The sequence below is a fragment of the Bacteroides sp. AF32-8BH genome (assembly GCF_003435205.1).
GTDB lineage: Bacteria > Bacteroidota > Bacteroidia > Bacteroidales > Bacteroidaceae > Bacteroides > Bacteroides ovatus.
This window is the reverse complement of the sequence record NZ_QVLZ01000003.1, coordinates 1-230686: the sequence shown is the minus strand read 5'-3', so window position 1 is coordinate 230686 and position 230686 is coordinate 1. Positions and strand designations below refer to the sequence as shown.

The window sequence follows — 230686 nt, the reverse complement described above, 5'->3', positions numbered from 1 at the left end:
CCTAATGGAGATAAAAATTATATCAAAGCGGCTTTGAGATATGATAAAATCAGAACCCTGTGTGCACAAAGCGGAGCTACAAAACTCTATCCATTTCAAGAAAACGGAGATATTGAACAAGTAGTGATCGAAAGAGCTTTCTATGACCCACCCGAAGGTAGCGGGCTGACAAATCCGGATATGATTAAGGCGGCTATTCTCAAGGAAATGGAAAATCCAAAAGAAGAGCGGGCAGCTATTTCTATAGGTGCCCATAATACAGATACCGGTTGGGTAAACTTCTTGGAATGGCTCAACGACACATACGGACGAGATGGTGACGACTCTATGTGGTTTACCAACCAGGAAGAATATTATGAATATTATTACTATCGTTTGCACAGCAAACCGGAAATCAAACAGGTAAATACGCACACGTGGAAACTGACACTAAATCTGAATGGAGAGGACTCCGCTCCTTTCTATTACCCTTCCGTGACTGTAAATATTTTCGGGCTTAAAATGGAGGACATTGAAAGCATAAAATCAAATGAAGATGTTACAGGACTCTCTTATGGTGACCATAAAGATTTCTTCATGCTAAATATCGACTGCCGGAAATACCTGGCGGAACACGCCGAGAATTTCGTGAAACGATATGAAGCGAATCCGACAGATGTTTCTGCCAAAGCGGACGCCAACTACTTTGTGAATATGCTGAAAGATTCGGATAAAAAGACGGAGTTGAAGAAACGAGCTGAATAAAATGAAATAAGAGGCTAATAAGAGCTGAATGTAAACGATACAAGAAAAATAAACAAATATAGCTATGAACGAAACCATTACCCTTTGTCTTGAAATTATTTTCTGGCTTGCCCTGTTCATTGTATTCTACACATACCTGGGCTACGGAATTGTGCTTTATATTCTTGTCAAGTTGAAAGAGCTTTTCGTGAAGCCTGTGAAGCGTTCGTTGCCGGCATCGGACGCAGACCTGCCGGAAGTTACCCTCTTCATTACGGCATTCAACGAAGAAGATGTTGTAGACGAAAAGATGGAGAACAGTCTTGAGCTGGATTATCCTGCGGACAAGCTGCACATCGTATGGGTGACGGACGGAAGCGATGACGGTACGAACGAACGACTGCAAACCCGTTGGCAGGGGAAAGCGACCGTACACTTCCAACCCCTACGACAGGGTAAGACGGCTGCAATGACACGTGGAATGACGTTGGTGGACACTCCGCTCGTCGTCTTTACGGACGCCAACACCATGGTAAACCGGGAAGCCATACGGGAAATCGTACTTGCTTTCCAAGACCCGAAAGTGGGCTGCGCGGCCGGCGAAAAACGGATCGCCGTACAAACCAAAGACGGGGCGGCTGCCGGTGGTGAAGGTATTTACTGGAAATACGAATCAACCCTGAAAGCACTTGATGCACGGCTCTACTCGGCCGTAGGAGCAGCAGGCGAACTGTTTGCCGTGCGTCGTGAACTATTCGAAGCAATGGAACCGGACACGTTGCTCGATGATTTTATTCTTTCGCTCCGGATCACCATGAAAGGTTACACCATTGCTTATTGCACCAATGCTTACGCCATCGAAAGCGGTTCGGCAGATATGCGCGAAGAAGAAAAGCGGAAAGTGCGCATCGCTGCCGGAGGATTGCAGTCTATCTGGCGACTTCGTCCGTTGCTGAATCCTTTCCGTTACGGGATACTTAGCTTTCAATATACGTCGCACCGGGTATTGCGGTGGTCTATTACTCCGTTCCTGTTGTTCGCGCTCTTCCCGCTGAATATTGTAATTCTGCTGTTGGGCGGTTCCGCGATATTCTACGGAGTGCTGCTTGCCATGCAGGTTCTTTTTTACGGATTGGGATATTGGGGATATTATCTATCCACCAAACAGATAAAAAACAAGTTGCTTTTTATCCCCTACTATTTCCTATTTATGAATGTCAATGTATTGAAAGGCATCCGTTATCTGAAAAAGAAAAAAGGAAGCGGAGCCTGGGAAAAGGCGAAGCGTGCCGAAAGGTAAAACAAATACTATTATCTTTTGTTATCCTTACTATTAAGACATTAGTCTCTATCATCTAATAAAAAACAGACATGAACAGAATATTACATGATGCGAATAACGCACAAAGAATATTGAAACTGACGGCAGATACAATGCTATTGGTTGACAGGCACGGAGTCTGCGTAGACATTGAACCTCATTGTGATCTATGGTTTCTGCAAGAGGATATACTTTTAGGAAAAAATATATTTGAGCTTTTACCAGAATATACGAGAGAGAGGGTGATGCCCATCTTCCAGATTGTACTCGAAGAACAAAGAAGCATCAGCAAGAACTTCAAGTTGGTGCTGAAAGACGAAACTTTTTACTTCAAATGCCTCATGTTCCCTTATGACGGTATGGTGCTTTGCCAATATCGCGACATCACGCAAAGAAGCAACGTAAAAAGACAGTTGGAACAGGCAAATCTCACCCTGCGGGCCATTCAAAAGGTAGCCCAGATAGGACAATGGACGTATAATACGAAACAGAATATTTTTCATTATCTTGGATATACTGGTGTTTTGTGCGAGGAAAATGTACAAAACCTTGCCATTGAGAAATATGTGGAACTGATTGTAGAAGAAGATCGTCAGAGTTTTATTGAATGGTGCCACGTGAACGAGAAAGAGCTCAACATGGAGAGCATCAGTTATCGCGTTCGCCTGAACGGAGAAATCTTCTATATGCGTATCCAGACTTATTTGCGTGAAGAGCGCCCCGACGGTAGTTTCAACATCGAAGGGTATATTCAGAACATCACGGATATACAGCATCGCAGAAATGACATCAACACACTGACTCATGCCATCAACAATGCCAAAGAAAGTATCTTTGCCGCCAGACCCGATGGCACGATTATCTTCGCTAACCGTCGTTTCCTGTACAATCATGGTATTTCAGAAAACGAAGACATCAGTCAATTAAAGATTTACAATGTTGCCGCAGATATGCCTACGCAAGAGGCTTGGAACGAACGTTGCAAAGATGTCATACACGGTGGCAGCAGTAACTTTGTGGCTCACCATCCGTCGAAAATCAATAGAGATATATTGGCTTACGAAGGTACGATGTACAACGTCACCAATGATTCCGGTGAAGAAAGTTACTGGTCGTTTGCCCATGATATTTCCGAACGGATTCGGTATGAAGCCCAAATCAAACGGCTGAATCAAATCATGGATACGACGATCAATAATCTCCCCGCGGGGATTGTTGTGAAGGAGATCAATAATGATTTCCGGTACATTTACCGGAACCGGGAGGCTTATAACCGCGATCTTTACAAGAACGATCCTGTCGGTAAGAATGACTTCGATTTCTACCCGCCTATCGTGGCAGAGAAGAAGAGACAGGAGGATATTCAAGTGGCCACCAGCGGAAAAGGTATGCACTGGACGGTGGAAGGAAAGGACCGGAACGGAAACCTGATTATCCTTGACAAGCGGAAGATCCGGGTGGATGGGGACGAATTGTCTTCGCCTATCATCGTCAGCATCGAATGGGATGTCACGGAACTGGAAATGATGAAGAGGGAGCTACTGTCTTCGAAGGAAAAAGCGGAAATGTCTGATAGTTTGAAATCGGCTTTCCTTGCCAATATGAGTCATGAGATACGTACTCCACTGAATGCTATTGTGGGGTTCTCGCATCTCATTGCCGAAAGTGATGATGCGGAAGAACGAAAGACGTACTACAACATCGTAAACGCGAACAACGAGCGTCTTTTGCAACTTATCAACGAGATTCTCGATCTCTCGAAGATTGAATCGGGGACTATTGAGTTTTCCTTCGGACCGGCTAGTCTCCATAATCTCTGCCGGGAAGTACACGATGCCCATATATTCCGTACGCCGCAGGGAGTGAACCTTGTCTATGAGTCTTCGGACGAGAGTCTGATGATTGAGACGGACAAGAATCGAGTGTTCCAGGTGATTTCGAATCTGATTGGGAATGCTGTTAAGTTTACGAAAGAAGGAAGTATCAGTTATGGTTATAAGCTGGTGGATAACCAGATTGTTTTCCACGTAACGGATACCGGAACAGGAATTGAGCCGGAGAAAGTGGGTCGTGTGTTCGAACGTTTTGCCAAGCTGAACAATCATGCACAGGGCACTGGGTTGGGATTATCTATCTGTAAGTCTATCGTTGAACGTCTCGGGGGCAAGATTTCCGTCAGCTCCGAATTTGGTAAGGGAACGACGTTTACATTTACTTTGCCGTATACGGTTGCAGAATCCGTGAGTGTAGATTCGGAGAAAAAGAATGATGATGAGACGAGCGGAGGTATGAGCAGTGCTGTAAATACACGGCATGCTTGTATTTTGGTTGCCGAGGATACGGACAGTAACTTTGATTTATTGGAGGCTATCTTAGGTAAGGAGCACCGGATTATTCGTGCGCATGACGGAATGGAGGTTGTCACGATGTTCGATGAGGTGAAACCCGATCTTATCCTGATGGATATTAAAATGCCGAATTTGGATGGATTGGAGGCAACGAAAATCATTCGGGAGCTGTCTGCCACTGTTCCTATCATTGCTCAAAGTGCCTTTGCCTATGAGCAGGACCGGAAAGCGGCGAAAGAGGCAGGATGCAATGATTTTATAGCTAAACCGATAGCGGATGATAAGCTGAAAGCTATGATTCATAAATGGTTGTCGCCTCCGTAAAAGGGCACATATTATAGAGTACATATTGTATAGAAAACGCTTTAATAGTGATATAATCACCCAATAACTTAGATTAGATGAAAGCCTTTTACAGACTGTTTTATTACATATCCATCGTGCTGACCAGTATTTTGGCAGGAGTTACCATTGCGGGCGCCTTCGTAGGTAATGCCGCACCGGATAGTTTCAAATTTATGCCTTTCATCGGTTTGATTTTACCGATACTTTTGTTGGCTAACCTTGCTTCTGTCATCTACTGGACGATCCGTTGGCGGTGTTGGGTTTTCATCCCTCTGATTGCTATATTCAGTAACTGGAGCTATATTAGTTGTGTGATTCAATCTCCTTTTTTCAGCCCGGCTTCGGCTCCAATGGTCAAAATGAACGCGTATACTCCTGGTATTTTAACTGTTGCTACTTACAACGTTGACGCTTTTAATCATGAGCATACCGGTTATTCATGCAAAGAGATAGCCTCTTACATGAGAAATCTGCAAGCAGATATTCTCTGTTTTCAGGAGTTTGGCATTAATGATGAGTTTGGTGTAGACAGTATAGCTGCGGTTCTTTCTGATTGGCCGTATTATTATATCCCTATTTCTCCCGAAGGAAAACATTTGTTGCAGCTGGCTGTTTTCAGCCGCTACCCCATCAAGGAGGAGAATCTTATCGTCTATCCTGATTCGAAAAATTGCAGTCTCTGGTGTGATATTGAGATTAATGGCCGTATCATCCGCCTGTTCAACAATCATCTCCAAACAACGGAGGTAAGTCAGAACAAGCGCAAACTGGAAAAGGGACTCCGCACGGATGATTCTCAAAGGGTGGAACGTGCTGCTTTGGGATTGATTGACGGATTACATGAGAATTTCCGGAAACGTGCCGTACAAGCTAATACTCTAAAGCAACTGATAGCTGCCTCTCCCTATCCTACTATCATCTGCGGTGACTTTAACTCTCTGCCGTCTTCGTATGTTTATCACACTGTAAAAGGTGATAAGTTGCAGGATGGTTTTCAGACGAGTGGTCATGGGTATATGTATACTTTCAAGTTCTTCAAGCATCTGTTAAGAATCGACTATATTCTCCATTCACCGGAACTGAATACTACGGATTACTTCTCGCCGGATCTTACTTATAGCGATCATAATCCGGTGGTGATGAGGGTGAAGTTATAAAAGAAGATAAGAAATCCCTTATATTAGCATTCTCAATTACAATGAATAAGACTCATATAGGGGATTCCTATTTAAAATAGACCTTTGATTATTCTAAACTCTAAATTGCATTCTTTCATTCAATTTCTAATAAGGCCAGTTTCTAAACTCATGATTAATTTCAAAAGTCTTTATTATAATAGATGGAGCAGCCCCATTTTTGGGAGATATTTTAACTGTAAAACGCACTGCTAATGGCCATATCAGATAAGGTCCAAATCTATTCAACATGACATCAAGTTCTCCACAATATTCATAATCAAGCCCCAATGCCCCCCCACTTACTAAATCCTGTTTCAAAATTTCAATATTCGCTATTCTTTCAACTTCTGGATTTATAACTAAATAGCTTGAAAAATCTACAGATTTTGGAAGATAACAATAATACTTATACCCATCTAACATATCATGACCGTACATTGGGTCTATCTCATAATATTTTTCATCAAAGTACTTATCAAGTATTACCGTAGGTTTCTCACGCAAATAGAGAATACCTAAGCTTTTATCATATAATGGAACAAACCCGGTAGCTTCCGATGTAATATTCGTTCCTGGTATCCAAAATGAAACAGGAGTTGAAGGAAAAGCTCCACCCTCTGTCCCAGTACCCTTCAGCTCAATTTCAGCCTTTAATGTCAAACTAATAGGTATAGGAGTGGAAGAACTGCCACCTGCAACTGCACTTAATAATCCCATAATTGCACCTGGAATGTTTCCCGATGCAGCAGATAAAGCGGCAGAAACTCCTTTTGCCACGTCTTTAAATATCTTGTTAGACAATCCCAGTTTATTTTCTCCAGTTTCTGCATTAATAGTATTATGAGTGATTAAATCCTTTCCAACTCCTGCCAACACACCAGTACCCACAGCCTTACCAACACCTAATAAGGGTTTAAACAAATTTGATCCTGATGCACTTCCAATTGTTCCATTAAGACTGCCTGTTATATTCCCTCCTAGACTTATCTGTTGAACATTATAATAATTTAAAGTCCAGCTAAACTGAATATCCTTATATGGAATATCAGCTAAATTGGGATCATAAGCTAATTCGTATTGCATCATATACCAACGATTAGCTGCCAACGGTAGAGAACCATCTATAGGAGCGGGTTGCATTTGCATATATTGCTTATTTGGCTCCTTAGCGATATCAATAATATCTTGCCCCAAATAATTTAAAATAGATGTTTTACGATTCGAAACAACAGTTATACCATCTTGAATATACGAGGAAGTCGTAACAAATGAAGTTGTTAAATATAAATAGATACGCATTATTCCCCTATATTTATTATAAAGTATAAAATAAGGATTTACCAAAGGAGCAGTTACATTCGAATCGAATGTATTATACAATAATTCCCATCCATCAAATGCTTTTCTATCATTGACTATATCAATTCCATACGTTCCAACCAAACTTCCTTGTCCGGACCATGGGGAAGGGATTCGAGACTGCATTGGAGGAGTGGGCATCCAATCCGCATTTTCCCAATCAAATACAGGAGTTGGTACAGCTCGTGTTTGAACTTTCGTCACATTACTATTATCACTCAACTCTTCAAATTCATTGTCACTACAACTACCAATAGAGAAACCTATAAAAAGGCTTAGAACGAACAAATAAATGAAGTACAAAGGGCTAACAATTGCTTTCATAATGTTCTAGTTTAAAGTTAATGACTTGATATGAAAAACAAAATGTCGATTGAATACGACAGCAAAGAGAGGTCTTTATATTTCCATAGGCTATTTGTTTATGTGTCTTTCAAATATAAGGAATAAAACGGACAGTACAAAGATAAAAGCAACTTATTTTAAAACATAGACATATAATATACATATAAATAATAAACTCGGCAGCAGATCTATATACTTCACCTTATTCTTATAATATAAAAGAAAGCCGGGCAATTTAAAAATTGCCCGGCTTTCTTTTATTATGATATTAAACTACTATTAATTGAAAATATAACGTACACTAAACTGTACTGAATAAGTAGATTTAAAACTTTGGAAATCACGATAAGTACTCGTCAGTTTCTCACCAGCATTCTTATTCATTGTAAATTCTCCATCTTTATATTGCAGTAAGCTAGAACTAATTACTTGCTTATAAAGTCCCCAACTGTTATTTAACAAGTTAGGAAGATTTTTGATATCAACTCCTACTTGCAGCAAGTTGCGTTTGCCCCCAACATTCAAATAGAAATCCTGATTCAATTTAAAATCAACCTGATGATGCCAAGGCATAACAGCTCCACCTCTTTCTGCATATTTACCTTTGCGATTCTTCAGATACTTATCTTGGTTAATATAATTCCAGAAATCATCCTTTTGTTCCTTAGCAGGATAAGAGGCAGCATCACTAAAATTCCAATTATCCAATTCTTCACGTGTTGCAGGAATATACAATAAGCTATTAGCACCCGCATCACCTACAACATTACCAGAGAAAGTATATGAGTATCGGCTATACCCCCATGTTCCAGAATACCCCATTTGCATTCCTTCATACAATAAAGAAACACTGGTTGCAAAATGCTTGCCGTATTCTTTTTTATAACCGATTGTTGCCAATATACGATCAGGAGCTACATAAGTACCATAACCCAATTCATGTTCATTAATACCATTTACTGAATAAGTATTAGTCTTATAAGCTGAAGTTACCTGGTCACCAATACCATCACTATATGAACGAGACTTTGAATGTGTATAAGCAAATGATAAATCTAAACCAAAATCAAAGTTTTTACGTAACTGCGCAGAAATTGAATAGTAATAAGCACCTTTTTTCCAGTTTTCTAAAAGATAAACATTCTGACCTTTATTATATATCTTATAAGTATCACGAACGTCATTTGGAGAAAGAGTCAATTTTGCATCTTGTAACTCATAACCACGATTAGTTATAACAACAGGATTATAGTCACGACTGTAAATTCCTTCTAATGTAAAATTAATATCACCCGGCAATCTCATATCAAGGGCTAATGAAGTCTTCCAAGTAGAAGGCATCTTCAAATCTTTATCAATAATGGTAGGGTCTTTAGGAAGCTCTACTTTTGAATGTGTCTGACCGCCATAAAGGTCTTTCAATATCTCATCACGATTTGCATGGAAGCTTGGTTTGTATTGAGCAGTAGCAGCATCCGTATAATAATAAGTAGTTTGTCCCACACCTGAATTTCCCACAGCAGAAATCAACCATACGAAAGGCATACGTCCTACAAACAGACCTGTACCACCACGAAGTACATACTTACGGTCTCCGGTTATATCCCAGTTAAAGCCAACACGCGGAGAAACAGATACTTTTGCACCCGGAAGCTGATCTGTAGAATAATGCTGACCACCAAAATCTAATTTGGCAAACTCTTCATTATAATTATTCTTTAAAGAAGGATAAGTTGGCAATTCAAAACGAAGTCCACCTGTTACCTTAAAATTTTCTGAAACAGAAATCTCATCCTGCAAATACAAAGAATATTGTTGAAATTTCAATTCTGCAAGGAATTGAGACATATCAGGTGAATTTGAGTGAGTTATAGCAAAAGCCTGCGGAGTTCTATCATTTACAAAATCATCCCAAGTTGAATAGACATAGTAGCCAGCACCTCCTAACATATAACCATTAATAGCTTTCGTATGCTCATATTGGAAACCAGCCATAAACTTATTAATACCTACATTCCAGTTGAACTCATCTGTAATAGTGAATACTTTTGTCTGACGCAGATTGCCTGCTGTGAAAAGGTCTGCGCCAAAATTAGCATATACGGCACCATCTTGTAAAATATCAACTGTCGGGAAAAGAGGACCATCAAATGAACGAGGCTCATCTTGATAGGAATATGCAAAACGCAACATATTATTCATTGCTCCTTGAGCCATACGCGAGTTCCATTCACCTGCAACAGAAGTAAAGTCACGCACTTGATAGTAGTTGGAATTCGAGAAACTCAAGGCATATTTAGAAGTACGTCCCTGTCCTTTGGCAATGTCACCAACAGGCTTACCATCTATAACTTCATTAGATTTACCTCCTGGATAAAGATCTGATGAATACAATGGATTGGTTGAACTAGTAGGGAAGTTAGAATCTTTAGTATGCGTTCTGGTAAAGCGGAAACTAACCTTATTATCTTGATTGGCATTCCAATCAACACGTGCCATAATACGATAAGCAGGAGTATCCGTTGAATAGCCATTATACTTCCCTGGATTAAAGTCATACTTATTTATTAAGAAATTGCTTATAGCATCCATGTCACTTTGAAGAGGGCGATGTACATTTCCACTGCTATAGCTCTGTCCTAGGGCAGTACGTGGGAGATAACTTGATCCCGCAGTTACATTATCCTCATATTCTCCATTCACAAAAAAGAACAACTTATCTTTTATAATCGGACCACCAAAGCTTGCACCATAAGTATAATATTGAGCTTTAGAACGTAAAAGTTCATAATCATCAACCTTGCTTCCTTTTAGATTCTCATTATTAAAATACATATAGGCAGTTCCACGGAATTGATTATCTCCTGAACGGGTTACTGCATTAATTGCACCCCCTGTAAAACCACTCTGACGAACATCAAATGGAGTTACAGCTACTGTAACTTGTTCCAAAGCATCCAAAGAAATTGGAGATCCGTTAGCCGGAAGATTACCTCCCAACCCGAATGTATTATTAAAAGCAGCACCATCAACTGTTACAAATGACTGACGATAGTTACCACCACCTACTGCAAAACCGTTACCAACATCAGCACCTTGTGGAGAAAGACGCATGATATCGCTAATACTACGAGAAATAGTCGGAGTACTATTAATCATATCACGATTGGCATTCATAATAGCACCTGCTCTGTCAGACTTCATATTACTCTCTTTAGAAGCAGTCACTACTACTTCGTCCAACAGTTCTGAACTCTCTTTTAAAGAAACATTTAAAACATAATTCTCTCCCAGTAAAAGATTAATTCCCTTGTAAATAGCTGTTTGATAACCAACATAAGAAATTTCTACTTTGTAAGGGCCGCCGGTACGCATACCCTGCAGATTAAATTGACCACTGACGTTAGTCACTGTACCATAACGAGTGCCTGATGGTTCGTGAACCGCAACGACTGTTGCTCCAATGATTGGTTCATCTTGTGCGGTCACTTTACCACTCATCGTGGCTGTTGTAACCTGCGCGCTCATCGTGACAGCAATAAACAACATTACTAGCACTAAGAAAGATCGCATTCTCTTTAACATAAATGTAGTTGATTAGTTAATATAAATTGTTTGCTTTTAAAAACTGTGCACAAATATAATTAATAATATTTAGAACTACATTACGATTACACTACAATTTTTTAAGAGAGATAAACGTTTCGCCACGTTATAAAACGATAAAGGCTCTACAATATTTGCAGAGCCTTTTATTTTGAAACAGAAAGCATTAGAAATGCTTCAATCTATTACTTTATACTAGTTAGTCATTAACTTTCTATAACGAACACGCTTCGGCTCTTCATTTCCCAAACGTTTCATTTTGTTTTCTTCGTATTCTGAATAAGACCCTTCGAAGTAGAATACATTGGAGTCTCCTTCAAAAGCAAGGATGTGTGTACAGATACGATCGAGGAACCAACGGTCATGCGAGATAACTACGGCACAGCCGGCAAAATCTTCCAGACCTTCTTCCAAAGCACGCAATGTATTTACATCAATATCATTGGTAGGCTCATCAAGCAACAGTACATTGCCTTCTTCTTTCAAAGCCATCGCCAAGTGTAAACGGTTTCTTTCACCACCGGACAGTACACCGCAAAGTTTTTCCTGATCGCCTCCGGAGAAATTGAAACGAGAAAGGTATGCACGTGCATTGATGTCACGTCCTCCCATGCGGATCAGCTCATTACCACCGGAAATTACCTGGTAAACACTCTTATTCGGATCAATGTCTCTGTGTTGCTGGTCTACATACGCCACCTTTACAGTCTCTCCTACTTCAAATTCTCCTTTATCTACTGTCTCCAATCCCATAATCAGACGGAACAGTGTCGTCTTTCCCGCACCATTGGGACCGATCACACCAACAATACCATTAGGAGGAAGCATAAAGTTCAAATCGTCAAACAACAGTTTATCGCCGTATGCTTTAGCCACCTGTTTCGCTTCAATGACTTTATTACCCAGACGCGGACCATTCGGAATGAAGATTTCAAGTTTTTCTTCTTTCTCTTTCACGTCTTCATTCAGCAACTTGTCATAAGAGTTAAGACGTGCCTTACCCTTTGCCTGACGGGCTTTGGGAGCCATGCGCACCCATTCCAACTCACGTTCCAGTGTTTTGCGACGTTTGCTGACGGTCTTTTCTTCCATTTCCATGCGTTTTGTCTTCTGTTCCAGCCAGGAAGAGTAGTTACCTTTCCAGGGAATACCTTCACCACGGTCTAGTTCGAGAATCCATCCGGCAACATGATCGAGGAAGTAACGGTCGTGCGTCACGGCAATAACCGTACCTTCATATTGCTGAAGATGTTGTTCCAACCAGTCGATAGATTCTGCATCCAAATGGTTGGTAGGTTCGTCCAGCAAAAGCACATCCGGTTTCTGTAATAGCAAACGGCAAAGAGCTACCCGGCGACGTTCACCTCCGGAGAGATTTTCTACCGGCTGATCTTCAGGCGGACAACGGAGAGCATCCATCGCACGCTCCAACTTGCTATCCAAATTCCATGCATCAGTTGCATCAATGATATCTTGCAATTCACCTTGACGAGCAAAAAGAGCATCCATCTTATCCTGATCCTCATAATACTCCGGCAAACCGAATTTCTGATTGATTTCTTCGTATTCTGTCAGTGCGTCAACAATGGGTTGCACACCTTCCATCACTACTTCTTTTACTGTCTTTGTGTTGTCTAAATAAGGTTCCTGTGCCAAATACCCCACGGAATATCCCGGAGAAAACACCACTTCTCCCTGAAAGGATTTCTCCAAACCGGCGATGATCTTCAATAACGTTGATTTACCAGAACCGTTCAAACCGATAATACCGATTTTCGCTCCATAGAAAAACGACAGGTAAATGTCTTTCAGCACATTCTTATTAGGAGTGAAAGCTTTGCTCACTCCTACCATTGAGAAGATAATTTTTTTATCGTCAGCAGCCATAATGTATGATTATATATTGTTGATAATGGCACAAAGATAAGAAAAATGTTTGAATTCTTTTGGAGTTATAAAAAAATGTTCTACCTTTGCACCCGCATTCGAAAGAAAGCACTGTAGGATTGATTCGCTAGCTCAGCAGGTAGAGCACAACACTTTTAATGTTGGGGTCCTGGGTTCGAGCCCCAGGCGGATCACTGAAAACAAAAGAAGAATCAAGCAAATCCCTGATAATCAGACATTATCAGGGATTTCTTTTTTCTAGCAGGTAGCAGAAAATAGCCGTTTCAAGCATATTATCGGTGGATAAATCGTGGGACTAAAATTTAATCTAAAAAAGTCCCACGAATTTGCATCTTTCTCACTGATTCATAGTATTTTGCATAGACTTACTTTGGAAGAGAATACATAGTTTTGTAACTTTAAAAACGATGTAAAAATGGCTCGAAAATCATTTTCTGTATTGTTCTTCATCAAGAAAGGCAAATTATTAAAGAACGGAGAAGCACCCGTGTGCATGAGAATCACCGTAAACGGCTGTATGGTAGATATTTCTATCAAAAGAAGCTGTCCCGTAAACCTATGGAATCAGGCAAAAGAAAATTCAAAAGGCAAAGACCGTATGTCGGTGGAACTGAACCACTACTTAGAAATCACACGTTCACACGTACACCAAATTTATAGAGAACTGGAAACTTCCGGTAAAGTAATCACTGTTGATCTTGTGAGAAAGTTGTTTTATGGTGTGGACGAAGATAACAAAACGCTATTGCAAGTATTCAAGGAGCATAACGAACAAAGCCGTAAACTGATAGGCAAAGACTTCGTAAGTAAAACGGTACAACGGTATGAAACCACTACCCGATATTTAGAGGAATTCATAAAGAAAGAATATCAGTTATCTGATATTGCTCTGAATAACTTGGAAGCCAACTTCATTTCTAAGTTCGATGCTTTCTTGAAGATTGAAAAAGGTTGTGCGCAGAATTCAGCTATCACCCGATTGAAGAACTTGAAGAAGATAATCCGCATTGCTTTGGAAAACGACTGGATAAAGAAAGATCCGTTTACTTACTATCGCTTCAAACTGGAAGAAACCGATCCTGAATTTCTGACGATGGACGAGATTAAAATAAGGCAGTAAACACTAAAGTTACACCACACTGATTTTACAAATTTCATTATAACTTTTGATTATACCGGAGGATTTTCCTCCGGTACTAATTAGTTGCTAAGATAATCACTATTTTTTTATTTTCCAATTTATCTTGGTATAAAGTGATATAAAGAAGAATCCCATTAAGCACATTGATACTATTTCTGCTATTTGGGATACAAATGATGAAATATCTGTGATTAGACAAATAATCACCATGACTGCTTTTAATAAGCACCCTACAAATGCCATTAAAGATGCTGTTTTGAAACTTGTTATTCTCATTTTATTGGGTTATTAATTTGCTTATAGAGTTATTTCCATTTATCAATATTTCCTTTCTGTATTTCTTTCTCAAATAAACGATAGGCTTTCCTTGCTTTTTCTGCTGCACTTTTTTTGATTTTGTAGTCATAATATCCATCAGTAGTATATATTCTAACAGCAGTCATTATATGATCCTTAAAAACAGACAAATCACCTAATAGTAATATACGAAGTCCCCATAAGTCCATTCCTAATGCTCCGACTGTTCCTTCCCCTCTTCCTGATGCATAGTCTGATACTGTAAATTCATGTGTATTATCTTCTTCATCAAGAAATACCACTTTGGAATTTACACTTACTAATCGCGCATCTCCTGTTAGCCATTTCATCAATATCATGTTTAAGCCATTTTCACGACCAAAACATATTGCAATATTTTTCCCTGTTTGAGTACCGATAAATGCTTCTGATGAAATCTTTTCATAAGACGTGTACACAACTTTGTCTTTTGTGAACTTATCAGTTTTGCTAACTTTAATACTTTGAGCTTGAATATTGATGCTAAACATCAATAATAATAGAAATAAATGACTCTTTCTCATGAAAAATGCGTTTTATTGGTTAATACTAAAAAGTCAGTTTATCCAGCAATAACCATACGAAAAGTCACAAAAAAAGACGTAGTGCTACTGCCATACGTCATCAAGGCTCACCACAAGCCCACTTACTCAATGGCAGCGCACCACGTCAGTATATGACGAAGTACACTTTACCCAACGAGTAAGTTCACTGATAGCCTTAATTCTGTTATCCGAGGTGGTGATTCTGATGACGATTAGGCTATTTTATATATGTAAAATACACTACTATAATGTAATGCGCTACAAATATAGTACAATATAGCATACAATATGAAAAATAGTAAGAAATATTAATGAAAAAATTTGGAGAATAAAATAGAAACTACTACTTTTGCACACAACATAGTCCGAGTTTTTGAGTTGCAAGCCAAAACTCGGACTATTTTTTTTAACTGCGCGGGCTACAATCCCGCAAAACATTTTTAAACGGAAAGGAGGTTAATATGGCTATCCGAGTAAATAGACTCGTACGCATTGTACGTACTGTACGAGTTAGAACTCAAATTAGAACACGTATCGTTGTACGTTAATTCACTTAATTATGATAGTAGGAGCTATCTTAATTAAATTGAGTTTGATTTTATCAGACTTTGCGCTTTTGCTTTCCGCCACAAATGTAGTTAATAAACTACATTAAGGTTTAAAGTAACATGTATTATTAAGGGATTGTAACGTCCCTTAATAATTTTGCACACAAAGATAATAAATAAAATTCAGACTATTGTCATACATATTTGTTAAATATATATAATTACTCTTTTTCTGGATTTGGCTTACTCATTTCTAACAGCATCTCTTTTAGCCTTTCTTCGGGTATAGTGAGGACGAAGCCATGTATCTCGTAGATAGGCTTTCTTTTTTTCTTCTCCTTCTTAGGCTTGTTCTTCTTTATGTCTTTATTATTTGCCATAATATCTAAGCTGCTGCATATTGCAAAAGTAATTCAATTCTCTCATATTTGCTAATTTTTCGGGTGTTAAATCGGAAAACAAATTCGTCAACGTATCTTTGTAGATACTTCTTGCTGACATGGATATATGTTCCTTTTATAGTTCGTTTAAATACCGACCAAGCGTTTTCTATTCTGTTAGTTGTGATTTCGATTATCTCTCCATCATCAGTAACTAGGATCATTCCGTAGAAATGTTTGCCGTGGTCTACAGACATTTGCGTGTATTTCTTCTCTAGTCCTTTGTAGCTCCAACCATCGGTATAAACTGAACTTCCTACATCAACATTCTTTTTCACAATCGGGACGAGCGTCTTTGCTTGGGTGTTAGGAACAACCTTAGCAAAAAGATTTCCACCTCTTTCTATAGCCCCAAATACAGGAACTTTATCCTTGTAGCTACGTCCTTGACATTTCTCTACTTTCTTATCTTTATGGCGATTAATATTCTTTCCACCTACAAATGTTTCATCTATCTCAACGTCACCAGATAGCTTCTGATTGTTTTCTTTAGCCATTGCAGTTCTTATTCTGTGAAGCATATACCATGCTGTCTTTTGTGGAATATCCAAATCATCTGCTAATTGGTATGAAGATATAGCGTTCTTACGGTTGGCAATCATAATAATAGCGTATAACCAATCTCTCATTCCTAACTTAGAGTTAGCGAAAAACGTACCAGTCCTATAAGTGAAGTACTTCCCGGTATTCTTGCACTTATATTTACCGTTCTTGCATTTGTACACTTTAGATGTTTCATCGAATGGCGAAACCACTCCATTTGCCCATCTTACACTCTCGTAGTATCTGATTGCGCTTTCTTCGTCCGGGAAAGAAGCTCTGAAATCTACGATGCTTTTTCTTTTCCTTCTCTTTTTCATAACGCTTATCTTTTATGTTGCTACAATATAGTAAAAATAAACGAGATATGCAAATAAAAAGACAAATATTTTCGATAGTAAATATAATATGTTATCTTTGTATCGAAATAAAAAAAGGACGATAAACATCGTCCTTATAACTAAAAGTTATGATAAATCAGTGTGGTGTAACTTTAGTGTTTACTGCCTTATATTTTTAAAGTTGATGTAATCAGCGCATCTGTTATCAGGATATTCTCTGAAATACAAGAAATATTTTTTAATGCAGCTTTCGCTTCCGTTATGCTTCCACTTTTCACTTGTGAGAGGATCCATTTCTTAATTTCCGGAAATACGGTATATTCCGTGACTTCCCAATCAGGAATGCGGCAGCGAATCAGTGTGTCAAATACGAAATCGCGAACGCCCTTTTTGGCCATCGTTTCGCCCAATCGTTTCATGTTCATCTTTTCATAGCCAAGAAGTACACAACCTGAATATACGAAGAGTATGTCAGAAGTCTGGACGGTGCTATATTCGATACATTTGATCGCCGCTTCTACCAGACATGGAAGCAGATTCGCTTTTAGATAACGTTCGCTTCGTCTCATGGAATATCCGGCATAAAGTGCCTGAATCGCATGGTAGAAAAAGGATTCACTCGTTTCTGCCAACAAGCGGGTGTTATCCGGAGCTATGAACTTACCTATATGACCGTTTCTTTCCAACTGCCTGATGCGGTCTCTTTTTACAAGTGCAACTTGAAGGTTTTCAACCATAACTTTCCGCCAGTTCTGCCAGGTGGATTTCCGGTTACGGGTATTGGCGAATGTGATTTCCATGTAACCGTCCGACACAGACGTAGCGATTTCCATTGTTCCGCTGCGAGCTGTCATATCGGAAGTTTTGTCCCACTTTGTTCCGTTCACCATAATCTCTCCACCGAATAGTCCGGCAGGAATTGGCAGGACAGATACTTTATTTTCTGTTATCCACAAGTATATGGCAGAAATGTTATAAACATTCTCTTCGTTTCGAGCAGCAGTCACTCCGGCATCCTCCCAGACAAGAAAACTGCGTCTGTCATATTGTATGGTCTTGCCGTTGTCATCTTGCATGGTCTGGTGGGTAAATACGACTTTCTCTTTGCCGAAAATATCTGTCATAGCTGTATATGACAATGGTAGGTCGACATTTTTCCCGTTTATCTTTAATATGCCTTCCGCAATCTCCACTCCATCTGTCTCCGGCAGATCGGGACTTCCTCCTTGCTCTTTATTCTCCTTTTCCGACAACCATGGTTTGGCAATCGGCAGCTTTCCGCACGGAGGTGCAAACATCAGAGTTATATCTTCTGAAATAGGAGGTAATAAAAGGTCTATCTCCGGATATGGCTTTGGGTAATTGAGCCAGTATCCCAATTTATTCGGACGGCTTGCCGTACGAAGGAAATGCCAAAAGTCTTCCGGCAGACTCAGTATGTCATCGGTATGCTGATGCGTATTTACTACGATAGTACCGTCAGGTAACACATGAATCTTTTTGAATGATTCGCTGCCAAACACACCGGGGCGAATGCGCAATACTTCATCTGTCCTCCGGTTCCAGAGACGGGCATAGTCGGAACGGTTACCATTGTCACTGTTTCCCTCTACCAAAATCCAGTCTTCCTGAAATATGTGCAATCTGAATAAACCATCCCCAATGTGGTGCAACGGAGCGATACGGCATCTTCGTGTCGCCATATCGAGATCAAGCAATCCAGGTTCCAACCATATTCCACTATTGTTTCTTGCATTGTATTCGTGCAGCAAAATAATGCGTGCGGTGTCCGGCACGGGTATGCAACCTTCACGGAACGTTTCATATCCGAACATGGAGAATGGTAGGGTGGTATATTTCCCGTTATCGTCATATCGGATGATGCCTGATCTGCAATAATCCCCCATTGTTATATACAGCGTTCCCTTCCCGTCTATCCCGAAACCGGGAGGATACATCAAACCATCCGGCAATATGATACGGCTTACATATTTTATTCCCCGTTCCGTCATTGTATGAATGATAGCACTTTTGACATCCCCCAGGCAGAGATAATGTCCGTACCATCGAAACTCATACTTTTCATAGACACTCAAATCACACAGGCGTGGCCATTTGTCCGCCTCCAACGGGTTCTTTCCCCCAATAGGCATTTCTCCCAAAGAGGTAGAATAAAGTGCAGCATAAAAGTCCAGCTCCTTCGAGTATCTGAAACTGTGGATTTTCCTCGTTTTGAATTTTACAGGCTGAAGAGGTACAATACGCAAATCGACTATGAATGTTCCCAACCATTGCTCTTCATCTTTCGGTTCCCATTCTCCATAGGCGAAATATCCGGCAAAACCTCTTACGATATAACAGATACCGTCATCCGGCCATTCCATTTTTTCACGGGGCATTTGCTTTCGTGGATTGATATGCCGGGCTGTAATCCCAAAGTCACGGTGTGGTTGTTTGAGAAGTTGGCAATATTGACCATACTTACTGCATTTCTTCTCAAAGGTCTGCATTTCCGTTTGTGGAAGCAACTCCAATAGGTAAATCTCATCACCGTCCAAGTCATAGAGAGCGTATCCGTAGGCGGTAAGTTCCTGCCCCAAGGCAGCTATGCCCGCTTCATGCGACAGACAGTAATATTGGGTTATGATTTCATCAAAACGCTTGTCTTTCAATATGGGAACATCTTTTCCCCATTTTTTTCTCATTTCTGCCAGCGTATCTTCTACATCTCCATCATATTTGTGTAGGTCAAGGGCTTTATTGCGAACTTCTTCCATTTGATCATTCTCATACAGTTCCATTTCGCTCTTAATCCATTCCACCACAGCCTTTCTGGATATTCCTTTTGTAGTATATATACTGGCAGGTATTTTTGAGAACCGGATACCGTTATTTGAGAGTTTGTGCATCAGAAGAACAAATTGGTCGGGGGTATAAAGTTCATCCTTCATTAACCATTCTCCATTGCATACAAGAAAACCGTCTTTTTCGTTCCAGTCCCCATGAATGCTGTTGTCACCGTTGCACACGTGAATTTGATAACTCGTGAAACGGGTATAGTCATAAAAAAGAGATCTCGGTCCGAATAATCGGACTGTCAGAACAAACCATGCTTGTTCGTCTCTCTTATTGTCCGATACGGGGAACATTTCCCCGTTGGAAGTAAAATGGAAAGATATACTCCATTCAAAATCATCAGGGTAAGGAATATTGACCTTTGCCAACCATTTTGCGCTCACAAGAGTGGGGATTATCCTCTCGTAATAATCGGTAAGTTCCCGGTTCAGTTCATGCAGATGCTTCTGTTCCGGCAATAGCAGCACAATGCGATACAATATATGAAGATCTCCCGGACCTTGTTCCATAAGGGTATGGGCGAGTTTTGACAGATAAGCTATGGCACAAGAATCTGGAGACAAGGCCAGCAAAGCTGCGCAATACCAGAATCTTATAATATCGTAATCGAAAAGTCCGACCATGCAATAAATTTCCAACTCTTGTGCCGTGAAAGGTATACAGGGATAACCTTGTAGAAAATCTGCCACTATGCGGATAAGTTCTCCGTCTGTCGCGTACGGTTGCATGCGCAATATTTCTTTTCTGTTGGTAGGGGCATGAATATAAGAATCGAGCGCAGAGTTGAGCCGGTTGATTTTATCAGACAGCGTCACATTGCAATTTGTCGGTGTCGATATGCGGATTTTGTTACTGGCATGGCATCCGGAATATTTTTCGTTTTCATAAACGTATGGAATACAGTCGGTAAGATACCATTTCCAAAATTCCCTGTTCGATTCGGGATTGATTTCCGATAAGTCTGCCGCACCTCCATTGCAGGAAAGACTTGCCAAAAACGCTGCATCCCATTCGTCGGAGGCAAGTTCTTCATCATTTTCCGCAACTTCTTCACAATCGTTACCGTCTGTTACTGTATAAGCTGCTTGTACAGCTGCCATGCCTGCCATAAGTGGGGCAAAATCGGTTCCATAATCATGTCCTTCTACAAGACTAGAAATGTAGTCCGCTATTTTTGTTATTTCATCCGGGGTTGCTTTTTCTCCTAAGCAATACTCCGCTTTTCGGAGCAATTCAATAATTTCATGGTTTTCTCCAAAATATTTTCTCCAAATCGGTAAAACTTTAAGCGCACACAATATACCGACTCTTCCTGCTATACGGGGAGACCGGAATGCCTGTAAAATTTTATATCTTAACGGGCGGGACAGGTGACCTTGTGGTGAGCTGGAAATTTCTTCCAACCCTTCTTTTATCAATTCCTCCGGAAAATCAGGTATTTCAGTTGCCTTTTCCGGCAAGACAAAAGTGATAATTTCCCGTTCTGAATTTTTATATATGGAAAGAATCATATCCAAATACCAGTGCCAATACTCTTTTCGTTTTCCCGTATCACCGTTTCCTTCATTGACAAAAGGATTTCCACCTGAATAGACAATTGAACCTATAAAATCAGCATTCCAGCTTTCATGATCGAAAGAACCGTCATCTTCTCCGCAATAATCCTCGATGTTCAATATAGACGCTGCATCATAACACACTGTATATCCAAGCATCACAATAGCCCAACCCACGGCTGTATCCGTTTCCTTATGATTATCTTCTATATGAATCCTCAATTTCTCTGTTTCTAACAATATATCTTCAACAGAGTTTTCAGCTTTATATAGATAACTGTTTATACAGGAGAGTACTTGTGCATGAACGTTGTTTTTCTTTCCGGCAAAAAAATAAATCTTCTTGCAACACTCGCATTGTATTTTCTGTACGACACGTATATCACTGATCCGTTTCATCAAATCAATCCTTAGCGGTAAAGGCAAATGTCCCATACTGCTTTGATTAATCAATTCTTTTAATCTTTCTATTCTATTTGTTATTGTATCTTTATCAGAATAGAGTTTCGGAAAAGTGTATTCCCGTTTGGATTTGGGGTATCCTACATACAGCCGGCTATAATCAATGTAGGTGTGAGGAGAATAACGATCATAAAAAATCGGCAGCCGGAAGTCCGATGCCTTTATATAAGCGTTCCCGTTTCCGTCTAGGCTTATCCCAAGTTCTTGAGATAGCATCGGGGCAATTGCCGGGTTATCAGCATATGCTATTCGTATGTATTGCTCACCATCCTTTTTTTCTTCGTACAGGACGATACTTCCATGCTGTTTACGTACCTTGTCCATATCTCTGGCAGTTAAATCATGTGCCAAAGATAAATAATATATTAAAATCTGAACGATTGTTCAGAAAATATTTTTATCTTTTAAACATTGTCAAAAAGAATCAGGCTTTCAGCAACGAATATAGACTATCAAATTTGTCCTTCAACTCTTCTACATCCAGACCGTTCAGGAATGATTGCTCGTAAGACAGTCCCAAGAATACCTGACGGAACAGCGAGGCACTCTTTTTCACGTCCGTATCTTGCTTTATTTCACCGCTCTCCTTGGCTCTCTGTATTACCTTTCTCCATAACTCATGCTCCTTTTGGAACGTATCCTCCATTTTCTCACGGACTCCGGGATAGTACATCCTCACTTGGGAAAGGAAATGGAAGTAGTAGAAGTTGGGACAGCAGTCATTGTTGTCCACGCTACATTCCACCAGTCTGACAATACGGTTCATGGCCGCTCTCACTCCCGACACATACTGGTCAATAAATTCCGCAAGCGTTTCCGCCGGTTCTGCGAACTTGTTGGCAGGTGTCTGCATCTGTATGGCGTACTTGTCCGCTACCGCCATAAACAGGTCGAGTTTGTGGGGAAAATAATACACCACCCCTGTCTTTACGACTCCGCAGGCTTTCGCCAGCGTACTGATACTCGCCTTTTCGTAATTCATCCTCAAAAACACCTTGAATGCCTTGTCTATCACTTCTTCTCGGTTGGTAATCATATCGGATTGTCCTCTTTTATGTTTCTTTTTGCGAAGGTACGCTTTTTATTTTGAAGTTTTTGTATCGGGACGCCATTCTTTCTTGCCGGCAGGCCACTTCATGCCATCCCGTAGCCACTCGTTCCCCATCCCCTCCTTTCCCTTTGCGCCATAGCCTCTTACCTCTACTTTCGTACCGCAATTAACCTGATTGTATCACAATTAAATTCATTCATTTTATGGACAAAAAACTGAAAGATCTGAAAGACGAGGTATTGGTGGTGACCAACGCCGCCGAAGGCAACACCCCGTACGTGGTGGAGGACATCGAATCCGAGGGGGGACTCAAGACCAGACCGTTGGCAGGGGCAAAGCCTTCGGATCAGTTCATGCGGATAGACCGCAACGTGTCTATACTCGAAACGTTCTTCCTCAACATGAAACGACAGTTCGAGCGGCCGTCCGACTTCCGCTTCTATCACCTTCCGGCGGACTTGCTTGCCTCCGCCAAGGAGCTTGTCGGCCTGTTCAAGCAGCCCGAAAGTAATTCTGCCTTGCTGGACGAATACCGCCTTGATACGGAACAGTACGTACAGAGCCGGCAGCAGGCACAACAGCAGTCCGGAGGGGACGGAACGGAGCAATCCACCCGCTGGAGCATGGAACAGGTGGACTGGCGACAGCTTGAGCGCATGGGGGTAACACCCGAAACGTTAGGCGAACCGGGGCTCAGACGGTTGCTCAACGGCAACGAATCCGCCGTACTCACGCTGAAAACCGTTATCGAGGGGATAGAGTTTGAAACTCCCGCCTGCATCCGTCTGGCGGAGAATCCCGACGGCACGCTCCGGAACGAGATCGAGTGTTGCAAGCGTTATCCGGAACTGAACACGCCGTATTTCAACGTGGAGTTCACTCCCGAAGTGAAACAGAACCTGCTGGAAAAAGGCAATGCGGGTTGCGTGGTGGAACTCGAACTGGCCGGAGGCGTGCGTGAGCCGTGTCTGGTATCGCTCAATCCCAAGACCAACCGGCTCCACCACATGCCGGTCAGCGGGATAACCATTCCCGCAGAGGTGAACGGCACGGCGTTGACCGATGACCAGAGAAAACGCATCGCAAGCGGCGAGCCCGTCCTTGTCGAGAACATGTGGTCGGAGAAAAAGCAGCGTCATTACGATGCACGCTTGCAGTTCAATGCGTGCAAGGGAGGATTCGACTATGACTTCAAGGGAATCGCCCGCAGGCAGGAGCAGACCGTCGCCCAGGAGCAGAACCGGCAGCAGGAGCGTGGGCTGGTAATCCCCGCACGGCTGAAGGGGAAAGACCTTACCGAAGAACAGCAGGCATCACTGGCACAGGGCAAGGCGACCTACATCAAGGACATGACCGACAACGAGGGGAACCTGTTCAGTGCTTTCGTCCGTGTCAACCACGAGCGGGCGAAGTTCGATTTCTTCAAATGGAACCCGGACAAGAGCAAGAAGCGGGAACAGTCGCAGCAGACGGCCGTCCGTCAGGACGGAACGAAGCCGGCAAACGCCGTCAGCCGGAACCGCCCGGTACAGAAAGCCGATAAGAAAGGGGTATCCATTTGATCATTCACACGAATAATACAATAATTATATGAAAGTTATCATTGCAGAAAAGCCCAGCGTGGCACAGGGCATAGCGTCCGTAGTGGGCGCACGCCAACGGAAAGACGGGTATCTAACGGGGGACGGATATGCCGTGACATGGGCATTCGGGCATCTGGTCGGTCTTGCCATGCCCGAAAGCTACGGCTTCTCCGGCTTCCGCCGGGAACACCTCCCCATATTGCCGCAGGAGTTCAGGCTTGTTCCCCGTCAGGTGCGGGAGGGCAAGGTGTACAAGGACGATCCCGGAGTGGTCAGGCAGCTCGGAGTGATCCGGGAGCTGTTCGACAGGTGCGAGTCCATCATCGTCGCCACCGACGCAGGTCGTGAGGGAGAGTTGATTTTCCGTTACGTGTACAACTATCTCGGCTGTACCAAGCCCTTTGCCCGTCTGTGGATCTCCTCGCTCACCGACAGGGCCATCCGTGAGGGGTTGCGGAATCTCAGGGAGGGAAGCCTTTACGACAATCTTTACCTCTCCGCCAAAGCCCGCAGCGAGGCGGACTGGCTCGTGGGCATCAACAGCTCTCAGGCGCTCAGCCTTGCCGCCGGACAGGGCGTGTTCTCTTTGGGACGGGTGCAGACACCTACATTGGCGATGATCTGCTCACGCTATCGGGAGAACAAACAGTTCGTACCCCGGAAATATTTCCAGATAAAGGTTTCGGCTGCCAAGGACGGCATCGCCTTTTCCGCATTGTCACGGAACCGCTTCGATGACCTTGAATCGGCCACAGCCGAACTACGTGAGGTAGAGGACGGCGGCACGCTTGCCGTCACTTCCGTGGAACGTAGGGAGGCCGTTCAAGAGCCGCCATTGCCTTACGACCTGACCGCCTTGCAGAAAGAGGCCAACAGCAAACTGGACTTCTCCGCCGACAAGACGCTCACGCTTGCACAAAGCCTGTACGAGAAGAAGGTGCTAAGCTATCCGCGTACCGGCAGCCGTTATATATCCGAAGATGTTTTCGACGAGATCCCCTCACGCATAACGCTCTTGCAACAATATCCACGCTTCGCCGCCACCGCATCCGCTTTGCGGGACACGCCGCTCAACCGCCGTCCGGTCGATGATGCCAAAGTCACCGACCACCATGCGCTGCTCGTTACCGAGAACCTGCCCGAAGGTCTGTCGCAGGACGAGCGGGCTATTTACGAAATGGTTGCCGCACGCCTGCTCGAAGCCTTCTCCCCGCATTGCGTCAAGGAAATGACCGAAGTTTCCTTGTCCGCAGGCGGTGAGGTATTCACCCTCAAGGGGGCGGTCGTCAAGTCCGCCGGTTGGCGTGCCGTGCGTGGCGAACCGGAAGAGGAAGTGGATGAAACCACATTGCCGGAATTGCAGACGGATGAAACCCTGCCGCTGCTCGCTTCCGAAACGGTGGAGAAGCAGACCAAGCCCAAACCGCTGCATACCGAGAGTTCGCTGCTCTCCGCTATGGAGCATTGCGGCAGGGAGATCGGCGACGGGCAGCTGCGTACCGCAATCCGGGAGGCCGGTATCGGCACTCCGGCCACCCGTGCGGCCGTTATCGAGACATTGTTCGCCCGTAACTATATACGCCGGGACAAGAAGAACCTTGTGCCCACCGAAAAAGGACTGGCGGTTTACGATACGGTAAAGGACAAGAAGATTGCCGATGTTGAAATGACAGCGGCGTGGGAGGATACCCTCGCCAAAATAGAAACCGGAGAGGCCGATGCGCCCTCTTTCCGCCGGGACATAGAGGTCTATACCGCACAGATCGTCGCCGAACTGCTGGCCGCCACCCTCGATGTCGCTCCTTCGGGGGAGCAATGCGCCTGTCCCAAATGCAAGAAGAGCCGCATCCTGTTCTTCGACAAGGTCGCCAAATGCGCCGATGTCGATTGCGGATTCACCCTGTTCCGCAACAAAGGAGGCAAGGTGTTGACCGACAAACAGATTGTCGGGCTGGTAACCACAGGCCGCACCCCTCTTGTCAAAGGCTTCAGAAACCGTGAGGGCAGGAGCTTCGATGCCGCACTGGTGCTTAATCCCGACTTTACCGTAGGCTATTCCTTCCCGGACAGGAAACCGCAGGGAGAAAAAAGCGGCAGGAAGAGATAACTCGTCCGGAATTGTATCACTTAATAATCCGATAATTATATGAATCAGAATAAATCCAACGTGCCGGTATCCGTAGCGGAAGAACCGGATGAATTGTCCTACTACCGTCTTACCCTGTTGGCCTTCCTGCGTGAGTCGCATCCCGATTTGGCGAATGACGAGTCTTTTGTCACCGCCCGTAGCGATCAGGCCGCCGAAGCCTTCAGCGCAGCCGTCCGTTCCGGCCTGACCTACGACGATGCGGCACAACAGGCGAACGCCCTGCTTTTTCAGGGGTTGCATTTCTCTCCTCTGGACACGCTGGTTACCGTCCTCTGGAACGAGTTCGCCGCCGAAGTCCCCGAAGGCAGCGCACGCAGCGTGGCCTTACAGCTGCTTCCCGAATGCCGGAAGGTCTTCTCCGGCTATACGCTCTCGGATGATTTCATGTTCAGCCCGGAGTTCGGGCAGCTCTATGACGAGCTGGCAGGTACGGTTGTAATCTGGCTGGAAGAGAATGGCTTATAATAAAAAGGCGCATCTCAGGGACAATATAGAGGCAATCCGGCTGATGTTCCGTTTGGAGAAGGAACAGCGCGCCGCCACACCGGAGGAAGCGGGCATACTCGCCGCCTACTCCGGGTTCGGAGGTATCAAGGCGGTTCTTTCCCCTTTCGGAAAACTCACCGACATACTCCGCTGGACACAGGCCGACCGTGAACTGTTCCCCCTGATTACGGAACTTCACAACGTCCTGCGTGACGGGGCCGCTGACGAGCGTGAGTACAGGCGGCTGGTGGAAAGCGTGAAGGCATCCACCTTCACCGCTTTCTACACGCCGCCGGCGATTGTCAATGCCATTGCCTCTTCTTTGGGCGAACACGGAGTGTCGCCCGGCCGTTTTCTCGATCCTTCATCGGGAACCGGCAATTTTGTCTCGGCCTTCCGACCGCAATGCCACTCCGCATCCGGCAACACTCCCGAAATTGTTGCCTATGAAAAGGATTTGCTTACCGGCCGCATCCTTGCCCGGCTCCATCCCGAAGCGCAGGTCAATATCAAGGGCTTCGAGGAGCTGCCCCCGCACCGCAACGGCTATTTCGATGTGGTGAGCAGCAACATCCCCTTCGGCGACATACGTGTTTTCGATCCCTCCTTCGACAACGGCACGGCGAGGCGTTTTGCGCTGAACAGCCTGCACAACTATTTCTTCGCCAAAGGGCTGGACGCCGTCCGTGAGGGAGGCATCCTTGCATTCATTACCTCACAGGGGGTGATGAACTCCGCTATGGCCTATCCCGTAAGGCAATACCTGATGAACCGCTCCCGGCTGTTATCGGCTGTCCGCCTGCCCAACAACCTCTTTACCGACTATGCCGGTACGGAGGTGGGCAGCGACCTGGTCATCTTGCAGAAGGACACGCTTTCCCAAAGAGAGTACACCCCGCTCGAACGGTCTTTCGTGGAAGTCGGCACGCAGGCCGACGGGACAACGCAGAACGAGTATTTCGAGCATACCGCCGCCATCGTGCATACACGTGGCCATGTCGGTACCGATCCCTACGGCAAACCGGCACGCATCTACCTGCATGACGGAGGTATGGAAGCCATCGCCGCCGACATGAAGTATTTCCTTGACCGCAACCTCTCGGAACAGCTCGACCTGGACTTGTATCTCCGCCATTCACCCGTGCAGGAGTTCCGCAACCTGGTGAGCCGTCCGGCGGAAACCATGCAGCAACGCATCGCACAGGTGCGGGAAATCAACCGGTCCGGTGACGTGAACGGACATTCCACTTCTACGGATCAACAGACGGTACAGGTGGAGCGTCGGACTCCCACGCCGGAGCAGCCTTCAACGGATGCCCGGCCAACCGCCGCAAAGACCATGCCGGAGCCGGTCATGTCCCTGTACGACCTTTTCGGCTTCACACAAGAGGAGCGTTCACAGGTCAGGAAAAAGAAAACAAGGAGCACGAAGAAGGACTCCGGGCAGTTGTCCCTTTTCGATATACCACCGTTGGAGCAACATCCCGCCATACATCCCGCCCCGGCCGAACCGACTCCCCAAGAGAAAGAGCGGCAGGAACGGGAACGGCAGGAACAGGAACGCCGCCGGCAGGAGGAAGAGGCCGCACGGCAGGAACGCATGAAGCCCCGTCCTTATCCGGCCGGCCTGCAGGGACACCACCGCAACGGCTCCCTTGTGGACGATGACGGGCAGATAGGCTACCTCTCCGCCATTGGCGGGGCCGCACCGGTATTCAACCCGTTGGATCTGCCCGAACGCCAGCGACGCCGTGCGTCGCTCTACATCGAGATACGTGACACCTACCATCACCTGTACGAGAACGAGGCGGCCGCCCATGCCGCAAATCCGGCGTTGCGCACCATGCTCAACACCCTTTACGATGATTTCATCCGTCAGTTCGGCAACCTGAACGACAGGAAGAACATCGACCTGTTCCGCATGGATGCGGGCAACCGTGAGATATTGTCGCTGGAACGTTACATCGACGGCCGGGCGGTCAAGGCCGACATCTTCGACCATCCCGTCTCGTACAACATCAACGAGATCACCCATACCGATGACGTGCACGAGGCGCTCACCGCCTCGCTCAACAAGTACGGCAACGTGGACATGGCGTACATGGAGTCCCTGACCGACAAATCGCAATCTGACTTGTTGGAGGAACTGCGTGGACGGATATTTTACAATCCCCTCTCGAAGAACTACGAGATTGCCGACCGTTTCATTTCCGGCAACGTCATGGCCAAGGCCGAACACATCGAGGAATATTTGCAGTCGCATCCCGACAACGGCGAGGCACGTATTTCCCTCGAAGCCCTGCGGCAGTCGCTTCCCACGCCCATACCTTTCGAGGATCTGGATTTCAATTTCGGCGAGCGTTGGATACCGGCGGGAGTGTACAGCCGCTACGCCTCATGGCTGTTCGACACGGACGTGTCCGTCCGCTATACCGCCAGCAGTGACGAGTACAGCATCAAGGCCGACATGACCTCCCCACGCATCATGAACCAGTATTCGGTGCGTTCGGAAAGCCGCATCTTCAACGGCATCGCCCTCATGCGCCATGCCATCCACAACACCACGCCCAACATCACCAAGACCGTATTGGACAAGACGGGCAAGGAAATGAAGATACGTGATCCGGAGGTCACCCTGCTCGCCAACAGCAAGATTGACGAGATCCGTAACGGCTTCTCCGACTGGCTCATGGAGCAGTCGCCGGAGTTCAAGCGGAAAATGGCGGACATGTACAACCGCAAGTTCAACTGCTTCGTCCGTCCCAAGTACGACGGCTCGCACCAGAGCTTTCCCAGCCTCGACCTCAAGGGGCTGGGCATTCCCGACCTGTATCCCAGCCAGAAGGACTGCATCTGGATGCTCAAGCAGAACGGAGGGGGGATCGCCGATCACGAGGTGGGTGGCGGCAAGACGCTCATCATGTGCTGTGCCGCCTACGAGATGAAGCGTCTGGGACTGGCGAACAAGCCCCTTATCACCGGCCTGAAGGCGAACATCCACGAGATCGCACAGACCTTCGCCACCGCCTACCCCAACGCCAAAGTCCTCTATCCCGGCAAGGAGGACTTCACGCCGGAGCGCCGTGTCGAGATTTTCCACCGGATGAAGAACAACGACTGGGACGCCATCATCCTCTCGCACGAGCAGTTCGGCATGATACCGCAGTCCCCCGAAATCCAGCGTGACATCCTGCAACAGGAGCTGGACAGCGTGGAAGAGAACCTCGAAGTCCTCTACCAGCAGGGTGCGGAAGTGAGCAACGCACAGATCAAGGGCATGGAGAAGCGCAAGATGAACCTTGAGGTCAGGCTGAAAGAGCTGCTCCACGAGATCGAGGCCCGCAAGGACGACGTGGCGGACTTCAAGCGCATGGGCATCGACCACCTCTTTGTCGATGAATCGCACCGGTTCAAGAACCTGATGTTCACCACCCGGCACGACCGTGTGGCAGGTCTGGGCAACAGCGAGGGCAGCCAGCGTGCGCTCAACATGCTCTTCGCCCTGCGCACCATCCAACAGCGCACCGGCAAGGACCTGGGAGCCACCTTCCTGTCGGGAACCACCATTTCCAACTCGCTGACCGAGCTGTACCTGCTCTTCAAGTACCTGCGCCCCCGGGAATTGGAGCGTCAGGGGATCAACTCCTTTGACGCATGGGCGGCGGTGTTTGCCCGGAAGTCCGTCGATTACGAGTTCTCCGTCACCAACGAGGTGGTGCAGAAAGAGCGTTTCCGCTACTTCATCAAGGTTCCGGAACTCGCCTCGTTCTATTCCGAGATCACCGACTTCCGTACCGCAGCCGACATCGGCATCGACCGTCCGGAGAAGAACGAGATACTGCACAACATCCCCCCGACGCCCGACCAGAGGGAGTTCATACAGAAGCTCATCGAGTTCGCCAAGACCGGCAATGCCACCATACTGGGGCGCCCGCCACTGAACGAGAGGGAGGAGAAGGCGAAGATGCTCATCGCCACCGACTACGCCCGGAAGATGTCGCTCGACATGCGGCTCATCGATCCGCTCTCCTACGGCGACGACAAGGACAACAAGGCCACCCATTGCGCCGATATGATTGCGAAGTATTACAATAAATACGCCGGGCATAAAGGCACTCAGTTCGTTTTCTCGGACTTGGGAACCTACAAGCCCGACCAGTGGAATCCGTACAGCGAGATCAAGCGCAAGCTGGTGGAGGATCACGGCATCCCCGAAGACCAGATACGTTTCATTCAGGAAGCCAAGACCGAGAAGAAGCGCAAGGCGATGATCGAGGCGATGAACGAGGGAAAGATACGTGTTCTCTTCGGCTCTACTGAAATGCTGGGCACGGGAGTCAACGCCCAGAAGCGGTGTGTCGCCATCCATCATCTCGACGCACCGTGGCGGCCTTCGGACTTGCAGCAGCGGGACGGCCGGGGCATCCGCAAGGGCAACGAGGTGGCCAAGCTCTATGCGGACAACAAGGTGGACGTGATAATCTACGCCGTGGAGAAGTCGCTTGACAGCTACAAGTTCAACCTGCTTTACAACAAGCAGCTTTTCATCACCCAGCTCAAGCAGAACAACATGGGTTGCCGTACCATCGACGAGGGAGGCATGGACGAGAAGGGAGGCATACCCTTCTCCGAGTACGTGGCGGTGCTTTCCGGAAATACCGACCTGCTCGACAAGGCACGGTTGGAGAAGCGGATTGCCGGCATGGAAGGGGAGCGCAAGGCCTTCCAGCGTGGCAAGGGGGAGTCACGCATCAAACTGGAAACTTTCCTGGCGAACCGGGCAAGCAACGATGACATCATCGCCCGTGTCAGGAAGGACAAGGCCGCCATCGAGAGTCGTATGCAGTACGACAAGGAGGGCAACAGGCTCAACCCCTTGAAGATTGACGGCGTGGCAGGCGATGATCCGAAAGTGATTGCCGCCAAGCTCCACGAGATAGAGGACAGGGAACGCACGCACGGCCAGCCGAAGGTCATCGGCTCTCTCTATGGCTTCGACATCGTTGTCAAGACCGACACCACCGTCAAGGACGGTCTGGACTTCTGCGAGAACCGTTTCTTCGTGCGTGGCGAAGGCAACTTCCTCTACAACTATAACAACGGCCGCTTGGCGGTCGATCCGAAAACCGCCTGCCAGAACTTCATCAACGCCTTCGACAGCATCCCCCGCCTGATAGAGAAATACACGAGGGACAACGAAGCCATTGAGAAGGAACTCCCCGTCCTGGAACAGGTCGTCGGGGAAGTCTGGAAAAAGGAGGACGAGCTGAAGCAGCTCAAGGCCGACCTTGCCGCTCTCGATCGCAAGATCCTGCTCTCCCTCAAATCAGTGAATGCGCAGGAAAAAAGCACCGACGGAGTGATTGAAGTCGTGCCCTCCCAACCGGTAACGCCCGACGGACAGGATAACGCCCCCGCCGCCGGCATACCCGCCGCCGATGCTCCGCCCGGCAGTCCCTCACCGGGCAGTGTCCCCACGCAGGACACGCCCCCTGCCGAGCCTTATGTCCACCGGATGCCCGACTTCCTCGCCGACAGGCAGCGCACTCCGCCCAAACTAAGCGGAATGCCCAAAAGCATCAGCATCAAAGAGGCAATGGGAGCGCCCGGCGGCAAGCTCGTCACCGGCGGCGTCCCCAAGTCCGGCAACAAGGACGATCCCGATCCTGACCAGCCCGAAAAGCCCAAACCCAAGCTGAAGTTATAGTTCCTGTAACCGAAGCCATAAAAACAGCCCCACTCCGCCGGCTTCCCATGAAACAGCGGAGTGGGGTTTAAGTTTTTGTATAGCTAAAATTTAGAGCTAATGGCAAAGTTCTAATAAATTCAAGAATATAATATGATTAAGAGATTCAATAGAACAAAATCATAGATATCATTATTACATTGTAAATGCAGTAATGGATTTAAACTCTTCATAAATCTTTCTTGCCTTCAAGTTTAAGATTTGCTTTCTTCTCTACAAAATATTTAGCACCGTTATCTATTATAATCGGAGCTTCTTTAATTAGTCGAACCATCATATTTCTCACAAGAGCTGTGAAATGACATTATATCAAACAATATGCTTCGAAAAAAATATTTTCATTTTTTATAACAATTAACTTCTTTCCAAAATTTATATAATTCAGCTTTTGTATCTTCTTCAGCTTTAAATATTTCTGCTAAATCATATTTTTTTAATACCCACGCCTTAGTAGATGCTTGTAGTGTATTTTTAGTACTCTTCTCTTCTATTATATCATACTTTATCAATAATGGAATGATTTCATTTATTATAAGATCAAAATTTTTGGAATTATAAATAGGATCTTCTTTTATATTTGACTCATATTGATAAGTTGATTTTATATATTTATTTAAAAAACGTTTTACACATTTTCTAAATTCTGAATTATGAACTACAACTTCATTAACTACAGTTGTTTTATCTTCTTCATATATTATTTGCTTATTCTTTAATTGCTGAATAATATTATATGGAGAATATTCGGAAAAATACTCTTCGTCTTCAGTTATAGAAGTTACCATGTTAATGGTACAGTTAGGTTTTATCCTGACATCTGTAAACATATTTTCTGAATTTTCGTAAAAACGAATATCAGTAAAAGAGCACGAATCAAATGTGACATTTTTTAATATCGTCTTGCGAAAACTTATATTAATGAACATGCAATTTTTAAACGTAATATTACATAAAAATTTATTTTCAAAGATTAAGCTAGAGAATGTAATTTTTTCTCCGATTTCTAATAAGCCTTCTGGTTTGTAATCGTCTAGAATATATGGAAGCAATGTTCCAATATTAGGTTGCAAATAGGTTGGCTTCCATTCCTTCTTTTTTACAGAAATTAATCCCTTTACAATAGGCAATACACTTTCTTTATTTATTCGTTTAGATAAATATTGTGCTACAGAGTCAGGAAGTTGTGCTAAATACAGGAAATTACTTGCTTTTGAAAAATTATTATCGGCTACCGCATCATGTAAAATTTGTTCAAATGATCTTGCTACAAAGAAGTGTTTAAATTCTTCATGGTCAAATTTTCTGTACCAATCTTTATTTTCAACAGGAACTAATAGAGCATAAGACTCTATCATCCTAATAATTAAAGGTTGTATTCTAGACTCTATTTTCCAATCTTCAAACAAAATCGTCAATATAAATTGCATGGATTCGATTGAAATAATATCTTTTTGGTTACTCCACATTTCATAAGCTATTTCAGATAATAGCCTTATATGCTGATTAAATGTAAGATATGGTCTTCCTGTTTCTTTATCAGTATCTTTCCATTTTATAACTTCTCTTCTAACAAATGCCTCTATAACATCATTAATACCTGTTAATGAATTTCCACCTCGAGCAACAAATTCAGAAGGCGTTTTTTCATCTTCAAATGAGTAATTAACTACTTTTGTAAACAGATAGGGTCTTTCTAAAAGGGGATGATTTTCCGATTTTAATATATCCACCAAACTGTTAAATTCTTGTGTGCTATTATATGCATATTTTGTTAAATATTCCTCGCATTGACTTCTTCTCCAATTATGTATCTTAATTTCATCAAATTCACAATCAAGAGCAACACTTTTCTTTAAGATCCCTGTTCTTTTCAAATAGTCTTGGGTATTGAAAAAGGTACGTCTAGAAGCTGCAATAAGAGTTCCAGTACCATTCATCTTAGTTACAAGGTCTTTTAAAGAGCCTAATGCTGTTTCTCCACCAACCTCCGCAGCTAATTCATCAAAACCATCAATTCCTAAAATGATAAGATTCCTTCTCATTAATGTAATGATAGAAGAGTAATAAAGTCCAGAAAATCTCAGCTCTCCTAATTCGTACATTATTGCTTCATTTAACCGAACTAAATCTCTTCCATGTAAATTTATATGCCAAAATAAAAAATTAGACTTTCCTTCTACATATTTTTGGGCTTGCTCATATTGAAATTCTCTAAGTAATGCCGTTTTTCCATGCCCTGCATCTGCTGTTACAAAACTAATTTTAGTTCCAGCAAAGAGTCTATCTGTGCATTCTTTTGTTAGAATTTCCAAAGCTTTTCCTTCACTTTTTTTATTTGTTGTTATAAGTGTAGCTATAGGATCAACATACTCTTTTTCCTTGCTTTTTCTTTGCAATATTTTATTTGCCAAAATATCCAACCTGGCCAATTCTTTTGCTAAAAATTTTTTATACGGTAATCGATTATTATTGTATTCTACCCAAATTGCGTCATCTTCATTTTGCGAGAGCTTAAATTCCATCATTTGACCTTGTCGTTCAAAGGCCACACTACCATCTCGTTCAAAGATAACATCATTTTCATCATCTGCAAATGATGATATTTCTTTTATTATTAATTCAAAAGTCTTCATGATAGTTGAAAGATTTTAATATTAAAATTTTCTAATATAGAACTATAATTTACTATGTTTTGTACATTTTTTATTCCTACAAATATAGGAAGCTCCTCCTTTTTTTTATGGCATAATGCTAATGCAGGGAAATGATCCATATCATCAGAAATTAGATATAAACAATTTGTTGAACTTTCCTCACAATATGAAAGCAAGTCACAAGCAATCATTGTGTCAACCATTTTCTGTTCTCTTTGAAAAAATATATCAGAATGTTTTGTCATACAGCCTTCATTTAGGCAAATTTTATCTTTATTTCTTGTGAATTTTGATAAAATATGAACAGGACATATGTTTTTCCGAGAATCACATTTATCGCCCTTTGCTGTATGATTTATCCGTAAACGTGGTATTCCTTTTTTTTCTCTATAAGTATTATGCCATATATAATCTATGCCATACAAATTGTATACAATTTGAATATCTCCAAAAATTCTTTTGTTCTGATTTATAATATGAGGGAATATATCAATATTAGAAATTTTCTGAAATACTACCGAAGCTCGATTTGTTAAATCATCATCTTGATACCATCCTCCATATAATCGAAAGTTTATTTGCATCACATCATTATGTATACTAATATAGTCTATTATTTTAAGAAACAAAGATTCAATTTGCTCTTTGCTATATTCATTTATATCTTTTTGAAAATAGTTATCAAAATCTATTATAACAACAGCATTATTCATTACAAACAATTTATCTATATTACTCAATAAGACTTTTTACATTATCCACATAAATAACTACTATCTCGGCCCTATAAATCTGTCTCCATTAAAATGAATCATGTGATCTGGATTTTCCGCTATCCAAACTTCGGTTTCCCATGCAATATCAGCCACATGTTTCTTGAACTCGGTTCTGTCAGGAAAAGCGGTAACATATACTTTCCCCGCTTTGCATTCTTTCGTGAAATCTTCCAGCTCGATTACACGTTTGGGAGATACCGGTCCATGCGAAGTAACCACTTCGATTAGGAATAGCCACTCTTTATTACCGTCATAAATGACAATATCCGGCAGTTTGCTGTGTTCTGTGATTGGAATGCCAATTTCTTTTAAAAGCTCCTTGTTACAATAAAGGTCTTTATTGGCAGTATCACCGATATAAAGGACTTTTGCGCCTGCCGCAAAACGGGGTGCAAACTCATTAATGACCGCCGCCTGTACTTCATTATGCTTGCCCGGAGACAGTTTAAACTCCATACCTTCAATAGTAACCGGTATCATTTCCATCTCACGGCTTTTCTCATACTCTTCAATCAATCGCCCTACCGCATCATTAAAGTTTTGGGCTTTTATTTCCCATTCTTGGGTATTGTATGATTTTATTGTTTCATAGGCTTCTTCTGTCAGTTTGTAATGGGCGTTTGGACTGTTCACCGGTAAAGCCGGATTATCCGGGTTATAATCTACGATACGTGCCTGCAAGAACTGATGAAGTACCTGCCGTCTGAAAGTTTCCCGTGTATTTGGGGCATACGGCTGCTCTTTTTTATAGTTCTCATTGACAAATGCCATAATATCCTTGCTTATTTTTAAGCTCTTGCGAGTGGCATCCGCCCAGTTGTCTTCCTCCTTTAATCCGCATAATGCAAGTAAAGTCAAAGCGGATATTTCATTCTGCTGCGCCGGAGGCAAACCCAACACTGACAATATATCTTGTGCATCACTTATTTTGCTCATATTACATAAAATATTTGTTTACAATCTTATTTACGTTCACCATAGAATAATCATTCATGGCAATCAGGTCTTTTCCGATACTTTCAATGACTTCAAGGGGAGGCATGGGCATCTCCCTCAGTTCCGTAGCACTGACATTTACATTTCCATTGAATGTTCTGAAATAATTATCGAACAAGTCACTATTCAATAAGGCGGCTATCCCCATTACCTCCATACGGTTCAAGTGTCCTTTGGGACGATAGATATAGTTCAGTTTGTTTTCGATTCCTACATGTGCGCAGGAAGTCATGTTTCCAAAATAAGGTGCGGCAATTAACCGGCTATTATCGTCTTTGGAGCTGAAACGTCGTAACAGGACATAGTTCTTGTTGGGTAACAAGGTGGATACAGACATTTCATTTATACGGATGAATTGAGGTTTTCCTTCCTTTACGACAGGATGATCAGCCAGCATCTTTACTACGTTATGCAACCAATATAGTGCTGTAGTTCCTTCTCCGGAGGTTTCACATAATTGTTCCTTTGAGCGAAAAGCCACAACCGGGCCGGTGGAAATCTGGATATGATATTTATTCAGGTTGCCATCCCATGATTTGAACAGCCTGATAATTTTCTCGTCTTCAAGACTGACCGGCAAATGCAATATCAATTCTTTTGAGGTAAGGTCAATGATTTCTTTCCGCTGTACTTCTTTGATTGCAGGAGTGACCAAGTCGGAAAGCCCCTCACTGTATGATAAAACGACATTATAATCTGCCCCCTTTTTAGGGGAACATTTCATTATAATTGTTTCCTGAAGCACATTATCTTTGGAAAACGTATCTTTCCGGGTATTGAAAAGGTGGACAAAATCTATCTGTATATGCTTAAACAGGAAATTACGGAACAAACGGAAATATCTTCCCGAAGTAAAACTTCTTGGGGTTATATAAATCATCTGACCTTGTTCCGCAAGCAATAAAGCTGATATGGCCATAAATATAGAGTATATATTGGGCTGTCCGTCTATAATGCATTGAGCCGCTTTCACCCGTTTGTCCTCTTTGGAAAGCTTGAAATAGGGAGGATTGGATATGATCAAATCATATTTCTGCAAATTCTCAGCCCTTTCGTAAATCGTATCAGAATATAATACTGAATAATTGGATAAAATAAAGTCCTCACAATATGAACAGCAATCAATCCGGACATTATGGCGCATCCCCCATATTGTTATATATTCCAGAACCTTTTGTAATCCCGGTATAAGATTTTCATCGGTTTCGTATGTAACCAACTCTATCTGTTTTACTTTTGACTGCAAAACCAGATTCTCAATCATGGCACATGATAATATGGCGGTTCCACATCCCGGATCTAATACGGAGACAGAATCCTTATTCACACTTATTTGTTTACCCATAAAATAGGCGATAGATACCGGTGTGAAAAACTGACCGTTACTTTTCTTGAAAGCAGCAGTAACAGTATCAGTATATAACCTGCCTATTCTATCTGCGTAGTTAGTAGGCAGCTCGTTCTCATAAGGCTTTATTTCAGACCAACTTATATTCATAATTGCAAAATTAGGAAAAAACCTTTGGATTCTTCTTATGAATGTATTTTTCTTTTTTTGCAGAATCATGATAGATACTTGAGTATTGAGGGAATTAACTTTTCATATTCCGGTTTTTACGCCACGAAACTGGAATATTTTTAGGTGCACACATAAAAAATGATACCCCTCCAGACCGCTGTCCTTTGGAGTATCACCATTCGAACAAGAAAAGAAACTTCATCCTGTTTCACAACTGTATGAAGTCATTGCCATGACAAACATCAATACGCAGTTTGGGATTTCCTGCCTCACGGCAGTAGTTTCACCGGTACAAAGCAAAAACATGGACTTATTCTTTCGGCAGCGGATAGCTCTCGGACAGCTTGTCCTCACGTGCCTGCCGTTTTATCTCGTTCTCGTCGAAGTTGTTGCGGATGAACTCGTGCAAGTCCGACTCCTTGTAATACGTCTTGTGATATATCGAATAGAACTTCAGCACCCCGTTATTCCGGTATCGTTGCAGCGTGCGTTTACTGATGCGCAGCAACAGGCATACTTCCTGATTGTCGTACAGACGCTCTCCGTTCAGATAGTTCAGGTGCTTTTCCCTCGTTTCCGCCTTGTCCAGCTTCCGTGAGATGCGGTACAGCTCACCCATGATACGTTCCATCCATGCTTCAAATTCCGTTTTATCTACTAACATACGCTTTCCTCCTTAAAAGTTCCCGATAACATAATGGCTCTGGTTATCGGATGATTTCAGAATGATTTCTTTCTCACGCATGAACTTGATGTAGCTTTTCGCCGTACGCTCCTTCACTTCCAGTATCGACTGGATTTCTTCCGCAAGCTCCACATAAGTAACAAAGCGCCTCCGGCTGAATACCTCTTTGGCCACCGCTACAAGCTCGTCCTCTTTGCGCTTGTCCTTTTCCTCTTTCGGCTTTTCGCCCAGATAGACGTGCATGGCCTTTTCTTTATCCCACGAAAACTGCATGATAGGCACATCCAGCGGACTTCCATCCCTTACTTTCAGAGCCTTCACCACCGATATGGCCGGATCGCTGTCCTTCTCTATGGAAAGGATTGCCGCAGCCTTCCGCTGCAACTCGCTTCCCAAGTGTCCCCTCAGCTTCAGCCCGTTGGGGATAAAATGCAGTACCGTAACGATACACGTCTTGTAGATACCGGCCAACCGGTACAGTTCTTCCACGACGGCTATGCTCTCCGCTTCATCGTTGGCGCATTTTATCAAATCCGCAATCCCGTCTATCACCACCAGATGAACACCGCCGTATTGATAATGGTACTTGTCCAAGCTCTGGATAATGGAAAGCAGGCGTTCTTTCCGGCTCATTCCCGTAAGACAATACGCCTTGAACCATTTCGGCATCGCCTCACGTCCGCATCGCCGCAGCAGGTTGCTGATATTCTTATACAGCTGTACTTCGCTCTGTTCCGTGTCATAGAACAGTACCGCCTTGTTCCTGCCGTTTTCGTGGAGCGTAACGCCCAGCGCATCCACATCCGTTCCGGTGGGACGGATAGCTCCGGCAATCAGTGCCGCCACATAGTTACTTTTTCCCGTGCCTTCTCCGCCGGTGATACAAAGCAGGTTGCCTTGAGTTCCGAGAGGCACGTCATTTACCGATACGATCATCTGTGCAATGGGAGGCGGGTTGTTGAAATCCACCTCGCAGGATTTCAAAGCCGACATGGTTTCACTGTATAAGGTTTCCAGATAGTCCAGAAAAAGTTTTATCAAATCCTCACGGCTGTTCCCCAGCATGAAGTAGTCCGATACATCCTTTTCCGTCTTTGTACCGGCAAGCGGGAGCAACAATCGTTTAACCCCGTATTCCTTCAGCTCCTCTTCACGCTTCGCCGAGCTTTTCAGCCCGGTACTGTCCACATCATAGAGGAGGATGATATGTTTGAACCGGAACGAAAGCCGGTGTATGACAGCCGCAGGGATAAAAGCCGTTTCCGAATTGAAACAGATCGCATGGAAGCCGTGTGCCGCCAGACTCATCACATCCTTTTCCCCGCCTGTGATAAAGAGCAGATCACCCTTTGCCGGCAGCTGCTCCAGCCCGAAACAGTAGTTGTCGCCAAAATCACCGGCATACAGGAACCGCATTTGTGAACACGGACGGTAAACCTTGATATGCTGTTTCCCCATATATCCGAACATCGGTTCATCGACGCTTGTCATGCAGGAAAAAGGCTTCCTTTCCTGGTTCTCGCTGCTGAACTTCTTCAGCGATACCGTCCGGTACGCTTTCAGAACATTTTCCCCGATTCCCGATTTGCTCCAAAAGGCAAGTTCCGCAGCCGTAAAGGGCTTTTGCACGACAGTATAAGGCCGGACGCTTTTCGCTTTCGGTTCTTCCGATACCACTTCACTCTTTTGGGGGACTTTGCTATGGCTCACATGATATTCCTCATGTGTGGACAGCCCCAAATGCAGATCACGGTTTATCATTTCCATGATCTCGACAAACTCTTTAGGCTCCTTGCAGCTAAGGCCGTTCAGCCTGCCCACCAGCTCAAAGCAGTCCCCCGAATAATCCTCGTTCCCGAAATCCTTCATTTTAAACACACCGGCCTTGCGTTCGTAATAAATATTGCACGAAGCCTTCGTATCCTTATAAAAAGGGTTCAGGAAGTTCTTTCCCACCTTGAAGTCCACCGGCAGGTAATAGCGGAATACGGAAATGCCTTTTTCCGTCATTTTCAGTATATCATCCTTTCTTATCATTGCCGGTTCTCGTTAGGTAGTTCTTGCGAAAATCCTCCAATGTTTGAGGCTTGCACCGAATGGTACGCTCTTCCAGACAGCGTTCGACCTCCGACAGCTTGTACATACACCGTCCACGCAGCATGGAGTAGCTGATCAGGTTTTCATCCCTCAGGCGTTGCAATGTACGTGTACTGATTCCCAACGCTTCCGCCAGTTGGTTGCTGTCCAGCCAAGCCTCCTTTTTTTCTTCCGAAGGCAGCTGCGCTTCGGCTACATACCCGGCGATTTTTTCAATCTTCCCTACAAGCGCTTTATACGCTTCACTTTCAAATGTAATAACTTCCATAACAAACTTAATTTTTAATGTTTGCTGCAAAAGAATAACAATAAAAGGCAGCGCATGGGATACTATACGTGTACTACACCATGATTTTTTCGGTTCAGCGAAAAAGGAGGGGGAACCGCTTCACATAAACGGCGGTATCGAGGCGGACGGCAAGGCTGTAGGACTGATGCAGCATCCGCCCGGTGCAAGGGGCAAACCTATCCATATATATAGGTTCGCCCCTTGCACTGGGGATCTTTTTTTAAAGATTTAATAATCAAATGTTTGGAAAATAAAAAGTAATGCTCTATCTTTGCGGCATCAGAGAACGGCTGACAAACGAATGCCTCTCACTGACAACAAGCGTTCCTATAAATCGTTACTAATTCGTTACGGTACAATTTTTCAAGGTTTACAAGAGCTTATAAATCAAAGATATAGACCGCTACGGTGAAAACCCCAGGCGGATCACAAAACATAAAATTAATCCCTTGATAATCAGTCGTTATCAAGGGATTTTTCTTTTAATGTTCTTCACATATACTTATTCAACAAGCATAGAGCGACACGGTAATTCGATTATAAAAGTAGTACCTATCCCCAGTTGGGAATCGACTAATATCCGCCCGTTCATCTTCTCGACGATCAGTTTGCAGATAGGTAAGCCCAGACCGGCCCCTTGAGCAAAGGAATCCAATTTTTCAAACCTTTCGAATATCTTTTCAAGCATATTCTGCGGGATGCCCCGACCGGTATCTTTAACACCGATTCTGACAGATTGGTGGTCTACCTCATAGAAGACTTCCACATGTCCGGTGGTAGTGTTCTTTAAGGCATTCGAAAGGAAATTACTCAAGATCTGTTTGATACGCAGTCTATCCAGTTCTACCAGAGAATCATGTGCCGGATAGTTAGTCAGAAGTTCAACGCCGGATGGTACTTGATGAGCATACTCCGCTACACTCTCGTCAAAAAGCTCGGTAAGGTTAACCCAGTCCGGACGCAATTCCAGATAACCGGATTCTATTTTAGAAAGATCAATTACATCATTAATCAGATTTAATAAAAGTTTGTTGTTATGTCCAATCAGAGAATTATAAAGTTCCTTTTCCGCTGCATTTTCCGTACTAGTCAACAGACTTGAAAAGCCGACAATAGCATTTAAAGGAGTACGGATTTCGTGACTCATATTAGCCAGGAAAGCAGACTTTAACCGATCGGATGCTTCAGCTTTATCACGTGCCTTGACAAGCATTTCTTCTGTCCTTTTCAGTTCTGTGATATCATAATTGATGCTGATAATCTCGATAATCCGGTCTTGCGGGGCATATTTCTTTACTAACAGATTGACATGCGTCCATGTGTATGTGCCATCCTCCCTAAGGACACGCATCTCTTTGCTAAGTTTGGTAGTAAGTCCATTTCGTGCGTCGTCCAGAAAACGAATCAACAAGGCACGGTCATCGGGGTGGAAATGCCGGTATGTGCCAAAGATGTCGGACAACGGAGTTTCATCCGCTTCACCCACATTTCTGTACCAGCTTTTTTGGGCATAGCCGTGTCCACTCAAAACATTGAAGTGGGCATAACCGACCTTGGCATAATCACCGACCAGTTCAAAAAACTCCTCAAACTCCTGAATCTTATTATAGGCTACCGTTGTTTCTGTCTTATCCGCATTAATCAACAGATAGTTTATCGGTTGGTGTTCGCTATCATATAATGTAGTCACTTTAGTCACTAAATCAATTGTGCCCTGTTTCTGGGTATTCTGATAATACGAACCAACCTTCGAGAAGTCATAACGGAAAGTAAAGTCGGCATCTTCATTTTTCTTCAGCCGTTCTTTCATTTCTTTCGGAAAAATAGGGTTCTCAAAAATATTGATACCCAATACATCTTCCTTCTTCTCTATATGAAACATCTCCAATTCCTTATCGTTCAAATCCACCAATACCCCATTCATATCGTATAATTCGATACCAATAGGCAAATACTTGAAAATGTTAGATAAGAGACGCTCACTGTATTGCAAAGCTTGATAAGCAGATGCCATATCAGGACCATCTTGCACTTCGGATATACCATAAATGATTTCGTTTCCGTTTTCATCCGTTTCTTGAAAACATACCTTGCTACGTACCCAAACAGGTCCTTTCACCGTATCAAGCAAATACACCACCTCCGACCGTTGATACACACCATAGGAATGAACAGTTGTAGAAAGTTGTTCCTCTTTCTGAATACGTTTATTGAAATCTTCAAAACTAATAATTCCGGTCTGATCCAGACCTAATAACTCTACTATAAAGTCAGAACATTCATAATTCGCAGTTGATAAATTGGCTTTCCACCATCCCATATTAGCGTTAGCCATCAACTGCGAGAAAAAGGTAAAATCTTGTAGTCTATTCATAACGCTATTTATCATTTTATTATTTTTCGGGCGCAAAAATACGGATTACCCATAAACCAGACTTTCAGAAAGTTATATTTTTAGCATATTATAAGAAGTTTATTCGTCGTTAAACTAAAAAAATTCCGGTTGAAACTTTCTCATAAAGAGATTGTTCCAACCGGAAATTCTGCATTTATTGTGTTTCCATTTTACTTTTTCAGGGACTGATAAACAGCTTTTGCCATCACTTTGGCACCTGCTTCATTCGGATGAATCTTATCCGGGAATAGTTCGGGCATTCCGTCCATTGCCGTATGAAGATCGATGACGGACAGGTTGTTTTTCTTAGCAACTTTCTTTATCATCGGAATAATTTCTTTAGAGATTATATCGTCATTGATATTATCTCCGGTCTGATAGGCTTTGGAAGGATAACAAAGATAAATTTTCGGTTGGGAAGGCAATGCTTTGAAAGCATCAACCATTGTTTGAAGATCTTTCGTGAAGTCGGCTTTATACTTCCAGTTGAACGATTTACTGTCATTCGTACCCAGTTTGATGACAACGATATCGGGATTGAAAGCTAACGCATCCTGATAAGCCTTTTCATTCATATAAGGATTATCGCCCTTATTCAACAGAGTGCGGGCACTTACTCCAAAATTCTTTACCCAATAAGCCTCTCCCAGCATACGACTTAACACAGCAGGATAGCTATCACGATCGCGATTCTTGATACGTGCTCCATACGTTATACTATTGCCGATACAAGCTACACGGATGGCATCTTTGTGAGGCACTTTAAAACTACGAAGCCAGGATGTCAGCTCATTCAGCATTTCACTCTTGTAGAGGAAACCCTCGCGAATTCCCCATCCATGTCCACCGGAAGGATAAATATGAAGTACCGAAGGCACATTATTCTTGTTCAGAGCCAAATAATAATTAACCCCGTTAGCGGGCGGAACGGTCTTATCGTCGTCGCTATATACAATGAAAGCACGTGGCGTATCTTTCGTTACTTGCTTTTCATTGGAATATTCCGTTTCCAATTCAGCAGAAGCATTTTTTCCCAAAAGATTGTCGTGAGACCCCATGTGGGTATATGATTTATCCATCGTAATCACAGGATAGAAAAGAATCTGGAAATTCGGACGAAGTTCGGGTTTGGCGTGAGTGGCAATGGTAGATGCCAGATGTCCACCGGCAGATGAGCCCATGATGCCTATATCATTCGGGTTCAGATTCCAAACATCAGCACTGTCACGCACAACTTTCATTGCCGCTTCAGCATCTGAAATGGGCAATGTACGATCCCCCTTCGGCATACGGTATTTCAGCACAATCAATGCAATACCTTGTTTATTGAAATAGGGTGCCCAGTCGCAACCTTCATGTTCGAAAGCCAAATGCGAATATCCGCCACCCGGACAAGCAACCACAGCACGCCCCGTTGCCAATTCCGGCGCAGGAAGGAATACGCGAAGTGAAGGTTGTTCGATATCAAAAGGCTTCGGAGCATTCTGTGCTACCACCCGTGAACCTGCTAGCAAAAGAAGCAACAGGAGAAAAATAGTAGAAAATTTCTGTTTCATAGTATCTATGTACTTTGATTAATGAATAATTAGATGTGCGAAGATAGTAATTTTACGTATCTTTGCACCCCATTTCGATTAGAAAAATTATATGCAAGGAATAAAGAATCTGACACAAGGTCCTATCAATCGTCAACTGTTTAATCTGGCAATGCCGATCATGGCAACGTCGTTTATTCAAATGGCATATAGTCTCACAGACATGGCATGGGTAGGACGGTTGGGAAGTGAAGCCGTAGCCGCTATCGGTTCTGTCGGAATCCTGACGTGGATGTCCGGTTCTATCTCCTTATTAAATAAGGTAGGATCTGAAGTGAGTGTCGGACAATCCATCGGTGCGCAAAGCCAGGAAGATGCCCGCAGCTTCGCGTCTCATAATATTACGATTGCTTTGATTATTTCCATTTGCTGGGGCGGACTCCTTTTTATATTTGCAGAACCTATCATACGTATTTATGAACTTGAGGAACATATCACAGCCAATGCCATTCAATATCTGCGGATTGTTTCTACCGGATTACCTTTCGTTTTCCTTTCCGCTGCCTTCACCGGAATTTATAATGCAGCAGGACGCAGCAAAGTCCCGTTCTTTATCAGTGGCACAGGGTTGATATTGAATATCGTTCTGGACCCACTCTTTATATTCGGTTTCGGACTGGGAACAAACGGTGCGGCGTACGCCACCTGGATTGCAGAAGCAAGTGTTTTCCTGATTTTCGTCTATCAGTTGCGTTGCAGGGATGCGCTGCTGGGCGGTTTCCCTTTCTTCACCCGGCTAAAGAAAAAGTACACGCGGAGAATCCTTAAACTTGGATTACCCGTAGCGACTTTAAATACATTGTTTGCCTTCGTCAACATGTTCCTCTGCCGCACCGCTTCCGAACAGGGAGGGCACATCGGCTTAATGACGTTCACCACCGGGGGACAAATCGAAGCAATTACTTGGAACACCTCACAGGGATTCTCCACCGCACTAAGTGCCTTCATCGCCCAAAACTATGCTGCCGGACGAATCGAACGGGTACTTAAATCCTGGTACACTACCCTATGGATGACGGGAATCTTCGGTACACTCTGTACTTTGTTATTCGTTTTCTTCGGAAACGAAGTTTTCGCCATATTCGTGCCCGAACAGGCTGCTTATGAAGCCGGAGGTGTATTCCTTCGTATCGACGGATATTCCCAGCTCTTTATGATGCTCGAAATCACCATGCAGGGAGTTTTCTACGGCATCGGCCGCACAATACCCCCTGCCATTACCAGCATCAGTTGCAACTATATGCGTATTCCGCTTGCTATCCTGTTTGTACGGATGGGTATGGGAGTGGAAGGAATCTGGTGGGCAGTCTGCGTCACCACCGTTGCCAAAGGTTTAATTCTTTTGAGTTGGTTCATTATTATCAAAAAGAAGTGCTTAAGTATTCCTTCAACGATAAAAGGATAATGTTCGTTTTCCTTTATTAACAAACAAAGGGATTCATCCGAGTTATTTTAACTTAAAAAGTACATGCTTGCCAAATAATATGTATCTTTGCATTGTTATTTATAATACGAAGCGATTCGTATAAAAACATTATTTATAAACCAATTTAAAAAAAACATCAACATTATGAACAAGATGAAATTTATGGTTCTCTTCATGAGTATTGCCATGATATTTGGTAGCTGTGGAAGTATGAACAACACTGGTAAAGGTGCTGCTATCGGTGGTGGTTCGGGTGCTGCACTGGGTGCAATCCTGGGAGGTGTTATCGGTAAAGGTAAAGGTGCCGCTATTGGTGCTGCTATCGGTACGGCAGTAGGTGCAGGTACGGGTGCTCTTATCGGTAAGAAGATGGACAAAGCAGCAGCAGAAGCAAAACAAATTGAAGGCGCACAAGTAGAACAGATAACAGACAACAACGGATTGCAAGCCGTGAAAGTAACATTCGACTCGGGTATTCTTTTCACTACCGGTAATGCAAATCTAAGTGCTGCTGCTAAATCTGCTTTAAGCAAGTTTGCCAACAATGTGCTCAATCAGAACCGGGATATGGACGTGTCTATCTACGGATACACTGACAACCAGGGCTGGAAAAACAGCACTGCCGCACAAAGCCAGCAGAAAAATCTGAACTTGTCACAAGAACGTGCACAGAGCGTGTCTAGTTATTTGTTGAGTTGTGGTGTTTCCACCAATCAGATCAAAGGTGTACAGGGAATGGGTGAAAGCGATCCCGTTGCAAGCAATGATACTGCTGCCGGTCGCGAACAAAACCGTCGTGTAGAAGTATACATGTACGCAAGTGAACAAATGATTAAAGATGCACAAGCAGCTGCTAATTAAAAAAATTCTGCGCTATACGCGCAACCTGCTGATTTTCTTCTTTGCATCCACTCTGTTGGCAGTGATTGTGTATCGGTTTATGCCGGTTTATGTCACTCCGTTGATGGTTATCCGAAGTGTTCAGCAGATTTTTTCAGGAGATAAACCCACGTGGAAGCACACGTGGGTTTCTTTTGATAAGATATCTCCCAACCTGCCGATGGCGGTCATAGCCTCCGAAGACAACCGTTTTGCCGAACACAACGGATTCGATCTTGTAGAAATCAAGAAAGCGATGAAAGAGAACGAAACACGCAAACGGAAACGCGGAGCAAGTACCATTAGTCAGCAGACAGCCAAGAATGTGTTCTTATGGCCGCAATCTTCGTGGGTACGCAAGGGACTCGAAGTCTACTTTACGTTTCTCATCGAACTGTTCTGGTCGAAAGAACGAATCATGGAAGTCTATCTCAACTCTATAGAAATGGGAAATGGCATCTACGGCGCGCAAGCTACCGCAAAGGTCAAATTCGGAACAACAGCTGCCCAGTTGACCCGGGGACAATGCGCACTTATCGCCGCTACTCTGCCCAATCCGATACGGTTTAACTCGGCGAAACCTTCGTCATACATATTAAAACGACAAAATCAGATATTACGGCTGATGAATCTGGTTCCTAAATTTCCATCTGAAGAAAAAGCCGTAGAAAAGAAAAAAAGCAAAAACAAGAAAGGCAAGTGATAATTGAATCATAAATAAAAAGAAAGGAGCAACGAGGATCTATCCCCTTGCTCCTTTTGCTTATAAGCTTGTTTGTATGCGTTATCCTCATTTATACAAAATCTTTCAACTCTTGTTGTAAACGTTGACGTGTGAAGAATATGCGGCTCTTCACTGTACCTAATGGCAATCCTAATTTCTCTGCAATCTCACGGTATTTGAAACCTGATACGTGCATGGAGAAAGGAATCTTATACTCCCGGGGGAGTGCGTTGACGATGCGATGCATCTCTTTCAAGTCGTAAGCACCTTCGGTACTTTCAAATCCTGAATCTTGTGGCAGATTTAAGTGATAATAATTATCGGTGGTATCGACAAAGGTCTGATCGCGTACTATTTTACGGTAGTTATTAATAAAGATGTTACGCATGATTGTGTACATCCATCCTTTGAAATTTGTGTCCGGAACATATTTCTCTTCATTGTCTAATGCTTTTAAAGATGTTTCCTGCAATAAATCATTTGCTTCTTCACGGTTGGCCGTTAATTTATAAGCAAAACGAAGCAACTCTTCCTGTACTCCAATTAAATCTTTTCTGAAACTTAAACTTTTCATACTTTAATGGTTTTATGGTTAATATTCGTTTTTTCTCGACATTTGCAAGTTTAAAGGTATTTTGTGTATCCAGCAGGGGAAAATTTGTCATTTCTTGGGGGTTAATTCTATCAAATGACAGATTTTAGGTGCTTTCTGATAGTTTTTAGGTGGTATTTGCGAAATTTATCCCCTACTGCTTGGTTAAAAGAACCAAATAGATTACTTTTGATTTTATATTATTAAATAAAACAAAAAGCTATGACCATACTTATTATTGTAGGGATTATTGTATTACTGGGCATCATCTTTGCTTCCATGTACAACTCATTAGTGAAATTGAGAAACAATCGTGAAAATGCGTTCGCCGACATCGATGTACAGTTGAAACAACGCCATGATCTCATTCCCCAACTGGTAGACACCGTGAAAGGATATGCCGCACATGAAAAGGAAACGCTCGATCGAGTGATTCAGGCACGTAACGGTGCAGTTGGCGCAAAAACGATTGATGATAAGATAGCTGCCGAAAACCAGTTAAGCTCTGCTCTTGCTGGATTGAAGATTACTCTCGAGGCTTATCCCGATCTGAAAGCTAATCAGAATTTCCTGCAATTACAGGAAGAAATTTCTGACGTAGAGAATAAACTGGCTGCTGTTCGCCGCTACTTCAACTCGGCCACTAAAGAATACAATAACGCCGTGCAGACATTCCCGTCGAATATCGTAGCAGGAATGACCGGATTCCAAAGAGAGATAATGTTCGACTTGGGGAAAAACGAACGTGCGAATTTGGAGCAGGCACCCAAAATTAGTTTCTAAAACCTTTATATACACCGTCCATCCAATTACAAAAGTCGAACACGCATGCAATACGTCGGAATCCAAACACAGCAGAGCCGGAATAATCTGCGCTCTGCGTTTCTACTATTCCTGTTTCCCTGTCTCGTGGCAGCACTCCTCTATTTGGCCTGCTACCTGCTGACTTTTATGGGATATAAAGAGGATATGGAAGTCGAAATGATGCCAATAGTCAATCATTTCTTCTTCTCTTCGTTACCATATACCATGGGGATTGTATTAATCTGGTTTCTGATTGCCTATTGGGCTAACACAAGCATTATCAATTCCGCCACCGGCTCCAAGCCGCTGAACCGTCAGGAGAATAAACGAGTTTATAATCTAGTGGAAAACCTCTGTATGTCTCAAGGCATGAAAATGCCGAAAATCAATATCATCTATGACAGTTCCCTGAATGCATTTGCCAGCGGTATCAACGAACGCACATACACCGTTACTCTCTCGGAGGGCATCATCCGGAAACTAAATGATGAGGAACTGGAAGCAGTCATCGCGCACGAGCTAAGTCACATCCGCAACCGCGATGTACGCCTGCTGATTATTTCCATTGTCTTTGTCGGTATCTTCTCCATGCTGACAGAAATCACGTTTTATGCCATTACACACATACGCGTGCGTAGTAATAGTAAAGGTAGCGGCGGTGTGGTTCTTTTTATTCTTATTGCTTTAGTGATAGCCGCCATCGGTTATCTTTTTGCAAGCCTGATGCGTTTTGCCATCTCACGCAAACGCGAATATATGGCAGATGCAGGTTCGGCAGAAATGACGAAGAATCCGTTGGCACTGGCCAACGCTCTCCGCAAAATATCAGCAGATCCCGCTATCGAAGCAGTAGAAAGGAAAGACGTGGCACAATTATTTATTCAGAACCCCCAAAAGGCATCTAAAAGTATATTCAGCGGACTTAGCGGATTGTTTGCCACTCATCCTCCCATCGAAAAACGAATCGAAATACTGGAACAGTTCTAAATCGGGCTAAACTCATAAATAACAGGGGGTTCTGTTTAATTTTCATTAAAAGAAACAGAAGTATCCCTGTCTTTTTAGTATATTTGATTGTTATACATATATACATCAACCTAAATGCAAACTGATATGAGAACGAAGAAGCAAATCTTTATGCTGTTACTAGCCTTGCTAGTGGGCATCCCTACCCTTTCGGCTCAACAAAGTAAAAAGGAAAAGAAGGAACAGAAGAAAGAAGCAGTAATGAAACTAATTGAATCTGAAAATTACAAGATAGATGTCAACACTGCCATGCCGATGCGCGGACGCTCCATCCCTTTGACATCTTCCTACTCACTGACAATCAGAAATGATTCGGTTATTTCTTACTTGCCTTATTATGGACGGGCTTATAGCATTCCGTATGGCGGAGGTGACGGACTTAACTTCAAAACCATCCTCAAAGAATATAATGTGGAAATGGATAAAAAAGGGAATGCCGTTATCAAGTTCGTCGCACGTAATCCTGAAGACAGATATGAATTCAGAGCCAAAGTATTTCCCAATGGTTCGGCAAGTATCGATGTCAATATGCAAAACCGTCAGTCCATTAGTTTTCAAGGAGAACTGGATATAAAGGAGGAAAAATAATGCCGTCCTTATTCTTCCGGCTCTTCACTACCTTTTAATATAGGTAGGCAAATGTGATATTTGACAGCTAAGATGCGGGTCAGGAATACCGCCAGTCCGCCAATCAACTGACAGGCGTATGATTCCAGACCTGCAACGTCGCACAGCCAGTATGCAATACCGCCTACAACGCAGGCCATTGCATAAATTTCTTTTCGGAAGATAAGAGGTATTTCATTGATAAATACGTCACGAATCACTCCACCGGCTGCTCCTGTAATGCTACCCATGATAATAGCCACCCAGAAAGGATAACCTAAAGCAATGCTCTTGCCTACACCTACCACGGTAAACAATGCCAAGCCAATGGTATCGAAAATAAAGAAAGTATTATTGAGCCGGATGAGCCAACGTCCGAAACAGATTACCCACAGCAAAGCCAGTCCCGTACAAATCAGATATATAGGGTCGGTCATCCACCCCGGTGTCACGTCGAGCAGGACATCACGAATAGTACCGCCACCGATAGCAGTAGCAAGTCCTACCACATAAGCACCAAACCAGTCGAAACGTTTCGCCGAAGCCAGCCGGATGCCACTTATAGCAAAGGCAAATGTGCCTATAAAATCAAGAATTTGAACGAATGTGGGCATATATTTGTTATTTTGTATGCAAAGTAACGAATAAATTCCGTAAGAAAATGTACTTTTGCTTCACGAATTAAACCGAATAAGATAGAAACAATATGAAAATAACAATTGTTGCGGGGGCACGCCCCAATTTTATGAAGATAGCTCCCATTACACGCGCTATTGAAGCCGCACGGGCGCTGGGTAAAAGTATCTCTTACCGACTGGTATATACAGGAAGGAAAGACGATACAAGTCTGGATGCTTCTCTCTTTTCGGACCTCGACATGAAAGCTCCTGATGTTTATCTGGGAGTGGAAAGTAGTAATCCAACGAGTTTGACAGCCGGAATCATGGTAGCCTTCGAACAGGAGCTGACGGAGAATCCGGCACACGTAGTCCTTGTGGTAGACGACTTGACCGCAACCATGAGTTGTGCCATCGTTGCCAAGAAACAAGGTATCAAGGTAGCACATCTCGTAGCCGGAACCCGTTCTTTCGATATGAAAATGCCAAAAGAAGTCAACCGCATGATTACAGACGGACTATCCGACTATCTGTTCACAGCCGGCATGGTTGCCAACCGTAACCTGAACCAGACGGGAACAGAAAGCGAAAACGTATATTATGTAGGCAACATTCTGATTGATGCCATCCGCTACAACCGGAACCGTTTGCTCAAACCTATATGGTTTTCCGTATTGGGGCTGCAAGAGGGAAATTATCTCTTGCTCACCCTCAACCGTCGCGTATTGCTAAACAACAAAGAGAATCTGCGTCAGTTGCTGAAAACAATCATTGAAAAATCTGCCGGTATGCCTATCGTAGCACCGCTGCACACATACGTACGAAATGCCATCAAAGAATTAGGCATCGAAGCTCCGAACCTCCACATAATGCCTCCGCAGAATTACCTGTTCTTCGGTTATCTGATAAACAAGGCAAAAGGAATCATAACAGATTCAGGAAACGTAGCCGAAGAAGCGACCTTCCTGGGTATTCCTTGTATCACGCTCAACACGTATGCCGAACATCCGGAAACGTGGCGCATGGGAACCAACGAACTTGTCGGAGAAGATCCTGCTCTGCTTGCCAAAACAATGGATACACTGATGCACGGTGAATGGAAACGTGGCGAACTTCCCGAACGTTGGGACGGACGTACCGCAGAGCGTATTGTACAGATACTTACGAGCAAATAACATTTACCCGGCATGTTCCATTCCGTTTCCCGGCATGGGACTGTTAGTTTCACGCCTTGAAACTAATAGTTTCACACCGGGAAACAAAGTGTTTCACACCGAGAAACAAAGTGTTTCACACCGAGAAACCAACAGTTTCATGCCGGGAAACAAAAAGTGTCAAGTGTCGAAACAAAAAGTGCCCTACAACGAGAGCAAAGGTTTCAAATATCGGGACCGGGAGAACAAAGTGCTGAAACAGCCTTATCAAAAGGATTAACAAAGGAATATTCCTTGGATTACCGGGCGATATATGCTTGTAAACAACCAAAAACGATGGGTAAAAAAAGTTATATATTCTGTTATCCTTAGAGTTATTTGTTAACTTTGCAGCCCTACTACAAACGTTATGATACAACGATATAACAAAATACTTATACTGTTCTTACTCGTATTGGTAGCTTCCAATGCTTTTGCGCAGCAAATTAAAGGGGTAGTCACTGATTCGGTTACCCACGAGCCATTGATGTATATCTCTGTCTACTACCAGGAAAAGAGAGATATGGGTACTATCACCAATATTGACGGAGAATACAGTCTTGAAGCCCGCAGAAACGGAGGAACACTGGTGTTCTCCGCTGTAGGTTATATCAGTAAAACGGTTCGAGTCGGTTCCAACAATCAGACAGTGAACGTTAAGTTAGCTCCGGACAATGTGCTCCTGAACGAAGTGATCGTGAAGCCTCAAAAGGAGAAATATTCCCGCAAGAACAATCCGGCAGTGGAGTTCATGAAGAAGGTAATCGAACACAAAAAGGCACAAGTCCTCGAAGTGAACGAGTACTATCAGTACGACAAGTACGAGAAGATGAAAATGTCCATCAACGACCTCACACCGGAAAAGCTCGAAAAAGGTATCTACAAGAAATATTCATTCTTAAGAGATCAGGTGGAAGTGTCGGAAACAACCAATAAGTTGATTCTCCCTATTTCCGTACAGGAAACGTCCTCGCAAACCATCTACCGCAAAAATCCCGAAAACAAGAAAACGATTATCAAAGGAAAGAATTCCAATGGTATAGAAGAATTTTTCTCTACGGGAGATATGCTCGGCACTGTATTGAAAGACGTATTTGCCGACATCAATATCTACGACGACGATATCCGATTGCTCCAGCAGCGTTTCGTCAGTCCGATCGGTAACAATGCCATCTCATTTTATAAATATTATCTGATGGACACATTGATGGTAAACAAGCGCGAATGTGTTCACCTCACGTTTGTTCCGCAAAACTCGCAGGACTTCGGATTCACCGGACATCTGTATGTATTGAACGACTCTACTTATGCCGTTCAGAAATGTACGATGAACCTGCCTAAAAAGACCGGAGTAAACTTCGTCAACCGTATGGACATCGTGCAACAATACGAGCAACTCCCTAACGGAAACTGGGTATTGGCGGATGATAACATGACCGTAGACCTGTCCTGGAATTCCAACAAAACAGCAGGCGGATTGCAGGTGGAACGAACTACGAAATATAGTAATTATAAATTCGATCCTATCGAACAACGACTGTTCCGATTGAAAGGCAGCGTGATAAAAGAAGCGGATATGCTTTCGAAAAGCGATGAGTATTGGGCAAGTGTTCGTCAAGTACCGCTGACGAAGAAAGAAAGTTCGATGGATGTATTCGTTAACCGCCTCGAACAGATACCGGGATTCAAATACATCATCTTCGGAGCGAAAGCGCTGATCGAAAACTTTGTGGAAACAGGAAGCAAAGGCCATCCGAGCAAAGTGGATATCGGTCCTATCAACACCATGATTTCGAGCAACTACATTGATGGTACCCGTTTCCGGTTAAGCGGCATGACAACAGCTCATTTCCATAAACACTGGTTCTTGAACGGATACGGAGCTTACGGTCTAAAAGACGAACGCTGGAAATATAGCGGTACGGTGACTTATTCATTCAATAAACGCGATTATGTTGTCTGGGAATTCCCGAAACATTATCTTTCGGCTTCGTACAGTTATGACGTAATGTCTCCGATGGATAAATTCCTGTTCACAGATAAAGACAATATCTTCCTGTCGGTAAAAACAACGACAGTAGACCAGATGTCGTATATGCGCGATGCCACCATTAATTATGAACTTGAAACGCTGACAGGATTCGGAGTGAAAGCCATGCTGCGCCATCGTAACGACGAGCCTACCGGCAAACTGGAATATCTGCGCAATGATGCCGCGCAAACCCGTGTGCATGATGTCACGACTTCGGAAGCAAGTCTGACACTACGTTATGCTCCGGGCGAATCATTTGTCAACTCCAAACAACGCCGCGTACCTGTATCGCTGGATGCTCCTATCTTTACCCTGACTCATGCTATGGGTTTCAAAGGAGTACTAGGTGGAGATTACAGTTTTAACCGTACGGAAGCAAGTGTATGGAAACGTTTCTGGCTCCCCGCTTCCTGGGGAAAGATTGATTGTAGCTTAAAAGCAGGTGCTGAATGGAACACGGTTCCTTTCCCGTTGTTGATCTTGCCGGAAGCTAACTTGTCCTACATCACCCAGCGCGAAACGTTCAACTTGATTAATAACATGGAATTCCTGAACGACCGTTACGCTTCCATGTCATTATCTTATGATATGAATGGAAAACTATTCAACCGTATTCCTCTCATCAAGAATTTGAAATGGAGGGAAATGTTCCGCGTACGTGCTTTGTGGGGAACATTGACGGATAAGAATAATCCGTTTAAGAGCAACAATCCCGATTTGTTCCGTTTCCCGACACGCGACGGTAAGTTCACCAGTTTCGTGATGGACCCGAAAGTGCCTTATATTGAAGGAAGTGTAGGTATCTACAACATTTTCAAGTTGCTGCATGTTGAATATGTACATCGTTTCACTTATCGTGATAATCCGGGTATCAACAAAAACGGTATTCGTTTCATGGTATTAATGGTATTCTAAAAAATTATGCAACCTTTAGCAGAACGGTTACGGCCAAAAACTTTGGATGAATATATCGGTCAGAAACATTTAGTTGGACCGGGAGCCATCTTGCGGAAGATGATTGACGCAGGACGCATCTCTTCTTTTATTCTCTGGGGACCTCCCGGAGTAGGTAAAACAACTCTTGCACAGATCATTGCCAACAAACTGGAAACGCCTTTCTATACTTTGAGTGCTGTGACTTCCGGTGTGAAGGATGTACGCGAAGTGATAGACCGTGCCAAGAGCAATCGTTTCTTTTCGCAGTCCAGTCCGATTCTGTTTATCGATGAAATCCATCGGTTCAGCAAGTCGCAGCAGGACTCTCTGTTGGGAGCGGTAGAGAACGGAACAGTCACGCTGATTGGCGCAACAACGGAGAATCCGTCGTTTGAGGTCATCCGCCCTCTCCTATCCCGTTGCCAGCTTTATGTACTCAAATCTTTGGAAAAAGAAGATTTGCTGGAACTTCTGCAACGTGCCATCACCACAGATGCCATACTGAAGGAACGAAAAATTGAATTGAAAGAAACAACAGCTATGTTGCGCTTCTCCGGTGGAGATGCCCGCAAGCTGCTTAATATATTGGAACTTGTTGTGCAATCGGAGACGGAGGAAACAGTTGTCATCACCGATGAAATGGTGACCGAACGCTTGCAACAGAATCCACTGGCTTATGACAAGGATGGAGAGATGCATTATGACATTATCTCGGCTTTCATCAAGTCTATCCGCGGCAGCGATCCTGACGGAGCGATCTACTGGCTTGCCCGTATGGTGGAAGGAGGCGAAGATCCGGCTTTCATTGCCCGCCGACTGGTGATCTCGGCTGCCGAGGATATTGGTCTGGCAAACCCGAATGCATTGCTTCTCGCTAATGCGTGCTTTGATACATTGATGAAAATCGGTTGGCCCGAAGGACGGATTCCTTTGGCTGAAACAACGATTTATCTGGCTACCAGTCCAAAAAGTAATTCGGCATACAGTGCGATTAACGATGCACTGGAGCTAGTCCGTTCAACCGGTAATCTGCCTGTGCCCTTGCATCTGCGCAATGCTCCGACCAAACTGATGAAACAGTTGGGATACGGACAGGAATATAAATATGCGCACAGCTATGAAGGTAACTTTGTCAAACAGCAATTTCTTCCGGACGAGCTGAAAGACAAACGGATATGGCAACCGCAAAACAATCCGGCAGAACAGAAACATGCCGAGCGAATGATACAGTTGTGGGGAGACAAATTTAAGAAATAAGCGTTCGTAAAATAAGTCACTCCCTTCTGTAAGAGAAGCCGAAAGCAAAATAAAGCAGTAGGAAACATTATAACATATTAATAATATTGAAATTGAAATGAAGATTGTAGTTTTAGACGGCTATGCCGCCAATCCCGGAGATTTATCTTGGGAAGGTATGAAAGTTCTTGGAGAATGTACAATTTATGATCGTACAGCTCCGGAAGAGGTATTAGAACGTGCAGCCGGTGCAGAAGCAATTCTGACTAACAAGGTAATCATCAATGCAGACCACATGGCTGCACTGCCCGAACTGAAATATATCGGTGTGTTGGCTACCGGATACAATGTGGTAGACACAGCTGCTGCAAAAGAACGGGGAATCGTCGTTACTAATATTCCTTCATACAGCACCGCTTCCGTTGCTCAAATGGTATTTGCGCATATCCTGAACATCACTCAACAAGTGCAACACCACTCTGAAGAAGTGCATAAAGGTCGTTGGGCTAACAACAAGGATTTCTGTTTTTGGGATACTCCGTTGATGGAACTGCGGGAAAAGAAAATCGGTCTGGTAGGACTGGGAAATACCGGATATACCACAGCGCGCGTTGCCATCGGTTTCGGTATGCAAGTGTATGCATTGACTTCCAAATCTCACTTCCAGTTGCCACCGGAAATCAAGAAGATGGATTTAGATCAGTTGTTCAGCGAATGTGATATTATCAGTTTGCACTGCCCGCTTACTCCGGAGACACGCGAAATGGTAAATGCACGCCGTCTGGGTATGATGAAGCCGACAGCTATTTTAATCAACACCGGTCGCGGCCCGCTTATCAACGAACAAGACCTTGCAGACGCTTTGAACAGTGGCAAGATTTATGCAGCCGGAGTAGACGTGCTTTCTACTGAACCACCTTGTGCCGACAATCCATTACTTACTGCAAAGAACTGCTACATCACTCCGCACATTGCCTGGGCAACCATCGAGGCTCGTGAACGTCTGATGAATATTGCAATCAGTAACCTTCAGGCTTACATTGCCGGAAAACCGGAGAATATAGTCAATAAATAAAAAGCGATATATCCGAAAAGATAGAAAAGGCTTATATATAAAAACTCCCCTCATTTAACTTCTCTACCATGACATAGAGAATTAAATAAGGGGAGTTTATTTGTTCCTACAAGAATCTCAATTCGAAATTCTATGTGGACAAAGTATTAATATGAGTGTCCTCCTTCATCCATTTCTTTCTCGGTAATTTTGTGACGATCGATACTACGCCAAGCATAGAAAATATATGCAATTACGAATGGAACAAGAATAGAGACATAGGCCATTGTCTTTAGTGTAAATTCGCTGGAACAGCTATTGGCTAAAGTTAATGAGCTTTGCAGGTCTGTATATGACGGATAATAAGCGGTATTGTTGTACCCTGCTACCAGCAATAAAGATAAAACAGTCAGTACCGTACCGATTCCCGTAAACCAGATTCCTTTATCAAACGTCTTTTTAAGCAATGTCTTTCCAATGCCGAAAAGAACCAGTACCACACCAATCAGGAATAAAGCCAGCACTACCGGCATTTCGATAAAGTTAGTGAGATACTTATATGGCTGCATATAAATTTCCTGTGTATCCGGATTAACGGCAAAGCCATCAGATACCAATGTACGAATGACAAATGCCAAAAAGAATACAAGGAACAAGACTGTATTATTGCGTACTGCACGACGACATTTATCGGTCAGCTCTTTATCATCAATATTATTAATGAAATAGAGAGATCCCAACACACGGGCAAGGAAGAAGACAGCCAATCCAAGAATAACATTCCAAATGTTGGTCAGTGCATCCAATCCGTGCCAGCCATTTCCCCAATGACTGATTACCGGCATAATGGTATCTGTCATATTGGCCTTATTAATATAGAAATCAGAACCGGTAAAGAAAGTAGCCACTGCCCCACCAAGTAACACAGGACCTACCACTCCATTAATCACCAAAAAAGTCCGGTATGTCTTTTTACCTAACAGATTTCCGGCTTTACTCTGAAACTCATAACTGACAGCCTGCAATACAAAACTGAAAAGTATAATCATCCAAAGCCAATATGCACCGCCGAAACTGGTACTGTAAAACAAGGGGAAAGAAGCGAAGAAAGCTCCTCCAAATGTAACCAATGTAGTAAACGTAAACTCCCACTTACGTCCGGTAGAATTCACCATCATCTTACGATGTTCCTCGGTTTTACCCAAGCAGAACAACAAAGAATTACCTCCTTGTACAAACAATAAGAACACGAGTATGGCTCCTAACAAGGAAACGACAAGCCACCAATATTGTTGCAAAAATATATACATATAGCTAAAATATTAAGTAATGAGTAATAGGTAATTATCAATTCTCCGGTCCTTTTTTAATAGCCTTTACCATAATTCCGACACCTGCAATCAGCATCACTGTAAACAGGAGCAGGAAGATAAAGAAAGTCGTTTGTACAGAGCTTACATCCAGTTTGGAGATGGCAGCCATTGTCGGCAGCATATCACGGATAGCCCACGGTTGACGCCCACATTCGGCAACCACCCATCCGGCTTGTCCGGCGATGTATCCCAAAGGAATTGTCAGCAGAGCAATCCAGTGCATCCAACGCATCTGGCTTAAATCTTTCTTATAGATAAAGAAGAGAACGACAATAAAGAACAGGATGAAGTATCCGCCCAAGATTACCATTACACGGAATGCATAAAAGTTCAGAGGAACATTCGGAACCAGTTGGTTCACATCTTTGATATATCCGTAACCGAAATATGGAATATTTTCCTGTAATACTTTATATGCAATTTGAGCATCTTCCTCATGTCCTGCACTCTTTGCTGCACGATAGGCAGCCAATGCACCGATAGCCGTTTTTCCACGTTCTATCTTCTCGGCAGCAGAAAGAGCTGTCGATCCGTCTTTCTGTTGATAACCACCCTCGATGATATTTGTAATACCAGGAACGTAGCCGTCTACATTACGTTCTGCAAGGAAAGAAAGCATGCTGGGGATTTCAAAACGGAAGAGGAAAGGATCTTTCCCATCGTTGTAAGTCTTCTTTTCCGGGTTCAACACTCCTATTCCAACCAGACCTACATTAGTGCCGCCTTCATACAGACCTTCCACGGCAGCCAGTTTCATCGGTTGCGTCTGGGCAATCTGATAACCGGAACCATCACCCGTCCAAACAGAAAGCAACGATGCTACTAATCCAAAAATCGCCCCAATCTTAATGCTGGCAAGCGCAAACTCACGATTACGTTTCTTCAGCAGATACCAGCAACTGATGCCGACTACAAAAATAGCACCCAGCACCCAGCCGGACAATACCGTATGGAAGAATTTATTGACCGCTACAGGTGACGTAGCCACTGCCCAGAAATCTACCATCTCGTTACGAACTGTATCAGGATTGAATTCCATACCTACCGGATGCTGCATCCATGCGTTGGCAACGAGAATCCACCAGGCAGAAATCGTAGCCCCCAAGCCTGTAAGCCAGGTAGAAGCCAAGTGGAAACGTTTACTTACTTTGCCCCATCCAAAGAACATGACGGCGATAAATGTGGCTTCCATAAAGAATGCCAAAATACCTTCAATAGCCAACGGAGCACCGAAGATATCTCCTACAAACCATGAATAATTGCTCCAGTTCGTACCGAACTCAAACTCCAGAATCAAACCGGTTGCCACACCAATGGCAAAGTTTATACCGAAGAGTTTCATCCAAAACTGGGCAGTCTTTTTCCAAAATTCATTGCCTGTTTTATAATACAGCGTCTCCATGATTCCCATCACCACTGCCAGTCCGAGTGTGAGAGGAACAAAAATCCAGTGGTACATGGCTGTCATCGCAAATTGGGCTCTCGACCAATCGATCAGCGAGGTGTCAATACTTTCAATCATAATCCTATGTAGTTTAAGAGTTAAAAATCAGTAGATTTACCGGGGATGGCACGTTCTATCAGTTCGTTTCCCACGTATGTTCCCTTGTCGTCATCCGTAGGATGGTCACGGAGGAAATCAGGGAAAAAGAACATTTTAAGGATGAAGAACATGACGAATAATTTCAGCAGAATGATAACCCACAGGGTACGCCCCAAGGTCATACTACGGAAGCCCTCCAAATAGAAGTTCCAGATCGTAAGCAGTGTATTCTTCATATGTTGACGTTATAATTTGTAATGAGTACAAATATACATTTTTTATAATTAAAACAAACAACTAGTCAAAAAAGTTGTGGGATTTGTTGTGTTTTTCTTCAAAAACCTGCCTATCGACAGAAAAAAAACATTTAACGGCGAAATTACGTCATCCGTCTATCGTTTTTGCGGCATATATAATATGTACGTACCTTCGCTAACAGTAAATCAATAGAAGTATGAATATGATAAATGTAAGAAGATTGACAGTGATGACATTTCTTGGAGCAGGTATGCTGTCCGGCATATCTGCCCAAGTTTCTCCGCTGCAAGTCGATACGCTGAAAGAAACGAAAATTCCGGCTCAATGGGATTTGCAGTCATGCATCGACTACGCAAAAGAGCAGAACATCACGATTCGCAAGAACCGGATCACTGCGGCCAGCACGCAGATTGATGTAAAGACAGCTAAGGCTGCCTTGTTTCCCAGTCTTTCGTTCTCTACCAGCCAGCAGGTGGTGAATCGTCCGTATCAGGAGACGAGTAGTCGGGTAAGCGGCAGCGAAATTATCAGTAGCAATAGTAAAACGAGCTACAATGGTAATTATGGACTGAATGCGTCGTGGACTCTATATAATGGTAATAAAAGACTGAAAACCATCCAGCAGGAAAAGTTGAACAATCAGGTAGCCGAACTGGACGTAGCGACTTCCGAAAATAACATTCAGGAATCTATCGCCCAAGTGTATATCCAGATTCTTTATGCAGCCGAGTCTGTCAAAGTAAACGAAAGTACCCTGCAAGTCTCTATTGCGCAGCGTGACCGCGGACAGGAACTTCTGAACGCCGGAAGTATTGCCAAAAGCGACTTCGCCCAACTGGAAGCACAGGTGAGCACAGACCGATACCAACTTGTCACAGCGCAAGCCACTCTTGAAGATTACAAATTACAACTGAAACAATTGCTCGAACTGGATGGGGAGAATGAAATGAACATCTACCTCCCTGCCCTGTCCGACGAAAATGTACTGGCTCCGTTGCCTACCAAAAAAGATGTGTACATTCGTGCATTGAGTCTTCGCCCGGAGATTGAAGCTAGCAAACTTAATGTAGAGGCTTCCGAACTGGGTATCGGTATTGCCAAATCAAGTTATTTGCCCACAATCAGCCTTAGCGCAGGAATCGGAACCAACCACACCAGCGGCAGCGACTTCACTTTCGGAGAGCAAGTGAAAAACGGATGGAACAATTCGATCGGATTGTCTGTCAGTGTGCCGATCTTCAATAACCGTCAAACTAAAAGTGCCGTACAGAAAGCAAAATTGCAATACGAGACGAGCATGTTATCCTTGCTTGACGAACAAAAAACTCTGTACAAGACCATCGAAGGACTCTGGCTGGATGCTAACAGTGCACAGCAACGTTATGCAGCAGCAAACGAGAAGTTGAAGAGTACACAAATCAGCTATGAGTTGATTAGCGAACAGTTTAATCTGGGAATGAAGAATACCATAGAACTTCTTACTGAAAAGAACAACTTGCTACAAGCACAGCAGGAACAGCTTCAAGCCAAATATATGGCCATACTGAATACGCAGTTGCTGAAGTTCTATCAGGGAGATCAATTAGCATTATAAATAAAAGCATAATAAACGAATGAAAACGAAAAAGATTATCTTAATCGCTGTGGCAGTCGTTGTGGTAGCAGGTGCAGGAATCTGGTTCTTTGCAGGTTCACCGGCCAAGCACAAAGTCACCTACGCCACTGCCAACGTGAGCAAAGGCGATATTTCAAATTCGGTCACTGCTACCGGAACCATCGAACCGGTGACGGAAGTAGAAGTCGGTACGCAGGTTTCCGGTATCATCGACAAGATTTACGTAGATTACAACTCGGTAGTAACCAAAGGACAGTTGATTGCCGAAATGGACCGTGCCACATTGCAAAGTGAATTGGCATCACAACAGGCAACGTACGATGGTGCAAAAGCCGAATATGAATATCAGAAGAAGAATTATGAACGTAGCAAAGGCTTACACGAAAAGTCACTGATTAGTGATACGGATTTCGAACAGGCCCTCTACAACTATCAGAAAGCGAAAAGTAGCTATGATAGCAGTAAGGCATCGCTCGCAAAAGCAGAACGTAACCTGGCTTATGCTACTATCACCTCACCGATTGACGGAGTAGTCATCAGCCGTGATGTGGAAGCAGGACAAACCGTTGCTTCCGGATTCGAAACTCCGACACTGTTCACCATTGCTGCCGACCTGACACAGATGCAGGTAGTAGCCGATGTGGATGAAGCTGATATAGGTGGTGTAGTAGAAGGCCAGCGTGCCAGCTTCACGGTAGATGCTTATCCGAATGATGTATTCGAAGGCGTAGTTACACAAATTCGTCTGGGAGATGCAAGCAGTACGAGCAGTACAAGCACCACCACTACAGTAGTTACTTATGAAGTTGTAATCTCTGCTCCCAACCCTGATTTGAAACTGAAACCTCGTTTGACAGCTAATGTCACGATCTATATTCTTGATAAAAAGGATGTGTTGTCTGTCCCGAACAAAGCGCTGCGATTCACACCTGAAAAACCGTTAATCGGTAATAATGACATCGTAAAAGATTGCGAAGGCGAACATAAACTCTGGACTCGTGAAGGAACCACATTCACCGCTCATCCGGTAGAAGTAGGAATCAGCAACGGTATATCTACAGAAATTATCAGTGGCATTTCCGAAGGAACAAAAGTAGTGACCGAAGCTACCATAGGAGCAATGCCCGGTGAAAATGTGGCTGCTGAAGGAAATCAGGAAAGTGGCGGAGAAAGAAGTCCGTTCATGCCTGGCCCTCCGGGAAGTAAGAAGAAAAAATAATTATTCAATGTGCCAATCCGTTATTGGCACATTAACACATTATTTACGATGAAAAAAGTAATTGAAATACAAAATATCAAACGTAACTTTCAGGTAGGCGACGAAACCGTCCACGCATTGCGGGGCGTTTCGTTCAATATCAATGAAGGAGAGTTTGTTACCATCATGGGGACTTCCGGTTCGGGAAAATCCACGCTGCTTAATATATTAGGCTGCCTGGACACCCCGACCAGTGGAGAATATCTGCTCGACGATATTCCCGTACGTACGATGAGCAAGCCTCAACGTGCAGTACTAAGAAACCGGAAGATTGGCTTCGTGTTCCAAAGCTACAACTTGTTACCTAAAACGACGGCTGTAGAAAATGTGGAACTACCGCTTATGTACAACTCTGCCGTGAGCGCTTCCGAACGCCGTCGCCGCGCCATCGAATCCCTACAGGCTGTAGGATTGGGAGACCGTCTGGAACATAAATCCAACCAGATGTCCGGTGGACAGATGCAACGCGTTGCCATCGCACGCGCATTGGTCAACAATCCGGCAGTGATTCTTGCCGACGAAGCGACCGGAAACCTCGATAGCCGTACCTCTTTCGAGATACTTGTACTGTTTCAAAAGCTTCATGCAGAGGGACGTACGATTATCTTTGTAACACATAATCCCGAACTTTCGCAATATAGCAGCCGGAATATCCGTCTGCGTGACGGTCAGGTTATAGAAGATACAACCAACCCGAAAATTCTGTCTGCCGCCGAAGCGCTGGCCGCATTGCCGAAAAACGACGAGGATTAATAATTATTCAATGTGCCGATATACTAATGTGCCGATTGGCTGTACAATAAACAAGTTGGGAGAGTATACCTTCAGGAAATTGCCCCATTAGTATATGGACAAATTAGCAAATTATTCATTATGAATGGAACTAATTTATTTAAGATAGCTCTCCGGGCATTGGCGAACAATAAGCTGCGTGCTTTTCTCACCATGCTCGGTATCATTATCGGTGTTGCTTCTGTCATCACGATGCTGGCTATCGGACAAGGTTCGAAGAAAAGCATCCAGCAGCAGATTTCCGAAATGGGATCGAACATGATTATGATTCATCCGGGAGCCGATATGCGTGGAGGTGTCCGGCAAGACCCGTCTGCTATGCAGACTTTGAAGCTTGCCGACTACGAAGCCTTGCGTGATGAGACAAGTTTTCTGTCCGCCATCAGTCCCAATGTTTCATCATCGGGGCAACTCATTGCCGGAAACAACAACTACCCAGCTTCCGTGAACGGTGTCGGAACAGAATACCTCGACATCCGCCAGCTGACTGTTGAAAACGGAGAGATGTTCACTGAAGCCGACATACAGAGTTCGGCCAAAGTATGTGTGATTGGAAAGACTATAGTAGACAATCTTTTTCCGGACGGAAGTGATCCGGTAGGTAAGATTATTCGTTTCAGTAAAATACCGCTTCGTGTGGTAGGTGTGCTTAAAGCCAAAGGCTACAACTCCATGGGACAAGACCAGGATGCAGTAGTGCTTGCACCATACACCACAGTGATGAAACGTCTGCTTGCCGTTACGTATTTGCAGGGAGTGTTTGCCTCTGCCCTTACCGAAGATATGACGGATTATGCTACTGACGAAATCAGTACGATCCTCCGTCGCAACCATAAACTGAAAGCTTCGGATGACGATGATTTTACCATCCGTACCCAACAGGAATTGAGTACAATGCTCAACTCAACCACCGATTTGATGACAACCCTGCTGGCTTGTATCGCAGGCATTTCATTGGTAGTAGGTGGTATTGGAATTATGAATATCATGTATGTATCCGTTACGGAACGTACCCGTGAAATCGGTCTGCGTATGTCTGTCGGTGCACGTGGAGTCGATATTCTAAGCCAATTCCTTATCGAGGCCATCATGATTAGTATCACGGGAGGTATCATCGGAGTAATTATCGGTTGCGGGGCCAGCTGGATTGTCAAGAGCGTAGCGCATTGGCCTATCTATATCCAGCCATGGAGTGTATTCCTTTCCTTCGCAGTATGTACCGTTACGGGCGTCTTCTTCGGATGGTATCCAGCTAAGAAAGCTGCAGATTTAGACCCGATAGAAGCCATCAGATACGAATAATTAATTGACAACCGTCGGTTGTCAATTAAAAAAATTATCTTTGTCTTTATGAAACAAACCTTTACATCCGCACGTCGTCCCCTGGAGATACTGATACACATTATCAGCTGGGGGATTATGTTCGGTTTCCCGTTCTTCTTCGTTGAACGTGGAAACGGGAACATTAACTGGATGGCCTATATACGCCATCTTGCTGTACCACTCTCTTTCATGATTGCGTTCTACGTGAATTATTTCATTCTTGTCCCCCGTTATCTGTTTCAGAGTCAGGCCAAAAGATATATCGTCTACAACATTATCTTTTTATGTGTCATCGGCATTTTGTTACATCTCTGGCAAAGCCTGACATTCGATCCGTCATTTGCACCCAAAGCCAAAAGACCGGGTATGCCTCCGGGATGGCTATTCTTCCTTAGAGATATGTTGAGCCTCGTATTTACTATCGGCCTAAGTGCCGCTATCCGTATGAGCGCGCGATGGACGCAAAATGAAGCTGCCCGCAAAGAAGCGGAACGAAACCGTGCGGAAGCGGAACTGAAAAATCTGCGAAACCAACTGAACCCTCACTTTCTGCTGAATACCCTGAATAATATCTATGCACTGATTGCATTTGATTCGGACAAAGCGCAACAAGCAGTTCAGGAGTTGAGCAAACTGCTTCGTTATGTGTTATATGATAACCAACAAACGTACGTTCCTCTCTGTAAAGAGGTTGATTTTATCCGAAATTACATTGAACTGATGCGCATCCGCCTGTCGGCCAATGTACAGATGATTACTAAATTTGATATTCAACCTGACAGTCAGACGCTTATTGCTCCGCTTATCTTTATCTCATTGATAGAGAATGCTTTCAAGCATGGCATCTCCCCTACTGAATCGAGTTTCATCAGTATTCATCTTTCGGAGAATGATAAGGAAGTGATTTGCGAAATCCGCAACAGTAATCATCCAAAGACAGTGGAGGATAAAAGTGGCTCGGGTGTGGGACTGGAGCAAGTCAGCCGCCGGTTGGAGATTCTTTATCCCGGGGCTTATACCTGGTCGAAAGGCATCTCAAAAGATGAAAAAGTATATGAATCGAAATTAAGTATCAAGATAAGAGAGTAGATTTCAAAACATTGAATATAAAAACTTTAGATATAAAATAGTATGATGTTACGTTGTGCAATTGTTGACGATGAGCCGTTAGCTCTTAGCTTGTTAGAGAGTTACGTGAATAAAACCCCGTTCCTGCAACTCGTAGGAAAGTATTCCAGTGCGGTTCAGGCAATGAAAGAATTGCCTGGCGAAGAGGTCGATCTCCTGTTTCTGGACATCCAGATGCCAGAGCTTAATGGTTTGGAGTTTTCGAAGATGGTAGATCCGCACACCCGTATTGTGTTTACTACCGCTTTCGGACAGTATGCCATCGACGGTTATCGTGTCAATGCACTCGATTACCTGCTGAAACCAATCTCCTACGTCGATTTCCTGCAAGCTGCCAACAAAGCCCTTCAATGGTTCGAACTTGTGCAGAAACCGGAAGAGATAGACAGTATTTTTGTGAAAAGTGACTACAAACTGGTGCAAGTGGACTTGAAGAAAATCATGTATATCGAAGGACTGAAAGATTATATTAAAATATATACGGAAGATGCTTCCAAACCTATTCTATCACTGATGAGTATGAAAGCAATGGAGGAACTTTTACCTTCCAGCCGTTTCATACGCGTGCATCGCTCATTCATCGTACAAAAAGATAAGATACGTGTGATCGATCGCGGGCGTATTGTTTTTGACAAGACATATATTCCTATCAGCGATAGTTACAAGCAAGTTTTTCAGACTTTTCTTGACGAAAGGAGCTAATTATTCATGAATTTATCGGTAAAAAAGTGAATTTTGTCGATTATAGTTTGTCAAAACCCGTTTTATATCTACCTTTGCAACGAACAGAAAGGGATTGTGAAATTCCAAGAATAGAATAGTTTAGTTAAGTCTAGTTTAGTTTTTGTGTTGATCGGAAGCCTGCGAGCGAGCATGAGCTTCCGATTTTTATTTTATTGATATACAGCATATTAAAAGCACAATCGAACTATTTTTCCTATCAATTAGTAGTCTATAATAGAGAGCAAAAACGTCACTTTTGACGCTATAAAATGGTCGGATTATGGTCGGAAAATTCCCGGATTAGAATCTGATTATAAGTAAATTACAATAGGATGTAAAAAAAATAATGGTCGAAAACGCCATTTTTACCCTAAAAACACAAATTATGGCTACATTAACATTGGTAATAGTTCCCGCAAAAAGGTTATCAGACGGGACACACAAAATAAGAATTCGAGTCGCACACAACTCTGAAACGAGATTCATCACCACGGATATAGTGGTAAGGGAAAACGAGTTTAAGAACGGTAAAATAGTACACCGTCCAGACAAGGATTTTCTCAATACAAAATTACAACAGCTATACAACCTTTATTTCAAGCGATACATGGAACTGGACTACCCTGATTCGCTCACGTGCACGCAATTAGTCAAAATGATAACTAACCCGTTAAACGGAGAAAAGCATCGTAAGTTCGAGGATATCGTGGATGAATATCTGTCCCAAATAGATGAAGAAGAACGTACCAAGACATACAAACTCTATCGGCTAGCCACAAACAAGTTTATGCAATTCATCGGGAACGGTTCTCTCATGGAACATATTACCCCTATCAGAATGAACCAGTACATATCATGGCTCAAAAAGACAAAGCTGTCAAGCACCACAATCAACATCTACATAACCCTGCTAAAGGTTATCATTAACTATGCTATAAAGATGAGATACGTCACCTACGATATCGACCCTTTCATCACAGCCAGAATTCCATCAGCCCAAAAGAGGGAAACGCAAATCACCGTCGAAGAACTCAAGACAATCAGGGACGCCAATTTAGAGCATTACAATCTCAACGTCACACGGGACATTTTCATGCTTACTTATTATCTTGCCGGCATGAACCTAGTAGACATACTAGCATACGATTTCCGGACGGATGAAATAAACTACATCCGAAAAAAGACCAAAACACCAAAGAGGGGGACTCCCTGATTTCCTTTTCCATTCCCGAAGAAGCAAAGCCCATTATAAAAAAGTATATGAAAAAGAATACAGGGAAAATCATATTCGGGAAATACAAGAACTATACCTCCTGCTATAACCTGCTGGCCAGGAAAATCAGTCAATTAGGCAAGGTGGCAGGAATCAGGCATAAATTCACCCTATATTCAGCCCGCAAATCTTTCGTCCAACATGGATATGACCTGGGAATTCCTCTTAGTACACTGGAATACTGTATCGGGCAATCAATGAAAGAAGATAGACCAATCTTCAACTATGTCACAATAATGAGAAAACACGCTGATAAAGCAATCAGGGAAATACTTGACAACTTGAAAAATGAATAATCACATATAAAATAAATCACTAAGAATTTGCATAATAATCAAATGCTTATTATCTTTGTAGTGTCAAATAAGAGTTCTTAATTTTAATGTTTAACTGATGAAAGATGAAGAAAAAAAAGAATTAGAACAAGAGTATGAGAATTTAAAACTTCTCGCTTCATTTCACGAGGTCTATGGGGTTCCTGAAAATGCCAAAGAACGGGAAGCGCTTATAAATGACATACTCGATCGGATGAACGAAATCCAAGAGAAATTAAAAAAGTTGTAATTAACATCCCTCCCTTCGGGGAGGGACAAACATTAAAAGCTATGATAGATTGGAATGATTGCCTGCCAACAAAAGAAATGCAGGTTGACTTTGAAAGATTCAAAGAACTAAAAACCACAGAAGAAAAAGAAGCTTTCAAAAAGGAAATGCAGGATAAATATAATAAACTACCGGAAGCCCAAAAGGAAGCCTACAAAAAAGCATCTGAAGCTGGGCTAAAAGCAACGGTAAATGCCTGCAATGATTATATAGAAAGAGTGGAAGAAGCCATATTACGTGATAAACTTGGAGAATTGCCCGAAGCAATCTCATTCAGTTATATTGCAAAGAAATATTTTGGTAAAAGTAGAAACTGGCTATATCAGCGTATTAACGGAAATATAGTCAACGGGAAAAAGGCTCGCTTTACTGACAATGAACTCAAAACGTTCCTGAACGCTTTGAACGATGTTAGCGAAATGATTCATCAGACATCATTAAAAATCAGTTAAGCTCTTATTTGACACCATCCCTGCATTGAGCCGATGCAGGGATTTTTATTGTCTAATCGAAAAAAAATTGTATCTTTGCAACATCAAGATAATACGGACATAATTCGGATTATTTTGGTTTGACTTTGGTGAGGGGGTGGTTCCCCTCACTTTTTTTATATCCACGATCGAACTTTTCATTTATATATTAGTACTATCTTATGTAACCCTTCTTGAGAGTTTGTTGATTCGTGTGTTGTTGATAGGAAGGATTACAAAAAAGGCAGCCTAATAAGCTGCCTTTCATTTATCTTCAATCCAATTATTTACTTACATCCCAATCAAAAGAATAAACATAACCATTGATAGGTATATTTATAGTTAGAATCTTTCCCTTTTTTCTTTTAATGTTCATATATCCTATTATACCCTCATTGGGATGTACTGTTGTCTTCTTTAGATATCCTTGCCTTTTTATTTCCCTATCATTATCCATCATTTTACCCAATGTTTGTAGTTGATAAGATGATGCCATATTAGCTTGAAAAGCCGCATTTGCATCATAATGGTTGGTCACTGTTGTATAAGCGGTACCATTTGACGAATACGATGTGGAATAAGATGTAGAATATCCGGCACTTCCTGCACTAAGCCCAGAAGAAAAGCCATATAAGGCCATAGCCCAGTTTTGAGACTTTCTTATCTTTTTCTGAAAAGCTTCATTTGTGTATACCATTAATTGATAATTATCTCCTCTATTAGTCAGCAAATGAGAAGTAACATCGTCCGGCGTAAATATGACCGACGAATCACACTGATTCTTGATGAAAACATCAATCCGATAATATTTTCCATAATCATCCTTCGTTTCATAAGTCGTAAGGCCAACGATAAAACCATTCGCATTTCTATATGCCCAAAGATTCCCATCATTATATTCTGTCATAACCGTAGAATCATTTTCTGATAGAATTAAAGTTTGTGCTTTGGATATTATTGAAATACACGCAAAAAGAAATAAACATATATATTTCATACCTTCAATATAATTTATATAAGTTACATCATAAGATTAGATTAAAATGCAAATACGAAATTATAAATAATATGTGAAATATCCAAAAAGAATTTAGCAGTAAAAAAAATAATGGAGAAGTAATCTACGAATACTAGTGTATTGTATTTCCTTTTTCATTACCACATAATCAAATTACAGCTTATTCCCACCCCAACATACCAACCGCCCGGATAACTATATCCTGTCTGTAAGCCTAATCCCCAACGTTTTTTCTTCTGTAAAGGTGAAAGAGTAATAATTTCCTTGTCTCTGTACACCTCCATAAAATCAAGACTAGGCTTATATCCACTAACTATGGCCCGGTAATTATCAGTTTTATATTCCTTGCTTACAATAGGTACAAGTACCGGAATTGAATCACCTTCTACGGTTCTGTCAGTCGTAGTATCTATCAAGATAGGTAAATATACCGTATCGATACGCTTTGGAGTTCTCTTTGCCGGTTTGGGTATTGTGTCTCTTACTGTGTCCCGGACATGTACAGTATCTCCCTTAATGTACACAGTTGACAGATCGTGCAGATGACAACGCATCCACACGATCACGCCAAACAATAGACAGACTAATATCCACGGAAGAGACTTCATATGCCTAGATATTTACAAATGCCTTTCACATGAAGAGAAACAATAGTCCGTTTCCCCTCCTCTGACAGCAGGAAATCCACATCTTCTTTGTTATCCTGAAACAGATTCTCCGTCAGAACAGCCGGACAGTTCGTATGTTTCAAGATATAAAAACTACTCTCCTTATCTGGATCACCGTCTGCCATATCCTTCCGTATTTTCATTCCAAACAAACATTCTTCAGCAGTAGCATACAGACAGTCAGCCAGCTTATTGGCTTTTGTCTGTCCCACACTGGTCCATGCTTCCCAACCACGTGCTTGCATCCAATTTGAACCATTACCGGCTGCATTGCAATGGATAGAAATAAGAATTGCTTCAGAAGTTTTATATTCATTCACTCGCCTACAACGTTCTGACAAAGGAACATCTATTTCCTCTTTCACGACCAGTTCCGCATCAATACCTAATTTACGCAATTCAAATACTACACGCCCAGCAATTTCACGGGTATAGGAGTATTCCCTTAACCTGCCATCTGGAGAACACTTACCCGGAGTATTACTACCGTGACCGTTATCAATCAATATTTTCATATCTTTCCTCTTTATCTAGTTCGTTTTCGATTCTATCAATAATTCCTTGTACATGTGTAGGCGTAGCCCGCTTAAATTCAAAACGTATTACATGGTAAATTATACGAAACCCTTTGTTTCTAGGATAAGCAATAATCAGATTCTTAAATGCGTTCTGAAGATATACATAAGAAAATACATACGTAATAGTCTTAATAACTAACAATGAGTTCTCACCATCTCCTATCAAGCTCATAAAGGAGAAGACTACTTCAATGATTATAAGATAGAGGAGAAGTTCGACCAAGGCATTTTTAAACTTATCCCACTTAAAGTTTTTACAACGTATAATTGAAACACCATCAGCCCTCATTCCGCACCAAATATTAAATCCAAACATTACAACTAATGCTATAAGAAAACCTTTAGTCGGCGTTAAATAAGCAAGAAGAGAACTGAACATCGAAACGAAAATAATTCGTATCTGGTCTACATTAAATAACTCATATAACCATCTCATAATATTAATCATAAAGTTACTACCAATATTGAAAACACAGTAATCAGCCCAGGAAGCAAAACAGTAGCTAATGCGTCAAGCCAATCAAAGATGAACCCGCACTTTTTCTGAATGTACTCAACCACTATTGCGGCAATGGCGGTTGTCGTTAAAGAAACAATAGCAGATTTACAGAAATCAATGCCTAATAGAAGGAAACAGAAAACAAGCATTACAACAAAGACGAACATCCCGGCTTTGACGTGTGCCGGTCGGTTAGATTGCAAAAGCCAATCATACAATACTTTTATACCCATACTCATAGCGTTTAATTATTAATAAAATATTCTGTATGGAACAAATGTATTGAGTATAATAACGAGTTTTACAAAAATGGAAAATCTTGGAAATCAATTCTATGATAAATATCTATAAAACAAGACATTATAATTTTCACTTTTTCCATAAATAAAAAAGGGATGCTTGATAAGCACCCCTAAACAACCAACAGATTGAACTATTAATCCGTAAACATATACACGGAAAGATCAACCTTTTCTATTTCGTCTGAAATTGTATCTCCATACATTGTTAGACACACCCGATAACGGTCAATACTTCTTTGAATCTGTTGCAAGGTAGGTTTCTCGGGATATTCCGAACTGGCAAAAGTTACCAGTTCTTCACCATTCTCACTGGTACCAACCACCCGGAAGTGATGACGTACAATCCAAGTTCCGTCCGGCTGTTGCTCGATAGGCTTAGCAATCCCACGCGGTAAGATATTTTTTTGATCCATGTTTTTTGATATGTTTAATTAGTTGTTTTCTATGGTTATATTTATTCTTCAATACAAACTTTTCAAAATGTCCTTCGATATAAACATATTCCCACCATTCAGGAAGCAACATCGCTGCAATTTTACGGCGGATATTGTACGTTGCAAAGTGTTTCATCAGGCCATAATAAGAGTTCATCGTACTCACAAACTTCTCAACATACGCTTCTGCAAATCCATTTTCAGCTATTCTATTAAATTTCCTGACAGCGTTATATGTGTTACCAACCACCCTGTTAGATACATAAATTCTACCAGGCAAAATGAACGCCCCTACAAACAAGACTCCTTTTTTATAATGCTGAAGATACAGTTTGCGTGGATGCAACCGTAAAAGGAGTTGTTCTTTCAGGAAACCATCAAGAAGATGGACTTTGGACAATATTTCTTCCGGTGATTTCACTACGATACAAAAGTCATCAACAAAGCGTACATAATATATGAATCCCAGTATTTCCATCACGAAATAATCATATACAGACGCCAGAAAGTTGGCTATGAGTTGCGACGGCAGGTTCCCGATAGCCACTCCCCTGTCAGGGTCATTATGAAACAGACTTTTATTACTGGGAAGTTTGTCCCACATGGAGACGGGAGAGCGTCTGATACACTTATTTTGTGGACAATGAAAGATAGTAACGGCTAGAAGGTAAAGCAGACATTCAATATCATCGCCTTTATAATTGTCCCTTACGAATATGTTCAGCATTTCCCATACCAACGATTTCGAGATAGACATGAAGAAACTGAACAGGTCATCTTTGAAAATGTACGCATCGGCAGTATAATTCTCACTGACCTCGACTATCATGTTATTCAGATAGTGCACGGCAGACAGACATCCCTCACCTTTCCGGCAGTTCTTCGAGACGTTCCCTTGTTCCCGAAAACGTTCCTCTAAAATCGGCTCGATACGAAGAGCGATCCAGTGATGGACAACACGATCAATGAAAGCGGCGGCAAAAACCTCCCGATATACCGGGTAAGTCCGTATGAATACTTTTGAAAAGTCCGGTACATATTCACCGTAAATAATAGAATACCATAGCCGCACCAATGCAGACTGATAATCATTATAAAACTCAACACAATCCGTACTCGTTCTTTTCTGTCTGGCACAATCTTCGGATGCTTCGAAAATACTGCTAAGAAGTATGTCATAGATTATATTACCTGTTGCGGCGAGGGGACGAACCCGGTTCGCGTTCTGGCGGTTGTTCGTGTTGACGTTGCCGTTGTTGAAGTTCACGTTCCAACTGCTGGAAGCCGTTGCATCCGCTATCTTAGTCTTTCCCGGCTCATCACCGGGGGGATGCCCAATAAATAATTCTAATTGCTCACTCATAATCCCCTTGGCGATTATGACTCCGGCTTTGCGACTTGTTGCGATCCGTTAGCTTTTTGCCGTTGGAGATCTGCAACCGTTTTTTTGTACCAACCGGTACTTTGCTTACCGATGCTCTCTGCAAGCAGACAGATTTCGGCAGTTTGAGTCAGGCTGGTCAAATGTCGTTCTTCACACACTCTTAGCAGTAATTTCAATGCATCAAACTCACACAAAAACTTCATCAGATAATCTGCACGATGCTCAAGGTTCATATCTGTATTTGCATAACGGATATATTCGCAACAATGAACGGCAAGCATCATCAACTCCGTACCAAATTCATACCGGAACGCCTTGGGGAATTGTTGCCGGGCATCAATGATAAGGTTCAGAAGCTTATACATCGAATTTGATATAGGAAGGTCTTGTGTAAGTGCCATGTTAATTTTTTAATATTTTAATGTATGTATTAGAGGGGGCAAAGTTAATAACTGTAAAGCAATTAACACAATTTTAGCTCAAAAAAGTGAAGCTAAAAAGCCCCTGCCGGGGCTTTTATTTAGCTAACCCTTTAAGGGATAAAGAATTAAAGGGATAAAGTGTTTATTGCGGCGAGGGGACGAACCCGGCCCGCGCCCTGGCGGTTGAGCGTGTTGACGTAGCCGTTGCCGAAGATCACGCTCCAACTGCTGGAAGCGTCATATTCGGTACTAGACCAATACCAGTCATTTGTAAATATATTTTGATTGCCAAACATAGAAGTTATGAGCTCATTGATTTCGGTTTTATACTTGGCCATAAGCATAAGTTCACCCAATGCGGGCAGGTTCCACACGGTTGTATCTTCAATTCCGTCAGATTCAAGCGTACAGGCTTTATAGGCTCTGGCAACTTCGGCGGCAGGGGCGCCGACAGTTCCCTGGGTGTCCTTGACGCCTGCAAGGGTTTCTATTATAACATCGGTATTTTCCTTGCCGTCGAAGGTATCATAGAGTCCTTGGTTACCACTGCCGTAGTTTTTCAGGCCGCGTAGGTCAGTTCCGTAGCCACCCCATTTGAACGTTTTATTGCCGCCTGCGTCAACGCAGTCGCTTTTGGCGATAATGAACTGGTGGCATTCGGCGCGAAGTCGGATGCCGATACGGATATACTTGGAGCGATTATTCGCGCTCATGGAGTTCCATTCGGAAGCCGTGAAAAAGACTTGTTCACCGTCTTCAATCCGGAGCGTAGCCAAAGAAAGGTCAAGAAGCGTACCTGACCATTGCATATATTTGGCGATGTCGCTTGCGGGGGTGTTTTCATTCACGGTTGTAAAACCTATTGATTTTAAGGCTTCTATCTGGTCTTGTTTATTCAAGCGCAGAAGCATGGCGTTGGCGATATTTTTATCCATTTTATTGTATAATATTAAGTTAATACTATTCGGAAGCAACAGCTCTCACATGAAGAAGGGCTGAATTTTTGTTTTGATTCGTAATACGCCCGGTATTCAGTTCGAACGCCCAGGCGGAGTTAGTATCCCAAATTGTTGATGACCAGTAGTATTTATCAGTCATCAGCATACTGTCACTACTCCAAAAGGTACGCATCATCTCATTGATTTTATCGCGGTAGCGGTACATCAGAAGCATTTGGCCAGATGAAGGAAGGAACCAGTTGGATTCATCCTCGATACCGTCACTTTCCAAAGTGTAGGCACGGTATGCACGGGCGGCTTCGGCAGCTGGCGCACCGATCACACCACTATTATTTTGGTCTTTCAGAGTTGCGATAATGAGGTCAGTATCTTCCTCACCCGTGAAGCAGCCATACATGGCGCCCAGTCCTTTTTGATTCAGGCCATCTATGGCTTTGCCCTGACCGCCCCAGTAGAAGGTGGTAGTCATGTCGGCATTATAGCACTCCTGGGCGGAAATTACGAAGGAGTGTCCATGTGCCCGGATACGAAGACCGCGTTTGATAAACAACTGTTTGTTGGTAACCGTGAGGGAATCCCATTCCTCACGGGTGAAATACCATTTGGAGTTATCCGAGATGCGGTTACAGGCAAGATTCAAATCAAGCAGGCCGGCAGCCCACTTGATACGTTGTCCAAATTCAGATGCGCGGGAATTCTCGGTGATATCCGAGAATCCAACGGCGTTCAGTGCTGCTACTTGTGCCTGTTTGTTCAAGCGAAGCAGCGTGGCGCTTTGTTCATTAGTCATAGTTACTTGTTTATTAAATCATTAATATCCATATTGTCTTCAGCAAACCGTTCGAGATATTCTTCGTAGGTTTCGCCGTTATAATATTCAAGGACTTCATTGATGTTGTCCAGCGTTACGTTATCGTAGTACGGTTCCCCGCCATAAGACTCATTATTGAACCAGTTGATCAGGTCGATGTAGGCATCTATGACGGTAAGGATGACAAGGCCGTCGATACCGGATTCAAGGGATTCGATTTCATCCGTTTCACGGATAACTGTCAGTTCATACGTGCCGTTGACTACCGGTTTATCCTGTCTGTTGCCGTCCTCATCCATTCCGGCAACTCCATATTCGAGAATGGCAAGAAGCTCGGAGCCGTCAGCCTTCAGGGTCATGTTCGAGATACGGAGCATGGAAAGTTTACGGGATGCCGTTTGTGAAGCGAGGACGTCACGGAGCATCTGAATGGCGTCAAGTTTAGGCGACGTTTCAAGACGCAGGCGTTGGACGTTCGGCATGGATTCTATTTGCAGGCCGGACGGGGCGGAAAGACCTGTATAGGTCAGTTCAGGAAGACCGACAAAACGGAGGCTTGTCATTGTTGGTGGAAGAGAGATGTCATTAATCGGAGAAGTCTCTGCAAGAGTGATGTTCTCCAGTTTGCTACCGGACGCATTGATATGGGCGATACGTGGGCATTTGTCGGTAACGAGCGTAGCGATTTGTGTGTTCCGGATATCGAGTGATACGAGGAAGGGCATTTCGCCGCAGTTCAGCGAGGTAAGCGGTGCGTAAGAACCGATGGATTGTTCTGTATGGGTGTCAGAGCCCAAGATAAGGGTTTCCACAAGTTGCATGGCGGAGAAGCTCACCGTACTTGACAGGGAGATTTCAGACAGGTCGAGCAACTTCATGCGGTCAGCCTGATAGATATACAGCAAGGCACCTTCCTCATGTGAGAAGTTGGTGAATACATATTCTTCGCCCGCTTCAAGGAAGCAGCTTTCGGAAAGGTTGCCGCTAGCGTCATTGCCGACACCGAAGTAACCGTTTTTAGCAGCGACAATCCGGATGGTGGCGTTTGATTTGGAAGATACGCGCCCGGAAATTACACCGCTGAAGAAATCACCGGTTTGGAAATAGCCGTCACGAATACGCCAACGTCTTTCGATGAAAGACGGAAGGGCGGTAAGTCCAAGACCTTGCAGGGCATAGAAGTAAATAGCATCAGAGGTGGCGGTATAGGAGATGTATTTCCGTTCACCGTCGTAAGAACTAACCAGTTTCTGCCATTTTTTGAGCCGTTTGTCAATGAAGAAATGCGTAGCTCCTTCGGGTGAGAACGGGTGCAGGGTGACGCCGTCAATGGTCGCCTGAACGTTACGCATGGCGGCGGCAACGGTACGCAGGGAGAGTTCCGTACCGGATGAGTCAGTCCACACTACTTGCTGGAGATAGATGTTATTAAACAGAACGGAGCCGTAGCCAGCATAAGGGTTAGTGAATGTTTCATCGCTCGTCCGGTTGGGGTCCACCTCGGCGTCAACCGTGCAACCACCGTCGTTGTCCTTGCTATTGAGCGTATCGCAGTCATAGATTTTATTCAGGTACATGCGCATGGCATCCTCGGAGCTGTACACACCGTCTGTTACGGAAGCATACTCTTCCAAGAACCACATCGGCTGCATATTCTTGGCGCGTTGGTCAGTGGCGGCAAGGTAGTCGGTGAAGATGTCATAACTCAAGACACTTTCTGGGCAGGCGTATTTATACAGGTTTTCCTTCCATGTTCTTTGCCAGTTCCCGCCTTTGGAGTAATCGCAGGAATCACAGAAGCGCAACCATCGGTAGAGGTTATAGGGCACTTTCTTACCCAAAGCGTAATCAATGGCGAGCTGGTCATCATCGACAAGCGATTCAAAGTAGTAAGTCCATGCCGGGAAGGTATCAGCAGAGATAGTTCCGTTATCCACGAGTTTTTGAACCCATGAGGACTTGTCCGTTTTCATGGCCATCATATCCTGAACAGAACCGACGCCCTGAAACCAGTCCATACCTTGGTAATTAAGAAGTTCGAAGCCTTCAACGGGATTAAGGACATCACCGGTGACATTCCATTTGCCGTTTTCATACTTCATGGAACCGGACTGCTTTTTCCATGAGCCGTCCTGATACCTCATTATTCGGTACGAACTACCGCAATATAGGGAAAGCAGGTACACGCTGTCCGTATCGAGTCCGTCAGTCTGTTTGAAGCGTATCTCAATTGCGTCTAAAGTTTCGTCAGGAGTACCGAAGAACTCTATGAAGTCACCATAATTCAGGCAACCTTTATTATAGCCGGGGGTATCTTTGAAACCGAGGGCGAACTGTTCCCCTTTGTCTTCTTTCCAGTTGCCTTTGGCATGGAAATAGACGTTTTGCAGGCTGTCATCCTTACACCGATAGGTGGCTACCGGGTGATTGGCGGTGGAGTGGTTCATCTGCAAGCCTTCGATATGCAAGTCACCGCTGTCAAATGTTCCGTCAAATGCACGTTGGACAGGTGTCATATAGTTACCACCCAAGGCACGGTATGTAACGTTCATCATTTCACAGGCGCCGCAGTCGTTCGCATTGCCGGAATCGGAGTAATCGACTTTTACGGTAATGACATCGACCGGGATTGTATTATCACCGACCTGTACTTTGTTGATGGCAGCCAAGGCTATTGCACGGCGTCCTTCCTCCGTCGTATCGTCCGGATTAAGTAGTATGATTCGAGTGTCCTTGTTTTTGCCTTTACTCTTGGCGAGGTAGTAGCGTTTATTCTTTACCGGGCGTTTGGCAGAGGTGGTTCCCTGGTTGCGGGTTTGGACACTCACGGCCTTGAAATTACGCCACGGGCGTTCGGGGTCAAAGTAATAGAGCGTGATGTATATCTTCGTACTAGTGGAAGTGGTGCCGTCCAGTGCTTCTATATCGGAGCCTTCATAGGGGCATTCGACAATGTAAGGCATACCGCGTGAATAGATTTCGGCAGCTGACGGGCGGCTTTGGGTACTACCCTCGGCTGTCTGGCTTTTAAGGACGTCCTCAAAGGCGTATTCCTTCACCATTACCTCTGTATCGGTCAGACGGACAAGGTAGTTCTTGAACGCCTGTGCCCATTCCATATAGGAGTTCCAGGCCATCATGTAATAAAGATACAAATCACCCAGTTTGCCGTCCATCGTTATATACTTGGTTTGAATCAGGGAGCCGCCGCCCGGAACATAACCAAGACAGGCGACTTCCTCACCGTTGAGGAAGAGTTTCATCATGGAATATCGTGTGCCGTCACGTTCGACGTAGTTGCTTGCAGGTTCAACAACTACGGCTACGGTTATCTTTTCACCCTGCCGGTAGGCGCGTTCTTCACGACGGGCGACACCATTGTTACAGAAGATGCCGACCACCCGGCCGGTGACATAGAAGCCGGCACCGGACGTTTCGTCATAGCAGCTAAGGAGCAGGGCATCATCATCGGTCACGTTCTTGGAAGCGAAAGCGAACTGGATGGCGGCACCGTTGGATTCGATGGACGAGCCGGCAAACGGGGCATGGTTTAATGACACGCCCACATTCTCGGCTACGCGAAGGCAGTTCTCACCCAAGAATGTGCCAAAACCGTTGGTAGTCCAGTTGGCACCGTCCACTTTCATTTCATAATTACCGCTGACAATGCTATGGTCAGTTTCCTGATTGGTACGGGATGAGAAGTCAAAGTTATAGATGGCGCCTTCTTTTATGGCGGCATCAATGGCGGAACCGCTAACTGTCACCCGGACAGGTTCGCTAGTCACGTCCTTGCATACGGCAGTATAGTTGACCGTATCGGTGCCGTCAGCCTTGTAGCCCTGCAGTTGTTGTTTGACCTGATAGGTTTTGTTACGACTGGCAGCAATTTGTGTTACCTGCACGTTATTGGCTTTCACGCTGACGGGTGAAGTCATTTCCAACGGGTCATAACAGGCAACATCAAGTTCTACGGTTTCGTACAGTCGGACTACTCCACCGTTTTTATCATCGTATCTCAAGGCAACAAGAGGTGTGGAACTATTCGGGTCAATTACCATGACAGCCGTGTAGATGACATTTCCTTTCACTCCGGATGCGACATCCGTTCCTTGGATGCGCAAGGGATAGGTACCGTGTTCTAGGCCGAGGGAAGCAGGGCGGATTACAACGGAGTGCGAGTAGTTGTCATTTACAACGGTGGTAGACAGGGATTGCCATTCACCATTAATCTTGATGTCAACCTGGGCACTGATACCTTTATCAGAGGTGTTGTTTCCGAACTTATAGAGTGGAAGGCTGAAACTTTCAGTTGTCGGAGTAAGCAGAGTTTCAGGGGTATAGTTGAGCACCTGCACACAGGTACAGGTAATATCAACAGCTGTTACATTGACATTCTTGGAACCGGTGTTGCCGCTTTCGTCAGTGGCTATCAGCTTGAATTTCCGAGTACCGGCAGCCGTAAAGTATGTGGTGAAGTCCAGTTCAAAGGAGAAGTCCTTCATGTCACCGGAAGATGCTTTGTTGACGGTTTCAGTCCAGACGGTAAGCCCGCTTTCACGGTCTACGAGTTCCAATTTCTCAATCAGGTTGTCAGAGGATTCGACACCGTTCGAGGTCACAGAACGAATGGCAGCAAAGGTTCGTAACGTGGAGCCGTAAGAGCCATAGACAGGTGTCGACTGGAAAGCAATGGCAACAATGGTACCACCAGTCTGACCGCCGCCACCCGTGCCGATAGCGAACTGCACTTCATCGCCAAGGGTTTCACCGGCAGCGTTCTTCATCTGAAGTTTTACAATACCTTCTGTTTCCACGTTTACGTCGAGGTTGGCCGGAACATAGGCATAGGCGCCACCAGTTGAAAAGGCGTCCTTTCCCCCTTCCGCCGGTTCATCGGAAGTTTCAAAAACGGAACCGCCACCACCATTCCCGAAGGGTTTCCAAAGAGAAGGGGTCGCAAAATCGGACACAGCACCCTGGAACTGCCGGGTTTCCATTTCATACTCGCCTGTTTTGTAAGTAATGATGAGACCCGTTCGCTCATATTTGACGCCAGATTCCTGTTGATAGGAGACAATGGCGGCAATAGCGGTTTCAAGGGTATAGTAGCCGTCTTTCAATGGGCGGATCTCATCAACAATGACGATGGGGTGTGTTACATCGTCAGCGGGCGTGCCGCTCTTCATATCCTCAAGGGCTTGCTTATCCTCGGCGGACAAAAGGCCGGCTTGTTCAAGGGTAGCAGAAGGCAGACGGAAGCTGTCATCCGTTTCTTTACCGGTTGTTTTGGACACTTTCTTAAAATACACATTGAGATAGGAAGCGTCAGACAGGACGGAGAAAGAACCCGGTTTGATTATATCGGAAGGGATATTTTTCATTGTATCTTCCAAAGACTTTCCACGGTTGCCGGGGAAAGCTTCTTCTTCACCTTCCCCAAGAGACAACGGTTCAGGCAGACATTCAGAAGGAACTTTACTTTCTTCGTTCAAAGGAGCGATACCGTTCGCTTTTCCTATCCTTTCCTCAAAGTCATTTATTACAGAGGTCCATTTGCCCCATGTAACACTCTCATTGGAAACAATACCTATTCGTGAGATTGTACAAACTGTACCTAAATATACACCTTCGGCATTGTCTGACATGGTAGCCAGTTGTATACACGAAGTGAATGATTGACAAACCTTATTAAGCTCCAACCGTTCAATTTGTATATTTACAGGAATCTTAGACGAATCAACAGACAAAATACACCGATAATTCCCAATAGAAGAATCCCCAGAATACATTGTTTTTAATTTATCTTTAAAGCTACCAATAGTAGTAAAAGAGCCAATACTTTTAAATGGGTCAGTCAAAGGATTGGATTTATCAGACACTCCTGTTATACGTTTCAATAACTCGGCGTCTCCATCCGATAAATCTTTTGCAATCTTATTGACATTCTCCACTAATGCATCAAAATCACCATTCACCATTTTAGCAATGGTACTTGAAAGTAAATCAATAGATATTTTCCGACCGCCACTAACTTCAACGTACATATCTTTGGATAGCTCTGTTGTATCAGTCAGTTGCTCTATTGTAAGACTGTTTGTCTTCAACGCTTGTAACACAAGGCTAATAATCTGTTGTTTTTCTGTTTCTGTCATAATTCTCTTTTTTAATCATTTTCATATACCCATACAAGCTCAATGGTCATACCAAGATTATCTATGTCGCAATCATAGACATTATCAAGATAAAGTTGGAACTCCTTCAGAGCACCAATATCTCCACCGTTAATACCTTTCAAGACACATACACCATCCCTACTGATTACACTCCCTTCAATGAGGTTAGTATACGAATCTCCTTTATATAGTACAGCACGCAAATTTATCGAACCGTTGTCCAAATCGTTCTTTAGTCTATCCAGTCCATTAACTGTAAGTTTACCGTAACCTCTTCTACCAATATACTTGTTATCTATGTCAGTCGTCTTGATTGCAATCAAATCCCAATATGAATTTTCATCAACACCTAGGTGATGAATACTGTTGACAGTAACCATAGTATCACTATTAATAGAAACTCCAGTATTAGGAATAGCCTTAGTCATATTGATATATGCTCCGACCTCTGCAACCTCACTTTCTGAACCATACTTGATACTACGCATTCCTTCATCATCTGCTATCCTATAAGCACCGCTTTGTACACACCTCATAGCAAGCTGGTTATTCCATTCCAAAACTGGATTCATCGTTCTTACCTTCTGTAACATTTGATTGAACACAAAACTCTTCAATCCCTCTATTTGCTGGTTAAGTTCCGGAACATTACTTTCCTTTCTGGTATATCGGACACCATCAAAGTAGACGTAATTACAGCATAAGACACGATTCAATAATTCAGCAAACCACACAGGGCATCCCATCCCATTTCCAAGCGTGAATAATACTGTTGTATATTCGTGGCTGAATAGCTCAACAATATCCTCATCAGAGGTCACGAACTGCTCATTATCCACACCGAACGTCCATCCGTTATCTTTGAAACCACCAGGAACGCGAAAATCAAAAAAGTATTGCATCCCATCTATCCACCAGACAGCATCAAGACGCTGCTTATTATCTTTCATTGAATACTGAATAAGGCTGGTTTCTGATAACTCACATTCATCGTCCGTAACTTTAAAAATCTCACTCGTATTCCCATTAACTGTTACAGTATAGTATCCACATGGAAGCAATGAAATGTTATAGAAATAAAGAATCTTATCATCATTCATCTTCCATGAGCTTAATGATACAGGTGTAGATATATTACTTAAAAGATTATTAATGTAAACAATAGGCTCCTGCTCTCTGGGCGTCAAAATCAATTCAACAAAAATCCGGTCTGTACGTGCAAATAACTGCACATATTTGCTCTTCGCTCCAAACTTATCGGTAGACGGAGAAAAAAATAGTGGGGTAAACGGGCTTATAATCATATTCTAGGCTTTTGTTATTGAACGGACAAATAAATCATACTTCACTCCCTCATTTCTCTCAACCACACTACTCACCTCTTTGATGTAACCTTCGTAAACAAGGCCACCTTTTTGAATCTTAATCGTTCCATCATCTGTTTGTGGAATATCCTCATCAAAGGTTGTAAATGAAACATCTCCACAAGTGACCAAATGCTCTTCAAGTATAAAGTCATCAGTTAATTTCACATCATTGACTATAACATTGCTATTCCCATCCGAAGAAGCATAATGAAGAGAATCAGCGAACATGCCAATATACTTAGCATTAGCTTTCAACATAGCTTTCTGCCAATACATAACATTAAACATTGCATCAGGATTTAGAACACCTGCAATCTTCCAATCCGCATTCCTTTCTAGTACATATTCCGCTTTCCCAATAACCTTATTATAAGCGAGCATTGCGCCAACGATAAACACATCATTATCACTTTCGTTATCAGTAGAACTACTTCCCCTTTTCTGTGACACGATTTCCAAGCCATAAGCATCTGCACGATAAGGACTCACTAACTCTAGTGTATTGTCTGTTACTTGCAATCCAGTAGTATATTCAGCAGTAAATCGAAATTCATCACGACCATTCAAGCATTCATAATCAACTTTATCATAACCAACTTTAACTCGTGCATATATCCTAGAACTGTCTACTTTAAATTGAAAATCTGAAATGCTTCTTGATATATTCTTATTACCATTAAAAGTAAATAAGCTGTCACGATGGACAAACTTTACAATATCCCCCTCAATCTTCTGAACAAAGCCAAAACAGGCTTCCATCCAGTCTACAAACTTCGTATATGAGGTATATAATTTAGCAGACAATATCCCACGAATACTTTCGGCAGCCAAAATAAGGCAATTGTCCAACCGATTGTCTACACCGGAAGCTATCTCGCCTTTTATACCCCCTTTACCACCATTCATACTTTTGAGCAAACTATTCAGAACAGTAATAGGTTTTACCACATCTATATTGATAGGTGATGCTATTGAAGTCCATTTAACCTGTAGTGAATATTTAGAAAAATACACCTTTCCAGGTCCGTTAACATTCATATTACCTATCGGATCATGTATGACAAATTGAAGACATTCACCATCTTGAAGGTCTATTGCATAAACATCCCGATATTGTTCGGGTCTATAAGTGTCTTTTTCTGTTGTATGTGTATTTCCTGAATAATCGGTATTTATCCAACTCGCAATAGTGCTTGTGGTACCGTTCCCATCAACTTTAGCAAGTGTCAACATTACATCTCCTCTGCCTAAATAAAAGTTGAATTCGGGAGTTATATATACCTTGACTGGTTTATGCGCCCTTAAAAAAGCAGGTACAGAAGTATCTAAAGTCACAGAATTTATTTCTACAGGACTATCTGATTCTGGTAAGTCTTTTTCTACGACTTCCAATGGAAGAGACTGGAATATAGTTTTTCCTGTTATATCTCTTGAGAAATCAACATATTGCCCTCCATCTTCTAAAGAGTATCCACCACATATATAGTTCGCGTAGTAATTAAACGGTAGTCTATCATAATAAAGCTGATATGTATCTTTTATCTCATCTACCAAATACTCGTACTGTGTACCTTTATTGGCTTTTATGATACTAGCGACACTATCATCTATCAAATTAATAGAAACAGTATTTCCATCATAGGTCAATGAACCGAAATCCAGTCGGCAACTGAAGAATTCTTCATAAGTATGAGAATTAGTTATAGTATAAACGGTGATACTAGCATTGGAAGCCAGGTATTTGCTCAAATACTCCTCCAATATGAGATCATAGGCTTCTCCAACAAACTGGAATTTTGAAGTAAAGGTTCTAGTTATTCCTTCAAGTCCGGAGCGTTTACGGGAAAACTTTATTTCATCCCAATTCTGAATACAAGATTTGGGAATATCATAAGAAATACTATCAACGGTAAGTACATATTTACAAAGCATTTTAACTCCTTTTGAACGTTCACGAGCAAATATATAGAAAAAGCCAACCGGTTTCCCGATTGGCTAAATTCTTGAAAATCATGCTTTGCTAAAATGCAATATAACTATCTGTTTTTCAAAACAATATCTATACCAAGGAATAAAAAGGACTTTTCAATGTCCTACATACTAATCTTTCCCTTTTAAAATGTCATAGAAATGTTCTACAGGTTAAATATGCATTATAAAAACAATTATATTAATGCAGAAACAGTACGTACCCCTTTAAATAGTTTCCCTAGTTCCTTATGTTTAGTAAAACACCAACCATGAACTTTTAAAAATAAATCTAATTCTGCTTGTTTAGGTTTAGCCGTATATGCTCCTAATACATTCTTCCTATTTGTTTTAAATTCAATATCTGACAATTTTATTGCCGGTATATTGCAAATTGTATATATAAATGGAGAATCAATTAACTGATATATTACCTTATATATTTCAGGAGGAATGTAATATGCATATTTCACTAGAATTTCTCTTCCTCCATCTATCATTCTTTGATTCTCGGAAAGTAAATATCTTTCCCAAGATATTTTTGGGGTAACAGGAGCAATAGCATCAAGTTGCAAAGAATCATAAATTCTTCGAAATTCATCTTCCAAGAAAATACCTTTATCTGTTTTAGGGGCATAATATCCACAATCACGGTAAGCCGTTTGCCAAAAGCTAATAAATTTATTACACCAAAGAGTTACATCATTATATGCCGCAAACTCAAGCGGTTTTTTCTTTCTAACTTCAATTCTTCGATATAATCTATCAATTACCAAAACTGTCAGAGCAGTCGTGCTCACATTTACAAAAAGGCTTATTCCTATATTATTAACAAGTTCTTCTTCTCTCAACATCAATACAAAAGAAAAAATCAATAGTGATAATATCACTAATATTATCATTTTATAGTCATTCCAAAAATCTTTCATATCTATTCTTTTCAAAAATATATCTATTAATCCAACAATAATTTATTCACCAACTTACGGGGCTCAATACAAAATGTGGCATGGACAAAATGTAGGACGAAGTACGTGAAGCCGCTTGTACATAGGTGATTGACGAATGTTTTGCGATATATTTAGGAAGAAAACAAAAAGTTCCGTTCCTTCTATTTTGCTTCCGTTGCTTCTATATTCATTCCGGAAGACTGTGCTGTAAATAGGGAAAACAATGAGAGATAGATTGAAAAGGCGAAGGAAAGGCTGTATGTTACTTCCGTTTTAGGCTTAAATAAAGGCTATACACTCCATTTAGACGGGGGATATAGCCTTTATTAATTTAGATATAGAAATACATTACAGCGGCTTAAAATGCTATTTTCGCGCACTTCGAATAAGTACTCCTTGTTGTATGATCGCTTTTTTAGTAGCGAAGGAAACACCATCAGACAACCCCTTGTGGCGTAGGGTTTCTTCCGTAATACCTATCTCTTCAGCAGTAAATTCAGAATAGATTGCTGATATAGAACCAAAAAAACGGCTTGTTTTTTTGAAAATGAGATGAACATGTATAACCTTAGTCTCTTTAGCCATGACCTTACTTTTAGATATTTATAATACTAAAAACTTCCATATAGTTACTATATAGAAGTTTTTCTAATTGCAAATATACGAAATAAACAAAGAAAATAAGATGTATTTTTGTTTATTTCGTGATAAATACAGACTTATGGAAAAGATTTAATTTATTGTTAAAATAGCCTATACCCATGCCATCACCCTTTAAACACCCATTAGAAAATGAGAACAAAATGTGAATATCACCCATTAAACACCCATTAAAAAAGAAGTGTTTTTATTGTTGAGTTTTACCCTATAATACTGGTATATGCATTGAGTTATACCCTATAATACAACTTTTAGGGATGTGAATGTTTTAATAATACGTTGAAATACATGCGTTTATGGTAAAAATAATATTTGATATTAAGTTAACCTTTTCATAAGTAGGGACATTTGACTTTTCAAAGCATCCACATCGTCTTCTAAATGGTTTACTTTATCATAATATGTCGCATTAATATTAGGCATCTTTGCGCTTAAATACCATTCCACATATAGTATAGTATTAATCTCATCTTCCATCAAATTAAAATTTGGATAATTAGCTTTATCAACATTATCAGAGGTACAAACTATAAAACCATGTTCACGAAATCTATTTTTTATACGTTTCACGTAAGCACGTCCACTTCTGTCGCTTACCACATATACATGATTGTCTTTAATCTCATTCCATTCGCTTCGATCCAATAATCTTAAGATAAGATATGAACAGTCTAATAATGTCGGAGACATACTTTCTCCCCGTACTTTAACACAGAAATATTTTCTATTCCTACGTAGCATATTGTAAGGAAGACTAATAGTTTTCACAACTTCTATAAAATCAGGATTTTCACATCCATAACCTGCAGCTACAGATATATCAACGATAGGGATTGACTCAAATTCCGACTCTATTGGAACGATTTTAGAAATTTTCGCTTGATTGTCATCACGTAGCATTGAACCACATCCAGCAAGCAGCCAATCCGTAGAGATATCGCTATAATATGAGAGAAATTTCAATAAATTATCTTCAGACATTCCATTCGGTTGACTCAACACACCATTGGTTATGCCTGTATTTTTATAACATTCATACTTTGTAATCCCTTTAAAATCCAAATATTGCAGAATTCTCTGCTTTAATATTGAAAAATCTCTCGTATTTTCTTTCATAATTGAAATATCTCTATTATATTTGCAGCGTGTTACAGATTAACAGCGCTCAAATGTATGAATAATAACTCAAAAATAAAAAGGTATGAAACAAATAATTGAATTAAGAGACACGGAAAAACGAAAGATGATTGCAGAAACATTTGGAATATCTCTCGCAAATCTTAGTCAAATACTCCGTTTCAAACGGAACGGAAAAAATGCAGAAGCAATCCGCAAAATGGCACAAGAAAATGGCGGTATTAAATATACCGAAGGCAATGAACCATCAAAAGTGAAGGTTTTGGATTCTCACGGAAATGTAACAAGAGTAATAAGCAATAAATAAAAATTTGCAATGCAAAAGAATAAGATTTTGAAACGTATAGATCGCATCATTTTTCAAGCCATTGTCATGGGTGATAACTTAACAGCAGATGATGTGCTACGCCTCGGCAACCATGCCAGATTCAAGAAGAAACTATTCATGGTTGGTGACACGTGCCGGGTTTCAGTGAGAAAGTTGTCCAATTCAGCGAGTATATTCACAGTCGTCAATTTCTACTACATCAATAGTCTCTGTTTTATGGATCGTATCCGACACTATTTGGGCAAATTGAGGACAACAGCATTTCGTAATATGGGCATAAGTGAAGTCATTGTCGTAATCATAGATGATACGTGCCTTTAGCTTATGAACAGGACATTTTACATCTCGGAGTATACTCTTGCATATTGTTTGGTCTGATGCAAGTTTAGATTCCAAATCATCGAAAAACATCATAACGGTTTATTTAAATTAAATATTTTCCATATTGGCTACAAATGTAGCAAAACTATTCCGGTTCGTGATGAATAGGAATAGCCTTTTTAGAAAAATGAATGTAGAACAAGAAAAACGATATAGTATATGAAAACATTTAGAGTGATTCAGAATGTGTTGATAGCGGTCGGGATAATAACTACCGTTTCATTGGTTGACGGGATTGAGGTGTCTGCCTCTAATGTGCAGGCGGCTTTTGTCATTGCCTGTTTCACGATAGTGACCATTCTTGAAAGGGAATTCCGTTCGGAAAAGGACGAAGAGTAAAACAAGTATGCAAGCAAGGAACTTCCCCGTATTTCGGGATAACACAGACTCATGGTTTCAGATTGAATTTGTCATGGTATTATTTAATGGTGTTAGGACAGGTTTTCAATGGGAACAGGTGAAAAGAGGGGAAGTAGCTACAATTCCGGGGCGGTGCCGGAACTTGCACAAATAATAATATTAATATAATGGCTGAGATATTTAATAATCGGATTTGCGTGTTTGCGAATGAATTAATCATCTTCAATCCCAAAACGCAAGTTGGGAGTGAAGATGGGTTCATTCCTGAAGGAACATACTATTCGATGGCGAGGAACGGACAACTTATTGTACTCCGTCGTGGTATTCCCGGATGTCCTGCCCTAGTAGATTTTGAAACCATGAGAAAGGACGTTAAAAAAGAGTACATTGTACGTAAGGGTGATCCCCGTGCGGAAATTGCTGCTAAAACACAGAAATCCATATTGGAAGATGCGATTGTCTACAGCAATGCCGCCTACGAGTTTTTCAGTGTGAAATACCGCTATGATGGTGACAAGAAACTTCCCCCCGCGAAGATTGACGAATATACCCTTAATGTGCGCATCATGAACGCGCTCCTGTCCCTTCGCGATGGTCGTAAAGCCAACTCGATAGGTGGCGGAAGTACACGGATTAACGTTTGGGAGAAACTTTGTAAATTGAGCAATGACCTGCTGACACTGAAAGACCCGAACGGACGTGATATTTTTCCTCATAACCTACCAAAGAACTGGAAAGCTTTGAAACGTAAATGCGAACAATATGAAGCGGCACGACGGATCAGCGAAGAAGAAGGCTATCGCAGTGTCATTCATAAATCGTATGGCAACAAATACGCGGCAGTCGTAATGAACGAGGATGCGAAGGCGGTGATGCATAAGTTAATCAGCATGCATAACAATCTGAATAATGTTCAAATCATGGAGGAATACAACAAAGTGGCTTCCCTGATGGATTGGAAACCGATTGACAGCCCTACCACTGTTGAGAACTGGAGACAAAAATTTGCTCTCACAACAATGGCGGGAAACAAGGGGGACAAAGCTCTGAAAAACACACGCATGAAACAGATACACCGTGAAGCCCCGACACAAGCACTTACTTACTGGACGCTGGACGGATGGGATGCGGAACTGTTCTATCAGAAAAAGACTCCCAAAACGGTGAAGAAAAACGGTGAGGAAAATAGATATATGTACACCACTTATACCAACCGGAAAACGATGGTAGTCGTACTTGATGCCTGTGAAAAATATCCGGTCGGATACGCCATTGGTGATCATGAGTCACCCGCGCTTATCCGTGAAGCATTACGAAACGCAATACAACATACCAAAGAGCTGTTTGGGGAACGCTATAAGCCTTTACAGCTACAAAGTGACAATTATCAAAAGAAGGTGATGGTTCCCTTCTATGAAGCCATGACCAAGTATTATACACCAGCCGCTTTGGGAAATGCAAAGTCCAAAATAGTAGAACCCTATTTCAAACACCTGAATGTGGAATACTGCCAAAAACAGGCGAACTGGTCAGGCTTCGGCATCACTGCTGACAAGGATAACCAGCCTAATTTGGAAGTATTAAACCAGAATCACAAGTTCATCCCGGATGAAGCCACCGTTATTGCACAATTGGAAGCTATTATAGCGCAGGAACGGGCAAAGAAGATAGATGCTTACCGCGCTGCATGGGAACGCACCGAAGAAGCCCGTAAAATGCCTTTCGGGATTGAGGAATATCTGATGCTCATGGGGGAAACCACCGGACGCACGAATAAGATCACGGGTTCGGGGCTGTTTATCGAGTTTATGGGTGAACGAATCTGCTTCGACAGCTTCGACCTTTCCCTCCGCGACCATTACAACGAAGACTGGATAGTACGCTTTGACCCGGACGATATGAGTCAGGTGCTTGTATCGAACGCAAAACGCCTGAAGTCCGGTCGTGTAGACAAGGAGATTGGGACATTGCAATACATACTGCAACGTGATATCAAAGTTCCGATGGCTTTGGCTGATCAGAAACCGGAACATTTTGAATACCGGACACGTGTCGACAGGTTCAACAATGAAATGGCGGAGAAGGTAAAGGAGAAGGCTAAAGACGTCGATAGGAGAATCACCACCATTTGCCAACGTATCCCCGAAATAGCTGCAGGAACGGTTCTTGACCACTACCTGATAACTGACAGCTTGGGACAGCACAAGGATGTCCGGTCAAAAATGAGGGATGACGCCACGGATGCAGATTTCATGGAAGTGACCCAACATATCACCCGGCAAAGTGTAGCAATGGCTTCCACCGGAACGGATGATGAAGATTACGATTACAACCCGCTGGACATGAATTTTTCAAGATGATTTAAAAACAATTTAAAAGATATACAACATGGATAATCAAGCATTAAAAACGTACATAGAGAAGTTAATCAATCGCGGATCATCTGCAACGGAGTTGGCGCGTAAATGTGGAATATCGGATACCGCCATGTCCCAATTCAGAAGCGGCAAGTATGGAGCGAATGAAGACTCCATCGCTGAAAAGATTGCTTCCGGTCTAAATTACTACGAAAACGCCTGGAATGTAGTGGAAAGCGTCACCAGTTACCAGCAGGTACGCACCGCGTTCGTTGCTGCAAAGAAGAATCACAAATGGATGTGTATATCTTCACGTTCCGGTAGTGGAAAAACTCAATCCCTCATAGACCTTTATAACATGAGTGCTGATAATTCAGTCATATATCTGAAATGCCGGAAATGGACAGCACGTAAATTCCTGACCAAGTTAGCCACATGTATGGGAGAAACAGTAATACGCTATATGGATAACGACGACCTGATGGACTTAATTGTTTCACACATTAACCGTATGGCTGGAAAATCTCCTTTGTTAATCCTTGATGATGCCGGAAAATTAGCGCACAGTGCCCTTTGTACGTTGATACCGCTATATGATGACACTTTACACCGTTTGGGGGTTATCGTAGCCGGAACAGAGACGCTGGAACGTAATATAAAACGTTATGTTGGTCGTATAGAAGGATATGATGAAATCGACGGTAGATTTTGCCGGAACTACATCGCATTACTGGGAGCTACGAAAAAAGATGTCAAAGCCATTTGCGCGGCAAACGGGATCAATGATACAGAGGAACAGGAAACCATTTGGGGAAAGTTGAATAAAGAGAAAAAAGAGCCTGTGCCGGGAAAATATGTTTGGTTTACCGATGATTTGCGTGAACTGTCCGGCATGATCGAAGACCGTATAATCAAACAACAAATCGAGCGTGGAGAACTGGCATGAAAGTTTGGAGTCAGAAGAACCTAGAAGACATCCGACATGAATATATTGATTTTGACGGTGAATGGTATTTGGCATTCGGTCGTCCTGAAAAGTCCGGTTGCTGGATCATTTACGGAAAGTCGGGACAAGGAAAAAGTTCTTTCGCTCTGCAGCTGGCACGCAAATTTGATGAAATGGGGCTTCGTGTTCTTTATCTAACATTGGAAATGGGCGCGTGTGACGACTTCGTGAACTCCGTGCTTGATGTAGGTATCAGCAGTAAGACAAACAATATAATCTACTCGGACGAAGCCACCATCAAAGAATTGGACGAATACTTGTCAAAGCAACGTAGCCCGGACGTGATAATGATAGACTCCATACAATACTTCGAGCAGCAAGGGGGAGCGAAAGCCCCCGAAATAATCCGCCTGCGCAAGAAGTATCCGCGAAAGATATTTGTCTTTATCTCGCATGTGGACGGGCGCGAGGTGGAAGGAAAAACCGCCTATGACGTGAAACGTGACAGCTTTAAAAGAATCTACGTGGAACATTTCAAAGCAACATTTATCGGACGTGGCAAAGGAGGTTCACGCGGATATTACATAGTATGGGCGGAAGGGTATCAAAAACATTGGATTGAAAATATTAAAAGTGATAATGATGGAACAGAAGACGAAGAAACCTATCAGTAAAAGCCTTATCAAACGCCTGCATATCATATACAGCGCACAAGGCATTGATGACGAACAAAAGCGGGCTATCCTGCTAGACCTAACGGACGGACGGACAAATACCACAAAAGAGTTGACATACAGCGAAGCAATGTATCTCTGCGGCTATTTGAACGGTGCGAAAAAAGAAAACAGGGATTTGACTATCACCGAACGGGAAATAAGGAGGCGCAGGTCGGCTGTTCTGAAGAGAGTGCAGCGGATCGGAATCGACACAACGGACTGGGGAGCGGTAAATGCGTTTTGCCTTGATGTCCGGATAGCTGGAAAGAAGTTTCGCGAACTGGACGGGGAAGAACTTCTCCTGTTGATACCGAAGCTGGAATCAATATTAAAGAAGAAAGAAGATGGCGGATATTAGTGCGGAACAACACCGGATTAACCGGATTAATGAATTACTGGATCGGCTTGACAAGATTCCCGGTGAACTGGATGCTATACACGAAAAATTGTATGCCGGGAATATGGATCGCAATACATTTGCGAAGCTGGTAGACCAAAGGTCATCGCTTTATATCGAAGTGGAAAACAAGGAACGGGAACTGAAAGAAGTATATAAAATCAAATTGTAATTAATCATTTAAAAGTTAATAGTATGGATATTAGTAAATTGTCAAAAGAAGAAAAGGCGGAACTGTTGCGTAAACTGAAAGAGGAAGAAAAAACAGAGTCCATTCAGCGGAAAGAAACCTACGAAGCATTGAGGCATCAATTCATGTTCGATGTGGAAAGTAAACTCATGCCAGTAGTGAATGACGTTCAGGGCTTTTATGATTGGATTGTAGGTGAAAGCAAGGCTTTCCGCAACGTGATGCGGGAATACGGTCAGCTCCGTATGCGTCAGGGTGAAGAAACCGCCACTTTTTCAGTAGTAGACGGGAACTTCAAACTGGAGGTAAAAAGCAATAAGGTGAAAAGTTTTGATGAACGTGCCGATCTCGCTGCCGAAAGGCTGATTGACTACCTGAAGAATTATATAGCCCATTCAGAAAAAGGAGTCGATGATCCGATGTATCAAATGGCGATGACGCTTCTCGAACGTAACCGTCAGGGGGATTTGGACTATAAGTCTATAAGCAAATTGTATGAATTGGAGTCACGTTTTGATGAAGAATATGCGGCTATCATGCAGTTGTTCAAAGAAAGCAATGTCGTGTATAAAACTGCAACTAATTACTATTTCCATAAGCGTGACGAGAACGGAGTATGGCGTCGTATTGAACCTTCATTCTGTAGATTATGATTATAGCAGTTGACTTTGACGGAACCATTAGCCGGGGGAAATTCCCGGCTATTGACGGGGAGCAACCATACGCTGGCGAATCGCTCCGGAAATTACATGATGAAGGACATAAAATCATTATTTGGACGTGCCGTACTGGTGATCAGTTATTGAATGCCATCAACTGGCTGTTGGAACGCAAAATACCATTTGACCGTGTAAATGACCATGATCCTGAAAATGTTGCCAAATATGGTGAAGGCGGGAAAAAGATATATGCCCATTGCTATATCGATGACAAAAACATTGGGGGCTTTCCCGGATGGCTGGCATGCATGAAAGAGATTGAACGGATGGAAGAAGCCTATAAAACTATTTTAAAAGAGGATAAAACTAAAGTATGAACAAAAAGAAGGAGATAATACGCACTATCAGAAATTTTAAAAGGATTCTGAAAAGTGGGAATGTGAAAACGGTATTGACCGTTAGTGATTGGGATATATATGCAAAAACATACACTATTGAGGAAATTGCCGCCCGTTTTTTACGAATAAAAGGTTATAATGTACAAATTACCATATCGGATAATACGGAGCACCCTTCCTACCTGTTTGGTTATATACGATTCTATCGTTATGCTAGAATCAAGTTTAATTCTAATTAGAAAAAAGATGAATGCAAAAGACCAAAGAAAACTATGCAAAGCCGGATATACAATCCTGCGTCGCCATGATTACCCCCAGCCGCATATCACTTTTAAAAGCGATATAAATCCGGATAGTTGGAAAAGGTATGGGGACAATTATCCTTCAAAAGCGGAAAGAGACCGGGCAATGAAACGTTTATTAACCGATGATAAAACGGTAGAAGATTAAAAATGGCATGAAGTATGATACGTAAACATTATAAAATTACAATTAAAGAAATCGGAGTGGACAAACCCGTTGAAACCGAATACAGTGGTTTTATTGACCGTAAAAGATTAATAACTTTTTATGGACTGAATAATCCCGATGTAGAGTGGTTTGACATTGAAGAAATTCCCGAATAACTTAAGAAAAAAATAGAAATGAACAAAAACTTAAATAAAGCAAAGACAGGAGTAACCCTATCTTTGACTGTTAAAGCTAAAATGAAGATTATAAAACTCTTTCATAATAGCGTGGTTTTTCATTCTCTGGATTCTGTTTGATTAGGTATCCATCATAAACTAATTGTGAAATCGCAAGTCCAACTTCACGTCCATCTTTTATGGAAGGTTCCAATGCTTGAGCCCATAACAAAAGCATATGCTTGGTTATGTCTGTTTGCCCAACTGTTGTGTTATTCAGTAATCCTTGTAAGATAGTGTCTTGGGTATTCATAAATATATATATGTTTAAGTGAATTGCAAAGATAAAAAAAATATGATAATAGCATGGTTCTCTTGCGGTGTAACTTCCGCAGTCGCTTGTAAGATAGCGTTGAGTTTGTATAATGATGTGCATATATACTATATTGAGACAGGTTCCGGACATCCTGATAATACCCGATTCCTTGCAGATTGTGAGAAGTGGTACAGGCAGCCTATCCACATTATCCGAAGCGACAAATATACTTGTGTAGCTGACGTTTTAAGGAAAGGTTTCATCAATGGTGCGCATGGTGCTGCTTGTACTCTTGAACTGAAAAAGAAAGTTCGGTATAAATTGGAAAAGGAATTGCAACATTGGGACGGGCAAGTTTGGGGATTCGATTACGACCCGAAAGAAATAAATCGGGCTATCCGGCTAAAGCAACAATACCCTGATACAAAGCCTTTATTTCCTCTTATTGAAAGGCAGATAACAAAGCCGGATGCGATGGGGATGCTTTGGAAAGCTGGCATTAAACAGCCTGTCATGTACTCAATGGGTTACAATAATAATAACTGCATCGGTTGTGTCAAAGGCGGTATGGGCTACTGGAATAAGATACGAAAGGATTTTCCAGATGTATTCAACGAGGTAGCACAGATTGAACGTGATGTTGGCGCAACGTGTCTAAAGGATAAAGACGGACGTATCTTCCTAGATGAATTACCAACATGGCGAGGTGACCCACTGGAAGAGATTATACCAGATTGCTCTCTTATCTGCCAGATAGAGTTTCAAGAGATACTTGATAGGCAAGTAGAACGAGTAATGAAAGGAAAAATTAGTATTAACGATGTAGCCTAATTAGGCTCAAAACAAGATAGAAATGAATAAGAATATAGTCGTAAAGAAGGAAAAACCTTTTTGTCAATTAAAGAAGATTCCTGGGGTAGAGAAGTACAAAGTTGATGCATATTGGATTAACGATACTAGCGATATAGAACCGACACTAGAATTGGGATATGCGTGCACTTCTTCTGGAAATAACGGAGCTATAAACATTTGGAAGGATGATACAGGAATGATTCGCAGTGAATTAATGCGACACTTAGTAGTTGTTGAAAAAAAACGTTTGTCAGCTATGCAGAAGTGGAAAAATGTGTTAGTGATTGGCTTAAAAGAATTAACGAATAACAATAATGAAGCCGTGCGGAACTTTTCTTCTGCACGGCTTTCGTTTTTTCTAAAAATGTTTATAACCGCTTGTCATAGCTTGAATAGCTTTCCACCTGCGGTATTTTTCGTATATATCCCATTTGAATATTGTCCAAGCAACGTACCAGCGTCCTTTCCATAGCGGGCAGAATATCACGCTCGTAAAAATCACGCGGACGGGCTGAATAGTCTATTTTGATTATTTCCTGTTCGCATATATCACCCGTGTCAAGTCCGTTATCCGCCCAAAACCATGTGGCAGCAGTGATTGGCTCTTGCCGTTTGTAAGCCCATTTGATTGAAGATGCGCCACGTCCATACGGCAGTGGTGACGGGTGAAATATCAATGTCCCGTAAAGCGGTTCTTTCAACACTTCCACCGACACCTTTTCCGTCAGAAGCGGGGCAATGGCTAGATCATACACTCCGGTGCTTTCGTTCCAAACACGGTAACCTTTCTCGCGTACACAGGCTTCCGCTATTTTGTAAGCCTGTGAGTCCTTATTTCCTAATATCTTGATGATCATATTCCCCAATATATTTAAATGCCTGTACTGCCCTGAAATGACCTCCGTATCCGGTAGAACATTTAGTAGATTTTCCTTTTCCCTGCATGGACTTTGCCATCGAACTTGCGCTTCTCGCCTTATTTGAACCATAAAGGCTGGCTCCTGTTTGTACCCATTTCTTTGAGTGCCGTAAAGCTCCGCATAACTGGGGATGTGAAGTATGGAAAAATACAGGTAGTTTTTTCCCACAACGTCCGTTCCCCTTCAGATGATATTCGCATACTGCAGCTAAAAATTTAGTGCCAACTCCGATGCCTTGCCATTCCGGCATGACTACCAAACGCGTCGAGCGATACGCTCCAGCTGTGAAAAGGGGGGCTACTGCCAAATGGCATACGGGCTCGTTCCCAATGAAACCCACGAAATATTCCGCAGCAACGGGCAACGGCAAGTCTAAATAATAATGCTGTTTAAACAGTCTTGGGAATACAGTTCCTCTGACCTTATAAATTTGAAGTTCGAGTTTTGGACGTTGCCGAAGACAGTCACGCTCGTAAAAGCGTGCCTCCGCAGTATCGTACACCCAATCCGGCTGCAACCATTCAATAATATCATAATGACAGGATAGAAGGACAATCTTACCTTTGCCACGTCTCCAAGTTTTAGAGAATGCTGCCGCACCCACTTTCGCGATCTGACGGTCAATCACGGACGTAAATTCATCAACGACGGCATGCTCCGGACGTTCGCAAGCCAAACGGGCTAAACCAGCGCGAAATTTCTCACCGTTCGACAGCACATTGAAGGGGCGTAGCCATGCCGGAACGTCACCCAAACCTACAGCCGAAAGCATTCCGGTGACCGTATTAAAATCCCCGTCCGGAGCGATGCAGTCAATAATAGGTTTATTGCTGTCCCAACCGGAATAAAGGTCATAAATCGGCTCGTTAAAGATTTTGCTTCCGATACTGGTTTTTCCACTTCCTGAAGGTCCGACAATCAAACCTATTTGCCATTCCTTACCCTCGATGGGCAATTCAGCCACCTTTTCCCAATCACAGCCTTTTTCCGCATTGAAAAGGCTTTTTACCCTTGCAGCGCGATAGCTGTCAAAATCGCTGCAATGGTGTCGTACTTCTACTCTCATACACTTACTACCTTTAAAGTTAAACCTTCAGCTTTCAGGCGTTCATAAATAGCCTGCTGTTCTTTTTCATCTGTGCAAATGACGATAACGCCATATTGCGGTTTATACGTATATTTTCCCATAACTAATAATTTGAGTTCGGGACAAAAGTACTCCGGGGCTGTCAATCCGGCACGATACATGAAGTTGTTTACACTGCAAACGTTTTGCAGTCACTTTGGAAACGCTTGATAAGACTATATACCTTTCTCTCACTGACAAGGTACTTGTCAGATAATGCCGCGACTATATAAGACACTTTCTCACCATGTCCTAACAGTTTCATATAATCCGCATACAGATCGATATAGCGACAATCTTCAAGCCGTATTCCGGCATCCTGTAATTTTTTTAGGAGTTCCCTATTAAAGTTTAATATCTCTATGACTTTCATAATACAAATTTGATTATCTTTGTCGCACCACTCATGTACGAAACGAAAATGCGCTGTATCGCAGCAGAAGGTATTAGCCCTCAGCTGTGCGATACAGCGCATTTTGTTAGTACGTGAGTGGTATTACTACTAACAGGCTGGGGGCTTTTTATAGCCTTTCCCCCGCAGGCTTATATTCAATTTTGACAAATCACCGGAAATCCGTATATTTGCGCTTATAATAATGCTTTCTTATGCGGAATCCTGAAATGACCAAAATACGTGACCGGAAGATGGTAGAAACGTTCTATCATCTCTATGATAAAAAGCGCATCCGTTTGGAGGATGTTCTTTTGCGTATGAGTCATGACCTGTTCTTTCTTGATCAGAACTACATCTACAAACGGATTTTTTATATATCGGAGAATTTATCATATTACGAGCAATTAAAAGAGGGCAAAAAGCCCGATTCAAAAAAGAACGATACAAATCAACTTAGTCTTGGTTTTTAACCGTTGCATCATAGATGATACAGCGGTTCTTCGTCTTCCGTTTTCTCCGGTAAGTCCCCATTGCTAATTTTCATTTCACGGTCTTTCATGTCGGCATGGCTTGCAAGTTCCATTGTGGTGTAATCCATGATTTCACATTCAAAGCTGATCCGGTACATGTTTCCCGCACCTCCCGACTCTTCCCGTCCGACATGGGTGCGTCGGAGCGTGCCGAAGTTCTTCCCCGATTTTCCGTGCAACATCATCCCCAGTAAAGTCAACAGATCAAGGAATGACAACGCCTCTTCCTGCATTTCCGCACCTTCACAGGTATCGGAAAAGGTTTCGTAAAACAGCCGGAAATCAATCTGTGTGTGAAGCCGCTGAACGAGCAACCCTTCGTCCTCGATGCCCAGCGTATTAAATTCAATGAATACAGCCGGGGACGAAAAGGGATGTTCTTCATCGAGAAAACTGACCTGTTCATGCCACATGTCGATGTGTTCAATCTCCGGTGTGTTTTCCATCCTTTCCCTTAGCTCGGAATACTCATCCGGAATAGATGCCAGGAACCCGTCTTTGCTCCGTATTATTTCAACCAGTTCTTTGTAACAGTCTGTCCAAATCATAACTATATTGATTAAATATTTGAGAATCGTTTGTCAATCTCCGACGCTATCCATGCGTCCAGCTGTTTCATGAATGCGGCAGATTCACCCATGTACTGACGTTTCGGAATCCTTATCCTGCTGCCCGCTTTTTTTAGTGCCATACCTTTGTAGAAGGAAGCCATTGTAGACAACCGTGCATTGGCTTTATTTTTCCGTAATTCGCCATTCTTTTTCTTTTGCATTGTTCCGGTTGACTTCATGTACAAATACCAAAAATAACGCTTCATCCGCTCCGTTACGACAATATACCCGCCCTCATTGTGAATCTTGGCGTATGCCAGCGGGTCAGTCTGAAAAGTAATGCGGTCTATCCCTCGACTGACTGCATGAATACTGTCGCGAAGTTTCCCGCTTTGTATCAATACGCCACGATCCGAACCGATTGTGAGTGACCTTTTAGCCCACGGTATCAGTGATGTATCAAGAAATCCCTGTCTGCGAAAATTCTGCTTGAAGAAGTTCACACCCGCAACTTTCGCGTAACGGTGCGCATCTTCTACCAGCGTGGATAATTCTTTGAAAAAATCGGGTAATTCAGTCCTTTCCATTTGCATTTCAAAATAAAATTGTATATTTGCAATGTTCGCGGCTGTAACAGGTCAAGAGCTCCCTTCAGGAGTGGTAGTTTCGGCTACTGCTCCTGAAGTTCTTTAAGAAGGTCAATTGTCTTTCCGTCCGCCACATCCTGCCATGACACTTTCACAGCTTTCCTCTTATAAATGAACACCATCTGCTGCCCGGAATACTTTTCGCCATACAGTTTGTATATGCCGTTCAGTTTGTTTTTCAGCATTTCCGGTTCGACAGTGTCAAAAGCGCTCAAATTGAATACAGTATATTCGCACTGCTGTTTTTTCGAACTGTCAAGTCCGTGTTTTATACCGCCCAGTCCCTGAATGTTTTTCAGGTCTGCCAGCTTTTCGTCAATCAGATATTCCGGGTTCTTCACCCCGTCCTCGTTGATGTGCGGGCGGATTTTCACTTTCATCTTCAGTTCCTTTGAAATTACCCGTGCGCTTTCCACATTCTTTGCCAAGTCTTTCGGATCAGCAAAATCGCTGATCATCACTTTCGATTCCGGATCACGATGGTAAGGAGCGTATAACTTGCTCCGTTCCGTCTCCTTCCTGATTTTTTCCAAATGCCCGTCGGGCATTGAGAAATAAGGATGTGCGACCGTGAATATCTCACCGGATTGCCCTACGTTGTTCGCAAAGGCATCCGGTATCGTCACAATAGGCGTAGCAGGCGTTTCCGGTTCGTCCGTTTGTTCGGCATAACACCTGCACCGATATCCGTTTGGCGGGTAGTTCCGCAGCCAAAACGGGTCGTTAATAGGTTTTACGACACCATCCAGTATCCTATGTGATTCTCTTACCCGTTCATCCCCTGCAGTCACATACTTCAGATTAGGCATTATATCCGCATTCTCCTTGAATTCCTGCCATTCACTGGCGCGTCTGCAGCTTGTTTCTGCCGTTTCAAATTCCGTGCGAAGGTAATTTTCATTATAGTCTTTATGAATTGCCATAACCTTTTCCCGGAAGTCCTCATAAGAAAGTTTCTTCCCCTTATCATCATAAAGGGCATCGTTCATCTCCTTAATTTCCTGATACGTCTTCGCTCCGGAGAACTTGAACAAGTTGTCACGTATCCGCTGGGTATCTTCCGCCAGTTCCGGATCATTATAGTCGTCTTTTCCCCATCCTTCAGCCGCCTTCTTATTCAGTTCCCCGTATGTCTTCCTGAATAATTCCTCATCAATATCTCCCGTTTTGACCTTTCGTTCATAAACTTGTTTCATCACCCTGCCGATGATGCCGCTGAAATCATACTCTCCGGCTTCCATGGAGGGTGACGTTACCGCTTCATCGTCCGGTTCGGTCTTTTTTTTTTGAGGGTCTGTTTTTGGCTGATTCGGCAATGTTCCTCCCTGTTGCTCACCACCGGGATTTTTCTTTTGACCAATGATCGGAAGCCCCGTTTTCTTTGCGACCTCTTCGTGGTCAAATTCAAAGGTATAAGCCAGCTTGTTGATCGCTTCGATGTATTCCGTGATAGACAAACTTTCCGTGTCGTCCCACTTCAGTTTCAGCCTTTCAAGTGGTTTATATACCGGGCTTATCTTCACCAGTTTAGGGATGATAATATAGTTAAAATAGAACTGGAAAATCATCTTGTCATATTCGTGCCGTGATTTTTCAACACGTTCATGGACTTCTGCCGTTCCTTCCCACGCCCCGTTTTCAGTTGTACCCGTCTGACCAAGCAAACGCTTGCTGATTTGGTTGTCACATCGTTCCTCTAACGGTAAAAAGGCATTGGTTGTATTTCCTCCGGCTTCTTTCCCATACTCGACCTTTTCATTTCCGGACAGGACTGCAAAGAAATTATTCCTGAAATCCAACATCATCTCGAATAATTCGTCCAACCGTTTTTTATCCTGTCGGTCTGAAGTAACGAAAACAGGAGGGATGCCATATTTTTCAATGTAATTCATCCATGATCCCAAACCCAGTTTCTTTGCAAGGATGATAATTGACAGTTCATTGAGCATCCCCAAAGCCCATGCGTTTCCGAACTGGACATAATAGGGCTCAAGTGCACCGTCCTTATATGACCATCCGGTTTTGTCTGACTCTTCCTTGACGATTATCATCTGTTGCGGTATATAGTTGGACATGGGAACTTCTTCTACATGGCTGATTTCCAAGTTTTCATCAAGATGGGAAATGTCGGCAAGCGATACTCCCTGTAACTGATGTAGAAAACAAATTCTGATAAGCTGGTGAAACCACGGACGATCCAGCAGTTTCTTCGCCTCCTCGTCCTCATTGCCATTGTCATCGACAAGGTTGAATTCCGCCTGTTGTACAGGTAATACACGATTGTCAATCGTCGTTTGTAAATGTTCGTCATTGTACAATGACTGGTAGAACCTGTACAGCAAGCCACGCCTGGGATCATCCGGATCGGTTGCCGAAGTTACCGCCATAATCCAATCATCAATGGTCTTTTCCCGGTAGACGACAGCCTGCCTTTTATAAGCAGCACTTGACGAAGATTGTGTCCCACTGCTATCCATCCGAAAATAATACTCATTAAGTACATTCTTCAGACTCATCCGACGAATTGCTTTCTGCTGAAACCAGTTGAATATTTCTCTTAACTTCTTGTACATAACATACCTTTTAAAAGCGGTTTAAAAACTATTTAAAGAAACCATCCGTTGTTCCGTGTATGACCAAACAGAATGGGAGATTCAACATTGCCTTCTTCATCTGTTACCAAAGGAATTTCAGGTGGCAGTGACATGATTCCGTCACGTAACTTGGCAAGTATAAGGTCAGCCCAGTCGTTCATGTCTGATAACGGGTTATTTCCCGTTTTCCGGGCTGCGTTCCGACTTACCGCACGGAAAGCGGTAATGCAGGATATTATCCGGATTAATAACCCCGTTCGTATTGGAGGAATACCGAATATCTTTTTCACGTCATAACGACCGCTTATATAGGCGGACACTTCACTGATGACAAGATCTTCAATCCCATTCAAAACTTCCTCGTCTTTTTCGATACTTTCAACCAGCAACCGATTTTGTATGACGGTCGTCAGGTCATCCATGTTGATATACTTCATAGTTACCAAGTGTATTTACGTTTATATCTTCCCGCCTTCCACGGGCGTGTCGCGGGCTCGTCCTCTGACTGTGGAGGATCAGTATATATTTCAAGTTTCCTCACAGCCTGTTCGTCAGCGTCCGGGCTGTCATCATGTTCTGTCATGCCCGGTTCAACAGCATACAACTGTTTCAAGCCGACAGTAATGTCCGGGCTTGCTTTCAGTTCCTCGTTGACATGCATCCGGGAATTCTGATAATATGGATGCATGCTTATCATACGAAGTATCTTGTTCGTTGTTTTAGGCGTCTGTACCGGAACAAGGTTCAACTCTACACCTGTCTCCGTCTCGGCTTCCCCTATGATACGCTTGACTTCGTCGTTCCAGAATTGGGACTCGTACTGCCAAAAGCAGATAATGCCCTTTGCCCTGAATTCAGCCTGCTTCATGCACATCCATTGTACGCAGAGTTTCATCTTTGACTGCTTTACGAATCCGTCTATCAGCCAAAAATCATTTTTATGCCGTCCCCAAATCTTACATGCGTTAAAGTCACTCGTATCTGTCCCGGCATACGCAATGTCCCAATGTGCCACGATCGCATTCATTGTGTGAAGGTCAGGGAGCTTTCCCCACTTCACCATTTCGGGCTTGAATATTTTACCCTTGACAAGCGGTACGTGGTTATATTCCGCATGTGCCGCGAGAATACCCATGTCCTTTTCCTGTTGACGATAGAACTGGGGGGAATACATCGATTTCCACGCTGGTTCATACGTTACCGGATCATAAGCCTTCACCAGATGCCAGTCCCAGTCGGGATGCCGTTGTTTGAGAATCGTCTGTACCATCCGGGATGCAAAACGGTTGTTAGCACCTATCAGACGTCTGCGCTTTCCCGTCATGGTTGCCAGCACGTCCGCTTCGATCCAGTCCGCATAATCATCCTGCATCCGGTTGTTTTTGATGGTCTGCGGTGTCTCCAAGTCGTCAATTATCCACAGGTCAGGACGGTGTGCGCCTTTACGAAGCCCGCGAACCTTCTGCTTCGCACCGAACGCCTTGCAAATAAAGCCGTTCATCGTTACGAAGTTTCCCTTTTCCCAATATCCCGGATTATACTGCTCGCCAAAGTCGTGTTTCAAAAGTTCGTTTGCCTCGAATTCCGCACGTAAATCTTCCAGCAGGTCACAAGCGCGGTCAAATGTGTCGGAAACGATACACATATAATGTGTCTCGCCATTGATCCATAACCATAGGGGAATGATCACATCGTTCCATACCGATTTTGCAAGTCCGCGTCCCCATTCGGCATATCCTTTATAAATCGGATCGTTCATCACCTTGTTGGCATGCGCGATCTGAAAGTCCGCACAGTCTGCGGTCGCATAATGGGGAAGATAGGTTTCGACAAGATACTTGACATCCCGTTTCGCACGCTGTATGCGGTTCATCCGAACTGTCAGCGATTCGTCCGGATCAATCAGGTTGCCTGTGCACCGCGCACGTTTTAACTTCTCCTGATACTCCTTGAGGGCTTTGCTATCTTCGACTTTCATTATCCCAACATTTTTGCGGCTTCATAAAGGTGATTCTCCTGAAAGTCCAGTGTTTTAAAATAAAGGTCTGCATCGTACACCTTCATCGCATCAAATATCCGGCTCATGACATCAATGTAAATAGCGAGCGTAATCCGGTTCTTTTTGTCCACCTCTTTGAGCTGGTTCCCCCATTGCGCCACACTGTTGTCAAGCGTAGCCGCCTGTTTCCGTAGTTCGAGCACCTTGTCGCTGTCACCTTCCGCAATGGCTTCATCAATCATGCGCAGCAGCTCCAGTTTTTGGTCTGCAAGAATGTTGATAATCTGTTTCAGGTTATCACCCTGTTTTTGTGACGAAATAACAGATGCCTGACGCTCTTTTTTCCAAAGCGCATCATTCTCATTAATCCAGCTTGAAACAGACCTTTCCGACACGTTTATGCGCGTGGAAATCTCCTTGCACGTCATTCCTTCACGTACATAAAGGTCGTGCGCTTCCTTCTTCAATTTACGGTAGTACTCTTTACTTGGCATATCGCTTCCTTTCGTTTACTGGGGCAAAGGTCATATTTCATCATCACCTGTGGAAAATGGCTTTTCATGCTGGAACGTATTCTTTCCAAGTTGGAAAAAATACGTCCTTGTTAACACTGTTTTTTTTCCAACTTGAAAACGCTTTTTCCGTACCCGCCTTTCCTTTTCCAATTTTGCAGCATGAATTTTAAATATCGCGAAAATGAATCTGACTGCAACAGCGGAAAACGGACGTGCCCGGATCGAACTCAAAGGCACAATATCAAAATGGAGGGAAACGGAAGCTGAATTCACTTCCAAAGTTGAGGAACTGATCAAATCAGGGATCAAGGACGTGCACATCTATATCAACAGTCCGGGTGGTGAATGCTTCGAAGCCAACGAAATCGTGAACGTGATCAAGAAGTTTCCCGGCAAAATCACGGGTGAAGGCGGTGCGCTGGTAGCCAGTGCGGCAACCTACATCGCTATCAACTGCACATCGTTCTCCATGCCTGCCAACGGGCTTTTCATGATCCATCAGGTCAGCGGAGGGGCATGCGGGAAAGTCGCTGATATTGAATCGGCTCTGGAGGTCATGCGCAAACTGAATGAGCACTATCTGAATGCCTTCCTGTCAAAGTGCACGGACAAGAAGAAAATCCGGGACGCCTGGGAGAAGGGAGACTACTGGATGAGCGCGCAGGAAGCGAAGGAAAACGGCTTTGTGACGGAAGTTACAGGCAAGGCAAAAGTCGATAAGGCTACGGCACAAATGATTACCAACTGCGGCTACACAGGTGAAATTGAGATTACTGACTCTATTAATAACGAAAAATCAAAAAATGACATGGATTTAACAATGTTGACTACCCGCTTCGGAATGGACGCAAGTACCACGGAAGCACAATTCATTGCACAGGTAGACGTGTGGAAACGTAAGGCAGACCGCGTCGACATGCTCGAAAGACAGGAGGAGACACGCAAGGAACAGGAAATCGAAAACATCCTGAACAGTGCGATCAAGGAAAAAAGAATCACAGCCGACGTGCGTGATGACTGGAAAGCGAACCTGACCAGCAATTTCGATACGGCAAAGAAGCTGCTTGACGCCATCAAACCCGTGGAAATGCCGGAAGTTCATGCTCCCAGTCTGACGGATACCACAAACAAAAAGTTCGAAGACCTTCAAAACGATCCGGAGGCTTTGAAAAACCTCATGGAGAAAAATCCGGCTGAATACGAACGCCTTTTGAATGACTACGTAAAACGTAACGGAAAATAAAATACTAACCATTTAAAAAAAAGAATATGGCACAACCAGTAGACGGTCTTTATTTGAACAAGTACGTCGATCCCCAACTGTTGATCGAACGTCGCAATTACAGGGCGGACTTCATGCAAGTTTTAGGCTCTGTTCCTGCCGGAGCTTTGGCTGCGGATGGTGTACGCAGAAACAAACTGATTAACAATGTCGGCTTTCGCGTAAATAACACGGAAGATTTCGAGCCGAAGCAAATGACCGGAAAGAATTATATCGTACCGTGGGAAATCTACGATACGGAACCCAGTTCCTGTACGGATGACGAAATCCGTTATCTCGCTTTTGACAAGCGCGCTGCTATCCGTGTGAAGCACAATGAAGCCTTTCAAGTCGGTATCCGCAACCATGTGTTGCACAAACTGGCTCCGGAGGATGATTCAAACGAAGAAATGCCTGTTATCCGGACAACGGGTGAGAAAGATATTAACGGTCGTTTGAGACTGTCTTATAAGGATCTGGTCGATTTTGCAACGCTCGCAAAAACATGGAACCTTCCCGTTACCGATGCCTTGTACATAGTACTTTCCCCACTGCATATGGGTGATTTGTTACTGGATAAGGATGCGTCCAAGTACTTCTATGACCGTACTTTCTATCTTGATCCGGCAACCGGAAAACCGAAAGGTTTCATGGGTATCAAGTTTTTTGAGAATAACGACTGCCCGTTCTATAATGCGGAAACAGCAAAGAAGGTGGCGGAAGGCACAAAACCGTCTGCCGAAACTGATTTTCAGGCAAGCACTTTCTTCTATGCTCCGAATACGTATTACCACATCGAATCCGTAAAATCCCTGTATCGTCCGGAAACGACCGATACACGCAGCAAGAGTCCTACATCCGAATACCGTACCCAAACTTACGGTATTGTAGACCGTATCGAAGATTTTGGTGTTGGTGCAATTTTATCAGGTAAATCCGTATAACGAATTATTTTATGGGAAATTTTACAGGAGTAATCATCAACAAAGCAAATGGCGGGCTGGTACGGGATACCGATACCAGTGACCGCGTCATTCTGCTCGTGGTCGGTGGTTCGGAGATTGGAAAACTTGAATATTACAAGCCGGAAGCCCTGAACGATATCACCGATTTGGAAGCGTTGGGATGGGACGATACTATCGACCTTGAGAACAAGGAACTGGTGCATTACCATACCAGCGAAGTCTTCCGCCTGTCTCCGGAACGTTCACTGTATCTTATGCTGGTTCCGAAGTCTGAAAAGGTGTCAAGCCTGCTGACGAAGGAAAATTTCGTCAATGCGGTACGTACCATCAACGGAGTAAACACCATCGGTATCTGCTCACTGACTGCGGACGAAACAATCACCGTAGCCGTACAAGAGGCACAGAAGATGGTCAATAAATTCAGGGAAGACCACCTGTATATCGATGCGGTGATATTGGAAGGTGTCGGCAAGTATATCAATGCCGTTGCCGATGCTGTCGATCTCCGGACGCTGGATGCTGAAAACGTCTCTGTCGTGATTGCACAAGACCCGGCATGGGCGGCAAAGGACGAAGCATATCGGACACACGCTGCCGTGGGCAGCGCACTCGGAATGCTGTCTGTCCGCTATGTACATGAAAATATGGGCAGCGTTGATATTGAAAACCACCCACGGACGGCAAAAGGGACAAAGGACTATCCGTTGACTGACAAACTGAACGGGCTTTGGCTGGATGCAGCTTTGAGCAATGGCAAACCCTTCTCACAGTTGAGCGTATCCGACCAGAAAAAACTGACTGACAAAGGATATAACTTCGTCGGCAGCTTTCAAGGGTATGCCGGGTTCTTTTTCAGCAATTCATGTACTTGTACGGAAGCGGAGAGCGACTATGCATATATTGAATATAACGCTGTCTGGAACAAGGCGGCACGTATTATCCGCAATACCTTGTTACCGCGTGTGAGAAGTAAGGTAAAAGCTGATCCGTCCACCGGATATATCAGCAACACCACTATCAGTAGTTGGGACGCGCTTGTCAAATCCGCGCTGGAAAGCATGGTCAATTCGGAGGATATCGCGGACTTCGACATTTACATCAATCCAAAACAAATGGCTGTCAGTGACAAGCCTTTCAATATCAAGGTAAAACTTGTTGCAGACGGTATTGTCCATGAGTTTGAGATTGACTTGGGTTTCACAAATAAAATCTGAAAATATGGCATTGTTAGGAACATTAATCAACAAGTTCGGAAAAATAGCCGGATGGAACAGCGTCAAGGTTGTTATGCTCGGTCGTCAGATAGAGGGCATCACAGCCCTTTCCTACAAGGATAGCAAAGAGAAAGATAACATCTACGGTGCTGGAGAATTTCCTGTCGGTCGCGGTGAGGGGAATTACAAGGCTGAAGCGTCAATCACCCTTCTGAAAGAAGAGGTGAATGCCTTGCAGTTAGCTCTCGGTGCGGGAAAGCGTCTTACGGATATTGAACCGTTTGATATTCCGGTCATGTATGAGTATAAAGGACTTGTCATGAAAGACGTGATCCGGAACGTCGAATTTACGGACAATGGTGTCGACGTTAAACAGGGTGATAAAAGTATTGCCACACAATTCACCCTTCTTCCCAGCCATATCGACTGGAATGTGGCAATGTAGTTTAATAACCGTTTAAAAGACTTTTAAAATGGAAGTAGAAGAAAAGAAAATCAAGACAGGGAAACCTTACGAGGAACTGACAAAGGAGGAAAAAGCTTTGATAGTTGATTTTACAGAAGAAGAACATGCAGGAATGAAACTGAAATACGGGAAACGCCTGAAGCATGTCACCGTACAAGTGGACGAGGATGAACGCTACGACTACCTGATTGTCCGTCCGAATAAAAATATCCTGCTGGCTATGGCAAAGAAAAAGGATGATCTTGAAGAAGCAAATGACATCCTGATCCGGAACTGCGTGGCGGCAGGCAATATGGAGGCGTTGGAAGATTCCGCTGTCTATACTTCAGTCCTGACCGCCATCGGACAACTGATCGCCGGACAGGCGGCTTTTATCAGCAAAGCATAGAGGAATATTCATCAGCGTTCGGTCTTGTCGAGGGAATAGATGCCATCCTGAAAAAAGTATATGGCTTTGACATCCCGGACAAACTGGACGAAGATGAATGGCTTCGGCTCTATGCCGAATACCGCATGTTGCGGAAAACGGAGCTGGAAGAAATTGAAATAGTAATGCACAACGCATTCGCTAAAGTTGTAAACCGATTATTCTCAAAAGACAATGCAAGTGACTCAATGGATATTGGAACTGGTTGACAGGATCACGTCTCCGCTACATGCAGCAACCGATGCAGCCGAGGAAGCTACACGGGTGATTGATGACACGGAAGAAGTGGTTGAACGTCTTGGGGAGACATCGGGAAAAGCAGCCGGAAAACTGGAAGGGTTGGGAAAAGGAATGTTCTTTCTCAACCAGCTGAAAGAAGGTGTCGACAATATCCGTGATTCCTTTAATGATGCCATCGAACCGGGTATCCGGTTTGAAACCGCTGTTGCCGAAATGTCCGGTATCACCAACATGGAGGGGAAGGAACTGGACGTTCTCGCCACCAAAGCCCGTAATACGGCAAAAGCGTTCGGTACCGATGCGGCAGACGCTATGGTCGTTTATAAGGACTTGCTTTCAAAGATTACTCCGGAACTGAAAAAAGCACCGGACGCGCTTGAAATCATGTCGAACAATGTAATGACACTTAGCAAGACGATGTCAAATGATGTTCCCGGAGCATCAGCCGCCATGTCCACCGCAATGAACCAATACAAGGTTTCCCTTGATGATCCGATGAAAGCCGCACAAACAATGACGGATTATATGAACATCATGGCGGCAGGAACTGTCGAAGGTTCTGCCGAAATCAAGGAGGTTGCGGAAGCATTGAAACAAACGGGTAGTGTTGCAAAAACATTCGGGGTTGAATTTGCCGAAACAAACTCCCTGATCCAGTTGCTTGACAAATCTGGGAAAAAGGGTTCTGAAGGCGGTATCGCTTTGCGTAACACGATAGTCAAATTACAGGCTCCGACTACGGACGCGATCAAACAACTGAAAGCTGCAGGGGTCAATATAAAAACGATGCAAGACCAGTCCCTTTCACTGACCGACCGACTGCGTGCCCTGACTCCGGTCATGCATAACGCCACAATCATGTCCGCGTTGTTCGGAAGTGAGAACCTTGCTTCAACGATGGCTTTGATTGAGGGTGTAGACCAAATTGACACATGGACGGAAGCGATACAGGGTTCTACTTCTGCGGTCGACATTGCAAATAAACAAATGGATACTTATGCCGAAAAGCAGAAACGTATGCAAGCGTTTATCGACGACCTGAAGATCAGTTTCTTTGAATTTGTAGAACCTGTCGCCCCTGCCATTGAAGTTGTAGGAATCTTTGTAGGCGCGCTTGTCACGCTTGGAACTGTCGCATGGTCTGTTTCGCAGATCATGTCACTTGGAATAACAAAGATTGCCGGGTTTTGGATTGCGTCGATGGCTAAGATGGCATTGTCTACAATCATTAATAGTCGGCTAATTTCCGTCGCTATCATGGGCATCCCTGTCATCGGCTGGATTATTGCAATCATAACGGCTGTCATCGCTTTCGTGGCTTTCCTTTATAATAAGTTTGAAGGAGTCCGTGTGTTCCTGTTCGGATTGTGGGAAGTCCTTAAAACTGGCTTTCTTTCCTTTTTCAAGACGATTCATACCATCCAAATGGGAATCATTGAAATCCTGAATCCGGTTAACTGGTTCAGGGATGACTGGAGCATCAACGACGTATTTGAACGGGTAAAGAAAGAAGTGTTTGACAACGCTGTGGCAGTCGGTCGGGCATGGGAAGAAGGCAAGGAAAAAGGACGTGAAAGCTGGCGGAACAAAGACAAAGTCCCCGGACTTGACAAGTTCCAACTGGACACCGCACCAGCGGCAGTCAACAAACCGACCGCTGTAACCGCAACCGGAGGAACTTCCGGGAAAGATGTGGGACTTGGCGGAAAAGGCGGAAGCAGCGTAAGGAATATCACTATGAATGTGACATTCAATAATCATTTCAGGGTTGCGGCAGGTGCGGACATGCGCGATGTTGCGGATAAGGTCAAACGGGAAATTTTAGCGGTGATAACCGATACAGTACCAGCAATAGGATAAAGTTATGACAGGAAATACAGCGTTAAATATTGGTGCATTGTTCACGGAAGTTTTCGGAATCTCATCCCCGATTTATCTTCCGTGGGGAAGAACCCTGCAGGATTATGATCCGGGGAAATACACTGGGGTGACAACCATCCCGGATGCCGAAGCCGAAGCGTACAGTTGGATGGGGACTCCGGTCATCGGGACGTTTACCCTTGACGGTAACAAGCAATACAGCACCTATAATCCGGACGGGTCACGCGGCACGATGAATATGGCTAGCTTTCCGATGCCGTATGCAACAATCGTGGACTTTTCGCGTCCGATGAACTGTTCCAAGACGAAAGTTCTGGGCATTCACGGGACTATAAAGGAAGTCTACGGGCTTGATGACTGGAAAATCAATATCCGGGGATTCTGCATAGCGGACAAAAGCCGGGAAGGTTACAAGACGGTAGCCGAACAGGTGAACGCGCTCTGCAAGTTCCGCAAAGTGACGGAAGCAATCGGAGTAACGGGAAGCATCTTTAATAACAAGGAAATTTATTCCATCATTATTGATAACATTTCGTTCAACCCGATTCAGGGAAACAGCAGCGTAGTCCCGTTTACGATAGAGGCAACGAGTGACAACCCTTATGAACTGACACTATGAGTTATATGATGTGCAGCCGGATCACATTCCCGGCAAACATGAAACGCGGGGAACTGGTCATTTATACGGTTTCATCGGTTCACATTGAAAGTTCATGGAAGATGCTGACGGACTCTGCGGAAATAGTCCTTCCGAGACGTATCAGATACTTTGCGGGAAAAGACCTGAAGGAACTGCTGTCTGCCGGGGATCAAGTGAAGATTGAGCTCGGATATGATTCCGACCTGTACACGGAATTTGAAGGTTATATATCGCTGATCGGCTGGGGTGTTCCCGTGACGATCCGGTGCGAAGACGAAATGTATAACCTGAAAAGAAAAACAGTGTCCTATTCCGCAAAGAATGTCACACTGAAGAAACTGCTTGCAGACGTCGCCAAAGGCTATGAGATAAAAACCAACTATGACGCAGAACTGGGTGCGGTGCGGTATTCGTCCAAGACAGTCGCGGAAATTCTGAACGACATCCGGAAGAAAACAAACCTTCACTGCTATTTCATCGGCAAAGTCCTGTATTGCGGAAATGTGTATTCCGAAAAGGTCGATACCGAAAAGGTAAAGATCGTACTGGAAAGAAACGCTGTCAGCCAGGACTTGAACGAAACCAACGGTGAATTTCAGGTCAAGGTAGTCAGCATCGGTGCTGGCGGCAAGAAACTGGAAGCAAAAGCCGGAACGGAAGGAAGCGAGGTTTATAACCTTACTTACAATGAAAAAGGAAAAACCATCAAGGTTGAGGACTTGAAGAAGTTTGCAGAGGACTTTTATGAAAGCCTTAAAAAACAGAAGTACCGCGGGGGTGTCGAACTGTTCGGAATACCTGTCGTCCGTCATGGTATGACGGTTGACCTGAAAAGTGAAATAACACCGGAAATGAACGGATACTATTACGTTGAGAAAGTGACAAAGGATTTCAGTGACGATGCTACATACAGGCAAAAATTAGAGTTGGGAGGACGCGCGGAATGACAACGGACGAACAGTTACGTGATGCGCTTGAAAAATGGCGCGAAGGGGCTAGACAGGCACAACTGCGCTGGGTAACGGTTGACACGGTTGATAAGGACAACGGGACAATGGACGTGACCGGAGTCATTGACCGGCTTGAATATTATGACGTCCAGTTGGGAATGGGGGCATTATGCATCTATCCGAAACCGGGAACGACTTGTCTGGTCGGAATTGTCGAGGGACAGGAGACTGACGCCTTCCTGATTTCCGCAAATGAAGTGGACGAAATAGTGCTGAATGGCGGGACGTTGGGCGGACTGGTAAAAGTCGGGGAGCTGACGGAACGGCTGAACCTGATTGAAAAGGACATCAATTCACTGAAACAGAAATTGTCCGGCTGGACGCCCGTACCGAACGACGGGGGATCGGCTTTGAAAACGGCATTGTCTTCCTACACTTCGGAATCACTAAAAGAGACGCAGGTCAGGGACATTGAAAACGAAAGGGTGAAGCAATGAAAGGACTATTACTTGACAAGGACGGTGACATCCGGATTGTTCCCCATACGGGAAAAGACGGGCTAACCGGATTCGTGGTCGGTGACACGCTGATTCAGAATGCGGCAACCGTGCTGGAACTGAATCAGGGAGAGTTGAAAGAAGACCCGGTGCTGGGCGCGAACCTGATCCGGTATATACGTTCAAAGGCTGATAAAACAGCCATTGAGAAACAAATGAAAATCCACCTGAAACGCGCGGGCATTGACTATTCGGAGCTGGTGGACAAAATAAATATTGAAATTACTAACGATTAAAATTAAGAAAATGAAAGCAAGTAACGATTTGATTAAAAAGTTCGGAGTAGACAAAATCATTCACGGACTGATTGGAATGCTTATTCTAGCCGTGTGCGTGATAGCATCTGTTTTCCTGTTTGGTGTGAATTTCTTTAGCGTACTGGGCGGTATGATTTTGGGAACTGTTTCCGCATGGCTGGCTGGAAAATGGAAAGAATCGAAAGACGATGTACCGGACGCAGCAGACATCCGGGCAACGGTACGCGGGGCATTGTTGGCGGATGTAGTCATATTACTGGTATGGATAGTCTTCCGCCTGATTCTATAACCCGTATGTATCATGAAAAGGCTACACGTACAGTTATGGATCGCAGTTTTCCTGTCCGTATCCGGAATGATCCTGCTGTTTTGCGGGTTTTGGGTAGTTCCCACCGGGCAGATTGACAATTCCGTTTTAGTCGCTTATGGCGAAGTCTCAACATTCGCGGGCGCACTCTTCGGAGTTGATTACAGGTATAAATGCAAGTATAAGAAATACATTGAAAGAGAAGACGAAACAGAAAATAAGGAGGAAAATAAAGATGAATAAACCTACATACATTATCATTCATTGTTCTGCAACACGCGAGGACAAAGATTTCACAGAGAAGCAAATCAATGATTCACACGTAACCCGTGGCTTTGGAAAATGGGGATACCATTACTATATCCGGAAAGATGGACGTGTGATCCCCATGCGGGCGGAGAACGAAATCGGAGCACATGATAACTTTATTGTTCCCGGTATGAAAACCAGTTATAACCGATGTTCAATCGGTATCTGCTATGAAGGGGGACTGGATAAAAACGGCAAGGCAAAGGATACCCGGACGGACGCACAGAAGAAATCCATGCGCGAGCTCGTTCAGGACATCTGTCATCGCCACGACATTATTGATATCCTCGGACATCGCGATACCAGTCCGGACAAGAACGGGAACGGCATTGTCGAAAAATGCGAGTGGATGAAAGAATGTCCCTGCTTCGACGTAAAGAGTGAATTTACCTCATTTTTACCACCTGTAATCGTTCGACCGTAATGAAAAAGATACTCGTTTTTTTACTCGTAATCGTGCTGCTGTCCGTCTGTTCCTGCCGATCGTCCAAAACGGACACGACCATCCATCAGGATAACACGGAACAGAAGCAGACGGAACAGGAAGAAGTTTCTAAAGATAAAGCACAGGTCGACGTAAACAAGAACGTTGAGCGAATTATCGAGATGATGCAGCAAATGGAATTCAACTGGCAGAAGACGAACTATTCGCCACCGGATAGCACAGGGAAACAATACCCGACCTCTACGGAAACAGCGACAGGAACGTCAACCAAGCAGGAGAAAGAAACATATAACGAACAGTTACAGGTGCAAATACAAGAAATTCAGGAAACCCTGCTGACATTGAAGGAACAACTGGAGAAACAGGAGAAGAATGATACAAAGATCGTTGAAAAGGTCGCGTACATTCCTCCGTGGGCAAAAGCCGTAATAGCAGCCTTTTTTATTGCATTTGTATTTTTTATTTATAAAAATGTAAGATGAAAACAGTAGTACAAGCCGGACAAACCCTGCTGGATATAGCCGTGCAGGAATATGGTACAATTGAAGCGGTATTTATGCTTGCAAAGGCAAACGATATGAGCATAACAGACTCCCTTCAAGCTGGACAGCAAATCGAAATACCGGAGAAGGTGTATAACAGTGAACTGGCTGATTACTGCCGGAGGAACTCCGTTTGCCCGGCTACTTCTGAAACCGCGTCGAATGCAATACGATTGAGAATTTTCACTGAACAATTTACCGAACAATTTAAGTAATGGCTAGAACAATCGCAGAAATAAAGAAAGAAATGACGGATGCCTATATATCTAACAGCATTATCCGGGACATATATGGTATCACAGGTGATGCCGACTTTGATTCGGTGTTTTCTCCCGTGTCAATAGAAAGCACCCTGTTCTACATTTTTGCGGCAACAGCGCACGTCATAGAGCAAATGTTTGACCAGTTCAAGACGGACGTAGAGGAACGGATTGACGCTAATATCATACCGACGGTGCGCTGGTATCATAGCAGTGCGCTGGCTTTTCAGTATGGTGATCCGCTGGTCTATGATCCGGAAAAATACCAGTTCCGGTATTCCGCTATCGACGAAGCCAAACAGCTTGTCAAGTATGTGGCGGTCAAAGATCGCGGGGGAAGTATTCAGATACTCGTGTCCGGAGACGAAGGCGGGCTTCCATGTCCTTTGACCGGGGACGTTCTAACGGCATTTAAAAGCTATATGAATTCAATCAAGATTGCCGGAGTGATTCTCTCCATCCAGTCAATGAAAGCGGATGATATCCGTATTAACGCCACCATAGAAGTCGACCCGATGGTTATCAATGCTTCCGGTATCCGCCTGACGGATGGCAGCAAGCCAGTACTTGCCGCCATCAACGATTATCTGAAAGGCATCGAGTATGGCGGTAAATTCAATAAGACAAAACTTGTTGACGCGATACAGAAGGTTGAAGGAGTACTGGATATCGAACTTGGAGAATGTGCCGCAAAAGCGGCATCCGCTACGGAATATAACGTAATTAAAAATAATAACTATACGGCTGTAGCCGGATGCTTTATTCTGAACAGCCTTGAAACCTCCCTGACCTATGTGGTATAATTTTGACATTATCAAATACGCGCAGTATGTGCTTCGTCCGTCATTAAGGAAAAGGAAGATATTTGCAATCATATCCATCTTCCTTCTCCCTTTAATCTTCATTTATACCCTGTTTAAAAGTTACCGTAAACAGGCTATCAACAAGCTGAACATAAACGGTCAGGTGATATATATCGAAAAAGTGCTGAACGACAGGTTTTTCCTGAAAAACAGGGAAATATACATCACCGATATTGCGGGAGAAGAGTCGTACCTGTACCACCGCAGGGAAGAGCAAATCCCGTCCTACCTGTATAAACGGGGTGAAGGAGTGGGAAAGAAACACATCCGGCAACGCGGTGAAGGGAACTATTCGGGAAATTACGTGGTGAACATACCGTCGTTCCTGTCAGCGTATGAGGGTGAGATTAAGAATTTGATAGACTATTATAAACCAGCCGGACGAACCTACGTCCTTAAAATATACGAATATGAATAAACTGTTATTTAAAGAAGGCGGGCAGCCGTTTTATCTGGATGATCTGGAATTTATGCAAGAATCCACGGCAGACGCATTGAAAGCTATTTGTTCCGGGATGAAACTGGGAGAGAAACATATTCTGTTAAGCGATCCGGTCAGCACGGAAATTCTTGGTTCCAATACAGTATATACCATTGTCGGAAATGGATATATCGTGATAGATGATGAAGTTTATCCGATAAAACCGGATGTACTCACTGTGCCTACATCACAGCCAGTATACTGGGTGGTTGTTCAGGAAAAGTTTCAGAATGAAACATTTGCGGACAATTCTGAAGCGCAAGTATATGAGCGCAGGTATGTAAAACTGTCAACAACATATACAAAGTCAGATATGTATGCAGATAGAAATGATGTAGTAACATTCAGGGATAAAATATTGGCTATTGTCACAGATTATTTGGATAAGACCATAATAGAAAAGGACATGAAAGCCCGGTTATCCCTAAGTGAAGTCGTTTCCGGAAAAGCGGAAATCATATACCGGGCAAAACAGACGGGCAATGAAACGATTTATTTTAATATCTTGGCTGCTACCAATACAGGAACTTCCATGATAGCTCCTGAAGTGAACGGCAAGCGGAGATTATGTACATTTGATTCGACTGTAAAAAATATTTCCGGAGTATTCAATTTATCGATGTCGTATGCAGATTCATGGGATAATCCGCAATCAATGATTGTCCAACTCACATTCGATAACGGCAACTGTTATATAGCTTCAGCAGATGGCAGTCCACTTGCCCAAATGCCTGCAAGTACTATTTTAATCGAGGATACATTAAAGATTTAACTGATAATGGCAACAATATACGAATTAAAAAGACGGGCACAGGAACTTTCCGCGAAGAAAGACTCCCTATCCATATCACCTGATGAGGTGGGCGGCTTGATTGATGAAACGCTAGATGTCATCAACGAAGCGGAGAAAAACCAGATCGGGTTGGGGATTCGTAACACATACACCACCGTCGCGGAGATGAACGCGGACAGTACTTCCCCGGTCGGTTCTGACGAAAAGCCGTTGAAATTCGGTCAGATCGTGACGGTGTATGACGAGAATACCCCCGATGCAGTCGACAATGGTAACATCTACGCCTTTCAAAATCCGGGCTGGAAACTTGTCTCAACAACGGGTAACCTTTCTGTATATGCAAAAAAAGAAGATGTAGAAACGGCAAAGAATACGGCTGATGCTGCACAAAAGAAAGCCAACGAAGCCGCAGAATCCGCTAAAAAAGCGAATGAAAATATCGGAAAGCTGTCTGATAATATCGGCACGGAATCGGAAAGCGAAGACGGGACAGTATGGGGTAAACTTAAAAGCCTTTCTGACGATGCCGACAGCACATCACAGGACGTGTCTTCATTAATGGTAGATTTCGTACATCACTCAACAGAACGCTTCGACGAAATAGTAACAGACTCTTCCATTGTGTTGGAGCAGTCCAATGCGCCTACTGAAGACGGTAAAATTGTATTTCTCGCCAGTCTGGGTAAATTTGCCTATTTCGTAGATAACAAATATTATCCAAGTTGGAAAGGTGTTGATGCCTATATGAATACCGACCACACACACCCGCACGAGAATAAAATATACCTGTTCGGGAACAAGACCTACATCTACTTTGCCGGGGCTTTGCTTTCTGCCGACTCCGACGCGATGCAGTTAGCCGCGTCTGCGGACTTGGCTGCAAAAGCGGCAAAGAAATCGGCTGAAGACGCACAGGCTACCGCGTCTTCAGCATTGTCGCTGGCTAACAAAGCCCTGTCCGTTATCAATGTCAACGAAATCTGTGGCGGCTCTGTCTATTCCTTGTCCGCAGCCATTGCCGCAATTACGGAAAGGGAGAATGCGGATAATGTCACTTATCGCAAACCGGGTATCGTATTGACTTATAAAATTGCTGAAGGTGAATGGGAATCCAAACAGTTTGCCGGATCATCCCTTGAAGGCTTTGCCACAGAAGCGAACTGGACGGACTTCGGTGGTGCTGGTGGCGACATGACGGGCAAAGGCGCAGTGCTACTGATCGATGAAATTGCACCATTATCAAACGGATACTATATTCTTCAAACGGCTATCAATGCCCTGACAGCTTACGAGACAGCAAATGAAACGGAATGCATCAAACCCGGTGTGGTTATCATCTACCGCACCGGAAAGGAAACATTCGAGTCCAAACAGTTGTGCGCGTCCCGTGCCGATTATAATGACTTGGCGGCATGGAACGACTTCGGTTCTGCCGCTGGGGGAACAGTCGAAACCGATTCCGAAATCATCAAGGACAGCGTGAACCCGGTAGCAGGTGGTGCGGTCTATGATGCCATGCCCGTCGACGTGGATGGCGAACAGGCGGAAGACGGAACGGTGCGTGTGTACATGAAGAACGCGGAAGGGTTTCCGCTGGGCGACGGTTTCACCTTTGCAGTCGGAACTGGTGGCGGTGGGGACGTTGCCGGGACAATCGTGTATATCTATCCGCAAAAGACCTCCCTGTATGCCGCACTCGGAACTGACGACCTGACAATCAGGCTTGCAATCCTGTCACGTACCGGATCGGGTGAAATGGTTTCATACAACAATATCGAAACCCTGCAACTGAAAGACAAGTCAACGGGGGAAACGCTTGAAACGTTCAACGTGAACCGGGAAAGCTCCGCATCCGATAAGGACTACTCTTTCACCATTCCGGTAAAAAGCTATTTCAGTGAAGCGATGAACCGCAAGTTCGTGGTCGTCGCCACCGATGACGGGGGAAACACCGCACAGAAGACAATCAGCGTCACGGCTGTAAACCTGAAACTTTCCCGTGTATGGGCTTTGTACAAAACATTGCAGGAAGGTTCGGGACTTGTCACCATGACGGACGTGTTCAAACTGTCCTCCGCCAATAAATCCACCGTTACGGCACATATTAAAGTGGGTGAAGAATGGAAGCTGATCTCACAAACCAGCGTGGCTTCCACACGCTCACAGGACTTGCAAATCAACGTTTCGTCTTTGGAATTGACACACGGTGCATATACTGTCAGAATCGTCGCACAGGACGTGGAATCGGGCGTATGGTCGAACTACCAGTTCTTTGACGTAATGATCGTCAACCCGTCCAGCCTTATGCCCGTTGTTTCACTGGCGCATTCGGAAGAAACGGAAACGGCATGGTCGGTCAGGAAGTATGCAAACCTGAACATCGAAGTGGCATGCTATGATCCCAGCCATGTCGCTACCGATGCCCATGTCGAAATACACAAGGTCGCAAAAGTTACCAATACCTCTACCGGGGACAATAATGAAACCGACACAGTACTGACTACCGTATCAGTAGGACGTAACAGCACATTCAATCTGTCCACCCGTGTCGACGGTTTTACGATTGCAGACAACATTCGGAATACGTTGGGTATTTACGGCAAATGCGGAGCCGGAGAAAGCAATACGATCGAGTACTCCGTTAACAGTTCCGTCATAGACATCAACGGTGATTCCGGCTATATGATCTATTTTAATCCGGCAGACAAGGACAATTCGGATCAGGACAAATCATGGCTGTACGGACTTTATGAAATGAAGCAGACCGGGTTTAACTATTCCACGAATGCCTTTGTCGCTGACAAGACCGAAGGAAAAGCGTTCAAGGTTTCGGATGATGCCACCGCATTGTGTACTTATCGTCCCTATAACCGTACCAATATTGAGCAGACCGGATCGACTACCATCATCAAGATAAAAACGCAGAACGCTGCCGATCCTGACGCGAACGTCGTGTCATGCTGGGACGAAGCAAACCAAATCGGGTGGCGTATCACTTCAAAATGCGTGTACTTCAAAGCACTCGGAACTGAACTGATTGAACGTTATTTCAAGCCGGGCGACATCTACGAGTTTGCCTTTGTCATTGAAAAGGCAAATGCGGAAGAGGACGGCAAAGGCTATATCAAGCTATATTGTGACGGTGACCTGATTGGCGCATCCAAATATACGGCAGGACAAAGCGCGATCAAACAGTCCGAACAAATCAGCTTCTCCGGAACAGCCGGGGAACTATACATGTACCGCTTGCTCTCTTGGGAAAAGGAAATGGCGGACGAACAGATCAATGACGAGTTTGTAATCGGCAAGTCCGATACGGACGAAATGATCGCTTTGAACAAAAAGAACGATATCCTGACCGACAATAAAATCGACCTGAACAAAGCACTTGAAATGTGTGACTGTCTGGTGGAAATGCCGCACGGGGATTATAAACTTGAAACGCTTGACAACGTAACGGACACGTCCACCAAGATATATACAGACCTGTACCTGTTCTGCAAGGACAAAGGTATGAGCCTTATTATCGAGAACGTGGAAACGACCAATCAGGGTACGACATCCGCCTTCTATCCGACCTATAAGAACAGGAAATACAAGCTGAAAAAGGCAACTATCCGCGCAATGTATCCGGAACTGGCTCCGCAGGCTTTGCTTGATGCGATTGCAAACAGGAAAATCATCCTGCGTGGCGAGACTATCCCATTCGACAAGGTCTGTCTGAAGGTTAATTATGCATCACCTGACAAGGTGAACACCCCGATTTCCCGTATCAATAACGATATGCAGAAGGCTTTGGGCGAGGAATACATGACTCCGGCACAGAACGCGTATTACGCGGATGAAAACAACACGCTGGACTTGCGTACCTCTATCGATGGTAACAGCGTACTTGTCTTCAAATCGGATACCGGAAATATCAATGACGCCTATTTCTGGTGTCGTGGTGACTGGAACATCGACAAGGGAAACCCACCGACCTTCGGTTTCAAGGACGTTCCCGGTTATAATGCCGACTGTTTGAGTTATGGCGACTTCACCGATCTTCCGGATGTGACGGAATCCTATTTCATGTCTCATACTGGCGACTACGATCAGGATACGATCTACATGCTTTCCAAATCGACGGACGCTTCGTACAAGTTTATGGAATATGTTGACGGGGCATGGAAGAACACTACCGGGACAATCTCTTTCAACGGCAAGAAAACTGTCGTTACCGGACGTGTCCTGAACCCGGTTGAATGCGTTGAAATGCTCGATTATGAAGGCATGTGCATCTTCGATGACATAGACAACTTCATGACCATGCAGTCGACGCACAGCAAGTGGGTGAAAGGCTTGTACGGTGCGGAACTGTCAACGGAAAGCCTTGTCCCGAAATGGACGATGTTCTTTGAATTCCGTACACCGGATGATGATGACATGAGCCTTGCTTACGCGCTTGGAAAGAAGACACCGTACCGCTGGAAACAGTTCTGCGAATGGGTGTATTCATGCAATCCGAAGAACCGAATGGCAGGCGGCAAAATCAGCATCAACGGGGTACAGGTTAGCGACACGATTGAAAACCGATACCGGAAGCTGGTTGAGGAAATGGACAAGTATTGCAGCGTGGCTTCTTTCCGCGCGTACTTGGTCCGTATCCTGTATCATTCAGGCGTCGACCAGTTATCGAAAAACAGCATGTGGGCTTTGTACCTCTGCCCGGACGGTATTTACCGTTGGTACATGAACCACGATTATGATTCTGACAGTACGAACGGAAAGAATAATTCCGGTATCTTCAAACTTCCGTATAACGTGATGCTTGACAGCGTCATGGAGGGGGAAAACGTATTTGCCGGACGTATGAGCGTCGTTTGGCAAGGCATGTGGCGTTATGATCAGGTCGGACTTGCAGCGACCGCGGAGAAAATCCGCACATCGCGCCTTCCGGGTGGCGAGTCCGCTTTCTCCTACGAAGCCGTTCTGCGTGAATCGGAAGAAAAAGACCACCTCTTGATCCCTGCGATCGTCGCCTGCCGTGATTCCGTGGCGAAGTATATCACCAATCCGGGCGGTCAGGCGTTCAACGTGATCTCCGGTATGGGTATCCCTTACCGCCATTACTATGTGTCTGCCCGCTATGACTTCCTTGACGCTTATTTCGGTGTCAGCACGATCCTAAAGGCGGATAATATGTGCATGTTCCGCGCCATCGGTGAGAACATCAATATCGAAGTGACTGCAAGTGAGCAATGGAAATTGTGGGCGGGCTTCAATACGCCAGCCGCACAACAGGGGGCATGGGCGGAAGAAGACGGTTCAAAGGTGACATTCCATTTCGACGGTTCAAACTCATCGAGCGCGATCTATATTATCGGTGCATCAAAGATCAAGTCTTTGGGTGATTTGAGTACTGTCAATATCGACGGTACGCAGGCAAAGGACTTCACTACGCTGATCCGCGTCGAGGAACTGGTGTTCGGCAGTAAGCGCGAAGGATATGCCAACAATAGCGTCACAGACCTTCCGCTCGGTGAAAAACCGTATATGAGACTCCTGAACGTCGAGAACTTCAAAAAGCTGGTATCTCTTGACCTGACCGGAGCAACTCGCCTTTTGCGTCTGCTGGCATACGGCAGTTCCTTGCAGATCGTCAACTTTGTCGGTGGCTGTCCGGTTCAATATGCGGAATTGCCGACCACCATGACACAGTTCAAGTTGATGAACCTCGATAAGTTGAGCTATAAAGGGCTGAATGCGGACACAGGCATCGTTGTTGAATCCATGCCGAACATCACCACACTGCGCGTGGAAAACTGCCCGCTTATTGACGTTGTAAAGATGATCCGCGATATAATCGATTCGCAGGAAGGTAATGTCGTATTCCGCCATATCCGTATTACCAACCGTGATTTCATCGGGAACGGTTCGGAAGTGCTGGAAATCCTGCAGCTCGGTATCGGGGGACTGGATGAAAACGGTAATCAGGTAGAGAAGCCCGTACTTACCGGGAACTATCTGCTGGATGAAGTTATCGAGAACTCGGATATAGAAGCGATCCGGAACGGCTTCGAAGGTCTGACCGTCAGCACTATAATCGACGCTTATATCAAGATCATTGACTGGTTCAATAACGAGTCCTACGGTGGCGAGCCTTATTATGAGGAAGTGACCCTTGACAATGTGGGTGAAATCATAGACTATTATAATGGTGAAACCTATGAAGAATATCTTCAACGGTTTGCGGAAGAAAATATGGATATTAACGATATAGTAAACAGCAAATAACATGAGTACAAAAGAACAGAGCGCAACCCTGCTGCGCCTCAATAAACAGGAACAGGTAAAAGCCCTGCAGGCGGTAGGCTTTGCCGACATTACGGAGAACTCGCGTGCCAGCGAGTTCCCGAACCGGATAAAGTGGGCTGCCGGATTGCTGGACATGCGGGTGGCATGTAACCGGATTTCCGATAATTCCAAATGGTATTTTACCCGTGAAGAATGGAACTCATTGACCCCTGCCAACAAGTTGAAGTTTATCCGTCGTGGTTTGTGTATCCGGGCGCATTCGCAGTCCTTTGTCATCGCTGCACAAGAATGTTATGCAGGGGACTTGTCCTCCAGTTTCTATTGGGGCGGTCTTGGTAAAACGATCGACGGGCTTTCCGCAAAGATGCTGGGCAAAATGTACACCTGCTTCACCGGGAAAGAGGATACACACCTGATCCTTGATGCCCTGAAAGGAACAAACTCGAACGGTGTGGAAGGCGCACCCGCTGCGGAAGCTGCCGTAGCCTATAAAGCCTTCACGCTTGATGGCGACGGTCTGGAAGATGATACAGAATGGTTCTTGCCTTCTTCCGGACAGATGATGATCATGTATCGATACCGTGACCAAATCAATGAAATGCTGCGTGCATTTTGGAGCAGTGACAGCATGCTGTTGACGGACAAATACTATTGGACGAGCACGTACTATGATACGACAAATGCATGGACGTGTAATTTGAATACCGGACACATGACCGTACAGAATAAAAATACAAGCCTGTTGCATGTAAGGGCAACGGCAGAAGATTAACCCATTAAAAACAGTGTATTTATGACAGACAAGAATAATGAAAGCGCACTGCTTTTGCGTATGAATAAAGAAGAACAGGTATCTGTTTTGCAGGAGATCGGTTTCACCAGCGTGAACGAAAATACGCCTGCCAGTGATATTGCAAAATATATCAGATGGGCTGGCGGGCTGCTTGACCTGTCCTTTGCCACAATCCGGATCGAAGACGGTGTCAACGTGTTCTTTACTGCTGAAGAATGGAATTCCCTTAGTGCAAATAACCGTTCAAAATACTTGCGTATAGGTGTCCGTATCCGTGCGGATCGTCGCCAGTTCGTCATAGCGAAAAGCGACTGCACTGACGATATAGGCGGACGTACTTTCAAATGGGGGGCATACGGTACGGACATTCGTGGCGTTAAGAATTACGGAAACGGTAATCAAGGGCTTTATGAAACGGCAGACGGAAAGCAAAATACTGATGCTATCATAGAAGCCACCGCAGGAGTTAAGGATAATTCCGGTGTTGTCGGTGCACCAGCCGCGGAAGCAGCAAAGAGCTATAAGGCTTGTACGCTTGAGCTGGACGGACTTGAAGACAAAACCGAGTGGTATCTTCCCAGCGAAGGAGAACTGATCATCATCGCCAAATATAAGACCGAAATCAACGAGTTGCTGTCCTCTGTATCAGGTAATCAAAATATAATTACAACCGACTGGTATTGGAGCAGCACCGAATACGACGCCTCGAGCGCGTGGTACGTGTACATGCACAACGGCCACGTGTACACGGGCAGCAGGGCTAGCGCAGGCAGGGTTCGTCCCGTTTCCGCAATAGATTCTTTGTCTCTTTAACTCTTTATCTCTTAGATAGTTACGTTTAATTAGCCCCGGTAGGGGCTTTTTAAGTTTTAAAATTTTGAAAAAATGAGTGTTAATTGTTTGACAATCATTAACTTTGCGGAGCAAAAGAAAAATTTAAAAAATATCAAAAATTAACATGGGAAAAGCAGAAGACAGACCAGTCTATCAGTGTATGTATCGGTTATTAATGTTGATACTCGATGCAAGAGACAAGTTTCCGAAGAATTACAGGTACGAATTCGGTACGGAACTTATGATGTCCGCCCTTCGCTGTTGTGAGTTGATCCGTTATGCAAATTCAAGCCTTCCGCGTCGCGTGGAATACCTGAACGAATTCCTTGTTAAGTTTGATACATTGAAACTCTTATTAAGGGTATGTCGAGACCGGAAACTGATCAATATTCAGACGACAGCAGACATCATTGAGATGATTACGTCGATTGAAAAGCAAATTATAGGGTGGCGTAATTTCACCGCTTCCCAGGAAAAGACAGCTTCCGTAAAGCCAGAGCCATAATCTTCACGGAGTTTATGGGAGAGCAATCTAATTTATCTATTGGGCATTCCCCCGGTGATGAACCGGGAAAGACTAAGACAGTGAATGCTGAATCCTCGAACGCGTGGTACGTGAACATGAACAACGGCAACGTGAACACGAACAACAAGACTAACGCAGGCAGGGTTCGTCCCGTTTCCGCAACAGATAAACCGATCTATGACATACCCTTATCTTCCATCGTGCATGCATTTGACGTCTGTTGCAAGAATAAACGCAATACAGATGACTGCATAGAGTTTTCGTTTGAATATGACACGGATTTGGTTGCCGTGTGGGATGCTATCAGATACGGTCGCTACGAACCTGATTATTCAAAATGCTTCATACGGAAAAAGCCCGTTCTTCGTGAAATTTTTGCTTCCGCTTATGTTGATCGTGTAATACAACATTGGGCGGATCTGCGCCTTGATCCTATTTTGGAAGAACGTTTTCAGGCACAGGGAAATGTTTCAAAAAATTGCCGTATTGGCGAAGGAGCACTTTCGGCTGTTACCTATCTGAATGGGATGATCATGGAAGTTAGTGAAAATTATACGAAAGACGCATACATTTTCAAGGGTGATTTCAAAAGCTTCTTTATGTCAATGTCCAAATCCCTGTTATGGGAAATGATCGACCTGTTTATCCGGGATAACTATAAAGGCGACGATATAGAATGTTTATTATATATATTGCGCACTGTTATCTTTCACCAGCCACAGCATAAATGTTATAGGAAATCACCGTTGCATTTATGGGATGAGTTACCTCATGATAAAAGTTTGTTTCATGCTGATCCGGATCATGGTTTTGCCCCCGGCAGTCTTCATGCGCAGAAATTCGCAAATTTTATCGGCTCTTGTTTTGATTACTATGTTTCCGAAATACTGGGAATCAAGTATTATGTGCGTTTTGTGGATGATTTCGCCTTTGTAATGCGTAATAAAGAAGATATTCTAAATACTGTTCCTTTGCTTGACAGTTACCTGCAAGAACAGTTGCTTCTTAAATTACATCCTAAGAAAATATATATACAGCATTATTCTAAGGGAGTTTTGTTTGTAGGGGCATTCATTTTACCCGGTCGGATTTATATTTCAAACCGTGTTGTCGGTAATTTATACGATGTAATCAACAAATATAATAAAATAGCGGAGGAAGGCTTTGCGGAAGCACACGCGGACAAATTTGTTGCCACCCTGAATTCCTACTATGGATTAATGAGGCATTTCAATACGTACAATCTAAGACGGAAAGTGGCGAAACGTATTAATCCTGCATGGTGGATATATTTTTATGTTCAGGGACATTGGGAGGTTTTTGTGTTGAAGAACGAATATAATTTTAAGAAACAATTAAAAAAACAAATAAGAAAAGGCTATGCGAAAAAATATCTTACCCCGGAAATTGGCTAAGCCGATCGAACAATTATCCGATGGAACATGGATAATACGATATGCAATTCAATCTATTGACAGAACCGATAACGAAGGAAACGAACTGGTGACATATGCCAGTTCCATATTCCTTGAAAAACCAACGTTGGAAATGATAAAGAAAAGTATTCATAGATATGCAATGAGCGTTCTTGATGATGAAGATGTTCTTCCGCTTGTTGCTAATCCTGATTTATCAGTTTACATGATCATAGATTAAAATTAAAGCCTGTTTAAACGATGATTAAACAGGCTTTAATTTTGCACCAAAAATCACATTTTGTTTTATGTTAATATGTGTTTTAATGACACATTTTGTTTTTCGGTCGGGAATTTTTTGATTTGGCGATTGTAAACTCACCCAATAGCATTAAACTCGGATATATTACAAATATAAGTTTTTTTTGTATATCCACATAGAATATACTTCCATAATTCATTCTATTGCTATAAATTTACAAATATAAAGACCCTCAAATTTTGTAATTCAGAACACTTTGCAGGTTATTATGAGCATATATAAGTTACCATTTTGAAACCTTACTCATTATTATCCTATTTCTTGAAGTATAAGCTTCCTGCCAGAAGAAATACGACTTCTTACAGTTCCAACAGGAATGTTCAGGATTTCACTTATCTCATCATAAGAATATCCACTAGCATAATACATCACACTATCAATACAACGGGATTTTTTAGCACACCGTTGTATTGTGGAAACCAAATCATCAAACAGTATTGAATGAGCTGTACAGTTAGAAATGGCACTTCCGTCTACCATATCAAGCCCTGTAAAATGTATAAGGGAATTTCTATTGTATCTTATTATATAAGTATTCCTCATTATAATAAGGCACCACGGTTGAAGTGGTTTAGAACAATCAAATTTATCACGATTCACAAGTAGCTTATAAACTGTATCACCGGCTAAGTCTTCAGCATCTTGCATGGAACAGCAGAATTTTCTTGCCACCTTTAATATCCAAGGATATATTTCTGATAATTCCTTTTCAAAGTCCATTGTCAGCCCTCCTTATTAGGTGTATCTTCGGTTCGCCATTAATGCACCTTTCCACGTATTCCCGGTGCATGATACTTTGCTCGTGCATTTCCTTAGCAGAACGCTCGATTGAACTAATAAGAGTGCCTATATCGGGGGGCAATAAGGCAATCATTTTTTTTACCTCGGACACTTCTGCTGTTATCCGATTTCACTTCGTCTCTAATGTACGTAATTCTGACAATAAAACATTGTATAAATGCCTATTTATACAATGGATGCTGTTTTTTCTATTCATAAAAAAGTCGTTTGTGATTCTAAAGGAGATGTACAAACGACTGTATGAAATAATTCGCTTTAATTAAAAATTAATCGAATTACAGCATATATGTAAATACCAATATTATCATGTGCTTCTTTTTCTGAACGATATTTCAACATCGGCTTGATGAACAATATTTGCGTAGACAGCAGCATTAATTACACGGGAATCTATACTCATTTTAAAGAATGTCATTAGAAAAGCAATCTCGGCATCGAAAGAAGAACGAATTTGTTCAGGAGTAACCTTATTTCCTTTATGTTCCTCACTGCGTCTTTCCTCATTCCGTTTTTGCTCAAAAATTGCAGAATGAAGCAAATAGTCAATCTTCGATGTTACCTGTTCATCACTCATATTCCGAGAATCTACATTTAGTTGTTCCAATACCTGACGAACATCATCATAAAAGCCAAGAGAAACAAGAGTCTGACATATACGAAGGCTCAATAGTTTGGCACGTTCTTTCAGCATATCCTCCTTGTCCATTACCATAGCCTTCATATTTGAAGGATTAACAATACTTCTGTATTCAATGAGCAATTTAGATGCTATCTCTTTAAGCGTGCTCTCTGACACAAATTCGCGATCCGAAAGCAAACAAGCATAGTTTCCACATGAAAGCTCAATGAAATCATTCAATGTTATCTGATTTAATCTTTCAATCATGACTATTTCAGTTTAGATAACTTATACAGTTCAAATTCACGGTTAGAAGCATCTTGGCGTTGCATTTTTAGACTCTTCATTAAAAGGAGATTTGTTCTATCAACCCTTTTTTCTAACCGGGAATAATCATTGAAAACAATGGTGTTACCGGAAGAGGATGCTAAATATGTCGGTGAAAATGTAGGAAAGTCCCAATCCGGCATATCAAAATTAGAGATATCTACCTTATCAACATCAGGAAAGACTTGCGCACCTTTAGGAATATCAACTAAAGTTGGAGTATCAGGAGTAATCCATGCTTTTCCGGAATACATGATAACTTCATGTTTACCGGCATCACCAACCAAAGCAGCACCGCCGGGGTGCCTATCATTACCTTTAGTACCTTCTGCATAAGAAGGAATAGGAGTGGCAAGAATTGTTGCTACTTGCATAGCCCCCATCGCCCCGATAACAGCAGCCATTACAGCACCGGCAATCGGACCTAACTGGAAAGCTTCCATAATACCACGAGCTGTTGCAATTCCAGTTTCTGCAACTTGTACTCCCTTATGCCAAACAGCTTGTTTATGGGCAATCTCTTGCTTTTGTTTTTCCAACTCCTTATTCTTGGCTTCTGTCTGATCCTTTGCTGCCCGTTTACGCGCTTCCGCTTCCTCTTCGGATATAGCTCCAGACTCTGCCAGATTCTCAATTCGTTCAATATCCTCATCATACTTTTCCTCATTAGCTTCCCGCTCTTCTTCTATTTTCTGAATCTGACCATCATAAATAGAAGAGACTAAGTTTCCAATAGCTCCCACAGCTTGAGATGCAGTTTGAAGCCATTTTTTCAAGTTCTTCTGACGTTCTTTCTGTGCTTTCTCATCCGCTTTAGTAACTTTATTGATAGCATCTATTTCCGCTTCTGCTTCTTGCTGGGAAAGGTCCGCTTTCAATTTCTGTAACTGCTCTGCAATCTTTGCCCTATCCTCTGCACTCAAATTTTCGTTTCGAAGTTCCAACTCCAACGCATCAATTGCAGCTTCGGTTGTTTTACGTACATAATCTAATTTTAACTGATACTCAAGTTCTGCATACTCTTGCTGGGTTATTTCCTTAGAAGCTAACTGTTTTTTAAGAGCAAGCGTATCCATAACATATGCAGCATCCCGGATTTCCTGCTCATGCGCCGCATTCTCTGCTATTAATTGCACCTGATCGGATGCATGTCTTTCGTAAAGTTCTTGTTTCTTTTTTGCATATTTTTCGTCAATGAGAAAAACATCTTCACCAGTTTTCTCCGCTGCATCAATTTCTGCTTCACGTTGCAATTCCAACTGGTGCAATTTCAAATCAAGTTCTTCCTGGGACCCCTTTTTTACAACAGCAAGAGCGTTCTCAACATCCTTCTTCTCACGATCAGAATTATACTTAATAGTAAACTCATCTAGCTTTTCCTGCATTTCCTTAGCTAAATTCTGACGTGTAGCAATTTCCTCTTTGCTATTACCCTTGACGGCAGCAATCTTCTTCGAGTAAGCAACACCAATTTTAGCAAGTTCTTTCTCCAGTCCCTCATCCATAAGAGCTAGTTCTGACTCCTGATAAGTTTCATGAATTTTCAGCTTCTCTTTGAGAGCTTTTTCCTGTTCACGTTTTTCTTTATCAGTAAGGACTGTTATACCTGAACCATTTTTGTCGTTACCCTTTGGACGGAACTTTTCTGCAATCACATCAAGTCCACGATTAAATTCATCGCTAGATGCTATTTTGAATAAGTTTTTAGAAAATTCCAACTGAGCCTTATCCGCTTTTTCTGCTTCAGATGTGTAATAGCCAAACATTTTAGCAGCACCATTCTTTATCCAAGACATATCTTCAAACTCTGATGTTGCATATTGAGCACGAGTTTTCATCCGTTTTAAAGCTTCTCTCTCTTGGGCCGTTACTTCAATACGTTTATTTTTCATTTGAATAACAGCTTTTGTGTATGCTTGTTCCTCTGTATCACCAGCATCAATAAGCCTCTTATATTCTGCCTGAAAATCTTTTTCTACTTCCAATAACTTTTTGTTCGCATCTTTTTTTGCAAGTGTTCTAAAATTATAATCTATCTTTTCTATTTTTTCTTCAGGAGATTTCAAATCATTGGCGATACTTCTTATTTTATCAGCCATCCAATTAAGAAACTCCTTAGCAGGTCCCGTTGACTCGGAGAAAGAAAGCATAAACGCTTCCCATGCTGAAGATAAGTTAGCAAGAGCTCCATGAACATTATCTCCCATCGTGTGAGCCATATCGCCCAATTCACGTTCTACACCAGTAATCTGTTCTCTAAGTGGTAATATTTTATCAACAGCGGTGAGAAAGGCATTAAAAGCGGCAACACTACGCTTATCAGTTAATTCAAGAGTAGTATTCAAGTCTACCCCTTTTTCTTTTAGCGATTTCAATCCTTCAACTAACTCAGGCAATGTTTTAACGGGCTTACCTAACGCCTTTGCCAGCTTTCCATTACTATCAGCTAAATTTAGAAAAACATTACGGGTAGCAGTAGCAGCCATTGAAGCATCAAAGCCGGCATCCGATAATTTACCCAACAAAGCCAAAGTATCTTCAATACTGAAATTAAAGGCTTTTGCAACCGGTCCAACAATTGGTAATGCAGTAGCGAGATATGAAAACGACAATGCGCTTTTGGTTGTTGCGACAGCCATCGCAGACACATATCTTTCAGTTTCTCTTGTATCAGCATTAAACATACGAAGAGAAGCACCTGCCAATGAAGCCGCATCTGCTAATTCTGCCCCGGTAGCTTGTGCAAATTTTAGAACGTGCTCTGTTGCATCTAATATTTCTTTTCGAGTAAAACCCAGTTTAGCAAGTTCTATTTGCAAATCCGTAGCTTCGGATGCAGTGTATTTCGTTGTAGCACCCAAACGTTGAGCATCCGCAGTTAACTCCTTCACTTTATCAGAAGTGGTTCCTAATATTGCAGCAAGCCTACTATTAGCTAATTCAAATTTAACAATATCACCTACTCCTTCACGCAGTTTTGTAAATAAAGCAACAACTCCACTAACAACAGCTTGTGCACCAATATATCCAGCTGCCCACCCTTTTAAACCAGCACCAACTTTACTTAACCCAGGAGCAAGCTCTGTATTAAGCATCCTACCGGCATTCCGGGCAATAACACCCATATTCTGCATGGATTTATTACCGTTCTGTATCTCAACCCATGCAGCCTTTACTTCTTCCCGGTATGCACCGATAGTCATTTTCTGTTGACTATATCGATCGGAATTTCGCTTTATGTAATCGGTATTGATTCCGATTGTAGAATTAAGACGGGCAAGTGTACGAATATAGTTTTCATCCGTATCTTTCAAAACATCAACAGCCTTTTGCAGCTGCTTATTCATTTCCTTTGCTTGTGAACGGCTATGTACTTCCTGATTAGTCAAGATAATAGCAGTTCTGATAAGTTTTAAACGTTCTTCTTCAGATAGAACAGCTTTCTTACGAGTAGTATTACCGGCATTCTGCGCTTTTGTCAAGTTAGCTTCTGCTTTAGCAGCCTTTTCCAAGGACACAGCATTATCCGAGTTTGCTTTGGTTAGTTTCTTCAGTTCAGCAGCAGATAATTTCTCTACATTTAGCTTTTCCTCTATCTTCTTACTGACAGTTTGAGTTATTTCAGACTGTCTTCTAAGAGCTTCGGTTAATTCAGCAGATGCAGAACCAGCCGTTTTTGCTTGAGTATTATAAAGGTTACTCAACTTTTCAAGATCAGCAACACCTTCTACATTTAGTTTCAAACCTTTTGCTAATTCTTTGGCCGCATTAACATAATCAGCCCTCACACGCTCAATAGTATTATCAAGCTCCACCAATTTCTGCAAATCGTTCTCATCAACGAAATCTTTTAATTTTAAATCTGCCATAATTACAGGTAATGTCTATATTCAACAATCTTTCCTTTTATCTCAACTCCTAGTTTATCAAAAGCATAGGTACCATCTTCTTTCTGATAAACGACATACATGCAACCATCCAAGACAGCTGCTTTCTTTGCAAGATCACTGATACGTTCCAGTTCACTCTGCATCTTTTTTATTTCGCAACTACAAGCCATTTTCTACCGATATCCACATTCTGAAAAGAAACGTTCCATCCAGGGACGGAGATACATAATATTAAAGTACTCTTTAGCTGTATCACCAATGCCTAAAATCTGCTCACCGTATTTCTTCTCAATAGAACTACCGTCCGTAAATCCTTTCGTTGAGAATCGAAGCCCGGAATCAATTCTATCGGCAGTTATGCTATCATAGAAAGTACCAGTAATAAAGAGGTTAGGTACCTCAACCGGACGCGGTGGCAAATAAAGCATCTCACTTCTAAGAGGTGGAGTTATCCTCTCCTTCCATCGTTTATATTGTTCCGCACGGTTCTGCCAGGGACCGGGCTCGTTAAAATAGGTGTCAGTATCATAATCAGGATTCAATAGATGTTCAGTACCGTCCAGACCGGAATATAATTGTTCCTGAATGCAATCAACGAGTACATTCTTATGTTCTTCCATACACCTAATACATTCCTCTTCAAACTCGGATGCAATGGAATGAATAACTCTATGTAATTCATCAAAATCTGCCATACAGTAAAAATATAACGGGCCGGGCTGTAATCACACCCCAGCCCGTCGGTTACTTAGTTATCGCATCGTACACTTCCGAGAGCTTCTTCTTGCGGTCAGCTTCCTTCAGTTCCTGCCACACGACTTTAATGTGTGCATTAATAAACTCTTCCTTCGTCATGCCCTTCACAGCAACCTCGACGAACGTAACATTATCTACCTTCATGACACCTGCTCGATACCTTTGATCCCTTTTTCAAACAACACAGAAGGAGCTTTCAATGAAGGAACTTCCCCGACTTTTGGAACAATGGTAATGATACCATCCGAATATGTAGCGGAAGTTACGTTATTCATAACTTCAGCAGCACCATCAGCAATAAGACTGCCAAATTCTTCTGTACGGTCATAACCACCAACAACTTCAACTATTTTGTAAGTATTTTCGGCCTCCAACTTTTGAAACACAACATCAACCAAGCCTTTAACGAAATTCTTGGGATTGAAGTCTAACTGCACGTAGTCAAAGTGCAATTGGCTGTCTTCCACATCTTCATGTGAAAAACTAACAGTCATCGCAGACTTAGCACTACTGGTCGGGTACTGTGTCACGGTCGGGTAAACAGTAGACATCGGAATACCGGCAAGGATATCAGTGTCATCATTATAACCGATCAACATATTATCCTGATTCCAAAAGTAAACGTCCCATCCTTTATTGGCACATTTCAGAAGCTGGGCATTCAAAACCTCATCAAATTTCTTCAAAGTGAAGGTGTCTGTTTGAGCGCTAAGCCCGTTGTATTCACTTGCACCGTACCCTACAGGATTAACTTGAGGCTCTCCACCATTCTTGGCATACTCCAGGAATGGCAAAATAGGGTAAATACGCCCGGGACGGTCTGCATGGCACAATTCGAGCAACTTCTCACCTGTTATATCAGCAGGGAGTTTGACACCATGTTCTGTCAAGATAGCACCTTTGACCTTTTTCCAGTCAATGCTACAAGCAGAACTACCAGTGTTCATCCGGGAACCCTTACACGTTCTAATCTTTCTCATTTTCTTCTACAATTAAGATTATTAATTTTTATTTCCATCGAGCGTATATTTATGGCATCAATCGGCTCGCTCACAGCCTTACCGGAATCAGTATAGGCTCCGTATCTGCCATATGAATAATTTTCCGAATAACTATGTTTCACTTTCTCGTCACAGTCACAGTCGAAACGGGAATCTTCACATAACACTTCAAGCAATCGTTTATATATTGGCCGGAGAATATTTTTAAAAGAGGTCGTTCTTCGCTCCTCATTACTCCACTCTTTACAGGAAGAGCAAACTATAGTCAACGAAACCTTTGCTTTTGAAAAATAATCAGGATCACCTCTATCTTCACTAATTGGAGTGAATAGTGCAACCAGGGGAAATTTCTTTTCAGACTGGCTAGAAGATTGACTGTATTCATCTAAAGTATCCTTGATATATTGACTGCTACCAAAGATGTAATTCAATCTTGGTGACTTTACAATTTTTGCCCCACCTTTCCCATTAGGGTAGAGGATTTCAAGTCCTTCAGGAAGTTTTCTAACTACTTCTTCAAACAGTTCTGTTATATCCAATTCCATCATAAATTGAAAGCATTAATGGGAGTTAATAGGTTCTTTTGAATCTTCAAACCGGTGAAAGGACAATCATCGGACATCGCCCATTCTACAAAGAGTCGGTTCTTCTTCACCATGCTGTTCCAGACACTAACCTGTCTCTTAATCGGAGATATATACTCGTTAGCACATTTCAATCTTACAAGACCAGTGATAGTAGCCTGTGTATTCATATCACGTAAAATGTGAAAGAACACATAATCGGCGAACGATTCACTTAACTTCTCACATAAAAGTGCATATCCGGATTGAGATTCATCTTTTTCCGAGATATCAACCTCATCTGAAGAATCCTCTTTTTCCTGTTCTACGATCTCCAAATAATCAGTAATAGCTTGTGAAAGACTAAAACCGACAGCAGTATGAAGAAATTCGGTCTGAAATGCCTTGATATACCCGTTTATCACCTCATTTACTGCAAGAGACTGGGGCGAAGGCATTTCAGCGACCGAAGTATTCTCAATATGCCTGGGACCTGACGTAAAATATGAAACATCAATCAACATGGCAATAGTTATTTAGAAGCCTTACCCTTTCCGGTTTTCTTTTCATCTTCCACGGAAACGGTTTTATCATCAACAACAGTTACTTCCTTAGCATCTCCAGCAGGCAATTCTTTTGAATCGGCAGCCGGAAGATTCTTGTTATCAGAAGGAATCAGGGCTTCAAGTTCTGCAATACGAGCTTTCATTGTATCACGTTCATCTGTCAGTTCAACAATAGCTTTATCTTTCTCCGTAATGGATTCAGTAAGTTCACCGATTTTCGCATCTTTCTCTGTAAGCATACATTCCAATGTCTTTCGAGCATCTTCTTCTGTAACAAGACCACACTCGGAAATAGGGGTGAATGAAACCACCCCTCTACCAATCCGAATGCGTTGCTCTTTAAGCACATTGGCTACATCCTTATCATTACCTCTAAGTATGTAATCCATAATATTACTTTTTAGTAATTGCTTCTTTCAGTTCAGCCAAATCTCCATAAGCAAATGCCCAAGGATTGTAAACAGGGAAAATCACCTCTTCACTGGCAATAAGAACCACCTCATTACACAACTTCGTTTCCACATCTTCAGCCCACTCTAACGCAAGATTAGTGTAGTCAACGATAGATGCACCCATGTGCATATCACCAATAAAGTATTTACCGGGTAACATACCGGTACTCTCTACAATCGGACGGTTAGCAATATGCTTAACACCATTGACAACCTTAATAATGCCAAGGTTACGCCCAGTTGTATCCTTCTCTGATTCCATCGCATTAACATCTGACGGATTGAGAGTAATAGCATTGGGATAATACTGTGCATAGGTCATCACGGCAAATGCCGTCTTAATAACATCTTCCGAGTTAGGAGCTTCGATACTTTGGAAGAATGAGTTGTTGACAGTAAATATCATATTTGCAATGGCTGTTTCCTCACCGGCAAAAGCAACACCTTTCAACAAGATTTGACGATCATTCATCTTGATAATAGGATTCGCTTTGTTCAAATCTGTCACAACAGCAGCATTGGCAAATGTAATAACCATACCATTGAGCATCAGATCGTACGGCTTTGTGAATTCAACAATTGTGTCTTTGCCCCCATTATGGCTTTCGACAGACTTCACACTACCTGCTTCTCCCTTAATGATAGTATCTTTGATGATACTTTCAACTGGAAGCACTCCAGTGTGATTAGTAATGCCTAACAGGTTCTCACCGTTCCCATCACCAAATAACATGTTCCAATCTTCAGCAAGCCATACAGCTTCCGGTAACATATTCAGAATATAACTTCTGATGAAAACACGACTCTTCAACATACGTTTGGAAATTCTGATATGGGTACCAAGTCGTTTCGTACCTGTCTGAATTTCCTTCATCTTAATGCTTGACTCCGGTAAACGACCGTTTTCAGTAACGTACCGTGCATTCCTGTCGAAGTCATACACTTGTGTAAAGGCGAGCTGCGTATATGTAGGATCACCCTGCAAAGTCGTAATGACATTACGCATATGAATCTTCTGATTACTTACCTGGCTAACAACACGGTTCTGCTGTTGGGTAATCATGATTTCACCACTGTAATTGTCGGTCATGGACACAATATCTTTCAAGCTGAATCCCTCAAAAGAACCTGTTTTACGGCTGTGACCGGCTGCAAACTCCTTGAACTTCTCACTATCAAGCATTTCGCTCAATTTCTCGTCGAACTTATTGATAGTATCCATAGATAAGCCTTTTTGCTTCATTTTTTCAATGCTTTCTCCAAGGCTCTTAACCTGGTCAACAAGTGTTTCATTGTCTTTAATCAATTGAGCAAACTTCTCGCCGTCATAAGACTTCAATAAGTTATTAATTTCTCCAAACTGTTTAGTCACATCATCAGGCGTAACAACTCCTTCCAGTGATTTATTTACGACTTCACACATCATGCCGACGATGTTTTCCATGAATGTTTTCTGTTCTGCTGGCAGACCATCTGTTTTCAGATTAAAATCTGATACTGTAAATTTTTTAAGCATAAAATTTAAATTTTAAGTTATTTATTATCGAAACAACTATTCAAACTTTTGAAATCGAATAAAGTGCAATTATCAGCGGCTTTAGTCGTTACTCCATCGTTACCATTTTCCCCGTCATTCTTTTCTTGAGTGTCAACAGACGGCTCATTCTTTCCGGTAGTATCTTCAGAAGTATTTTGTAGAATAGCATTCGAACGATATACTTTTCCCCAACAGTGGGGACATCTTACATAATTCATAAGATCCTGCAAACTCTTTTGAGTGAACTCTTTCTCCTCTGACTTTACAGAATCAATAAGAGAAATTACTTGAGTTCTAATCTCTGGAGTGAGCTTCTCCATTTCTTCTCTTACGATGTCCTGCGTTATCCATCTCTGATAATCGGCGGCGTAATCTAATACCTGTTGTGCAAAGGTATGTTCCGTTTCTGCGTCATAATCAAATTGATAACCGCAATGAGGACATGAGACAACGGCACCACCGTTGAGGCTCTTTAGTAATAAACTTAATTCCATATCGTAACCTTTTAAACGTTCATCACTATATCCATGCTGCAAGAACGCTTTTCGAACGAAATCAACAGCTTCCTTTACTTGGTCGGCAGTAGCAGATTTGATATTCACAAGGAATGTTTGAGGATTACTTCCCCAACTTGTCAATGTAGAATATTCCATCATACGCCATTCAAGCACTTTACAAGGATCAGTCAAATCCCTTTTGATAGCTTTTACTCCGATAGAGTGTTCAAGGGTTCTCCCATTCTCTGCAAACAGCTTATAATCAGCTAACGTGTCACGACCAATCTGTTTTTCAAGATTCAACTGGCCAACCATAACTAAATTACCCTCTGTTTCCTTACCACTCAATGGAACCCCCAACAATTGATCCGGACGGTGATTCAAGAACCAACGCATACGACCAATATTTTCCTTTAAAGTCTTGTTGAATGATCCGGGCATGGATACGTCTTTCTGTGAGTCCTTCACACCGATACCGTTCACCGCGACGGTAACGATACCCTTCTCATCAACATCATTTGCCTTTGTCTTGTACTGAAGGCTTTTGATTTTCTCTTCCATTTTCAACTTCACTTTTTGTGTTAAGACTAAATATTTGTTTAACTATCTCTCGTTCCTGGTCCGACATCTCAAATAATGTTTTGTCGAACATAGGTTCTTCAAATTTACTTTCACCGATTTGCGCCCTCCAATCATTGTACGTTATCAATCCACTAAGGAACTGGTCTTTGCACCGGCTATTGATATTGGTCTTTACTTCCTCGGCTTCTTTCAACCCCTCCTGCAGGCAATCCACATCGGAGAAATCACAATCCAAATAATATCCGCTTGATTCAAGTCCTAAAAATTGAGTAAACTCACGGCAGAACTGTTTCGCAAATGGAATGATAACAGAGCTATAAACACTCTTTTCTGCCGTAGATTGATTGCTAAAAGTAGACTGGTCTTTGCGAGGAACTAACACAGCAGGAATACCATAAGCACCTGAAATACTAATTGCATCAGCAAGTGTTTCCTCAAACGGTTGCAGTTCTGCAATAGTGAGATTGGTACGTACAAAACTCAATGGGATATCAGACAGCCCATATGGTAACTGGTCCTTACCTACTCCGAACTTACCGAAGTGTTGTTGCAAAATTTCTTTCTTCTCATTATCAGTCATAGCAATGGGTCCGGATTCATCTTGTTTCATATTGATAAGAAATCCTAAACCACCTCGTTTTACATAAATTACATTACGGGCCTCATATACAGCAATAAGGTTCGATATCGGTTTCATTTGTGACATAAGACGGCTTTGAGATTTCATAAACCCAAATCCGGAATAATAACTCACACACCCGTCTCTATCATGCCATACCTGATAAGCAGGTATATTCATTGTGCTCAAAGCGCCATAATTTAAACGATAACCTCTAATAATATCTTCTTGATCAGCTATACCAAACAATGGAATATTACTACCTAAAACAGGCAAGACTTCCATTGCATCAGCAGGAAGTACCCAGTAGTTAGAGCAATAACGCCATTTTTCTACATTAGTGAAGCTATCAGACATTGCAGCACGTGTAAAACTATTGCCAAGACACAGTTTATATACGAAATGTTGATAAACATTTTGTTTCCATGTCATCAAACAATTTGGTCTAAGAAGTATCTGATTCAAATTCTTATTAGCCCAAATAACACTATCATCCTTAACTTTCTTAAACTGAAAGTTAGCACTGGAAATACGAGAAGCGATGTAGTCTATTGGAAAAAAGACTTCTGGTACAGACTGAAAAAGCGTAAGAAAATTTTGAGAACAAACATACGGAGATGAAAATAACTCTTCAACAGTTATCTTTTTCCCTTCCGGAAGCTTCTTCTCTTCAACAGTCTCACTCACGACTTCTACATTAGCATCCTGTACAAGCTCTTCCTCTGACTTAGATTTTTTACGAAACCAACTCATTTATTTCTTATTTGAAACAAATGTAGGAATATGAATAATCGGTTTCTCAAAACACTAAAATCTTGAAAAATAAGAAATGTACAAATTCAGTTATAACAAACTATATAACAACAAATTACGCAGCAGATGATTCGGGGAACGATTTTATTATATGATATGCAAGACCACTTAAAATAATGCTTGCACTTTTATTCTCGCTATTTATGTTATAGTCCATCAGGTTAGTAATGAAATCACTGTAATCTTGAGATTCCTCTAACATCTTTGGTGATAACAAAAAGTTATTCCTTATAAAATCAGATGTAGCAGCTATTCGCTTATCCACATCGGCAAACTCTTTCTTTACTCTTACTTCTGTATCTTTCACAATTTCCCTCAACTCACGTACAGTCTGATAATAGGCAGATGAACATTCAAAGAGACACGTATTGGCCTTGTGCTCCAAACATGCGGTCTTAATTTCCTCTATGGAAGATGTTTCTCTAAACAAGGCATCAGTTAAATGCCACTTATCACCACAACGGGATGCCTGAACAAGAACAAACGTACCATCTACATTCGGCATGACATAAACAAGCCGCTGCGAGTAGACGTTTTGTGCTTCCGGATTAAAGAAACCAAGCATACCCTTACCACCATACAGATTCCTTTTTCGCCGGTTACTAAATTCAGTGTACTGCTCATTACACAAATCCACAACGACATATCGAAACGTATCGGATAAGTGCCCGTGTTCCTCATAAGTTTGCAAAGTAGTTTTATTCTTGACCTTGGTTTTAAGAATGGCACCGTTAGCATCCTTCTGTACACTCATGTAGTCCTCGATAGATACCGAACATGATTCGTCGATGTATATCTCTATGCCAGGAACAGTACAATCAAAGATAGCATTGATAAACTCACCAGTCATGGCAACACTCGGATTCTTATTGCCTACTTTATCCTCAATCTCGAATCCTTCTTTCTGCAATGTATCTATGAATAAGTCCATCCAAGAACGTTTTTCATCATCAATGCTATTGGCCGCCTTTGTTGAGGCATCCCCGTGTAGGTAGACTTTATCACTATACCTGATATCTTTCAGATACTTGGCTACAAGTTTAGAGGACTTCTTTACTGTATTGTTAGGACTTTCGGCGCATGTCTCATGGAACTGCCAAACCTTGATACCGGTAGTGAAATCTACTTGCCAGTACGACACACTGATATATGGCAGTACGTTATTATCTACTGATATATGAATAGGCAGATCCGGGATATATTTATGTTCACCGGAATGTTTGCCACGGTTGAACGAACCGAAGAACTCGCTACCGGTACGAATAACACCCCACTCTCCCAATGCGTACACATTGTAATAATCCGGATCGTGGACTCTATCATACTCAAAGTCGGCAACACATTGCTCATCATAGAAACCATACGTACCGTCAGGACTACCGACCACCCAAAAATTATTCAAATAGGTAGATTGGATAATAACTGTATTAGGTGCCTGTTCCTCGATTTGCTTAGTACGAAGATTAAGTATTTGCCTGGGTGCATTCTTCTTTACGGATTTGACCTTGGTAAGTTCTTTCGGCAACTCTTTGCCGGCAATGGTAACAGACATTGGCACATCATGCCATTTGTCTTTATCAATGAACTCTTTCTTTATCCAGTGGCTTTCACTGATCGGATTAAAGGTACAAATAATCTGCTGCCCTTTCTTACCACGCAAACGCTTACGTAGCTGCTTGAAATCCGGATGCTCGAACTCTGACCATTCTTCTAACTGAACACGCTTGTAGTTAGAGATACCTTTTATCTTCTCCGGATCGTCAAGACCGGAGAAATCTATCTTCGCACCATTAACCAGACACTTAATAGTATTCTGTTGGAACTTGAACAAATGGGATATGCCAAGACCGGCCGCAGCGACTTTATAATCTTCATAAATGGTTTTGAGAATAGAAGCTCCTACCTTACGCATAACAAGAGTGTTCTCACCGTCCTGTAATGTCTGTATCAGTATGGTTTGTGCCACACTGTACGATTTACCGGAAGATGAACCTCCATAGAGAATGATAAAACGGATAGTCTCATCATTCAAGTACTTCAATAGATAGAATCCGTTAGGATTTAGCTTCTTATAATTTATAACCATATTGTTCTAAAAGTAAGGTTTATCCGTAGGGAAAACACAGGAAATAACCTATAAAATTGTTCTATTCGTCCGATTTATCATTTTCATCAAAGCCAATACGAAGTTCACTGACCTTGTTTCCATCTCCACCTTTGATGTTGACATTCTTATCTGCTTCCCATCCATTCCAAGCACCTAATATCCGGGCCGCTTCTGTTTTGCCATTGAACTCATAGGTAACCTCTCCTCTCTTATTCTGTATCTTCTTCAATGCGTTACGGGCACGTTTGGGAAGTTGGGAAGGAGTTCTCATTTTTGTTTTCCCGGTTGCAGGGTCAACAAAATGAAGATCATCGGGATTGGCAAGCACTATATCCATTAATACCCTCTCAACAGTTTTCCTCTCTACTTCAGACTCTTTCGCTCTCTGCGCCTTAATCTCATTTATCCTTGTACTAACCTTGCTATTTGCTAATAGTCTACTCGCAGCGCTCCAAATTGTCTCTGGCTTCATGTTGGAAGTATTATAAGACATTCGATATGCTTCACTTGCATTACCTTCTGTATCAACGTAATATTTACAGAATTTCTCTTGCTTAAATGTTAATGGTTCCTCTCGCTTTCCCATATCAATTATTGTTTATTCCTATGAGAAAAAGAAGCTGCTCTCTATCTCTTAAAAGCTCATAGGTGGCAAGTAATGTACTGCCGGTTGTTAATATGTCATCATACACTATTATCTTCTTTTCCTTTATCGGACGAAGAAGAAAGAATTCCGGATTCAATCTATCTTTAGTTAGGCACTGAATTGCATTCTCATAGAATGGTATTTTCACCGCCCCAGCTATTTTCGTGCAGATAGAGGTTGCAAAATGAAAGCCCTCGTAGTGTCTCCGTCGCGGTGTGGTGACTATACACCATCCTTCATATCCCCCTACTATGAAGCGGTGGAGAAACTCACACGCTCTCTCTGCAAAGAATGATGCAAGTTCCTCCGACTGTTTAATTTCTGAAAAGCTGGTACCAGTCTTGGAACGAGTGAACTGGGAGATGTAATAGATATCACCCTTTTTATGAAGTGACACCTTTTCTCTCAAATCACATAACCGTTCCTGATGAGACCAGCTCTTACATTTCACCGCTTCCGGCTTATCCCAGTCATCAATACGACATATCTTTCCCTTTCTTTTCATCAAAAATCTTCTTTACTCCATCCTCGACAGATGTATAAGACAAAGGTACTAAATAGATATCCCGGTTCACCGACTGCTCTAAATTGTCAAAATCCCGTTTTTCATTAATTAGCTCAATTTCAAGCGGTTTGTAGTATTTTACTAAAGAAGCAAAATACATAGTAGTCACAGGTTGGACGTTACAAATATTGATAAGCTGCCGGTTACAGCCCACCGCATAAATAAGCCCTTCGACGACATCATCTATGTAAGTGAAGCACCGGATATTCTGACCACAATTGTATAAAGACACGTTTTCCTTTTCTATCAGGAACCAGAGAAGAGTTCTTTTTCGCGGATTAGGTCCATATACATTATGCAGCCGGCACCCGGTCGCAGCCTTACAATAGATAGATGCATACTGTTCATCGAAATACTTGCTTATTCCATACATGGAAGTGGTATTCTCCGGATTCGCCGTTGACGAACTAGCGTATACTAACTTCACATGATACTGGTTACATGCATCAGCTACTCGCATGAAAGTATCAATGTTATCCTTCCTGATCTGTTCCAGGTTTCCATTAAACACACTAGTTTGCGCCGCCAAATGGAACACACAATCAATACCCCCATTTTTCAGGAGCTCACATACTTTTGTGGCTTCAATACCAGACTTTCGATCAAGTCCTATGACTTCGACATCCCTTTTAGCTAATTCTCGGCAAAGGGCTTTACCAATAAATCCCTCACTGCCGGTTACAATCATTTTTCTCATCATCACAAAAACTAAAGGTGCATCTTGTTTAAAGACACACCTAGGTTCAACATAAAATCCTAAAGATTAAATCTTATTTTTGAAAATACTCCCTACACTTAAAACCCTTTCTAGGAGTAAAGTCTTTAAATTCACAGCTTCTAAACACCCACTTCTTATCAGCCCATCCGGCTAAATCCTTTTGCCATTGAGGAATAATTTGACATGGATTATTCAAATCCCTATAAGGCTGGCAATGCGGTAAGAACCGACCGCCTTTGTTCTTCCAATGATTGACACGCTCAAACGATTCTTTGAAGTCACTGAGCAGGATACAATAAAAGAAGTATTCGCCTTTGTACCCGTACTTGTCAATCAAAGCTGTGGCACGCTCACATTCGGCAATCTGTCCCGGTGTGTCACAGCCGAACCGTATGCGCTTCATCCACTTTACTCTTGCCAGTAGCCGGGCGATGTCGTCTGTTACCAAGCGAGCATCTAAGCCCTGATTGAAGTCTACTCGTACGCCCATGGAGACAATCTTTTCAATCTGTTGTAATCCATAATCGGATGCAAGTACATTGTTATCCATGAGTATTACGTTCTTTCGCCCGGCAGATACTTCTTCTATATCCATGTATGGAGTTATGTTGCCTTCTTTGGCAGGAACGACACACCATTTGCAACGATTAGGACAGCCACGGGTAAGGAAGCCATAAGCCAGATTCTTATCAATATTATACAGGTTATAGTCGGGAACTATTTTATCAACTTCTACTGGAAGAACCTTGCTTATGTCATACCCTGTACCACCTTTCTCAACCTGATTGGTATTGATGTAATAGCCATAATCTGGAGTAAAGGAGAATACCTTTGCCGAATAAACTTTATCGTATGAGCACAAAGGGTTATACCATTCCACATTGTCGCCTCTTGCCTTGTGCCATGCACTTATCTTCATCAAAGCTAGATTAGGATAATTACTGTCAACTGCTAATATTCCGATGTTCATTACTAAAACAGTTATACTCCAATTATCTCATCATTGATACGAAATATGCTATCACTCACAAAATCGTATATCTTATACATAAGTTCCGGTTCTTCCTTTTTCGGAGAATAAACCATCACCTTTTTACCTGCACCTTTCATCCATCCTGCTTCTGTGTTAGCAGACCGACCACAAGGAAGAACCATAACACAGACATCCGCCCACTTCATGCCGTTAAAATCTGAATCAAATCCTTTTTGTGCAATCGGGTGATTAAGAGCTTCACGATATTGCTCTGTTGTCCAGTTTTGCCAGTTAGGGTCTATATCAGACCATTGGAAGCCACCATTACCATGAGGAGGATTCTTAAAATCGTAAACCTCATGTCCTAAATCACGGAGAATACCTACAACGTCCTGTTGAAATACATTTCTCCAACTACTTGCTACATAAATTTTTGCCATAATTATCTTTTTTATTTGATTATAATTATATTTGTCAATGCAATATTGCATAATAACCTAATATTTAATTCTATGTATTCTTACACTATTTCGTTTACAGCAGGAGGCAGAAGCTACTCGTTTACTACTAATATTAGTTATCCTCATAATTTCCATGATAGAGGATTAGTAAAAACAGCCGTTATGTCAGCCATTGGAGCATATAAAAGAGCAAATGGTATTGAGGCTGCAACAGTAGAAAGTTCTGTAAGTTACTAACTGTAATTCATTAGGGAGCTAATATTTAATTAGCTCCTTTATTTTTAGATTTGAATCACTTTTTTATTACAACTGCCATAGTGCTAACAGTCGTTCCACTTTCCTTGAATTCACCTGCTCCGATTTCAAAAACTTCTCCATGAACCTCTTCCAACCATTCCCGGAACTCAACACATTTCTTTTCAGATGCGAATTTCCAATGCTGGCTGGTAATAGCAGCAAGAGTTCCACCTTCTTCCAAGCGTTCATACATAAGTCTTACATGGTCAATATCCTGATTACCGGAAAATGGAGGATTAGCAATAATCTTAGTGTAATGCCCTACACTGTCTTTCGTAAAATCTTCATCAAGCAATATTATGTTATCAAGTGTATGAAGGAACTCCCTGTTTTCCGGCATCAGTTCATAGCATTCAACTGTTACTGACGGGCACGACCGATGAATCGCTTTTATCAGAGCACCACGTCCGGCACTTGGTTCAAGTACGGTATCTGTTTCGTGAATTCCACCGGCAAGCATTACCAGCCAGTCTGCAATATCAGCAGGTGTTTCAAAGAACTGAAAATCTTTTTGCAAATCGCATCGCTTACCTTCTTTCAAGATGGAGAACACACGTTCAGGATTAAAAGGAAATGTGAATCCCTGTATCTTACCTCCCTGCCATGAGCCGCCAGCTTCTTCTATCCATTTCTTTGCTTCAGCATAGGATTTCTTATTGAATTGTACTTTCGGAAGTTTAAGAACACTATCCTCAAGAGTACAATGCTTCAGTATCTCTTCCACATTCCATTTCTTACCTTCATCAGCCTGGCTCTTCCTTTCATCAACCGGAGCGTCCGGCGCTAACAGTGAGGATATTTTCGTAATAACCATATTACTCGCATCCATAAAAGTATTAACACAGGAAAGCGCTTCCATAAGAAATTCAGTATCAACATATCCGGCAGCGTCATAAACATCTATGCCTTCAGTCATATCCGACAATTCATTGAGCTGGGCTACACTACCACGTAACGTTTTTATTAAAGTCTCTTTGTTGTTCATCATAACTTTTTTGTAAATAAATTCTTGTTGTATCTACACTACCATGACCAAGAAGGTCTGCTAATTGAATTACATCTTTGGTTTTCTTCAGGAACATTTTAGCAAAGAAGTGCCGGAAGGCGTGAGCGTGCATTTTTTTCGAATCGATACCACAATGTTTACCCCATACTTTCAGATGCTGTGAAAGACCTCTTTGAGTCAACGGCCCGAATCTCCCAACAGCAAGAGTACCGGACTTGCCTGTCTCCTTTATATAGTCCTTCACTTCCCTCTGCAATTGCTTTTGGAAAAAGAAACGCCGATACTTGTTCCCTTTCCCTTTCAAAACAACTTCGCCGGCCGCTATATCCTCCCACGTGAATTGCTGAAACTCCGAGAGCCGAGCTCCTGTAGTACCCAATACCTTAATGAAGAAATAGTAATCCTTGTTGAGTTTTGTTTTCAGATACTCCAGTAACCTATTATATTCCTCTTCTGTCGGCACATTGTTTACATCCAACTTGCGTTTCATTCTAGGTCGTTTCAGTTCAATAGGTTTCTTCACCCATTTGGAGAACTTCTCAATGGCTGTAATACGTAATCGAATGGTAGCTGGAGAAAGTTTTTCCTCTTCAAGGCTTTTTATAAATCGTCTGCAATTATCCATATTTAGTTCATTGGCGTATTCAAAATATTTTCTCAACGAGGTATAATAGACATCAATTGTGTGAGAGGAATAATCATTGTTATCAGTCAACCATATTATAAAATCATTAAGCAGTTTCTTATTCTTCTCTGAAATAACCTCAAGTTTCTCCAAAGGCTTTACAGCCTTTTCCCGTCGGCCATATCCGATTTTAAGATAAGACAATAAATCACAAACAGCCTCACACATAAACGAATGGCGCACCATAGCATCAGCATTTTTATGTTTATATTTGTAATAACCACGACGATTGATTTCTTCGGAATTTTCAAGAAAATCAGTCACATATTTGATGTATTTCCCGATGCTATCATAGCTCCTACCCGTCGTATACAGGTAGGATATGTAATCTACCAATATTTGTTTTCGTTTATCATCCATTTTTTTGTTATGAGAGTTAATACTTCTTCCCGTGCATCTTTTCACGGAGTTCGTTATACTTCATTTTCTGCTCGATGTGCCAAAGCAGGTCTACATCTAAGTGCTTGGCAAGCCCGAAAATAGATAGTATCATATCATTCACGGCTGTAGAAAAATCAAATATTCCGTCATATCTAACGGGAAGTGTAGAGATGAAATAGATTGATTCGGTAAAAGTTTCGCCTTTACAGGCTTCTGCCATATCTTCAATACAGTCATCAATATCTCCGTTGGCAGGGCTTATTCCTCGAAGTCCTGCAAGATCAAGCAAGCGGATAACAGCATCAGCTAATTCTTCTTCGATTGAACCTTTAATGGTTTCGTTATATGCAACTTCGTAACCGCGCTCTTTGGGAATGTCAGAATCCAATCCTTGACAAATGCGGCTGTTAGCAATCTTCTTATTATACCGATCAACATTAGCACGCCTTCCTTTTCTATCTGCTTCCACAGCTTCCATCAGTTCAGAAATCACAAGGCAAAGAAAATGATTGTTACTTAGCTCTTGATCGTGAAACCCATGTTCACAAGCTGTTTTATATGCTTTGTCTCTTAATTCATTTAAATTCATTTTACTCATCCTTGTAATGCTTAAATATATCTATCCAATTCCTTTTCTAATAATTCTCCATCTATTTCAGGAAACAGCCTCAGAACTAAATCCAAAGATTTGCAATAATTGTTACTGTATTCTTCAGTATCCATTAATCGAAGTACCATAGAACAAAAGATACTTTTTGTGTCTTTTAATTCGCCTTTCATCAGCAATTTTGACAGTTCGATAATTTGACTAGTAGGATTATGAAAACTTCCGTTTATATATTGAAAAATTAGTCTTCCTTCAAATTGGCATATTTCACAATCTAGTTCACAATCAATGTACTCTATTTTACCATTTATGAATTCACAATAAACACATTCACTATTAGAAGCAAATAAAATTGCAAAATCATAGATATCATCACTATTACCTACAATTATTGAAGTAGATTCAAGAGTTTCCGAAACACCATTATTCCACTTTGCATCTTCAATAAGTTCCCTCACATATTCTTGAACTCTTGTGATGTTCTGCTCTATTAAATCTTTTTTACTCATAATTTCAATTCAATTAAGTTCGATTATTTTTTTGCAATATTCTCCCAAAAAACAGCACCTTCAGGAGTATTATAAAAAGGGAATGAAATAGCTAGAAACCGATGAAAGCAGCAATCAACATCTAACAAATTGTTCATCCGTTCTTCATTTGTCATTGAGAAGTCAGGACACTCAATATTAAATGTCTCATTTGCTCTTTCTGTATTATATTTCCATTGATTGAAAATACCTAGTCTTTCTAATTTTTCTATTTTTTCATTCCTCTTCATATTGATTGACTTTTAATGCTTTACATCTATAAAGGTAATCGTTATTGACAAGTTTAGCAAACAGAATCTTCGCCATTTTAACGCCATTTTACTCGGTCTTTTTCTTCAACAAATCAAATATTATCCTCTCACCCTCTTTTAAACCATCAAGATAGCCTTTTGCATGTTCACCGGCATTATACACTATAAAAGAGAAGATCAACAAAAACAGTCCGAGCGAACGATGCCAGTATGGAAGTTGGACTGTGAACGGCTTGATTGTTATAGAAAAGTGTCCTACATATAGCAGGAACACAAACAAAATCACACATGAAATAATTGTTGTTTTCATATTAATCTGTAAATAAATTAAGTTGAGTTGTAAACTCGGGTTTATAAATTCTAAATTTACGGTTAAAGAAAGTCTCAAAGGCTGTTACAATTTCAGAGATGGTATTATCAGCAATTCCTAATAATTTATCATCGGCAACTATAAGAGATAAAGCCTTGTCAAGAGTCATTTTCTTCTCAATAAACAGGGAATACACCAAATATCTACGGGTATATTCCCCAGCCTTGAGTGACTCAACTTCTTCAGGAGTGGCCTTTCTCTTGTACAATACTTTATACCAATGTGTTTCAGCAGTACGAGCACGCTTTTGTCTCGGTAACAAGTCATAAAACACGGCAATTTCATTCTTTTGGATACACTTATGTTTTTTACGAACACCATACATCACATAAGGAGTGTTCCAATCAAGATGAGTCTTTCGATATTCAAGCTCCAGCTCTCGATCAATAAGATCTTGCTCAAAGTCTTGTTTCATTAACCATTCCTCGAACCAGGCAGCAAGTGCTTCTTCTCGATCATAATAATCTTTTCCATTTATACATAAGGGAATCATAATAACTCTTTCTATTGCATTTCACGTTTAAATCTTTCCTCTAAATCAAAAATGGTTTCTCCACTATTACGCCGATAGGGCCTATCGGTATTTAACTGAAGTTCTTTCAGCTTTTTCCAATACCATGGAAGGTACAAATACATATTCTTCAACTCCTTCAAGTTCTTATTTCCACAACACCAGCAACTCACACGATCAAGTAGCTCATATAGCCTTACTCCATCCTCATGCCAAACAAAGCCTTTTGTGTAACAATACTGGAGTGCATCTGCTTCAGTAATGCCCCAATCACGAAGTGGTAAAACCCGATTTGGTCGTTTTTCCTTTTCAAAGCGATGGGTCTCATCGGCAGCAATACCGACATAATCAATTCCGTCTTTTGTGTGAGCTTTCAATGTACGAAGTTTTTCACTCGTTCCCCACCGGCATGTTCCCCCACACCAACTATATCCTTTTTTATGGATAATATTGGTCCCTCTTTTCTTAACCGGCCTTTCAAACATTGTCCAAAGAAAAGGTTGCTCCGGATGCAGTTCTGTATATTTAATGCCAAGTTTTTTAAGAATTGGAAGAACAGCATCACGAGTGTTATAGATTGCCTGAAATTCCATACCTGTATCATAGAAAACGACTTCATCCAACTGATATCCTTTATCTATTAGCATGAAAAGCATTGCCAAGGAATCCTTTCCAAAGCTGACTGAAGCATAATATTTCATACAAAAAATTTAATAGACAAGTCACTTTTTCTTCTTTGCCCTCTGATTATTAATCTGTGACATACACATACGGCACCAGGAAGTCAACAAATGATATTCCTTACCTTTTCTCACCACTATACGATTGTAGAACCGGTTCAAGTAGAAGTAATTTCCGCAATGGGTACATTTTTTCATTTCACGTCCTGAATCATCTATAATCCGATTACGCGGCTTACGACGAATTAGAGTACAACTTTTACACTTCTCATCAGTTTCGCGGTGCCGCCGGCAATGTGATAAGGATTTTGCTCCACATTTAGCAAACACTTTACAATCTCTACGAGGTATTGATTGACACACATTCATGGCTTCCTCGCATTCAAGAATTTATTTACTACACGAGAAAGTACATCCTCATTCTCCGGCATCAGCCATTCTTTTGCAACGTTCCAAGCAATACTCATAGCAGGATTGAAGTTATCCTTCCTGACTGTGTGATGAGACAAACGTCCTTCAGTGGGCTTCAAACCCTTATCATGTAAGATACACAGTCCATTCTCGAAAAAAGCACAATACTCCTTACCAGCAACGGGCTGAATCATCGGAATAGCAATATTAATAACCCCTAAGAATATACCAGCAGCCCAGTTCGTCAGCGCTAACCTGTCGGCATAACCTGCATCAATAATTCGTTCAATATCATCAGGAGTACCTAAACATGGCGTATGACATTGTTGTTTACAAACACTGCATGAGCATTGTACAGGTACACGACCTGAAGCCCTCATTACCCTTTGTAATGAGGTTTCTTTTGATAATTCTCTCATAGTAAATTATTTGAGATACTACAAATTATTAAACATCGCCCCACAGCTTTACTGCAAGGTCATAATTTTTTTTAGCCTCTTTTACTGCTTTATTGGCATAAGCCATAGCGTATGTATGCTCGCGTCGGTACTTACCGGACTTCAATCCTTCGTGATATTCTTTTGCTTGTTCCAACTTATGTTCGTAGAAATCTATACTTTCCGGCATGGACAAGTTTATCGTATTAGCCCTTTTTTCCCAATACTTCGCAACTCTTTCATGTTCGGCAGCCTTATCGCTAAACTCAACGCTTTTCCCCATATTGTTCCACGCATCATCTATCGCTTTTCTGTGTCGCTTCTCGCTATGATGTCCCACTTTGATAGGCTCACCTAGAGAAAGAAAATCCTTATCTTTATTGGACTTGTTGTAATATTCACAGCTTTTCTGTACAGCAGATGTAGCCCATTCATGACGACGTTCAGCTCTTTGTTTGGCCCACTCTTGCACATTAAAGCCATCAGCCCGTACGATTGAGTAGTAATAGAATCCATCACGTTCGTAAATGAGGTTGAAAACAATACATTCATTTTCTTTTCCATACTTGGTGGTAACTTCAATAGTTTCACCTTTTTCGTGCTTCTCATCACACTTTGCCAAAAATACATTTGGCGCAAATTTGTAATACGTGTTCATTTTTTTAATTAAATTGGTTTGACTTATATGAAAAATGATGAAACCACAGCTACTTAGCCGTGGTTTCATCATTAAATAACTTTGGTTGACTGGGTTGAACCAAATCATCGAATAAACCAGGAGCACGAGGTTGTAACGCCTTGTATTCTTCCTGAAAGAATTCTTCTTTGGTTCTCCCATGTTTTTTACCCTTTCGTGTATGTACATCGAAAGTGTAATCTGGAATAGGAATAGGGTAACGCCTGACATCATTTATCCACTTTTCTATATCAATATCCTTTCTATCATAGATGAAGTTTTGCAAATGATCCGCATCACGATTCTTTCTACATTCACAAAGGAGAATAACAGCTTTACTGACAAATATCCTCCCTTTGGGTTCAGTAGCAGTCTTGTTTACCAGCTCATGCCCCTGCCACAATGCTTCTATCTCTTTAGTAATGATTCCATAGCAATCTTCAGCACTAATGGTAAACAGACGCTTCCACACATAGTCGCGGTACCCACTCGCCCAAAGTTCCAATGCAAAAAAGCCGGCTACCCCGGTGTCGGCTCGCCTAATGGCTTTCTGCATTGCAGAACTCACCTCAAAGAAATCATATCCGCAAACTGTTCTTATAATCATAATTCTAATTTAATGGTTTGACTTTTAGTTTATTACATCAGTAAAATTAGCTAAAAAAGGCGAATATGACAAACAGAATGGACGCCATTTAAACGCCTTTTTTACAGACTATTAGAATTTGAATTTGCATGATATATTATATTGAACGAGCTGCTTTGTTTTGTCTTTCCCATTAGTGGTTGCACTCTTTAGCAAAATACTATCACCAAAATTCTTTTTGATAAAGAGGATAGATTTACGTTCCTCTTCCTGATTCCTTATAGAAGCAAGCCCACCAGCGTTTACAAAAGTGTTCTTTTGCTCAAAATTATACCGCAAATCGGTTAAAACCTTACGTTCTTTGTACTTCATGTAACAAGAAATCCAAAAATCTTCCTTCAAACGTATTTCCTCATTCCACCAAGTGTTTTTGTTATAGATTACTCCATAACTGCAACCGGTTATCATTTTCGAAAGAGAAAGAAAAGCGGATTCATCATACATTACCGGCGATATCCGAGCGGTGAAGCCAAACAGATGTACATCCATCATACTGGCCATCTCAAATAATGACTGAATGATATTGGTTATCTTATCTTTATCCTTTATCCGGCTAGGTTCTCCTTTTTCCACATAAATAGGTTTGCAGGCATGGACATCATCATCAAGCATGAAAAGTTCTCCAAAATGCTTTGCCATCCAGTTACGTTTCGGGATGAGGCCCATAACGTCGTCAGGATGAGTAACAATTTCACATTCCGGGTTAAATTGTTGATATAAGTCAGCTTGACTTTCAGCAACGCAAATGATAGGATCGTTCACCAACTTTTTAGCGAACACCCGGTCATGGCGTTTATGACTTGGTATTACTATCTTGCAGGGCATGGCGAACGTCTTTTATATCAATTACATTGGATTTACTTATTTTCCCGGTTTTGTACGACTTCATGTGCTGCATGTCCAGCCTTTCACGAAGCCAGTTGCTATCTACCTCATTACTTGAGGTGATGATAAACAACTCATGTTTTTCGTCATACTTTGGAATGAGAGGATAAATGGCTGTATCATCCGTGATGGCATCGAAGCGCTCTTTAAATTCATCCTCTTTCTTCTCCGGGGCAAATTCGATGCCCCAATCTTGGAGTTCCGCCTTATTCCACTCGTTTTCCATAACGTCCAAATCATTCTCACCAAAATTGACATTATCTTTAGTGGCATATTCCCTCAACTTCTTAACGGGGGTATCAGGTGCCAGAATTTTACAAGGCAGTTCTTTATAACCTAACTCCTTGCAAGCTCGCAAACGTAAATTACCACAAACAACAATATATCTGCCATCATTGTAGGGAAAAACTATAAGTTCTCGAAGCTCAAGCATCTCTGGCGAATCCTGAATGCTTTTCTTCATCGCTTCAAAGCGGTAATCACGAAAAAAACGTGGATTTTTCGGCAATCCCGTGAGCTGCCCCTTATTAAAATCAAGTAGGCAGACTTGAATAATCTCTGTCATAACTAACTATATTAAAATCAACAACACAAAATCAACAACACAAACAGTCAGTAACAACACCTAATCATTTTTTCTATCATCGAACTCTATCTTATCTTTGATAAGCTGTTCAATGTCCTCACAACCAAATCTTTTTAAATAGGCAACAAGGTAAATTATCATCTCGGCTGCCAATTCTTCATCTTCCGAATATTTAGGAAGATTATCACTCCTATATTTAGAAGCAATATCGAATTTTCTCCAAACGGCTTCAATTCTTATGCTAAACGCTTTTCTTGAGCTATGCTCATTCATCTTAAAGCGCTTCCTCATGATATTCAAGCATCTCTGGGCAAACCTATTCAATGTTATCATATCGATCGGGTTAAATTGTTAGACTATGAATAATCTCACACGATTCTATTAGGTTGGTCTCTGATGCGAAACCAATGAACATATTCTTTATCTATCAGCATACTATTATTTATTTTGAGGGGTCTGTTGTATCTAAATATTTCCTGTATTCCAATTCTGTTTTGGCAAGATTGATTACGGTATTAACCCCTTGGAAAACTTGTTTTGCTTGGCTCACTTTACTAGGATCTTCTTTCACATCCTTAATTTGTTGAAGAACCAAATTCCTCAAATCTTGTAAAATGGTAGGGTTCACTGTAGACACCTTATTCAACCGTTCATTTGCCAACACGACAACAGTATTTGTTATTGGCCGGAAACGGTTCAACTTGGAAGCCAAATCAAACATACTAAACACTAACACTTTGCCATTATTCAAGTATATCTCAACTTCGGTACCATCATCACCGGTACCGTCACAGTAATTGAGAATTACAACTTCTTCATTCTGATAAAGGAATGGTTTATTAACCATTTCTTTCAATCTATCTATTGCTCCATCAGTCATGATTCATTCTTTTTTGTTGCTTTATTAATTTGTCTATTCAAAGCTCCTTTTAGCTTGATTAGGTACTGAACATCTTCCGGATATCGGGCATACAAAGAATTCTCTTTTTTTAATTGTTCAGAACGACTAATCATGTAAAGGTTCTCAATGGAAACGTTTTGCCTGTTGCCATCTTTAAACTGAATATTATAACCAGGGGGGATTTCTCCATTATGCTCAATCCATACAAGCCGATGTTTAAGTTCAAAGACATTCGGTTCGGCAGTTTTCACTTCAATGTAACCGTCACGAGTTATGCGTTCATAACCGACTGGTTTATGATTTTTGGGGACATGTCCTTTCTTAAATCGAGTAGCTTTCGTTTTTGCTAATTGTTCCTCTGACATATATTCCGTTTGCTTACGTCCCTTGTTCATCGGTTGGTGGCCTTTGGGAAAGAAGCTTTTAGAAGCGCATTGAAATTTAAATTCTTTAGATTTAAAGAGCCGTAATTTAAATGCAACTCCATTTACAGCAGAATAAGTGGTACCTAATATCTGTGCTATTTCCTCATTAGTATGATTGGGATACAACTTTTTCAATTTATCAAGTCTCTCACTATTCCAAAACGAGATTCTCGGAGAGCGCCTAAGTTTTCGAATCAAGGCCTTTGTTTTAACAGCACTAAGTGTTTTATCAAGACGCCTAGCAAGTTCTTTTAAATCAGCAGTCGGGTACTCACTGTCAAGTATAGCAAGTTGTTCGCCAGTCCACGTTTTCATAAGTGCGTCAATAAAGAGAGGAAACCACTAGGCTTCCTCTGTGTTATCGTTATTTAGCTCTTTCAGTCTTTCTTTGAGCTTCTTTTCTTTCTTATCATATGAATCCGCAAGTTTCTTAGAGAGCGCTTTGAAATCATCCGGATATTGTTCTGCAAAAAGGATTTTCTGACACTTTTGCAAATAGGAGTAGAAATTCACATTATTCGATGATAAGCATTCAGCAATAAAGGCTCTATACCATTGGTGTCGGTCAGCTTGGTTGTTTTTGACATAATTTACAAAATCACTCTCACCATTCCATTTTTTCAGATTCAGTTTTTCAAGATAAGTACTGCTACAACCGCTAAGAACCAGCACATCAAAAACAAGTTGTTCATTTTCAGAGAATTCTTTTGTTCTCTGATAATATGTTTTCTCTTGCGCCCACTTACGCATTTCTTCAGCAGACTTCTCCTTGACTATATCCTTCGCTCTTTTTAATTGGGCGTTTATTTTTTCCCTTTCTATCTCTTTTAGATCGGCAACGGCGGAAGTAGAGGAAGCCGTTTCTTTTCTAACATAATAGAAACTAACGTTAAATTCGGGAGAATAATGTCCAAAAAATGAAAGACAACGATAAACTTCTCCATCTTCAAGCATTTTCAAAGTGCGTTCATCATCTTCTGAATACCAGCACTTACATCTAAAGATTTCATCAGGATCAACTATTTCAAATCCAAGTTGTTTAACAGCTTCCAAAGTTTTTTCATAGAAAACCTTTCTATCTTCTCCCCAATATGTATCAGGACGTCTAGCGATAATTACTGTTTTTCCAAATGAAAGAGGTTCGCCAACTTTAACAAGATGTTCATATTCTAGTTGAATTTTCCGCGTCACATAAGCAATCTGTTTTTTCTCATAGCAAGCAGCATTGATACATCTAGCATCCTTACTATTCATTTCATAGAACAAACAACCATGATTACACGTATTATTCTCACATTGAGAACATGATTTAATATCAGTATTTTCCCAATTATCGGAATCATCTTTAATCCAAGGTGCGTTACCAAGCTCCATGAAAGAATTACTCACAAATTCTCGAATCATAGCAGTAGTACATTGTTCTTCCTCCTCCTCATGAAACTCTTTTTGAGTATCTTCATCCAATTTAGAAAGAATCATAGCACCGGACAATGGTATATCTCCATTTCTTACCCGCTCTTTTAGTTCAGGAATAAGAGAATTCAATTTAATACGGTCAAATACAAACCGGGTAGACTTTCCTATTTTAAGAGCGATATCTTCCAAAGTTCGTCCTTTTTCAGCCAACTGCGCAAAGGCAAAAGCTTCTTCGATGGGATCAACATCTTTTCTTTGAAGATTCTCGGTAATCATCGCTTCAAAAGCCTCATCATCTGTCATTTCTCTGACAATGCAGGATATTGTCTGAAATTTTTCCGACTTTTTTCGATGGGCTTTGATTTTTGCAACATTCGCTTCATCTTCCTTTGCTTTCAAAAGTGACACAGCCCGGAAACGACGCTCACCGCAAACAATTTCGTATGTGTAAGGTAATGGGGTAACATCTCCGGTTTCTAGGTTAGTCATCTCCTCGGATTTAGCAACTCTGACAGTGACAGGTTGCAATAAACCTTGCTTTTCAATGTTGCTTGCAAGCTCTTCAAGAGCTGCTTCATCAAAAGTCTTTCTCGGATTCAAAGGAGAAGGACTGATAAGGTCAATTCTAATGTTTTGTACTTCCATAATTTAATTATATTGGTTTGACTTTTAATTCATTACATCAGTAAAGTTATCGTAAAATGACAAGTTATGCAAACAGAAACTTCGCCATTTTAACGCCATTTTCATGCGGGCTTATTACGTATTTGAATGAAGCCACGTTTTTCCGTTTCCCGAAGCAATTCCATGTCTTCCTCACGGATATAACAATCCGTTTCACCATTAACAGTTGTGTGATTAGGAATACCAAAACGCTCCCGTATTCTTCTTTTCACTTCAGGAATATCTTCAAGTTTGATATGCCTAGTGTTCCAGTAAATTGTCACCTTCTGCTTCTTGTTTACCATATTCTCTTTTGTTTAGATAAGAGATTATTTCATTTGAGAGACTTAACGCTTTAGCAGCTTCTTCATCTCCTTGCTCAACTCTAAGTTTGAGTTCGTTCCGGTATTCTTCATACGACAAGCCACTTGTATAGCCCACTTCCTCCGACAAATTCTCTTTATGAAAATTCCATGACTGATTATCAGCAACAGCACAACGTTCTTTATTGTATTCACGAAGCCAACTCATGATGACCTGACCATCAATTCTATTATAGATATTGCCATATTTCATTTTCATTGCGTTCTTGAAACACAGTTTAAAATCATCAGTTTTCATATATGGATATTCTTCAATGATTAAATCTACTGTAGTAGCGACTTGTGTAGCCGACATTGGATTACCGACATTGAAAAACTCCAAGGCATCAGCTATCAATATGACCAACACTGCTCTGGCTTGCGGCTCACCAAACTTTCTTATAATAGTGCCAATAGAAGGTTCATCACTTTGAAATACATCTTCAACCTTCTTGGGGCATAGAGCTTTGCAATAGTTTTTCGGCGAGGTCCGTAAGACTGCTAACCGATTCTCTTCTTGTGGCCGCAGTATCAGTTCGTTTTCCATTGTAATTTCCTTCTAAAATTTTAGTAAAATTCGCAGACTTGAATATCCAGTCAAAAGTGCACCTCCAATTTTTATCGTTTTGTCCAAGCAAGAAAGGACTGTCTAAAACCAATTGGAACACATCGAATACAGCTTGCTTTCCGTATTGTGCGACACGTGCTTTAATAGCTTTCTTTCGTTTTGCATCTATGGACTTTATAGCAGGAAGTTTACCTTTAAACGTGGAATTAAAATAATCCATTAGCCCACCCCAATCAATCTTTTCCTCGGGGAACAAAGAAAGCTCGTCTTTCTTTGATTCTCCTTTAGGAGAAGTTTCTTTCTTTTTTAAATGAGAATCATTATCATCTACATAATCATTATCATATTCATTATCATTATCGGGTTTTGTGGGTTCTTTTGGGTTTCCAAATAACCCAGTGGGTTTTGTGGGTTCTTTGGGTTCTTTTGGGTTTTCACTTTTCGGACGTCCCCCCTTAGAACCATTGCTCTTATTCCTTTCCACAATAGACATATACTTTTCAGTATCCCTGTCTATATCTATCTTTATAAAGTTGAAAGCAATATTTGCCATAGGTTTCAACCCCCGAAGATTTCCCGTTGTCGCATACTCAATTATGCTTTCGTAAATCTCCAGCCTGACATCATCCGGCAAATCCTTGATTGCTTCTCTCCACCCTTTATAAAAGATGAATGAATTTCTTTCCATATTTTAAGGGATTATACTCCGATTAGTAATAAAACTCACAGACCTTTTGCTTCCTTCAGTTTTTTCGCTTCTTCCTTGTAATGAGTAATCAGCTTTTCTAATTGAAAGTCACTAAATTGCTTAGTAACATTTTTCTTGGCTTCCAGGATCAGCACATTTCGTTCACCATACTTGGCAACTAGACGTCTGCGATAATCCTGAATATTTCCTTCCATGAAGCGGTTACAATGTGAACATTGAGCATTGCAGTTCATTTCATCAAAGCGAGTACTCATGTGTTGGCGGTTGATGTAATGACCGCAATCTGCTTTATTGAAAGGCTTTATTTTACCACATGAAATACACTGAAAATATCCATTAGGCATCGTATCACGATAACGGATGAATAAACTAAATATTCTGTCTAGTTTATCGACAAGATCAGGTTTCTTCTTGACCTTAACACCTTCTACCTCGAAAAGAGGCTTTTTCTTTTCTTTCTTCTTGTAATTTCTCCACATGATAATTAAAATACTACATTGGTTAATTGACGGCCACGACTCATTATACACCATTTTCCCTTTTCAGGCTGTTCTATGCGTAACTCTTCAACACGCCCAAAACGCCGGAAATTCCCACTCAAATCAACAACCCAACCCTCTTTACCTTGGCAGGGACGAATAACACGACCGACCATTTGATAATAGAGGGAAAGGGATTTGGTTGGACGTGCAAGAACAATCGTATCAAGCTCCGGGTAATCGAATCCGGTTGTAAGTACTCCGACATTAGCAACAACTTTTATTCTTCCATCTTTAAAACCTTTCAGAATTCGTGCCCTTTCCTCCTTTGGAGTAGAACCGCTAACGATCGCACAATTAGGAATTTCGGAAGCCAGTTTTTCAGCTTCACGAATAAACCTCGTGAATATTAAAATACCTTTGCGTGGTATGCCCGATTTGGGGTTCAACAGACGTTTTGTCCATCCAACTATATCTTTGTATATGTCCACACGTTCAAACTCTTGCAGAAGACTTTTTTCATCGTAATCTGCACCAGTAGAATTAGTCCTGACTCTACTTAAATCCAACTTTGTAATATCATAGTATTTCAAACTTGCGAGAAATCCTTTAGCAAGTAGTTCACTCACCTGACAGTGATAAATAACATCAGTGAAAACCTTTGGCCGGGTACGAGTTATAAATTTAAGCATAGCACCACCTCTTCCTGAACATAATCTGTAAGGAGTCGCTGTCAGCCCAATAACTTTCCTTTGCTCATCTTCAAAGAATTCCTTATACATTCCTTTCTCCGGATTCACTAAATGACATTCATCAATCAGAACGTGCTTGAAATGTTTGAAGAAACTCATGTGTTTCATCACACTACCAATCATAGCAAACGTAATACGATTGATATCCTTTCTTCCGGCAGAAGCTGAATAAACTCCACAATCGAATATGCCGTATGATTGAAGTTTCGCAAAATTTTGTTCGAGTATTTCCTTGCTAGGCTGGAACACTATCAGCGGCCCGTCTATCCGTGCAGCTATATTGGCAATGACAAGGGACTTCCCGGCACCAGTGGGAAGAACTATCACGTAGTTTTTCTTTTCCTTGGATTTAAAAACGCTGACCGCTGCATCACTAGCACTTTTTTGGTAGTCTCTTAACTGGTATGTCATAATTTGATGTGATATTTATGAACTTTCGAATGACAGTCACCACAAAGGGTAACGAGACAATCAAGATGTTCAAGCTCATGACCAACGATTGATTTTCCGTTAACCCTGTATGTTTTGTGGTGAATCTCTAAATTAAAGTCTTTACCGCACATCTGGCATTTATGTCCGTCCCTAATACGAACCTTACGCTTGGCTTCTTCCCAATCTGGATTATTCACAAGCCGCTTCACATAGTTGGACTTCCTGCCTTTTTTGTGCTGCAATCTACTCATCGTCTTCCGGTTCTTCTTCAGGAAGTTTATCAGACAGGTCTTCTTCGAACTTGTCCCCATAATCTTCTGTATCATCAATAGGACGTTCTACTTCAGGATATTCAATACCAAACAAATCAAGCATCGCTTTTCTGTTTCGATCTTCCTGTGCCCAAAGAGAACGTTTGTCCCAATCAGGAATTTTTTCAGCTTTCACAAGCTTAAACTCACCGTTCACCCATGAATAATACAGGAAATATCCATCAAGAGCAAACCGGATCGTATTCTTACTTGAAAGATGATACTCCCTCGTCCCCTTTTTGACCTCGGCAGCCAGGTCTTTAATTTCAGTCTTAATAGAAGCTAACCTGTCTTGAGCATCACTCTTAATTTTCTTCGCACGTTCAATGGCTTCCAACAATTCACGTTCGCGTTTGGGGACCTCATTCTCTTGCTTGATGCAATACTCTTCACGAATTTCGGAAATCTCAAATTCATCCAGTAAACGTTGTGTCACCTCACTTTCAGGGAATGTAGCATTGAAATGCTCATTCACCAACTTTATCAATTCATCTACATTCGTAGAACCCTGAAATAAAACAGGGGGAAATTTTTCCCGAATAGAATCGGGAACTACAAACTCGATTGTCTCGGGTTCGTAGTTTCTCAAATTTGCAATCATAAATTATAAAAGGATTAATTAGTACCGGTTTTGGTACTCATGAATAAAATCTAAGTAATGCTGGTCTTCAGGCAACGGAAGTGTAATACCAAACTCGGTGGCCGCATCTATTTTCACGCTTTCCATGAAATTATGCATCTCTAAAGTATTAAGTTTACTTGTTCCTCGCACAATAGTTTCCACTTTACCATTCACATGAACCTGTTTCACAAGAAACTTCTTACAATACAAGTCATGTATATCCTGAACTCCAGCAGCAGTGCTCCAATACTCTTCACCTGTGTATTCACGCAAACAGGCACCAATACACTGAAACCATTTCCACATGAGAGCATTTTGATTTAATGTTCTCGGCTGTGTTTTTTTCTTAATGGTTACAGTGTATTCTCCATTACGAAGTGTGCTGCACATGAACTCGAAAGACTTATCCATTTGGATTTTGCCATCTTTCTTCGTCAATGTTGCTTCCATAACCTATCAGAATGGCAAATCGTCCTTGGTCGGTGGTGGCGGTGGCGGGCACTCATTCACCGCACTTCGAGTCTGATTATTGGTGTGTTCCGGAAGAGGTGGCGGTGGTGGTACTTGTTGAGGCTTAACAGAAAGCATCTCCATATTATCAACAAAAAGTTCTGTAATATACCGTTTAATTCCTCTGCTATCATCATAACTCCGAGTTCTTATCTTTCCTTCCAGATACAACTTGTCTCCCTTATGGACATACTTCTCAACAACATCGGCAAGACCACGCCAAACAACAATATTATGCCATTCAGTTCTTTCAGGAACCTGTGTTCCATTGGCAAGGGTATAACCTTTTTCAGTGGTGGCAAAGGAGAAAGTGGCCACTTTAGAACCAGCTTCCAAAATTCTAATATCGGGGTCTTTGCCAACATGCCCGATAAGCATCAATTTGTTTAAACTCATGATTTATCCTCCCTTATTGTTACACGGATACTATCAGCTTTAGGAACTGTTTTGATATACTTAGAATATAATTCCGGATAGTCAGCCTGAAACTTTTTAGTATCAAAATTGTCACTTGTAGAAGCGGGGGTATAACTAACTCGCAATCTTCCGGCATCCCATGACTTGACACCATTCTCACGCATAGCAGTTTTCAGTTTTGCCTTATAATCTTTCTGAATCTTGGTTAGATCTGCAAGTTCTTCCTCAATCCCGATTATAGTATTTACAAGCTGCATTGGAATTAGTAACTTGTCATCATCAGGGGCAGGAACGGGAAGATTGGATAGATATTGCTCCCCCTTCTTCTCGCATTCCATTAACTTCTTGACTTCTTTATCAGACTTACGGCTAATTTCAACAAATTCATGTTTATTACCACGCAACCAAGTGCTAAACAATTTATCAACTTTGAGTAATGGATTTTGAAGTTCAAAGAAATAAGCATAGATTGACAACTGCCAACTTAAATACTCCTTATCAAGATGAAGGGTAGTTTTGATGTCAACAAGACTAATTCTACCGGCTTTCTCCCAAACACAATCTATATTCGATGCAAAGTATTCGTTATCAGAAACGGTATATTCATTGGCAAGCGCCTTATATCCGGCATTTACCCTCATTCTGATATAATTCTCTGCTTCAATACTTTCAGGAGGTAAGCCTGTTACATCAGCAAACTGGCATTGAGCATGAATAAGGCTACCCTTCTCTGCAGCTCTCTTCAATACAAAATCGGGGACATCTTTATATTTGTCAGGGAACAACTGCCGGCTAATCATACCGGTTATACCTTGCAACTGTTTTTCACCGAGCATATAAGTGTGGTTTTCCTCATTGAAAACCACACTGGATTTCACTAATTCTATCATTATTATCAATTTCTAGGAGGATACGTTTTCTGCATGTCAATAGTTATGTTTTTGAACTCCTTATTATTGTGAAGTTCGGGATGTTCAGCCCAAACTCTCTCAAGCTCTTCGCGGCTTTTAACACCAGTCATTTGTTTAATTGCACGATCTAGGTCTACACCAGTATATACTTTGCCCGAAGCGTTTGAAGCAGAAACATTGGGAGCATATACTTTTTCCTTTGTATTACCATAAGCAAAACGAACGCGGTTTTTATTGTCCACAATAACAAGTAAAATAATCTCCTTTTGCTCGTTATAACCAATCTCTTTTACACTGAATTTGGTGTATAGAGCAGGAGAACCTGTTTTGCTCTGATATATTTCATTTTTCTCAAGTGGAATCCAAATGAAAGGACCCGTATAAAGTTCACGCCCAATTCCCCAGTTAAATCCTGCACGTTTAAAGGCGTCCGAAGCCTGCCCTTTCTCTTTTTCTGTGCTAGATTCTGTCCCAACATCCTGTTTACTCACCCATTCCTTCTTTTCATTATCCCAAATGGACAACGTACAGAATAGATTCCCATTAACGACATCATGGTGCCGTTTCCAGTTCATTTCTCCGAACACTTCATCAAGTATTCTCATGTCTACTCGAGCATCCTTGTATAATAGCAAGGAGCAGCCCGAACCGTCCGGTTTCATAGTACCAACCCTACATTCAATTTCAGAAGCTAGAAGCGGTCTGATAGAATTTTTCTTCTTCTCTTCATTCTGAACCGTTGATACAGTGTTTTTTCTCGCTGTCATAATTCTAATTTAATGGTTTGACTTTTAGTTCATTACATCAGTAAAGGTAATCGTTATTGACAAGTTTAGCAAACAGAAACTTCGCCATTTTAACGCCATTTTCAGGTAGTAAAAACTGCCTGTACGATATTGTACAGGCAGAAAAATAAGAAAATGAATAATCCAATGTACCTTATGGAACGGCTACGCTTTGAAGGGTGTACGGCTCCCTGATTTATACATAATGTAAATGCTAGTGGACGGAACCGGAGTCGAACCGGTCTTACGGAATATTGGTGCACCTCACCGCAGTTTCAACCAACGATATACATATCCGCCCGATTAATTAAAAAGGTGCACTATCTTCACAGACCGTACACCCCAATCACAAACACAAAACAAAACTCATGAACTACTATAATTTAATAGGATCAAAAGGGTGAATGGCGTGGGGCTCGAACCCACATCACGCATATCTGCGTATGCTGCCAATTACACCAGCCATCCGTTTCAAGTGAACTATTCTCACGAACCATTCACTTAGAACACAAACACAAAATAAAACACGACATTAACTATTAAATAGCACTCTCACGAGCTTCTTGCTTCCGGATAGCCGTTCAAAGCACACCGGAATAGTATAGAACAATTAAAACTCAAATAACAGGGGCTTTAACCCTACAGCGTCCTTTTCGCTGGCAACATTAGTTAAACATAAAAAGAAAAATTCTCTGTGAAGGAACCCGGACTCGAACCAGGATGACAGATTACCTATGTATGACTTTCTTCAATCTATCTGCATACTTGCGTCTACCAATTCCGCCATTCCTTCAGGTCGTAGCCAGACGCTTCCGGCTACATTGATTGAATTGTTATTGATACAAACATAATTTTCCCCCTCACGGGTTACTTAACTCTGATTGAGTTGAGCCGGGAAACGGATTCGAACCGCTGACCTCATGTAGAAACATGCGCTCTAACCAACTGGGCTATCCCGGCAGATGCCCGGCGAACCGGGCTAAATAAACATGACAAATACTAAAATTAAGCAATGCAGACCTTCACAGGCTATCTTTATTTTGTTTCCTATCTTCGTAGTATCGAAAACAGATATAATTCACTGATACGACAGTCACCAATACAAAAGCAGCAATAAATTCTTTCTTGCTAACTTCAATGCTATCTACAAGATACAGTGTTGTCCATAAGGCAATGAACATCATGGCATACTGTATCACTTTAATCTTTTTCATTTCTTCCGTTTTTTAGATTTAACTTTCCTTCCCGCACATCGGCAATGAAGTAATACTTGAGCAGCATTACAATGCCACTTGCCGTTTTGGACATTAGTGGGCTTATCACTTTCAATCTTACCCGCTTCTATAAGATTCATCAATTTCTTTTCCCCACCCACATAATACGCAGACTTATCTTTTCCAAACGTTTCTGTAGAAAACAGACGGAGAATATTATCTAGCAATATTTCAGCCATTTCACCTCTGATCATCTCAACAAGCAAGATAGTTATGCAATTCTAGTTACTATAAACTGCATATTTTTTACATCTGACTTTGTTTTCCAAGCCATTCCTTCAGCTTTTTCTTTATAAAGCCGAGCATTCAATGTATTAGTTACAGACGGTTTCTGAACGATAGGAAATACTTCTATTGCACCAACATCCATACTCCGTAATACATCAATTACGTTACGTCTCTGAATATCCTTTTCCATACTGATTATTAGTTAGTTAATAGTTTTCCCCGCTCCAAGATTATTCGCTAATAAAAAAGGAACGGGGTATTTTCTTATTTTTGAAGTGTCAAATCAAAAAACAAGAAAATGAACAAATTTATTGAGATTACCGAAAACGGTAAACGCATCCTTATCAATCTAGGATGTGTTATTAAAATTGAGGACCATAGAAAACAGTGTATCCTACATTTCATTGATGGAACACCGCCATTAACAATCACTCTTGCTTATGAGAGTTTGAAGTCGATTCTTCAGGATCCCAATCATTCAATCTATGGGTAATTCGCTTAATGGGAATGCCAAAGAAAGTTATCACCTTGTAGCTTTCAAATACTTTCACGCAATCCCTGATAGGTTTCCCTCTTCCCCTATTGATGTCGCCTATCTCTCGAAAGGCGACATCTTTAATTTCAATTATTGCTTTCATATCTCTTTTTTATTGCATCCAACTTATCTGAAAATGCTTGTAAGGCATTCATTAATATCCGGAACATTCCGTATGTAAATAGAGCACTTACCGCACCGAGAACAAATGAAGCTGTTCTTTCTTCAAAATCACTCAACGTAAATGTTGTAATAAAAAAGTAACACGAAGAAACAATAGAAGCGAGTAACATAAGCACCGCCCCTAATATTATTCCAACTATTACAAACTGGAAAAACCTTGTCATAACTCTATATTCTTTAATTAAACATTGAAGCGATGGGCGGATTCGAACCGCCGACCTCTGCTTGTGGTGCTCTTCCGTTAAGCTAAGAGTATTTCTTGAGAGACTCGAACTCTCAACCATCCACCACACACAGCGCTCTAACCTGCCTGAGCTACATCACCTTTATATACATAAAGCAAATACCTCGATTTGCCGACAAACGTCTAACTGATTTAGTTTTACAACGATACGGCTTGACCATTAACCACAGCATTATATCGTTGAGAAGCCCGCCTACGTCAGTAATCCCTTTCGGCACGTGTCGGCTTCCAAAACACCATTTTACCAATATGTCAAAGAACTCTTCTCTGTTGTTCCCAGTCTCCCTTCAAGGGCAGGCTCAAAGACCGGACTGGGTGCCGGATAACCGACGGTTTGGTTTGACTTTAGTGAGGGTTATGATTTAGCAGCGGTGCAAATCAAGTTAGCTATTGTAGAAATGGATTTGACACTCTCCGCCAATTCGTAGTTTTTAGCATCTACTTTTCTCCACCAATCCTCATACATAGCTCTTTCTTTTCTTAGCTGTTCATTCTCTTTCTTCAGTTCCTCTACTTGTTCTTCAAGAATCTGCTCACGTGATTTCTTTTGTTCTTCCATGATTATTGTATAAATTGATTAATCTCCGACATAATGTGCACCGTAATGAGTACTATTTGAGTTGTAGTAAGCAGAAGCGGGAATACTGAGGTTATTGTATCCCTCATGTCTTGTAGCTTTAGCCGCTTTGTTCATTACCTCGTTTCTTTCTGATAAGAATTTATCCGTTCTTGCTTTCATGGCTTCCTGTGAGAAATTTTCTTGAAGTTTAGCAAGTCTCCAAGTAGCTTTCAGAACCTCTCCAAAAGTTTTTCCCTGCTTCTTGCCTGAATACTTATAGGTTCTATGAGCATTTCTCATTATTTCGGATAAATCAAATCGTTTCATGTCTGTCACATTTATAGAGTTTCACATTTGTTTTATCAATCAATTTTTGTATGTTTGTATGATTGATTGATTTATGATGCAAATATATTGCTATTTGACGATATTGCAAATCGAAATAACATTTTTATATCGCCATATGACAATATTTAACTTTTTAAGCAAGCTTATGGATACGTTAATAGACCGAATTAAAATGATTATTGAAGCAAAAGGATATTCCCCAAGAGCCTTTGCGATAGCAATAGGATTCAATTATTCAACTCTAAATAATTATTTAACAGGAAGAAGAAGCACAATAGATTCAGAACTCATCGAGAAAGCACTCACGTCATTTGACGACATTTCCGCAGAGTGGTTATTACGAGGCAAAGGTGACATACTCATTCAAAAAGAAGAAACAGAACCAGGAATGGACAAATTGAAAAGTATTGTATATACCATAGCCAATCTACAAGATGAGATTAACGAAAAGACAATGCTCACTCAACGTCTTTTGGAAGAAAACCAAAAATTAAAAGGTGAACTGGCTATGTTGAAGAATGAAAGAAATATTGGATAATCTAAAATTTATATACACTAATGAAAACATTATTATTTATCGTTGTATCAGCTACTATGTTATTAAGTGGATGCAAATCTAAAGAAGAAAAAGCTAATGAATTAATTAAGGACGACATGTTTAAAGTCCTATATGATTTTGCCAGCTATGAACCTATTGAAACCAATATAGACAGTGCTTTTACATCTGTATATACAGATTCAATCATTACAAGACATGCCTATTTCATTAAAATAGCTATTGAAAAAGCAGATGAATATCTAGATGAAATGAAAGACGCACGAAAAACCATGGAGATTTGGAGTGATGGCTATTCTTCATATAGTAACTCTAGATATTATGAAGCTAAAAATAAATTCAATGAAAATCTGGAAAAAGCCAAAGCATGTACTAATATGGTTACATTACATTCAGACAGTATAAAAGACAGAGCTAACTTTATAAAAAAAGAATTTTGTGGTTGGAAAGCAACACATAAATTTAGATGTAAAACTAAAGGAGGTAGCCCAGACATAGGAAATTATGAATATATATTTGATAAGGATTTCAAGGAAATTATTAATAAAGAAGATTTAGATGATAAAGATTACACTAAAATCAAAGAACTTATTAATGAAGTACTAGAAAGCAAAAAAGAAAGTGATGAAACTGATTCTAAAAACAATAATGAAATATAAGCTTAGAACTGTTGCAGGAGAAAAGAAATATTGGATATGCCATGAAAAGAATATATCATATTATAGTATTCAGAACAACATTTTAAGTATGCACCAAATTGAAACAGTAGAGCCTATTAGCTAACACTATAACTTAATTCAAATATGGCAAAAATAAAACAAGATAGAGAGCTTTTAAAAATTATAGACGACTATAAAACTTTCATTAATGCAGAAAAGAGAATTAATGCGCCAATCATTGTTTCTGAACCTAAAGGAAATCATGGCACATCTCTTTATACTAAAAAGCATCTTCATTCAGAGTTTCACTTTGGAAATACATTTATGACTTGTGAAGTACGAAATGGAGATAAAACAGATTGTTCTTTCCAGATAGTTTCGGATAAATTCAAAAAAGGAGTCGTTATCCGCTACGATAGTGGTGGAGGTACTCATAAAAACGAAGTTCCGTTTATACCTTTAGCCAAGCAAAGTGTTACAACTCCCCATTTTCACAAATATGATGATAATGGATATTTTTTAGCCTATAAAACAGACTTATTGAATAATCCCAAACAAGCTGAACATTTATTTGACATTGACTTTGGTTTTCCTTACTTTTGCCAAGAAAGTGTAATCTACACTAATGATGAGCATGAATTACCTGAAATACAAGTATTTCGAGAAGGCTATCTTCCTTTCGAAAGAGAAGACAAAGACCCACTTGAAGGAATAAATTTTTAAGAGATGGAAAAACTTATTGAATATATCATCAAATCCTACAATTCTTTATGGAAAATAAAGAAACATGGAAATACTTTTGAGATCATAACACCGATAGCAACAACAAGTAATATTTTTGTTTCCGTCTTTTTAACTCGAAGAGGAGATGATTTTATTGTTACTGATGGTGGTTGGATAGACAGTGGTATGTATGAATGTGATGCTCATTCTGATGATATATACTATTTCAAACTATTTCAGTACTATTTAGAAGATTATGAAATAGATATTTTAGAACATGCTGGCTATCATTACTATTACAAAAAAATAGAGAAAGCAGAGCTAGTACCAAATATAGTATACGACTTGTCCAGTTTCATTAACGCCGTAGTTAGTGCATCTTTTATCTCTTTTGAAGAGAAAAAGGAAAAAGAACAGATTGGTAGATTTAAAAGGAATGCCACAAATTTCATACATAACCTTGTAGATAAGGAACACTTAAAAACCAATTATTCTATACATGAAGGACTAGCAATTAAATTCAATGCTGTTGTTCTTCGAAATAATAGAATGACGCTTATTAATTACGTTACAGGTTCTAATGATACAAATTTCATATTAAGTTTAGGACGTTCTAATTTGAATTATGATGCAGTAGATGCACATGCCATCAATAGCCGCATCAATCATAAAATAACTCTAATAGATGATACTACAAAATCTATTCAATCTCCTAAAATTGCTCCTTACTTAAAGTCTATTGAAACCAAATCAGGACGTACGTATTTAAAATGGCATGAAAAATCCCATTTAAAAGAATTAGTGGAATAAATTACGCTTTATAAATAAAATATGATTCTTAAACAATGATACAAACTAGAAGTAAACACTATATATGGAACTTAAAGAATTCATAAAAGATACAGTTACTCAAATAGCAGATGCAGTAACAGAGTTAAATGGAGGAACATCAAAATTTAACCTCGTAGTAAACCCGATAGTCTCCATTGGAGGTATAAACAAAGGTACATTACATATTGGAAGGCAAGAATGTGTACTTACCAATATAGAATTTAATCTATCACTCACAACATCTGAAAACAAAGGAAGTGATGCTAAAGTTGGTGTATTTGCAAGCGTAATAGGAGTAGGAGCATCCTCTAATGAAAATGCACAAAACGAGATTGTGAGTAAAATAAAATTCTCGCTTCCAATATTGTTACCTACAAAAGAAGTTTAACTAATCGAACCGTCTTTAATGTATCTATATATTGCATCAGCAAGGTAAGCATTTGCAGGCTTAGAACCTTTTACAACATAATCGACACAACGTTCCCTGAGATCTTGGTCTTTTTGAAGTTCTCTACGAACCTTACGCTCTCTCATCCATTTTTGGATGCTTCTAAAAAACATTTTCATAAACGCACTATTTTAGTTTGACAATGCGCAAATATAACATTTAAAATAATATAAAACATGAAACTCAAAAATCTTGATAGTACATAAAACATCAAATGGTCGAATTATGGTCGAACCATAAAAAAAAGCAGGACTATATAATTGATATACAGAATATACAACTAGATTTCCAAAAATGTGTCTAGTTTAGTTTTTGTGTTAATAGCTCCCTCGTCGGCGGACGAACTAGGGAGCTATTTTTTTATTTATTACAGGAATATAATTGCACAAAATATACATATTTTCCATAACTTTGCAGCGACAAAGGATCACACAAATGGAATATAGCGTAGAAGAACTAAAAAGTGCATTAATAGAGAAATGCAAGAGTGAAGGTATCCTGTATGCAACGGTTGCAATGGACCGTCGTACTAAAGAAATGATTCTTCCTGATACTTTACAAGGAGCTCTGAAACATCCGGAATTCTTCGTATGTACCTGCAAGAAAGTAAAAGACCAATATGTAGTGGAGGAGATTACTAAAGTGTAATACTCCCCCCAGTCTTTTATTTTTTATTCGCCCAGTTCACTTAGCAAATCGTAGGAAGGAGCAAAGAAAAGTGTTCCCGTAACTGCTGTACTAAAGTCCAGTAAACGGTCGGTATTGCCTACCGGATTGCCAATAAACATACTTTCCAACATCTGCCGGGTAGTAGTGAACGTACTTGCATAGCCGATGAAGTAAGTACCATATTCTCCCTTAGACGTATTGGCGAACGGCATATTGGCACGCACTATTTTCAGGTCATCTCCAATATTAGTGACGGCATTATGCGCATTTTGAGGTTTCTCCTCGTCAGACAGTTCGACATCGTTAAACTTACGACGCCCGATCACTTTCTCCTGTTCTTCCACAGGTAAGGAGTTCCACGCAACCATATCGTGAATATACTTCTGCACAAAGACATAGCTGCCTCCTGCAAAATCAGCATCTTCCTCTCCTACAACTGCAAAATGATAGGGATTTTCATCAACCGCCGGATTCTCCGTTCCATCCACAAAGCCGATAATGGCTTTGCCATCCATATATCTGAAACCGTGAGTTTCGTCGACAGGTTCAACCACGCCTTGAAGTTTCTCATCGATGATAGATGCAAACTCAAAACATAATCCCATCTGTTTTGCACGGATATGAAACAATAAGTCGCCCGGAGTAGAAACTGCCGTATGCTTCTCGCCTTTTATCTCTTCGAAAGTTTTCAGTTCTTTGGGTTTTCCCTGTTCCGGGAAAAGACGGTTCCAGGCATCGGCTCCAAATCCCATGGTACAACTGAACATCATATCAGGAAAACGGTTACGCATACTGCGAATCAGGGCCGAGAAATTGGCACACACATCTTTTACTTTGTCAAGAGTTTCAGGCGAATCTTTTAAAGTATAAACAATAAAAATAACATTTTCGCCCTGTTTCCCCGCTACGTCTTGTGGGATATTACCACCAAATGAATGTTGATAAGGATTCATATTTTTCTTTTTTTTTCTATTAGTTTCGTCAATGAAATAGTTCTGTTCTAACTCATCTTTTTATTAGGATCTTCAATATATGCGGCAGCCCCTTTATCCATAAACAGTTCTACATTTTGCGCATGATGAGCCACATAGGCTGCGGGACCAGTGTCTCCCGAATTACAGATTTCTTCTACTACATCGGCTTTATTTTTTCCGGTAATCAGGAAAATGACATAGCGGGCATTCTGAATGGGGTATCCCGTCATTGCGATACGCTTCTGCCCGTTACGGGGATGTGCACTGACCACATAAATAGAGTTTGAAGTCAGCAAATCTTCTTGCCCGGGAAAGATCGAAGAAGTGTGTCCGTCATCTCCGGCTCCCAACAGTATAATATCGAATTCGGGCCAACCACGCTTAAACGGCACTTGCTGCCGGACTAACTCCGAATAACGAACCGCCTCTTTCGCAGGCTTTGCCTCTCCACGGATACGGAATACATTCTCATAGAGAATAGGAGTGATACCCAAAAGAAGGTTGCGCATCATTCCGTAATTACTGTCCGAATCATCGGGAGGCACACAACGTTCATCCACCCAATAAATCCGCATACGGTCCCAAGGGGTAATTTCCATATATTCATTCGCCCATAAATCGAACATCAGAGCAGGGGTATTACCACCACTAACTGCGATATTGAACACTCTGTCCGGCTCTTCATTCATGATTTCCACCAGGCGGAGTATCAATGCTCGTGAAGTTTCAATTGATGAGGGAAAAACTGATAGTTTCATAATTCACAATATTGATCTGTATTTGTCAAATTCTTACAAGGATTCGTCCAGTCAGCCCCATGTTCGTGCATCATTGCTTCACTTTCCAAAGGTCCCCACGTACCTGCGGGATAACCGTAAAGAGGCGCATCGGGGTTATCTTTCCAATAGCGGAGCACCGGATCGAAGAATTTCCATGAGGCTTCTACTGCATCACTTCGAGTAAATAAAGTCGGATCGCCCTGGATACAATCATCTATCAGACGGGCATAAGCGTCACCACTAGGCACACCGCCCAACTGTGCATAACTGAAATCCATCGTCACCTGGCGGACTTCGAAACCTGCACCGGGGACTTTCATTCCGATTTTGAGCACAATTCCTTCATTCGGTTGCAAACGAAGGATCAATTTATTAGCCCGTGGACAGTTGCCACTAGCACAATGAAACATCTGGTGAGGTGTTTCCCGGAAATGCACAACGATTTCCGTTACTTTCGTCGGCATTTGTTTACCTGTACGAATGTAGAACGGAACGCCACTCCAGCGCCAGTTACTAATGCCCAGTTTCATGGCAATATAAGTTTCCGTGCGCGAATCGGGAGCCACTCCTTTTTCTTCACGGTATCCTTTTTTACTACCGGAGGCTGTATATTGTCCGCGAACAATATGTTCATTCAAATCGATATCATTCAATGGAGTAAGAGATTCGTAGACCTTCACCACTTCATTACGGAAATTGTCTGCATTGAAAACAGCAGGCGGTTCCATAGCCGTAAGGGCCACGAGCTGTATCAGATGATTCTGCACCATATCCCGCAGCGCACCTGCCGTTTCATAGAACCCGCCTCGTTGCTCGATACCCAGATTTTCTACGGCTGTAATTTCTACGTAGTCAATATAGTTACGATTCCAGAGAGGTTCGAAGATACCGTTGGCAAAACGGAAAGCCAGTACATTCTGGGCCGTTTCCTTACCGAGAAAATGGTCGATACGGTAAATTTGATGCTCATTGAAAACAGAGGCATACGTTTTATTCAGTTCAAGTGCCGACTCGAGATCATAGCCGAAAGGTTTCTCAACGATGATGCGCGAGTGGGGAGTGTTAAGTCCGGCAGCTTTCAAATAGAGGGGCACTACTCCGTAAAGTGATGGCGGAGTGGCAAGATAGAACAGCAGATTGTCCGGATCTACCTCATTAGTCAATTCAACCAGACGTTGGCGGAGTTGCGGGTAACCTTCTTCTTTTGCCGGGTCCATCGGTAAATAGTAGAGATGGGAGACAAATGAAGCCATAAGAGCTGTGTCCTGTTCTTCAGACTTGACAAACTGTTGTAGTTCTTCTAATATATAGGAACGGTAGTTATCGTCAGAATAGACCGTACGCCCGATACCCAATATGGAAAACTCTCCGGTCAACCGTTTTTCACGGTAGAGGGAGTAAAGGGCAGGCATCAGCTTACGCTTGGTCAAATCACCTGACGCACCGAAAATTATCATTGCAAATTTATCCACTTTATTAATTTCTAAATATGAATTATAGGTTTACTCAAACATTATAGGTGCCCGATTTCGTATCTCCTCCGTGGCCTGTCCAGTTCTCGTGAAAGAACTGTCCGCGCAACTCATCCTTACGCTCAAAAGTGTGCGCACCAAAATAATCGCGTTGTGCCTGTACAAGGTTGGCGGGCAGATCGGCAGAAGTGAGCGAATAGAAATAGTTGAGGGCAGAGGAGAAAGCAGGAACGGGAAGTTCTTCTTTCATGGATTCCGCCACCAGGCTCTTCCATCCGGGAAGCAATGTCTTCATTTCTTCTTTAAAATAAGGAGCCAACAACAAGTGTTTAGGCTTGTCGGTGGCTTCGAAGGCAGCTGCAATATCGTTCAGGAATATACTGCGGATGATGCATCCCCCACGCCACATACGCGCAATGGAAGCCAGATCGAGATGCCAGCCGAAAGCGTCGGAAGCACGTTGCAACACGGCGAATCCCTGGGCATAAGAGACGAGTTTGGAAGCATAAAGAGCAGAAAAGATATTCTTTACGAGTTCCGCCTTATTATATATAGGTTGTGTATGTTGGCACTGGAATTGCTTGGAAGCCAGGTGACGCAAGTCATTCTGCGAAGAAAGGCTTCGTTCGAATACCGCCGTGGCAATTAACCCTAACGGCATACCGAGTTCCATCGCATTGATAACCGACCATTTTCCGGTTCCTTTCTGTCCGGCTGCATCCAGGATTTTATCAATGAGATAACCTCCGGATTTATCTTTATGCCGCAGAATGTTGGCGGTGATTTCGATCAGATAACTGCGAAGTTTTCCTTCGTTCCAACGGGCAAAGACATCAGCCATTTCCTCATTGGTCAGATCAAGCAATTTTTTCATCACCCAATAAGCTTCGGCGATCAGTTGCATATCACCATATTCGATACCGTTGTGAATCATCTTCACAAAATGACCGGAGCCGGCAGGACCCACCCATTGACAACAAGGAGTGCCGTCCGGTGCTTTTGCCGCAATACTTTGAAGAATCGGTTTCACTTCCGGCCATGCTTTTTCCGAACCACCGGGCATGATAGAAGCTCCATTCAAGGCTCCCTCTTCACCACCGGACACACCGCTACCGACGAAAAGAAATCCCTTTGATTCCGCCAGTTGGACACGACGGTTCGTATCTTCGTAATTAGAATTACCGCCATCAATAAGGATATCTCCCGGTGAAAGCAACGGGAAAAGCTGATCCATCAGTTCGTCAACCGGACTTCCGGCACGAACCATCATCATAATCTTACGGGGAATAGCTATCGAATCTACAAATGCCTTTATATCTGTGAATCCTTCGATGTTTTTACCTTTTGCACGACCATTCAGGAAGCGTTCTACCACCCCCTCCTCTACTCCGGGAACAGTACGGTTATAAACCGACACGTGCCATCCCTTACTCTCCATGTTTAAAGCAAGATTCTCGCCCATCACAGCCAAGCCGATAAGTCCGATATCTGTTTTATTCTGATTTGCCATAACTTGTATATTTTGAATATTCTTTATCTTAGTAACATTTGAAATGCACATTTGTTCGCAATATTTTAGATTTAAATATTATTTTTGTGGTCTATAAATAAAATCAAGGATGAAGAAGATCAAAATCGGTTTGTTGGCGCGCATCGTTATCGCCATCATTTTGGGTATTGCCATCGGCACAGTTTTCCCGGCTCCGCTAGTGCGAATATTTGTTACGTTCAATGGCATTTTCAGTGAGTTTCTCAATTTCTCTATCCCATTGATTATCGTCGGACTGGTTACTGTGGCTATTGCCGACATCGGAAAAGGCGCAGGAAAAATGCTACTCGTGACAGCTTTGATCGCCTACTTCGCTACTCTTTTTTCAGGCTTTCTCTCCTACTTCACAGGAGTCACAGTATTTCCTTCGCTCATCGAACCGGGTGCACCACTTGAAGAAGTAAGCGAAGCGCAGGGAATCCTCCCCTACTTCTCCGTCTCCATTCCGCCACTGATGAACGTAATGACAGCTCTGGTTTTAGCTTTCACACTGGGGTTAGGACTGGCGTCACTCAACAGCGACGCATTGAAAAATGTGGCACGTGATTTTCAGGAAATTATCGTACGAATGATAAGTGCCGTCATTCTGCCGTTGCTACCGCTTTATATCTTCGGCATATTCCTCAACATGACACATTCGGGGCAAGTATATTCTATCCTAATGGTGTTTATTAAAATTATCGGAGTCATCTTCGTTCTTCATATTTTTCTGTTGGTTTTTCAGTATTCCATTGCGGCATTGTTTGTGCATAGAAATCCATTCAAATTGCTTAGCAAAATGCTGCCCGCTTACTTCACGGCATTGGGTACACAATCATCTGCAGCCACCATTCCCGTGACACTGGAACAGACCAAAAAGAACGGAGTATCTGCTGAAGTAGCCGGATTTGTGATTCCGCTATGTGCCACCATCCATCTATCGGGCAGTACACTGAAAATTGTAGCCTGCGCACTGGCATTGATGATGATGCAGGGAATGCCGTTCGACTTCCCCCTGTTTGCCGGGTTTATCTTTATGCTGGGTATCACTATGGTAGCTGCTCCGGGAGTCCCGGGTGGAGCAATCATGGCTTCCCTGGGGATTCTACAATCCATGCTCGGTTTCGACGAATCGGCACAAGCTTTGATGATTGCGCTTTACATCGCCATGGATAGTTTCGGTACTGCCTGCAATGTGACGGGAGACGGAGCTATCGCTTTGATTATCGACAAAATAATGGGAAAAAACCGTGCTGAATGACTGTGCTGAAAAATAATTGGAAAGTCACTTGGCTGGGTCACAAAAAATGCCGACATTTGCACCCACATTTTCAATTATATAAATAATTAGCGTATGAAAAAAGCCCTAATTTCAGGCATCACCGGGCAAGATGGTTCTTATCTTGCCGAATTTCTATTGCAAAAAGGTTACGAAGTACACGGTATACTCCGTCGTTCTTCTTCGTTCAATACAGGACGTATTGAACATTTGTATTTTGACGAGTGGGTGCGCGACATGAAACAGAAACGTACGATTAATCTGCATTATGGGGATATGACAGATTCTAGTTCGTTAATTCGTATTATTCAACAGGTGCAACCGGATGAAATCTACAATCTCGCAGCTCAAAGCCACGTGAAGGTTTCGTTCGACGTTCCGGAATACACTGCCGAAGCAGATGCTATCGGTACGTTGCGTATGCTCGAAGCTGTACGCATCCTGGGACTGGAAAAGAAAACCCGCATCTATCAGGCTTCTACTTCCGAATTGTTCGGTAAGGTGCAGGAAGTTCCACAAAAAGAGACAACTCCATTCTATCCCCGTTCTCCGTATGGGGTAGCCAAACAATATGGTTTCTGGATTACTAAAAACTACCGCGAAAGCTATGGTATGTTTGCAGTAAACGGTATTTTGTTCAATCACGAGAGCGAACGCCGTGGTGAGACGTTCGTTACCCGTAAAATTTCGCTTGCTGCCGCACGTATCGCACAGGGCGAACAGGACAAACTGTACCTGGGTAATCTGGATTCTCTTCGCGACTGGGGATATGCCAAGGATTACATCGAATGTATGTGGCTGATCCTGCAACATGATGTTCCAGAAGATTTCGTTATTGCTACTGGAGAAATGCACACGGTGCGCGAATTCGCAACGTTAGCATTCAAAGAAGCAGGTATCGAACTTCGTTGGGAAGGTGAAGGCGTAAATGAAAAAGGTATCGACGTAGCTACCGGAAAATCTCTGGTAGAAGTTGATCCGAAGTATTTCCGTCCATCGGAAGTAGAACAATTGCTGGGCGACCCGACTAAAGCTAAAACACTGTTGGGCTGGGATCCACGTAAAACATCATTCGAAGAACTGGTAAGTATCATGGTTCGCCACGATATGGAGAAGGTGAGACGAATGATTGCTACCAAACATTAAAACTTGCTTCACTAATAGAATGGAAAAGAATGCAAAGATATATGTAGCAGGACACCGCGGACTTGTAGGATCTGCTATCTGGAAGAATTTGCAGGATAAAGGATACACCAATCTGGTAGGCCGCACTCACAAAGAGCTTGATCTGCTGGATGGCATGGCTGTCCGTAATTTTTTCGATGAAGAACAACCGGAATATGTATTCCTTGCTGCTGCCTTTGTGGGTGGTATCATGGCGAACAGCATCTACCGTGCCGACTTTATCTATAAGAATCTGCAAATTCAACAGAATATCATCGGAGAGAGCTTCCGTCACCATGTTAAGAAGTTGCTCTTCCTGGGTAGCACGTGTATTTATCCACGTGACGCCGAACAGCCGATGAAGGAAGATGTATTGCTTACTTCACCGTTGGAATATACCAACGAGCCGTATGCAATTGCTAAAATTGCCGGACTGAAAATGTGCGAAAGTTTCAACCTGCAATATGGAACGAACTACATCGCTGTGATGCCGACAAACCTTTACGGACCGAATGATAATTTCGACTTGGAACGCAGTCATGTACTGCCTGCCATGATCCGAAAGATTCATCTGGCACACTGTCTGAAAGAAGGAAACTGGGAAGCTGTACGTAAGGATATGAACCTGCGCCCGGTGGAAGGCGTCAACGGCGACAGTCCGAAAGAAGAAATCCTGGCTATTCTGCAAAAATACGGAATCAGCGAAACGGAAGTCACTCTTTGGGGTACAGGTACTCCACTCCGCGAGTTCCTTTGGAGCGAAGAAATGGCAGATGCCAGCGTCTTCGTAATGGAGCACGTAGACTTCAAAGATACCTATAAAGAAGGCAGCAAAGATATCCGCAACTGCCATATCAACATCGGCACCGGTAAGGAAATCACCATCCGTCAGCTGGCCGAACGTATTGTAGAAACTGTAGGGTATCAAGGAAAACTGACCTTCGACAGCAGCAAACCGGACGGCACTATGCGCAAGCTGACCGATCCTTCGAAACTGCACTCTTTGGGGTGGCACCATAAAATTGAAATCGAGGAAGGCGTACAAAGAATGTACGAATGGTACTTGAAATAAGAATTTAAAGAATCAATCAATATGCTATGAGCAGAATTATTTTTGCTTATAGCATATTTTTTTTTGATTATAGCATAATGATTTTTGGTTATAGCATAATGAAATTAGCTATAAGCATAATCTTTCATCCTACCAGCCTGTCGCAATCTCACTACATCGCCCTTCCCCCATTTCCAAAAATTCTTCCCTCTTAATTCTTCATTCTTAATATAATTGCTATATTTGCACAAATTAATACCAAATGTGCAAAACAATGGAACAAAGTTTTATAGCCTACATTGAGAATAGTATCAAAAATAATTGGGACCTGGATGCCCTGACCGATTATAAAGGTGCAACTTTACAGTATAAAGACGTAGCTCGCAAGATCGAAAAACTCCATATCATTTTTGAAGAAAGTGGAATCCGCAAAGGAGATAAGATTGCTGTTTGCGGAAGAAACAGCTCTCATTGGGGAGTCACTTTTCTTGCTACACTGACGTATGGGGCAGTTGTTGTACCCATCCTCCATGAATTTAAAGCGGACAATATACATAACATCGTCAACCATTCCGAAGCAAAATTACTGCTTGTAGGAGATATGGTATGGGAAAACCTGAATGAGTCGGCAATGCCGCTACTGGAGGGTATCCTGATGATGAACGACTTCACCCTGCTAGTGTCACGCAGCGAACGACTGACTTATGCACGCGAACACCTGAACGAAATGTTCGGCAAAAAATATCCGAAGAATTTCCGCACAGAGCATATCGCTTATCATAAGGATGAACCGGAAGAACTGGCTGTTATCAATTATACTTCAGGAACAACAAGTTACTCGAAAGGAGTAATGCTCCCCTATCGCAGTCTGTGGTCGAATACCAAATTTGCTTTTGAAGTATTAGACCTGCAAGCCGGAGATAAGATCGTATCCATGCTCCCTATGGCACACATGTACGGACTGGCTTTCGAATTCCTTTATGAGTTCTCCGTGGGTTGCCACATCTACTTCCTTACTCGCATGCCGAGTCCGAAAATCATTTTCCAGGCTTTCGAAGAGGTGAAACCTAATCTGATTGTTGCCGTACCGCTTATCATCGAAAAAATCATCAAGAAGAGCGTGCTTCCGAAATTGGAAACTCCTGCAATGAAGATCTTACTAAAAGTGCCTATCATCAACGACAAGATAAAAGCAACGGTACGCGAAGAAATGATTAAAGCATTTGGCGGAAACTTCAAAGCTGTTATTGTAGGAGGTGCTGCTTTCAATCAGGAAGTAGAACAGTTCTTGAAAATGATTGATTTCCCTTATACAGTAGGATATGGAATGACGGAATGTGGTCCGATTATCTGTTACGAGGATTGGAGAAGATTCAAGCCGGGTTCATGCGGAAAAGCTGTACCACGTATGGATGTGAAAGTGTTGTCATCTGATCCCGAGAACATTGTTGGCGAAATCGTATGTAAGGGTCCGAATGTGATGTTGGGATATTACAAAAACGAAGAAGCTACCCAGGAAGTTATCGACAAAGACGGATGGCTGCATACAGGTGACCTGGCTTTGATGGATGCTGAAGGAAATGTTACGATCAAAGGACGCAGCAAGAACCTGTTATTGAGTGCTAGCGGACAGAATATCTACCCGGAAGAAATTGAAGATAAATTGAACAACCTGCCATACGTGGCTGAAAGTATTATCGTTCAGCAAAACGAAAAACTTGTCGGACTTGTTTATCCTGATTTTGACGACGCTTTCGCTCATGGCCTGAAGAATGAAGACATCGAGCAAATAATGGAAGAAAACCGTGTGGCACTGAATGATACGCTACCGGCTTACAGCCAAATATCCAAGATGAAAATCTATCCGGAAGAATTCGAAAAGACACCGAAGAAGAGCATCAAACGTTATTTATACCAGGAAGCAAAAGGCTAATATAAAGTTAGCTGCATAGAGATATTACTTAAGCCGAAAAGAGAAAGGAATGAAGATAAAGAAAACAATATTCACGGCAGCTATACTAATGGCTGCCGTTTGTTTACCGGCACAGAACAAGAGTGCAGGTATTAATATATCTATCTGGAAAGATATTTGTACGCAACCGCATGACAGTACACAGACGACTTATGTGAACATCGGCCTCCTGTCTACAATGAATCGCTTGAACGGTGTGGGTATCAATGCATTGGGGAGTGTGGTACATGGTGACATGAACGGAGTACAGATCACCGGATTAGCCAATCTGGCAGGTGGAACAATGAGGGGTGTCCAGCTGGCCGGTATCAGTAATATCAGTGGTAACAACACCGTAGGACTTTCTGCTGCCGGACTGGTAAATATCACCGGCGACAGAACTCAGGGAGTAATCATATCCGGTTTAACCAGTATCGGAGGAGATAATACCTCGGGGTTAATGATTAGCGGTTTCATGAATGTGACGGGCAATATGGCTTCGGGACTACACTTTTCCGGAGCGGCAAATATTACAGGACAGAGTTTCGGCGGCTTGATGGCTTCCGGACTTTTGAATGTAGTAGGCGAACACATGAACGGCTTGCAGATTGCAGGAATTGCCAACATAACTGCATCGAAACTGAATGGGGTGCAAATAGCATTATGTAATTATGTAACGCAGGCCCGCGGACTTCAAATTGGCCTTGTCAATTATTACAAAGAAGATATGAAGGGATTCCAACTCGGATTGGTTAATGCGAATCCTGATACAAGAGTGCAGATGATGGTGTATGGTGGAAATGCTACGCCTGTCAATATAGGTGTACGCTTCAAGAACCAATTGTTTTATACCATTCTGGGAGTCGGCTCCATGTATCAGGGGTTGAATGATAAGTTTTCGGCAAGTGCATCCTATCGTGCCGGTTTGTCCTTCCCTCTTTACAAAGGCTTATCCATCAGCGGAGACCTTGGCTACCAGCATATCGAGGCGTTCGATAACAAAGACGAGGTGATTCCGAAACGCTTATATGCATTGCAGGCACGTGCCAATCTGGAATATCAATTTACCAGGAAGTTCGGCATCTATGCAACAGGTGGTTATGGGTTAACCAGATTCTATAATAAATCAAGCAATTACGATAAAGGAGCGATTATAGAAGCAGGCATTGTTCTTTTCTAAATAAAATTACAATGAACGTTGAGATGAACATAACTACAATTAGAGAATACCAGCCAACAGATAAGAATGCTGTAATAGATTTAATCAGACAGAACACGCCTGCATATTTTGCACCGAAAGAAGAAGCTGATTTTAGTAACTATCTGGATAGCGAACGTGAACTTTATTTTGTTCTATTACTCAACAAGAAGGTTGTAGGCTGTGGCGGAATAAATTTTACAAAGGATAAAGCCAGCGGAAAAATAAGTTAGGATATCATACATCCCCAGTACCAAGGCAAATCGTTAGGAGCACAATTATTAAAATATAGAATTGAAATATTAAAGTCCATTGATGGTATTCAAAAAATAACCGTTAGAACTTCACAATTAGCCTATAAATTCTACGAAAAGCAAGGATTCACACTGAAAGAAATCCAAAGAGACTATTGGGCCAAAGGCTTTGATATGTATAGTATGGAATATAACGGGCATTAATAATAAAAGTGCAATTCAATATTAATAATGAATTACACTTTTCCTTATGTATCAAGTAAATAAAGACACTATATTTTAAGCATTACTAAAACTATCAAATGATAAATGATGGTTTTAAGCCCTTATCATTTCAATCTATCACACTTTTTCTTTTATCAGACCAGTACGATAAGCAACAAGCAGTTTCTTCAAATCCTGTATTTGAGTCACTAGTTCTTTTCCCTTATCGGTATCTTTCACCATCATTCGTTGCGAATTAAATTCGAGAACGAAGTTGGTCGATTTGATATCAAGCCCCTCTTCAATGGCTTTCTGACGAGACTGGAATGGTTCGTGCTGTACGAGTTGCATACCATGAGAATGATAAACAAGCGTATACCCCGCAATTCCCGTTTCCGGCTGATAAGCTTTTGAAAAACCGCCATCAATAACGAAAAGCTTGCCATTGGCTTTCATAGGTTGTTCCCCCTGAATCGTTTTCACAGGCACATGACCGTTGATAATATGCGAATGAGGCCCTGAAGCTCCAAACTCTGTCAAAATCTGGTCACAAATATCTTCCCGGTTACGCAATGTGTAATAATAGCCTTTCTTTTCTTTATGCAACTCTTTATCTTCTACAAAATAACGCTCAAAAGTCGCCATCTTATCTTTATCAAACAAAGGAGCTTCCGGGCCACACCACATATACCAGATATAATCCATAGCAAATTCCTTATCCTCCTCTCCTTCTTCATCGAAATAAGCGGTACGGATCAATTGATCGGCTTTATCCAGCAATTTATGTCCCCAGTATTCCTTACCACGTATTTTGACATGTTTAAAGCTGCCATCCTCATTCAGAGGAACAGAAGCATGATAAAGAAGATTCGAGTTTGAAACCAGATACATGCCGCCATAGGTAAACAGACAACGCATGTGCTTCTTCAATTTCTCACTATTCATAAATGAATAATGAATCTTTTCTACCAATTCGCGTTCTTCTTCAGTCAGTCGGTAAGGATCTGCCGGATCTACAGTCGGGAAATTGGTATCACGCAAAGCATATTCTTTTCCTTCATATACAAAGACGCCGCGTTCAAAATCAATCTTCTCCAGAAGTTTACGATTAGCCATTCCGAATTCCGGACGGCGGTCGATGATTTCAGCTTCCAGCTTAAACTGGATAATGGTAATGGCTTTATGCATTTGAGTAATCAGACGCAAAGTCTTCTCATTATAATGAGCATCGGCAAAGTTCATTTTCGGCATGAAAATCGTGCAAGGATCATCGGCATACGTATCCATTGCAAAAGTAGCCAATGGAAGCAAATTGATTCCGTATCCGTCTTCAAGTGTCCCCAGATTACCATAGCGCATAGACATACGTATCACGTTAGCGATACAACTATCATTACCGGAAGCTGCTCCCATCCAGAGAATATCATGATTTCCCCATTGAATATCGAAATTGTGGTAATTACACAATGTATCCATAATGATATGCGCACCGGGACCACGGTCGTAAATATCACCTACGATATGAAGAGAATCAATAGTCAAGCGCTGAATCAGATTACACATAGCGATAATGAAATCGTCGGCACGCTTCGTAGTGATAATTGTGCTGATAATTACATTAATATAAGCATGCTTATTCGGTTCGATAGACGATTCGTGCAATAACTCCTGAATGATATAAGAGAATTCGGCAGGCAGTGATTTACGAACCTTCGAACGAGTATATTTGGAAGACACGTTCTGACAGACTTTCACCAGTTGGTTCAGCGTAATCAGATACCAATCATCCAGATCCTTTTCACGGGCCTTCACCAATTGCAGTTTCTCTTCGGGATAATAAATCAAAGTACAGATTTCTTTCTTTTCAGCTTCACGAAGAGTGTTGCCGAATATTTCATTTACTTTACGTTTTACCGCACCGGAAGCATTTTTCAGTACATGCTGAAAAGCTTCATATTCTCCATGAATATCAGTCAGGAAATGTTCCGTCCCTTTAGGTAGATTTAAGATAGCCTCTAAGTTGATTATTTCCGTACTGGCATCAGCAATGGTAGGAAAACTTCGGGAAAGCAGTTGCAGGTAACGGAGATCACTCACAATGCTTTCAGGAGTTATGTTACTTTGAGCAGTCATTCTATTTACAATTTTACTATTTACAATTATTTCTCAATTCAACAAGAACATTAACAACACTTGAGCGATAATTACCCGCAGAAACATACACAGCGGATAAACGGTCGCATAGGCCACGGATGGGTTGTCGCCGGGAATTGTATCGTTTACATAGTTCAGTGCCATCGGATTTGCCATACTTCCGCACAACATGCCAGATACAGTACCGAAATCAATCTTCATCATCTTGAAAGCCACAAACCCGACTAGTACGGTTGGAACAATAGTCAATCCGGCCCCTAAAGCAATCCATAACAAACCTTCCGGACGGAATACGGTGTCGAAAAAATGAGCTCCGGCATCCAGTCCCAGACAAGCAAGGTACATGGAAAGTCCCAAGGCACGTAACATCAGATTCGCACTACGGGTGGTATAAGTAATCATGTGTATCCGTGGTCCAAAAGTTCCCAGAAGGATACCAACGATAATCGGTCCACCCGCTAATCCCAGCTTCACAGGAGTACTGACACCCGGAAAAGAGAAAGGAATCGCCCCCAATGCCAAACCGAGTACGATGCCGATAAACACAACAACCAGATTGGGTTCTTTCAAACTTTTTACAGCATTTCCAAGTACTTTCTCCACATTCTGAATAGCAGCAGCCTCTCCCACTACCGTCAGGCGGTCTCCTAATTGAAGTACCAATCCCGGAGTAGCAAGCAACTGCACACCCGACCGGTAAACGCGACTGATGTTAATCCCATAATGATTTCTCAACCGGAGTGAACCGAGTTTCTTACCATTCAGTTCAGGGCGGGTAACGACAATACGTTGCGAAATCAATTCACTATCAATCGCATTCCAGTCAATGTCCTCTTTATTCCAATCCGTATTTTCCTGTTCACCAAAAAGCACGGTCAAGGCCAAAGCATCTTTCTCCGCAGTTACCACCAGCAAACGGTCACCTTCCTTCAATATCTTGTCAGAAGTCGGAATACTTACATGTCCGTCACGCCATAAGCGGGAGATGACAAACTTCGGGTAACTCATGCGAGCTATATCCTTGATGCTTTTATTGAAAATAGCAGGATTGTGTACTTGAAACGCTGCAATGTAGGTTTTGTTCGCATCGTCTTTCTCTTTTATCTCCAAGTCTTCTTTGCGAACCAGCACTTTGCGAATTAATAAAACGGCAAGGATTACACCAACTACCCCCATCGGATAGGCTACCGCACATCCTAAAGCAGGAGTACTGCTGTCCATTCCCATCTGTTTTAATGTTTGTTGTGCAGCTCCCAACGCCGGAGTATTCGTCGTTGCTCCACAAAGGATACCAACCATATCAGGAAGAGAGACACCTGTCGCATAACTGGCCACCACCGTCAACAATGTTCCCAACAGAACAACTCCCAATGCCAGCATATTCAATGTCACCCCTCCTTTGCGGAAAGAGCTAAAGAAACCGGGACCGACTTGCAAACCGAGAGAATAAACGAAAATGACCAGTCCGAAACTTTCTGCGTAGTTCAACATCTGCGGATCGACCGAAAGCCCGAGATGGCCGGCGAGGATGCCTGCAAAAAAAACAAAAGTGACTCCCAGGGAAACTCCCCAGAAATGCACTCTTCCCAAGCCCAGACCAATGGCAGAAATCAATGAAAGTACCACAACAGCCTGTAAGGCAGAATGTTCGAGAAATAGACTATATAACCACTCCATGTATATAAAAACTAATAGGGCGCAAAGATAAAAACTATTTAGTCCGGTTCAAAACTTTTAAGCTTTCATTTCGCGCCCTATTTATACCCTGAATCATATATCCTGAAATCTTATTGATTACCCTTTTACTCCGTTACCTATTATTTTGTTCCTAATAACTATCCTATTTCTATCTTAACTATCTTATCCTTCTCTTTTCACCTGCATCTTGTTATCCCTCAAACGATCTTTTTCCCTCCAAGATAAAACATCGTGTATAATTCTTATTTACAATGATATATGACGACATATGTTGTTATAAGCAACAAAATAGTAGCAATAAAAAATATTATATGCAACAATTTGTCGGGACAAGGGTAGAAATGATTATTTGAGTGGGTATGAAAAAGTCGATATGTATAGAAAATAATGCCGCATAATCCTTGAATTATAGATTATACGGCATCAATTATCTTACCTTTAGTTTGCTTTTGAAAGAAGTCTAAACCGATAGCCCTTCATTGGATTCAGCTTTAAATGGACATGTTTTATGTCTAAGAATTAGTTCGTCTAACCGAGAGAGGATGACTTCTTTTGACATACAATCAGCACATTTAAAACAAAAGTATTTTTCTTCCTCTGTCGTTCCTTCAACATCGTTTTCTACATAAACATTACCATCATTGGAGTTCATCAGATATACATAATCTGTTCGATACCATTGAAAATTATGCTGTTTATAGCGAAAATTAATATTCCAGCCATATAATAAAGGAGTACCGGGAATCTTTGCGGAGTCATCGACTTGGATGCCATCCGAGTTTAGCAGAAACTTATCTCTAACAGATGCATTCAAGAAAACACCTGTAGAGCTTGGGTAAATTGCTTTATGCTTCGAATAGGAATAGTCTCTAATCCATGAATTACTCATTTTTTTTCTGACATAATCAAGCAGTTGGGTATGGGTAAGAAGAAACAATGTGTGTTTTGCAAAATCGTCCTGATAACTTTGCTGCCATTGAGTACTACGTGGATACCCAAGCAATAAATAATGAATCGGAGAACACAGGTCAGGTGAAAGAAGGTAATACATCCAAGTATTCGCTTTATTATTGAATGTACGGTAATTCCACCACAAATTACCCCAAAAGTTTTCTGTGGTAAATCGGCTGAATAGTATTTTAAGCAATTCTGTATTATGGTAGTCCTCGTTCATTACGCTGCTCTGATTTTCGTTTCTTACAAAGAAACGTTGTACGGTATTCCACTTGTCATTAAACATCGCCCAATCAGTTTTTCCTTCTTCATCTTGAAACAGAAAACGTATTGATCCGTGAAAGAAAGAATAATCTTCTGCTTCAATGATTCGATTTTCCCAATCTGGATTTTTATATATTTGAAGAGCCTTGGCTATTTCTTCATTCCATCTGCGGGTTAATACGGAAGTGGACGACTCTCCACCTTCTGCGACATCCATTTTCATGAATGCCAAACTGCTAATTGCATTGTGACTGTCAATGGTGTCAAGGTAAGATATGGCTTTTCTCACAGTCTCAACATCACGAATCTCTGGGCTACCAGTCCTGTCGGTTCCTGAAATTAAATTATAAACGACTCGCATCCATCTATTCAACGACTGTTGATTAGGAATACCTTCACTGAAATATTTACATACTGCAAAGAAAACGATTCTTTGCAGTTGATTAATGCCTGAAATTTCTTTTTTCTCATCTTTACTATTTTTGTTATTCCTATAAGTGGGTATGAAATCGAATCCTTTCATCCATCTTGGTGACGGAATGATACCTTGAAATGAAGAATAATTATCAAGAATGATTTCGAGTTTTTCAAAAAATGACACAGGGATAGAACCCATATAATATTTATATGGATCAAAACCTATATATCTATCTGAGTCATCGGCATTGAAATACTCGTATGAAGGATTTTTCGATACTGATGATAAAGTCAAAATATAATCTCCATTGTCATTCTTAGCTGTAAACAACTCATTCCAAAAGAATCTATTGACAAAAGCAAAGAATATTTCATCAATTTTATGGTCTTCTGAGCGATTGTCCCAAAAAAGTTGATTCCATTCCGTGTCAATCTTGATAGGTATTCCGTTCCTGATATCAAGCAAATTTTTCCATCTCTTATTCAAGATTTCACCTTGTTCGGAAACTCTTTCTTGTTCTCGAAGATAGCCTATGAGGTCAGCCTTAAGGTTTTCAAAGGAAGTCAACTGTTTACCACGAGCATTCATTTTAACATAAAGGTCATCAGATAGTCCAAAATCTTCAAGTGGTTGTTGGTAGAAGGCTATTGCGTCAGTCTCCGTAAGCCGTTCCCAATATTTTTCAAAAACATCTTTCTTTGTATGGATAAACAATTCCTCCAATCCGTCAACAATATCTTCTCCGCTCTTATCTCCAATGTCTGTTCCTTTAATCATTCGAAGCATTGAAGATATGGTAGGGTCTTGATTCCATGCAGAATAATACCAAGTCGCATCCTTGATGAATTTTACAACATCCTTTTTGTCGAAGCTTGTAAAATTTTCAGTATGGCAAAGGTTCTGTATAAATTCTCGGGAAGATATTCGCGTCTCGTACGAAAATCTGGCAAGGATATTAAAAGCTTCTTCATATTTGTCCGCAAACAAAGCTATATACCAATGGAGCAGCCATAATGTGGTAAGACGCTGCTGGCCATCCAAAGGTTGGAGTGTATTGTTTTCAACCGAGCCATACACAAAATCCAGTTTTAGAGTTTCTCCATCTAAAGCTTGTTTTAAACTCGTAAGGAAATTCTTGCGAAGATATTCTTTTCCAACTCTTCCTTGTGCATAATCTCGTTGTACTATCGGTATTTCTATACTGTTATTCTGTAGCAGTTGCCAAAATGTAATTTTATTTGTCGCCATGATTTTCTTTTTCGATTGTTGTAGGTTTGCTTAATTGCTGTATACAATGTTTAATGTCCGCCAGATAATATTTCGCATCAGGAATCGTCCAATAATTATTTTCACTTACGGAAGGAGAATAGTATTTGAGGAAGACATTCTTAGTGCATGGTGGTACAAAAGAAGATTTGCCTTTATTGGCATCAACCATAACAAGCCCTTCTGCTGTAATTTTAGGTATTTTCAATAATTCACCTTTATCCTTTCCTATAATTATGCGGCGTTTTGCAGAAAAAATGGCATTTCCATAGCCACGATTGGTTGAAGAATCCAATAGAGTATAGTTCCATATTTGGTTCTTTTCCTCCTGTGACCAATCGTTGATTGATGGTATTAAAGACTTTATCTCGGAATATATTGTTTCTTTTTTTTGCTCATTGGTAATAGTGAAGTACTCTTTAATTTTCTCCTGACTTTCGGCTGAAAGGCTTAGATAGATATTCGTTAGCCATTCTTTACGAGTAGCAGAGTCTCCCTCTGGATTTATAGTATTTGAATTAATGTGTTCCACATCCCATCCTTCCAATTTGTACAAGTGGAATGGGAACTTATAGAATACAGCCAATTTGTATTTGTCGTTTTCTTTTTGTGCGATATTACTATTGATAACTGTTTGTATATTATGAAATAACAAGATTGGACGGCATTTCCATTTGTCTTTACCATCCTCATCGTATTGATAACAAAGAGGTATCTTTGTCACAATCTCTCTGATTTGTTTTTTCAAATCATCTATAAATGAAGATTTTGTTGAGGATCTATCCCATTTTTCACTCAGTGTATAAGCATCACTACCTTGAGAAATCAAGAATCCTATGTAGTGATAAAGATATATGTCATCATACCATTCTTTGAATGTATTGAAATATCTCTTGACTTTTCCCCAACAAGCATTCAGATCACTATTCCTTAGTTTGAAATATTCATAGAAATAGCGAAAAACACGGTCTTTGTCATTTCCGATTTGTTCGTATATTTCTTCTCCAAGATGCAATATGTTGTTTTCACACATGAGATTGAATATATAATCTATTCGGGTTGGATTTTCATACCCAGGCTTATTCAAGAAGAGCCAAAATTCATCTTTTTGAAGTTGGTATTCTATGGCATCCCATTCACTTGCTATTTCTTGTTGACGCAAGGTTATATCGCTGATACTTTTCTTTGTGAAATTATGCCGATTTAACATCATCGCCTTTATCAGCTCAGCATTTGTCAGCGATATTTTACCGATGTTAAGACGGGTAAATACTTTGATTGGATTTTCATTAACAGATTCATACCAAATGAAACGTACATTGTTTGCTTTGTCGCGCCCATCTTCATCCATATCACAACTTATAAGTGTTTCTAATAATTTTGTATCAAAATCCCAATATTTGCCTATCCAAGATTCTACCGTTGTATAAGCATTGGAGATATGGTAAAGATCTATTTCAGAATCATCTATCTGCGGATTTTCAAAAAAGGACTCAACTTTGTTATTTCGTTGATATTTGAGTGAATATAGCTGAGGGAAGTGCTTTTTATTTAATTCTTCTTTTAATGCTCGAAGTATAAGATATATTGTAGTAAGACGCTGCTGCCCGTCTATTACCTCATACCATATACCTTCACCTAGATTCTTTTCACTTGTTTCATTGTCAGACATCATTCGTACAACTAACGGTTGTACACAATAAAACTGATAATTCTGAAGATTATTCGATTTGAAATCCTTGATATCATTTAATAAATCCTCGACTTGTTGCGCTGTCCAACGATACCCTCGTTGATAATCAGGGATAAAGAAGTTTAGCCCAAGTAATTCTCGGACTGACTTAAGACCAATAATGTTCTCTGCCATAATCAAATTATTTTATTAATTTCATTGCTATCCATGCACAAGCCTCCGCATCAGCGAGGGCATTGTGATGGTTCTCCATATTGTAACCGCAAGCTGCGGCCGAAAGATGAAGTTGGTGGCTGGGAATATCAAGACACCTGCGAGATGCTGCGAGGGTACAGTGAAACTCATAATTGGGATATTCCAATCCGTATTCTTCAAATACGGCTTTCAGACAACTTTCATCAAATGGCCTATTGTGGGCGACAAGGGGAAATCCTGCTATTTTATCTTTGATTTGTGCCCAGACTTCCGGGAAGGTTGGCTGATTATCGGTATCTTGACGTGTGAGTCCATGAACTTCAGTAGTCCAATATGTGTAGTAGTTTGGTGACGGTTTGATTAGACTGTAAAATCTGTCAACAATTTCACCTCCTCGCACTATCACTATGCCAATACTGCATACACTGGAACGTCGTCCGTTTGCCGTTTCAAAATCTATAGCTGCAAAATCCTGCATGGTTAATCGTTTTTATACAAATTATACATATCAGAAATCCATCCTTTCATTGTTTTCCTGAGTGAAGTTGGAGAAATTACTTCTATCATTGCCCCTACATGAAGCAATCTCATAACGAAGTCGTATGTCGGAGCAAGAAATAATTCAAAATCCGCATACTCACCATTGTCCTCCAATACTCTTTGGCTATGATGAAGCGGAAGGGATTTTAAATATGGAATATGATCACGATATGCCCGAATGACAATTCGCTCTGGTTTTAAGTCATAACTTGTTACAACTCCATAATAGGAAGAAAAATACTCGGCAGCAGAAAAATCTTTCGGCAGATAGAACCTTTCATCCGTAATTGTCAATTTTTCTATGCGGTCAAGACTGTATATCCTGATGTCATTATATGTAATATTATGTGCCAATACATACCAGCGATTCTCGAATAATTTAACACAATATGGTTCAATGGGAAATGTGTAACTTTTTGCTTTATTGAATGCACAATAAGTTATTGAAGCAACACGATTCTCTTGCATTGCTTCAAGCAGAGTTGCCAAATACTCACGGGCAGACGGAATTTGATTGACTATAATCCTGTCTTTTAATGAAAGGTTCTCGCTGATCAAGTTACTTACAGCAAATGAATCAAGCATCCATTTCTTGAGTTCGTCTTCGTCTATGTCCTCCGGATTTTCTATATAATACAGGTATCCTCCAGCCCTTTGGCAAGAAATGATAATACCAAACTGGCTAAAAATTGCATCTTTCCAACGATTAAATGTGGCACGACTCAAAGGTTTGTAATCACTCAAATCTTTGTTGCGTTCCCAACGGTCAGAAATCTCTTCAAGAGAAATCTTGCCGGCTCGCCGAATAGTATCTATTAGCCATGTGTATTTTTGCAGTTGAATCATAATTAAATTGTTAGTTGCTGCAAAGTTACGAAAAACTTGTCGCATTGAGTGATACATCGCAATCTATTATTATTATCACATAGCCTTGAAATTGAAAATTGGTCGGATAACAGTCTCAATAGTAACGGTTTCTCCGATATTATCAATGATTGCTTCAGCAGGCTTATAAACCATAGGTGCTTCATCCCGGGTGAATTCATTTATGGATTCAGAGTAAATCCCATTCATAGAGGACTCAAAATCTTCCATGGTGATTTGTTCGTATGCCTGACTGCGGCTAAGTATTCTACCTGCACCATGCGGAGCAGAACAGTTCCAATCAGTATTACCCTTACCGATGCAAATCAGAGAACCGTCCCTCATATTCAGTGGAATAATGCACAGTTCTTCTTTTTCTGCAGAGATTGCACCTTTGCGGATCATATTGTCATCCGATATATAATTGTGGACTGATTCAAATTCGTTCTTTATCCCAACTCCATTGAAGAATTTGAGTAATAAAATGGAAATCAGTTTGCGATTCAATACCGCCCACTGCTGACAGATGCGCATATCGTGAAGATAGTGTTCCCGTGTTTCTCCTTCCACATAACAAAGTTCAGAGGGAAGAACAGGCTCGGTGTGTTGTTGCTCTTTACGCATTTTCTTTATGACATCTTGAAGTTCATTTCTTCTACCGGCAGCCTTGTATTCTTCAATTATTTCTCTGATTCGCAATTCCAAATCATCGGCACCGTCTGTCAGGTGTTTTATAGCTTTCTCTTGATAAATGTTCGCCACCTGCAAACCAAGATTACGTGACCCGGTGTGAATAACGAGATAGACATTCCCTATATCATCTTTATCCAGCTCGATAAAATGATTGCCGCCACCAAGTGTTCCGATAGACCTATTGATCCTGCTTATATCCCTCAACTCCCGATAGCAATATAGTTCTTTCACTAATTCTTTGGCTTGACGATATATATACATCTCTTCGCCTACAAGCGGCTTGAAGCCGAACTTTTCCTCACGAGCAATTTTACCAGACGGAACATTTGCCCGGATATACTCATGGAATCCGTGACAATCAATATCATTGACATTCCCAAGGTTTAATACCCTCATTCCGCAGCCTATATCAACTCCTACTATATTGGGAATCACTTTTTCACCAAGGTTTCCAGTAAAACCGATTACACAACCGGCACCGGCATGTACGTCAGGCATAATCCTGATCTTTTTGTCAGCAAAGACATCTATGGATAAAAGTTGTTTGATTTGCCCTATGGCATTTTCATCAATCATATCCGTGAAGATTTTCACATTATGTCCTTCTATTGTCTTCATATCTATTTTGTTTTGATAATATAGGAACAAAGGTACTACTGCCTTGTATCATATTGCGATACAAGGCAGATAATTTGTTGGATTGCATTATTATTTGCTATTTTATATCAGTTGTATCAAAAAATGAGACACTAATGCGATAGTTTTGTAGTTTGAATAATTATCTGATGAAGAAGTGCAAGAACTCCATCTAAAAGAAATTGTGCTAATTAAATACATGGATTATGGGAAAGTATAATGTAAAATTGATGTATAGGCTGCAAGAAAAAAAGCATCATATTGAACTTATCAAGGATAACTTTTTTGGCAATGACAAAGGCTACGGATATTTTGGAAAGGATAAAAAGCAATATGATTTTGTTTTAGAAGATGGGATTAACAATCTATATGAACCTATTCGGAACGAAGTTTTAAAATACTTCAAAGAAAACGATATTGAATGGTGGGGAGACAATCCCGATTATCCTACTGGGCATACAGTGTCTTCCCAAATAGCTTGTTTGAACCATTTGATGTTCTTACGACAAAAGCCGACAGAAGTACTGGAATTGATTAACGGGTTGGAGAGGGTTGAGTTTACAAAAGTTCTTCCCGTACCATGCGATACGGACATATCATATATTGCTTTTGAGACTATAAGTGATAATTCATATCTTAATGAACCGGAACATATTAGAGGCTCATATTGCACTTCAATTGACGCTTTGATATATGCAGAGGATATAAATAATGAGAAGTGGATTATTCCTATTGAGTGGAAATATACAGAAGCATACGGTGATTCCTCAAAAGATGACAAGTCGCTTGAAGATTACAAATGGCGCAAGGGAGAACACGGAAAGGGAAAAGAACGCATGAGGCGATATAATGGACTCATTACCAAATCACAGCAATTGAAATCTTTGGAGAACTATGAAAGTTCAGCCTATTACTTTGAACCGTTCTATCAACTTATGCGTCAAACCCTATGGGCGGAGCAAATGATAAAAAATAAAAAGGCAGAAAGAATTAAGGCTGACCATTACCTGCACATTCATGTAGTTCCAAAAGCAAATGCAGATTTGCTTGGCAAGACATATAAATTTTCCAATCAAAACATGGAGGCGACATGGCGCAATATGCTTAATGAGCAATTAAAGTATATCATAATTGATCCGCAAGAGTTGATGAGTCCAATAAAAAGCAGGTGTCCAGAATTATATAATTATTTGAAAATACGTTACTATGATAAATAAAATACTACATATTTCAGATACTCACGGTTGTCATCACAAACTTCATAATTTACCTGATGCAGACATATTGGTGCATTCGGGCGATTTTACCATGAACGGCAGCGAGCAGGAGGCAGTTGATTTTCTGAATTGGTTTTGCGACCTTGATTATCCTCACAAGATATTTATTTGTGGTAATCATGATAATTGTTTGTATGGAGCAAATATAGACGGGCTTGATACCAATGTACATTATTTATGCAACTCCGGCATAGAGCTGAACGGCATTTATTTTTATGGTGTTCCGATGTTTATGGAGGATTGTATTACAGAACGTCAAAATCGGAATTATGAACAAATACCGACTGATACAGATGTACTGATAACACATATTCCTACATATGGTATCCTAGATTATGACGACAATATCCATTATGGTTCGGAAGAACTTTTCTCTCGTATATCAGCAGTAAATCCTCGTTTGCATCTATTCGGTCATATACATTCCCAAAACGGAATAGTAAAGCGTAATTCCACAATATTTTCCAATGGCGCTATCATGAATGGCGATTATACTAACCTTAATAGTCCCAATCTTATAGAAATAAACGATTAAGCAGGGTACGGAACCAAGTTTTATGTAGAGGCAAGAGACATTATGAACAAAGTGTAAAATCAATTTGGATACAAAAAATCTCCAACAAGTTTCAACTTTATATTTATTGTTTTTATATCCTGTATCATCAAATGATACATCACAAACATATCTTTGTACCGAAATACTAAAAGAGGTTACACAAATGAAAGAACATTTCGATATCAAGGAAACAGAGTTTTGTGAAGTATCGCAAAAAGAAATAGTAGAAAAGGTTCGTGTTAAAAATATACTTGAAGCATTCGAGTATATAGTTGATTTGGCTAAAGATTCCAATCTTACTTCTGATTTCTACCATAAGGCATCGACTTATATAAAGTATGCTTCGCGGAAATTAAAGTTGTCCCCATTACAGACCGTTTTATTGGCTTTATTTGTAGATCGAAGCGAGGATAACTCTATTCGCATGTCGGAGATTGCATCATATATAGGATGCCGCACTACAAAAATGTTAAGGCTCTCATCCGAAATTGATGCGCTTGAAGAAAAACATTATTTACGCGCTTCCCGTTCTCGCAACTGCCTTTCTTATCGTGTTCCGATAGAAGTCCTCAAAACTTTGAGAAAGAACCAACCATACATTTATGTCACGGAGCCTATAACAGACCTTCAATCATTTTTTGATAGATTCAATGACTTGATGGAAGAGATGAATGATGATGAAATAACACATGAAACACTTCTTGCCCAGGCTAATGAGAACCTTTCAGAAATAAAAAACACTTATTTTGCACGCACACTAAAAGGATTTAATCTTGGAGAGGAAGATTGTCTGTTATTTATTTTCATGGCTCACCTTTTTATAGAAAATGATGACAATCGTATAGGATTTCACGATATAGACAATCTGTACGATAATGATAAAATTCCCAACTGGTGCAAAAGCGAACTTCGCAGCCGTACCTCAGAACTTTTTGAGCGTGATTTGATTGAAAATGTCAATGAAGATGGAATGGCGCGTTCAGACTGCTTCAAACTGACCGAATATGCCAAGACCGATCTGCTTTCGGAATTGAACTTAAACATCAAAACCAAATCAGACCATAATCTGATCAAATCGGACTCACTCCCTGAAAAGAAGTTGATTTACAACCTGTCAGAGCAGAAGCAGGTCGAAGAACTTTCTGCAATACTTTCGTCCGACCGTTTCAATGAAGTCCAATCCAGACTGCGCAATGCAGGAATGAGGGCGGGTTTTTGTAGCCTTTTCTACGGCTCTCCCGGTACGGGTAAGACCGAAACTGTATATCAGATAGCACGGGTAACGGGTCGGGATATTCTTCGAGTGGACGTGGATAAAATCAAGAGTTGCTGGGTTGGAGAAAGCGAGCAGAATATGAAAAAGTTGTTTGACAGATATCGTAATATATGCAAGGATTCGACTCTTGCCCCGATTCTGCTTTTCAATGAAGCGGATGCCATATTAGGGGTACGTATGGAGGGAGCAACCCGTGCTGTGGACAAGATGGAAAACTCCATACAGAATATCATTCTGCAAGAAATGGAAGCACTTGATGGTATTATGATTGCCACAACAAATCTCACGACCAATCTTGACAAGGCTTTTGAACGCCGTTTCCTTTATAAGATTCAGTTCAACCGTCCTACGGTAGAAGCCCGTGCTGCCATCTGGCAGGCAATGATGCCGTCATTGCCAGAAAACGATGCCCGGACACTTGCTTCCCAATTTGATCTTTCAGGTGGGGAAATAGAGAATATCATTCGAAAATACACGGTGGAAGCAATTCTGTCAGGACAAGACTCTATTGACCTTTCTGCTATAATCGAACTTTGTCGTAACGAGCGCATCTCCAATTCAACCCGAGTGAAAATAGGATTTCGGGCATAATATGTATACCAAACAAATTATCAACAGCTAAAATCAACAATATGGAACAACAGTTTTTAAGTAAAGAAGATATTCTTTGTATGCAATACGCTGGAATGGGAGCGTACCAAATTATACATTCAAAATTTGAGAAAGAAGAATACGCCGAAGCATTTGAAGCATACATTGATAAAGCGGAGAATATCATGGATATGCAACAGGAGCACGGTGTTGTGACGTTGACATTTCAAGATGAAAATTTCCCTCGTTCACTTAGGAGGATTGGGAACGATTGTCCGCCAATGATTCATTGTTTGGGGGATTTGTCGCTTCTTAACCAAACCGTCAAACTCATCGCTATCATCGGCGCACGGGCGGCATCTCCGGCAGGAAATAGAAAAGCATATGACTTGGGTAGAAAATTTGTAGAAGAAGGCAATATCATCGTCAGCGGTCTCGCCTTGGATTGTGACAAGGCGGTACATGAAGGATGTCTAGATGCTGGTGGAAAAACAATTGCGATTGTCGCTTCCGGGCTGAACATTGTGCATCCCAAAGAAAATGAGCCTTTGCAACAGCGTATTTTAGAAAGCAGTGGTCTTATTCTTTCAGAACAACCTTTTGGCATGAAAGCGAATCCGACACGGCTTGTTGCCCGCAACAGGTTGCAAGCCGCATTGTCGGATGCTGTTGTTCTTGCGGAATGCCCGGAGCAGAGCGGCAGTATGTACACCATGTGCTTTGCACGTAAATATCGCAAGCAATGTTTTGCGGTGTCATATCCTAAATATTCTCACATCAATGCCGGCAATGAATTATTGCTCAACCAGAATCTTGCCAGACCAATTTAGGCGTATGAAAAAAGTACTGATATTTCCAAAACCATTCCGCATTAAGAATCCGACATTGGACGATCAAAACTCTTATATGATTTCCTCGCTGATAGATGAAGTCGAAATGAAAGAGGTTGGCAATTTCGTAGAGGTAAATACATTGCAAGAATCGGATTATGCCAAAGAAATTCGTCGTATAGTCGCAAAGCAGAAACCGGATTGGGTAATTGCGTCAGGAGAATCGGCAACAGCATGTATCAACCTTTACGGGCAAAACAAGATATTGGTTAATCCTGTTGTGACTTTCAATGATTTGAACAATGTTCCAGAACATGCACGTCAGCATATATACGGTTTCTTTGGCGCATTGCCGGAACAAGAAAAAAGTTATGAATTGTTTCAAACCGTTTATCCCAATGCGGCATGGTATTTCAACGTTCCAGAATTACAGTTGGTTTATATTAAAGATATTTCTATAGCCATTATCAATGATAAATCAAAAGATTAACTATATGGCAATAAGTGGACAATATACTTCGGCGAAGATATTTGCCGAAAACATTGAAGAAGCAGCTTTACAATGGTTACAGGCGCAATGCAACCATCCTGCTTTTGAATCAGTAAAAATAGTGCAGATGCCCGACGTCCATGCCGGAAATTCTTGCAACGTCGGGACTGCGTATAGGATTGGAGCATATGTTAATCCGGACCATGTGGGAATGGATATCGGTTGTACCATTTCCATGCACAGGCTTTCTTCCTTAGTTGCGCCGGAAGATTATGCTTTGTTTGACCATAAAATCCGTGATACGGTGCCGACCGGTATGAATATTTGCGAGAAAAACAGTCTAAATGAAAAAGAACTGTTCCGTTTCCTCAATTCCCGATACCAAAAGGCACGTTCCATTGCTCCGGATTTGATTAATGAAGTTGTACGCATAGACGCACGCTTTGTGTCGGATTTCTGTCGTAGGGTAAAGTTGCAGGAAGGCATCTTCTATAAAAGTCTCGGCACTCTCGGCGGTGGCAACCATTTCATTGAATACGGAGAAGATGAGAAGACGCATGAAGGTTGGCTTACCATTCATTGCGGTTCTCGAAATCTTGGTGTCAAGGTGGCAAACCATTGGCACAATATTGCCCGGAATCCTAAAAGGGCACAATTCATCGGCTATCTGTGGGGCGACCCCCTGAACGGCTATCTTTCGGATATGGTTGTTGCCCAAGCTTATGCCCTCTATAATCATCAGATAATCCACGACAAGATTTTCGCCATACTGAAGAAACTTTGCAAGGCGAAATGTGTGGAATCAATCTTCACCACGCACAATTATATTGATGTCTGTGAGGAATATCCGATGTTACGCAAAGGGGCTGTTAAAGCGGAAGAAGGAGAGTTGTTCTGTCTGCCTTTCAATATGCGTGACGGTATAGCCATCTGTATCGGCAAAGGAAATGCAGAGTGGAATTATTCCGCTCCACACGGTGCAGGACGTGCCATGTCAAGAAATGCAGCCAAGAAGAATATCGCAATGGAAGAGTTTGAAAAGTCTATGAACGGTATATTTTCCACGTCCGTTTGTCCCGGTACGCTTGACGAATCGCCACAGGCATATAAGCCGATGGAAGAAATATTGCGCTTGATTGAGCCGACAGCTGAAGTCATTACAATGGTTAAAACCCGCTTAAACATTAAAGATATTCCCCAATAAAAAAATATATACAACTTACTGCCGGACGGGGGCCTGTGGAATGTGCCCGTGCGGTCGCGCTTGTTGCCCGTGAACTTCTGAAAGATTTTCCCGGCGCGGAACTGATGGAACTCGAGCCGCATAATACGGAACCGGACTGTTATATGTCGCTGTTGTTTCTTGCCGAAACCGATGCAGTTAAAGAAAGAGAATGGAACGGAACTATCCTTTGGCGTGCAACGTCAAACCATTATCGTCCCGGTTATCCCCGTAAGAATTGGTTTGTGGGTGTGGAATTTATAGAGTTGATAGAACAGCCGGAAATACGGGATAAAGATATTGTTTATGAAACGATGCGTTCCGGAGGACATGGAGGACAAAATGTCAATAAAGTGGAGTCGGCTGTCCGTGCCACCCACATACCTACCGGCATCTCCATAAAATGCAGTGTTCATCGCTCACAGTCACAAAACAAAGAAATGGCACGCAAATTACTTCTGTTCAAATTACAGCAATCCAAAAATGCCATTACTGCTACATTCGATATATCTAAATGGAGCAATTATACCTCGTTGCAACGTGGCAATCCGGTGAAAACATTTTCAGGTCCTCTATAAATGGTGAAAATATAATGCAACCTAGCGAACCTACATCTATTTTTTCTTTTACTTAGCGTTTTGTTTATAGAAGCAAAAGGCTATGGCTATATGTGTCAGGATAACCAGCACGGAGTATATGACTATTATTTCAGTCAGTATTTTGGAGTGAAATAATTTTGCGTTAGCGAAAATGACAATCGCAAAAAATGTCGAGAGGAGTATCAGTAGCGTAACCATACACCAAAAAGTTACCGAAGTAAGGAATATGCGGCTCGCATTCCTACAAATATCATTCTCCATCCTCTCACGCTCTTTACGGATTTTCGTGACGGCATTGTCGGCAATGCCGTGCAACTCGTCCCGCAATGCTTTCCTGTCTTCATCAGCCAGTCTGACAGGCAGGGCGGTTTTCAGAAGTTCAAGTAGGTTGAGTACCCTTTCTGAAAGCACACCGGATTTCTCGGCAAGGTTGCACAGTTGGTTGTAAGCCCTGCCGATTTCCGGTTTGAGGTCTCGAAACTCGTTTGCCAACGCATTGTTGCGCTGTTCCAGACGCTGGTGGCGCAGGATTTCTTTGCTTTCGTTTTCATCTTGCGGAACATCGCCTTGCACCATATCATCACTATAATCGAATTTCTTGTTTTCCATAACTCTTTGCCTATCGTCTGATTGATGATTTCGATTTCTTGCCAAATTTCTTTATGGCAGCACGGGCACACCTGCGGGCACGTTCCATTTCATCCTCGTCCTCTTTCCGTCCCCAAGGCAAGTCGTTGGAAGTGCCGCCTCCACCACCGGACGGAACAGCCGGAACGCTCATCATACCGACAAACAAGGCCACTGCATAGTCGGCCAGTTCCTTATGGTTTGCCGTTTCTCGATAATCGAACTCGTCATCGAACAGTTGCATGACATTATCGGGGATATAGAGCCTGTAATCCTTACCATCATGTGCAAGCTCATATCTTGATGTTCCCTCACGCCATGCGAAATAATCTATAACAGGTTTGTCGCAAATTGTTTCTGGTTTTGCTTCAGGAGTTGTTGCAGCCAGTGTTTTGACTTGGTTGCCATTCTGCTTCAACTCTGTTACGGATTGGTTGTGCAGCCTGTTCCATGTCGCTTCAATCTTTGACGCCATCAGGTTGCGGCCTTTACCGAGTTCCGAAGCCTTGTAGATAACATCACCGATACCGACCGTGTAGCCACGCAGAACATCTTTTTTGTCCCGGCGTTCTTCGAGCGTGTAGCCTTTTGCCCGTACCCTCGCCACATAATCATCCCACGACCATGACGGCATGGAACGCAGGATGTCTATAAGTTCCCCGGCTACCTCATCGGCATTTGTCCTGCGGATCTCCATAGCGGTAGTCCAGCCTCTCTTTCGGGCCACACGCTCCGCCGCATATTGTGCGCGAAGGTGTATGTTATGGTCATTGTTGGTTCTGCCCTCATTGTCCTTGCGGCAGACTGCGGCGTGAAGATGGGGGATTCCGCTCTTTGATTCCAGGTGCAGCCACACGGTTGAAATGCTTCCGGCAAGGTTTGTCCTGTGGGAATAGATTTCGCCTTGCCTGTTCCTGAACTCCATACTGTCATACTCCCGGACAAAATCATCCCACAGTTTCTCCCAGTCTTTCAGAGTAAAGTGTTCAGTGTGTTCCTTCGCCGGGCTGATTTCGATGCGGATGACGTTCTTTCCCGTTGGTGCATGGGCTTTCATCATATCCCATACACCCTGAGCGTCAAGCCTGCACGGAAGCAGGTTATCCTTGATGTGGTATATCCGTTCGGGATGTTTCTTGTTCCTTGACTCTCCTGTGATATACCGGATGTCGTTTATACCGTGGCTGATGGATTTTGCCTTGCCTATCATGGTTCTTCTTCTGTGGGTTCACTCTGTTTTTGTATTTGGGGGCTTTCTGGAATCCGGTTCGGTGCAAAGTGGCGGTCGATAATCCTTGTAATCGCTTCAGCCGTTTTGCCGAGCAGTTGTAATGCACCGACCATCCATGACCGGTTGCGGAACATAGCCCGGCGTTCATCCTGCGGCATGGCGTTGAGCATGGAGGTGTATCTGGCATAGTCGCTCCGGGCTATGATGAGTTCATCGCGTACTGCCTCCTGCCGGGAGTTCAGCCGCGCTTTCGGTCTGTAATTGTATGAACGCGCCAGCACGTAGTCGCTGAGTGTCATGCCGCACTTGTCGGCCAGTCGTCCGATATGCTCCCGTTGCGTTCTGCTGACACGGAACGAGATGGTAGAATCCCGTCTTTCCCGTTTGACTCCGGTACTTTGGGCATCTTCTGTATGCTGTGATATTTTCCGTCCTGTATTCATAAAAAGGGGATTAAAGTGATACAATAGGCCGGTTACGGTGCGAGCCTGCGAGCGGCGTTCCCCATTGTCCCTGTCGGACAATGGCAAGGGTGCTGTGTATGGAATGACCGTCAGGAAGTGTAATACACCGGCATATCTTGCAATGGAATACTATTCTCTGCTTTCCCAAACGTGCATCCGTAGCCGGATGGGTATCCACAAATGACTTGTGGAATTTGTCGCTTGCCTATAAAAGGATTGGGCTTGCAGCATAGGATTTTGATATGATTGTCGGTTATTCCGCAAGGCAGTGCAACGCTTCTGTTACTGTTCCTTATCGAAGTTGCTTATAACCTTGCATGAAAGTGGAACCGGAGTATCTGACATATTTGTTTCCCTTATGTCTCAAAAGTTCACAGATATTGTTTCCTGACTGCCGGATACCCCGATTACTAATTCATCAGTTTCTGTTCGCTGTGTTGGGCGATTGTGATTGCAGGTGTTGCCGTGCGTCTTCCACAGCCTTGAAGTCCGATGAGATTTTCATCAGCGCGACACTGACACGGCACAGTTGGCCGATGTTGACGAACTCCTTGACGGCTTCCATCAGTTTCTGCGCACGTTCCTGCCGGTGTCCCATTACCGTCTCACTGCTTGTTCCGCTCTCTTTGGTAAGCCCGTGGTTGAGAAAGCGGTTCACGGCAAGCAAGTCCGTTGCTTCAATCGTTCCGGTTTCTCCCTTGCCGGCGGCGTAACCGACCATCACACGGATGGAGTCCGCTTCGTAGGGAGTGCAGCACCGGAGAAAATCCAGAATGGTCTGCGCTTTTGCACCGATAGCGGAGCGTGTGGTTTTAATCTTGGTTTCCTTGTTTGTGGCATCCTGCGGTGCGGCATTTTTCAAGCCCGCACCCGTCATGTTTGAATCATTCATACAGTTCTTGTTTTATAAGTGGATAAATCATTTGTTCTTCTCGCGGCTGATCAGATAGCGTGAAGCCTCGCTGTCTATCTCGTCCTGCGATTTTACCCTTACCCGTTTCAGCCATACATCAAGGTCTTCCTTCGCGAAGAAGCACAGCTTGCCTCCCGGCTTGTAGTAGGGGATTGCGCGGCGCATCATCATCTTGTAGAGATAGCTCGGTTTCACTCCGAGATAACGGGCCGCTTCGGTGGTGGTCATCAGATTGCGTTCATTTTCCATGTCGTCTGTCCTTTTATTGTTTCAATTGTCATTCAAATCCTGCTGCAACAGTGCGGAACACGTTGGCATTTAGCCTTTTGTTGTCTTCCGTTTCGTTTGCAAAGTTACTTTGGACTTAAAGTGGCGCAATGTGGGGTAAATGGGGAAAGTGCATAAAATAGTAGTGCGCCATACTGCTGGTACTCAACAGTATGGCGCACCGCCATGATGGGAAGATGTTATCTCAAATGGGGAATCGGCGGGCGGTTACGGGGTGCTTCTCAACCTCCTTGCGTTTTCGATGGCTTTGTCAACGGATTTGCGGTATTCCATATTCTCTTTTGTTGTGGCATTGCCGCAAACATCACTGCGATGCTTGTCGTAGTATGACTTGGATATGCCGCAACGTCTCAGGAACTCTTCCGCCCAGACCTTGCCACGCTCTCGCGGCCTGATGGTCTGCGAGACGGAGAACACCATGTAGCAGACACGCAGGTTTTCTTTCGGTCGCACGGTGACGGCCCGTCCGGTGGGCTTCAGGTTCATGAAGTTCACGAAGTCGCTGCCCGACACGTACTCGAACTGGCGGTCGTTACACACCTCATAAATGAACAGGCACAGGGCAAGATCCACGGTGTCCATCCATGCGGATGTCTCTTGCAACAGGTCGGCTCCAATCATGGCTCATCCTCCTGTATCCGTCTGATGTCGGCAATGATACTTTCCGCAATTCCTTTCAGACGCTCCACCAGCACGTCAAGGAACATCGGCCTGAAACAATATACGCAGAAATACCGGTCGCGCTCCTGCTGCCATTCCTTATATAAATGGCCGGTTTGTGCGTGGGCCGTGTCGTATTCCGCTTTCTTGCCATCGCACTCTGCGGACAGCTTCGTGTATTCCTCGGAATCCAACGGCATAAAGTCAAGCCGGTTGCTTATTGCGGAATAGGCCTGCCACAATTTTGTGGCGGTGACTTTGGCTTCTTCGTATCTGTGCTCAAACGGTTTGAGGTATTCTTCAAAAACTGTTTTGAAGTCCACTGCCTGCAATACCGATTTATCAAGCGACAGGTATCTGTCCGATTCCGAAATAAGGGAAGATGAAAGTTGCAATAGCTCTCCGGGATTTTCCTTTGCCAACCCGGTTGCCTCGCTTACAAGACTGTTCGTACCACTGAAATCACGGTAGAACAAGGATAATGGCAGGGCTTTTTCAAAAGAAAAATCTTCTTGTTTGCAAGCGGTGAGAAGTGTGTTTATCTCACTTAGCCGTTGGGTGATTTGCTGTATCATCATAGCCGTCAGGAATTAAAAAGGTCATCCATCGTCACCTCGCTGTGGACAATGCTCTTGTTTTTGGCATTGGCCACACCATAGGTGGTTATAAAGGTATGAACCAAAGTCTTATTGATTTTCTCCAGCTCCTTGAACAAACCGGAGCGTTCGCGCAGACGGCGTTCGTATTCGGGTTTGATACGGTAAGTGTCAGTGCTGAATTTCATTTCACACAGATGTATAATCCTGTCTGCGCGTTCGATTATCATGTCTATCTGTCCGCCGGGCATTCCTGCTTCCTTGTCAGGCTTGACCTGCCATGTGGACAGGGATGTCGCCATGCCTTTTATACCCAATGCCGATTTTATCTGTTTGTGATGTTTCAGACAGATCAGTTCAAAGCTGTTCCCCATCCAGTCAAAGATGGTTCCTGAATTGATGTGGTTGCTCCACCATTCATCATCGTGGGAAAGGTTGTTTGCAAGAAACTTGAAATAAAACAGCGAAAAGAAATCCGTCAGCCTGTAAACGGCATCGCGGCGTTTGTTGCCGTATTGGAGCCATTTCTCAATCATGTCGGAACTTTCAAGATTCCTGATTGCCTTGGAAATATTGCTGCTTTTGGAGGGCAAAGACAGGAATATGTCCTTGTTTGTCATTCCTGATTCATGCTCGCTGAGTAACCGTACAATTGAAGTATACAGTTCCGCATTGTCAAAGAGGGCATTATAAAGTTCGTCAAACTCCAGTTTCAGAAGTGCGCCTTCATTGAAAAACAGCCGGTCGATATTTTGGGCCAGACTCAGTTCCGGGTCAAGAAGGCTGTAGTAAAATGGAACGCCGCCGAGTACCATATAGGTTTGAGTCAGTTGGTATCTGTCCCATTCAATGCCCCGTGTCGCAAGATAACGCTCCGTCTCATTCAAGGTGAATGGAGACAAATGCAGGTTGCAGGTAATCCTGGCATGAAGACCACCCTTGTTGGCGACAAGTTTGTCTTTCATCCATGAGGTTGCCGATCCCGTGGCGACAAGCATGATGTTCCGTTGCGACATGGCCCAGCCATTCCAGAAATTTTCAAGGGCGGACACAAATATGGACCTGCCGGAGTCCATCCAAGGCATTTCATCTATAAAGACCACTCTTTTGCGATTTGCCGGCAGGGACGAGAGGTATTCCTCAAGGGCATAGAATGCCTCGTCCCAATTTCCCAAGTGGGAGTATTTCTTTGGCGAATAACTGTTCAGGGTATTCAGAAAATTGTTCAGTTGCCTGCGGGTGGTCATGCCATGCGCACCGACATATTTGAAGTCAAACCGCTGGCCGAAGAACTCTTCAATCAGGAATGTTTTCCCGATACGCCGCCTGCCATAGACTATGACCAGTTCAGACCTGTCGGAATGGAGGCATCTTTTCAACTCCTCGTATTCCTTGTTGCGACCTATAAGTTTATCCATATATCCTTGGTTTTTGTGCAAATTTACTAATTGGTTATGGTTTCCACAAAACAAAATACCTTAAAACTGAATTTATGTCACAAAATAACGAAGATAAGTTCGGATTTATGGCAATACCCTTGTTGTTTTCCCTATGAAACATATTAATGTGCCAACTCAATAGACTTTATCTGTGTTTCCGTGATAGATAAAGTCAATCGTATAGAATCATTCTTGTCCGGATTCCATCTTTTCAAACATCTTGTCCACCATATTGACGGCCTCGATTTTCTTGCTGTCAACGATTTTCGCATATATCTGCGTGGTGCGCACATCGGCGTGTCCCATCAGCTTGCAGGTGGTATAAAGGTCTGCCCCCACGGTCATCATCATCGTTCCGAAGGTGTGCCGGCTTGTGTGGTAGGTGATTTTCTTTTCAATACCCGCTTTTTCCACCCATTGCCTGAGGATTTTATTGGTGGTCGGACGCGACGGAAGTTCCGCGAAAACAAGCGTCTCGTCATTCTCATCCGCTTTCCGCTCAGGCAGCCACTTGACGGCATTTTGCGAGAACGGCGTATAAATGGGAGTGGATGTCTTCTGCTGCACGGTGGCAATCATGTACCTGCCGTCATTGCATATAATGTCTTTCCAACGGAGGGTTTCCATATCGCTCAGACGAAGTCCGCAATAACACGAAAACAGATACGCCTGCTTTACCGTCATATTACGACATTCGGTAGCAATGAGAAGTTTCACTTCCTCGATGGCAAGGAACTGGCGTTTCGATTCCGGTTTCTTGACACGTTCCGAAGCAGAGAGTAACATGAACGGATTTTCACCCAGCCACTCCGCACGGACTGCGGCATTCAGGGCGATAGAGAGCTGGGAGATATAGGCCACGACCGTTCCCTGTTCAAGCGGCTTTCCTTGTCTGCCTGTATAAGTGTGCTGGATCCAGTCTATGAAACCGAGTGCCCATTTCTTGTCAATGTCACCCATCCGGGTATTTTTGCCGTATCGGTTGATGACCTTTATAATACTTCTCAATTTGTCGATACGCTTGATACCCTTACGCTCCTGATTGGAATAGAATTTTTCCAGCCAGTCCGCCAGCGTCAGTTTCTGCCATGCGGATTTGCTCTTGATTCCGGCTCTGGAATTGGTAATCTCGATGATGCGTTGGGATTTGATGGTCTCGACCGCCTCACGGGTGGCACGGTTCTGCTCCCTGACCCTCGCGTTGACTTCCGGCAGGTGGTACATCTTCAGGAACTCATAACTCCGCTTGCCGTTGACATAGATGTCAAGGTAGTACGATTCAGAACCGTCGGCAAGTTTCTTTGTGCGTACCCTTACCGGCTCTTTCAGCTTGTTGGGTTTCTTGTTTGTTGCTGCCATGTCTTAAAATACTTTATCTATCAGTGAAACGGCCTCTTCTTTTTTCCTGTCAACGATTTTCGCATAGACTTGCGTGGGGCGCACGTCGGCATGTCCCATCATCTTGCTGGCGGTATAAAGGTCAACACCGGCGGTTATCAGCATCGTGCCGTAGGTATGGCGGCTCAGATGGAAATGAAGGTGTCTTTCCAGTCCGGCCAGTTCAGCCCATTTACGCAGATGCTTGTGCAGTACGGTATGTGACGGCAGGGAGAATACCGATGACTCCGGTTCTCCACGTTCCGGAAGCCATGTTAACGCTTTTGCCGGAAGCGGGAGCGATATGGGTTTGGAATTTTTCTGCATCACCACCGACACAAAATGCCGTCCTCCATTGACGGATATGTCGCTCCAGCGCAAATCCGTAACGTCACCCACACGTAACCCGCAATAGCAGGCAAACAGGAATGCCTTGCGTATATTCTCCTTTATATAAGGGGTGTCCTCCAACTTACGGACTTCATCAAGGGTCAGAAACTCACGCTTGCTCTCCGGTCTCGCTATCTTTTCCTGGAAACTCAACAGCTTCCAGGGATTGTTCTTTATATATCCCTTTTGCCATGCTGCGGACAGGATGATGCCAAGAATCCAGAAACAGGAACAGGCGGTGGCTTGGGCAAGCGGCTTTCCCTGCGGGGTGAGAGGTTCGGATTGCAGCCACTCGGCATAGTCGGTACAGAATTTCTTGTCCATGTCACAAAGCCTTGCACCGGGATGGAACTTCTCAAACTTGATGCGTGATGCCCTTAAATGCCGGTATGTGGGCTGTCCCCGTTGTTTGTATTCCTCTATCAGCAAGCCGATGAAGTCGGACAGCAGCATCTTTGATTTGTCTTTCGACGCTTCCTCCTGTACCTTGCCATCAATCATATCTTCGGTCTTGGCGAGAATAATATCCTCCGCCTGACGGAGTGTCTTCGCGTTCTCGCGTTTCGCCTTGACGGAGGTTTCCGGCACAAGATACAATTTCAGGAACTCGTATTCGTGCTTGCCGTCAACCGTGCGGTCTATAAAAAGGGACTCACGACCGTCCGTAAGTTTCCTCCTTCGTAACTTGAACGGACTTTTGTCTACTTTTGATTGCTTTTTTCTACCCATTGTACTCCAGCATTTTATATTCTGATGCAAAGATAGAAAATAGGTTTGATATAAGTATCAAAACAGGTAACAAAAATAATTCAAATATGGGTATAAATGGAGTTTTACAGGAATAGATGAGAAAATAGGTGTATTTTTATAACACACAGATATACAATAACATATATTCGTATTTATGGAAATATTATGCTTTTATTTCTCTTTGATTATAGGTATTTATTCTTTTCTCTCTGTTTCTTTCCGTTTTATCTTTCATCATTTCCCCTGAAACTCCACAAAGTTATTTCGTCCGTCCAGATAACCGCTTAACCTGTTTCCACCGATGTACACATCATCCAAGTATGAAACATCATTCGGTCCGTATGACATACGAATGGAAGTCTGCGCATAATTCTCCCAGCTCCAACGGAAATTATATTCATACTGCTCTACTGTCCCGTTAGGATATTCCACCCGTATATAGTCAATTCCCGTACGATCTAAAAAGAAATCCAGTTCCTGACGGCAATAGTTACCGTCCATGTCCCGGTAGAAACTAACCCAGGTACGGCTACACAAATCAGCCGAACGATTATAGTATCCTGCACCATTATTATCATCATCATAGAAACTGTCTATTTCCACTTCGCAAGAGGTAAAACTTACCATCAATATAGCCATCAAAGCCAAACCGAAGTATTTAAATGTGTTCGTTTTCATATTCCTTTATTTTTAACGGTTCTCTAATTATTATCTATCATTTATCTTTCGATAGAACAAAAGTAGAGAATGAATTTTCCTTATGAAACTGAAAACTCCTACTTATCGGGAGGAAATTGCCTAAATCTAGGGGTAAATCCCCCCAATGAAGTCTATTTCAAAGAATTCTTGTATCTTTGCCTCCTGCTAACAACACATGAAATCATCTGTCGCATGAAGTCAATCAAATCCCATATCACCCAACTGCTGAAATCCCTCAATGAGGGAGTATTCGAAAAAGAACATACCATCGCACTCTCCCTATTATCTGCCATGGCAGGTGAAAGTATCTTTCTATTGGGCCCTCCGGGAGTAGCCAAGAGCTTAGTGGCGCGCAGGCTCAAACTGGCTTTTAAAGATGCGGATGCTTTTGAATATCTGATGTCTCGTTTCAGTACACCGGATGAAATATTCGGCCCCGTCTCCATCTCAAAATTGAAAGATGAAGATACATACGAACGTATTACAAAAGGATACTTGCCGACAGCATCGATTGTCTTCCTGGATGAAATATGGAAAGCCGGTCCTGCTATCCAAAATTCTCTTTTGACAGTAATCAATGAGATATATCGCAACGGACAATTTACGGTGCGTGTTCCTCTGAAAGCGCTGATTGCCGCGTCCAACGAACTACCCGCAAAAGGTGAAGGACTGGAAGCCCTATACGACCGTTTCCTGATCCGCCAGTTTGTCGGATGCATTGAACAGGAATATGCTTTCGACCAGATGATTTCTTCTACACGGGAAGTAGAACCTGAAATCCCGGCAAAACTCCAGGTAGACGATGAATTATACAATCAAATACAAGCTGAAAGTGAGAAAGTAGGTATCCACTATACCATCTTCGAGCTGATTCACAATATCAAACGAGAAATCGAACAATATAATACAGGGCGGGATGAAAACACCCCTCCGATCTATATATCCGACCGCCGTTGGAAAAAAAATAGTAGGTCTGCTCCGCACCTCGGCCTATCTGAACGAATCTCCGGGAATTCACTTCTCCGACTGCTTGCTGATGAGTGCCTGTCTGTGGGATGAAGTTTCGCAGCTCCCCATCATCGAAAACATAGTGGAACAGTCGATTGCACGGGGAATCAATACATATTTATTGGGAGAAAAACGACTGGAACAGAAACTGGATACGCTGAAAGAAAACATGAAGTCCGAACACAGCCTACGGGAACTTAGCGATCCGGGAATCCAGGTAGTAGATACCTTCTATCATCGCATAGAAGGTTACCACATTGCCGGAAATTTACTCATCTTTGCTTCGGACTACCAGTCTTTGAGGAAAGACAGTAACCGATTGTTTTATATTCAGCAGGATAAATTCCGTCCGGTCAACAAAATCCTGAAAGCTTATGATTTTGTAAAGAACAGAAATATCGCACAAAAGAATATTTATTCCCTCCGAAAAGGGAAACGATCCGTTTTCGTCAACAATCAAGAGTATCCACTACTATGTTATGATAATTGCGAACCTTTGCCAACACAGCAGGGCGACAGCACTCCGTTCGAATTTACATTGCAGGAAGTGATAGATTTACTTCACCAAATGGAGGTAGAATATAAAACAATCTCCGAGCGGGAAACAGCATATACAAAGGAACATCTTTTCTTAAGCTCATCGCAAAAAAGCAAGATTAAGCGAATCTTAGGGGAGACTGCACATATCATAGAGAATTACCGGAACGAACTTCGTATCATCGCTCATGCCCATAAACAAGAGAACAGAGAGTATTAGGCTCAAACACCTGCAAGACATTTATTACGAAAAATTGCAGGGAATAGCCTATGATGTGTATGACGAACAACTACACAATCTGATTATCCGTCCCGAAGAACTGGATGCGGACATTCACCTGTATTTTCGTCACACACAACCCTCCCTGCAAGATTTCTACTCCCGTTATGCATCGCAATGGGAATACTTTCATGAAATGAATGAAGCATCGGACGCAAAGTTTCTTTAATTCCTGAAAAACAGCGCATACCCCTTCTCCATGAAATATCACCTGGTAGACCTCAACGTAAAATACTACCTCCAACGTTTTAATGCAATCAGCCCGCGTTCCAAAGAATGGAAAGCGTTGCGGACTCTTTTTTTCGACAAGTGGCATACGCTACTCTCGAACAATGAGTTCAACTATCAGATGGAACATATCGAGCAACTCTGTGAGGATTTCTACCGTATTCAACTGGCATTAGCCAAAAATCTTCCGGTACGCGGTGGCTCACGCCTCGTCTGGCTACTTCGCAATCATAAACAGATAGCGGAACAGATTTTAGAATACGAAGAAACGATCAAACGAAATCCCGTTATCCGCGAACTGGTAGAAATATTAGGCAAAAAACACCAAAGTAGCCGGAAACGTTTCAAAATGACCGCAGGTATTCACCGGGAACAAATTATATCTCATGCCACCCGAAGTGATATTGCAGGCATTTGTGAAGGAAACGATTTGAATAGTCTTCTCCCTCTGGAATATTGTTATCTGGCGGAAAAGAACCTGCAACCCATATTTTTCGAGCGTTTCATAGAGAAGAGACTACAAGTCATCGATTATCAATCGCACGAGAAACAAACCATCAATGATAAGAAAACAGTAGGAAATGAAGTTTCCGAAGAAGCTGAAGGCCCTTTCATCGTTTGCCTGGACACTTCCGGTTCTATGGCAGGCGAACGGGAAAGAATCGCAAAATCTACTCTACTTGCCATTGCCGAATTGACAGAAGTACAACATCGGAAATGTTACGTCATCCTCTTCTCCGATGATATCGAGTGTATTGAAATAACCGATTTAGGGAGTAGTTTCGATCGCCTTGTCGATTTTCTAAGCCAATCTTTTCATGGTGGCACAGATATGGAACCAGTCATCACACATGCTTTGCGAAAGATCAGCGAAGAAGGATATATGGAAGCAGACATCATCACCGTATCGGATTTTGAGATGCGTCCAGTCGATAAACTACTATCCCAGTCCATAGAACATGCAAAAGCAAAACAGACAAAGATGTATGCCATTTCTTTAGGAGGCAAAAGTGCCGAGACCAGTTATCTGAAATTATGTGATAAATATTGGGAATATAGTGTTCAAAACGCTGAAAGTCTTAATAAAAATAGAATTGAAGAATCAAATATTTAATCAATGTTATAAAACATCTCTTTTTTCTTGTTTTATTTGCAAATTCGACAGAAGTCCGTATATTTGTACTGTGTTTTTCATAGTATTAGATTTAAGGTTAACAAAAGATTGGCTGTCTGGGATAGATAGCCTTTTTTTTATGTCCTTTTCTCACGTCAAATATACCGTCACTATCCCATCCGGATGTTTACCCTATCCCATGAAGATACCGTCACTATAATAAGCGGATAGCGTCAATATGTTTCAAGTTCCCATTCCATCGATAAAAATTAAAAGCTTTCGAAAAAAATTTCTTCCGTTTAACATTTGAAACATAGCAGGTTATCTCATTTCACAAAAAGCAGGTAAAAAAAATCTTGCTAAAAGATTTGCGTAGTCCAAAAGTTCCCCCTATATTTGCACCGCATTTGAGAGAGAATGCGGGTTCAAGGAAGTTTGGGTGAGTGGCTGAAACCACCAGTTTGCTAAACTGACGTACTCGTAAGGGTACCGGGGGTTCGAATCCCCCAGCTTCCGCAAAATCTCAAAATAAAAAGAGCTAAGTTTTATAGACTTGGCTCTTTTTAAATCTATCAAACTCCGGTGGGTTCGTCTAACGGTTAGGACACATGCCTCTCACGCATGTAATACGAGTTCGATTCTCGTACCCACTACCAAAGAAAAAGAGGAAATGTAGTTAAACTACATTTCCTCTTTTTCTTTATAGATCTCGAAGTAAGATTCCTTATCAATCCTCAACCGGACTCTATCCTCCCTTTTCTGCCCTGCCAGATTCACAAACAGATTGAAATACAGTTGGCTGAAAGAAAGGTTGGAACGATCATAAGTAATATCAAACGTCCAGGTTCTACGAAAAGAATCGAACGTAGCATACGATTGCTCACCCCCTTTACACATAAACACTTCCGGGAAAGACGTAGGAGGATAAGGCTGGAATAAACCCGCTAATTGAGCATAAATATAGTCAATCATCCATTCGTCTCCTGTTAAAGTCAATTCTCCCTTTAAACGGAGCTTGATGGCATAACTGGCAGTCACGTCGGACGAAGTATAAACAGGAACCTGGCTTTCTGCCGGATAGTTGCCGTCTTTATATCCAAGACTCATCGTTAGTTTGGATAGACCGACACCATTAAAGCCACTCACCTCCTGATCTGCCAACCGGTTTTTCAGACTGACCATGAATGTCAGTTTACCAAGCGTCGGATCACCCGGATATTGCGCAAGCGTGTCCAGCACATAATCTTCGGTATTGTAACTACGGGTTATTAAATCACCCTTTCCAGCCTCCAAAGCCGGACCGCCTCTTTCCACATCCACGTTGCCAACCGGATAATAAATAGCATCATTATCCCTTACGCAACCACTCAAACAGAACAGCAACACTGCCAAACCTATTATCTTATTCATTATCATCTTACCTCTTGATTTTGCGGACAAAGATACATCTTTTTTATACCACACTTGATTTATGTCAACCGTTTTTAGTATTTTTGCACACATCAAGACAGAAAAGACATGGATACATTATTAAGAGAGACTGTAAATGCTGTTGTAAATTCCCGCTTTCCGGAAATGAGTATAGAAGGAAGACGACAGATAGAAAGTATACTGATTCGTGAAGAATTTCCCAAAGGAGCAATAGCGCTGAATGAAGGAGAAGTAGCTCATGAAATCGTATTTGTCGGCAAAGGGATGCTTAGGCAGTACTATTACAAGAATGGGAAAGACGTGACCGAACATTTCTCATACGAAGGATGTATCGTGATGTGCATTGAGAGTTTTCTGAAACAAGTACCCACCCGGCTAATCGTGGAAACCCTCGAACCTTCCATTATCTACCTGTTCCCTCGCGACATGATACAAAAATTGGCAAAAGAGAACTGGGAAATCAATATGTTCTACCAAAAAATACTGGAATACTCCTTGATTGTGTCACAGATTAAAGCAGACTCCTGGCGCTTTGAATCCGCCCGCGAACGCTATAACCTCCTGCTCGAAACACATCCGGAAATTATCAAACGTGCACCTCTGGCACACATCGCCTCTTATCTTTTGATGACACCGGAAACACTAAGCCGTGTGCGCTCCGGTGTTCTATGATTTTAGCGGCTTTTCCGGTATTCTTTAGGAGACATACCAGTGTAATGCTTGAAATACTTTCCAAAGAACGACTGGTTGGCAAAATTCAACCGGTCGGCAATTTCTTGGATATTCATGCTTGAAGAATTCAGAAGCGCTTTCGCCTCCAGAATCACCAGTTCGTCGATCCACTCTCCCACCGTTTTTCCGCTGACCTCTTTCACCACCCCCGAAAGATGCTTCGGCGTCAGACACAACTGGTCAGCATAGAATTTCACGCTCCGTTCAGACTGGTAAGACTCCACTAAAGACTCATAAAAACGTTCGAAAATATATTCTTTCCGGCTTTTATTTTTCATGGTAGTAGCATTGGCTGGCGCATGATTGGTAAAGATATTACAAAGTTCAAAAAAGAACCCTTGCATCAAGCCCATTACCACTTCTTTACGATATAAAGCCTCCTTATTCTTCAACCGTTTTCTGATAAATGCATGATATTCCTTCACAGTCTCCTGCTCCTGCGGTGTAAGATTAAAACACGGGTAATCTTTCAGATAAAAGAATAAGGAAAGCACATTACTGATCTTAGGCAATGTCTCCAACAAGTTCTTCGACACAGCAAAGAATATCGCTTTAAAGTCGGAACTGAAACACCGCTGTTCGACAATCTGATTAGGCAGCGCGATCACCATTAATCCGGGGAACAGTTGGAACTCACGTAAACTAATATTAAAAGTACCAGTACCTTCCAGGCAAAGACCTACCGTCAACACCTCCAGTTTAGTCGGTCCATTATACAACGATATAACGCTCTCCGTATCGAAGAGCGCTATATCATTATCAACAACATCAATGTTGCCAGAATCTATATGTTTAGAATGAACTACCGAAGAAATACCTACTTTGGGAACATTTTGAATATACATACTCTCTCTTTTTTGCGACAAATATACCAGCATTTAATCAGATATACAAGCCGTTCAAGAGTATTATCAGACATAATGAACACTTTTAGTTACTTATTGAACAGACCGGAATAAATATTCAGAATCACGTTGAGCAGCCGGCACTGTCCATTTCTCCGGAACAAACTTCCACTGATTCAGGGCTTTGGGGTTCATCGTACCTTTCTTTTCGATATAATTCATCAAATAGAAACGAAGATCTTTATCTGTAGAGAAAATTATGCGGTCCTTCAAATCCTCCTGCGGAATACCCGATCCTTTCGTCAACAGTTCTCCACCACCATTACCACGATAAGAATTTAAGGCCACTTTATATATCTTATCCATACGGAAAGGAGAACCGTCCGCCATACTCGTAATCGTAATCTTTTCTCCCTGCGGTTTTGTCACGTCCACCGTATAAATAATGCCGGAAGCCGAGTCAAAATTAAAGCTGAAGTTCTGGAAAGAAGCCCTGTCTTCCGCACCTTTCCGAGGTTTCTTCTTGAACCAGAGCAGATGATCTTCTGGTGACTTCATCCGGTTCGTCCACATATAATAAGACATCTCCAGAAAATCCTTAATCTCCTTTCCGGACAGAGTCATCACATACAGCATATTCTCATACTTATACAAGTTGAACATATCACTGACAAACACATCCCCTTTCTTTATCTCCGCATCAAACGAAAGCGGAGCGGCAAAAGAGATGTCAGCTCCGGTAATATCGAGCTGTAAAGTATGTATCAAATCAATAAAAGCAGAAGGACCGAAGAAAGCAGGATGAGTAGAGATACTCTCGGTAAAAGTACCGATCTTCTTGGATACAAACTTCTGCACCGTCTCATATTGCGGAGCAAAACGCTTCATGAAATCCTCGCTGATTCCGTAAGCTTCCGTTTCTGTCAACTCCCCTTTGATGTCCTTGCTCTGCACCTTTCCATCTTTCAGTTTCAAGGTCACATCGACATTAGACAATACAATTCCATTGCTGGCCGGATCGATAATCAACACCGAATCTCCGGCTACATTCATCACCTTCTTACATTCGCGGGCATGATCGTGCCCCATTAACACGATATCGAATCCCGGCACATTCTTCGCTACGTTAAGAGAAGCATTCTCATTGTATTTGCCCGACATTTTGAAAGCCTCCTGTCCGGCATGAAACAACCCGATCACCAAATCCGGATTCTCTTTTTCACGGATAATCTTCATCCATTTGCGTGCCGTCTCTTCCATATCGTCGAAACGCAAGCCTTTCCACAGATTTTCAGAAAGCCATGCAGGGATGGCAGGAGTAATCATACCCAATACCACAATCTTCACGCCATCACGTTCCAACACCTTATAAGGAGCCAGATGGGGTTTTCCCGTAGACGTATCAATGATGTTGGCACCCAACACAGGGAAGTCACAAGTGGCTATCCAACGGTCGAACACAGCACGTCCCGTTTCCACATCATGGTTCCCCATATTACCGGCATCATATTTCATGAAATTCATCATTTCCGAACAAAGATGAGGAGACACCGTATCTATATAATTATAGTAATAGGCAGTAGGCTGTCCCTGCAAAATATCACCATTATCCAGCAATATCAGATTCTCTTTATACTGTTCACGCTCTTTCTGCACGAAAGAATAAATACGTGCCAGACTACCCTTCCACTCGTGGCGGGTTATAAAATTGTAAGGATAATAATTACCATGTACGTCACTCGTTTCCACAATCTTCAGCTTCACCACCTTTTCCTGCGCCGCAACAGACAGTACGAGACAGAAAAGCAAGCCATAAATAAATCCTATTCGTTTCATTCTTTTTCTATATTTAGCGGATGCGAAAATACGAACCGCGCCCCACCGGTATAGTCAGGATCGATCCATATACTTCCTCTCCATTTATGCACAATCAATTTACAGATAGACAATCCCAATCCGGTTCCCTGGGCGTACTCATTCAGCTTTTCAAAACGCTCGAACACAAGTCCCTGTTTTTCTTTCGGGATACCGCATCCGGTATCCGTTACCGAGAAAATAGCCATTTGCTTTTCCTCATTCACAGAAAAGTCCAAGGTAATCTTCCCGCGTTTCGTAAATTTGTCGGCGTTGGACAGCAGATTAATGATTACCTGTTGCATACGCTGCACATCCGTCACCATCCGGAAAGTTTCAAAAGAAGTGGAAAACAAGAACTGATTGTCCGACGACTGCCGTGAAAAACTAACAGAGGCAACCACCTGACTACACAACTGCACCACATCACATTCCTCCCACGTCAAAGTCACCCGGTTCGCCTCCAGACGTGAAAGATCGAGAATATCATTAATCAGACGAAGCAACAAATCCGAATTGGTTTTGATAATCTTATAATAAGACTGCTGTTCATCCTCCGTGCTACCGCCCATTGCCAGTACATCCGAAAAGCCGACAATCGAGTTCAACGGCGTCCGTATCTCATGACTCATATTGGCAAGGAAAGCACTCTTCAGACGATTAGACTCTTCCGCCCTGTCTTTCGCTACACGCAAATCCTTCTCCGATTTCAGAAGCTCGTCTTTCAAACGTTTCGTACGGAAATAATAGAAAAGAGAGATACATAAGCCAAGTACCAGAATCACGAACAAAGCACAAGCAGACCATATCTGATAAGTATATTGCTGATAGAACGAAACCGGTTGGTTGACAAGCTGCACTTTAAAAGGCAACACGCTTGGGTGCAGCCCCCACTCTTTCACCTTCCGGCTATCCAATACCGCTTTAGAGCCAATGATCGAAAGATGCTTCCCCGTATCCTCCGGGTGCTGATCCATCCGTATGGACTCCATAGCCATTTCTCCTCCCACTTTCCGATAATCGGGCAGCACTCCTCCTATCGCCCAATATCCAAGGCTCACCGATGAAGGAGTAAAAGCCGGGATGGTAGGAGTAGCCTCCATCATGGCATACGTCGCATTCCGCATGAAATACCCCTCGTTCATATCCACACGCCACGTTCCCACCAGAATAACCGTATTTTCGGGCAGCTGTCTCAATTCCTCAACGATGGTATAAATAGAATGTCTCCGGCCGTCCATCAAAATCAAATCCAGATCGGGGAACTTCTTCATTTCTTTTCGTACCAACGCTTGCATAGTCACTCCGCCATAAGTATTGTCCGAGATAAAGGCAATGTGTTTCGTTTTCGGATAGAAAGCTTGAATCATGGAGATATTACCTTCTATATTATATTGATTGATAAATCCCGATTCCAGTTCGGGAATATCCAAATGATCTTCAAAGATATCGACAGATTCGGGCATCCAGCAATCAAGGTTTTCCACCGTATCTTTTGGCAATATCACCACATTACTACTGGCCAGACTGCACATCACCGGCACTTTCACCTGCATTTCATCCCTCTGCGACAAATAGGCAGCCCACGCTTCCTGTCCTAATAAAATAATTTGTGCCGGATGCTTTTCTCCCTGATATTTAGCCAGAATCTGCGTCATCATCGCGCTCCATAACGGAGCCTCCGAGAAACTTTTACAGTTCATGTTTTCGATGACAATGTCGCGCTGTCCTCCCAACTTACTATATTCATCCATATAATCGGAAATAGTGACCGAGGTTTGGTGTGCTGCCGGATTATAAGAGCAAATAATCAGAATAGGTTTCTTATCTTTAGAGACAGCCAATACTTCCGTTGACTGCAGAAGCCAAAGGAAACAGATAAAAAGATATCCAAGACGTCCCAGCATAATTATGCAGTTTTGATGTGTTAATTCATTAATTGAGTTGCAAATATAGTAAAACTTGTCGGGTTTAGCAGATTTATATGTATTTTTGTCGCTCATTTACTCTCAAAAAATACAAATTATGGAATTATTTCACAAGATGATTTCCGGTTTTCTGGGTATACCGGAAAGACAAATAAGTAGTACGCTCCATCTTTTGGGTGAAGGTGCTACGATTCCCTTCATCAGTCGTTACCGTAAAGAAGCCACCGACGGACTGGATGAAGTGCAGATAGAGCAAATAAAAGAGCAACACGATAAGTTGTGCGACATAGCCAAACGGAAAGAAACGATTCTCGGCACCATCAACGAGCAGGGAAAACTGACTGCCGAACTGGAGAAACGTATCAACGACACCTGGAATCCGACGGAACTGGAAGACATTTATCTTCCTTATAAACCCAAGCGGAAGACACGTGCTGAAGTAGCCCGCCAGAAAGGGTTGGAACCGCTTGCCACCATCCTGATGTTGCAAAGGGAAAACAATCTTAGTACCAAGGCTGCCTCCTTCGTGAAAGGAGACGTGAAAGATGTGGAAGATGCCCTGAAAGGCGCCCGTGACATCATTGCAGAGCAAGTGAACGAGGACGAACGTGCCCGCAACGCGGTACGTAATCAGTTCAGCCGCCAGGCAGAGATTAGTGCCAAAGTAGTGAAAGGAAAAGAGGAAGAAGCGGCAAAATACCGGGATTATTTCGATTTCTCCGAAGCACTGAAACGTTGCACGTCCCACCGCCTGTTGGCCATCCGCCGGGCAGAGTCGGAAGGCCTGCTAAAAGTATCCATCAATCCCGACGACGAGGCATGTATCGAACACCTGGAACGTCAGTTCGTACGTGGCAACAACGAGTGTAGCCAGCAGGTGGACGAAGCCACAGTCGATGCCTACAAGCGTCTGCTCAAGCCCTCCATCGAAACAGAATTTGCCGCTCAATCCAAAGAAAAAGCCGACGAGGAAGCCATCCGGGTATTCACCGAGAACCTCCGCCAACTTCTTCTCGCCCCTCCATTGGGACAAAAACGGGTGCTTGCCATCGACCCCGGATTCCGTACGGGATGTAAAGTTGTCTGCCTCGATGCACAAGGCAATCTGTTGCATAATGAGAATATCTATCCGCATCCTCCGGTGAACAAAACAGGAGAAGCTGCTTCCAAACTCCGCAAGATGATTGAGGCCTATCAGATAGAAGCCATCTCCATCGGCAACGGAACGGCAAGCCGTGAGACAGAAGATTTCATCAACAGCCAGAGCTTCGACCGTCAGATACCCGTGTTTGTAGTCAGTGAGCAGGGAGCTTCCATTTATTCGGCTTCGAAGATTGCCCGCGACGAGTTTCCCGATTATGACGTAACGGTGCGGGGAGCAGTCTCCATCGGCCGCCGCCTGATGGACCCGTTGGCAGAATTGGTGAAGATAGATCCTAAATCCATCGGTGTAGGTCAATACCAGCACGATGTAGACCAGACAAAACTGAAAAAAGCGCTCGATCAGACAGTAGAGAATTGCGTGAACCTGGTCGGTGTAAACCTGAATACGGCAAGCAGCCATCTATTGACTTATATCTCCGGACTGGGACCGCAACTGGCTCAAAACATCGTCAACTACCGGGCGGAAAACGGAGCTTTCGGTTCACGGAAAGAGTTGATGAAAGTTCCTCGCATGGGTGCCAAGGCTTTCGAACAGTGTGCCGGATTCCTCCGCATCCCCGGAGCAAAGAATCCGCTGGACAACACCGCCGTGCATCCGGAAAGCTACCACATCGTAGAGCAAATGGCCAAAGACCTGAAATGTACCATCGACGAACTGATAGCCGACAAGGAACTCCGCCGGAAGATTAACATCTCCGCCTACATCACACCTACCGTCGGTCTGCCCACCTTACAGGACATTCTGCAGGAACTCGACAAGCCGGGACGTGACCCGCGTAAGGCTATCAAAGTCTTCGAATTCGACAAGAACATGCGCACCATAGCCGATTTGCGCGAAGGAATGATTCTTCCGGGCATCGTAGGCAACATCACCAATTTCGGGGCGTTTGTCGATATAGGTATTAAGGAGAACGGACTGGTGCACCTCTCGCAATTAGCGGAACGGTTCATTTCCGATCCGACGGAAGTGGTATCCATCCATCAACACGTCATGGTCAGAGTGATGAATGTAGATTATGACCGGAAACGGATTCAGCTTAGTATGATCGGGGTACAGCAAGACTGATTGCTTCCCTTTTTTCTCCCCACCACACGATCAGAATCGTAAAAACAATCATAAGTACTGTGCAAATGAGCGAGCCTTCAAAACCGAAGGCTCCGCCATTCAGTACGTTTTCTTCGGGCATACGCAAAGTCAGCATGCTCGTCGTGAAATTATTTCCGCTCACCTGATAACCTAGAATCGGACCTTGAATCCAATTCCAGAAAAGATGAAGAGAGATAGGGAAACACAGATTCCGGGTATAAAGATAGGAAGCACCCAGCAACATACCGGCAAGTAAGAGATTAAGCATCGGTAGGAAAGCTATTTCCGGATTAAAGATATGCATAAACGCGAATAATGCCGACGAGATGAAGAGCGCCAGGAATTTATTCATATTAGTATGAAGCAGACGTCCGAGGATATAGCCGCGCATCAGAATTTCTTCAAACAACGCCACTAACAGGAAAAACACCCACGACCCCAATAAATCCAACGGCTTAAACTGAAAACCGGTGACTTCTATTTCTCCCAAAACAACAGAGATTCCGAAACCCAGCAAATAGAGCAAGATTGCCATCAGAAGTCCATACCACAGTCCACTGGCATGTCCTTTTAAAGAAAGTCCCAAATCAGAAAACGGACGACGTTCGAGACGAAGCAAGATTACGGCAGCAGTAAGAACAGCCAAAAGCATACTGGCCTCCACGAAAATATACCCTACTACTCCCGGATGACGAGCCTCCACTCCAAGAACCAACGACAAGCCTCCGCTGACCAGTGTCCCATACAATCCAATAAATATGAAAAGTACCACAATAAACAGCGGGATACATGCCCACACAGGAAGTCTTTTGGGTTCTTTCTTCCCATCTATGTTGTCTGCCTCCATTTTTACAATTTGTTAATCCGGCTACAAAATTAGATATAAAACATAAAAAAACATCATGTATTCTCTATTTTTCCTATATTTGTCAGAACAAATCTACAAAATTATGAAAATTAAACTACTATTGATAAGTTTCTTACTGGCCGCTAATGCATTAGGAGCCGCCGCCCAAGTGAGTAAGACGTATTATGTGAGTAAGCCCGGTACGCTGATTTCCATGATGACTGAAGAGGAAGCCAACAGTGTCACCCACCTCACACTGACCGGAAAACTGAATGCAGAGGACTTCCGGCATCTCCGTGACGAATTTGCCAATCTGAAAGTATTGGATATTTCGAACGCAGAAATCAAAATGTACAGCGGAAAAGCCGGTACTTATCCCAATGGAAAATTCTACATTTATATGCCGAACTTCATCCCTGCCTATGCTTTCTCGAATGTGGTAGGCGGAGTGACCAAAGGTAAAGCCACACTGGAAAAAGTGATCCTCTCCGAGAAAACGAAGAATATCGAAGATGCTGCTTTCAAAGGCTGTGAGAATCTGAAAATCTGTCAGATCCGGAAAAAGACAGCTCCCAACCTGCTGCCGGAAGCATTGGCAGACAGCGTTACCGCCATCTTCGTCCCTCTGGGCAGCAGCGACGCTTACCGCTACAAAGACAGATGGCAGAACTTTGCATTCATCGAAGGTGAACCGGTAGAGACAACTCTGCAAGTGGGGGCCATGGGCAAACTGGAAGAAGAGATTCTGAAAGCGGGACTGCAACCCAGAGACATCAACTTCCTGACCGTTGAAGGGAAACTGGATAACGCTGACTTCAAACTTATCCGTGATTATATGCCGAATCTCGTATCGGTTGATATTTCCAAGACGAATGCAACGGCTATCCCCGATTTCACTTTCTCGCAAAAGAAGTATCTGCTGAATATGAAATTACCTCATAACCTGAAATCAATCGGACAGCGTGTATTTAGTAATTGCGGTCGCCTGTGCGGCACGCTGGAATTACCGGCCAGTGTAACGGCTATCGAGTTCGGTGCTTTTATGGGATGCGATAATCTCCGCTATGTGTTGGCTACCGGAAATAAGATTACGACGCTGGGTGATAATTTGTTCGGGGAGGGAGTTCCGAGCAAGTTGGTTTATAAGAAATAGAAGAATTGAGGGCTGTCTAAAACTTCAACTTACTAAAAACAGCCCTTTTCTTATTTAAAAGCAACATGCTTTTGGCCAATTTTAAGCAGAATGAATATATTCATGATTATTTCACATATAGATTGTTTCCTCTTCCTAAAGCATAGCTTTTGCCCACCTAAAGCTAAGCTTCCCGTTCTCTAAAGCTATGCTTTTTACTTATACTAAAAGAAGTTTCACACTTCTCCTACAAAAAACTCATTTCTCTATTCTCCTTCACCTTTCTTCTGAACTCCTGATAAATAAGCTCTCTACGGGTGAAGGTAGAGTTTTTCATCATTACATTCATCGTATTGCATATGTAAGCGCCTCCGCGATTCTATATAGTGTATTAAAATAAAAAGGCTAATGATCCCTTTTTA

The 230686-nt window shown here is 42.3% G+C and carries 218 protein-coding genes, 8 tRNA genes and 5 pseudogenes (1 of these 231 cut by a window edge); 94 read left to right on the top strand and 137 right to left on the bottom strand.

The window, feature by feature from the left end; genetic code table 11:
• The 4 genes from DWZ47_RS03750 to DWZ47_RS03735 form a co-directional block, all read left to right on the top strand.
• A protein-coding gene (locus tag DWZ47_RS03750; RefSeq protein WP_008647236.1) for a hypothetical protein crosses the window boundary here: on the top strand, positions 1-744 show its 3' end. It extends 756 nt beyond the left edge of the window; 744 of the gene's 1500 nt are visible here — the last part of the coding sequence; its start codon lies beyond the left edge, outside the window; its stop codon occupies positions 742-744.
• 64 nt (positions 745-808) lie between these two features.
• Complete coding sequence (locus DWZ47_RS03745) at positions 809-2023, top strand: glycosyltransferase family 2 protein (RefSeq protein ID WP_008647235.1); 1215 nt, start codon at positions 809-811, stop codon at positions 2021-2023.
• Between the two features lie 71 nt (positions 2024-2094).
• Positions 2095-4716 carry an ATP-binding protein gene (locus tag DWZ47_RS03740; protein ID WP_117512342.1) on the top strand — a complete coding sequence of 874 codons (2622 nt, stop codon included), beginning with the start codon at positions 2095-2097 and terminating at the stop codon, positions 4714-4716.
• Between the two features lie 77 nt (positions 4717-4793).
• Positions 4794-5894, top strand: a complete 1101-nt coding sequence (locus tag DWZ47_RS03735; protein WP_117512341.1) for an endonuclease/exonuclease/phosphatase family protein — start codon at positions 4794-4796, stop codon at positions 5892-5894.
• 126 nt (positions 5895-6020) lie between these two features.
• Here the strand turns inward: DWZ47_RS03735 and DWZ47_RS03730 are convergent, their stop codons facing one another.
• The 3 genes from DWZ47_RS03730 to ettA form a co-directional block, all read right to left on the bottom strand.
• Positions 6021-7598, bottom strand: coding sequence for a hypothetical protein (locus tag DWZ47_RS03730; RefSeq protein ID WP_117512340.1), 1578 nt, complete (start codon positions 7596-7598; stop codon positions 6021-6023).
• A 300-nt stretch (positions 7599-7898) separates the two neighbouring features.
• On the bottom strand, positions 7899-11204 hold the full coding sequence (locus DWZ47_RS03725) for a carboxypeptidase regulatory-like domain-containing protein (RefSeq protein ID WP_117512339.1): 3306 nt from the start codon (positions 11202-11204) through the stop codon (positions 7899-7901).
• Positions 11205-11420: 216 nt separating this feature from the next.
• Complete coding sequence (ettA, locus tag DWZ47_RS03720) at positions 11421-13112, bottom strand: energy-dependent translational throttle protein EttA (RefSeq protein WP_117512338.1); 1692 nt, start codon at positions 13110-13112, stop codon at positions 11421-11423.
• 121 nt (positions 13113-13233) lie between these two features.
• Here ettA and DWZ47_RS03715 point away from each other — a divergent pair.
• Both DWZ47_RS03715 and DWZ47_RS03710 read left to right on the top strand, forming a co-directional pair.
• Positions 13234-13306, top strand: a tRNA-Lys gene (locus DWZ47_RS03715).
• A 242-nt stretch (positions 13307-13548) separates the two neighbouring features.
• Positions 13549-14244 (top strand): annotated as a pseudogene (locus DWZ47_RS03710) (phage integrase SAM-like domain and Arm DNA-binding domain-containing protein); the annotation flags it as partial.
• A 335-nt stretch (positions 14245-14579) separates the two neighbouring features.
• Here the strand turns inward: DWZ47_RS03710 and DWZ47_RS03700 are convergent.
• From DWZ47_RS03700 to DWZ47_RS03685, 5 genes are all read right to left on the bottom strand, one after another.
• Positions 14580-15134, bottom strand: a complete 555-nt coding sequence (locus DWZ47_RS03700; RefSeq protein WP_147330780.1) for a hypothetical protein — start codon at positions 15132-15134, stop codon at positions 14580-14582.
• Between the two features lie 790 nt (positions 15135-15924).
• The gene (locus DWZ47_RS30390) at positions 15925-16083 is read right to left on the bottom strand and encodes a hypothetical protein (protein ID WP_158570380.1); all 159 of its coding nucleotides are present in this window, start codon (positions 16081-16083) and stop codon (positions 15925-15927) included.
• Between the two features lie 5 nt (positions 16084-16088).
• The gene (locus tag DWZ47_RS03695) at positions 16089-17003 is read right to left on the bottom strand and encodes an IS1595 family transposase (RefSeq protein ID WP_117512335.1); all 915 of its coding nucleotides are present in this window, start codon (positions 17001-17003) and stop codon (positions 16089-16091) included.
• Positions 17004-17191: 188 nt separating this feature from the next.
• Positions 17192-22222: an Imm5 family immunity protein gene (locus DWZ47_RS03690; RefSeq protein ID WP_117512358.1), complete on the bottom strand. Its 5031-nt coding sequence runs from the start codon at positions 22220-22222 to the stop codon at positions 17192-17194.
• Between the two features lie 100 nt (positions 22223-22322).
• On the bottom strand, positions 22323-22934 hold the full coding sequence (locus tag DWZ47_RS03685) for a TetR/AcrR family transcriptional regulator (RefSeq protein ID WP_117512334.1): 612 nt from the start codon (positions 22932-22934) through the stop codon (positions 22323-22325).
• A gap of 218 nt (positions 22935-23152) precedes the next feature.
• On the opposite strand from DWZ47_RS03685, the gene DWZ47_RS03680 reads away from it, so the two are divergent.
• The 4 genes from DWZ47_RS03680 to DWZ47_RS03665 are packed head-to-tail and all read left to right on the top strand — an operon-like array spanning position 23153 to position 32874.
• Positions 23153-24511, top strand: a complete 1359-nt coding sequence (locus DWZ47_RS03680; protein ID WP_117512333.1) for a DUF3945 domain-containing protein — start codon at positions 23153-23155, stop codon at positions 24509-24511.
• Between the two features lie 28 nt (positions 24512-24539).
• Positions 24540-26639, top strand: a complete 2100-nt coding sequence (topB, locus tag DWZ47_RS03675) for a type IA DNA topoisomerase (protein ID WP_117512332.1) — start codon at positions 24540-24542, stop codon at positions 26637-26639.
• 39 nt (positions 26640-26678) lie between these two features.
• Entirely contained in the window at positions 26679-27146 is a 468-nt protein-coding gene (locus tag DWZ47_RS03670) for a DUF1896 domain-containing protein (protein WP_117512331.1), read from the top strand.
• Positions 27136-32874 carry an N-6 DNA methylase gene (locus DWZ47_RS03665; protein ID WP_117512330.1) on the top strand — a complete coding sequence of 1913 codons (5739 nt, stop codon included), beginning with the start codon at positions 27136-27138 and terminating at the stop codon, positions 32872-32874. Before DWZ47_RS03670 ends, DWZ47_RS03665 begins: the two co-directional genes overlap by 11 nt.
• Positions 32875-33251: 377 nt before the next feature.
• On the opposite strand, the gene DWZ47_RS03660 is transcribed toward DWZ47_RS03665, so the two are convergent.
• The 9 genes from DWZ47_RS03660 to DWZ47_RS03615 form a co-directional block, all read right to left on the bottom strand.
• On the bottom strand, positions 33252-35546 hold the full coding sequence (locus DWZ47_RS03660; RefSeq protein ID WP_117512329.1) for an NACHT domain-containing protein: 2295 nt from the start codon (positions 35544-35546) through the stop codon (positions 33252-33254).
• Positions 35543-36280, bottom strand: coding sequence for a hypothetical protein (locus DWZ47_RS03655; RefSeq protein WP_032849731.1), 738 nt, complete (start codon positions 36278-36280; stop codon positions 35543-35545). Before DWZ47_RS03655 ends, DWZ47_RS03660 begins: the two co-directional genes overlap by 4 nt.
• Positions 36281-36340: 60 nt before the next feature.
• The gene (locus DWZ47_RS03650) at positions 36341-37279 is read right to left on the bottom strand and encodes a BsuBI/PstI family type II restriction endonuclease (protein ID WP_005643624.1); all 939 of its coding nucleotides are present in this window, start codon (positions 37277-37279) and stop codon (positions 36341-36343) included.
• Between the two features lies 1 nt (position 37280).
• Positions 37281-38837, bottom strand: coding sequence for an Eco57I restriction-modification methylase domain-containing protein (locus DWZ47_RS03645; RefSeq protein ID WP_117512357.1), 1557 nt, complete (start codon positions 38835-38837; stop codon positions 37281-37283).
• Positions 38838-39168: 331 nt separating this feature from the next.
• Positions 39169-39522 (bottom strand): helix-turn-helix domain-containing protein, encoded by a 354-nt coding sequence (locus tag DWZ47_RS03640; RefSeq protein WP_005643639.1) that lies wholly within the window; start codon positions 39520-39522, stop codon positions 39169-39171.
• 12 nt (positions 39523-39534) lie between these two features.
• On the bottom strand, positions 39535-41580 hold the full coding sequence (locus tag DWZ47_RS03635) for a bifunctional DNA primase/helicase (RefSeq protein ID WP_117512328.1): 2046 nt from the start codon (positions 41578-41580) through the stop codon (positions 39535-39537).
• A complete protein-coding gene (locus DWZ47_RS03630; protein WP_005643643.1) occupies positions 41564-41908 on the bottom strand; it encodes a helix-turn-helix domain-containing protein in 345 nt (114 codons plus the stop codon). Before DWZ47_RS03630 ends, DWZ47_RS03635 begins: the two co-directional genes overlap by 17 nt.
• Positions 41909-42431: 523 nt before the next feature.
• Positions 42432-44303: a PAS domain-containing sensor histidine kinase gene (locus tag DWZ47_RS03620; protein ID WP_117512327.1), complete on the bottom strand. Its 1872-nt coding sequence runs from the start codon at positions 44301-44303 to the stop codon at positions 42432-42434.
• Positions 44304-44494: 191 nt separating this feature from the next.
• Positions 44495-45880 carry a GDSL-type esterase/lipase family protein gene (locus tag DWZ47_RS03615; protein ID WP_117512326.1) on the bottom strand — a complete coding sequence of 462 codons (1386 nt, stop codon included), beginning with the start codon at positions 45878-45880 and terminating at the stop codon, positions 44495-44497.
• A 91-nt stretch (positions 45881-45971) separates the two neighbouring features.
• Here DWZ47_RS03615 and DWZ47_RS03610 point away from each other — a divergent pair, with 91 nt between their 5' ends.
• From DWZ47_RS03610 to mtgA, 3 genes are all read left to right on the top strand, one after another.
• A complete protein-coding gene (locus DWZ47_RS03610) occupies positions 45972-47324 on the top strand; it encodes an MATE family efflux transporter (protein WP_004306353.1) in 1353 nt (450 codons plus the stop codon).
• 165 nt (positions 47325-47489) lie between these two features.
• Positions 47490-48206: an OmpA family protein gene (locus tag DWZ47_RS03605; RefSeq protein ID WP_004300348.1), complete on the top strand. Its 717-nt coding sequence runs from the start codon at positions 47490-47492 to the stop codon at positions 48204-48206.
• Positions 48184-48927 carry a monofunctional biosynthetic peptidoglycan transglycosylase gene (gene mtgA, locus DWZ47_RS03600; protein WP_004306355.1) on the top strand — a complete coding sequence of 248 codons (744 nt, stop codon included), beginning with the start codon at positions 48184-48186 and terminating at the stop codon, positions 48925-48927. Before DWZ47_RS03605 ends, mtgA begins: the two co-directional genes overlap by 23 nt.
• Positions 48928-49018: 91 nt before the next feature.
• On the opposite strand, the gene DWZ47_RS03595 is transcribed toward mtgA, so the two are convergent.
• Positions 49019-49522: an RNA polymerase sigma factor gene (locus DWZ47_RS03595; RefSeq protein ID WP_004300346.1), complete on the bottom strand. Its 504-nt coding sequence runs from the start codon at positions 49520-49522 to the stop codon at positions 49019-49021.
• 240 nt (positions 49523-49762) lie between these two features.
• On the opposite strand from DWZ47_RS03595, the gene DWZ47_RS03590 reads away from it, so the two are divergent.
• The 3 genes from DWZ47_RS03590 to DWZ47_RS03580 all read left to right on the top strand — a co-directional run bounded on the left by DWZ47_RS03590 (position 49763) and on the right by DWZ47_RS03580 (position 51958).
• The gene (locus tag DWZ47_RS03590; RefSeq protein WP_004306356.1) at positions 49763-50323 is read left to right on the top strand and encodes a LemA family protein; all 561 of its coding nucleotides are present in this window, start codon (positions 49763-49765) and stop codon (positions 50321-50323) included.
• 45 nt (positions 50324-50368) lie between these two features.
• On the top strand, positions 50369-51331 hold the full coding sequence (locus tag DWZ47_RS03585) for a M48 family metallopeptidase (protein ID WP_004318617.1): 963 nt from the start codon (positions 50369-50371) through the stop codon (positions 51329-51331).
• Between the two features lie 126 nt (positions 51332-51457).
• Positions 51458-51958: a DUF4251 domain-containing protein gene (locus tag DWZ47_RS03580; protein WP_032846475.1), complete on the top strand. Its 501-nt coding sequence runs from the start codon at positions 51458-51460 to the stop codon at positions 51956-51958.
• Between the two features lie 8 nt (positions 51959-51966).
• Here DWZ47_RS03580 and DWZ47_RS03575 read toward each other — a convergent pair whose 3' ends face one another.
• Positions 51967-52590: a trimeric intracellular cation channel family protein gene (locus DWZ47_RS03575; RefSeq protein WP_004300342.1), complete on the bottom strand. Its 624-nt coding sequence runs from the start codon at positions 52588-52590 to the stop codon at positions 51967-51969.
• Positions 52591-52682: 92 nt separating this feature from the next.
• Here DWZ47_RS03575 and wecB point away from each other — a divergent pair, with 92 nt between their 5' ends.
• From wecB to DWZ47_RS03550, 4 genes are all read left to right on the top strand, one after another.
• Positions 52683-53768: a non-hydrolyzing UDP-N-acetylglucosamine 2-epimerase gene (gene wecB, locus DWZ47_RS03570; protein WP_004318618.1), complete on the top strand. Its 1086-nt coding sequence runs from the start codon at positions 52683-52685 to the stop codon at positions 53766-53768.
• Between the two features lie 388 nt (positions 53769-54156).
• Positions 54157-56733: a DUF5686 and carboxypeptidase-like regulatory domain-containing protein gene (locus tag DWZ47_RS03560; RefSeq protein ID WP_117512325.1), complete on the top strand. Its 2577-nt coding sequence runs from the start codon at positions 54157-54159 to the stop codon at positions 56731-56733.
• Positions 56734-56739: 6 nt separating this feature from the next.
• A complete protein-coding gene (locus tag DWZ47_RS03555; protein WP_004306362.1) occupies positions 56740-58011 on the top strand; it encodes a replication-associated recombination protein A in 1272 nt (423 codons plus the stop codon).
• 97 nt (positions 58012-58108) lie between these two features.
• On the top strand, positions 58109-59065 hold the full coding sequence (locus DWZ47_RS03550; protein ID WP_008999364.1) for a D-2-hydroxyacid dehydrogenase: 957 nt from the start codon (positions 58109-58111) through the stop codon (positions 59063-59065).
• Between the two features lie 146 nt (positions 59066-59211).
• Here the strand turns inward: DWZ47_RS03550 and cydB are convergent, their stop codons facing one another.
• The 3 genes from cydB to DWZ47_RS03535 are packed head-to-tail and all read right to left on the bottom strand — an operon-like array spanning position 59212 to position 62196.
• The gene (gene cydB, locus DWZ47_RS03545) at positions 59212-60354 is read right to left on the bottom strand and encodes a cytochrome d ubiquinol oxidase subunit II (RefSeq protein WP_004300336.1); all 1143 of its coding nucleotides are present in this window, start codon (positions 60352-60354) and stop codon (positions 59212-59214) included.
• A gap of 37 nt (positions 60355-60391) precedes the next feature.
• On the bottom strand, positions 60392-61939 hold the full coding sequence (locus DWZ47_RS03540; RefSeq protein ID WP_004311577.1) for a cytochrome ubiquinol oxidase subunit I: 1548 nt from the start codon (positions 61937-61939) through the stop codon (positions 60392-60394).
• A 20-nt stretch (positions 61940-61959) separates the two neighbouring features.
• Positions 61960-62196: a DUF4492 domain-containing protein gene (locus DWZ47_RS03535; protein ID WP_004300334.1), complete on the bottom strand. Its 237-nt coding sequence runs from the start codon at positions 62194-62196 to the stop codon at positions 61960-61962.
• Between the two features lie 218 nt (positions 62197-62414).
• Here DWZ47_RS03535 and DWZ47_RS03530 point away from each other — a divergent pair, with 218 nt between their 5' ends.
• From DWZ47_RS03530 to DWZ47_RS03495, 9 genes and pseudogenes are all read left to right on the top strand, one after another.
• Positions 62415-63812: a TolC family protein gene (locus DWZ47_RS03530; protein ID WP_182281610.1), complete on the top strand. Its 1398-nt coding sequence runs from the start codon at positions 62415-62417 to the stop codon at positions 63810-63812.
• 19 nt (positions 63813-63831) lie between these two features.
• A complete protein-coding gene (locus DWZ47_RS03525; protein WP_004300331.1) occupies positions 63832-65052 on the top strand; it encodes an efflux RND transporter periplasmic adaptor subunit in 1221 nt (406 codons plus the stop codon).
• A gap of 48 nt (positions 65053-65100) precedes the next feature.
• The gene (locus tag DWZ47_RS03520) at positions 65101-65844 is read left to right on the top strand and encodes an ABC transporter ATP-binding protein (RefSeq protein WP_004300330.1); all 744 of its coding nucleotides are present in this window, start codon (positions 65101-65103) and stop codon (positions 65842-65844) included.
• Positions 65845-65964: 120 nt separating this feature from the next.
• A complete protein-coding gene (locus DWZ47_RS03515) occupies positions 65965-67185 on the top strand; it encodes an ABC transporter permease (RefSeq protein WP_004300329.1) in 1221 nt (406 codons plus the stop codon).
• Positions 67186-67233: 48 nt separating this feature from the next.
• Positions 67234-68295, top strand: a complete 1062-nt coding sequence (locus DWZ47_RS03510; protein WP_004306368.1) for a sensor histidine kinase — start codon at positions 67234-67236, stop codon at positions 68293-68295.
• 42 nt (positions 68296-68337) lie between these two features.
• The gene (locus DWZ47_RS03505) at positions 68338-69036 is read left to right on the top strand and encodes a LytR/AlgR family response regulator transcription factor (protein WP_004300327.1); all 699 of its coding nucleotides are present in this window, start codon (positions 68338-68340) and stop codon (positions 69034-69036) included.
• Positions 69037-69403: 367 nt separating this feature from the next.
• A pseudogene (locus tag DWZ47_RS03500) lies at positions 69404-70626 on the top strand (tyrosine-type recombinase/integrase).
• Between the two features lie 97 nt (positions 70627-70723).
• Positions 70724-70894, top strand: a complete 171-nt coding sequence (locus tag DWZ47_RS30590; protein ID WP_022199780.1) for a hypothetical protein — start codon at positions 70724-70726, stop codon at positions 70892-70894.
• A gap of 41 nt (positions 70895-70935) precedes the next feature.
• Positions 70936-71385 (top strand): DUF5053 domain-containing protein, encoded by a 450-nt coding sequence (locus DWZ47_RS03495; RefSeq protein ID WP_044917596.1) that lies wholly within the window; start codon positions 70936-70938, stop codon positions 71383-71385.
• Between the two features lie 301 nt (positions 71386-71686).
• On the opposite strand, the gene DWZ47_RS03490 is transcribed toward DWZ47_RS03495, so the two are convergent.
• The 16 genes from DWZ47_RS03490 to DWZ47_RS03410 all read right to left on the bottom strand — a co-directional run bounded on the left by DWZ47_RS03490 (position 71687) and on the right by DWZ47_RS03410 (position 90715).
• A complete protein-coding gene (locus tag DWZ47_RS03490) occupies positions 71687-72400 on the bottom strand; it encodes a hypothetical protein (protein WP_004318758.1) in 714 nt (237 codons plus the stop codon).
• A gap of 158 nt (positions 72401-72558) precedes the next feature.
• Entirely contained in the window at positions 72559-73029 is a 471-nt protein-coding gene (locus DWZ47_RS03485; protein WP_004318760.1) for a DUF6808 domain-containing protein, read from the bottom strand.
• Entirely contained in the window at positions 73026-73604 is a 579-nt protein-coding gene (locus DWZ47_RS03480; protein ID WP_117512324.1) for an N-acetylmuramoyl-L-alanine amidase, read from the bottom strand. Before DWZ47_RS03480 ends, DWZ47_RS03485 begins: the two co-directional genes overlap by 4 nt.
• Complete coding sequence (locus tag DWZ47_RS03475; RefSeq protein ID WP_004311566.1) at positions 73588-74115, bottom strand: hypothetical protein; 528 nt, start codon at positions 74113-74115, stop codon at positions 73588-73590. The genes DWZ47_RS03480 and DWZ47_RS03475 overlap by 17 nt, the downstream gene beginning before the upstream one ends.
• Complete coding sequence (locus DWZ47_RS03470; protein ID WP_004300312.1) at positions 74112-74399, bottom strand: hypothetical protein; 288 nt, start codon at positions 74397-74399, stop codon at positions 74112-74114. The genes DWZ47_RS03475 and DWZ47_RS03470 overlap by 4 nt, the downstream gene beginning before the upstream one ends.
• A gap of 203 nt (positions 74400-74602) precedes the next feature.
• Entirely contained in the window at positions 74603-74881 is a 279-nt protein-coding gene (locus tag DWZ47_RS03465) for a hypothetical protein (RefSeq protein ID WP_004300310.1), read from the bottom strand.
• The gene (locus DWZ47_RS03460; protein WP_004311565.1) at positions 74844-76265 is read right to left on the bottom strand and encodes an RNA-directed DNA polymerase; all 1422 of its coding nucleotides are present in this window, start codon (positions 76263-76265) and stop codon (positions 74844-74846) included. The genes DWZ47_RS03465 and DWZ47_RS03460 overlap by 38 nt, the downstream gene beginning before the upstream one ends.
• Before the next feature lie 14 nt (positions 76266-76279).
• Positions 76280-76687 carry a four helix bundle protein gene (locus tag DWZ47_RS03455; protein ID WP_004300306.1) on the bottom strand — a complete coding sequence of 136 codons (408 nt, stop codon included), beginning with the start codon at positions 76685-76687 and terminating at the stop codon, positions 76280-76282.
• Between the two features lie 146 nt (positions 76688-76833).
• Complete coding sequence (locus DWZ47_RS03450) at positions 76834-77643, bottom strand: DUF1566 domain-containing protein (protein ID WP_117512323.1); 810 nt, start codon at positions 77641-77643, stop codon at positions 76834-76836.
• A 25-nt stretch (positions 77644-77668) separates the two neighbouring features.
• The gene (locus DWZ47_RS03445) at positions 77669-78457 is read right to left on the bottom strand and encodes a hypothetical protein (RefSeq protein WP_004318767.1); all 789 of its coding nucleotides are present in this window, start codon (positions 78455-78457) and stop codon (positions 77669-77671) included.
• Between the two features lie 2 nt (positions 78458-78459).
• Positions 78460-84633 (bottom strand): hypothetical protein, encoded by a 6174-nt coding sequence (locus DWZ47_RS03440; RefSeq protein ID WP_117512322.1) that lies wholly within the window; start codon positions 84631-84633, stop codon positions 78460-78462.
• A gap of 11 nt (positions 84634-84644) precedes the next feature.
• A complete protein-coding gene (locus DWZ47_RS03435) occupies positions 84645-85958 on the bottom strand; it encodes a hypothetical protein (RefSeq protein WP_117512321.1) in 1314 nt (437 codons plus the stop codon).
• 3 nt (positions 85959-85961) lie between these two features.
• Positions 85962-87953: a hypothetical protein gene (locus tag DWZ47_RS03430; RefSeq protein WP_117512320.1), complete on the bottom strand. Its 1992-nt coding sequence runs from the start codon at positions 87951-87953 to the stop codon at positions 85962-85964.
• Between the two features lie 233 nt (positions 87954-88186).
• Positions 88187-88918: a hypothetical protein gene (locus DWZ47_RS03420; RefSeq protein ID WP_117512319.1), complete on the bottom strand. Its 732-nt coding sequence runs from the start codon at positions 88916-88918 to the stop codon at positions 88187-88189.
• A 387-nt stretch (positions 88919-89305) separates the two neighbouring features.
• Complete coding sequence (locus tag DWZ47_RS03415) at positions 89306-89524, bottom strand: hypothetical protein (RefSeq protein ID WP_007765896.1); 219 nt, start codon at positions 89522-89524, stop codon at positions 89306-89308.
• Positions 89525-89917: 393 nt separating this feature from the next.
• A complete protein-coding gene (locus tag DWZ47_RS03410; RefSeq protein ID WP_117512318.1) occupies positions 89918-90715 on the bottom strand; it encodes a helix-turn-helix transcriptional regulator in 798 nt (265 codons plus the stop codon).
• 85 nt (positions 90716-90800) lie between these two features.
• Here DWZ47_RS03410 and DWZ47_RS03405 point away from each other — a divergent pair, with 85 nt between their 5' ends.
• From DWZ47_RS03405 to DWZ47_RS30585, 13 genes are all read left to right on the top strand, one after another.
• The gene (locus DWZ47_RS03405) at positions 90801-91043 is read left to right on the top strand and encodes a hypothetical protein (protein ID WP_032855997.1); all 243 of its coding nucleotides are present in this window, start codon (positions 90801-90803) and stop codon (positions 91041-91043) included.
• A 27-nt stretch (positions 91044-91070) separates the two neighbouring features.
• Positions 91071-91385: a hypothetical protein gene (locus DWZ47_RS03400; RefSeq protein ID WP_147330779.1), complete on the top strand. Its 315-nt coding sequence runs from the start codon at positions 91071-91073 to the stop codon at positions 91383-91385.
• A gap of 219 nt (positions 91386-91604) precedes the next feature.
• Positions 91605-91784: a hypothetical protein gene (locus DWZ47_RS03395; protein WP_004310117.1), complete on the top strand. Its 180-nt coding sequence runs from the start codon at positions 91605-91607 to the stop codon at positions 91782-91784.
• 188 nt (positions 91785-91972) lie between these two features.
• Positions 91973-94165: a hypothetical protein gene (locus DWZ47_RS03390; RefSeq protein ID WP_117512317.1), complete on the top strand. Its 2193-nt coding sequence runs from the start codon at positions 91973-91975 to the stop codon at positions 94163-94165.
• 28 nt (positions 94166-94193) lie between these two features.
• A complete protein-coding gene (locus tag DWZ47_RS03385) occupies positions 94194-95108 on the top strand; it encodes an ATP-binding protein (RefSeq protein WP_117512316.1) in 915 nt (304 codons plus the stop codon).
• Positions 95105-95782, top strand: coding sequence for an ATP-binding protein (locus DWZ47_RS03380; RefSeq protein WP_004310120.1), 678 nt, complete (start codon positions 95105-95107; stop codon positions 95780-95782). The genes DWZ47_RS03385 and DWZ47_RS03380 overlap by 4 nt, the downstream gene beginning before the upstream one ends.
• Positions 95748-96182, top strand: coding sequence for a hypothetical protein (locus tag DWZ47_RS03375; protein ID WP_004310121.1), 435 nt, complete (start codon positions 95748-95750; stop codon positions 96180-96182). The genes DWZ47_RS03380 and DWZ47_RS03375 overlap by 35 nt, the downstream gene beginning before the upstream one ends.
• Complete coding sequence (locus tag DWZ47_RS03370; RefSeq protein ID WP_004310122.1) at positions 96169-96393, top strand: hypothetical protein; 225 nt, start codon at positions 96169-96171, stop codon at positions 96391-96393. The genes DWZ47_RS03375 and DWZ47_RS03370 overlap by 14 nt, the downstream gene beginning before the upstream one ends.
• Positions 96394-96416: 23 nt before the next feature.
• On the top strand, positions 96417-97064 hold the full coding sequence (locus DWZ47_RS03365; protein ID WP_004303282.1) for a DUF3164 family protein: 648 nt from the start codon (positions 96417-96419) through the stop codon (positions 97062-97064).
• Complete coding sequence (locus DWZ47_RS03360) at positions 97061-97447, top strand: hypothetical protein (protein WP_004310123.1); 387 nt, start codon at positions 97061-97063, stop codon at positions 97445-97447. Before DWZ47_RS03365 ends, DWZ47_RS03360 begins: the two co-directional genes overlap by 4 nt.
• Positions 97444-97707, top strand: coding sequence for a hypothetical protein (locus tag DWZ47_RS03355; RefSeq protein WP_004303280.1), 264 nt, complete (start codon positions 97444-97446; stop codon positions 97705-97707). The genes DWZ47_RS03360 and DWZ47_RS03355 overlap by 4 nt, the downstream gene beginning before the upstream one ends.
• Positions 97708-97714: 7 nt before the next feature.
• Complete coding sequence (locus DWZ47_RS03350) at positions 97715-97918, top strand: hypothetical protein (RefSeq protein ID WP_032856000.1); 204 nt, start codon at positions 97715-97717, stop codon at positions 97916-97918.
• A gap of 14 nt (positions 97919-97932) precedes the next feature.
• Complete coding sequence (locus DWZ47_RS30585) at positions 97933-98094, top strand: hypothetical protein (RefSeq protein WP_195210084.1); 162 nt, start codon at positions 97933-97935, stop codon at positions 98092-98094.
• 88 nt (positions 98095-98182) lie between these two features.
• On the opposite strand, the gene DWZ47_RS03345 is transcribed toward DWZ47_RS30585, so the two are convergent.
• Positions 98183-98407 (bottom strand): hypothetical protein, encoded by a 225-nt coding sequence (locus DWZ47_RS03345; protein ID WP_032856001.1) that lies wholly within the window; start codon positions 98405-98407, stop codon positions 98183-98185.
• Positions 98408-98449: 42 nt separating this feature from the next.
• Between DWZ47_RS03345 and DWZ47_RS03340 the strand changes: the two genes are divergently transcribed.
• Positions 98450-99241: a hypothetical protein gene (locus DWZ47_RS03340; protein WP_004310124.1), complete on the top strand. Its 792-nt coding sequence runs from the start codon at positions 98450-98452 to the stop codon at positions 99239-99241.
• A 389-nt stretch (positions 99242-99630) separates the two neighbouring features.
• Here DWZ47_RS03340 and DWZ47_RS03330 read toward each other — a convergent pair whose 3' ends face one another.
• From DWZ47_RS03330 to DWZ47_RS03315, 4 genes are all read right to left on the bottom strand, one after another.
• Complete coding sequence (locus DWZ47_RS03330) at positions 99631-100119, bottom strand: formyltransferase family protein (protein ID WP_070750654.1); 489 nt, start codon at positions 100117-100119, stop codon at positions 99631-99633.
• Positions 100094-101248 carry a GNAT family N-acetyltransferase gene (locus tag DWZ47_RS03325; RefSeq protein WP_117512315.1) on the bottom strand — a complete coding sequence of 385 codons (1155 nt, stop codon included), beginning with the start codon at positions 101246-101248 and terminating at the stop codon, positions 100094-100096. The genes DWZ47_RS03330 and DWZ47_RS03325 overlap by 26 nt, the downstream gene beginning before the upstream one ends.
• The gene (locus DWZ47_RS31250; RefSeq protein WP_004303272.1) at positions 101245-101370 is read right to left on the bottom strand and encodes a hypothetical protein; all 126 of its coding nucleotides are present in this window, start codon (positions 101368-101370) and stop codon (positions 101245-101247) included. Before DWZ47_RS31250 ends, DWZ47_RS03325 begins: the two co-directional genes overlap by 4 nt.
• A 68-nt stretch (positions 101371-101438) precedes the next feature.
• Positions 101439-101681, bottom strand: a complete 243-nt coding sequence (locus DWZ47_RS03315; protein ID WP_004303271.1) for a hypothetical protein — start codon at positions 101679-101681, stop codon at positions 101439-101441.
• Between the two features lie 233 nt (positions 101682-101914).
• Here DWZ47_RS03315 and DWZ47_RS03310 point away from each other — a divergent pair, with 233 nt between their 5' ends.
• Positions 101915-102172, top strand: coding sequence for a hypothetical protein (locus DWZ47_RS03310; protein WP_007765947.1), 258 nt, complete (start codon positions 101915-101917; stop codon positions 102170-102172).
• A gap of 8 nt (positions 102173-102180) precedes the next feature.
• Here the strand turns inward: DWZ47_RS03310 and DWZ47_RS03305 are convergent, their stop codons facing one another.
• The 6 genes from DWZ47_RS03305 to DWZ47_RS03280 form a co-directional block, all read right to left on the bottom strand.
• On the bottom strand, positions 102181-102780 hold the full coding sequence (locus DWZ47_RS03305; protein WP_032855846.1) for a hypothetical protein: 600 nt from the start codon (positions 102778-102780) through the stop codon (positions 102181-102183).
• An 11-nt stretch (positions 102781-102791) separates the two neighbouring features.
• Positions 102792-103370, bottom strand: a complete 579-nt coding sequence (locus tag DWZ47_RS03300; RefSeq protein ID WP_117512354.1) for a hypothetical protein — start codon at positions 103368-103370, stop codon at positions 102792-102794.
• Between the two features lie 83 nt (positions 103371-103453).
• Positions 103454-106003 carry a DUF935 family protein gene (locus DWZ47_RS03295; protein WP_117512313.1) on the bottom strand — a complete coding sequence of 850 codons (2550 nt, stop codon included), beginning with the start codon at positions 106001-106003 and terminating at the stop codon, positions 103454-103456.
• A gap of 32 nt (positions 106004-106035) precedes the next feature.
• Positions 106036-106461, bottom strand: coding sequence for a hypothetical protein (locus tag DWZ47_RS03290; RefSeq protein ID WP_004303265.1), 426 nt, complete (start codon positions 106459-106461; stop codon positions 106036-106038).
• A gap of 2 nt (positions 106462-106463) precedes the next feature.
• Positions 106464-108002: a hypothetical protein gene (locus DWZ47_RS03285; RefSeq protein ID WP_004308932.1), complete on the bottom strand. Its 1539-nt coding sequence runs from the start codon at positions 108000-108002 to the stop codon at positions 106464-106466.
• Positions 108002-108517 (bottom strand): DUF1804 family protein, encoded by a 516-nt coding sequence (locus DWZ47_RS03280; protein WP_004303263.1) that lies wholly within the window; start codon positions 108515-108517, stop codon positions 108002-108004. The genes DWZ47_RS03285 and DWZ47_RS03280 overlap by 1 nt, the downstream gene beginning before the upstream one ends.
• 202 nt (positions 108518-108719) lie before the next feature.
• On the opposite strand from DWZ47_RS03280, the gene DWZ47_RS03275 reads away from it, so the two are divergent.
• The 24 genes from DWZ47_RS03275 to DWZ47_RS03160 all read left to right on the top strand — a co-directional run bounded on the left by DWZ47_RS03275 (position 108720) and on the right by DWZ47_RS03160 (position 131502).
• Positions 108720-109781, top strand: coding sequence for a Clp protease ClpP (locus tag DWZ47_RS03275; RefSeq protein ID WP_117512312.1), 1062 nt, complete (start codon positions 108720-108722; stop codon positions 109779-109781).
• Positions 109782-109807: 26 nt separating this feature from the next.
• Positions 109808-110743 (top strand): hypothetical protein, encoded by a 936-nt coding sequence (locus DWZ47_RS03270; protein ID WP_117512311.1) that lies wholly within the window; start codon positions 109808-109810, stop codon positions 110741-110743.
• 11 nt (positions 110744-110754) lie between these two features.
• The gene (locus DWZ47_RS03265; protein ID WP_004308936.1) at positions 110755-111978 is read left to right on the top strand and encodes a DUF2586 family protein; all 1224 of its coding nucleotides are present in this window, start codon (positions 110755-110757) and stop codon (positions 111976-111978) included.
• Between the two features lie 4 nt (positions 111979-111982).
• The gene (locus DWZ47_RS03260) at positions 111983-112423 is read left to right on the top strand and encodes a hypothetical protein (RefSeq protein WP_004308937.1); all 441 of its coding nucleotides are present in this window, start codon (positions 111983-111985) and stop codon (positions 112421-112423) included.
• 28 nt (positions 112424-112451) lie between these two features.
• Entirely contained in the window at positions 112452-112832 is a 381-nt protein-coding gene (locus DWZ47_RS03255; RefSeq protein WP_004303258.1) for a hypothetical protein, read from the top strand.
• A gap of 213 nt (positions 112833-113045) precedes the next feature.
• The gene (locus DWZ47_RS03250) at positions 113046-114971 is read left to right on the top strand and encodes a phage tail tape measure protein (protein WP_032855847.1); all 1926 of its coding nucleotides are present in this window, start codon (positions 113046-113048) and stop codon (positions 114969-114971) included.
• Between the two features lie 4 nt (positions 114972-114975).
• The gene (locus DWZ47_RS03245) at positions 114976-115611 is read left to right on the top strand and encodes a DUF6046 domain-containing protein (protein WP_004308939.1); all 636 of its coding nucleotides are present in this window, start codon (positions 114976-114978) and stop codon (positions 115609-115611) included.
• Positions 115608-116579: a hypothetical protein gene (locus DWZ47_RS03240; RefSeq protein WP_117512310.1), complete on the top strand. Its 972-nt coding sequence runs from the start codon at positions 115608-115610 to the stop codon at positions 116577-116579. Before DWZ47_RS03245 ends, DWZ47_RS03240 begins: the two co-directional genes overlap by 4 nt.
• A complete protein-coding gene (locus tag DWZ47_RS03235) occupies positions 116576-117079 on the top strand; it encodes a hypothetical protein (protein WP_004308941.1) in 504 nt (167 codons plus the stop codon). Before DWZ47_RS03240 ends, DWZ47_RS03235 begins: the two co-directional genes overlap by 4 nt.
• On the top strand, positions 117076-117375 hold the full coding sequence (locus DWZ47_RS03230) for a hypothetical protein (protein ID WP_004303253.1): 300 nt from the start codon (positions 117076-117078) through the stop codon (positions 117373-117375). The genes DWZ47_RS03235 and DWZ47_RS03230 overlap by 4 nt, the downstream gene beginning before the upstream one ends.
• A gap of 10 nt (positions 117376-117385) precedes the next feature.
• Positions 117386-117685: a hypothetical protein gene (locus DWZ47_RS03225; protein ID WP_004308942.1), complete on the top strand. Its 300-nt coding sequence runs from the start codon at positions 117386-117388 to the stop codon at positions 117683-117685.
• 12 nt (positions 117686-117697) lie between these two features.
• A complete protein-coding gene (locus DWZ47_RS03220; RefSeq protein ID WP_032855848.1) occupies positions 117698-117946 on the top strand; it encodes a hypothetical protein in 249 nt (82 codons plus the stop codon).
• Positions 117939-118436: an N-acetylmuramoyl-L-alanine amidase gene (locus DWZ47_RS03215; protein ID WP_117512309.1), complete on the top strand. Its 498-nt coding sequence runs from the start codon at positions 117939-117941 to the stop codon at positions 118434-118436. The genes DWZ47_RS03220 and DWZ47_RS03215 overlap by 8 nt, the downstream gene beginning before the upstream one ends.
• Complete coding sequence (locus DWZ47_RS03210) at positions 118436-118939, top strand: hypothetical protein (RefSeq protein ID WP_117512308.1); 504 nt, start codon at positions 118436-118438, stop codon at positions 118937-118939. The genes DWZ47_RS03215 and DWZ47_RS03210 overlap by 1 nt, the downstream gene beginning before the upstream one ends.
• A complete protein-coding gene (locus DWZ47_RS03205) occupies positions 118936-119214 on the top strand; it encodes a LysM peptidoglycan-binding domain-containing protein (RefSeq protein ID WP_004303248.1) in 279 nt (92 codons plus the stop codon). The genes DWZ47_RS03210 and DWZ47_RS03205 overlap by 4 nt, the downstream gene beginning before the upstream one ends.
• Positions 119214-120062, top strand: a complete 849-nt coding sequence (locus DWZ47_RS03200; protein WP_117512307.1) for a hypothetical protein — start codon at positions 119214-119216, stop codon at positions 120060-120062. Before DWZ47_RS03205 ends, DWZ47_RS03200 begins: the two co-directional genes overlap by 1 nt.
• Positions 120052-120540: a hypothetical protein gene (locus DWZ47_RS03195; protein WP_004308947.1), complete on the top strand. Its 489-nt coding sequence runs from the start codon at positions 120052-120054 to the stop codon at positions 120538-120540. The genes DWZ47_RS03200 and DWZ47_RS03195 overlap by 11 nt, the downstream gene beginning before the upstream one ends.
• Complete coding sequence (locus DWZ47_RS03190; protein ID WP_004308948.1) at positions 120533-121375, top strand: hypothetical protein; 843 nt, start codon at positions 120533-120535, stop codon at positions 121373-121375. The genes DWZ47_RS03195 and DWZ47_RS03190 overlap by 8 nt, the downstream gene beginning before the upstream one ends.
• Before the next feature lie 6 nt (positions 121376-121381).
• Positions 121382-127672, top strand: a complete 6291-nt coding sequence (locus DWZ47_RS03185; RefSeq protein WP_117512306.1) for a hypothetical protein — start codon at positions 121382-121384, stop codon at positions 127670-127672.
• 1 nt (position 127673) lies between these two features.
• Entirely contained in the window at positions 127674-128465 is a 792-nt protein-coding gene (locus DWZ47_RS03180; RefSeq protein ID WP_004303243.1) for a hypothetical protein, read from the top strand.
• A gap of 21 nt (positions 128466-128486) precedes the next feature.
• Positions 128487-129299 (top strand): DUF1566 domain-containing protein, encoded by an 813-nt coding sequence (locus tag DWZ47_RS03175; protein WP_117512305.1) that lies wholly within the window; start codon positions 128487-128489, stop codon positions 129297-129299.
• 145 nt (positions 129300-129444) lie between these two features.
• A complete protein-coding gene (locus DWZ47_RS03170; protein WP_004308951.1) occupies positions 129445-129825 on the top strand; it encodes a four helix bundle protein in 381 nt (126 codons plus the stop codon).
• Positions 129826-129839: 14 nt separating this feature from the next.
• The gene (locus tag DWZ47_RS03165) at positions 129840-131261 is read left to right on the top strand and encodes a reverse transcriptase (protein ID WP_117512304.1); all 1422 of its coding nucleotides are present in this window, start codon (positions 129840-129842) and stop codon (positions 131259-131261) included.
• Complete coding sequence (locus tag DWZ47_RS03160) at positions 131227-131502, top strand: hypothetical protein (RefSeq protein ID WP_032855849.1); 276 nt, start codon at positions 131227-131229, stop codon at positions 131500-131502. The genes DWZ47_RS03165 and DWZ47_RS03160 overlap by 35 nt, the downstream gene beginning before the upstream one ends.
• Positions 131503-131832: 330 nt before the next feature.
• On the opposite strand, the gene DWZ47_RS03155 is transcribed toward DWZ47_RS03160, so the two are convergent.
• The 60 genes from DWZ47_RS03155 to DWZ47_RS02885 form a co-directional block, all read right to left on the bottom strand.
• Positions 131833-132303: an RNA polymerase sigma factor gene (locus DWZ47_RS03155; protein ID WP_117512303.1), complete on the bottom strand. Its 471-nt coding sequence runs from the start codon at positions 132301-132303 to the stop codon at positions 131833-131835.
• Positions 132304-132688: 385 nt separating this feature from the next.
• Positions 132689-133270: a hypothetical protein gene (locus DWZ47_RS03145; RefSeq protein ID WP_117512302.1), complete on the bottom strand. Its 582-nt coding sequence runs from the start codon at positions 133268-133270 to the stop codon at positions 132689-132691.
• 2 nt (positions 133271-133272) lie between these two features.
• Positions 133273-137199, bottom strand: coding sequence for a phage tail tape measure protein (locus DWZ47_RS03140; protein WP_117512301.1), 3927 nt, complete (start codon positions 137197-137199; stop codon positions 133273-133275).
• Positions 137200-137201: 2 nt separating this feature from the next.
• On the bottom strand, positions 137202-137363 hold the full coding sequence (locus DWZ47_RS30580) for a hypothetical protein (RefSeq protein WP_004311558.1): 162 nt from the start codon (positions 137361-137363) through the stop codon (positions 137202-137204).
• A gap of 30 nt (positions 137364-137393) precedes the next feature.
• On the bottom strand, positions 137394-137915 hold the full coding sequence (locus tag DWZ47_RS03135; RefSeq protein WP_117512300.1) for a hypothetical protein: 522 nt from the start codon (positions 137913-137915) through the stop codon (positions 137394-137396).
• Positions 137916-137964: 49 nt separating this feature from the next.
• Complete coding sequence (locus DWZ47_RS30575) at positions 137965-138120, bottom strand: hypothetical protein (RefSeq protein WP_004300280.1); 156 nt, start codon at positions 138118-138120, stop codon at positions 137965-137967.
• Positions 138117-138956 (bottom strand): hypothetical protein, encoded by an 840-nt coding sequence (locus DWZ47_RS03130; RefSeq protein WP_117512299.1) that lies wholly within the window; start codon positions 138954-138956, stop codon positions 138117-138119. Before DWZ47_RS03130 ends, DWZ47_RS30575 begins: the two co-directional genes overlap by 4 nt.
• The gene (locus DWZ47_RS03125; RefSeq protein ID WP_117512298.1) at positions 138953-139525 is read right to left on the bottom strand and encodes a hypothetical protein; all 573 of its coding nucleotides are present in this window, start codon (positions 139523-139525) and stop codon (positions 138953-138955) included. Before DWZ47_RS03125 ends, DWZ47_RS03130 begins: the two co-directional genes overlap by 4 nt.
• A complete protein-coding gene (locus DWZ47_RS03120) occupies positions 139522-140064 on the bottom strand; it encodes a hypothetical protein (protein ID WP_117512297.1) in 543 nt (180 codons plus the stop codon). Before DWZ47_RS03120 ends, DWZ47_RS03125 begins: the two co-directional genes overlap by 4 nt.
• 8 nt (positions 140065-140072) lie before the next feature.
• Positions 140073-140495, bottom strand: a complete 423-nt coding sequence (locus DWZ47_RS03115) for a hypothetical protein (RefSeq protein ID WP_008775915.1) — start codon at positions 140493-140495, stop codon at positions 140073-140075.
• Between the two features lie 4 nt (positions 140496-140499).
• A complete protein-coding gene (locus DWZ47_RS03110) occupies positions 140500-142074 on the bottom strand; it encodes a phage major capsid protein (RefSeq protein WP_117512296.1) in 1575 nt (524 codons plus the stop codon).
• A gap of 17 nt (positions 142075-142091) precedes the next feature.
• Entirely contained in the window at positions 142092-143153 is a 1062-nt protein-coding gene (locus DWZ47_RS03105) for a hypothetical protein (RefSeq protein ID WP_007759719.1), read from the bottom strand.
• Positions 143107-144546, bottom strand: coding sequence for a phage portal protein (locus tag DWZ47_RS03100; protein ID WP_117512295.1), 1440 nt, complete (start codon positions 144544-144546; stop codon positions 143107-143109). The genes DWZ47_RS03105 and DWZ47_RS03100 overlap by 47 nt, the downstream gene beginning before the upstream one ends.
• 115 nt (positions 144547-144661) lie before the next feature.
• A complete protein-coding gene (locus DWZ47_RS03095; protein WP_055228882.1) occupies positions 144662-146692 on the bottom strand; it encodes a PBSX family phage terminase large subunit in 2031 nt (676 codons plus the stop codon).
• Between the two features lie 61 nt (positions 146693-146753).
• Positions 146754-147299, bottom strand: coding sequence for a terminase small subunit (locus tag DWZ47_RS03090; protein ID WP_117512294.1), 546 nt, complete (start codon positions 147297-147299; stop codon positions 146754-146756).
• A 1-nt stretch (position 147300) separates the two neighbouring features.
• Positions 147301-147864: a phosphoribosyltransferase gene (locus DWZ47_RS03085; protein ID WP_117512293.1), complete on the bottom strand. Its 564-nt coding sequence runs from the start codon at positions 147862-147864 to the stop codon at positions 147301-147303.
• On the bottom strand, positions 147833-148624 hold the full coding sequence (locus DWZ47_RS03080; protein ID WP_117512292.1) for an NAD-dependent epimerase/dehydratase family protein: 792 nt from the start codon (positions 148622-148624) through the stop codon (positions 147833-147835). Before DWZ47_RS03080 ends, DWZ47_RS03085 begins: the two co-directional genes overlap by 32 nt.
• Before the next feature lie 70 nt (positions 148625-148694).
• Entirely contained in the window at positions 148695-149612 is a 918-nt protein-coding gene (locus DWZ47_RS03075; protein ID WP_117512291.1) for a radical SAM protein, read from the bottom strand.
• A gap of 11 nt (positions 149613-149623) precedes the next feature.
• Positions 149624-150055, bottom strand: coding sequence for a hypothetical protein (locus DWZ47_RS03070; protein WP_117512290.1), 432 nt, complete (start codon positions 150053-150055; stop codon positions 149624-149626).
• 313 nt (positions 150056-150368) lie between these two features.
• On the bottom strand, positions 150369-151361 hold the full coding sequence (locus tag DWZ47_RS03065; protein WP_117512289.1) for an SAM-dependent DNA methyltransferase: 993 nt from the start codon (positions 151359-151361) through the stop codon (positions 150369-150371).
• A complete protein-coding gene (locus DWZ47_RS03060) occupies positions 151318-152424 on the bottom strand; it encodes a tyrosine-type recombinase/integrase (protein WP_004311542.1) in 1107 nt (368 codons plus the stop codon). The genes DWZ47_RS03065 and DWZ47_RS03060 overlap by 44 nt, the downstream gene beginning before the upstream one ends.
• A gap of 16 nt (positions 152425-152440) precedes the next feature.
• Positions 152441-153043 (bottom strand): hypothetical protein, encoded by a 603-nt coding sequence (locus DWZ47_RS03055; protein ID WP_117512288.1) that lies wholly within the window; start codon positions 153041-153043, stop codon positions 152441-152443.
• Between the two features lie 11 nt (positions 153044-153054).
• Complete coding sequence (locus tag DWZ47_RS03050; protein WP_117512287.1) at positions 153055-153561, bottom strand: hypothetical protein; 507 nt, start codon at positions 153559-153561, stop codon at positions 153055-153057.
• A gap of 23 nt (positions 153562-153584) precedes the next feature.
• Entirely contained in the window at positions 153585-153830 is a 246-nt protein-coding gene (locus DWZ47_RS03045; RefSeq protein ID WP_008765965.1) for a hypothetical protein, read from the bottom strand.
• Positions 153831-153918: 88 nt separating this feature from the next.
• Positions 153919-154161 carry a hypothetical protein gene (locus DWZ47_RS03040; protein WP_117512286.1) on the bottom strand — a complete coding sequence of 81 codons (243 nt, stop codon included), beginning with the start codon at positions 154159-154161 and terminating at the stop codon, positions 153919-153921.
• A gap of 1 nt (position 154162) precedes the next feature.
• Entirely contained in the window at positions 154163-154714 is a 552-nt protein-coding gene (locus DWZ47_RS03035) for a hypothetical protein (RefSeq protein ID WP_008765968.1), read from the bottom strand.
• An 11-nt stretch (positions 154715-154725) separates the two neighbouring features.
• On the bottom strand, positions 154726-155433 hold the full coding sequence (locus DWZ47_RS03030) for a phosphoadenosine phosphosulfate reductase family protein (protein ID WP_117512285.1): 708 nt from the start codon (positions 155431-155433) through the stop codon (positions 154726-154728).
• A 21-nt stretch (positions 155434-155454) separates the two neighbouring features.
• A complete protein-coding gene (locus DWZ47_RS31360; RefSeq protein ID WP_008999330.1) occupies positions 155455-155781 on the bottom strand; it encodes a hypothetical protein in 327 nt (108 codons plus the stop codon).
• Entirely contained in the window at positions 155778-156242 is a 465-nt protein-coding gene (locus tag DWZ47_RS03020; RefSeq protein ID WP_004300224.1) for a hypothetical protein, read from the bottom strand. The genes DWZ47_RS31360 and DWZ47_RS03020 overlap by 4 nt, the downstream gene beginning before the upstream one ends.
• A gap of 28 nt (positions 156243-156270) precedes the next feature.
• The gene (locus DWZ47_RS03015; protein ID WP_004318814.1) at positions 156271-156918 is read right to left on the bottom strand and encodes a DUF3560 domain-containing protein; all 648 of its coding nucleotides are present in this window, start codon (positions 156916-156918) and stop codon (positions 156271-156273) included.
• Positions 156919-156967: 49 nt separating this feature from the next.
• Positions 156968-157543, bottom strand: coding sequence for a hypothetical protein (locus DWZ47_RS03010; RefSeq protein ID WP_009039412.1), 576 nt, complete (start codon positions 157541-157543; stop codon positions 156968-156970).
• Positions 157544-157654: 111 nt separating this feature from the next.
• On the bottom strand, positions 157655-158407 hold the full coding sequence (locus DWZ47_RS03005) for a hypothetical protein (RefSeq protein WP_004300221.1): 753 nt from the start codon (positions 158405-158407) through the stop codon (positions 157655-157657).
• Positions 158376-159032 carry a ParB N-terminal domain-containing protein gene (locus DWZ47_RS03000; RefSeq protein WP_004311535.1) on the bottom strand — a complete coding sequence of 219 codons (657 nt, stop codon included), beginning with the start codon at positions 159030-159032 and terminating at the stop codon, positions 158376-158378. Before DWZ47_RS03000 ends, DWZ47_RS03005 begins: the two co-directional genes overlap by 32 nt.
• Positions 159033-159092: 60 nt before the next feature.
• Positions 159093-159386: a hypothetical protein gene (locus tag DWZ47_RS02995; protein WP_004318818.1), complete on the bottom strand. Its 294-nt coding sequence runs from the start codon at positions 159384-159386 to the stop codon at positions 159093-159095.
• A 109-nt stretch (positions 159387-159495) separates the two neighbouring features.
• Positions 159496-159933, bottom strand: coding sequence for a hypothetical protein (locus DWZ47_RS02990; RefSeq protein WP_004300218.1), 438 nt, complete (start codon positions 159931-159933; stop codon positions 159496-159498).
• Positions 159930-160694: an HNH endonuclease signature motif containing protein gene (locus tag DWZ47_RS02985; protein WP_009039411.1), complete on the bottom strand. Its 765-nt coding sequence runs from the start codon at positions 160692-160694 to the stop codon at positions 159930-159932. The genes DWZ47_RS02990 and DWZ47_RS02985 overlap by 4 nt, the downstream gene beginning before the upstream one ends.
• A gap of 27 nt (positions 160695-160721) precedes the next feature.
• A complete protein-coding gene (locus DWZ47_RS02980; protein WP_117512284.1) occupies positions 160722-162440 on the bottom strand; it encodes a ParB/RepB/Spo0J family partition protein in 1719 nt (572 codons plus the stop codon).
• A 101-nt stretch (positions 162441-162541) separates the two neighbouring features.
• Positions 162542-162763 (bottom strand): hypothetical protein, encoded by a 222-nt coding sequence (locus DWZ47_RS02975; protein WP_117512283.1) that lies wholly within the window; start codon positions 162761-162763, stop codon positions 162542-162544.
• On the bottom strand, positions 162720-163136 hold the full coding sequence (locus DWZ47_RS02970; protein WP_004318823.1) for a hypothetical protein: 417 nt from the start codon (positions 163134-163136) through the stop codon (positions 162720-162722). The genes DWZ47_RS02975 and DWZ47_RS02970 overlap by 44 nt, the downstream gene beginning before the upstream one ends.
• 127 nt (positions 163137-163263) lie before the next feature.
• The gene (locus tag DWZ47_RS02965) at positions 163264-164076 is read right to left on the bottom strand and encodes a DUF6291 domain-containing protein (RefSeq protein WP_004314099.1); all 813 of its coding nucleotides are present in this window, start codon (positions 164074-164076) and stop codon (positions 163264-163266) included.
• A gap of 35 nt (positions 164077-164111) precedes the next feature.
• Complete coding sequence (locus DWZ47_RS02960; protein WP_004300212.1) at positions 164112-164576, bottom strand: recombination protein NinG; 465 nt, start codon at positions 164574-164576, stop codon at positions 164112-164114.
• Between the two features lie 5 nt (positions 164577-164581).
• Positions 164582-165739, bottom strand: a complete 1158-nt coding sequence (locus DWZ47_RS02955; RefSeq protein WP_008999323.1) for a DEAD/DEAH box helicase — start codon at positions 165737-165739, stop codon at positions 164582-164584.
• Positions 165736-165891: a hypothetical protein gene (locus tag DWZ47_RS30890; protein WP_226789546.1), complete on the bottom strand. Its 156-nt coding sequence runs from the start codon at positions 165889-165891 to the stop codon at positions 165736-165738. The genes DWZ47_RS02955 and DWZ47_RS30890 overlap by 4 nt, the downstream gene beginning before the upstream one ends.
• A 112-nt stretch (positions 165892-166003) precedes the next feature.
• Entirely contained in the window at positions 166004-166672 is a 669-nt protein-coding gene (locus DWZ47_RS02945; protein WP_004300209.1) for a hypothetical protein, read from the bottom strand.
• A gap of 18 nt (positions 166673-166690) precedes the next feature.
• The gene (locus DWZ47_RS02940; RefSeq protein WP_004300208.1) at positions 166691-167143 is read right to left on the bottom strand and encodes a hypothetical protein; all 453 of its coding nucleotides are present in this window, start codon (positions 167141-167143) and stop codon (positions 166691-166693) included.
• 6 nt (positions 167144-167149) lie between these two features.
• A complete protein-coding gene (locus DWZ47_RS02935; RefSeq protein ID WP_117512282.1) occupies positions 167150-167599 on the bottom strand; it encodes a single-stranded DNA-binding protein in 450 nt (149 codons plus the stop codon).
• On the bottom strand, positions 167596-168510 hold the full coding sequence (locus DWZ47_RS02930) for a hypothetical protein (RefSeq protein WP_004300205.1): 915 nt from the start codon (positions 168508-168510) through the stop codon (positions 167596-167598). The genes DWZ47_RS02935 and DWZ47_RS02930 overlap by 4 nt, the downstream gene beginning before the upstream one ends.
• Positions 168511-168515: 5 nt before the next feature.
• Complete coding sequence (locus DWZ47_RS02925) at positions 168516-169298, bottom strand: hypothetical protein (protein WP_117512281.1); 783 nt, start codon at positions 169296-169298, stop codon at positions 168516-168518.
• A 236-nt stretch (positions 169299-169534) separates the two neighbouring features.
• Positions 169535-169617 (bottom strand) — tRNA-OTHER (locus DWZ47_RS30385).
• 100 nt (positions 169618-169717) lie between these two features.
• A tRNA-OTHER gene (locus tag DWZ47_RS30380) sits at positions 169718-169784 on the bottom strand.
• 227 nt (positions 169785-170011) lie between these two features.
• Positions 170012-170109: transfer RNA gene (locus DWZ47_RS30375), tRNA-OTHER, on the bottom strand.
• A gap of 96 nt (positions 170110-170205) precedes the next feature.
• Positions 170206-170276, bottom strand: a tRNA-OTHER gene (locus DWZ47_RS02920).
• Positions 170277-170338: 62 nt separating this feature from the next.
• Positions 170339-170530, bottom strand: a complete 192-nt coding sequence (locus DWZ47_RS02915) for a hypothetical protein (RefSeq protein ID WP_004310922.1) — start codon at positions 170528-170530, stop codon at positions 170339-170341.
• Positions 170527-170784 (bottom strand): hypothetical protein, encoded by a 258-nt coding sequence (locus tag DWZ47_RS02910; protein WP_004300201.1) that lies wholly within the window; start codon positions 170782-170784, stop codon positions 170527-170529. Before DWZ47_RS02910 ends, DWZ47_RS02915 begins: the two co-directional genes overlap by 4 nt.
• A 17-nt stretch (positions 170785-170801) precedes the next feature.
• Positions 170802-171008: a hypothetical protein gene (locus DWZ47_RS02905; RefSeq protein WP_004318833.1), complete on the bottom strand. Its 207-nt coding sequence runs from the start codon at positions 171006-171008 to the stop codon at positions 170802-170804.
• A 238-nt stretch (positions 171009-171246) separates the two neighbouring features.
• Positions 171247-171456 carry a hypothetical protein gene (locus DWZ47_RS02900; RefSeq protein WP_032856102.1) on the bottom strand — a complete coding sequence of 70 codons (210 nt, stop codon included), beginning with the start codon at positions 171454-171456 and terminating at the stop codon, positions 171247-171249.
• Positions 171440-171700: a hypothetical protein gene (locus tag DWZ47_RS02895; protein ID WP_032856101.1), complete on the bottom strand. Its 261-nt coding sequence runs from the start codon at positions 171698-171700 to the stop codon at positions 171440-171442. The genes DWZ47_RS02900 and DWZ47_RS02895 overlap by 17 nt, the downstream gene beginning before the upstream one ends.
• A 27-nt stretch (positions 171701-171727) precedes the next feature.
• A tRNA-OTHER gene (locus DWZ47_RS30370) sits at positions 171728-171861 on the bottom strand.
• A gap of 274 nt (positions 171862-172135) precedes the next feature.
• Positions 172136-172339: a hypothetical protein gene (locus DWZ47_RS02890; protein WP_117512280.1), complete on the bottom strand. Its 204-nt coding sequence runs from the start codon at positions 172337-172339 to the stop codon at positions 172136-172138.
• An 18-nt stretch (positions 172340-172357) separates the two neighbouring features.
• The gene (locus DWZ47_RS02885; RefSeq protein ID WP_024987878.1) at positions 172358-172666 is read right to left on the bottom strand and encodes a hypothetical protein; all 309 of its coding nucleotides are present in this window, start codon (positions 172664-172666) and stop codon (positions 172358-172360) included.
• Between the two features lie 166 nt (positions 172667-172832).
• On the opposite strand from DWZ47_RS02885, the gene DWZ47_RS30885 reads away from it, so the two are divergent.
• The 5 genes from DWZ47_RS30885 (at position 172833) to DWZ47_RS02860 (ending at position 175844) form a co-directional block, all read left to right on the top strand.
• A complete protein-coding gene (locus tag DWZ47_RS30885) occupies positions 172833-173225 on the top strand; it encodes a helix-turn-helix domain-containing protein (protein WP_229128451.1) in 393 nt (130 codons plus the stop codon).
• 20 nt (positions 173226-173245) lie between these two features.
• Positions 173246-173902, top strand: coding sequence for a hypothetical protein (locus tag DWZ47_RS02875; protein ID WP_128858678.1), 657 nt, complete (start codon positions 173246-173248; stop codon positions 173900-173902).
• A 144-nt stretch (positions 173903-174046) separates the two neighbouring features.
• Positions 174047-174625 (top strand): hypothetical protein, encoded by a 579-nt coding sequence (locus DWZ47_RS02870; protein WP_117512277.1) that lies wholly within the window; start codon positions 174047-174049, stop codon positions 174623-174625.
• Positions 174626-174628: 3 nt separating this feature from the next.
• A complete protein-coding gene (locus tag DWZ47_RS02865; protein ID WP_117512276.1) occupies positions 174629-175435 on the top strand; it encodes a hypothetical protein in 807 nt (268 codons plus the stop codon).
• Positions 175436-175499: 64 nt separating this feature from the next.
• Positions 175500-175844 (top strand): hypothetical protein, encoded by a 345-nt coding sequence (locus DWZ47_RS02860; protein ID WP_117512275.1) that lies wholly within the window; start codon positions 175500-175502, stop codon positions 175842-175844.
• Here DWZ47_RS02860 and DWZ47_RS02855 read toward each other — a convergent pair.
• Positions 175841-176023 carry a hypothetical protein gene (locus tag DWZ47_RS02855; RefSeq protein WP_117512274.1) on the bottom strand — a complete coding sequence of 61 codons (183 nt, stop codon included), beginning with the start codon at positions 176021-176023 and terminating at the stop codon, positions 175841-175843. The two genes, DWZ47_RS02860 and DWZ47_RS02855, sit on opposite strands and share 4 nt — an antisense overlap.
• 316 nt (positions 176024-176339) lie before the next feature.
• On the opposite strand from DWZ47_RS02855, the gene DWZ47_RS02850 reads away from it, so the two are divergent.
• The gene (locus tag DWZ47_RS02850; RefSeq protein WP_004297825.1) at positions 176340-176552 is read left to right on the top strand and encodes a hypothetical protein; all 213 of its coding nucleotides are present in this window, start codon (positions 176340-176342) and stop codon (positions 176550-176552) included.
• 23 nt (positions 176553-176575) lie between these two features.
• Here DWZ47_RS02850 and DWZ47_RS02845 read toward each other — a convergent pair whose 3' ends face one another.
• Genes DWZ47_RS02845 through gnd form a run of 4 tightly spaced genes read right to left on the bottom strand, consistent with a single transcriptional unit; the run spans position 176576 to position 181308 of the window.
• Positions 176576-177526: a Dyp-type peroxidase gene (locus DWZ47_RS02845; protein WP_061448285.1), complete on the bottom strand. Its 951-nt coding sequence runs from the start codon at positions 177524-177526 to the stop codon at positions 176576-176578.
• A 47-nt stretch (positions 177527-177573) separates the two neighbouring features.
• Positions 177574-178305, bottom strand: a complete 732-nt coding sequence (gene pgl, locus DWZ47_RS02840) for a 6-phosphogluconolactonase (protein WP_004297828.1) — start codon at positions 178303-178305, stop codon at positions 177574-177576.
• Entirely contained in the window at positions 178302-179798 is a 1497-nt protein-coding gene (zwf, locus tag DWZ47_RS02835; RefSeq protein WP_004310726.1) for a glucose-6-phosphate dehydrogenase, read from the bottom strand. Before zwf ends, pgl begins: the two co-directional genes overlap by 4 nt.
• Positions 179799-179832: 34 nt before the next feature.
• Positions 179833-181308 (bottom strand): decarboxylating NADP(+)-dependent phosphogluconate dehydrogenase, encoded by a 1476-nt coding sequence (gnd, locus tag DWZ47_RS02830; RefSeq protein WP_117512273.1) that lies wholly within the window; start codon positions 181306-181308, stop codon positions 179833-179835.
• 109 nt (positions 181309-181417) lie between these two features.
• On the opposite strand from gnd, the gene DWZ47_RS02825 reads away from it, so the two are divergent.
• From DWZ47_RS02825 to DWZ47_RS02800, 6 genes and pseudogenes are all read left to right on the top strand, one after another.
• Positions 181418-182587, top strand: coding sequence for a dicarboxylate/amino acid:cation symporter (locus DWZ47_RS02825; RefSeq protein ID WP_004297835.1), 1170 nt, complete (start codon positions 181418-181420; stop codon positions 182585-182587).
• Between the two features lie 93 nt (positions 182588-182680).
• Positions 182681-183751: a GDP-mannose 4,6-dehydratase gene (gmd, locus tag DWZ47_RS02820; protein WP_004297836.1), complete on the top strand. Its 1071-nt coding sequence runs from the start codon at positions 182681-182683 to the stop codon at positions 183749-183751.
• Positions 183752-183770: 19 nt separating this feature from the next.
• On the top strand, positions 183771-184841 hold the full coding sequence (locus tag DWZ47_RS02815; RefSeq protein ID WP_004297837.1) for a GDP-L-fucose synthase family protein: 1071 nt from the start codon (positions 183771-183773) through the stop codon (positions 184839-184841).
• A 253-nt stretch (positions 184842-185094) separates the two neighbouring features.
• On the top strand, positions 185095-186753 hold the full coding sequence (locus DWZ47_RS02810) for an AMP-binding protein (RefSeq protein ID WP_004297838.1): 1659 nt from the start codon (positions 185095-185097) through the stop codon (positions 186751-186753).
• Between the two features lie 49 nt (positions 186754-186802).
• Positions 186803-187951 carry an LA_2272 family surface repeat-containing protein gene (locus DWZ47_RS02805; RefSeq protein WP_117512272.1) on the top strand — a complete coding sequence of 383 codons (1149 nt, stop codon included), beginning with the start codon at positions 186803-186805 and terminating at the stop codon, positions 187949-187951.
• Between the two features lie 11 nt (positions 187952-187962).
• A pseudogene (locus DWZ47_RS02800) lies at positions 187963-188427 on the top strand (GNAT family N-acetyltransferase).
• Between the two features lie 138 nt (positions 188428-188565).
• Here the strand turns inward: DWZ47_RS02800 and DWZ47_RS02795 are convergent.
• From DWZ47_RS02795 to DWZ47_RS02765, 7 genes are all read right to left on the bottom strand, one after another.
• Complete coding sequence (locus DWZ47_RS02795) at positions 188566-190560, bottom strand: fructose-bisphosphatase class III (RefSeq protein WP_004297844.1); 1995 nt, start codon at positions 190558-190560, stop codon at positions 188566-188568.
• A gap of 33 nt (positions 190561-190593) precedes the next feature.
• Positions 190594-192258, bottom strand: coding sequence for a putative transporter (locus DWZ47_RS02790; protein WP_004297845.1), 1665 nt, complete (start codon positions 192256-192258; stop codon positions 190594-190596).
• 481 nt (positions 192259-192739) lie between these two features.
• Positions 192740-195163 (bottom strand): DUF262 domain-containing protein, encoded by a 2424-nt coding sequence (locus DWZ47_RS02785; protein WP_117512271.1) that lies wholly within the window; start codon positions 195161-195163, stop codon positions 192740-192742.
• Positions 195150-197048, bottom strand: a complete 1899-nt coding sequence (locus tag DWZ47_RS02780) for a DUF262 domain-containing protein (RefSeq protein WP_117512270.1) — start codon at positions 197046-197048, stop codon at positions 195150-195152. The genes DWZ47_RS02785 and DWZ47_RS02780 overlap by 14 nt, the downstream gene beginning before the upstream one ends.
• 7 nt (positions 197049-197055) lie before the next feature.
• Positions 197056-197547 (bottom strand): 3'-5' exonuclease, encoded by a 492-nt coding sequence (locus DWZ47_RS02775; protein ID WP_117512269.1) that lies wholly within the window; start codon positions 197545-197547, stop codon positions 197056-197058.
• A 2-nt stretch (positions 197548-197549) separates the two neighbouring features.
• Positions 197550-198455, bottom strand: coding sequence for a helix-turn-helix transcriptional regulator (locus DWZ47_RS02770; protein WP_117512268.1), 906 nt, complete (start codon positions 198453-198455; stop codon positions 197550-197552).
• A 75-nt stretch (positions 198456-198530) separates the two neighbouring features.
• Positions 198531-199784 (bottom strand): RtcB family protein, encoded by a 1254-nt coding sequence (locus tag DWZ47_RS02765; protein WP_117512267.1) that lies wholly within the window; start codon positions 199782-199784, stop codon positions 198531-198533.
• 224 nt (positions 199785-200008) lie between these two features.
• Here DWZ47_RS02765 and DWZ47_RS02760 point away from each other — a divergent pair, with 224 nt between their 5' ends.
• The 7 genes from DWZ47_RS02760 (at position 200009) to prfH (ending at position 206622) form a co-directional block, all read left to right on the top strand.
• Positions 200009-201019, top strand: a complete 1011-nt coding sequence (locus DWZ47_RS02760) for a PGN_0703 family putative restriction endonuclease (RefSeq protein ID WP_117512266.1) — start codon at positions 200009-200011, stop codon at positions 201017-201019.
• Entirely contained in the window at positions 201009-201614 is a 606-nt protein-coding gene (locus DWZ47_RS02755) for a metallophosphatase domain-containing protein (protein WP_117512265.1), read from the top strand. The genes DWZ47_RS02760 and DWZ47_RS02755 overlap by 11 nt, the downstream gene beginning before the upstream one ends.
• 184 nt (positions 201615-201798) lie before the next feature.
• Entirely contained in the window at positions 201799-203502 is a 1704-nt protein-coding gene (locus tag DWZ47_RS02750) for an ATP-binding protein (protein ID WP_117512264.1), read from the top strand.
• Positions 203503-203543: 41 nt separating this feature from the next.
• Complete coding sequence (locus tag DWZ47_RS02745) at positions 203544-204332, top strand: DNA-processing protein DprA (protein ID WP_117512263.1); 789 nt, start codon at positions 203544-203546, stop codon at positions 204330-204332.
• 4 nt (positions 204333-204336) lie between these two features.
• Entirely contained in the window at positions 204337-204822 is a 486-nt protein-coding gene (locus tag DWZ47_RS02740) for a hypothetical protein (protein WP_117512262.1), read from the top strand.
• Between the two features lie 4 nt (positions 204823-204826).
• On the top strand, positions 204827-206026 hold the full coding sequence (locus tag DWZ47_RS02735) for an RtcB family protein (RefSeq protein ID WP_158570379.1): 1200 nt from the start codon (positions 204827-204829) through the stop codon (positions 206024-206026).
• Positions 206023-206622, top strand: a complete 600-nt coding sequence (gene prfH, locus DWZ47_RS02730) for a peptide chain release factor H (protein WP_117512260.1) — start codon at positions 206023-206025, stop codon at positions 206620-206622. Before DWZ47_RS02735 ends, prfH begins: the two co-directional genes overlap by 4 nt.
• A gap of 48 nt (positions 206623-206670) precedes the next feature.
• Here the strand turns inward: prfH and DWZ47_RS02725 are convergent, their stop codons facing one another.
• The 11 genes from DWZ47_RS02725 to DWZ47_RS02675 all read right to left on the bottom strand — a co-directional run bounded on the left by DWZ47_RS02725 (position 206671) and on the right by DWZ47_RS02675 (position 216056).
• Positions 206671-207252 (bottom strand): hypothetical protein, encoded by a 582-nt coding sequence (locus DWZ47_RS02725; RefSeq protein WP_117512259.1) that lies wholly within the window; start codon positions 207250-207252, stop codon positions 206671-206673.
• Positions 207253-207262: 10 nt separating this feature from the next.
• Positions 207263-208480, bottom strand: coding sequence for a relaxase (locus DWZ47_RS02720; RefSeq protein WP_117512258.1), 1218 nt, complete (start codon positions 208478-208480; stop codon positions 207263-207265).
• Positions 208477-208944, bottom strand: coding sequence for a plasmid mobilization protein (locus DWZ47_RS02715; protein ID WP_117512257.1), 468 nt, complete (start codon positions 208942-208944; stop codon positions 208477-208479). The genes DWZ47_RS02720 and DWZ47_RS02715 overlap by 4 nt, the downstream gene beginning before the upstream one ends.
• Positions 208945-209383: 439 nt before the next feature.
• Positions 209384-209857 carry a hypothetical protein gene (locus DWZ47_RS02710; protein WP_117512256.1) on the bottom strand — a complete coding sequence of 158 codons (474 nt, stop codon included), beginning with the start codon at positions 209855-209857 and terminating at the stop codon, positions 209384-209386.
• Positions 209858-209884: 27 nt separating this feature from the next.
• Entirely contained in the window at positions 209885-210127 is a 243-nt protein-coding gene (locus DWZ47_RS02705; RefSeq protein ID WP_117512255.1) for a helix-turn-helix domain-containing protein, read from the bottom strand.
• A gap of 246 nt (positions 210128-210373) precedes the next feature.
• Complete coding sequence (locus DWZ47_RS02700) at positions 210374-210787, bottom strand: hypothetical protein (protein ID WP_117512254.1); 414 nt, start codon at positions 210785-210787, stop codon at positions 210374-210376.
• Complete coding sequence (locus tag DWZ47_RS02695) at positions 210784-211404, bottom strand: hypothetical protein (RefSeq protein ID WP_117512253.1); 621 nt, start codon at positions 211402-211404, stop codon at positions 210784-210786. The genes DWZ47_RS02700 and DWZ47_RS02695 overlap by 4 nt, the downstream gene beginning before the upstream one ends.
• A 5-nt stretch (positions 211405-211409) precedes the next feature.
• Positions 211410-212840, bottom strand: coding sequence for an AAA family ATPase (locus DWZ47_RS02690; protein ID WP_117512252.1), 1431 nt, complete (start codon positions 212838-212840; stop codon positions 211410-211412).
• A 207-nt stretch (positions 212841-213047) separates the two neighbouring features.
• Positions 213048-214220 (bottom strand): site-specific integrase, encoded by a 1173-nt coding sequence (locus tag DWZ47_RS02685; RefSeq protein ID WP_117512251.1) that lies wholly within the window; start codon positions 214218-214220, stop codon positions 213048-213050.
• 3 nt (positions 214221-214223) lie between these two features.
• The gene (locus DWZ47_RS02680) at positions 214224-215357 is read right to left on the bottom strand and encodes a site-specific integrase (RefSeq protein ID WP_117512250.1); all 1134 of its coding nucleotides are present in this window, start codon (positions 215355-215357) and stop codon (positions 214224-214226) included.
• A gap of 255 nt (positions 215358-215612) precedes the next feature.
• The gene (locus tag DWZ47_RS02675) at positions 215613-216056 is read right to left on the bottom strand and encodes a hypothetical protein (RefSeq protein WP_004306378.1); all 444 of its coding nucleotides are present in this window, start codon (positions 216054-216056) and stop codon (positions 215613-215615) included.
• 213 nt (positions 216057-216269) lie between these two features.
• Between DWZ47_RS02675 and DWZ47_RS02670 the strand changes: the two are divergent.
• From DWZ47_RS02670 to DWZ47_RS02655, 4 genes and pseudogenes are all read left to right on the top strand, one after another.
• Positions 216270-217842: pseudogene (locus DWZ47_RS02670) on the top strand (AAA family ATPase).
• A pseudogene (locus DWZ47_RS02665) lies at positions 217811-219244 on the top strand (VWA domain-containing protein). The pseudogenes DWZ47_RS02670 and DWZ47_RS02665 overlap by 32 nt, the downstream one beginning before the upstream one ends.
• 429 nt (positions 219245-219673) lie before the next feature.
• Positions 219674-219760 (top strand) — tRNA-Ser (locus tag DWZ47_RS02660).
• Positions 219761-219825: 65 nt separating this feature from the next.
• Positions 219826-219900 (top strand) — tRNA-Glu (locus DWZ47_RS02655).
• A gap of 25 nt (positions 219901-219925) precedes the next feature.
• Here the strand turns inward: DWZ47_RS02655 and DWZ47_RS02650 are convergent.
• A complete protein-coding gene (locus DWZ47_RS02650) occupies positions 219926-220747 on the bottom strand; it encodes a DUF3845 domain-containing protein (RefSeq protein ID WP_008647192.1) in 822 nt (273 codons plus the stop codon).
• Between the two features lie 15 nt (positions 220748-220762).
• Between DWZ47_RS02650 and DWZ47_RS02645 the strand changes: the two genes are divergently transcribed.
• A complete protein-coding gene (locus tag DWZ47_RS02645) occupies positions 220763-221347 on the top strand; it encodes a Crp/Fnr family transcriptional regulator (protein ID WP_004306385.1) in 585 nt (194 codons plus the stop codon).
• Between the two features lie 2 nt (positions 221348-221349).
• Here DWZ47_RS02645 and DWZ47_RS02640 read toward each other — a convergent pair whose 3' ends face one another.
• The 3 genes from DWZ47_RS02640 to DWZ47_RS02630 all read right to left on the bottom strand — a co-directional run bounded on the left by DWZ47_RS02640 (position 221350) and on the right by DWZ47_RS02630 (position 226013).
• Positions 221350-222252 (bottom strand): helix-turn-helix domain-containing protein, encoded by a 903-nt coding sequence (locus tag DWZ47_RS02640; RefSeq protein WP_032849042.1) that lies wholly within the window; start codon positions 222250-222252, stop codon positions 221350-221352.
• Between the two features lie 93 nt (positions 222253-222345).
• On the bottom strand, positions 222346-224088 hold the full coding sequence (locus tag DWZ47_RS02635; RefSeq protein ID WP_117512249.1) for a bifunctional metallophosphatase/5'-nucleotidase: 1743 nt from the start codon (positions 224086-224088) through the stop codon (positions 222346-222348).
• On the bottom strand, positions 224085-226013 hold the full coding sequence (locus DWZ47_RS02630) for a sensor histidine kinase (RefSeq protein WP_004306388.1): 1929 nt from the start codon (positions 226011-226013) through the stop codon (positions 224085-224087). The genes DWZ47_RS02635 and DWZ47_RS02630 overlap by 4 nt, the downstream gene beginning before the upstream one ends.
• 118 nt (positions 226014-226131) lie before the next feature.
• Here DWZ47_RS02630 and DWZ47_RS02625 point away from each other — a divergent pair, with 118 nt between their 5' ends.
• On the top strand, positions 226132-228264 hold the full coding sequence (locus DWZ47_RS02625) for a Tex family protein (protein ID WP_117512248.1): 2133 nt from the start codon (positions 226132-226134) through the stop codon (positions 228262-228264).
• On the opposite strand, the gene DWZ47_RS02620 is transcribed toward DWZ47_RS02625, so the two are convergent.
• Positions 228236-229132, bottom strand: a complete 897-nt coding sequence (locus tag DWZ47_RS02620) for a CPBP family intramembrane glutamic endopeptidase (protein ID WP_004308618.1) — start codon at positions 229130-229132, stop codon at positions 228236-228238. The two genes, DWZ47_RS02625 and DWZ47_RS02620, sit on opposite strands and share 29 nt — an antisense overlap.
• 103 nt (positions 229133-229235) lie before the next feature.
• On the opposite strand from DWZ47_RS02620, the gene DWZ47_RS02615 reads away from it, so the two are divergent.
• Entirely contained in the window at positions 229236-230285 is a 1050-nt protein-coding gene (locus DWZ47_RS02615) for a leucine-rich repeat domain-containing protein (protein ID WP_117512352.1), read from the top strand.
• Positions 230286-230686 lie beyond the last annotated feature (401 nt).

What these genes read in the sequence shown, in the direction of transcription:
- DWZ47_RS03100 (WP_117512295.1), bottom strand. Translation starts at nt 144,546, where the DNA reads ATGAGTTGGTTTCGTAAAAAATCTAAGTCAGAGGAAGAGCTTGTACAG.
- DWZ47_RS02905 (WP_004318833.1), bottom strand. Translation starts at nt 171,008, where the DNA reads ATGGAAAAGGATATTCAGAGACGTAACGTAATTGATGTATTACGGAGT.
- DWZ47_RS03395 (WP_004310117.1), top strand. Translation starts at nt 91,605, where the DNA reads ATGAAAACATTTAGAGTGATTCAGAATGTGTTGATAGCGGTCGGGATA.
- DWZ47_RS02915 (WP_004310922.1), bottom strand. Translation starts at nt 170,530, where the DNA reads ATGAAAAAGATTAAAGTGATACAGTATGCCATGATGTTCATTGCCTTA.
- DWZ47_RS02750 (WP_117512264.1), top strand. Translation starts at nt 201,799, where the DNA reads ATGAAAGAACATTTCGATATCAAGGAAACAGAGTTTTGTGAAGTATCG.
- DWZ47_RS03525 (WP_004300331.1), top strand. Translation starts at nt 63,832, where the DNA reads ATGAAAACGAAAAAGATTATCTTAATCGCTGTGGCAGTCGTTGTGGTA.
- topB (WP_117512332.1), top strand. Translation starts at nt 24,540, where the DNA reads ATGAAAGTTATCATTGCAGAAAAGCCCAGCGTGGCACAGGGCATAGCG.
- DWZ47_RS03560 (WP_117512325.1), top strand. Translation starts at nt 54,157, where the DNA reads ATGATACAACGATATAACAAAATACTTATACTGTTCTTACTCGTATTG.
- DWZ47_RS03170 (WP_004308951.1), top strand. Translation starts at nt 129,445, where the DNA reads ATGGGAAAAGCAGAAGACAGACCAGTCTATCAGTGTATGTATCGGTTA.
- DWZ47_RS03325 (WP_117512315.1), bottom strand. Translation starts at nt 101,248, where the DNA reads ATGAGAGTAGAAGTACGACACCATTGCAGCGATTTTGACAGCTATCGC.
- DWZ47_RS03305 (WP_032855846.1), bottom strand. Translation starts at nt 102,780, where the DNA reads ATGATTTGGACAGACTGTTACAAAGAACTGGTTGAAATAATACGGAGC.
- DWZ47_RS03075 (WP_117512291.1), bottom strand. Translation starts at nt 149,612, where the DNA reads ATGAACATCGGAATATTAGCAGTTGACAGTAATTATCCTAATCTAGCT.
- DWZ47_RS03180 (WP_004303243.1), top strand. Translation starts at nt 127,674, where the DNA reads ATGAGTACAAAAGAACAGAGCGCAACCCTGCTGCGCCTCAATAAACAG.
- DWZ47_RS03275 (WP_117512312.1), top strand. Translation starts at nt 108,720, where the DNA reads ATGAATCTGACTGCAACAGCGGAAAACGGACGTGCCCGGATCGAACTC.
- DWZ47_RS03035 (WP_008765968.1), bottom strand. Translation starts at nt 154,714, where the DNA reads ATGATTCCCTTATGTATAAATGGAAAAGATTATTATGATCGAGAAGAA.
- DWZ47_RS03475 (WP_004311566.1), bottom strand. Translation starts at nt 74,115, where the DNA reads ATGATTAATATTATGAGATGGTTATATGAGTTATTTAATGTAGACCAG.
- DWZ47_RS03470 (WP_004300312.1), bottom strand. Translation starts at nt 74,399, where the DNA reads ATGGGTATAAAAGTATTGTATGATTGGCTTTTGCAATCTAACCGACCG.
- DWZ47_RS03665 (WP_117512330.1), top strand. Translation starts at nt 27,136, where the DNA reads ATGGCTTATAATAAAAAGGCGCATCTCAGGGACAATATAGAGGCAATC.
- DWZ47_RS31360 (WP_008999330.1), bottom strand. Translation starts at nt 155,781, where the DNA reads ATGAATGTGTGTCAATCAATACCTCGTAGAGATTGTAAAGTGTTTGCT.
- DWZ47_RS03240 (WP_117512310.1), top strand. Translation starts at nt 115,608, where the DNA reads ATGAGTTATATGATGTGCAGCCGGATCACATTCCCGGCAAACATGAAA.
- DWZ47_RS03595 (WP_004300346.1), bottom strand. Translation starts at nt 49,522, where the DNA reads ATGAAAAGTTTAAGTTTCAGAAAAGATTTAATTGGAGTACAGGAAGAG.
- DWZ47_RS02725 (WP_117512259.1), bottom strand. Translation starts at nt 207,252, where the DNA reads ATGGAAAACAAGAAATTCGATTATAGTGATGATATGGTGCAAGGCGAT.
- DWZ47_RS03745 (WP_008647235.1), top strand. Translation starts at nt 809, where the DNA reads ATGAACGAAACCATTACCCTTTGTCTTGAAATTATTTTCTGGCTTGCC.
- DWZ47_RS03080 (WP_117512292.1), bottom strand. Translation starts at nt 148,624, where the DNA reads ATGATGAGAAAAATGATTGTAACCGGCAGTGAGGGATTTATTGGTAAA.
- DWZ47_RS02980 (WP_117512284.1), bottom strand. Translation starts at nt 162,440, where the DNA reads ATGGAAGTACAAAACATTAGAATTGACCTTATCAGTCCTTCTCCTTTG.
- DWZ47_RS03495 (WP_044917596.1), top strand. Translation starts at nt 70,936, where the DNA reads ATGATAGATTGGAATGATTGCCTGCCAACAAAAGAAATGCAGGTTGAC.
- DWZ47_RS03460 (WP_004311565.1), bottom strand. Translation starts at nt 76,265, where the DNA reads ATGAGTGAGCAATTAGAATTATTTATTGGGCATCCCCCCGGTGATGAG.
- DWZ47_RS03590 (WP_004306356.1), top strand. Translation starts at nt 49,763, where the DNA reads ATGACCATACTTATTATTGTAGGGATTATTGTATTACTGGGCATCATC.
- DWZ47_RS03095 (WP_055228882.1), bottom strand. Translation starts at nt 146,692, where the DNA reads ATGGTTATAAATTATAAGAAGCTAAATCCTAACGGATTCTATCTATTG.
- DWZ47_RS03295 (WP_117512313.1), bottom strand. Translation starts at nt 106,003, where the DNA reads ATGTACAAGAAGTTAAGAGAAATATTCAACTGGTTTCAGCAGAAAGCA.
- DWZ47_RS02715 (WP_117512257.1), bottom strand. Translation starts at nt 208,944, where the DNA reads ATGAATACAGGACGGAAAATATCACAGCATACAGAAGATGCCCAAAGT.
- DWZ47_RS03635 (WP_117512328.1), bottom strand. Translation starts at nt 41,580, where the DNA reads ATGATAAGAAAGGATGATATACTGAAAATGACGGAAAAAGGCATTTCC.
- DWZ47_RS30390 (WP_158570380.1), bottom strand. Translation starts at nt 16,083, where the DNA reads ATGGCAAATAATAAAGACATAAAGAAGAACAAGCCTAAGAAGGAGAAG.
- DWZ47_RS30890 (WP_226789546.1), bottom strand. Translation starts at nt 165,891, where the DNA reads ATGTGCGGTAAAGACTTTAATTTAGAGATTCACCACAAAACATACAGG.
- DWZ47_RS03610 (WP_004306353.1), top strand. Translation starts at nt 45,972, where the DNA reads ATGCAAGGAATAAAGAATCTGACACAAGGTCCTATCAATCGTCAACTG.
- DWZ47_RS02645 (WP_004306385.1), top strand. Translation starts at nt 220,763, where the DNA reads ATGGATACATTATTAAGAGAGACTGTAAATGCTGTTGTAAATTCCCGC.
- DWZ47_RS03230 (WP_004303253.1), top strand. Translation starts at nt 117,076, where the DNA reads ATGAAAGGACTATTACTTGACAAGGACGGTGACATCCGGATTGTTCCC.
- DWZ47_RS02935 (WP_117512282.1), bottom strand. Translation starts at nt 167,599, where the DNA reads ATGAGTTTAAACAAATTGATGCTTATCGGGCATGTTGGCAAAGACCCC.
- DWZ47_RS03730 (WP_117512340.1), bottom strand. Translation starts at nt 7,598, where the DNA reads ATGAAAGCAATTGTTAGCCCTTTGTACTTCATTTATTTGTTCGTTCTA.
- DWZ47_RS03290 (WP_004303265.1), bottom strand. Translation starts at nt 106,461, where the DNA reads ATGAAGTATATCAACATGGATGACCTGACGACCGTCATACAAAATCGG.
- DWZ47_RS03340 (WP_004310124.1), top strand. Translation starts at nt 98,450, where the DNA reads ATGATAATAGCATGGTTCTCTTGCGGTGTAACTTCCGCAGTCGCTTGT.
- DWZ47_RS02760 (WP_117512266.1), top strand. Translation starts at nt 200,009, where the DNA reads ATGGGAAAGTATAATGTAAAATTGATGTATAGGCTGCAAGAAAAAAAG.
- DWZ47_RS03200 (WP_117512307.1), top strand. Translation starts at nt 119,214, where the DNA reads ATGGCTAGAACAATCGCAGAAATAAAGAAAGAAATGACGGATGCCTAT.
- DWZ47_RS03110 (WP_117512296.1), bottom strand. Translation starts at nt 142,074, where the DNA reads ATGCTTAAAAAATTTACAGTATCAGATTTTAATCTGAAAACAGATGGT.
- DWZ47_RS02885 (WP_024987878.1), bottom strand. Translation starts at nt 172,666, where the DNA reads ATGAAACGATTTGATTTATCCGAAATAATGAGAAATGCTCATAGAACC.
- gmd (WP_004297836.1), top strand. Translation starts at nt 182,681, where the DNA reads ATGAAAAAAGCCCTAATTTCAGGCATCACCGGGCAAGATGGTTCTTAT.
- cydB (WP_004300336.1), bottom strand. Translation starts at nt 60,354, where the DNA reads ATGTATATATTTTTGCAACAATATTGGTGGCTTGTCGTTTCCTTGTTA.
- DWZ47_RS03070 (WP_117512290.1), bottom strand. Translation starts at nt 150,055, where the DNA reads ATGGCAAAAATTTATGTAGCAAGTAGTTGGAGAAATGTATTTCAACAG.
- DWZ47_RS03050 (WP_117512287.1), bottom strand. Translation starts at nt 153,561, where the DNA reads ATGAGTAAAAAAGATTTAATAGAGCAGAACATCACAAGAGTTCAAGAA.
- DWZ47_RS03505 (WP_004300327.1), top strand. Translation starts at nt 68,338, where the DNA reads ATGATGTTACGTTGTGCAATTGTTGACGATGAGCCGTTAGCTCTTAGC.
- DWZ47_RS02910 (WP_004300201.1), bottom strand. Translation starts at nt 170,784, where the DNA reads ATGATCAGAGGTGAAATGGCTGAAATATTGCTAGATAATATTCTCCGT.
- DWZ47_RS02855 (WP_117512274.1), bottom strand. Translation starts at nt 176,023, where the DNA reads ATGAAAATGTTTTTTAGAAGCATCCAAAAATGGATGAGAGAGCGTAAG.
- DWZ47_RS02765 (WP_117512267.1), bottom strand. Translation starts at nt 199,784, where the DNA reads ATGAAGACAATAGAAGGACATAATGTGAAAATCTTCACGGATATGATT.
- DWZ47_RS03355 (WP_004303280.1), top strand. Translation starts at nt 97,444, where the DNA reads ATGAACAAAAAGAAGGAGATAATACGCACTATCAGAAATTTTAAAAGG.
- DWZ47_RS03225 (WP_004308942.1), top strand. Translation starts at nt 117,386, where the DNA reads ATGAAAGCAAGTAACGATTTGATTAAAAAGTTCGGAGTAGACAAAATC.
- DWZ47_RS02720 (WP_117512258.1), bottom strand. Translation starts at nt 208,480, where the DNA reads ATGATAGGCAAGGCAAAATCCATCAGCCACGGTATAAACGACATCCGG.
- DWZ47_RS03435 (WP_117512321.1), bottom strand. Translation starts at nt 85,958, where the DNA reads ATGATTATAAGCCCGTTTACCCCACTATTTTTTTCTCCGTCTACCGAT.
- DWZ47_RS03175 (WP_117512305.1), top strand. Translation starts at nt 128,487, where the DNA reads ATGACAGACAAGAATAATGAAAGCGCACTGCTTTTGCGTATGAATAAA.
- DWZ47_RS02940 (WP_004300208.1), bottom strand. Translation starts at nt 167,143, where the DNA reads ATGGAAGCAACATTGACGAAGAAAGATGGCAAAATCCAAATGGATAAG.
- DWZ47_RS02975 (WP_117512283.1), bottom strand. Translation starts at nt 162,763, where the DNA reads ATGGTAAACAAGAAGCAGAAGGTGACAATTTACTGGAACACTAGGCAT.
- DWZ47_RS02780 (WP_117512270.1), bottom strand. Translation starts at nt 197,048, where the DNA reads ATGGCAGAGAACATTATTGGTCTTAAGTCAGTCCGAGAATTACTTGGG.
- DWZ47_RS03725 (WP_117512339.1), bottom strand. Translation starts at nt 11,204, where the DNA reads ATGTTAAAGAGAATGCGATCTTTCTTAGTGCTAGTAATGTTGTTTATT.
- DWZ47_RS03010 (WP_009039412.1), bottom strand. Translation starts at nt 157,543, where the DNA reads ATGATTATAAGAACAGTTTGCGGATATGATTTCTTTGAGGTGAGTTCT.
- DWZ47_RS03690 (WP_117512358.1), bottom strand. Translation starts at nt 22,222, where the DNA reads ATGGACAAGGTACGTAAACAGCATGGAAGTATCGTCCTGTACGAAGAA.
- DWZ47_RS03105 (WP_007759719.1), bottom strand. Translation starts at nt 143,153, where the DNA reads ATGGAAGAGAAAATCAAAAGCCTTCAGTACAAGACAAAGGCAAATGAT.
- DWZ47_RS02615 (WP_117512352.1), top strand. Translation starts at nt 229,236, where the DNA reads ATGAAAATTAAACTACTATTGATAAGTTTCTTACTGGCCGCTAATGCA.
- DWZ47_RS02790 (WP_004297845.1), bottom strand. Translation starts at nt 192,258, where the DNA reads ATGGAGTGGTTATATAGTCTATTTCTCGAACATTCTGCCTTACAGGCT.
- DWZ47_RS02625 (WP_117512248.1), top strand. Translation starts at nt 226,132, where the DNA reads ATGGAATTATTTCACAAGATGATTTCCGGTTTTCTGGGTATACCGGAA.
- DWZ47_RS02970 (WP_004318823.1), bottom strand. Translation starts at nt 163,136, where the DNA reads ATGTCGGCTACACAAGTCGCTACTACAGTAGATTTAATCATTGAAGAA.
- DWZ47_RS03420 (WP_117512319.1), bottom strand. Translation starts at nt 88,918, where the DNA reads ATGAAAGATTTTTGGAATGACTATAAAATGATAATATTAGTGATATTA.
- DWZ47_RS02675 (WP_004306378.1), bottom strand. Translation starts at nt 216,056, where the DNA reads ATGAAAACGAACACATTTAAATACTTCGGTTTGGCTTTGATGGCTATA.
- DWZ47_RS02630 (WP_004306388.1), bottom strand. Translation starts at nt 226,013, where the DNA reads ATGCTGGGACGTCTTGGATATCTTTTTATCTGTTTCCTTTGGCTTCTG.
- DWZ47_RS03020 (WP_004300224.1), bottom strand. Translation starts at nt 156,242, where the DNA reads ATGAGAGAATTATCAAAAGAAACCTCATTACAAAGGGTAATGAGGGCT.
- DWZ47_RS02805 (WP_117512272.1), top strand. Translation starts at nt 186,803, where the DNA reads ATGAAGATAAAGAAAACAATATTCACGGCAGCTATACTAATGGCTGCC.
- DWZ47_RS03190 (WP_004308948.1), top strand. Translation starts at nt 120,533, where the DNA reads ATGAATAAACTGTTATTTAAAGAAGGCGGGCAGCCGTTTTATCTGGAT.
- DWZ47_RS02955 (WP_008999323.1), bottom strand. Translation starts at nt 165,739, where the DNA reads ATGACATACCAGTTAAGAGACTACCAAAAAAGTGCTAGTGATGCAGCG.
- DWZ47_RS03485 (WP_004318760.1), bottom strand. Translation starts at nt 73,029, where the DNA reads ATGAAGTCTCTTCCGTGGATATTAGTCTGTCTATTGTTTGGCGTGATC.
- DWZ47_RS02755 (WP_117512265.1), top strand. Translation starts at nt 201,009, where the DNA reads ATGATAAATAAAATACTACATATTTCAGATACTCACGGTTGTCATCAC.
- DWZ47_RS02770 (WP_117512268.1), bottom strand. Translation starts at nt 198,455, where the DNA reads ATGATTCAACTGCAAAAATACACATGGCTAATAGATACTATTCGGCGA.
- DWZ47_RS03550 (WP_008999364.1), top strand. Translation starts at nt 58,109, where the DNA reads ATGAAGATTGTAGTTTTAGACGGCTATGCCGCCAATCCCGGAGATTTA.
- DWZ47_RS03680 (WP_117512333.1), top strand. Translation starts at nt 23,153, where the DNA reads ATGGACAAAAAACTGAAAGATCTGAAAGACGAGGTATTGGTGGTGACC.
- DWZ47_RS03125 (WP_117512298.1), bottom strand. Translation starts at nt 139,525, where the DNA reads ATGATGGAATTGGATATAACAGAACTGTTTGAAGAAGTAGTTAGAAAA.
- DWZ47_RS02740 (WP_117512262.1), top strand. Translation starts at nt 204,337, where the DNA reads ATGAAAAAAGTACTGATATTTCCAAAACCATTCCGCATTAAGAATCCG.
- DWZ47_RS03685 (WP_117512334.1), bottom strand. Translation starts at nt 22,934, where the DNA reads ATGATTACCAACCGAGAAGAAGTGATAGACAAGGCATTCAAGGTGTTT.
- DWZ47_RS03205 (WP_004303248.1), top strand. Translation starts at nt 118,936, where the DNA reads ATGAAAACAGTAGTACAAGCCGGACAAACCCTGCTGGATATAGCCGTG.
- DWZ47_RS02745 (WP_117512263.1), top strand. Translation starts at nt 203,544, where the DNA reads ATGGAACAACAGTTTTTAAGTAAAGAAGATATTCTTTGTATGCAATAC.
- DWZ47_RS03390 (WP_117512317.1), top strand. Translation starts at nt 91,973, where the DNA reads ATGGCTGAGATATTTAATAATCGGATTTGCGTGTTTGCGAATGAATTA.
- DWZ47_RS02825 (WP_004297835.1), top strand. Translation starts at nt 181,418, where the DNA reads ATGAAGAAGATCAAAATCGGTTTGTTGGCGCGCATCGTTATCGCCATC.
- DWZ47_RS30580 (WP_004311558.1), bottom strand. Translation starts at nt 137,363, where the DNA reads ATGCAGAGTGAACTGGAACGTATCAGTGATCTTGCAAAGAAAGCAGCT.
- DWZ47_RS03315 (WP_004303271.1), bottom strand. Translation starts at nt 101,681, where the DNA reads ATGAAAGTCATAGAGATATTAAACTTTAATAGGGAACTCCTAAAAAAA.
- DWZ47_RS03450 (WP_117512323.1), bottom strand. Translation starts at nt 77,643, where the DNA reads ATGGATAAAAATATCGCCAACGCCATGCTTCTGCGCTTGAATAAACAA.
- DWZ47_RS03700 (WP_147330780.1), bottom strand. Translation starts at nt 15,134, where the DNA reads ATGAGAAAGAGTCATTTATTTCTATTATTATTGATGTTTAGCATCAAT.
- DWZ47_RS03195 (WP_004308947.1), top strand. Translation starts at nt 120,052, where the DNA reads ATGTGGTATAATTTTGACATTATCAAATACGCGCAGTATGTGCTTCGT.
- wecB (WP_004318618.1), top strand. Translation starts at nt 52,683, where the DNA reads ATGAAAATAACAATTGTTGCGGGGGCACGCCCCAATTTTATGAAGATA.
- DWZ47_RS03115 (WP_008775915.1), bottom strand. Translation starts at nt 140,495, where the DNA reads ATGGATTACATACTTAGAGGTAATGATAAGGATGTAGCCAATGTGCTT.
- DWZ47_RS02785 (WP_117512271.1), bottom strand. Translation starts at nt 195,163, where the DNA reads ATGGCGACAAATAAAATTACATTTTGGCAACTGCTACAGAATAACAGT.
- DWZ47_RS03695 (WP_117512335.1), bottom strand. Translation starts at nt 17,003, where the DNA reads ATGAAAAAGAGAAGGAAAAGAAAAAGCATCGTAGATTTCAGAGCTTCT.
- mtgA (WP_004306355.1), top strand. Translation starts at nt 48,184, where the DNA reads ATGCACAAGCAGCTGCTAATTAAAAAAATTCTGCGCTATACGCGCAAC.
- DWZ47_RS03330 (WP_070750654.1), bottom strand. Translation starts at nt 100,119, where the DNA reads ATGATCATCAAGATATTAGGAAATAAGGACTCACAGGCTTACAAAATA.
- DWZ47_RS03375 (WP_004310121.1), top strand. Translation starts at nt 95,748, where the DNA reads ATGATGGAACAGAAGACGAAGAAACCTATCAGTAAAAGCCTTATCAAA.
- DWZ47_RS03085 (WP_117512293.1), bottom strand. Translation starts at nt 147,864, where the DNA reads ATGAAAAGAAAGGGAAAGATATGTCGTATTGATGACTGGGATAAGCCG.
- DWZ47_RS02695 (WP_117512253.1), bottom strand. Translation starts at nt 211,404, where the DNA reads ATGATGATACAGCAAATCACCCAACGGCTAAGTGAGATAAACACACTT.
- DWZ47_RS02735 (WP_158570379.1), top strand. Translation starts at nt 204,827, where the DNA reads ATGGCAATAAGTGGACAATATACTTCGGCGAAGATATTTGCCGAAAAC.
- DWZ47_RS03490 (WP_004318758.1), bottom strand. Translation starts at nt 72,400, where the DNA reads ATGAAATATATATGTTTATTTCTTTTTGCGTGTATTTCAATAATATCC.
- DWZ47_RS03055 (WP_117512288.1), bottom strand. Translation starts at nt 153,043, where the DNA reads ATGAGTAAAATGAATTTAAATGAATTAAGAGACAAAGCATATAAAACA.
- DWZ47_RS02810 (WP_004297838.1), top strand. Translation starts at nt 185,095, where the DNA reads ATGGAACAAAGTTTTATAGCCTACATTGAGAATAGTATCAAAAATAAT.
- DWZ47_RS03650 (WP_005643624.1), bottom strand. Translation starts at nt 37,279, where the DNA reads ATGAGCAAAATAAGTGATGCACAAGATATATTGTCAGTGTTGGGTTTG.
- DWZ47_RS03130 (WP_117512299.1), bottom strand. Translation starts at nt 138,956, where the DNA reads ATGAGAAAGATTAGAACGTGTAAGGGTTCCCGGATGAACACTGGTAGT.
- DWZ47_RS02985 (WP_009039411.1), bottom strand. Translation starts at nt 160,694, where the DNA reads ATGAAAACGTGGACTGGCGAACAACTTGCTATACTTGACAGTGAGTAC.
- DWZ47_RS02680 (WP_117512250.1), bottom strand. Translation starts at nt 215,357, where the DNA reads ATGGGTAGAAAAAAGCAATCAAAAGTAGACAAAAGTCCGTTCAAGTTA.
- ettA (WP_117512338.1), bottom strand. Translation starts at nt 13,112, where the DNA reads ATGGCTGCTGACGATAAAAAAATTATCTTCTCAATGGTAGGAGTGAGC.
- DWZ47_RS03015 (WP_004318814.1), bottom strand. Translation starts at nt 156,918, where the DNA reads ATGAACACGTATTACAAATTTGCGCCAAATGTATTTTTGGCAAAGTGT.
- DWZ47_RS03245 (WP_004308939.1), top strand. Translation starts at nt 114,976, where the DNA reads ATGACAGGAAATACAGCGTTAAATATTGGTGCATTGTTCACGGAAGTT.
- DWZ47_RS03645 (WP_117512357.1), bottom strand. Translation starts at nt 38,837, where the DNA reads ATGAATATAAGTTGGTCTGAAATAAAGCCTTATGAGAACGAGCTGCCT.
- DWZ47_RS02990 (WP_004300218.1), bottom strand. Translation starts at nt 159,933, where the DNA reads ATGACTGATGGAGCAATAGATAGATTGAAAGAAATGGTTAATAAACCA.
- DWZ47_RS02965 (WP_004314099.1), bottom strand. Translation starts at nt 164,076, where the DNA reads ATGGAAAGAAATTCATTCATCTTTTATAAAGGGTGGAGAGAAGCAATC.
- DWZ47_RS30575 (WP_004300280.1), bottom strand. Translation starts at nt 138,120, where the DNA reads ATGAAGGTAGATAATGTTACGTTCGTCGAGGTTGCTGTGAAGGGCATG.
- DWZ47_RS03455 (WP_004300306.1), bottom strand. Translation starts at nt 76,687, where the DNA reads ATGGCACTTACACAAGACCTTCCTATATCAAATTCGATGTATAAGCTT.
- DWZ47_RS03250 (WP_032855847.1), top strand. Translation starts at nt 113,046, where the DNA reads ATGCAAGTGACTCAATGGATATTGGAACTGGTTGACAGGATCACGTCT.
- DWZ47_RS02635 (WP_117512249.1), bottom strand. Translation starts at nt 224,088, where the DNA reads ATGAAACGAATAGGATTTATTTATGGCTTGCTTTTCTGTCTCGTACTG.
- DWZ47_RS03145 (WP_117512302.1), bottom strand. Translation starts at nt 133,270, where the DNA reads ATGATTGAAAGATTAAATCAGATAACATTGAATGATTTCATTGAGCTT.
- DWZ47_RS02890 (WP_117512280.1), bottom strand. Translation starts at nt 172,339, where the DNA reads ATGGAAGAACAAAAGAAATCACGTGAGCAGATTCTTGAAGAACAAGTA.
- gnd (WP_117512273.1), bottom strand. Translation starts at nt 181,308, where the DNA reads ATGGCAAATCAGAATAAAACAGATATCGGACTTATCGGCTTGGCTGTG.
- DWZ47_RS02690 (WP_117512252.1), bottom strand. Translation starts at nt 212,840, where the DNA reads ATGGATAAACTTATAGGTCGCAACAAGGAATACGAGGAGTTGAAAAGA.
- DWZ47_RS03385 (WP_117512316.1), top strand. Translation starts at nt 94,194, where the DNA reads ATGGATAATCAAGCATTAAAAACGTACATAGAGAAGTTAATCAATCGC.
- DWZ47_RS03060 (WP_004311542.1), bottom strand. Translation starts at nt 152,424, where the DNA reads ATGGATGATAAACGAAAACAAATATTGGTAGATTACATATCCTACCTG.
- DWZ47_RS03155 (WP_117512303.1), bottom strand. Translation starts at nt 132,303, where the DNA reads ATGGACTTTGAAAAGGAATTATCAGAAATATATCCTTGGATATTAAAG.
- DWZ47_RS02845 (WP_061448285.1), bottom strand. Translation starts at nt 177,526, where the DNA reads ATGAATCCTTATCAACATTCATTTGGTGGTAATATCCCACAAGACGTA.
- DWZ47_RS02865 (WP_117512276.1), top strand. Translation starts at nt 174,629, where the DNA reads ATGGAAAAACTTATTGAATATATCATCAAATCCTACAATTCTTTATGG.
- DWZ47_RS02870 (WP_117512277.1), top strand. Translation starts at nt 174,047, where the DNA reads ATGGCAAAAATAAAACAAGATAGAGAGCTTTTAAAAATTATAGACGAC.
- DWZ47_RS02925 (WP_117512281.1), bottom strand. Translation starts at nt 169,298, where the DNA reads ATGACAGCGAGAAAAAACACTGTATCAACGGTTCAGAATGAAGAGAAG.
- DWZ47_RS03655 (WP_032849731.1), bottom strand. Translation starts at nt 36,280, where the DNA reads ATGAATAATGCTGTTGTTATAATAGATTTTGATAACTATTTTCAAAAA.
- pgl (WP_004297828.1), bottom strand. Translation starts at nt 178,305, where the DNA reads ATGAAACTATCAGTTTTTCCCTCATCAATTGAAACTTCACGAGCATTG.
- DWZ47_RS02945 (WP_004300209.1), bottom strand. Translation starts at nt 166,672, where the DNA reads ATGATTGCAAATTTGAGAAACTACGAACCCGAGACAATCGAGTTTGTA.
- DWZ47_RS03255 (WP_004303258.1), top strand. Translation starts at nt 112,452, where the DNA reads ATGGAAGTAGAAGAAAAGAAAATCAAGACAGGGAAACCTTACGAGGAA.
- DWZ47_RS03300 (WP_117512354.1), bottom strand. Translation starts at nt 103,370, where the DNA reads ATGGAAAGGACTGAATTACCCGATTTTTTCAAAGAATTATCCACGCTG.
- DWZ47_RS03065 (WP_117512289.1), bottom strand. Translation starts at nt 151,361, where the DNA reads ATGATGAACAACAAAGAGACTTTAATAAAAACGTTACGTGGTAGTGTA.
- DWZ47_RS03740 (WP_117512342.1), top strand. Translation starts at nt 2,095, where the DNA reads ATGAACAGAATATTACATGATGCGAATAACGCACAAAGAATATTGAAA.
- DWZ47_RS30585 (WP_195210084.1), top strand. Translation starts at nt 97,933, where the DNA reads ATGATACGTAAACATTATAAAATTACAATTAAAGAAATCGGAGTGGAC.
- DWZ47_RS03440 (WP_117512322.1), bottom strand. Translation starts at nt 84,633, where the DNA reads ATGACAGAAACAGAAAAACAACAGATTATTAGCCTTGTGTTACAAGCG.
- DWZ47_RS03540 (WP_004311577.1), bottom strand. Translation starts at nt 61,939, where the DNA reads ATGATTGAAAGTATTGACACCTCGCTGATCGATTGGTCGAGAGCCCAA.
- DWZ47_RS30885 (WP_229128451.1), top strand. Translation starts at nt 172,833, where the DNA reads ATGGATACGTTAATAGACCGAATTAAAATGATTATTGAAGCAAAAGGA.
- DWZ47_RS03530 (WP_182281610.1), top strand. Translation starts at nt 62,415, where the DNA reads ATGAATATGATAAATGTAAGAAGATTGACAGTGATGACATTTCTTGGA.
- DWZ47_RS03165 (WP_117512304.1), top strand. Translation starts at nt 129,840, where the DNA reads ATGGGAGAGCAATCTAATTTATCTATTGGGCATTCCCCCGGTGATGAA.
- DWZ47_RS02895 (WP_032856101.1), bottom strand. Translation starts at nt 171,700, where the DNA reads ATGACAAGGTTTTTCCAGTTTGTAATAGTTGGAATAATATTAGGGGCG.
- DWZ47_RS03605 (WP_004300348.1), top strand. Translation starts at nt 47,490, where the DNA reads ATGAACAAGATGAAATTTATGGTTCTCTTCATGAGTATTGCCATGATA.
- DWZ47_RS03535 (WP_004300334.1), bottom strand. Translation starts at nt 62,196, where the DNA reads ATGAAGAATACACTGCTTACGATCTGGAACTTCTATTTGGAGGGCTTC.
- DWZ47_RS03210 (WP_117512308.1), top strand. Translation starts at nt 118,436, where the DNA reads ATGAAAAAGATACTCGTTTTTTTACTCGTAATCGTGCTGCTGTCCGTC.
- DWZ47_RS02860 (WP_117512275.1), top strand. Translation starts at nt 175,500, where the DNA reads ATGGAACTTAAAGAATTCATAAAAGATACAGTTACTCAAATAGCAGAT.
- DWZ47_RS03350 (WP_032856000.1), top strand. Translation starts at nt 97,715, where the DNA reads ATGAATGCAAAAGACCAAAGAAAACTATGCAAAGCCGGATATACAATC.
- DWZ47_RS03000 (WP_004311535.1), bottom strand. Translation starts at nt 159,032, where the DNA reads ATGACAGAGATTATTCAAGTCTGCCTACTTGATTTTAATAAGGGGCAG.
- DWZ47_RS03365 (WP_004303282.1), top strand. Translation starts at nt 96,417, where the DNA reads ATGGATATTAGTAAATTGTCAAAAGAAGAAAAGGCGGAACTGTTGCGT.
- DWZ47_RS03575 (WP_004300342.1), bottom strand. Translation starts at nt 52,590, where the DNA reads ATGCCCACATTCGTTCAAATTCTTGATTTTATAGGCACATTTGCCTTT.
- DWZ47_RS03270 (WP_117512311.1), top strand. Translation starts at nt 109,808, where the DNA reads ATGGCACAACCAGTAGACGGTCTTTATTTGAACAAGTACGTCGATCCC.
- DWZ47_RS03265 (WP_004308936.1), top strand. Translation starts at nt 110,755, where the DNA reads ATGGGAAATTTTACAGGAGTAATCATCAACAAAGCAAATGGCGGGCTG.
- DWZ47_RS03405 (WP_032855997.1), top strand. Translation starts at nt 90,801, where the DNA reads ATGAAACAAATAATTGAATTAAGAGACACGGAAAAACGAAAGATGATT.
- DWZ47_RS03735 (WP_117512341.1), top strand. Translation starts at nt 4,794, where the DNA reads ATGAAAGCCTTTTACAGACTGTTTTATTACATATCCATCGTGCTGACC.
- DWZ47_RS02815 (WP_004297837.1), top strand. Translation starts at nt 183,771, where the DNA reads ATGGAAAAGAATGCAAAGATATATGTAGCAGGACACCGCGGACTTGTA.
- DWZ47_RS03630 (WP_005643643.1), bottom strand. Translation starts at nt 41,908, where the DNA reads ATGGAAGTTATTACATTTGAAAGTGAAGCGTATAAAGCGCTTGTAGGG.
- DWZ47_RS03285 (WP_004308932.1), bottom strand. Translation starts at nt 108,002, where the DNA reads ATGAAAGTCGAAGATAGCAAAGCCCTCAAGGAGTATCAGGAGAAGTTA.
- DWZ47_RS03280 (WP_004303263.1), bottom strand. Translation starts at nt 108,517, where the DNA reads ATGCCAAGTAAAGAGTACTACCGTAAATTGAAGAAGGAAGCGCACGAC.
- DWZ47_RS03235 (WP_004308941.1), top strand. Translation starts at nt 116,576, where the DNA reads ATGACAACGGACGAACAGTTACGTGATGCGCTTGAAAAATGGCGCGAA.
- DWZ47_RS03670 (WP_117512331.1), top strand. Translation starts at nt 26,679, where the DNA reads ATGAATCAGAATAAATCCAACGTGCCGGTATCCGTAGCGGAAGAACCG.
- DWZ47_RS03030 (WP_117512285.1), bottom strand. Translation starts at nt 155,433, where the DNA reads ATGAAATATTATGCTTCAGTCAGCTTTGGAAAGGATTCCTTGGCAATG.
- DWZ47_RS03660 (WP_117512329.1), bottom strand. Translation starts at nt 35,546, where the DNA reads ATGAAGACTTTTGAATTAATAATAAAAGAAATATCATCATTTGCAGAT.
- DWZ47_RS02875 (WP_128858678.1), top strand. Translation starts at nt 173,246, where the DNA reads ATGAAAACATTATTATTTATCGTTGTATCAGCTACTATGTTATTAAGT.
- DWZ47_RS02775 (WP_117512269.1), bottom strand. Translation starts at nt 197,547, where the DNA reads ATGCAGGATTTTGCAGCTATAGATTTTGAAACGGCAAACGGACGACGT.
- DWZ47_RS03415 (WP_007765896.1), bottom strand. Translation starts at nt 89,524, where the DNA reads ATGGCTAAAGAGACTAAGGTTATACATGTTCATCTCATTTTCAAAAAA.
- DWZ47_RS03005 (WP_004300221.1), bottom strand. Translation starts at nt 158,407, where the DNA reads ATGCCCTGCAAGATAGTAATACCAAGTCATAAACGCCATGACCGGGTG.
- DWZ47_RS03585 (WP_004318617.1), top strand. Translation starts at nt 50,369, where the DNA reads ATGCAATACGTCGGAATCCAAACACAGCAGAGCCGGAATAATCTGCGC.
- DWZ47_RS03370 (WP_004310122.1), top strand. Translation starts at nt 96,169, where the DNA reads ATGGCGGATATTAGTGCGGAACAACACCGGATTAACCGGATTAATGAA.
- DWZ47_RS03410 (WP_117512318.1), bottom strand. Translation starts at nt 90,715, where the DNA reads ATGAAAGAAAATACGAGAGATTTTTCAATATTAAAGCAGAGAATTCTG.
- DWZ47_RS03160 (WP_032855849.1), top strand. Translation starts at nt 131,227, where the DNA reads ATGCGAAAAAATATCTTACCCCGGAAATTGGCTAAGCCGATCGAACAA.
- DWZ47_RS02900 (WP_032856102.1), bottom strand. Translation starts at nt 171,456, where the DNA reads ATGAAAGCAATAATTGAAATTAAAGATGTCGCCTTTCGAGAGATAGGC.
- DWZ47_RS03520 (WP_004300330.1), top strand. Translation starts at nt 65,101, where the DNA reads ATGAAAAAAGTAATTGAAATACAAAATATCAAACGTAACTTTCAGGTA.
- DWZ47_RS02710 (WP_117512256.1), bottom strand. Translation starts at nt 209,857, where the DNA reads ATGAATGATTCAAACATGACGGGTGCGGGCTTGAAAAATGCCGCACCG.
- DWZ47_RS03260 (WP_004308937.1), top strand. Translation starts at nt 111,983, where the DNA reads ATGGCATTGTTAGGAACATTAATCAACAAGTTCGGAAAAATAGCCGGA.
- DWZ47_RS03120 (WP_117512297.1), bottom strand. Translation starts at nt 140,064, where the DNA reads ATGTTGATTGATGTTTCATATTTTACGTCAGGTCCCAGGCATATTGAG.
- DWZ47_RS02850 (WP_004297825.1), top strand. Translation starts at nt 176,340, where the DNA reads ATGGAATATAGCGTAGAAGAACTAAAAAGTGCATTAATAGAGAAATGC.
- DWZ47_RS02960 (WP_004300212.1), bottom strand. Translation starts at nt 164,576, where the DNA reads ATGTGGAGAAATTACAAGAAGAAAGAAAAGAAAAAGCCTCTTTTCGAG.
- DWZ47_RS03045 (WP_008765965.1), bottom strand. Translation starts at nt 153,830, where the DNA reads ATGAAGAGGAATGAAAAAATAGAAAAATTAGAAAGACTAGGTATTTTC.
- DWZ47_RS03140 (WP_117512301.1), bottom strand. Translation starts at nt 137,199, where the DNA reads ATGGCAGATTTAAAATTAAAAGATTTCGTTGATGAGAACGATTTGCAG.
- DWZ47_RS02705 (WP_117512255.1), bottom strand. Translation starts at nt 210,127, where the DNA reads ATGGAAAATGAACGCAATCTGATGACCACCACCGAAGCGGCCCGTTAT.
- DWZ47_RS02995 (WP_004318818.1), bottom strand. Translation starts at nt 159,386, where the DNA reads ATGATAACATTGAATAGGTTTGCCCAGAGATGCTTGAATATCATGAGG.
- DWZ47_RS03185 (WP_117512306.1), top strand. Translation starts at nt 121,382, where the DNA reads ATGGCAACAATATACGAATTAAAAAGACGGGCACAGGAACTTTCCGCG.
- DWZ47_RS02795 (WP_004297844.1), bottom strand. Translation starts at nt 190,560, where the DNA reads ATGACTGCTCAAAGTAACATAACTCCTGAAAGCATTGTGAGTGATCTC.
- DWZ47_RS03380 (WP_004310120.1), top strand. Translation starts at nt 95,105, where the DNA reads ATGAAAGTTTGGAGTCAGAAGAACCTAGAAGACATCCGACATGAATAT.
- DWZ47_RS03510 (WP_004306368.1), top strand. Translation starts at nt 67,234, where the DNA reads ATGAAACAAACCTTTACATCCGCACGTCGTCCCCTGGAGATACTGATA.
- DWZ47_RS03445 (WP_004318767.1), bottom strand. Translation starts at nt 78,457, where the DNA reads ATGACTAATGAACAAAGCGCCACGCTGCTTCGCTTGAACAAACAGGCA.
- DWZ47_RS30590 (WP_022199780.1), top strand. Translation starts at nt 70,724, where the DNA reads ATGAAAGATGAAGAAAAAAAAGAATTAGAACAAGAGTATGAGAATTTA.
- DWZ47_RS03360 (WP_004310123.1), top strand. Translation starts at nt 97,061, where the DNA reads ATGATTATAGCAGTTGACTTTGACGGAACCATTAGCCGGGGGAAATTC.
- DWZ47_RS02650 (WP_008647192.1), bottom strand. Translation starts at nt 220,747, where the DNA reads ATGTGTGCAAAAATACTAAAAACGGTTGACATAAATCAAGTGTGGTAT.
- DWZ47_RS03310 (WP_007765947.1), top strand. Translation starts at nt 101,915, where the DNA reads ATGCGGAATCCTGAAATGACCAAAATACGTGACCGGAAGATGGTAGAA.
- DWZ47_RS02620 (WP_004308618.1), bottom strand. Translation starts at nt 229,132, where the DNA reads ATGGAGGCAGACAACATAGATGGGAAGAAAGAACCCAAAAGACTTCCT.
- DWZ47_RS02685 (WP_117512251.1), bottom strand. Translation starts at nt 214,220, where the DNA reads ATGGCAGCAACAAACAAGAAACCCAACAAGCTGAAAGAGCCGGTAAGG.
- DWZ47_RS03090 (WP_117512294.1), bottom strand. Translation starts at nt 147,299, where the DNA reads ATGGGAAAGCGAGAGGAACCATTAACATTTAAGCAAGAGAAATTCTGT.
- DWZ47_RS03135 (WP_117512300.1), bottom strand. Translation starts at nt 137,915, where the DNA reads ATGGCAGATTTTGATGAATTACATAGAGTTATTCATTCCATTGCATCC.
- DWZ47_RS03615 (WP_117512326.1), bottom strand. Translation starts at nt 45,880, where the DNA reads ATGAAACAGAAATTTTCTACTATTTTTCTCCTGTTGCTTCTTTTGCTA.
- DWZ47_RS03515 (WP_004300329.1), top strand. Translation starts at nt 65,965, where the DNA reads ATGAATGGAACTAATTTATTTAAGATAGCTCTCCGGGCATTGGCGAAC.
- DWZ47_RS03465 (WP_004300310.1), bottom strand. Translation starts at nt 74,881, where the DNA reads ATGGATCAAAAAAATATCTTACCGCGTGGGATTGCTAAGCCTATCGAG.
- DWZ47_RS03220 (WP_032855848.1), top strand. Translation starts at nt 117,698, where the DNA reads ATGAAAAGGCTACACGTACAGTTATGGATCGCAGTTTTCCTGTCCGTA.
- DWZ47_RS03580 (WP_032846475.1), top strand. Translation starts at nt 51,458, where the DNA reads ATGAGAACGAAGAAGCAAATCTTTATGCTGTTACTAGCCTTGCTAGTG.
- DWZ47_RS03480 (WP_117512324.1), bottom strand. Translation starts at nt 73,604, where the DNA reads ATGAAAATATTGATTGATAACGGTCACGGTAGTAATACTCCGGGTAAG.
- DWZ47_RS03040 (WP_117512286.1), bottom strand. Translation starts at nt 154,161, where the DNA reads ATGAAAACAACAATTATTTCATGTGTGATTTTGTTTGTGTTCCTGCTA.
- DWZ47_RS03215 (WP_117512309.1), top strand. Translation starts at nt 117,939, where the DNA reads ATGAATAAACCTACATACATTATCATTCATTGTTCTGCAACACGCGAG.
- DWZ47_RS31250 (WP_004303272.1), bottom strand. Translation starts at nt 101,370, where the DNA reads ATGGGAAAATATACGTATAAACCGCAATATGGCGTTATCGTCATTTGC.
- DWZ47_RS03430 (WP_117512320.1), bottom strand. Translation starts at nt 87,953, where the DNA reads ATGCTTTGTAAATATGTACTTACCGTTGATAGTATTTCTTATGATATT.
- DWZ47_RS03620 (WP_117512327.1), bottom strand. Translation starts at nt 44,303, where the DNA reads ATGAATAGACTACAAGATTTTACCTTTTTCTCGCAGTTGATGGCTAAC.
- DWZ47_RS02700 (WP_117512254.1), bottom strand. Translation starts at nt 210,787, where the DNA reads ATGATTGGAGCCGACCTGTTGCAAGAGACATCCGCATGGATGGACACC.
- DWZ47_RS03345 (WP_032856001.1), bottom strand. Translation starts at nt 98,407, where the DNA reads ATGAATACCCAAGACACTATCTTACAAGGATTACTGAATAACACAACA.
- DWZ47_RS03555 (WP_004306362.1), top strand. Translation starts at nt 56,740, where the DNA reads ATGCAACCTTTAGCAGAACGGTTACGGCCAAAAACTTTGGATGAATAT.
- DWZ47_RS02930 (WP_004300205.1), bottom strand. Translation starts at nt 168,510, where the DNA reads ATGATAGAATTAGTGAAATCCAGTGTGGTTTTCAATGAGGAAAACCAC.
- DWZ47_RS03640 (WP_005643639.1), bottom strand. Translation starts at nt 39,522, where the DNA reads ATGTTAGTAGATAAAACGGAATTTGAAGCATGGATGGAACGTATCATG.
- DWZ47_RS02640 (WP_032849042.1), bottom strand. Translation starts at nt 222,252, where the DNA reads ATGTATATTCAAAATGTTCCCAAAGTAGGTATTTCTTCGGTAGTTCAT.